205 protein-coding genes, 1 tRNA gene, 3 pseudogenes, 1 riboswitch and 4 other annotated features (2 of these 214 only partly in view) are annotated in these 230,686 nt (G+C 36.9%); of the genes and pseudogenes, 44 read left to right on the top strand and 165 right to left on the bottom strand.

Annotation, left to right across the window (positions count from 1 at the left end; genetic code table 11):
* From ltrA to ABE34_RS23680, 11 genes are all read right to left on the bottom strand, one after another.
* A protein-coding gene (ltrA, locus tag ABE34_RS23730) for a group II intron reverse transcriptase/maturase (protein ID WP_197139928.1) crosses the window boundary here: on the bottom strand, window positions 1-1,626 show its 5' portion. 147 nt of this gene lie to the left of the window's left edge; only the first 1,626 of its 1,773 coding nucleotides appear in the window; its start codon is at window positions 1,624-1,626; its stop codon lies beyond the left edge, outside the window.
* Window positions 1,627-2,621: 995 nt separating this feature from the next.
* Window positions 2,622-3,134 carry an adenine phosphoribosyltransferase gene (locus ABE34_RS23725; protein WP_197144856.1) on the bottom strand — a complete coding sequence of 171 codons (513 nt, stop codon included), beginning with the start codon at window positions 3,132-3,134 and terminating at the stop codon, window positions 2,622-2,624.
* Window positions 3,135-3,167: 33 nt separating this feature from the next.
* The gene (recJ, locus tag ABE34_RS23720; protein ID WP_197144855.1) at window positions 3,168-5,486 is read right to left on the bottom strand and encodes a single-stranded-DNA-specific exonuclease RecJ; all 2,319 of its coding nucleotides are present in this window, start codon (window positions 5,484-5,486) and stop codon (window positions 3,168-3,170) included.
* A 149-nt stretch (window positions 5,487-5,635) separates the two neighbouring features.
* Window positions 5,636-6,427, bottom strand: coding sequence for a tryptophan synthase subunit alpha (gene trpA, locus ABE34_RS23715; RefSeq protein ID WP_197144854.1), 792 nt, complete (start codon window positions 6,425-6,427; stop codon window positions 5,636-5,638).
* On the bottom strand, window positions 6,427-7,635 hold the full coding sequence (gene trpB, locus ABE34_RS23710) for a tryptophan synthase subunit beta (protein ID WP_197144853.1): 1,209 nt from the start codon (window positions 7,633-7,635) through the stop codon (window positions 6,427-6,429). The genes trpA and trpB overlap by 1 nt, the downstream gene beginning before the upstream one ends.
* Window positions 7,635-8,249 (bottom strand): phosphoribosylanthranilate isomerase, encoded by a 615-nt coding sequence (locus tag ABE34_RS23705; RefSeq protein WP_197144852.1) that lies wholly within the window; start codon window positions 8,247-8,249, stop codon window positions 7,635-7,637. Before ABE34_RS23705 ends, trpB begins: the two co-directional genes overlap by 1 nt.
* Window positions 8,246-9,037 (bottom strand): indole-3-glycerol phosphate synthase TrpC, encoded by a 792-nt coding sequence (gene trpC / locus ABE34_RS23700; RefSeq protein ID WP_197144851.1) that lies wholly within the window; start codon window positions 9,035-9,037, stop codon window positions 8,246-8,248. The genes ABE34_RS23705 and trpC overlap by 4 nt, the downstream gene beginning before the upstream one ends.
* Window positions 9,034-10,065: an anthranilate phosphoribosyltransferase gene (trpD, locus tag ABE34_RS23695; RefSeq protein ID WP_197144850.1), complete on the bottom strand. Its 1,032-nt coding sequence runs from the start codon at window positions 10,063-10,065 to the stop codon at window positions 9,034-9,036. The genes trpC and trpD overlap by 4 nt, the downstream gene beginning before the upstream one ends.
* Window positions 10,065-11,429 carry a chorismate-binding protein gene (locus ABE34_RS23690; RefSeq protein ID WP_197144849.1) on the bottom strand — a complete coding sequence of 455 codons (1,365 nt, stop codon included), beginning with the start codon at window positions 11,427-11,429 and terminating at the stop codon, window positions 10,065-10,067. Before ABE34_RS23690 ends, trpD begins: the two co-directional genes overlap by 1 nt.
* Window positions 11,430-12,103: 674 nt before the next feature.
* Window positions 12,104-12,369 (bottom strand) — a binding site (T-box leader).
* Between the two features lie 388 nt (window positions 12,370-12,757).
* On the bottom strand, window positions 12,758-15,025 hold the full coding sequence (secDF, locus tag ABE34_RS23685) for a protein translocase subunit SecDF (RefSeq protein ID WP_197144848.1): 2,268 nt from the start codon (window positions 15,023-15,025) through the stop codon (window positions 12,758-12,760).
* 350 nt (window positions 15,026-15,375) lie between these two features.
* Window positions 15,376-15,684: a post-transcriptional regulator gene (locus ABE34_RS23680; protein ID WP_079563591.1), complete on the bottom strand. Its 309-nt coding sequence runs from the start codon at window positions 15,682-15,684 to the stop codon at window positions 15,376-15,378.
* A gap of 93 nt (window positions 15,685-15,777) precedes the next feature.
* On the opposite strand from ABE34_RS23680, the gene ABE34_RS23675 reads away from it, so the two are divergent.
* Window positions 15,778-17,295 (top strand): putative polysaccharide biosynthesis protein, encoded by a 1,518-nt coding sequence (locus ABE34_RS23675; protein WP_197144847.1) that lies wholly within the window; start codon window positions 15,778-15,780, stop codon window positions 17,293-17,295.
* Here the strand turns inward: ABE34_RS23675 and ABE34_RS23670 are convergent.
* Window positions 17,292-17,927: a DUF421 domain-containing protein gene (locus tag ABE34_RS23670; protein ID WP_079563589.1), complete on the bottom strand. Its 636-nt coding sequence runs from the start codon at window positions 17,925-17,927 to the stop codon at window positions 17,292-17,294. The genes ABE34_RS23675 and ABE34_RS23670 overlap by 4 nt on opposite strands.
* Window positions 17,928-18,370: 443 nt before the next feature.
* On the opposite strand from ABE34_RS23670, the gene ABE34_RS23665 reads away from it, so the two are divergent.
* A complete protein-coding gene (locus ABE34_RS23665; protein WP_197144846.1) occupies window positions 18,371-19,216 on the top strand; it encodes a polysaccharide deacetylase family protein in 846 nt (281 codons plus the stop codon).
* Window positions 19,217-19,427: 211 nt separating this feature from the next.
* Here ABE34_RS23665 and yajC read toward each other — a convergent pair whose 3' ends face one another.
* From yajC to ABE34_RS23630, 7 genes are all read right to left on the bottom strand, one after another.
* Window positions 19,428-19,700, bottom strand: a complete 273-nt coding sequence (gene yajC, locus ABE34_RS23660) for a preprotein translocase subunit YajC (protein ID WP_197144876.1) — start codon at window positions 19,698-19,700, stop codon at window positions 19,428-19,430.
* A gap of 169 nt (window positions 19,701-19,869) precedes the next feature.
* Entirely contained in the window at window positions 19,870-21,015 is a 1,146-nt protein-coding gene (tgt, locus tag ABE34_RS23655) for a tRNA guanosine(34) transglycosylase Tgt (protein WP_079563586.1), read from the bottom strand.
* A 54-nt stretch (window positions 21,016-21,069) separates the two neighbouring features.
* Window positions 21,070-22,113 carry a tRNA preQ1(34) S-adenosylmethionine ribosyltransferase-isomerase QueA gene (queA, locus tag ABE34_RS23650; RefSeq protein ID WP_197144845.1) on the bottom strand — a complete coding sequence of 348 codons (1,044 nt, stop codon included), beginning with the start codon at window positions 22,111-22,113 and terminating at the stop codon, window positions 21,070-21,072.
* A 17-nt stretch (window positions 22,114-22,130) separates the two neighbouring features.
* Window positions 22,131-23,135 (bottom strand): Holliday junction branch migration DNA helicase RuvB, encoded by a 1,005-nt coding sequence (gene ruvB / locus ABE34_RS23645; RefSeq protein ID WP_197144844.1) that lies wholly within the window; start codon window positions 23,133-23,135, stop codon window positions 22,131-22,133.
* Window positions 23,136-23,153: 18 nt separating this feature from the next.
* The gene (gene ruvA / locus ABE34_RS23640; RefSeq protein WP_079563583.1) at window positions 23,154-23,774 is read right to left on the bottom strand and encodes a Holliday junction branch migration protein RuvA; all 621 of its coding nucleotides are present in this window, start codon (window positions 23,772-23,774) and stop codon (window positions 23,154-23,156) included.
* Between the two features lie 290 nt (window positions 23,775-24,064).
* Window positions 24,065-24,898, bottom strand: a complete 834-nt coding sequence (locus ABE34_RS23635) for a phosphotransferase (RefSeq protein ID WP_197144875.1) — start codon at window positions 24,896-24,898, stop codon at window positions 24,065-24,067.
* A gap of 34 nt (window positions 24,899-24,932) precedes the next feature.
* Window positions 24,933-25,958, bottom strand: a complete 1,026-nt coding sequence (locus tag ABE34_RS23630; RefSeq protein ID WP_197144843.1) for a LysM peptidoglycan-binding domain-containing protein — start codon at window positions 25,956-25,958, stop codon at window positions 24,933-24,935.
* A gap of 142 nt (window positions 25,959-26,100) precedes the next feature.
* On the opposite strand from ABE34_RS23630, the gene ABE34_RS23625 reads away from it, so the two are divergent.
* A complete protein-coding gene (locus tag ABE34_RS23625; RefSeq protein ID WP_197144842.1) occupies window positions 26,101-26,634 on the top strand; it encodes a transcription repressor NadR in 534 nt (177 codons plus the stop codon).
* A gap of 1,060 nt (window positions 26,635-27,694) precedes the next feature.
* Window positions 27,695-28,923: pseudogene (locus tag ABE34_RS23620) on the top strand (IS110 family transposase).
* Window positions 28,924-29,244: 321 nt separating this feature from the next.
* Here ABE34_RS23620 and ABE34_RS23615 read toward each other — a convergent pair.
* The 18 genes from ABE34_RS23615 to ABE34_RS23530 all read right to left on the bottom strand — a co-directional run bounded on the left by ABE34_RS23615 (window position 29,245) and on the right by ABE34_RS23530 (window position 42,523).
* The gene (locus ABE34_RS23615; RefSeq protein WP_197144841.1) at window positions 29,245-29,634 is read right to left on the bottom strand and encodes a thiol-disulfide oxidoreductase DCC family protein; all 390 of its coding nucleotides are present in this window, start codon (window positions 29,632-29,634) and stop codon (window positions 29,245-29,247) included.
* 30 nt (window positions 29,635-29,664) lie between these two features.
* Window positions 29,665-30,540 carry a prephenate dehydratase gene (gene pheA, locus ABE34_RS23610; RefSeq protein WP_197144840.1) on the bottom strand — a complete coding sequence of 292 codons (876 nt, stop codon included), beginning with the start codon at window positions 30,538-30,540 and terminating at the stop codon, window positions 29,665-29,667.
* A 368-nt stretch (window positions 30,541-30,908) separates the two neighbouring features.
* A complete protein-coding gene (locus tag ABE34_RS23605) occupies window positions 30,909-31,364 on the bottom strand; it encodes an ACT domain-containing protein (RefSeq protein ID WP_079563577.1) in 456 nt (151 codons plus the stop codon).
* Window positions 31,365-31,387: 23 nt separating this feature from the next.
* Window positions 31,388-32,677, bottom strand: a complete 1,290-nt coding sequence (gene obgE / locus ABE34_RS23600) for a GTPase ObgE (protein WP_197144839.1) — start codon at window positions 32,675-32,677, stop codon at window positions 31,388-31,390.
* Window positions 32,678-32,682: 5 nt separating this feature from the next.
* A complete protein-coding gene (locus ABE34_RS23595; RefSeq protein ID WP_197144838.1) occupies window positions 32,683-33,210 on the bottom strand; it encodes a Spo0B domain-containing protein in 528 nt (175 codons plus the stop codon).
* Window positions 33,211-33,347: 137 nt separating this feature from the next.
* Entirely contained in the window at window positions 33,348-33,647 is a 300-nt protein-coding gene (gene rpmA, locus ABE34_RS23590) for a 50S ribosomal protein L27 (protein WP_132356986.1), read from the bottom strand.
* Window positions 33,644-34,000 carry a ribosomal-processing cysteine protease Prp gene (locus ABE34_RS23585; protein WP_079563574.1) on the bottom strand — a complete coding sequence of 119 codons (357 nt, stop codon included), beginning with the start codon at window positions 33,998-34,000 and terminating at the stop codon, window positions 33,644-33,646. The genes rpmA and ABE34_RS23585 overlap by 4 nt, the downstream gene beginning before the upstream one ends.
* 16 nt (window positions 34,001-34,016) lie before the next feature.
* Complete coding sequence (gene rplU, locus ABE34_RS23580; RefSeq protein ID WP_036124117.1) at window positions 34,017-34,325, bottom strand: 50S ribosomal protein L21; 309 nt, start codon at window positions 34,323-34,325, stop codon at window positions 34,017-34,019.
* A gap of 14 nt (window positions 34,326-34,339) precedes the next feature.
* Window positions 34,340-34,415: a sequence feature (ribosomal protein L21 leader region), on the bottom strand.
* A gap of 45 nt (window positions 34,416-34,460) precedes the next feature.
* Complete coding sequence (locus tag ABE34_RS23575) at window positions 34,461-35,072, bottom strand: stage IV sporulation protein FB (RefSeq protein ID WP_197144837.1); 612 nt, start codon at window positions 35,070-35,072, stop codon at window positions 34,461-34,463.
* Window positions 35,062-35,616: a M23 family metallopeptidase gene (locus ABE34_RS23570; RefSeq protein WP_197144836.1), complete on the bottom strand. Its 555-nt coding sequence runs from the start codon at window positions 35,614-35,616 to the stop codon at window positions 35,062-35,064. The genes ABE34_RS23575 and ABE34_RS23570 overlap by 11 nt, the downstream gene beginning before the upstream one ends.
* 93 nt (window positions 35,617-35,709) lie before the next feature.
* Window positions 35,710-36,507 (bottom strand): septum site-determining protein MinD, encoded by a 798-nt coding sequence (minD, locus tag ABE34_RS23565; RefSeq protein ID WP_079563571.1) that lies wholly within the window; start codon window positions 36,505-36,507, stop codon window positions 35,710-35,712.
* Between the two features lies 1 nt (window position 36,508).
* On the bottom strand, window positions 36,509-37,177 hold the full coding sequence (gene minC, locus ABE34_RS23560; RefSeq protein WP_197144835.1) for a septum site-determining protein MinC: 669 nt from the start codon (window positions 37,175-37,177) through the stop codon (window positions 36,509-36,511).
* Between the two features lie 27 nt (window positions 37,178-37,204).
* Entirely contained in the window at window positions 37,205-37,729 is a 525-nt protein-coding gene (mreD, locus tag ABE34_RS23555; protein WP_197144834.1) for a rod shape-determining protein MreD, read from the bottom strand.
* Window positions 37,729-38,640: a rod shape-determining protein MreC gene (gene mreC, locus ABE34_RS23550; protein WP_197144833.1), complete on the bottom strand. Its 912-nt coding sequence runs from the start codon at window positions 38,638-38,640 to the stop codon at window positions 37,729-37,731. Before mreC ends, mreD begins: the two co-directional genes overlap by 1 nt.
* 13 nt (window positions 38,641-38,653) lie before the next feature.
* Window positions 38,654-39,673 carry a rod shape-determining protein gene (locus tag ABE34_RS23545; protein WP_197144832.1) on the bottom strand — a complete coding sequence of 340 codons (1,020 nt, stop codon included), beginning with the start codon at window positions 39,671-39,673 and terminating at the stop codon, window positions 38,654-38,656.
* An 806-nt stretch (window positions 39,674-40,479) separates the two neighbouring features.
* Window positions 40,480-41,151 carry a RadC family protein gene (gene radC / locus ABE34_RS23540; RefSeq protein ID WP_197144874.1) on the bottom strand — a complete coding sequence of 224 codons (672 nt, stop codon included), beginning with the start codon at window positions 41,149-41,151 and terminating at the stop codon, window positions 40,480-40,482.
* A gap of 34 nt (window positions 41,152-41,185) precedes the next feature.
* Window positions 41,186-41,779 (bottom strand): Maf family protein, encoded by a 594-nt coding sequence (locus ABE34_RS23535; protein ID WP_197144831.1) that lies wholly within the window; start codon window positions 41,777-41,779, stop codon window positions 41,186-41,188.
* A 99-nt stretch (window positions 41,780-41,878) separates the two neighbouring features.
* Complete coding sequence (locus tag ABE34_RS23530) at window positions 41,879-42,523, bottom strand: hypothetical protein (RefSeq protein ID WP_197144830.1); 645 nt, start codon at window positions 42,521-42,523, stop codon at window positions 41,879-41,881.
* Between the two features lie 338 nt (window positions 42,524-42,861).
* Here ABE34_RS23530 and ABE34_RS23525 point away from each other — a divergent pair, with 338 nt between their 5' ends.
* Complete coding sequence (locus ABE34_RS23525; RefSeq protein WP_346655607.1) at window positions 42,862-43,278, top strand: SRPBCC domain-containing protein; 417 nt, start codon at window positions 42,862-42,864, stop codon at window positions 43,276-43,278.
* Between the two features lie 63 nt (window positions 43,279-43,341).
* Here the strand turns inward: ABE34_RS23525 and ABE34_RS23520 are convergent, their stop codons facing one another.
* The 20 genes from ABE34_RS23520 to ABE34_RS23425 all read right to left on the bottom strand — a co-directional run bounded on the left by ABE34_RS23520 (window position 43,342) and on the right by ABE34_RS23425 (window position 73,415).
* Window positions 43,342-44,595, bottom strand: a complete 1,254-nt coding sequence (locus tag ABE34_RS23520; protein WP_197144829.1) for a bifunctional folylpolyglutamate synthase/dihydrofolate synthase — start codon at window positions 44,593-44,595, stop codon at window positions 43,342-43,344.
* Entirely contained in the window at window positions 44,592-45,884 is a 1,293-nt protein-coding gene (locus ABE34_RS23515) for a bifunctional folylpolyglutamate synthase/dihydrofolate synthase (RefSeq protein ID WP_241747252.1), read from the bottom strand. Before ABE34_RS23515 ends, ABE34_RS23520 begins: the two co-directional genes overlap by 4 nt.
* A 135-nt stretch (window positions 45,885-46,019) precedes the next feature.
* Window positions 46,020-48,665, bottom strand: a complete 2,646-nt coding sequence (locus ABE34_RS23510; protein WP_197144828.1) for a valine--tRNA ligase — start codon at window positions 48,663-48,665, stop codon at window positions 46,020-46,022.
* A 125-nt stretch (window positions 48,666-48,790) separates the two neighbouring features.
* Window positions 48,791-49,068: a binding site (T-box leader), on the bottom strand.
* Window positions 49,069-49,343: 275 nt separating this feature from the next.
* Window positions 49,344-50,114 (bottom strand): valyl-tRNA synthetase, encoded by a 771-nt coding sequence (locus ABE34_RS23505; protein ID WP_197144827.1) that lies wholly within the window; start codon window positions 50,112-50,114, stop codon window positions 49,344-49,346.
* 271 nt (window positions 50,115-50,385) lie between these two features.
* A complete protein-coding gene (locus ABE34_RS23500; protein WP_079563128.1) occupies window positions 50,386-50,832 on the bottom strand; it encodes a CoxG family protein in 447 nt (148 codons plus the stop codon).
* 411 nt (window positions 50,833-51,243) lie between these two features.
* Window positions 51,244-52,536: a glutamate-1-semialdehyde 2,1-aminomutase gene (gene hemL, locus ABE34_RS23495; RefSeq protein WP_197144826.1), complete on the bottom strand. Its 1,293-nt coding sequence runs from the start codon at window positions 52,534-52,536 to the stop codon at window positions 51,244-51,246.
* On the bottom strand, window positions 52,537-53,517 hold the full coding sequence (hemB, locus tag ABE34_RS23490) for a porphobilinogen synthase (RefSeq protein ID WP_197144825.1): 981 nt from the start codon (window positions 53,515-53,517) through the stop codon (window positions 52,537-52,539). It abuts the gene before it with no gap.
* Window positions 53,514-54,278, bottom strand: coding sequence for a uroporphyrinogen-III synthase (locus ABE34_RS23485; RefSeq protein ID WP_197144824.1), 765 nt, complete (start codon window positions 54,276-54,278; stop codon window positions 53,514-53,516). Before ABE34_RS23485 ends, hemB begins: the two co-directional genes overlap by 4 nt.
* A complete protein-coding gene (gene hemC, locus ABE34_RS23480; protein WP_197144823.1) occupies window positions 54,268-55,200 on the bottom strand; it encodes a hydroxymethylbilane synthase in 933 nt (310 codons plus the stop codon). Before hemC ends, ABE34_RS23485 begins: the two co-directional genes overlap by 11 nt.
* A gap of 18 nt (window positions 55,201-55,218) precedes the next feature.
* Window positions 55,219-56,046 (bottom strand): cytochrome C assembly family protein, encoded by an 828-nt coding sequence (locus ABE34_RS23475; RefSeq protein ID WP_197144822.1) that lies wholly within the window; start codon window positions 56,044-56,046, stop codon window positions 55,219-55,221.
* 598 nt (window positions 56,047-56,644) lie between these two features.
* Window positions 56,645-58,009 (bottom strand): glutamyl-tRNA reductase, encoded by a 1,365-nt coding sequence (gene hemA, locus ABE34_RS23470; protein WP_197144821.1) that lies wholly within the window; start codon window positions 58,007-58,009, stop codon window positions 56,645-56,647.
* Between the two features lie 902 nt (window positions 58,010-58,911).
* Window positions 58,912-61,815: an S-layer homology domain-containing protein gene (locus ABE34_RS23465; RefSeq protein ID WP_197144820.1), complete on the bottom strand. Its 2,904-nt coding sequence runs from the start codon at window positions 61,813-61,815 to the stop codon at window positions 58,912-58,914.
* Window positions 61,816-61,834: 19 nt separating this feature from the next.
* Window positions 61,835-63,286: an S-layer homology domain-containing protein gene (locus ABE34_RS23460; RefSeq protein WP_197144819.1), complete on the bottom strand. Its 1,452-nt coding sequence runs from the start codon at window positions 63,284-63,286 to the stop codon at window positions 61,835-61,837.
* Between the two features lie 275 nt (window positions 63,287-63,561).
* Window positions 63,562-65,229 (bottom strand): hypothetical protein, encoded by a 1,668-nt coding sequence (locus tag ABE34_RS23455; protein WP_346655605.1) that lies wholly within the window; start codon window positions 65,227-65,229, stop codon window positions 63,562-63,564.
* A 345-nt stretch (window positions 65,230-65,574) separates the two neighbouring features.
* Window positions 65,575-65,748: a YjfB family protein gene (locus ABE34_RS23450; protein WP_079563116.1), complete on the bottom strand. Its 174-nt coding sequence runs from the start codon at window positions 65,746-65,748 to the stop codon at window positions 65,575-65,577.
* Between the two features lie 118 nt (window positions 65,749-65,866).
* Entirely contained in the window at window positions 65,867-66,448 is a 582-nt protein-coding gene (yihA, locus tag ABE34_RS23445) for a ribosome biogenesis GTP-binding protein YihA/YsxC (RefSeq protein ID WP_079563115.1), read from the bottom strand.
* A gap of 4 nt (window positions 66,449-66,452) precedes the next feature.
* Window positions 66,453-68,777 carry an endopeptidase La gene (gene lon, locus ABE34_RS23440; protein WP_197144818.1) on the bottom strand — a complete coding sequence of 775 codons (2,325 nt, stop codon included), beginning with the start codon at window positions 68,775-68,777 and terminating at the stop codon, window positions 66,453-66,455.
* Window positions 68,778-69,006: 229 nt separating this feature from the next.
* Window positions 69,007-70,278 (bottom strand): ATP-dependent protease ATP-binding subunit ClpX, encoded by a 1,272-nt coding sequence (gene clpX, locus ABE34_RS23435; protein ID WP_079563113.1) that lies wholly within the window; start codon window positions 70,276-70,278, stop codon window positions 69,007-69,009.
* 746 nt (window positions 70,279-71,024) lie between these two features.
* Entirely contained in the window at window positions 71,025-72,314 is a 1,290-nt protein-coding gene (gene tig / locus ABE34_RS23430; protein ID WP_197144817.1) for a trigger factor, read from the bottom strand.
* A 111-nt stretch (window positions 72,315-72,425) separates the two neighbouring features.
* On the bottom strand, window positions 72,426-73,415 hold the full coding sequence (locus ABE34_RS23425) for a hypothetical protein (RefSeq protein ID WP_197144816.1): 990 nt from the start codon (window positions 73,413-73,415) through the stop codon (window positions 72,426-72,428).
* Between the two features lie 536 nt (window positions 73,416-73,951).
* Here ABE34_RS23425 and ABE34_RS23420 point away from each other — a divergent pair.
* The 7 genes from ABE34_RS23420 to ABE34_RS23390 all read left to right on the top strand — a co-directional run bounded on the left by ABE34_RS23420 (window position 73,952) and on the right by ABE34_RS23390 (window position 81,472).
* Window positions 73,952-74,419, top strand: coding sequence for a hypothetical protein (locus tag ABE34_RS23420; RefSeq protein ID WP_197144815.1), 468 nt, complete (start codon window positions 73,952-73,954; stop codon window positions 74,417-74,419).
* A 272-nt stretch (window positions 74,420-74,691) separates the two neighbouring features.
* Entirely contained in the window at window positions 74,692-75,534 is an 843-nt protein-coding gene (locus ABE34_RS23415; RefSeq protein WP_197144814.1) for a DUF2785 domain-containing protein, read from the top strand.
* A gap of 833 nt (window positions 75,535-76,367) precedes the next feature.
* The gene (qoxA, locus tag ABE34_RS23410) at window positions 76,368-77,327 is read left to right on the top strand and encodes a cytochrome aa3 quinol oxidase subunit II (RefSeq protein ID WP_197144813.1); all 960 of its coding nucleotides are present in this window, start codon (window positions 76,368-76,370) and stop codon (window positions 77,325-77,327) included.
* 32 nt (window positions 77,328-77,359) lie between these two features.
* Window positions 77,360-79,303, top strand: a complete 1,944-nt coding sequence (qoxB, locus tag ABE34_RS23405; protein ID WP_079563107.1) for a cytochrome aa3 quinol oxidase subunit I — start codon at window positions 77,360-77,362, stop codon at window positions 79,301-79,303.
* Window position 79,304: 1 nt separating this feature from the next.
* Window positions 79,305-79,904 (top strand): cytochrome aa3 quinol oxidase subunit III, encoded by a 600-nt coding sequence (gene qoxC, locus ABE34_RS23400; protein WP_197144812.1) that lies wholly within the window; start codon window positions 79,305-79,307, stop codon window positions 79,902-79,904.
* Window positions 79,904-80,188 carry a cytochrome aa3 quinol oxidase subunit IV gene (gene qoxD / locus ABE34_RS23395; protein WP_079563105.1) on the top strand — a complete coding sequence of 95 codons (285 nt, stop codon included), beginning with the start codon at window positions 79,904-79,906 and terminating at the stop codon, window positions 80,186-80,188. Before qoxC ends, qoxD begins: the two co-directional genes overlap by 1 nt.
* 423 nt (window positions 80,189-80,611) lie before the next feature.
* Window positions 80,612-81,472 carry a DUF6612 family protein gene (locus ABE34_RS23390; RefSeq protein ID WP_241747249.1) on the top strand — a complete coding sequence of 287 codons (861 nt, stop codon included), beginning with the start codon at window positions 80,612-80,614 and terminating at the stop codon, window positions 81,470-81,472.
* Between the two features lie 145 nt (window positions 81,473-81,617).
* On the opposite strand, the gene ABE34_RS23385 is transcribed toward ABE34_RS23390, so the two are convergent.
* From ABE34_RS23385 to ABE34_RS23365, 5 genes are all read right to left on the bottom strand, one after another.
* On the bottom strand, window positions 81,618-82,181 hold the full coding sequence (locus tag ABE34_RS23385) for a GNAT family N-acetyltransferase (protein WP_197144810.1): 564 nt from the start codon (window positions 82,179-82,181) through the stop codon (window positions 81,618-81,620).
* Between the two features lie 56 nt (window positions 82,182-82,237).
* A complete protein-coding gene (gene tsaA, locus ABE34_RS23380; protein ID WP_197144809.1) occupies window positions 82,238-82,699 on the bottom strand; it encodes a tRNA (N6-threonylcarbamoyladenosine(37)-N6)-methyltransferase TrmO in 462 nt (153 codons plus the stop codon).
* 216 nt (window positions 82,700-82,915) lie between these two features.
* Window positions 82,916-84,106: a Ger(x)C family spore germination protein gene (locus ABE34_RS23375; RefSeq protein WP_197144870.1), complete on the bottom strand. Its 1,191-nt coding sequence runs from the start codon at window positions 84,104-84,106 to the stop codon at window positions 82,916-82,918.
* An 11-nt stretch (window positions 84,107-84,117) separates the two neighbouring features.
* Window positions 84,118-85,215 carry a spore germination protein gene (locus ABE34_RS23370; RefSeq protein WP_197144808.1) on the bottom strand — a complete coding sequence of 366 codons (1,098 nt, stop codon included), beginning with the start codon at window positions 85,213-85,215 and terminating at the stop codon, window positions 84,118-84,120.
* A 25-nt stretch (window positions 85,216-85,240) separates the two neighbouring features.
* Window positions 85,241-86,800, bottom strand: a complete 1,560-nt coding sequence (locus tag ABE34_RS23365; RefSeq protein WP_241747256.1) for a spore germination protein — start codon at window positions 86,798-86,800, stop codon at window positions 85,241-85,243.
* A 448-nt stretch (window positions 86,801-87,248) separates the two neighbouring features.
* On the opposite strand from ABE34_RS23365, the gene ABE34_RS23360 reads away from it, so the two are divergent.
* Window positions 87,249-88,253 carry a nucleoid-associated protein gene (locus ABE34_RS23360; protein WP_197144806.1) on the top strand — a complete coding sequence of 335 codons (1,005 nt, stop codon included), beginning with the start codon at window positions 87,249-87,251 and terminating at the stop codon, window positions 88,251-88,253.
* Between the two features lie 262 nt (window positions 88,254-88,515).
* Here ABE34_RS23360 and ABE34_RS23355 read toward each other — a convergent pair whose 3' ends face one another.
* Window positions 88,516-90,549: a helix-turn-helix domain-containing protein gene (locus ABE34_RS23355; protein WP_197144805.1), complete on the bottom strand. Its 2,034-nt coding sequence runs from the start codon at window positions 90,547-90,549 to the stop codon at window positions 88,516-88,518.
* Between the two features lie 139 nt (window positions 90,550-90,688).
* Here ABE34_RS23355 and ABE34_RS23350 point away from each other — a divergent pair, with 139 nt between their 5' ends.
* From ABE34_RS23350 to ABE34_RS23340, 3 genes are all read left to right on the top strand, one after another.
* Complete coding sequence (locus ABE34_RS23350) at window positions 90,689-91,930, top strand: MFS transporter (RefSeq protein WP_346655604.1); 1,242 nt, start codon at window positions 90,689-90,691, stop codon at window positions 91,928-91,930.
* Between the two features lie 12 nt (window positions 91,931-91,942).
* A complete protein-coding gene (locus ABE34_RS23345; RefSeq protein WP_197144804.1) occupies window positions 91,943-93,391 on the top strand; it encodes a M20 family metallopeptidase in 1,449 nt (482 codons plus the stop codon).
* A 222-nt stretch (window positions 93,392-93,613) separates the two neighbouring features.
* Window positions 93,614-93,916 (top strand): hypothetical protein, encoded by a 303-nt coding sequence (locus ABE34_RS23340; protein WP_197144803.1) that lies wholly within the window; start codon window positions 93,614-93,616, stop codon window positions 93,914-93,916.
* A 51-nt stretch (window positions 93,917-93,967) separates the two neighbouring features.
* Here the strand turns inward: ABE34_RS23340 and ABE34_RS23335 are convergent, their stop codons facing one another.
* The 4 genes from ABE34_RS23335 to ABE34_RS23320 all read right to left on the bottom strand — a co-directional run bounded on the left by ABE34_RS23335 (window position 93,968) and on the right by ABE34_RS23320 (window position 96,285).
* Window positions 93,968-94,693, bottom strand: coding sequence for a metallophosphoesterase family protein (locus ABE34_RS23335; protein WP_197144802.1), 726 nt, complete (start codon window positions 94,691-94,693; stop codon window positions 93,968-93,970).
* A gap of 27 nt (window positions 94,694-94,720) precedes the next feature.
* Complete coding sequence (locus tag ABE34_RS23330) at window positions 94,721-95,224, bottom strand: DinB family protein (RefSeq protein ID WP_197144801.1); 504 nt, start codon at window positions 95,222-95,224, stop codon at window positions 94,721-94,723.
* 93 nt (window positions 95,225-95,317) lie between these two features.
* Window positions 95,318-95,860, bottom strand: a complete 543-nt coding sequence (locus ABE34_RS23325; RefSeq protein ID WP_197144800.1) for a TlpA family protein disulfide reductase — start codon at window positions 95,858-95,860, stop codon at window positions 95,318-95,320.
* A gap of 47 nt (window positions 95,861-95,907) precedes the next feature.
* Window positions 95,908-96,285 carry a hypothetical protein gene (locus ABE34_RS23320; RefSeq protein WP_197144799.1) on the bottom strand — a complete coding sequence of 126 codons (378 nt, stop codon included), beginning with the start codon at window positions 96,283-96,285 and terminating at the stop codon, window positions 95,908-95,910.
* Window positions 96,286-96,800: 515 nt separating this feature from the next.
* Here ABE34_RS23320 and ABE34_RS23315 point away from each other — a divergent pair.
* A complete protein-coding gene (locus tag ABE34_RS23315) occupies window positions 96,801-98,177 on the top strand; it encodes an MATE family efflux transporter (protein WP_197144798.1) in 1,377 nt (458 codons plus the stop codon).
* 63 nt (window positions 98,178-98,240) lie between these two features.
* Here the strand turns inward: ABE34_RS23315 and ABE34_RS23310 are convergent, their stop codons facing one another.
* Window positions 98,241-98,579, bottom strand: a complete 339-nt coding sequence (locus tag ABE34_RS23310) for a hypothetical protein (protein WP_197144797.1) — start codon at window positions 98,577-98,579, stop codon at window positions 98,241-98,243.
* 295 nt (window positions 98,580-98,874) lie between these two features.
* Window positions 98,875-99,075 (bottom strand): cold-shock protein, encoded by a 201-nt coding sequence (locus ABE34_RS23305; protein WP_053484870.1) that lies wholly within the window; start codon window positions 99,073-99,075, stop codon window positions 98,875-98,877.
* Between the two features lie 452 nt (window positions 99,076-99,527).
* Here ABE34_RS23305 and ABE34_RS23300 point away from each other — a divergent pair, with 452 nt between their 5' ends.
* The gene (locus tag ABE34_RS23300; RefSeq protein WP_197144796.1) at window positions 99,528-100,580 is read left to right on the top strand and encodes an ABC transporter ATP-binding protein; all 1,053 of its coding nucleotides are present in this window, start codon (window positions 99,528-99,530) and stop codon (window positions 100,578-100,580) included.
* Window positions 100,581-100,641: 61 nt separating this feature from the next.
* Here ABE34_RS23300 and ABE34_RS23295 read toward each other — a convergent pair whose 3' ends face one another.
* Entirely contained in the window at window positions 100,642-101,565 is a 924-nt protein-coding gene (locus ABE34_RS23295) for a helix-turn-helix transcriptional regulator (RefSeq protein WP_197144795.1), read from the bottom strand.
* A gap of 376 nt (window positions 101,566-101,941) precedes the next feature.
* Between ABE34_RS23295 and modA the strand changes: the two genes are divergently transcribed.
* Window positions 101,942-102,727, top strand: a complete 786-nt coding sequence (modA, locus tag ABE34_RS23290; protein ID WP_197144794.1) for a molybdate ABC transporter substrate-binding protein — start codon at window positions 101,942-101,944, stop codon at window positions 102,725-102,727.
* A gap of 3 nt (window positions 102,728-102,730) precedes the next feature.
* The gene (gene modB / locus ABE34_RS23285) at window positions 102,731-103,387 is read left to right on the top strand and encodes a molybdate ABC transporter permease subunit (RefSeq protein ID WP_197144793.1); all 657 of its coding nucleotides are present in this window, start codon (window positions 102,731-102,733) and stop codon (window positions 103,385-103,387) included.
* Window positions 103,388-103,497: 110 nt separating this feature from the next.
* Here the strand turns inward: modB and moaD are convergent, their stop codons facing one another.
* The 5 genes from moaD to ABE34_RS23260 are packed head-to-tail and all read right to left on the bottom strand — an operon-like array spanning window position 103,498 to window position 107,008.
* Entirely contained in the window at window positions 103,498-103,731 is a 234-nt protein-coding gene (moaD, locus tag ABE34_RS23280) for a molybdopterin converting factor subunit 1 (protein ID WP_197144792.1), read from the bottom strand.
* Window positions 103,724-104,203 carry a molybdenum cofactor biosynthesis protein MoaE gene (locus ABE34_RS23275; protein WP_197144791.1) on the bottom strand — a complete coding sequence of 160 codons (480 nt, stop codon included), beginning with the start codon at window positions 104,201-104,203 and terminating at the stop codon, window positions 103,724-103,726. The genes moaD and ABE34_RS23275 overlap by 8 nt, the downstream gene beginning before the upstream one ends.
* The gene (gene mobB, locus ABE34_RS23270) at window positions 104,200-104,724 is read right to left on the bottom strand and encodes a molybdopterin-guanine dinucleotide biosynthesis protein B (protein ID WP_197144790.1); all 525 of its coding nucleotides are present in this window, start codon (window positions 104,722-104,724) and stop codon (window positions 104,200-104,202) included. The genes ABE34_RS23275 and mobB overlap by 4 nt, the downstream gene beginning before the upstream one ends.
* On the bottom strand, window positions 104,685-105,977 hold the full coding sequence (locus ABE34_RS23265) for a molybdopterin molybdotransferase MoeA (protein WP_197144789.1): 1,293 nt from the start codon (window positions 105,975-105,977) through the stop codon (window positions 104,685-104,687). Before ABE34_RS23265 ends, mobB begins: the two co-directional genes overlap by 40 nt.
* 14 nt (window positions 105,978-105,991) lie before the next feature.
* Complete coding sequence (locus tag ABE34_RS23260; RefSeq protein ID WP_197144788.1) at window positions 105,992-107,008, bottom strand: thiazole biosynthesis adenylyltransferase ThiF; 1,017 nt, start codon at window positions 107,006-107,008, stop codon at window positions 105,992-105,994.
* Between the two features lie 119 nt (window positions 107,009-107,127).
* Here ABE34_RS23260 and ABE34_RS23255 point away from each other — a divergent pair, with 119 nt between their 5' ends.
* From ABE34_RS23255 to moaC, 3 genes are read left to right on the top strand one after another with little or no spacing between them, the layout of a single operon-like run.
* Window positions 107,128-107,622, top strand: coding sequence for a MogA/MoaB family molybdenum cofactor biosynthesis protein (locus ABE34_RS23255; protein ID WP_197144787.1), 495 nt, complete (start codon window positions 107,128-107,130; stop codon window positions 107,620-107,622).
* The gene (gene mobA / locus ABE34_RS23250) at window positions 107,619-108,209 is read left to right on the top strand and encodes a molybdenum cofactor guanylyltransferase (RefSeq protein WP_197144786.1); all 591 of its coding nucleotides are present in this window, start codon (window positions 107,619-107,621) and stop codon (window positions 108,207-108,209) included. Before ABE34_RS23255 ends, mobA begins: the two co-directional genes overlap by 4 nt.
* Window positions 108,202-108,684, top strand: a complete 483-nt coding sequence (gene moaC, locus ABE34_RS23245; protein WP_197144785.1) for a cyclic pyranopterin monophosphate synthase MoaC — start codon at window positions 108,202-108,204, stop codon at window positions 108,682-108,684. Before mobA ends, moaC begins: the two co-directional genes overlap by 8 nt.
* A gap of 322 nt (window positions 108,685-109,006) precedes the next feature.
* On the opposite strand, the gene moaA is transcribed toward moaC, so the two are convergent.
* The 3 genes from moaA to ABE34_RS23230 are packed head-to-tail and all read right to left on the bottom strand — an operon-like array spanning window position 109,007 to window position 111,213.
* Window positions 109,007-110,023, bottom strand: coding sequence for a GTP 3',8-cyclase MoaA (gene moaA / locus ABE34_RS23240; protein ID WP_197144868.1), 1,017 nt, complete (start codon window positions 110,021-110,023; stop codon window positions 109,007-109,009).
* 23 nt (window positions 110,024-110,046) lie between these two features.
* Window positions 110,047-110,853: a formate dehydrogenase accessory sulfurtransferase FdhD gene (gene fdhD, locus ABE34_RS23235; protein WP_197144784.1), complete on the bottom strand. Its 807-nt coding sequence runs from the start codon at window positions 110,851-110,853 to the stop codon at window positions 110,047-110,049.
* Between the two features lie 12 nt (window positions 110,854-110,865).
* Window positions 110,866-111,213: a DUF2294 domain-containing protein gene (locus ABE34_RS23230; RefSeq protein WP_079563076.1), complete on the bottom strand. Its 348-nt coding sequence runs from the start codon at window positions 111,211-111,213 to the stop codon at window positions 110,866-110,868.
* Between the two features lie 616 nt (window positions 111,214-111,829).
* On the opposite strand from ABE34_RS23230, the gene fdhF reads away from it, so the two are divergent.
* The 3 genes from fdhF to ABE34_RS23215 are packed head-to-tail and all read left to right on the top strand — an operon-like array spanning window position 111,830 to window position 116,303.
* Window positions 111,830-114,763, top strand: coding sequence for a formate dehydrogenase subunit alpha (gene fdhF / locus ABE34_RS23225; protein ID WP_197144783.1), 2,934 nt, complete (start codon window positions 111,830-111,832; stop codon window positions 114,761-114,763).
* 4 nt (window positions 114,764-114,767) lie between these two features.
* Window positions 114,768-115,244, top strand: a complete 477-nt coding sequence (locus tag ABE34_RS23220) for a DUF1641 domain-containing protein (RefSeq protein ID WP_197144782.1) — start codon at window positions 114,768-114,770, stop codon at window positions 115,242-115,244.
* A 12-nt stretch (window positions 115,245-115,256) separates the two neighbouring features.
* On the top strand, window positions 115,257-116,303 hold the full coding sequence (locus ABE34_RS23215; protein WP_197144781.1) for an Mrp/NBP35 family ATP-binding protein: 1,047 nt from the start codon (window positions 115,257-115,259) through the stop codon (window positions 116,301-116,303).
* Between the two features lie 179 nt (window positions 116,304-116,482).
* Here the strand turns inward: ABE34_RS23215 and ABE34_RS23210 are convergent, their stop codons facing one another.
* The 8 genes from ABE34_RS23210 to ABE34_RS23170 all read right to left on the bottom strand — a co-directional run bounded on the left by ABE34_RS23210 (window position 116,483) and on the right by ABE34_RS23170 (window position 122,018).
* Window positions 116,483-116,770, bottom strand: a complete 288-nt coding sequence (locus ABE34_RS23210; RefSeq protein ID WP_049667586.1) for a hypothetical protein — start codon at window positions 116,768-116,770, stop codon at window positions 116,483-116,485.
* Between the two features lie 162 nt (window positions 116,771-116,932).
* Window positions 116,933-118,291, bottom strand: coding sequence for a lytic polysaccharide monooxygenase (locus ABE34_RS23205; RefSeq protein WP_197144780.1), 1,359 nt, complete (start codon window positions 118,289-118,291; stop codon window positions 116,933-116,935).
* Between the two features lie 446 nt (window positions 118,292-118,737).
* Window positions 118,738-118,938, bottom strand: coding sequence for a hypothetical protein (locus ABE34_RS23200; protein WP_197144867.1), 201 nt, complete (start codon window positions 118,936-118,938; stop codon window positions 118,738-118,740).
* A 567-nt stretch (window positions 118,939-119,505) separates the two neighbouring features.
* A complete protein-coding gene (locus tag ABE34_RS25915) occupies window positions 119,506-119,628 on the bottom strand; it encodes a hypothetical protein (RefSeq protein ID WP_430982180.1) in 123 nt (40 codons plus the stop codon).
* Window positions 119,629-120,308: 680 nt separating this feature from the next.
* A complete protein-coding gene (locus ABE34_RS23185; RefSeq protein WP_197144779.1) occupies window positions 120,309-120,707 on the bottom strand; it encodes a hypothetical protein in 399 nt (132 codons plus the stop codon).
* A 12-nt stretch (window positions 120,708-120,719) separates the two neighbouring features.
* Window positions 120,720-121,256, bottom strand: a complete 537-nt coding sequence (locus ABE34_RS23180) for a hypothetical protein (protein ID WP_197144778.1) — start codon at window positions 121,254-121,256, stop codon at window positions 120,720-120,722.
* A gap of 70 nt (window positions 121,257-121,326) precedes the next feature.
* Window positions 121,327-121,572 (bottom strand): hypothetical protein, encoded by a 246-nt coding sequence (locus ABE34_RS23175; RefSeq protein ID WP_197144777.1) that lies wholly within the window; start codon window positions 121,570-121,572, stop codon window positions 121,327-121,329.
* Between the two features lie 182 nt (window positions 121,573-121,754).
* Complete coding sequence (locus ABE34_RS23170; protein ID WP_241747246.1) at window positions 121,755-122,018, bottom strand: hypothetical protein; 264 nt, start codon at window positions 122,016-122,018, stop codon at window positions 121,755-121,757.
* A 52-nt stretch (window positions 122,019-122,070) separates the two neighbouring features.
* Between ABE34_RS23170 and ABE34_RS23165 the strand changes: the two genes are divergently transcribed.
* Entirely contained in the window at window positions 122,071-122,271 is a 201-nt protein-coding gene (locus tag ABE34_RS23165; protein ID WP_242064690.1) for a tyrosine-type recombinase/integrase, read from the top strand.
* Between the two features lie 323 nt (window positions 122,272-122,594).
* Here the strand turns inward: ABE34_RS23165 and ABE34_RS23160 are convergent, their stop codons facing one another.
* The 3 genes from ABE34_RS23160 to ABE34_RS23150 are packed head-to-tail and all read right to left on the bottom strand — an operon-like array spanning window position 122,595 to window position 127,234.
* A complete protein-coding gene (locus tag ABE34_RS23160; RefSeq protein WP_197229952.1) occupies window positions 122,595-125,828 on the bottom strand; it encodes a tetratricopeptide repeat protein in 3,234 nt (1,077 codons plus the stop codon).
* The gene (locus tag ABE34_RS23155; RefSeq protein ID WP_197144775.1) at window positions 125,821-126,252 is read right to left on the bottom strand and encodes a hypothetical protein; all 432 of its coding nucleotides are present in this window, start codon (window positions 126,250-126,252) and stop codon (window positions 125,821-125,823) included. Before ABE34_RS23155 ends, ABE34_RS23160 begins: the two co-directional genes overlap by 8 nt.
* Complete coding sequence (locus tag ABE34_RS23150; protein WP_197144774.1) at window positions 126,245-127,234, bottom strand: hypothetical protein; 990 nt, start codon at window positions 127,232-127,234, stop codon at window positions 126,245-126,247. Before ABE34_RS23150 ends, ABE34_RS23155 begins: the two co-directional genes overlap by 8 nt.
* 557 nt (window positions 127,235-127,791) lie before the next feature.
* Between ABE34_RS23150 and ABE34_RS23145 the strand changes: the two genes are divergently transcribed.
* Both ABE34_RS23145 and ABE34_RS23140 read left to right on the top strand, forming a co-directional pair.
* Window positions 127,792-128,076: a hypothetical protein gene (locus ABE34_RS23145; RefSeq protein WP_197144773.1), complete on the top strand. Its 285-nt coding sequence runs from the start codon at window positions 127,792-127,794 to the stop codon at window positions 128,074-128,076.
* A 195-nt stretch (window positions 128,077-128,271) separates the two neighbouring features.
* A complete protein-coding gene (locus tag ABE34_RS23140) occupies window positions 128,272-128,445 on the top strand; it encodes a hypothetical protein (RefSeq protein ID WP_197144772.1) in 174 nt (57 codons plus the stop codon).
* A 403-nt stretch (window positions 128,446-128,848) separates the two neighbouring features.
* On the opposite strand, the gene ABE34_RS23135 is transcribed toward ABE34_RS23140, so the two are convergent.
* From ABE34_RS23135 to ABE34_RS23100, 8 genes are all read right to left on the bottom strand, one after another.
* On the bottom strand, window positions 128,849-130,474 hold the full coding sequence (locus ABE34_RS23135) for a recombinase family protein (RefSeq protein WP_197144771.1): 1,626 nt from the start codon (window positions 130,472-130,474) through the stop codon (window positions 128,849-128,851).
* Complete coding sequence (locus tag ABE34_RS23130; protein WP_197144770.1) at window positions 130,474-131,874, bottom strand: recombinase family protein; 1,401 nt, start codon at window positions 131,872-131,874, stop codon at window positions 130,474-130,476. The genes ABE34_RS23135 and ABE34_RS23130 overlap by 1 nt, the downstream gene beginning before the upstream one ends.
* 4 nt (window positions 131,875-131,878) lie before the next feature.
* Window positions 131,879-132,046 (bottom strand): hypothetical protein, encoded by a 168-nt coding sequence (locus ABE34_RS23125; protein ID WP_197144769.1) that lies wholly within the window; start codon window positions 132,044-132,046, stop codon window positions 131,879-131,881.
* A gap of 546 nt (window positions 132,047-132,592) precedes the next feature.
* Window positions 132,593-132,742 carry a hypothetical protein gene (locus tag ABE34_RS23120; RefSeq protein ID WP_197229951.1) on the bottom strand — a complete coding sequence of 50 codons (150 nt, stop codon included), beginning with the start codon at window positions 132,740-132,742 and terminating at the stop codon, window positions 132,593-132,595.
* A gap of 685 nt (window positions 132,743-133,427) precedes the next feature.
* Window positions 133,428-133,883 carry a hypothetical protein gene (locus ABE34_RS23115; protein ID WP_197144767.1) on the bottom strand — a complete coding sequence of 152 codons (456 nt, stop codon included), beginning with the start codon at window positions 133,881-133,883 and terminating at the stop codon, window positions 133,428-133,430.
* A gap of 526 nt (window positions 133,884-134,409) precedes the next feature.
* Window positions 134,410-136,206 carry an ATP-dependent helicase gene (locus ABE34_RS23110; RefSeq protein ID WP_197144766.1) on the bottom strand — a complete coding sequence of 599 codons (1,797 nt, stop codon included), beginning with the start codon at window positions 136,204-136,206 and terminating at the stop codon, window positions 134,410-134,412.
* 35 nt (window positions 136,207-136,241) lie between these two features.
* On the bottom strand, window positions 136,242-138,224 hold the full coding sequence (locus ABE34_RS23105) for an ATP-dependent nuclease (protein WP_346655603.1): 1,983 nt from the start codon (window positions 138,222-138,224) through the stop codon (window positions 136,242-136,244).
* Window positions 138,225-138,461: 237 nt separating this feature from the next.
* Window positions 138,462-139,121 carry an EcsC family protein gene (locus ABE34_RS23100; RefSeq protein WP_197144764.1) on the bottom strand — a complete coding sequence of 220 codons (660 nt, stop codon included), beginning with the start codon at window positions 139,119-139,121 and terminating at the stop codon, window positions 138,462-138,464.
* A gap of 581 nt (window positions 139,122-139,702) precedes the next feature.
* Between ABE34_RS23100 and ABE34_RS23095 the strand changes: the two genes are divergently transcribed.
* Together ABE34_RS23095 and ABE34_RS23090 are read left to right on the top strand one after the other, a co-directional pair.
* The gene (locus ABE34_RS23095; RefSeq protein WP_197144763.1) at window positions 139,703-140,035 is read left to right on the top strand and encodes a DUF771 domain-containing protein; all 333 of its coding nucleotides are present in this window, start codon (window positions 139,703-139,705) and stop codon (window positions 140,033-140,035) included.
* 169 nt (window positions 140,036-140,204) lie between these two features.
* Window positions 140,205-141,320, top strand: coding sequence for a tyrosine-type recombinase/integrase (locus ABE34_RS23090; RefSeq protein WP_197144762.1), 1,116 nt, complete (start codon window positions 140,205-140,207; stop codon window positions 141,318-141,320).
* A 747-nt stretch (window positions 141,321-142,067) separates the two neighbouring features.
* On the opposite strand, the gene ABE34_RS23085 is transcribed toward ABE34_RS23090, so the two are convergent.
* Window positions 142,068-142,141, bottom strand: a tRNA-Arg gene (locus ABE34_RS23085).
* A gap of 552 nt (window positions 142,142-142,693) precedes the next feature.
* Here ABE34_RS23085 and ABE34_RS23080 point away from each other — a divergent pair.
* Window positions 142,694-143,359 (top strand): hypothetical protein, encoded by a 666-nt coding sequence (locus ABE34_RS23080; RefSeq protein WP_197144761.1) that lies wholly within the window; start codon window positions 142,694-142,696, stop codon window positions 143,357-143,359.
* A 2-nt stretch (window positions 143,360-143,361) separates the two neighbouring features.
* Here ABE34_RS23080 and ABE34_RS23075 read toward each other — a convergent pair whose 3' ends face one another.
* The 13 genes from ABE34_RS23075 to ABE34_RS23015 all read right to left on the bottom strand — a co-directional run bounded on the left by ABE34_RS23075 (window position 143,362) and on the right by ABE34_RS23015 (window position 154,375).
* The gene (locus tag ABE34_RS23075) at window positions 143,362-144,063 is read right to left on the bottom strand and encodes a YqjF family protein (RefSeq protein ID WP_197144760.1); all 702 of its coding nucleotides are present in this window, start codon (window positions 144,061-144,063) and stop codon (window positions 143,362-143,364) included.
* Between the two features lie 61 nt (window positions 144,064-144,124).
* Window positions 144,125-144,304: a DUF2639 domain-containing protein gene (locus ABE34_RS23070; RefSeq protein ID WP_197144759.1), complete on the bottom strand. Its 180-nt coding sequence runs from the start codon at window positions 144,302-144,304 to the stop codon at window positions 144,125-144,127.
* Between the two features lie 693 nt (window positions 144,305-144,997).
* Window positions 144,998-146,458: a protein adenylyltransferase SelO gene (locus tag ABE34_RS23065; RefSeq protein WP_197144758.1), complete on the bottom strand. Its 1,461-nt coding sequence runs from the start codon at window positions 146,456-146,458 to the stop codon at window positions 144,998-145,000.
* 132 nt (window positions 146,459-146,590) lie between these two features.
* On the bottom strand, window positions 146,591-147,094 hold the full coding sequence (locus ABE34_RS23060) for a metallophosphoesterase (RefSeq protein WP_197144757.1): 504 nt from the start codon (window positions 147,092-147,094) through the stop codon (window positions 146,591-146,593).
* 12 nt (window positions 147,095-147,106) lie between these two features.
* Window positions 147,107-147,700, bottom strand: coding sequence for an XTP/dITP diphosphatase (locus tag ABE34_RS23055; protein ID WP_197144756.1), 594 nt, complete (start codon window positions 147,698-147,700; stop codon window positions 147,107-147,109).
* 1 nt (window position 147,701) lies between these two features.
* A complete protein-coding gene (rph, locus tag ABE34_RS23050) occupies window positions 147,702-148,451 on the bottom strand; it encodes a ribonuclease PH (RefSeq protein WP_197144755.1) in 750 nt (249 codons plus the stop codon).
* A gap of 131 nt (window positions 148,452-148,582) precedes the next feature.
* Entirely contained in the window at window positions 148,583-149,380 is a 798-nt protein-coding gene (racE, locus tag ABE34_RS23045; protein ID WP_197144754.1) for a glutamate racemase, read from the bottom strand.
* Between the two features lie 10 nt (window positions 149,381-149,390).
* Window positions 149,391-149,843 carry a MarR family winged helix-turn-helix transcriptional regulator gene (locus ABE34_RS23040; protein ID WP_053484913.1) on the bottom strand — a complete coding sequence of 151 codons (453 nt, stop codon included), beginning with the start codon at window positions 149,841-149,843 and terminating at the stop codon, window positions 149,391-149,393.
* A gap of 75 nt (window positions 149,844-149,918) precedes the next feature.
* Entirely contained in the window at window positions 149,919-150,140 is a 222-nt protein-coding gene (locus tag ABE34_RS23035) for a helix-turn-helix domain-containing protein (RefSeq protein WP_004226437.1), read from the bottom strand.
* A 168-nt stretch (window positions 150,141-150,308) separates the two neighbouring features.
* The gene (locus tag ABE34_RS23030; RefSeq protein ID WP_197144753.1) at window positions 150,309-150,767 is read right to left on the bottom strand and encodes an acyl-CoA thioesterase; all 459 of its coding nucleotides are present in this window, start codon (window positions 150,765-150,767) and stop codon (window positions 150,309-150,311) included.
* Window positions 150,768-151,153: 386 nt separating this feature from the next.
* Window positions 151,154-151,933 carry a succinate dehydrogenase iron-sulfur subunit gene (gene sdhB / locus ABE34_RS23025; RefSeq protein WP_132357129.1) on the bottom strand — a complete coding sequence of 260 codons (780 nt, stop codon included), beginning with the start codon at window positions 151,931-151,933 and terminating at the stop codon, window positions 151,154-151,156.
* 5 nt (window positions 151,934-151,938) lie between these two features.
* The gene (sdhA, locus tag ABE34_RS23020) at window positions 151,939-153,693 is read right to left on the bottom strand and encodes a succinate dehydrogenase flavoprotein subunit (protein ID WP_197144752.1); all 1,755 of its coding nucleotides are present in this window, start codon (window positions 153,691-153,693) and stop codon (window positions 151,939-151,941) included.
* Between the two features lie 67 nt (window positions 153,694-153,760).
* Window positions 153,761-154,375, bottom strand: coding sequence for a succinate dehydrogenase cytochrome b558 subunit (locus ABE34_RS23015; RefSeq protein ID WP_197144751.1), 615 nt, complete (start codon window positions 154,373-154,375; stop codon window positions 153,761-153,763).
* Between the two features lie 272 nt (window positions 154,376-154,647).
* On the opposite strand from ABE34_RS23015, the gene ABE34_RS23010 reads away from it, so the two are divergent.
* Window positions 154,648-155,082, top strand: a complete 435-nt coding sequence (locus ABE34_RS23010; RefSeq protein WP_197144750.1) for a YslB family protein — start codon at window positions 154,648-154,650, stop codon at window positions 155,080-155,082.
* A gap of 50 nt (window positions 155,083-155,132) precedes the next feature.
* Here ABE34_RS23010 and ABE34_RS23005 read toward each other — a convergent pair whose 3' ends face one another.
* From ABE34_RS23005 to zapA, 16 genes and pseudogenes are all read right to left on the bottom strand, one after another.
* Complete coding sequence (locus tag ABE34_RS23005) at window positions 155,133-156,392, bottom strand: methyl-accepting chemotaxis protein (RefSeq protein ID WP_197144749.1); 1,260 nt, start codon at window positions 156,390-156,392, stop codon at window positions 155,133-155,135.
* A 140-nt stretch (window positions 156,393-156,532) separates the two neighbouring features.
* A pseudogene (locus ABE34_RS23000) lies at window positions 156,533-157,743 on the bottom strand (aspartate kinase).
* 219 nt (window positions 157,744-157,962) lie between these two features.
* Window positions 157,963-158,141, bottom strand: a riboswitch (Lysine riboswitch).
* A 539-nt stretch (window positions 158,142-158,680) separates the two neighbouring features.
* Window positions 158,681-160,477: an excinuclease ABC subunit UvrC gene (gene uvrC / locus ABE34_RS22995; RefSeq protein WP_197144748.1), complete on the bottom strand. Its 1,797-nt coding sequence runs from the start codon at window positions 160,475-160,477 to the stop codon at window positions 158,681-158,683.
* A gap of 154 nt (window positions 160,478-160,631) precedes the next feature.
* A complete protein-coding gene (gene trxA, locus ABE34_RS22990; RefSeq protein ID WP_004226420.1) occupies window positions 160,632-160,943 on the bottom strand; it encodes a thioredoxin in 312 nt (103 codons plus the stop codon).
* 133 nt (window positions 160,944-161,076) lie between these two features.
* Complete coding sequence (locus tag ABE34_RS22985) at window positions 161,077-162,426, bottom strand: amino acid permease (RefSeq protein ID WP_197144747.1); 1,350 nt, start codon at window positions 162,424-162,426, stop codon at window positions 161,077-161,079.
* A 187-nt stretch (window positions 162,427-162,613) separates the two neighbouring features.
* Window positions 162,614-162,847, bottom strand: a binding site (T-box leader).
* Window positions 162,848-163,119: 272 nt separating this feature from the next.
* Complete coding sequence (locus tag ABE34_RS22980; protein ID WP_197144746.1) at window positions 163,120-164,097, bottom strand: electron transfer flavoprotein subunit alpha/FixB family protein; 978 nt, start codon at window positions 164,095-164,097, stop codon at window positions 163,120-163,122.
* Between the two features lie 51 nt (window positions 164,098-164,148).
* A complete protein-coding gene (locus ABE34_RS22975) occupies window positions 164,149-164,922 on the bottom strand; it encodes an electron transfer flavoprotein subunit beta/FixA family protein (protein ID WP_197144745.1) in 774 nt (257 codons plus the stop codon).
* A 117-nt stretch (window positions 164,923-165,039) separates the two neighbouring features.
* The gene (locus tag ABE34_RS22970; protein WP_197144744.1) at window positions 165,040-165,813 is read right to left on the bottom strand and encodes an enoyl-CoA hydratase; all 774 of its coding nucleotides are present in this window, start codon (window positions 165,811-165,813) and stop codon (window positions 165,040-165,042) included.
* A 331-nt stretch (window positions 165,814-166,144) separates the two neighbouring features.
* Window positions 166,145-166,726, bottom strand: coding sequence for a TetR/AcrR family transcriptional regulator C-terminal domain-containing protein (locus ABE34_RS22965; protein WP_197144865.1), 582 nt, complete (start codon window positions 166,724-166,726; stop codon window positions 166,145-166,147).
* A gap of 164 nt (window positions 166,727-166,890) precedes the next feature.
* Complete coding sequence (locus ABE34_RS22960; protein WP_197144743.1) at window positions 166,891-168,582, bottom strand: AMP-binding protein; 1,692 nt, start codon at window positions 168,580-168,582, stop codon at window positions 166,891-166,893.
* Window positions 168,583-169,060: 478 nt separating this feature from the next.
* On the bottom strand, window positions 169,061-170,035 hold the full coding sequence (locus tag ABE34_RS22955) for a nuclease-related domain-containing protein (protein ID WP_197144742.1): 975 nt from the start codon (window positions 170,033-170,035) through the stop codon (window positions 169,061-169,063).
* 931 nt (window positions 170,036-170,966) lie between these two features.
* Window positions 170,967-171,380, bottom strand: a complete 414-nt coding sequence (locus ABE34_RS22950) for a DUF350 domain-containing protein (RefSeq protein ID WP_197144741.1) — start codon at window positions 171,378-171,380, stop codon at window positions 170,967-170,969.
* Window positions 171,381-171,401: 21 nt separating this feature from the next.
* Window positions 171,402-173,768, bottom strand: a complete 2,367-nt coding sequence (locus ABE34_RS22945; protein ID WP_197144740.1) for an endonuclease MutS2 — start codon at window positions 173,766-173,768, stop codon at window positions 171,402-171,404.
* Window positions 173,769-173,786: 18 nt separating this feature from the next.
* Complete coding sequence (polX, locus tag ABE34_RS22940; RefSeq protein WP_197144739.1) at window positions 173,787-175,496, bottom strand: DNA polymerase/3'-5' exonuclease PolX; 1,710 nt, start codon at window positions 175,494-175,496, stop codon at window positions 173,787-173,789.
* Window positions 175,497-175,555: 59 nt separating this feature from the next.
* Entirely contained in the window at window positions 175,556-176,095 is a 540-nt protein-coding gene (locus ABE34_RS22935) for a CvpA family protein (RefSeq protein WP_079563176.1), read from the bottom strand.
* Window positions 176,096-176,100: 5 nt separating this feature from the next.
* Complete coding sequence (zapA, locus tag ABE34_RS22930; RefSeq protein WP_197144738.1) at window positions 176,101-176,361, bottom strand: cell division protein ZapA; 261 nt, start codon at window positions 176,359-176,361, stop codon at window positions 176,101-176,103.
* A 133-nt stretch (window positions 176,362-176,494) separates the two neighbouring features.
* On the opposite strand from zapA, the gene rnhC reads away from it, so the two are divergent.
* Window positions 176,495-177,421, top strand: a complete 927-nt coding sequence (gene rnhC, locus ABE34_RS22925) for a ribonuclease HIII (protein WP_197144737.1) — start codon at window positions 176,495-176,497, stop codon at window positions 177,419-177,421.
* A gap of 125 nt (window positions 177,422-177,546) precedes the next feature.
* Here the strand turns inward: rnhC and ABE34_RS22920 are convergent, their stop codons facing one another.
* The 5 genes from ABE34_RS22920 to ABE34_RS22900 all read right to left on the bottom strand — a co-directional run bounded on the left by ABE34_RS22920 (window position 177,547) and on the right by ABE34_RS22900 (window position 187,356).
* Complete coding sequence (locus ABE34_RS22920; protein ID WP_197144736.1) at window positions 177,547-179,514, bottom strand: methyl-accepting chemotaxis protein; 1,968 nt, start codon at window positions 179,512-179,514, stop codon at window positions 177,547-177,549.
* Window positions 179,515-179,752: 238 nt separating this feature from the next.
* Entirely contained in the window at window positions 179,753-181,687 is a 1,935-nt protein-coding gene (locus ABE34_RS22915; protein WP_197144735.1) for a methyl-accepting chemotaxis protein, read from the bottom strand.
* Window positions 181,688-181,961: 274 nt separating this feature from the next.
* Window positions 181,962-184,379: a phenylalanine--tRNA ligase subunit beta gene (gene pheT / locus ABE34_RS22910; RefSeq protein ID WP_197144734.1), complete on the bottom strand. Its 2,418-nt coding sequence runs from the start codon at window positions 184,377-184,379 to the stop codon at window positions 181,962-181,964.
* Window positions 184,380-184,391: 12 nt separating this feature from the next.
* Window positions 184,392-185,429, bottom strand: coding sequence for a phenylalanine--tRNA ligase subunit alpha (pheS, locus tag ABE34_RS22905; RefSeq protein ID WP_197144733.1), 1,038 nt, complete (start codon window positions 185,427-185,429; stop codon window positions 184,392-184,394).
* A 1,162-nt stretch (window positions 185,430-186,591) separates the two neighbouring features.
* Window positions 186,592-187,356 carry a TrmH family RNA methyltransferase gene (locus ABE34_RS22900; protein WP_197144732.1) on the bottom strand — a complete coding sequence of 255 codons (765 nt, stop codon included), beginning with the start codon at window positions 187,354-187,356 and terminating at the stop codon, window positions 186,592-186,594.
* A gap of 260 nt (window positions 187,357-187,616) precedes the next feature.
* On the opposite strand from ABE34_RS22900, the gene ABE34_RS22895 reads away from it, so the two are divergent.
* Window positions 187,617-188,012, top strand: a complete 396-nt coding sequence (locus ABE34_RS22895) for a (deoxy)nucleoside triphosphate pyrophosphohydrolase (RefSeq protein WP_197144731.1) — start codon at window positions 187,617-187,619, stop codon at window positions 188,010-188,012.
* A gap of 317 nt (window positions 188,013-188,329) precedes the next feature.
* Here ABE34_RS22895 and ABE34_RS22890 read toward each other — a convergent pair whose 3' ends face one another.
* Window positions 188,330-189,679, bottom strand: a complete 1,350-nt coding sequence (locus tag ABE34_RS22890) for an FAD-binding oxidoreductase (RefSeq protein WP_197144864.1) — start codon at window positions 189,677-189,679, stop codon at window positions 188,330-188,332.
* A gap of 168 nt (window positions 189,680-189,847) precedes the next feature.
* On the opposite strand from ABE34_RS22890, the pseudogene ABE34_RS22885 reads away from it, so the two are divergent.
* The 3 genes and pseudogenes from ABE34_RS22885 (at window position 189,848) to ABE34_RS22875 (ending at window position 191,850) form a co-directional block, all read left to right on the top strand.
* Window positions 189,848-191,258: pseudogene (locus tag ABE34_RS22885) on the top strand (LysM peptidoglycan-binding domain-containing protein).
* A gap of 225 nt (window positions 191,259-191,483) precedes the next feature.
* On the top strand, window positions 191,484-191,645 hold the full coding sequence (locus ABE34_RS22880; RefSeq protein WP_197144730.1) for a YfhD family protein: 162 nt from the start codon (window positions 191,484-191,486) through the stop codon (window positions 191,643-191,645).
* 13 nt (window positions 191,646-191,658) lie between these two features.
* Window positions 191,659-191,850, top strand: a complete 192-nt coding sequence (locus ABE34_RS22875; RefSeq protein ID WP_197144729.1) for an H-type small acid-soluble spore protein — start codon at window positions 191,659-191,661, stop codon at window positions 191,848-191,850.
* Between the two features lie 396 nt (window positions 191,851-192,246).
* On the opposite strand, the gene ABE34_RS22870 is transcribed toward ABE34_RS22875, so the two are convergent.
* A complete protein-coding gene (locus tag ABE34_RS22870) occupies window positions 192,247-194,409 on the bottom strand; it encodes a putative bifunctional diguanylate cyclase/phosphodiesterase (protein ID WP_241747245.1) in 2,163 nt (720 codons plus the stop codon).
* Window positions 194,410-194,605: 196 nt separating this feature from the next.
* Window positions 194,606-195,127 carry a sigma-70 family RNA polymerase sigma factor gene (locus ABE34_RS22865; protein WP_197144728.1) on the bottom strand — a complete coding sequence of 174 codons (522 nt, stop codon included), beginning with the start codon at window positions 195,125-195,127 and terminating at the stop codon, window positions 194,606-194,608.
* A 377-nt stretch (window positions 195,128-195,504) separates the two neighbouring features.
* On the opposite strand from ABE34_RS22865, the gene sspI reads away from it, so the two are divergent.
* Entirely contained in the window at window positions 195,505-195,714 is a 210-nt protein-coding gene (gene sspI / locus ABE34_RS22860) for a small acid-soluble spore protein SspI (protein WP_079563188.1), read from the top strand.
* Between the two features lie 78 nt (window positions 195,715-195,792).
* Window positions 195,793-197,172 (top strand): FAD-binding oxidoreductase, encoded by a 1,380-nt coding sequence (locus ABE34_RS22855; RefSeq protein WP_197144727.1) that lies wholly within the window; start codon window positions 195,793-195,795, stop codon window positions 197,170-197,172.
* A 57-nt stretch (window positions 197,173-197,229) separates the two neighbouring features.
* Here ABE34_RS22855 and ABE34_RS22850 read toward each other — a convergent pair whose 3' ends face one another.
* The 9 genes from ABE34_RS22850 to argF form a co-directional block, all read right to left on the bottom strand.
* The gene (locus ABE34_RS22850) at window positions 197,230-197,742 is read right to left on the bottom strand and encodes a GNAT family N-acetyltransferase (protein WP_197144726.1); all 513 of its coding nucleotides are present in this window, start codon (window positions 197,740-197,742) and stop codon (window positions 197,230-197,232) included.
* Window positions 197,743-198,017: 275 nt separating this feature from the next.
* Complete coding sequence (locus tag ABE34_RS22845) at window positions 198,018-198,725, bottom strand: amino acid ABC transporter permease (RefSeq protein ID WP_197144725.1); 708 nt, start codon at window positions 198,723-198,725, stop codon at window positions 198,018-198,020.
* A 5-nt stretch (window positions 198,726-198,730) separates the two neighbouring features.
* Complete coding sequence (locus ABE34_RS22840; protein WP_197144724.1) at window positions 198,731-199,441, bottom strand: amino acid ABC transporter permease; 711 nt, start codon at window positions 199,439-199,441, stop codon at window positions 198,731-198,733.
* 26 nt (window positions 199,442-199,467) lie between these two features.
* Complete coding sequence (locus ABE34_RS22835) at window positions 199,468-200,292, bottom strand: transporter substrate-binding domain-containing protein (protein ID WP_197144723.1); 825 nt, start codon at window positions 200,290-200,292, stop codon at window positions 199,468-199,470.
* Between the two features lie 15 nt (window positions 200,293-200,307).
* Window positions 200,308-200,580, bottom strand: a complete 273-nt coding sequence (locus tag ABE34_RS22830; protein WP_197144722.1) for a glutaredoxin family protein — start codon at window positions 200,578-200,580, stop codon at window positions 200,308-200,310.
* A 13-nt stretch (window positions 200,581-200,593) separates the two neighbouring features.
* The gene (locus ABE34_RS22825; protein ID WP_197144721.1) at window positions 200,594-201,601 is read right to left on the bottom strand and encodes an LLM class flavin-dependent oxidoreductase; all 1,008 of its coding nucleotides are present in this window, start codon (window positions 201,599-201,601) and stop codon (window positions 200,594-200,596) included.
* A 48-nt stretch (window positions 201,602-201,649) separates the two neighbouring features.
* Complete coding sequence (locus tag ABE34_RS22820; RefSeq protein WP_197144720.1) at window positions 201,650-202,978, bottom strand: LLM class flavin-dependent oxidoreductase; 1,329 nt, start codon at window positions 202,976-202,978, stop codon at window positions 201,650-201,652.
* 190 nt (window positions 202,979-203,168) lie between these two features.
* Window positions 203,169-204,068 carry a LysR family transcriptional regulator gene (locus tag ABE34_RS22815; protein WP_197144719.1) on the bottom strand — a complete coding sequence of 300 codons (900 nt, stop codon included), beginning with the start codon at window positions 204,066-204,068 and terminating at the stop codon, window positions 203,169-203,171.
* A 379-nt stretch (window positions 204,069-204,447) separates the two neighbouring features.
* Window positions 204,448-205,413 carry an ornithine carbamoyltransferase gene (argF, locus tag ABE34_RS22810; RefSeq protein ID WP_197144718.1) on the bottom strand — a complete coding sequence of 322 codons (966 nt, stop codon included), beginning with the start codon at window positions 205,411-205,413 and terminating at the stop codon, window positions 204,448-204,450.
* 470 nt (window positions 205,414-205,883) lie between these two features.
* Between argF and ABE34_RS22805 the strand changes: the two genes are divergently transcribed.
* Together ABE34_RS22805 and ABE34_RS22800 are read left to right on the top strand one after the other, a co-directional pair.
* Window positions 205,884-206,066: a hypothetical protein gene (locus ABE34_RS22805; protein WP_197144717.1), complete on the top strand. Its 183-nt coding sequence runs from the start codon at window positions 205,884-205,886 to the stop codon at window positions 206,064-206,066.
* 13 nt (window positions 206,067-206,079) lie between these two features.
* Window positions 206,080-207,078 carry a serine hydrolase gene (locus tag ABE34_RS22800; protein ID WP_197144716.1) on the top strand — a complete coding sequence of 333 codons (999 nt, stop codon included), beginning with the start codon at window positions 206,080-206,082 and terminating at the stop codon, window positions 207,076-207,078.
* A gap of 95 nt (window positions 207,079-207,173) precedes the next feature.
* On the opposite strand, the gene ABE34_RS22795 is transcribed toward ABE34_RS22800, so the two are convergent.
* Complete coding sequence (locus ABE34_RS22795; RefSeq protein ID WP_197144862.1) at window positions 207,174-207,788, bottom strand: cysteine peptidase family C39 domain-containing protein; 615 nt, start codon at window positions 207,786-207,788, stop codon at window positions 207,174-207,176.
* A gap of 291 nt (window positions 207,789-208,079) precedes the next feature.
* On the opposite strand from ABE34_RS22795, the gene ABE34_RS22790 reads away from it, so the two are divergent.
* Window positions 208,080-208,847 carry a MerR family transcriptional regulator gene (locus ABE34_RS22790; protein WP_197144715.1) on the top strand — a complete coding sequence of 256 codons (768 nt, stop codon included), beginning with the start codon at window positions 208,080-208,082 and terminating at the stop codon, window positions 208,845-208,847.
* Between the two features lie 221 nt (window positions 208,848-209,068).
* Here ABE34_RS22790 and ABE34_RS22785 read toward each other — a convergent pair whose 3' ends face one another.
* Together ABE34_RS22785 and ABE34_RS22780 are read right to left on the bottom strand one after the other, a co-directional pair.
* A complete protein-coding gene (locus ABE34_RS22785; protein WP_197144714.1) occupies window positions 209,069-210,157 on the bottom strand; it encodes a M42 family metallopeptidase in 1,089 nt (362 codons plus the stop codon).
* A 255-nt stretch (window positions 210,158-210,412) separates the two neighbouring features.
* Window positions 210,413-210,898: a dUTP diphosphatase gene (locus ABE34_RS22780; protein WP_197144713.1), complete on the bottom strand. Its 486-nt coding sequence runs from the start codon at window positions 210,896-210,898 to the stop codon at window positions 210,413-210,415.
* Window positions 210,899-211,001: 103 nt separating this feature from the next.
* On the opposite strand from ABE34_RS22780, the gene ABE34_RS22775 reads away from it, so the two are divergent.
* The gene (locus ABE34_RS22775) at window positions 211,002-211,397 is read left to right on the top strand and encodes a sigma-w pathway protein ysdB (RefSeq protein ID WP_197144712.1); all 396 of its coding nucleotides are present in this window, start codon (window positions 211,002-211,004) and stop codon (window positions 211,395-211,397) included.
* 38 nt (window positions 211,398-211,435) lie between these two features.
* Here the strand turns inward: ABE34_RS22775 and ABE34_RS22770 are convergent, their stop codons facing one another.
* The 18 genes from ABE34_RS22770 to pnpS form a co-directional block, all read right to left on the bottom strand.
* The gene (locus ABE34_RS22770) at window positions 211,436-211,696 is read right to left on the bottom strand and encodes a DUF1294 domain-containing protein (protein ID WP_197144711.1); all 261 of its coding nucleotides are present in this window, start codon (window positions 211,694-211,696) and stop codon (window positions 211,436-211,438) included.
* A gap of 103 nt (window positions 211,697-211,799) precedes the next feature.
* Complete coding sequence (rplT, locus tag ABE34_RS22765) at window positions 211,800-212,159, bottom strand: 50S ribosomal protein L20 (RefSeq protein WP_053592414.1); 360 nt, start codon at window positions 212,157-212,159, stop codon at window positions 211,800-211,802.
* Window positions 212,160-212,217: 58 nt separating this feature from the next.
* Window positions 212,218-212,418, bottom strand: a complete 201-nt coding sequence (gene rpmI, locus ABE34_RS22760) for a 50S ribosomal protein L35 (protein WP_004226312.1) — start codon at window positions 212,416-212,418, stop codon at window positions 212,218-212,220.
* A 31-nt stretch (window positions 212,419-212,449) separates the two neighbouring features.
* Window positions 212,450-212,953 carry a translation initiation factor IF-3 gene (infC, locus tag ABE34_RS22755; protein ID WP_024363824.1) on the bottom strand — a complete coding sequence of 168 codons (504 nt, stop codon included), beginning with the start codon at window positions 212,951-212,953 and terminating at the stop codon, window positions 212,450-212,452.
* Window positions 212,954-213,648: 695 nt separating this feature from the next.
* On the bottom strand, window positions 213,649-215,580 hold the full coding sequence (gene thrS / locus ABE34_RS22750) for a threonine--tRNA ligase (RefSeq protein ID WP_197144710.1): 1,932 nt from the start codon (window positions 215,578-215,580) through the stop codon (window positions 213,649-213,651).
* 519 nt (window positions 215,581-216,099) lie between these two features.
* Window positions 216,100-217,038, bottom strand: coding sequence for a primosomal protein DnaI (gene dnaI / locus ABE34_RS22745; protein WP_346655608.1), 939 nt, complete (start codon window positions 217,036-217,038; stop codon window positions 216,100-216,102).
* A 2-nt stretch (window positions 217,039-217,040) separates the two neighbouring features.
* Window positions 217,041-218,423 (bottom strand): replication initiation and membrane attachment family protein, encoded by a 1,383-nt coding sequence (locus tag ABE34_RS22740; RefSeq protein WP_241747244.1) that lies wholly within the window; start codon window positions 218,421-218,423, stop codon window positions 217,041-217,043.
* Window positions 218,424-218,438: 15 nt separating this feature from the next.
* Window positions 218,439-218,909 carry a transcriptional regulator NrdR gene (gene nrdR, locus ABE34_RS22735; RefSeq protein WP_049667519.1) on the bottom strand — a complete coding sequence of 157 codons (471 nt, stop codon included), beginning with the start codon at window positions 218,907-218,909 and terminating at the stop codon, window positions 218,439-218,441.
* A gap of 196 nt (window positions 218,910-219,105) precedes the next feature.
* Entirely contained in the window at window positions 219,106-220,128 is a 1,023-nt protein-coding gene (locus ABE34_RS22730; RefSeq protein WP_079561574.1) for a glyceraldehyde-3-phosphate dehydrogenase, read from the bottom strand.
* A gap of 830 nt (window positions 220,129-220,958) precedes the next feature.
* A complete protein-coding gene (coaE, locus tag ABE34_RS22725; protein ID WP_197144708.1) occupies window positions 220,959-221,552 on the bottom strand; it encodes a dephospho-CoA kinase in 594 nt (197 codons plus the stop codon).
* A 13-nt stretch (window positions 221,553-221,565) separates the two neighbouring features.
* A complete protein-coding gene (gene mutM, locus ABE34_RS22720) occupies window positions 221,566-222,438 on the bottom strand; it encodes a bifunctional DNA-formamidopyrimidine glycosylase/DNA-(apurinic or apyrimidinic site) lyase (RefSeq protein ID WP_197144707.1) in 873 nt (290 codons plus the stop codon).
* 12 nt (window positions 222,439-222,450) lie between these two features.
* The gene (polA, locus tag ABE34_RS22715) at window positions 222,451-225,078 is read right to left on the bottom strand and encodes a DNA polymerase I (protein WP_197144706.1); all 2,628 of its coding nucleotides are present in this window, start codon (window positions 225,076-225,078) and stop codon (window positions 222,451-222,453) included.
* A gap of 206 nt (window positions 225,079-225,284) precedes the next feature.
* Window positions 225,285-225,716 (bottom strand): DNA polymerase I, encoded by a 432-nt coding sequence (locus tag ABE34_RS22710; RefSeq protein ID WP_346655602.1) that lies wholly within the window; start codon window positions 225,714-225,716, stop codon window positions 225,285-225,287.
* An 861-nt stretch (window positions 225,717-226,577) separates the two neighbouring features.
* Complete coding sequence (hflC, locus tag ABE34_RS22705; RefSeq protein WP_197144704.1) at window positions 226,578-227,588, bottom strand: protease modulator HflC; 1,011 nt, start codon at window positions 227,586-227,588, stop codon at window positions 226,578-226,580.
* Window positions 227,588-228,592, bottom strand: a complete 1,005-nt coding sequence (gene hflK / locus ABE34_RS22700; RefSeq protein ID WP_197144703.1) for an FtsH protease activity modulator HflK — start codon at window positions 228,590-228,592, stop codon at window positions 227,588-227,590. The genes hflC and hflK overlap by 1 nt, the downstream gene beginning before the upstream one ends.
* A 180-nt stretch (window positions 228,593-228,772) precedes the next feature.
* Entirely contained in the window at window positions 228,773-229,486 is a 714-nt protein-coding gene (locus ABE34_RS22695; protein WP_197144702.1) for an LrgB family protein, read from the bottom strand.
* Window positions 229,483-229,851, bottom strand: a complete 369-nt coding sequence (locus ABE34_RS22690) for a CidA/LrgA family holin-like protein (protein WP_079561583.1) — start codon at window positions 229,849-229,851, stop codon at window positions 229,483-229,485. Before ABE34_RS22690 ends, ABE34_RS22695 begins: the two co-directional genes overlap by 4 nt.
* A 379-nt stretch (window positions 229,852-230,230) precedes the next feature.
* Window positions 230,231-230,686, bottom strand: the 3' portion of a protein-coding gene (gene pnpS / locus ABE34_RS22685) for a two-component system histidine kinase PnpS (RefSeq protein WP_197144701.1). It continues 1,080 nt past the right edge of the window; only the last 456 of its 1,536 coding nucleotides appear in the window; its start codon lies beyond the right edge, outside the window; it ends in the stop codon at window positions 230,231-230,233.

Raw genomic sequence — 230,686 nt, 5'->3', positions numbered from 1 at the left:
TAAATTTGAGTAGCTATCATCTTTTGAAATGTGAAAAGGATTAATATGATGACAATGCCAGTCGATAATACCTAATTCTTCACCTAAAATTGCACATTTGCCATACTGGGCAATAAACTTACTTATTCTGTTGTCGTTATATTCAATAGATCTGTTTGGAATGTAGTTTCTCATGACGTAAGAAAGCGTATTTTTATTGATAGCCTTTAGGCTATTGTGAATTTTTGCTCTGCCTTCGGCAGTATAGTTACATATCACTTGGGAGAAACCAAGTGTTTTTCTCCATCGTTGCGCATGGATGGGGACAAAGACCATATTTTGTATTTTAAATAGTTTGGACTTATATCCTTTGTATCGCTTCTGTAATGTCTTTGACATCTCATGAAAACTTGCCTCTGTTCGAATATTCTTTAGTTGATTGTATAACGTCTTGCGTAGATATAGATTTAACTCATTCAAGTTAATTGTAATTTGAGTTGCAGCTGAGTAATAGTTTTGGATACCCATTACAACGGTATTAAAATTCCAAACGGTCTGAATGCAGGGTTTTCTCTTGATTACTTTTATCGCTTCTTTAATCTTTTGAAAGGCATTTGCTTTAGCCTTTTTTGACATATCAGACTTTGCTACGAAACCAAATCTGGTCTTACCTTTTCTTATGGCTTTTATTGTAAATCCTAGAAACTCTGAAGAGTTTTTCTTTAAGTTCACGACCTTTGATTTTTCTTCACTCGTCTCCAAGTGTAATCTCTTTTTCAAGAATTCTTTTAATGCATAATTTATTTTAATTGCCTGTGACCTTGTTCGGCACATCACCTTAAAATCATCCGCATAACGGACAATAAAACACTCTTTCAAACTCGATTTCTTTAATTGCTGATACTTACTACCATTAGTCGAATACGTATAATTGCTTTCAAATGTTTCCCATTGGTCACTAACCCACCAATCCAATTCATTTAACACAATGTTAGATAATAAAGGTGAAAGAATACCACCTTGCGGTGTTCCTTTTGTAGGAATACCTTCTCCTACAATCTCTGCTTTTAATAACCTAGATATAATAGAAAGAAGGGATTTATCCCTAATGCCTATTGACCACATTTGTTTTAAAAGTTTGCTATGATTTACATTATCGAAGAAACCTTTAATATCTACGTCAACACAATAATGTAGTCCAGATTGGTTAATGAGAAATTCAAGTCTAGCTTTGGCATGATGAGTGTTGCGATTTGGTCTAAAACCATAACTATGTTTATGGAATTTAGCTTCACAGATTGGCTCTAAAATTTGCAGTACACATTGTTGAAAAATTCTATCCCATATCGTCGGTATCCCTAAAGGTCTAGTTTTATCTACTCCTTTTGGAATGAAAACCCGTCTAACTGGTTGTGGTTCATACCATTTGAACATACCTTGAACTTTAGCTATTACATCTACAACTGGTAAATGCAGAATATCATTAATTGTTAATTTATCGATTCCCGCAGTTTTGCTACCTGTATTTCTTTTGATGTTTCGGTAGGCAAGACGTATATTATCCTTAGAACTCATTAATTCTGTTAAGTTATAGAAATGATGACCACAAACACTTTGAGCGTAGAGTGTATCAAAACAATCTTGCATACTATAATACTCATTGTGTCTCAGTTTCTTCCGTTTCAATAAGTCGGTGACTCCTTTTGGAGTTAAACCTCTATTAGTCTCACAAGAACCTTATTAATCGATAAAGAACTGCCTTACTTGGTTGAATAAATCTTTATTAGTCTAGTGGCTATCCCTCCATGTGGATTAGACACTTCATTGGTACTGTGCCACCACTTTCACTGATATAAAGGCAAGTTATACAGTAACTAGTATCATTATTGCTTTCCTTGTCAACGTTTCTTAGGGGAGTAAGCCCTCCACGTTATCAGCTTAAAACGTTGAATTATATCTATTATAGAATGAACTTAGGTGCTTCCTCTAAGCCTGTTAGATACATACGCCTGTAACGTATCATGGATTTTCATATTAGTTAGTCTTACTCACCCACATCTAACCTCACAATTTGGTGATATACACATTTCTATGTATCGCAGTTCTAGACCCGTACATTCAGAAGTTCGTCAGCTTAACCATTTCTTTTCGGTTTATTTGCATTCTCACCATATTCATTCAACTCAAGCATCATGAATTACACCACTCCCTCGAGTAGGCTTTCGTCAGCGGACCTGGTACGGTAATTTCTCACGCCTTTTCACCGAGCTTATAACACAATCATTCTTACTAAATCCAGTGCTATTCGACTAAGAGAGAACCCTTCCGAGCGTTACCTCATCATTTGATTCTTCGATATAACCCTTCAGTTCCGAAAGGAACTGTCTAGCCTTTACCTGAGTAATGTGACCATTCTCAATTTAAACTAGAAACATTTCGCACAAGTAAACTGCTCCGTTAGTAGAATAGCAACAATCTTCTCGAAAACAGCCCTATAAATAAAAAAACGCCACAAAAATGTGACGCTTTTCATCGCTTTTCTGCAAAATGAGTAGTTGATTTCCGTTCTGGACAAGATATTTCCTGGGCATCCAGTCCCCATTACAATCTACCAATTCATTTAGCTAGTATCCAATTATTTATTAATATTGAATAAGTGTTTTAATGTCTAGGTCACCAAGTTTTGCACGACCGTTTAGATCTGTCAATTCAATAAGGAAGGCACAGCCAACAACTTGACCACCTAATTGTTCTACTAAACGCACTGTTGCTTCAACAGTACCACCAGTCGCAAGTAAGTCATCACAGATTAATACTTTTTGACCTGGTTTAATCGCATCTTTGTGCATCGTTAACGTATCTTTACCGTACTCAAGTCCGTAGTCAGCACTGATCACTTCACGTGGTAATTTTCCTGGCTTACGAACAGGCGCAAATCCAATTTCAAGTGCATAAGCAACTGGGCATCCGATAATGAAGCCACGAGCCTCAGGACCTACCACAATTTCAGCACCTAATTCTTTTGCGTAACTTACGATTTGATCTGTTGCATATTTGTATGCAGTACCGTTATCCATAATTGTCGTAATATCTTTGAAGCTGATACCTTCTTTCGGCCAGTTCTCAACCGTTGTTACGTATTGCTTTAAATCCATGTTATTGTTCCTCCTACGAAACTTTTTCGCATATTAATGTAATCGTTCATCAAACCATTGTTTTAGTTCTATATAAGGGGCATATACTAGCTTTTGCTCCATTTCAATCTGTTCTGAACGCTGTTTGTAAGACGGTGCCTCTGCAAGTGCCTGTTTTGGTGCATTCACGTTGACAGTCGTCAGTCCACTCTCCATTTTAACAAAATCAAGCTCAAAAAACACCTGTGTCATAAATTTTAATGCATCTAATGGCCAACCTGTATGCTTCGCTAATTCAGACAAATGCATATTCAGTGGAAAAGCAGGACGATTTTTTAAAAACTTATAATACCAGGAGAATTGCTCACGTGTAGGCAATCCACTGAAATACTGAGAATCAGGCATGTAAAAATGTGCATAAATACGGGAAGGTGCTGTTTTTCGTAAGACATCTTCTAACAGTTGAACATTTTGCGGCAAATCTAGTAGCACGATATAATTAGTTTGTTCTACATTTGAAAGTGTAGGTTCCACCGCTAGGATTGGCACACCAATTAACGACTGATAATAGGTCACCGTCTCTGGACGAAAGGCGATGAATGTTGCCTCCTCTTTTGGGACCGTATTTAACCAGCGTGATGTTTGTCGAATACCACGAATATCAAATAATTGCCATTCAGTCGTTTGGACATCCTCTATCATAAATTGTGCTTTTTTACGTCCTTGCCACTCGTTAATTTGTAAATCTCCAGTAAACGATACTTTTGTACCATATGTTAACTCGTCGTGTAAATGGCCTTTATTGAAACCGACGCCATCCAATTTTTCATAGCCATCCGTCAATTCCATTTTTATATGATTTTCTGCTGCTCCAATTTTCCGCATGGAGGATATTTCCACATCTTCGAGCACATAAACAGGTTTCGGAAAATCAGTACCATATGGACCGAGCGTTGAAATTTCTTCAATAGCATCTGCTGAAATCTCATCCATTTTTAGTGGTATATCAATATTGAGAACAGGTGTTAATTGCTCTTCCGATAAGCATGCTCTTGCTTGAGTATCTAAGCGTGCTCTTAATTCATCAACATGCTCAATGGGTAACGTCATCCCCGCTGCCATAGGATGCCCACCAAAATGAGGTAATATATCTCGATTTTTCGCTAGTTCATTAAATAAATGGAATCCTTCAATACTACGAGCTGAACCTTTAGCTGTTCCTTTTTCGTAGTCTAGTGACAGTACAATGGTTGGACGATAATATAGCTCTACAAGACGAGACGCGACAATCCCTACTACTCCAGCATTCCAGCCTTCTCCAGCGATCACTAAAACGAGTGAATCCCCGATTTTTTTATCTGATTCAATGAGAGCAATGGCCTCATCTGTAATACTCTTTACAATATCTTTACGCTCACTATTACATGTATTAAGCTGTTTCGCCAATGCTGTTGCTTTAGCATTATCATCAGCCATTAATAGCTCTACACCTGGTGCCGCTTCTCCAAGTCGACCAACTGCATTTAAACGCGGTCCAAAGTAAAAGCCGATTGTTTCTTCACTGATTTTAGCTTGCTCTGCACTTGCAACTTCACACATCGCTTGTACCCAAGGGCTGAGTGAACGACGCATTTCTTCTATTCCTCGCTTAACTAGGTAGCGGTTTTCATCAACTAATGGTACTAAATCCGCTACTGTTCCAACAGCTACATATTCGAATAAATGCGTTGGCAGTTCCCCATATAGAGCATGAGCTAACTTAAACGCTACACCCACACCTGCTAGCTCACCAAATGGATAATGTCCTTCTGGTATACGAGGATGTAAAATAATATCTGCAGGTGGTAATTCATCGCCTGGTTCATGGTGATCTGTAACGATAACATCCATACCTAGTTCCTTCGCGATACGAATTGGTTCCATCCCTGAAATACCATTATCAACTGTAATAATTAGTTGAACACCCTCTTCATGTGCTTCACGAAATAGTGCTTCGTGCGGTCCATAACCGTGAATAAAACGATTTGGTATTTTAAACGAAACATCAGCACCGAGATCAAGTAACACATTCAGCATAACTGTCGTGCTAGTGACTCCATCGGCATCGTAATCGCCATATACTAAGATTTTCTCTCCATTATCAAGTGCTTGCTCTATACGTGCTACTGCTTCTGCCATGCCGTGCATTAAAAACGGGTCATGGATACTTGCTTCTGTCATATTTAATAAGCTCTCTGCGTCAGCAGTTGTTTCGCAGCCTCGTGCTGCTAAAATTTTTGCTGCAATCGCAGAAAGTTGTAGGTCATTTTGTAATGTTTGGACAAGCTTCGCGTCTGGGCGCTCTACTTGCCATCTCTTTTTCGATAGAATCATCTCTTCACTTCCTCACGAAAGCTATTATACCGAAAATCTTGCCTATTCGCACTATCTGCTAGAATGATAGTTTTACCCTGTAAAGTTGTGGCAGCTCGCCGTCGTTTCTACTAATTCTAACAATCCCAAAAGAAAAAAGCCTACTCCGTTTAAAGAGTAGACTTCTGAAACACTTCTTTTGAAGCAGATACTAATGCCTCAACCTTCTCCAAATTACCTTCATGCAATGCTGTCACGATCGCACTACCGACGATTACACCATCACTAAGTGCCCCCATGCTTACCACCTGCTCAGGAGTTGAAATTCCAAAGCCAGCTAGCACTGGTATTTGGCTTACTTCACGTAAGCGTGCAAAATGATCATGTAAATCATCTGCAAAGCTTGCACGGGCCCCTGTAATTCCATTGACTGTCACGGCATAGACAAACCCTTGACTAGCACCCGCGATACGAGCAATTCGCTCTGGAGGACTTGTTAATGATACAAGCTGAACGATGTCGATACCATATGGATTTAATGTGTCACGTAAGACAGCACTTTCTTCAAGCGGTACATCAGGAACGATTAACCCTTTAACGCCCCCTGCCACACAAGCCTTAGCAAAAGCCTCTAACCCAAAAGCTAAAACAGGATTAAAATAAGTCATGACAACTAACGGAACTTGAATTTCTCCTCTAAATGAAGCTAATAATGTAAGCACTCTACGTAATGTTGCACCTTCGGCTAAAGCACGTTCACCTGCTTGCTCGATCGTCGGCCCATCCGCTACAGGATCCGTAAACGGTATACCAACTTCAATTGCCGTTACCCCCATTTCCTGTAGCTTCAGGATCGTTGGCTTCAAAGTTTCTAGACCCCCATCGCCCGCCATAATATAAGGTACGAATGCTTTATTACCTCCGATTTTCGTTTGTTCAATTGCCTGCTGTAGTGTTGTCATTACACTTCTCCTCCTAATGCTTTTCGGACAGTATGGACATCCTTATCTCCTCGGCCAGATAGGCACACAACAATGATGTCATCTGTAGACATTGTCTTCGCGAGTTTTGCTGTATAAGCAATAGCATGGGAGCTTTCTAGTGCAGGTAGGATACCTTCCGTTTTACTCAGTAATTGCAAGCCCTCAAGTGCTTCACTATCTGTAATCGAATCAAATTGAACACGCCCAATATCATGTAAATAACAATGTTCTGGACCTTTCCCTGGATAATCTAGACCAGCTGAAATAGAATGAGCTTCCTGCACAAAGCCATTTTCATCTTGTAATAAATACATGTATGCACCATGTAAAACGCCTAGCTGACCTCCGGCAATTGCTGCTGCATGCTTACCTGTCTCAATTCCACTGCCTGCTGCCTCTACCCCGTATAGCGCTACAGTCTCGTCGTCAACAAAAGGGTGGAACATACCAATTGCATTACTACCGCCGCCTATACAAGCGACGACTGCATCAGGTAAACGTCCTTCCTTATTTACAATCTGCTCTCTAGTTTCAACACCTATTATACGCTGGAAATCCCTTACTATTTTCGGGAATGGATGTGGTCCTAAAGCCGAGCCTAAAATATAATGAGTATCCTCAACATTTGTCACCCAGTAGCGCAGTGCTGCATTGACAGCATCCTTTAATGTTTTTGAACCTGTTTCTACAGATTCCACTTTTGTACCGAGTAACTCCATGCGAAACACATTCAACTGTTGGCGTTTGATATCCTCTGCCCCCATAAAGACAACACATTCAAGATTCAATAATGCGCATGCTGTGGCCGTTGCTACTCCATGCTGCCCCGCACCTGTTTCTGCGACTATTTTCTTTTTACCCATTCGTTTTGCAAGAAGCGCTTGACCAATGGCATTATTAATCTTATGAGCTCCCGTATGATTCAAATCTTCACGCTTTAAATAAACTTTCGCTCCCCCTAGCTCTTTTGTTAAATTTTCTGCGTAATACAACGGCGTCTCACGACCAACATATTGTTGTAAATAATAGGCTAATTCCTCAGTGTACGCTTGATCATTCATTGCCTCGTCATAGGCCGTCTCTAATTCCAACAAAGCTGTCATTAATGTTTCCGGAACAAATTGTCCACCAAATTTCCCGTAACGCCCTTCCTTTGTAGGTACACTATTTGCAATTGAATTTGCCATTATGCTCTCCCCTTCTTTACTGCCTGTATAAATGCGGTTATTTTAGCTATATCTTTTACACCGTCTGTCTCCACACCACTTGATACATCTACCATAAATGGAGACACAAATGATACTGCTTTTCCTATATTTTCAGCTCGCAAACCACCTGCTAGCATTAACTTTTCTCGCGGAATCCCTACTTTCTCTAGGAGGGTCCAATCAAACGCATGGCCACTACCTCCTTTAAAATCGGTTCCTGGCGCATCAAATAGGTAATAGTCCACATCATAATTAGCAGCAACCTGAACATCTTCAGCACCTCTGACGGACAAAGCTTTAATTGCCGGATAGCCTTGCCGACGAATAAAATCAGGAGATTCCTCCCCATGGTATTGCACATAATCTAGTGGTACACTTTCCATCACAGTTCGTAATTCCTCTGCGCTTGGATTAACAAAAACACCGATTTTTAAAACGCTCTCTGGCACATGTTTGGCTAATTGTTGTGCCTGTTCAATCGTCACTCGTCGTTTACTTGGTGCAAAGACAAAACCAATGGCGTCAGCCCCTGCCTCCACTGCTGCCCGTACATGCTGTTGTTCCTTTAGTCCACAAATTTTCACTTTCGTCATACAGATGCCCCCACCTTATTGACCTGTAAACTTTTTAGAGCAAAACCAGCATCACCACTGCGCATTAATGACTCGCCTACAAGAACGCCACTAGCCCCCATAGCCGCCACCGCTTTAGCGTCTTCTTGCGTCCATATCCCACTTTCACTTATTAAAACTTTCTCTTCACCGAACGGAAAAGCTTCAGCAATTTCTCGTGTTCGCTCTAAGCTCACTTCGAACGTACGTAAGTCTCGGTTATTGACGCCAATTAGTTTGGCACCAACTGCAATAGCCCGCTCAAGCTCTTCGAGATCATGCACCTCCACTAATACCTCTAAATTTAAACCTGTTGCAAAACTATAAAGATCTCGTAATGCTTGATCGGTTAACGCGGCCACAATTAATAAAATAATGGATGCACCCGATGCCTTCGCAAATCGAATTTGCACACGATCGATCATAAAATCCTTACAAAGAAGTGGCGTTTGGACAGCATTTGCAACTGCAGCTAAATCATCAAAGGAGCCTTTAAAAAACTGTTTATCTGTTAAAACGGAAATGGCTGCTGCCCCTGCGTCTGCATAAATTTTTGCTTGTGCCACTGGATCTGTCCCTTCTGCGATTAGCCCTTTCGAAGGGGAAGCACGCTTCATCTCAGAAATAACTTGTAATGTTTCAGCTTCTCGCAATTGCTCAAACAACGATGGACGCGGTTTTTCTGTAAAATTCGCTAACGGGTCGGGCTGTTCAAGTAATGCAACAACTTCAATCTTTTTTTGTTCGAGAATTTTATTTAAAATATTCATTGTTGGACCTCCACTTCTTTAATATGCTCACTATAAGTAATGACTGCCTCTAATTTTTGAAGGGCACGCCCGCTAAAAATACTATCTTTCGCTATTTCTACACCTTCTTTAACGGTTTCAGCAATTCCGTAGCTGAACAACCCAATACCAGCATTCAATAAAACGGTATCAAAATAAGCACTTTGTTCACCAGCTAATAATGAACGCATAATTGCCGCATTTTCATCTGCATTACCTCCACGAATAGCCTCTATTGGTGCATAGCTGAGACCCGCTTCCTCTGCAGTTAACGAAAATGGAATTAAGTCTCCTTTATCTATTAAAACAAAAGTATTTTGACCAGCTAATGACGCCTCATCTAAACCTAGTGGCCCAGAAACGACCATTGCACGTTCTCGCCCGAGCATTTGTAATACGGATGCATATTCCATGACAAAATTAGGACGATTAATACCTGTAAATTGCGTTGATAAAGGCACTGGATTCGTAAGAGGACCGACAAGATTAAAAATTGTTGGCTTGCCAAGTGCACGACGAACCTCGCCAATTCGCTTTAATTTCGGATGAACATTTGGAGCATATAAAAAGGCTATTCCTTCTTTCTCTAACAGATCGACAGTTTGTTCAATAGAAATATTCGTATGAATCCCGAGCGCCTCCAAAACATCAGAGCTTCCAGATGCCGAAGATATTTTGCGATTGCCGTGCTTCGCCATTTTGACACCGGCCCCCGCTAGTACAAAGGCGCAAGTTGTACTAATATTGAATGTATTAAGTCCATCGCCACCAGTACCACAATTATCCATATAGACCCCTTCGTTTGCTGGTACGTCTAATGCAAATGAGCGCATAGTTGTGGCTAATGCCGCTACTTCATGTGCAGTTTCACCTTTGACAGATAATGCCGTTAAAAAGCTTGCGATTTGATCCTTTGGTGTGTCATCTTGAAACATCCATTTTGCTGCCTGTAGCATTTCCTCATACATTAAATGCTCTCGGCGTTGTACTTTTTCACGAATACCTTCCATTAGTGTGAACCTCCTTCTTTTTCAAGTAGCTGTAAAAATTCCTGTTCATCTTCTTCTACTTGATTCAAAACTTCTTCAACATTTGTATATTTGGTCACCATTACAGTCGATTGCATATTCATCGTTTCATTTTCTATGACAATGGATTTCCCTGTTAAGGCAAAATCAAGATGACCGTTAAAACCAAGAAATCCAAGAGCACCTCTAAATATCCCCGTAGTTTGAATAGATTTATCTAAATAATCCTTTACCTGACCACCTGTTGTTGCAAAGGATGGTAATGTCGTAGCTAAAACATCAAGTGCATGAAGCATCGGTAATATTTGTCCCTCGACTCTCGATGTCATGTGTAATGCATGCTTGGAACACTCAATTCTCATCGCCTCAATAACTTGAATAGAATCTCGGAAGCACACAGACTGTAGCTCTTGTTGCACGGCAGAAACAAGTACAGCATGCGACTCCCTAATAGTTGTGTTTTCATGTAGCTTGCGTTCCTGCTCTACATCTTCACCTTTTATGGAACCTCTAGGAAATGCCCCCTCTGTTGGTGTGGCAATCACACGCTCACCTTTTACTCGAATTAGACTTTCAGGAGATGTCCCTAAGACAATATGGTCGTCAAATTCTACATAATACATATAGGGAGCGGGGTGTTTTTTACGCAATTGACGATATAAAGCGAAAGCATCTCCTTGTAAATTTGCTAAAACGCACTTTGATAACATAACCCTAGTAATATCTTCATCTAAAGAAGCTTTGATTGATGTAAGGGATGTTGCAAACTGTTCTTTCTTCGTCGATTCGAAAGGTTCAAAGCTACAAGACGTATCCTCATTCTCTCTACCTTTTAAAAGTTGCTCTGCCAACTCTTCTAAATTTGGTTCTTTTTTTTCCGCATCAATATTCGTATAAATCAAAGTAACCTCATCTGTTACATGATCAAACACAATAACTGTCTCATACACATGGAAATGCACATCTGGTAGCCCCGTTTTATCCTGTGCAGTCGAAAATCTTGTTGTTGTACCTTGGCCAACATAGCCAACAGCTCCTCCTGAAAATGGAAATTGTGTCGTATTGGATATACGTGGCATTAACCTTTTCAATAAAACAAACATGTCGCCCTTATGTGTATAGGTGTGTCCAGTCTTATATGAATATTCCTGAATCTCATCTCCAAAGCCTTTATATGTTTTTCTTGGATTAACACCGATAAAAGAAAAGCGTCCTGCTCCTTCATGCTGTGCTGAACTTTCCAGCAAAAATTTATGTTTCCCTTGAAGGCGTCTAAAAATTAAAATTGGTGTTAATGAATCAGCATTAATAGTTTTCATTTTTGTTCTTGAACTCGTTGATAGCATAATGACCAAGCTCCTTTTCTTAAAAATCCTCTACCATTGGACTTACAAATGTTTAGCAGCTGAATCGGTATTTGTTGAATAAAAAGGTTTATCATCATAGTGTAGGGTTGATTTCCGTTCCGGCTGGACGCTTTGTAGCTGCCGCTTCGCTTTCGCTACAGAAAACATTTGTTGTTGCTACCGCTTCGCTTTCGCGCAGAGCAGAACTTCCTGGGGGCGTCCGATGAGCCGCTTAGGCCAACACGATGTTGGTCACGAGGGCGTTATCACAGGACGTGATGCCCTTAGCCTTCGTTCCCCTATCTGCTCGCTCCAGGGTCTCGGGCCAACACTATATTGGTCACGAAGGCTTTATCACAGGATGTGATGATTTTAGCCTTCGTTCCTCTATTGCTAATCCCCAAGGAGTCACCCAGCCGTAACGAAGATCAACTTATATGCATGGCGTACGTTTTAACAAAATGTCACCCCTAATTTCCGATGATGGACAAAAATCATTTGTATGGTATTTTACCAAAGCATGGTGTTGATTTCTGTTCCGACTGGGTGCTTTCCTGTGGACGTTGGGTCAACAAAATGTTTTATGTGCGAAAGCGAAGCGCCAGTGGCAATTGTTTTCTATGCTAATAAAAAACAATAAAAAAAGTCCCCTGCAAAAAGGATTTTTCCTAATTGCAGAGGACGATCATGACCGCGTTGCCACCTCATATTAGAGCATATTTGCTCTCTCTTATGTGCTCACCTTAGTTCGCCAGTTAAATTGACGTATCTTTTATCTAAGTCGAAGCACCCCCTATAACGTGGGGAATCCGTTCGCTATTATATCTATATAATTTGCGACTCTCATAAGTCCATTCACATAAGCTGCAAATCAGTTCGCACCATCCACTGACTCTCTAAATTGCACACTTATGCTACTACTCTTATTCAACAATTTCTCAGCTATTCTTATCTAATCTAAACTCAGCTCATCTGTTCTAAGGCTGGCCTCGCTCCCGAGACCAACTACCTTGTTCCGAACAAAAAAGTTAGCCTTATTCTATGCTAAACTACGATAATTGTCAATCAATTCTGAGAAAAAGAAAAATGTTCAGAATAAATTTTTTGCAAGTGCGAAAGAAGTCACTCTGTAACAGAAATAGCAATTGTTACGAGTATTTCAGCGAGTAACTCACATATATAACTGAAGAAGAGCAAACTGCAACCTTACACTACAATTAAACTTAAAAACAAAAAGAATCTTCAGCTTTCTGAAAGCCAGAAGATTCTTTTTTCATCAAAAAACAGGGAAAGAAATATTCCTTCCCTGCTCCATTTTAATGCTTATGTTAAACAGTAGGTTCGTCAGTACCCCATTGTTTTTTCTCTTTTTTGTGTATTTGACCATCTGATTTTTTCATTTCACGAACTTTAAGTGAATACCAGATTTGTGCAGCAATACAAATTGAAGAATACATACCTGTGATTAAACCAACTAATAACGCGATTGAGAAGTTTTGAATCGATGGTGCACCTAAAATAAGAAGTGACACTGTCACGATAATAACCGTTAACACTGTGTTAACAGATCGACCCATCGTTTGACGTAGTGATTTATTAACGATATCCGCTAACACTTCACGGTCATTAATCGTATCATATCGATCTAAGTTTTCACGCATACGGTCAAACGTAACGATCGTATCATTAATAGAATAACCGACAATTGTCAGTACAGCCGCAATAAACGTAATATCAACTTCTAAGCGCATAAAACTAAATACAGCAACAATTAAGAATACGTCATGTAGTAACGAAACAATTGCCCCAATACCCATGCGCCACTCAAAACGAACCGCTACATAGATAATGATACCGATAGCCGCAAGAGATAATGCTTTAATCGCATTTTTCACAAGCTCTTTACCAACGGTCGGAGATACTGTACTTACGCCAGGTTCATGACCATATTTTTCGCCTGCTTCTTTTTTGAATTTTATAATTTCTGCTTGCGTTAGGTCATGTTTATAACGGATAACCGCTCCGTTGCTCTTTTCACCTGTCAAAACGATATCTTCTGATGAGAAGCCAATACTATCTAGATATTTGGAAACTTCTTCTTTATTCAACGTTTGCTCCGCTTCAATTTGCACACGTGTACCACTAGAGAAATCAATACCAAGGTTTAAGCGGAAAATACCAAGAACCACTAAACCTGCTACTAAAATAGCTAATGAGAATGTATAGAATTTCTTACGGTTGTGTACAAAGTCAAAACGATCAAATTTCGTTGATAAATCTAATGTTCCGATATTTTCATCCAGGCTATGCTGTTTAGATTTTGCAATACCAAACCATGCTGGATTGTTGAAGTAGCCACTATTTACAAGTATTCCTTGTAATACACGAGAGCCCCAAACAGCTGTTAGGAAGCTTAGTAAAATACTAATAATTAATGTTGTGGCAAACCCTTTAACAGAGCTTGTACCCCATTGGAATAATACAGCAGCTGCTAATAATGTAGTTAGCTGTGCATCGACAATGGCTGATAAAGACTCCTTCGAGCCGATTTGGAATGCTTGTTTAACCGAATAACCGACACGTAATTCTTCACGAATACGTTCTGCGGCAAGAATATTTGCATCTACCGCCATCCCTATACCGAGCACGATAGCTGCGATACCTGGAAGCGTTAATACCGCATTAATCCAACTGAATACAACAAGTACTAGGAAAGTGAAAATAGCAAGTGTAATGATGGAAATAAAGCCAGGTAAACGATAGTAGAATAGCATAAATAAGAAAATTATTACTACGCCCACAATACCGGCGAATATTGTACTTTTCAGTGCTTGGTCACCAAATTGTGCACCAACTGAAGTAGAATAAATTTCATTAAGCTTAACAGGAAGTGCCCCAGCATCTAAAATACCCGCTAGATTTTTCGTTTCTTCAACTGTGAAGTTCCCGCTAATCATAACATCTGTTGTATCTAATCTTTGGCTAACTGTTGCAGCAGATGCATAGCGAGGCTTCGCTTTTTGTGATTCAGTTTTATATGAATCAACACCTTCTTCAAAGTCTAACCATACAACGAGTAAATTTTGGCCTGCTGGTTTAGCAGCAATTTTACTTGTGATATCAGCAAATTTTTCTGCATCCTTTAACGTTAGCGAAACTATAGGTCGATTTTGCTGGTCAAAGGAACCTTTAGCGCCACCTGGCTTTAAGTCATTACCATCCAGCAATAAATTGTCATCGACATCACGGAATGTTAAATTTGCAGAAGTAGACAATAGTTCACGTGCTGATTCTTGGTCTTCGACACCCGCTAATTGCACACGAATGCGGTTTTTGTCTTCAACCTGAATGCTCGGCTCACTTACCCCGATAGCATTTACACGCTCACCAAGAGCTGTTGCTGTTGCCGATACAACTTCCGGTGTAATTTCCTGTCCTTTTTTTAATTCTTTAACCTCATAAAGAACCTCAAACCCGCCTTGTAAGTCAAGGCCTAGCTTAATGTCCTTTAAGACGCCGCCTACAGTCGTACCGATGGTTGCTGCAAAAATAACCATTAGTAGTACGAATGCAACTATACGACTTTTAAGTTTCATTTATAAATCCTCCTCGAATTGGTGTAAGGCAATTCCTTACACTACAAACAAGTATAATAGCAAGTCCTTTTGAAGCGTTTATTCCTCCTTTTCCTTTAGAATAATGTTGCCTGTGCTTCAAAAAAGATTGCTCTACTTATTTCAATCGTTCATAACGCGCAAATTTATCCCTGTATTTAAATAGGCGTTTTGCATCCAAATTTGGAAAAGGCCTATTGGAAGGGTTTCGGTAAAAATACTTATACAAATAAAAAAAAGCGCAACACACTCATTATGAAACACGTTGCGCTTGGTGTCAATTCAACACTTTTAGTATTCTTTTATTATTTGACAAATTTCACACATTCTTCTTAAGTTTTAACCGGGCCAAGCAGCATTTTTAACTCTTCCGTATTCAATTCTGTAAACCAATCATTACTTTGTAAGAATTCTACTTGATTAAAGGATACGATATCGGACGGTGATACTGCAAAAATAGTGGCGATAATTTCATGTATGCGTAATTGTTCAATATTTTTTCTGCGCCATTTTTTCTCTACACAATAGCGCCATAGTTCTTCTGCTGTAATCGCATTGTATTGATAATATTTAAACTCTTCCATCTTACTATCAATTGCAGGACGGATTTTTTCAAATAGTTGCTCATGCTGCATACTCATTTTGAATCATCTCCAATCAAAGTCGTATCGTAAGACAAGTTTGCATACAAATAGTGTAAATGAATTTTTGTGGCTTGAGAAGGGACGGATGGCATGAGTTCTTTTGTACGGGGAACACTATTTTTAATGTTCGTGATTTTTTTATCGAAACTCTTTGGCTTCTTTTATAGAATGCAATTTATGCGGATCGCTGGTGAAGAGGCAGTTGGCATTTATATGACCGTCTATCCGGCGTTCATTTTCTTCATCTCACTCATTCAACTTGGACTACCTATTGCTGTGGCAAAAATTGTAGCAGAGTTATTAGCAAAAAACAAACGCGAAAGCATCTATGGTGTTATGCGTACGGCTATTTTTTGGTCATTTATTGGAATGATCGTCTTTATGCCAATCGTTGCACTAACTATACCTTATATATCGACTACACTTTTACATAATGAACATACAACATTTACTCTTTGGATTGCACTCTTTGCTGTACCAGTGTCAGTTGCCTCAGGATTATTACGAGCTTATTTACAAGGTATTGCGAAAATCACACCAACAGCTTGGGCTCAAATGATTGAACAAATTATCCGTATTAGCTTTATCACTTTGACGCTGCCTTATGTGGCTGCCTATAATAATGCTGCCGTTACAGCAGCCGCTGCTATGGGTATTACGCTACTAGCAGAAGTCGTTGCTTTCTTGTATTTGTGGATGCATTATATAGTCTCAAAGAAAAAATTATTGACACGAAAAAACAAAATCGAGGCTTATCCTTCCTCCCCAATGTTACGAATTGCCCTTCCTTCTGCAGGAAGCAAGCTATTCGGATCTTTTACTTGGTTTTTAGAGCCTATCATTTTTTTAAAAGCGTTAACTATGGCTGGTTTAACAGCCTCCGCTGCAACAATTTTATATGGGGTTATTTCGGGTGTACTAGTCCCCCTATTATTATTCCCTGCTTTTGTGTCTGCAGCACTTTCAATTGTTCTTATACCAGCTGTTAGTGATGCGGTTGCACGTCAGCATATACCGCTCCTACAGGAACGTATCTCTGTGTCATTGCGACTGTCTTCCTTAGTGGGCTGTGTTGCCGCTACGTACTTTTTCGTTCATGGAGACGAATTAGCTGTGAAGCTCTTTCACTTACAAGAAAATCGTGGTTATGTGAAAATATTAGCTCCTATTTTTTATTTTTATTATATACAAAGTCCATTGCACTCTATATTACAAGCAATTGGTGAAGCACGCGCAGCAATGATGAACTCCATTTACGGTGGTCTTGGTAAGCTCTTTGTCATGTTCGTACTTGCTTCTCAACCAGGTATACAAGAAAAAGGTGCCGTTGTGGCTATTGGCTTTGGCGTTTTACTAACTTCATTTTTGCATATTGCAACAGTAAGGCAACGTAAAAATTTACGTGCTGGTTTTAGAATGTTTGTTGTTCCATATGGCTGTTTTATTGCTGTTTGTGTTTCCCAGTATTTTCTGATGCAAATAATGCCACTACCATTTATTTTAAGTAGCTGTGTAACTTTGTTTTTACTATTTACATTCTTACTAGTTTCCAATCAATTACGTATAACTGATTTGCGCTACCTTCGTAAATTGGCCAAGAAAGTTTAAGATTCTTTCAGTTGAATATGCAGCCGATCTTCCTCCCAAACACAAAAAAATACAGTGTTACTATCCGTAATATTATTTTTAGCAAGCTCTGCCATTAACCAATCAGCATCTTTGTGCAATACCTTTAAATGCCTCTCCTGAATATCACCATCGATAATCAATGGGTAAACAAATGCCTTTTCATCTTTTTGGTAGACGGACAAATTGCCAGATGGCTCTAAATAAGCATACGCAATATCTGTCACGGAAGCATTTCCGTTTTCGCGTAATTGTTGACACAAATCATCTAAGTTATAGCGTTGCTTGCGCATTTCACTTTCTAAAATAACACCGTCTTTTATAAGCAATACTGGATCACCATCAACTAGGTCACGGAATTTTTTATTTTTAAGTGACAAATATGCAGTTGCTATTTGAATGAAAAACAACACGATGATTGGTAAAATTACATTAAATAAAGGACTTTCGAAATCATCAAGTGCAAACGCAGCCACCTCAGCCATTAAAATGGATACAACTAAATCGATTACAGATAATTCGCCGACTTCACGTTTACCCATTAAACGAAAAATTATTAGGATAAACACATATAAAAAGCAGGTTCTAAAAACAATCATTAAATATTCTTCCATATCGTCACCCCCATACTATTCAAGGTGACCTTACTTATCTTTTTTTATACAGGATGATGATATATCTTACTTTGATTTCCCAACACTTATCGTCTCCTAAAATTTTTCTTTTTTCGCATGTTAACTTATAAGAAAATCGTATTTTCAATTAAGACAAAACCTAAAAAACGCATGATTAACATTAAAAAACAACAACTCATTAATTAGGAAATGACACCATTTAACTTTCGTTAATCAAAAGAATAAACCTTCGTTGTTTGTGTACAATAAAAGGAGTTATAATTCCTGCTTTTCAAGTGGAAAAAAACTAAATTTTCTCGGACTGATAACAGGACGTTTCACAATGCTCACCCAATAAGTTTAAATGGCCCTTCTTATACGTTCGTATTTAGTAAATGATCCACCCTTATCCGATTTAACAAACAAGAAAACAAGGTGAGAAAATGAAAAGGATAGTAATTTTTTTAGTTATTGTTGCTTATAGTATATCGCTCATTAAACCTTACCCTATTTATGGATATGAAAATGAGAGGATTCCTGTTCTAATGTACCACCATTTAGATAAACACATAAATAATAATACAGTCATTTCCCCAGAGAATTTTGAAAAACAAATTAAAACGCTTAAAGAAAATGGGTACAACTCAATTACAGCCCAAGAATTATATGATTACTTGAACGGTAAAACAGAATTACCTAATAATCCTGTGTTAATAACTTTTGACGATGGTTATTTAAGTAACTACGAAAAAGCGTATCCAATTTTAAAAAAATACAAAATGCATGCAGAAATCTTTGTTATCACTAGTCACATCCTAGAAAAAAACGGAAAGAATGCATATTCGAACGAAATTCCCAAAATGGATTGGGATCAATTAAATGAAATGAAGGATTATATAACCATTCAAAGCCATACTTGGAATTCACATTATAAATTACAGTCATTCAGTGGCGGAGTGAAAGGTGCCATATATGGTCGTAGTTACATTAATGGAAAACTAGAAAAACAAGAAGAATACGAAGAAAGGGTTAAAAAAGATTTTATTCTTTCTAGGAAAATTATTAAAGAAAAATTAGGATATGAACCAATTGCCCTTAGTTATCCCTACGGAACTAATTCTGAAGATGCAATGAAATTGGCGAAAGATACTGGATTTAAAATGGCCTTTGTTATTAAAAATAAAGGTGTCACTATGGGCGATAATGTATTTGCTTTAAGCAGAATAACGGTTAATGGCAATGACACTGGAGCAGAATTAATTAAGAAATTAAAAAATGGTGGCACTTAGCTAAAATAAAAAAAGAACATCGATTATGCCCCGGCGTTACGTCCTGAATCGGCTTTGCGCTTAGGTCTGGATGAGAGTTGATACAATGTTTCGGTAATGCTATAAGACGTGACGGAGACATCTGTATTTGTCGCTTTACTATCGCTACAAAAACTTTTACTGAAAGAAGTTAAAAAAAGACTTACAACTAATGTAAGTCTTTTTCTCATTATTATTTTAATTGGTCGCCATTTACAACTCGTCCAATTGCTTGACGGTCAAATTTAACGCGCACATTGTCTGCAATTTTTAATGTCACAGCTGTGTCCTCAATTGAGTCAATCTCGCCATGTAAGCCACCGATTGTAATAACTTTATCTCCACGTTGCAAACCACTCTGCATATTTTGTGTTTCCTGCTGTCTCTTTTTAGCAGGGCGGATTAAAATAAACCACATTGCAACGAACATGATTACAATCATGATTAAGCCAGAATATTGTTCCATCATTCTTGCCCCCTTTCCAATTCTACTTTAGTATAGACTATTCCACCATAAAAAAGCGATGGACAAGCCCAAAATTTTTCTATATTACTAATATTTTTTCTACGATAGGCATTTTTTTGCTAAAAACATTCTCAATTCACACAAATTTACATGCTCATTTTACTAAATATTAGAAGTTCTTTGCGTTTGGCCCATTAAAGCCGTATTTCTCGAAAAATTCTTCTCGGAAATCACCAAGACGGTCTTCTCGGATTGCCTCACGTACTTGTTCCATTAGTTTCAATAGGAAGTGTAAGTTATGGTAAGTTGTTAAACGAATACCAAACGTTTCTTCCGTACGAATTAGATGACGAATATAAGCGCGTGAATAGTTTTTACATGTATAGCAATCGCAGTTTGGATCAATTGGTCCGAAGTCACGTGCATATTTTGCATTTTTAACAACTAAACGGCCTTCAGATGTCATTAATGTGCCGTTACGGGCAATACGTGTTGGTAATACGCAGTCAAACATATCAATACCTCGAATAGCACCATCAATTAATGAGTCAGGTGAACCAACACCCATTAAATAACGTGGTTTATTTGCTGGCATTAATGGTGTTGTAAACTCTAATACTCGGTTCATAATGTCCTTAGGTTCACCAACTGAAAGCCCTCCAATTGCATAACCAGGGAAATCAAGCTCTACCAATGCTTCTGCAGAACGACGACGTAAATCCTCGAATTCTCCCCCTTGAATAATACCGAATAGACCTTGGTCTTCTGGACGTTTATGTGCCTCTTTACAACGTTTAGCCCAACGTGTAGTACGGTCTACTGATTGCAGCATATAGTCATATGTCGCAGGGAAAGGTGGACATTCATCAAAAGCCATCATAATATCCGAACCTAAATCATTTTGAATTTCCATCGCCTTTTCAGGACTTAAAAACAATTTGTCCCCATTTAAATGATTGCGGAAATGAACCCCTTCTTCTTCGATTTTACGGAATTGACTTAGTGAGAACACTTGGAAACCACCTGAATCTGTTAAAATCGGGCGATCCCAGTTCATAAATTTATGCAAGCCCCCTGCTTCCTTAACAATATCATTACCAGGTCGTAGCCATAAATGATACGTATTTGACAGAATAATGCCTGCATTCATTTCCTTTAATTCCTCAGGTGACATTGTTTTAACAGTTGCTTGTGTCCCAACAGGCATAAATGCTGGCGTTTCGAAAGAGCCATGCGGTGTATGCACGATACCAAGGCGTGCTCCAGTTTGTTTACAAGTATGAAGTAGCTCATAACGAATTGCTGGTTGTGTCATATTATAAAAATTCCTCTCTTATCTAAAGTAAAAACAGTACTCCGATTTTTTTCTTTATTCGCCTTTTGGACGAATAAACATAGCATCTCCAAAGCTAAAGAAACGATATTTTTCTTCTACAGCTTGGTGATATGCACTTAAAATTGTTTCTTTTGTTGCAAGCGTACTAACAAGCATTACAAGGGTAGACTTTGGTAAATGGAAGTTTGTAATTAAACCATCCACAACCGTAAATTCATATCCCGGATAAATGAAAATAGACGTCCAACCTTGTTCTGCTCGTACTTCGCCTCCATATTTTGAGCCGATCGTTTCTAAAGTACGTGTAGAGGTTGTACCAACTGCAATCACTTTACCACCATTTCTCTTAACTCGGTTAATGATAGATGCGGTTTCTTCCGTTACACTATAAAATTCAGAATGCATTTCGTGATTTTCAATTGAATCTACACTTACAGGACGGAAAGTTCCAAGTCCCACATGTAAAGTGATAAAAACAACTTCGACCCCTTTTGCTTTCACCTGCTCTAGTAATTCTTCAGTAAAATGCAGGCCTGCAGTTGGTGCTGCTGCTGACCCTCGCTCTTTTGCATAAACAGTTTGGTAGCGATCCTTGTCCTCTAACTTTTCGCGAATATATGGAGGTAGTGGCATCTCACCAAGTTGCTCTAAAATTTCATAAAAAATGCCGTTATATTTAAACTCAAATGTACGTCCACCATGATCAAGCTCTCCTGTACAAGTAGCTGTCAGTAAGCCATCTCCAAATGTTACAACTGTGCCAACTTTTACACGCTTAGCTGGTTTGACAAGTGTTTCCCATTCATCCGTACCCGCCATTTGCTTTAATAGCAGTACTTCTATATGGGCACCTGTTTCCTCTTTAACGCCCATTAAACGTGCTGGTAGGACTCTTGTATCATTTAACACAAGACAGTCTCCAGTTTGTAGCTCATCTAAAATATGAGCAAAATGGTGATGCTCTACATTTGTTGAGCCTGGTGTCACTACCATTAATCGACTAGCTGTACGGTCCAAAAGTGGGGTTTGTGCAATAAGCTCTTCTGGCAATTCAAAATCAAAATCTTCTACACGCATGAAAATACTTCCTTCTTCTAGGTTTGTTGGGGATATTCATATCCAAAATGTTCGTAGGCTAAATGTGTTGCCACACGTCCACGCGGCGTCCGTTGTATAAAGCCGATTTGCATCAAATATGGCTCGTACACATCCTCAATCGTAACGCGTTCTTCACCAATAGATGCTGCCAACGTATCCAAGCCTACTGGGCCACCTCGGAAGCGCTCAATCATATTGGTCACAAGTTTATGGTCAATATGGTCAAGCCCTCTAGGATCAACTTGTAATAGCTCAAGCGCTTGCTTAGCAAGTCCCTCCGTTATCATACCATCTCCAAGGACCTGTGCATAATCTCTTACTCGTTTTAGCAGACGGTTAGCAATACGAGGTGTACCACGTGAGCGCGTTGCCATTTCAAGTGCTGCTATTTGTTCAATATCAACATCAAATAAATGCGCACTACGTACAACAATTTCTGCAAGTGAAGTATTATCATAATACTCCAATCTTAATAATACGCCAAAGCGATCCCTTAAAGGTGCTGATAAAGCACCTGCTCTTGTTGTTGCACCCACAAGTGTAAATGGCGGTAAATCAAGTCGTACAGAGCGAGCTTCAGGGCCTTTACCAACGACAATATCTAGACAAAAATCCTCCATTGCAGGATAAAGCACCTCTTCAATTGCACGAGGCAGGCGATGTATTTCATCAATAAATAGCACATCTCCTGGCTCCAGTGAGCTTAAAATAGCTGCTAAATCGCCAGGACGTTCGATAGCAGGGCCACTAGTCATGCGCACATTGACATTCATTTCATTAGCAATGACAGCAGCTAATGTAGTTTTCCCAAGTCCGGGTGGTCCATATAACAGCACATGATCTAAACTTTCCTGACGAAGCTTTGCCGCTTCAATGAAAATTTGTAAATTCTCCTTTACCTTATGTTGACCAATATATTGTGCTAATCTTTGTGGGCGTAAAGATAATTCAAAATGTTCATCATAGCTACCTGCCTCACTAGCCATCATACGTTCAGACATGTACTTTCCCCCCTTTCACTATTTTAACTTTAATAGCAATTGTAAAGCTTGTTTCATAAATGCATCTGTTGTTTCAAGCTTGTCGTTATCTTCGAGCTGTGGACGTATTTTTTCTAGTTCTTTTTCAGAATAACCTAGCGCCATTAAGGCAAGAATAGCTTCTTCAAGCTCATGTTTATATGGATTCACACCAAATAACGGTAGCTCATCTTCTGTACTTGGTAGTTCAATAGTATCTAACAATCCGCCAAGTTTACCTTTTAAATCTAGAATCATTTGACGTGCTGTTTTCTTACCTACACCAGGAAACTTTACTAAAAACGATTCATCCTCTCGTTCAATGGCACTGATCACCTGTTGTGGATTCCCAGTAGCTAAAATAGCAAGCGCACCCTTTGGTCCAATCCCTGATACTAAAATAAGTTTACGAAACAGCTCTCGTTGGTCTAAATTTGGAAAGCCATATAACACTTGTGCGTCCTCACGTACATGTAAATGTACATATATTTGTTGTTCCAGTGCTGATGTCCTGAACGCAAATGGATTAGGTGTATTCAGCTGCCAGCCTATCCCTTGTTGTTCAAGGACGATATACTCAGGAGTTATACGCTTTATTTGTCCGTTTAAATAATCATACATTCTATAATCCCTCACAATCATTGTCTTCGATTATAGCATATTGCGAACGAATGCTCGACTATAACAAATGCGCTAAAGCGCTCGTTTACATCCGCCAAGCGCTGGTGAGCCCGAAGCAAAAGTAGATCCACTTTTGCCCGAGGGATCGAAGCAATCTCAAGGAGGTAGCGCTTTAGTCTAGACGAAAACTATGCTCTAGTTTTATACACAGTTAAGAATCTATAATTTCCTTACCATTTAGAAATAGCACAAGTAGTCGTTCACAGACAAAAATGACCGCCGAAAGACGGTCATTTCTTTATCATTTTATCAATATCGTACCACAGTTTTGGCCAATATGTGAGAGCTCGTTTTGTAAACGGCACTAAATAATCTAAAAATACCAGCTGCTGATCTAATGGTAAATCTACTGCAAAAAGCCATTCACGTAATAGCTCATTTGGATATTTTAAACGATGTAGCTTTTGTTTATCTAATCGTTTCATCTCTGGTAGCTCTGCAAATATTTTACCAAGGTCATAATTTACAGCTGGCAGTACACGATGCAACCATAAAATATATTCATCATCCGCTTCTCCAAGGTGAGCCAGATCAAAATCGATTAAACGTAATTCGCCATCTGAGCACCATAAAAAATTATGATGTACGACATCTCCATGTAAAAGCGTTATTTCTTTTTCAGATACATCTTCCTGCGCGATTAGCTGTAATGATTTCTCACTATAATGTAAAATTTGATCGATTTCTACTTTTGTTAAAAATGGACGAAACTCTTTCCGTTTGCTTTTAAAACGCATAAAACGCATTTGCCATTTTAAAAGCTGTGAATAGGTGTGCAAGCCTGGCACACGTTGCCAAGCAATTTTTTTATGTGTATCATGTAACATATTTAATAACTTCAGTGATTCCTTCCGATCTTTTTTACGAGCAAAATTAGCACCATGACTTCCCTCTTGCCAATCTTGCACGATTAAAAACTCATCATCACTTTTCATTAAAGGCAAAATCAACGAGGGTTCTAGATATCCAAGCTGTCGATGAATAGCCCTTACCTTTTCTGCTATTTCTATCTGCTTTGCCCGTTTTACAAAATAATTATTAGATTGATATTTATACTTCCAAATATTCGGCTTTACTTCTTCAATGATATACGCTTTTTCACCATCGATAAGGCGTCATCCCGCCTGGGAAAAAGTGCGGTGACATCCATGGTCCTACTGACGAATACGGCATTGGGCAATGTGATGGACATGGCGGTGGGCATGGTGGCGGACATGGTGGCGGACATGGTGGTTGACAGAAACATGGGTCCATGTGCCAATTTGGCATCATGGCTGGCTGAGCATGACAACCACAAGGCTGTTCCATTTCCGGCATAGCTTCAAATTCTGGTTTCATAGGGAAGAATGGAGATGTACTAGATTCTAAGAAATCCCCTACCCCAGCAACTTTTTCGCATCCCATTTTACATGATGGTTGCTCTGGCATTGTATACGCCTCAACTTGCGGCTCCATTGGCATTGGCATCGGCATTGGCCAATACATATGATGATGCACCGGCTGATGACAGCTTGCACAATGTGGTACTGCTGGCATTTGTGGCATGATAAAAATCGGTTGCGGCATTGGCATTGGTGCTGGCGTCGGTTGGGCTACAGGTTGTGGTGGTGGTTGAATTTGAATTGGTGATACAGTTTGCTCTACACTTGGCATGACAACTTGTTGATTCCAGCTAAGCTCAACTGGCACTTGAGGCATCGGCATTGGCATTGGGTAAGGAATTGGAATCATCTGTGGTTCTGGCATTGGTGGTGGTGGTGCAATAATTGGTGGTGGCATTGGTCGCTGTACTTCTTTTTCTTTAAAGTGCTTTGTAGGTGACTCCTTATGCATATGTTCCTTATGCCCCTCTTTATGTGATTCCCTATGTCCGTCTCTATGTCCCCCGTCTCTATGGCCCCCCTCTCTATGGCCATCTCTATGCATTCCACGATCTGTTTCTCGATGATGTTCTCTATGTGGTTCTTTGTTTATTTTTTCAGGTAGGATAATTTCCATGCCCGGTACTATATAGTCTGGGTTAGCGAGATGGGCATTAAGCCGCTTTAAATCTTCAAATGAAACTCCGTACTCTTTCGCAATCTTCCACAACGTGTCTCCCTTTTGGACAATATGAATACGCAATTTTTTCCTCCCTTCCTCTCTCCGTATCATATGTTCAATGTTCCATTTGGATACAAAAAATTCACCCATGTAAGAAAGGCTTCATGGTACACTAGGTTTTAAGGAAAACTGCTTCCTTTATTACAAGCAGAGGTGATCTCAAATGAAAAAAATGTTAGGCGAAGAACGCCGACTGCAACTTCTTGCACAACTTAAAAACAGCACAGCGCCTATCACAGGGACGGACCTAGCTAAATTCGCTAATGTTTCTAGACAGGTCATTGTCAATGATATGACATTATTAAAGGCTAGGAATGAGCCTATTATTGCTACTAGCCAAGGATATCTTTATATGCATCAGGAACAAATACAGCAGACCGTTGAACGGACGATTCCTTGCTTCCATACTGCAGAGAATGCAGAAGATGAACTAATAACAATAGTTGATTGCGGTGGGACAGTAAAAAATGTTATTGTTGAACATCCTATTTATGGAGAAATTACTGCATCCATTATGGTCTCTAACCGTCATGAGGTAATAAAATTTATTCAACGTGTCAACGAAACACAAGCAAGTTATTTATCCGAACTAACAGGTGGTACACATCTTCATGTTATTTCCGCACCTTCTGTTGAAATTTTAGATTTAATTGAGCTTACTTTACAAAAAAAGGGCTATTTAGTTGTCGATCAATAAGTCAACAAATTCTCCTTCCATAAGGTATAAAATCAAATAATTGATTTAAAGCTGCTAGCCTTCACAGAGACTAGCAGCTTTCTGTTTTGAATTTTATTACGCGATCTATAAGGGTTTTTTGAAGCTTATTTCATTTGTTCCATATTCATGTGGAGCACAATATTGCAGTTTCTAATAAAAAGAGGCTAGGACAAAAGGTTTTAAGCAACTAGAAAAGCCGAACTATTATTTAAAATGCTAACACAGCATTCTATAATAGTTCGGCTTTGGCTCTTTTAAACTATATGTTAATGAAATTAAGATATTAAATAAAGTATGACTCTTCTGCAAAACAAGGGGTTGATTTCCGTTCCAACTGAGCGCTTTGTTGTTGCTGCCGCTTCGCTTTCGCACAGAGCAAAACTTCCTGGGGGCGTCCGATGAGCCGCTTCACTCGCAAGGCTCGCTGCAGGGTCTCATCTGTTACGCTAATCCCCAAGGAGTCGCTCAGTCTCCACTCCAATCAACCATTTCACATAGCATGTATATTCTAGCATGTCATAAAACAACCTCTGCAATGTTTTTTATGAGAAACGTAGCGACAGCAAATGCTTTTATATACGAAACTGTTAAAAGCCTATTGATTATGTTAAGATACCATAGCATTCATTTTTGAAATATACTAAATTTATAAAACTTATATGCTATCGCTGAATAGAGTAGAAAGCTCCACGACGCCCACCAACAGAAAAGCGAGTAGCTTGGAACAGAAATCACCCTCATTAAAGTTTCACAACCGTCACAAAGATTTTCTAGACCATTTTGTTTTCCAACACTAAACATACTAACATTAGTAGTACAAACCAAGGCCATGGTTTGTGCTACTATTTTTTTATAGTAGAAGTGAAGAAAAGCCGACCAGCCTCTGGGATCATATAGAATCCGTATCATAAACTGGCTAACTTCGCACCCTTATATGAATCAGTTTAGTATGTTGGGTCCAAGAGATCGTGTATAAGAAAATGGAATCGATAAGGTCATGTGAAGACTTCTATAATTGGCTATAAAGGAGGACATTTATATGAAACATGTCATCGCATTTGATGTCAGTAAAGGGAAAAGTACCATCGTCATTTATAATGAATATAGACAATGTGAATTTGAGGGGGAATTACATCACACGCGCTTCGATTTTGATCAGCTTCATCAACGTATTGAGAAAATGACAGATCTTGATGGACAACCTCCTGAAATCGTATTTGAAGCTACAGGGGTCTATTCCAAACCTGTAGAAGAGTTTCTACGTGATCACGGCTACACATACTACCGTATGAACCCGCTTGAAGCAAACCTACAAATGGCTTCGATGCGGCGTCATAAAACCGACAGTAGTGATGCGCACGAATTAGCGAAAACGCACTTTAAAGTAGAACGTGAAACGACATACGTACAGGATACATATTATGAACAGATGCGTGCGATTACACGTTATTATGATGAGTTGATAAAGAAATCATTCTTTTACGTAGTCGGATGCATGCAATTTTACATGTATCATTTCCGGAATTAGAAAAGCTCATCACACCAAGTTCAGCGTTGTTTTTAAATTTCGTGCAGCTATATCCACATCCAGCGCTTTTATTGGCGCATTCAAAAACAATCATTAAAAACCGTTTAAAAAGTAATACTCGTAAGAAGCTATCATTAGAACGTGCGGAGAAAAAAGCAATTGTATTATTAGAAGCTGCAGAAAACTCGTATCCGTCCATTAAACCAACAGATATTCGTTGTATTCAAGTACGCGATTATGCACGACGTATTGCGGATTTAATGGAAACGAAAGACAAGCTTGTCAAGCAGATGGTGACAATGTCTGAGGATAAAAAGGAATATAAAGTGTTACTCTCTATTCCAGGCATTGGAGACACAACTGCTTGCCGATTGATTGGTGAGTTAGGCGATATTCGTCGTTTTCAAAATGCCAAACAAATAAATGCCTATGCGGGTATTGATATTATGCGCTATCAATCTGGCAATACACAATATCGTGATCGTATAAATAAGCGTGGGAATAAGAAGCTACGGAAGATTTTGTATTTTATGGTTTGTACAATGTTAATGGCAAAAGGAAAAGGAGAAGAAAATCACTTTGTGGACTACTATTACAAATTAAAAACGCAACCTCAGAAAAAGCATCATGAGGTCGCGATTGTGGCGTGTATGAATAAGTTCTTGAAAGTTGCATTTCACCTTATTACACACGGCATATTGTACGATTATGAGTCCGCACTACCAGCTCTAAAATCGTAACCAAGTTTATATTTACTATAACACACCGACCTTTCGAAAAAAAGAAAATCGTAAGGTCTTTTAGTCGTACGAAAATTTAGTTGTAGTTGGGAGGGGTACCCCTCCCAACTACAACTAAATCAAAAAACAAAAGAAATTAAAGAATTACACTTGACTGGAGGTAAGAAGAGTGGCTGGGACATAACTAATTTGTACTTTATGAAAAACGTAGCAATGAATATAAACAGAAAACCCGAATAATTACGAAACACAGGCTGAGCGTTTCGTGATATAGTTCGGGTTTTTCATTGGCTAAAATCCTTGTGTCCAGCCTCTTCAAAGTTAAAGAAATCTTTTTCGTTGTGAAGGTGTTGGCAATAAACAACTTACTTTTCGTCCAAAAAGACGATATCTATTTTTAGCAAATAGTCGGTACATTATATTTCGTATAAATGGTGGAATAAGAAGGAAAACATAGCAGACAGGCCAAAAACTATTTAATCTCCTACAAATTTTAAGTGCTGCAGTAGATTCAAAATAGACCTTCCCATGCTCAATTACTATGACACTATCTATATTTTCTGGTATTTCGTATTGAGCAAGTAATGCCTGCCCTGCATCACTCTGGATGGATGCAAATTGAAAATATGCTGCATGATCATATTTGATAATAAATTGCACACTGCTATCACAAAAATTGCATACTCCGTCAAATAAAATAATGCCACCCATACAATTTCCTCCTAGCGAAGACGACATTGATTACTCGTCTGATGTTCGATACGTAAAGTATGTCCCAAGTGACTTCACTTTGCAACCAAGTGCAGCTAGTTCTTCCATAGCCCCACGCATCATAGGCTCCTTTTCATCTGCTAAAACATCAATCATAAAGAAATAATCGCCTAAGCCCGTTTTTAATGGGCGTGATTCAATTTTACTTAAATTTAGCTGTCGCCATGCGAAAACTGATAATACTTGATGTAACGCCCCTGAACGATCTATTGGTAATGTAATCATGAAAGTTGTCTTCGCCTGTCCATCTGATAATTCTTGGGGTAATCGTTTATTTTGCTTAGATAATACGAAGAAGCGTGTATGGTTAAAATGGAAATCATGAATATTAGATTGAACGATTTCTAAGCCATATTTTTCTGCTGCCGCTGCATTTCCTACTGCGGCAATGCACTCGTTAGGATTTTCAGATACAAATTTTGCCGCTGCTGCCGTTGATGTCGTTTGATGTAACGGAGCATGGCTGAAACGATAAAATAAATATTTATGACATTGGGCTAGAGCATGTGGATGTGAATAAACTCCTATAATTGATTCCCAACTGTCCTTCTGCGCTTTATTGACCATTAAATGTTGCTGTATTTTCAACTGAAGCTCACCTGTAACATATAAGGTCGCCTCATGAAATAAATAATCAAGCGTTAACGATACTGATCCTTCTAAAGCATTTTCCAGTGGTACAACTGCTAAATCCACCTTTCCCTTCGCTACCGCCTCAATACATTCTGGGATTGTAGAACAAGGGACAAGCCACTCATTCGGAAAAGTTGCCTTTGTTGCTAAGTATGTAAATGATGCCTCAGGTCCTAAATATCCTATTCGTTTTTCCCATTGTTGCTCTGTCATTACATGTACCTCCTGTTCATGGTTTTATTTAATTGACTCACCACCAAAACGTATATACATGACATACGTTTTAACAAATGTCATCCGTAACTTTTGGCGACAAGCCTCTTTAATTTCACTAATGTAAAAATTCGGAATTTTCACTTCCTAAAAAACTCCTTTTATTCTACATCAAATATTAGCTAAGGCATAGTATGAAACTTTCAAACGCTCCGGAGCCTCTATGGTCTATCCATTACTCTTCTCTAGGAATTTTCTCTATCGATATAGAATAAGGAGCTGTCCCATGAAGTGATCATTACATCACATGGGACTGCTCCTTTTGAGCCTATTTACATTTTGTCAAAAATTCAAACACGCATCAGTCATTACAATGCACCCGAACTAATTACTTCCGCTGACTCTACAAAATCTAAACGTTTAAGTTGCTGTATTAAATCATCAAGTTCACATGTCATACTAGTGACATCTAGCGACAACGTAACATTAGCACGTCCTTGAATCGGTATCGTCTGATGGATAGTCAGTACATTGCAATGCGTAATTGTCACTGTTTCTAAAAGCTTTGCAAGTGTTCCTTTACGGTCCTGAAGCTGTACAAAGACTGTTAAAATGCGTTCCTGCACAATTGAGTGAAAAGGAAATACAGCATCACGATATTTGTAAAACGCACTACGCGATAAATCCACCTGCTTTACCGCATCCCAAATGGAAGTTACCGTACCACTTGAAAGTAAGTGTTTCGCCTCCAAAGTTTTTTGCATAGCATCCGTTAAAACATCTTCACGAACTAAATAATATCGCTGATTCGCAACATTCTTCATACGCTTCCCCCTAAAACCTATTCTTAGTCGACAAATTCAAATTCGAATTCCAATAAGCGTACAATATCTCCATTTTGTGCACCACGTTCACGTAATGCTTCATCGACGCCCATACCACGTAATTGGCGTGCAAAACGACGTACACCGTCCTCGCGGCTGAAGTCTGTCATTTTGAAGATACGCTCAATCGCATATCCACCAAGAATGAATGTACCATCAGGATCACGAGAGATTTCGATTGAATCTGCTTCAGATTGGTGTTTGTAAAGTACCGTTGCATCTGATTCTTCATCTAGTTCGTCGAATAATGGGAATTCAGGAGTCACTTCCAGTAAGTCAGCAATTTCAAATAATACTGGCTTTAAACCTTGGCGAGAAACCGCAGATACTGGGAATATTTTCACATCATCGCCCACTTTTTCACGGAAAATTTCTAAGTTTTCCTCTGCATCCGGCATGTCCATTTTATTTGCTACAATAATTTGCGGACGTTCTGTTAAACGAAGATTATATTGTTTTAGTTCATCATTGATTGTTAAGTAATCTTCATAAGGATCGCGCCCTTCCATACCCGACATATCAATTACATGTACGATAACACGTGTACGTTCAATATGACGGAGGAATTGGTGACCTAGACCAACACCTTCGTGCGCCCCTTCGATTAAACCTGGTAAATCGGCCATTGCAAAGCTACGATGATCATCCGTTTCAACCATTCCTAAGTTCGGTACGATTGTAGTGAAATGATAAGCACCTATTTTTGGCTTTGCCGCAGAAACAACAGATAATAATGTTGATTTACCTACACTTGGGAAGCCAACTAATCCTACATCTGCTAGTACTTTCAACTCTAATATAACATTTAATTCTTGTCCTGGCTCACCTTTTTCAGAAAGTTCTGGAGCAGGATTGGCTGGTGTTGCAAATCGGGAATTCCCGCGGCCACCGCGACCAGCTTTTGCAATAATCGCTTGTTGACCATGCTCTACTAAATCCGCAATAACAACGCCTGTTTCTTCGTTCATTACAACCGTGCCCGGTGGTACTTTAACGATTAAATCATCTGCACGTCTACCATGCATCCCTTTACTCATACCATGCTCACCACGGTCAGCCTTGAAGTTGCGTTTGTAACGGAAATCCATTAACGTTCGCAGACCTTCTTCAACTTGAAAGACAACATTCCCACCGTGACCACCATCGCCACCAGCAGGACCACCATTCGGTACAAATTTTTCACGACGGAAGGCTACCATTCCATCCCCACCGTCGCCACCTTTTACATAAATCTTGACGTGATCGACAAACATTTAATTCACTCCCTACTTGCACTCAATACATATATCCAAGACGTATTTGTCTCTTCCACTGTTTGAATGTCTAATTGTTTCAAACCTTTTTCGGTGAATGCATCAGCACTCCATTGCCCATTTAGCGTGAATGTCACGGCAAATGTATGATCGTCAACACGTACATCGAGCGCTAAACTCTGCTCTGTAAATGGATCTAATGTATCATAAACATGCATAACTGTTTTGTTTAAGTAATCTACAACTTCCGAATCAATCGTATTTGTGACAGGCATTTTTATATCACCACTAAGCTTCATTGGCAATGAAGGATAGCGCCAGCTTGCCGTTTGCAGCCATTCGATTGTTTGCGGTAATTGTATTCGATTAAGGATAGAAAGTACTTGTAACTGTTCTGAATAATTTTGAATAAGTTTTTTTGATTCATCAATTCTACCTAAATCTAGATTCATGCGAATAAGCTGCAGCTGATTCACATAATCATGATTTGCAAAACGTATTACTTCACTAATGGTTAGTGATTGATTGTTCATCCCATTCACTCCAATAAAGTTATCCTTACTAGTATAACAAGTTTTGCTGTATTTTTCCCTTAAATCTTCATTGAAATTTAGCCAAAAAAAGGACTGCAATAAATGCAGTCCTCCGCTTTATGTTATCTTATAAAAGATTAAGCTTCTTGTGATGCTGGGTATACAGATACTTGTTTGCGATCGCGACCTAAACGTTCGAATTTTACAACGCCGTCAACTTTAGCAAATAGTGTATCGTCACCACCACGACCTACGTTTGTACCTGGGTAAATTTTTGTACCGCGTTGACGGTAAAGAATTGAACCACCAGTTACGAATTGGCCATCAGCACGTTTAGCACCAAGTCGTTTAGACTCAGAGTCACGTCCGTTTTTAGTAGAACCTACACCTTTTTTAGATGCGAAAAATTGTAAGTCTAAAGTTAATAATAATTTCATTGTGTTCCACCTCCTACTTGGTTGTAGTTGATTTGGATATATTGTCCGTAATTTTGCACCATAGAATACACTTGGGCTGTCATTACTTGGACAATTAACTGTAGTTTTGCATCAATCTCAGGCTCTAAATCTGATGGTAAGTCTACCTTAAGATAGCCTCCACCTTCAGCAGCTTGTTCGACTTCTGGCTGTAATTGTAATAGTGCATAAATAGCATTCACCGTACCTATGGCAATGGTAGATGCTCCTGCACATACTAAATCCTTACCAGATTCATCGTATTCCGCATGTCCTGAAAATTCAAATGCTGACACATGTCTATTTTCATTGTGATGAATCGTAACTTGTATCATTCGCTACACCTCATAATTAAGCGTTGATAGCTTCAACAACTAATTTTGTGTAAGGTTGACGGTGACCTTGTTTACGACGGTAGTTCTTTTTAGCTTTCAATTTGAAAACAACGATTTTTTTCGCACGGCCTTCTTTCACAACTTTCGCTGTTACAGTAGCGCCTTCTACGAATGGAGCTCCAACTTTAACGTTTTCGCCACCTACGAATAAAACTTTATCGAAAGTTACAACCTCGTCAGCTTCTACACCTAATTTTTCAACATAGATTTCTTGACCAGCTTCTACTTTGATTTGTTTACCACCAGTTTCAATAATTGCGTACATTTTACTGCACCTCCTCATAGACTCAGACTCGCCTGTTTATAAAGGTGATCATACGATACTTAAACCTTTCCAGTGCGGTTGTAGTAGCACAGGTGCTACAAACAATAACATTAAAATATTACCACACGATTTCTATCAAGTCAATCTTTTCATTACATATTTCTCAAATGCTAAACGATATTTTCGATAATTCCATTCCTTTAACACTTGAAGCCATATAAATAAACATAAAATTGCTATAAAAATAGATTGTGGGAGGTAACATAAAGTTATCATGAATAGTATAAAGGCAATTATAAGAGAAAGCCAGTAGTAATATTCAAACGCACGAACACTTGGATTGAATAAAAATAAGCACGCTAAAAATATTCTGCCACCGTCCAACGGAATAATCGGTATAACATTGATTGCTAGTAGCACAAGTTGCACATTAATAAGCTTGGTCGCGAGCAGCTCTGGCATAAAAAAAGCGAGGCCAATCCCTAATATTGTAGCGATTGGTCCCCCTATGGCAATCCAAAGGAGTGACGTTGCTGGCACAGCCGCTGGATTTTCAAATTCTATTTCCCCTCCGTAAGGTGTAATAACGCATGATTTTACGTTAACGCCACAAAGCATCGCCGTTAACAAATGACCTGCTTCATGCCATAATAACGAAGATAAAATAATAGCGTAATAAGCAATTTGACCGGTAAAAATCATTAAAAATACGAGAGGGATACATAGAAGATGCAGTTTAATTTTCATTGGACTCCGCTGTTTCAAGCCACTGTACAATCTGCTCCAAATTATATTGTGCCTTGTCTTTCTCAATTGAGATATAGAGTTGCCCCGTCTCTTTCATGCCGATTAAATCGTTTGTCTGCACTGTAGTGTATGGAAGTTGTGCTAAACTATCTAGCATACCATAGGATACTGTTGTACCATCATCATAGCTGATCGTCATTGTTTTACCAGTATATTTTGTATGACCGGTAAAAACGACAAGACCATTCTTTCCAGCATAAACCGGTAAGCCCATGTCATATTGCAATAAAAAGCCTTCCTTAAAAACTTCCGCATTGGCAAATGTTAATAGTTCAGTTTGTCCAACATCACTCGATACTAAAATTGTTGCATCATCTTTATTTAGCCAGCTTTGTCCGAGCTCGCTTAAATAAGTCAAATCAGCTGATGTTGTAACAAGTTTTCGCACCGGTGTTTCCAATACGCCTTGATCCTCTAAACGAATTACTAGCATAGTTGCAGCCACAAGCAATATCGCGACCAACCATTTCCATTTTTTAAACAAGCCCTCATCCTTTTTTCACACTATATGAGCTTGCATGTCCATTCATGCACAAAGAAAAAACCTTCTCGTACAAATGCACGAAAAGGTTGATGATTATTTTGAAAATAAAGCTTTTAGTTTTGAAAATACACCTTTATGTTCATCTTCAATGGCCATAAGTGGTACAGACTCTCCAAGTATTCTTCGAGCAATATTACGGTAGCCAAGAGATGCTTTATTAGCAGGATCCATTACTACTGGTTCACCTTTATTGGACGATGAAATAACCCCTTCATTATCTACAATGATTCCTAATAAATCTATAGACAAATGTGTTGTAATTTCATTCACATCCAAAGTATCACCGCTTTTCATCATATGCTGGCGAATACGGTTAATAATTAGTTTAGGTGCAGTAATTTCTTCCTGTTCGAGTAAGCCAATAATTCGATCTGCATCACGCACAGCAGAAATCTCTGGCGTTGTTACTACAATTGCATGATCAGCACCAGCAACCGCATTGCGATAGCCTTGTTCAATGCCCGCTGGACAATCTATTAAAACATAATCATAATCTCTTTTTAATTCTTCTACTAAGCTCTTCATTTGCTCAGGTTTAACAGCATTTTTATCTGTCGTTTGAGCAGCAGGTAATAAAAATAGCTTTTCATCTACACGTTTATCTTTTATTAGCGCTTGATGAATCTTACAGCGCCCTTCAACAACATCTACTAAGTCATAAATAATTCGATTCTCAAGACCTAAAATCACGTCCAAATTACGTAAGCCAATATCTGTATCTACTAAACATACTTTTTTACCTTGTAGAGCCAATGCAGTCCCAAGGTTAGCCGTTGTCGTCGTTTTTCCGACACCGCCTTTACCTGAAGTTATGACGATCGCTTCTCCCACACTAGCTTCCTCCCTTAGACACATTTAACAATGGTCGAATATTTTTTAACGCGTGAATTTGATCGTACGTAATGCGCCCATCATAGCCAATAAATGCACAAGTCATCTCTTCTTGATTAATCGTTTTTACATGTTCGTCTGACATTGCCTGAACCTGATCAGCAATCATAATATGTGTGGCTTCAAAACAAGATGCTGCAATGATTGCTTCCTTATTACCATGAACACCAGCATGTGCAATTCCTTTAAGTTTCCCTAGGACATACACATTGCCAGCTGCTTCTACACGCCCGTTCGGATTGACATTCCCTACGATAATTATATCGCCTGGCGAACGTAGAACTTGACCCGATCTGACCACACCTAAATATGTATCTTGTTGACTTTCAATCCTTTTCTGGTTGCTCTCATGGACAGTCAGTACTTCACTTTGTACCTTTGAAACGATTAGTTGCTCTGTTTCCTGAACAATTTTAATAAGCTCTTTGATTTGTTCATCAGAACAGTATCGATAGCCCAAATATAATTGTACATCTACTTTACTATCGATACCGCTCTCTGAAACTTTATTTTTAAGCTCTTCTACTAAATCGACATACGCACATTGATCGTCTAAATGAAGAACAAATCCATCCTTTGTTCCCTTCATATTAACTAACTGTTTTTTCATGAATGCCTCACCCCACGTTGCTCTTTGTTAAGAAACTTCACGTGCTCTCTGTAAGACACGCGCATTAATCAGATACTTGAAGGCCCAACCAAGAATCATTAAAAATAGTGCATTAGCAATGATCGTTGGCAGTAGTCGTGAACGTAAGAAATCCGAAAATGGAATCGTTGTAAAGTCGATAAGATAGAAGAATTGATAAAGTATAAATTCTAAAATTGCTACTAACACAACTGAAATCGTCGTTGTCACAACTAAGTGCTGATGAATAACTTTCACAATTGACCCTGCTAAAAAACATACTAGCGGAAACAGTACTGAATATAATCCAATAATATCAATGTAAAACACATCATACAAGACACCAAAAAAAAGTCCATACATTACCGCTCGTTGACGGCTGTAATAGATGGATATAAATATTAAATATAAGATTAAAAATCTAGGGACCAAATAATAGATTTGCCCTTTCACTTCAATCGGTGAAAGCATAGCAAACTCTGGTTCTAGTAAAAATAGCAAAACTGCCACAGAGGGAATGAGAAATCGAACCATTATTCAACCTCCTCGTTACCCTGTTGTGGATGTGTTAAATCTCCGTTCGATGCATTACCATCAGATCCATCTATCATCGTCGAGGAACGTTTAGCAATAACAACATAATCTAAAATTGAAAAATCAGCAAATGGTTTTACATAAGCCATTTTCGTTAAGCCATAATCATCTGTACTTACTTCAGTTATTTCTCCGATTGGCACATTTTTTGGGAAAACACCGCCAAGTCCCGATGAAACTACTTGTTGACCTTTTTTAACTGTTAAACTTGAATCGATTCGCTTCATAATGAGTTTATTACGCTCTTTATCATAGCCCTCGATTAAACCGTATGCTTGTTTATCTCCTGGAACCATCGCAGAAACACGATAGTTTGGATTATTTGTATATAAAAGCTCTACCTCAGAGGTAAAAGGCGTCACTAAAGTAACTTTACCGATTAAACCTTTCGCTGTCATAACTGCCATATTTTTTTCTACACCGTGTGAAGATCCTTTATCTAAAATAATTTTTTCTTCCCACTGGTCAGGATTTCTAGCAATAACTGTGGCATGAATCGGATCATATGCTTTTAAACTTTCCGATTTGTCCATAAGCTCTTGAAACTTTTTGATATCAGATTTCAAGTCAGATGCCTCAGCTTGTACAGCAACAAATTCATCTAAGCGTGCTTTTAAACGTTTATTTTCTTCGTACGTGTTTAAGAGGGAATCAATACTATCAAAAACACCAGCAATATAATTCGCCGGCTTCGCAACAATAGATTGTGCGACGCCGACAGTGTCTTTAATAATTTGCTCTGGTAAAGTTGCATTCGTCCGTTCACGTAATGAGAAGCTAATCAATGCCACAAGAAAAACCATGCCCACGAGCAGCAAAATTAATTTCTTATTGAAAAAAAAGTGTGGCATTGCCAAAACCTCCTTACCCTTTAACTTGTTGTTGACGAATTAAGTCAATATGTTCTAGAGCTTTACCTGTACCAATAGCAACACAGTCTAGTGGATCTTCTGCGATAAATACTGGCATATTAGTTTCTTGGCTAATAACTTTGTCTAAGTTTGTTAATAGCGCACCGCCACCTGTTAGTACAATTCCGCGTTCCATTACGTCTGCAGATAATTCAGGAGGTGTTTGTTCAAGCGTTTTTCGAACTCCATCAATAATAGATGCTACCGCTTCACGTAATGATTCAGAAATTTCCTGTGATGAAATTTCGATTGTTTTCGGTAGACCTGTTAAAAGATCGCGTCCTCTAATTTCCATTTTTTCTTCTGGACCTTCAGCCAACGCTGTACCAATTTCCATTTTCACTGCTTCCGCAGTACGTTCACCAATTGTTAAGTTATATGTTTTACGAATATACGAAATGATGGATTGGTCCATTGCATCCCCGCCGACACGCACGGATTCACTTGTTACAATACCACCTAATGAAATAACCGCTACCTCTGTTGTACCACCACCGATATCAACGACCATTGACCCTGTTGGATCCCATACTGGTAAGTTTGAACCGATTGCTGCTGCAAATGGCTCTTCAATTGTAAATGCTTCTTTAGCACCTGCTTGGCGAGCAGCATCAATAACCGCACGTTGTTCAACCGATGTAATACCGTAAGGCACACAAATCATAACATTCGGCTTTTTCCAATTACCACCAGAATTTTTGCAAGCTTCTTTTAAATAGTATTCTATCATTGCTGTAGTAATATCAAAATCAGCAATAACGCCATCTTTCATAGGACGGATTGCTACGATTGAGCCAGGTGTACGACCAATCATATTTTTTGCATCGTTACCTACTGCAACGATATCTCCTGTTTTTGTATTTTTCGCTACGACTGAAGGTTCGCGTAAAACGATTCCCTTCCCTTTAATAAACACTAATGTATTCGCTGTGCCAAGGTCAATCCCGACATCTTTACTTCCTAATCCAAACAATTTGTGTACTCCCTTTCTATTTAAGCCATACTTTCGTTGACATCAACTTACACCCCGGCGCGTTTACACCCCGAGGCTTTATCTTCATTCACTCGGTGTTAGACACCTTCTAAAAAAACTACACATTCAATTATCTCACACCTGTTGGAATGAGAGTCTTTTTCTGAATAAAAATAAAATCATACCGTTCATTATAACGGAAAAACGCAAGAATTTATAGTGCCACATACCTCTTCTCGCGGAAAAGATACTATTTTAATTCCCTCCCAAACAAAAACAGTACGTATAGATTAGCATATAATTTTTATTCTTGTAAGACAACGTGTAATAGGCTACCAATTTTTGTGAATATTATAGACATTTCTATGAATACAATAACGTTTTCTATAAGAAAAGGTTCGTTTTCATAATTAGCTTTTCGCAAAAAAATACAAAAATATTTATTTATCAATCATGCCTTCGCATAATTGCGTCCGGAATCGGCTTTGCGCCGCTTAGGCCTGCTTGAGGGCCGATGCGATGTCTTTAGGCTAACATACTATATTGCACTCCTTTCCGATTCCATGACATCCGCCGGAGGCTTTGGACCAACAAAATGTTTTCTGTGTGAAAGCGTAGCGTCAGCAAAAGGTTTTGGACTTTGCGAAAGAAGCGGCAGCAACAACAGGATGTTGGTCACGAAGGCGTTATCACAGGACGTGATGCTTTTAACAAACAAAATCACCCACAACTTTTGGTGATGAACTTGATCTTTTAACAAACTCTAAATATTTCCACAAAAAAACTCTGCAAAATATATTGCAGAGTTAAAAATAACCTTTTTCTTTCAAACTAATAAACTGATGATCACCGATGATGAGATGATCGATTAAATCAATGCCTATAATGTAACCAGCTTCTAAAATTCTTCTCGTCACTTCAATATCCTCATCACTAGGTGTTGGAACGCCACTAGGGTGATTATGTGCACAAATTATAGAAGCCGCAGATCTCTTTACAGCTTCGCGAAATATCTCCCTTGGATGGACAATTGAAGCATTTAGACTGCCTATAAAGATTGTCTTTCTATGAATAATTTGATTTTTCACATTCAAAAAAAGAACGACAAAATGCTCCTGATTCAGTGAGGTCATATCAGGCATTAAATAGGTAGCGGCATCTTGTGGGGAACGAATCGTATATTTTTCATCGCTATGTTTCTGCGCGAGACGTCTCCCGAGTTCAATTGCTGCTAATAACTGAATGGCTTTAACCTCACCAATCCCTCTAATAGCAACCATTTCTTCTATTGTTGCATGTTTCAAATGATGTAAACGTTCAAAAACGCTTAGTACGCGATTTGCAAGTACAAGGACAGACTCGTCTTTAGTGCCTGTCCTTAGTAAAATAGCCAGTAGCTCCTGATTCGATAAACTCATAGCTCCTTGTCTACGTAGTCTTTCACGGGGGCGATCTTCTATATGAACGTCTCGTATCATCGTCCTTTGTAAAACATCATTCGTCAAAAAAGCCTCACTCCTTCGCAAATTGGATAATATTGCGTGCTACCAATTGCGTAAACAACGCTGCAAGTGGTAAACCGACAACATTGTTATAATCTCCTTCAATTCGTTTCACTAGGAGGGTTCCAGCAGTTTGAATGCCATAACCGCCTGCTTTATCAAATGGATCTCCCGAATCTACATATGCTTCGATGAGCTCCTGCGATAACTGATGAAAAACAACAATTGTCTCTTCTACAAATGTAGTTTCATGACCGTCCGGTTCAATAATGGCAACAGCTGTCATGACTGCATGACACTTCCCTGATAAGCGCAATAAGTGAGAAATTGCCTCCTCACGATTTTTTGGTTTATGGAGTAGCTCATCATCATAAACAACAATCGTATCCGCTCCAATAATCGTTGCATCTGGCGCTTTTTTTGCTACATCACGCGTTTTTAAGAGAGCTACACCTTTTACATAATCTTGCATTGTAGTTGCCTGAACGCTTGTCTCTTCTACTTCACTAGTTATTATGTCGAACGGAAGGGATAACATAGTAAGTAATTCCTTTCGTCGTGGTGAAGCAGAAGCAAGCACTATCTTGTGATTTGTTTTAAACATTGTCTGACCATTCCTCCTTATTAGTTATCATAACGGAGAATTTGGCATTTGAAAATTTTCTAAAAATCAAGATAATGCTTATTTCACTATTCTTTAAGCTTAAAATTTCACTTGAAGACAAGCATTTTTCGATTTGTAATGGGCCAAGACTTGTAATCGAATGATGCTGGTATCGCTTGATATAGACGAGGCTGCTGCTCCAATAGATTGCCAATCAGCAGGTAGCGTAGAATCTTTGGAATTATCTTTAAAATTTAATTTTGCTGCATTTTTGTCAGTTAGCACAGACGGAAGCTCTGCAAGCGTTGCCTCCTTACAACTGTCGCCACTCAAAGTGAATGCTTTTTTAAATGTTGCAGGATCTTTTAAGAAGACAAGTTGACTTTCATCTGTTACGACACTTGTCCAAACGTGAAATTTTCCATCGACCTCGACGATGGCACTTTCTTTTAATGAAGGGTGTTCAGATACAAATGCGCTTGCACTTTCATAATTTGAATAGACCCCTGCCTGACTAGCAAAAAGCATGGGTCCGTTCGTTGCTCCTCCCGCTGTCGTAATGGTTTCCCCTTTGGTATTACTATCACTTTTATTAGCTACCTCATTACTATCATCTTTTAAAGAAAATTGAGTGCTTGCTTGAAGAATACCTAAAAAAATGCCTACACCAAAAAGTCCTACTACTCCTCCAATAATCATCGCTCGAAATATTTGTTTTCTCATCACTTGACTGACAATTTTCATTCGACCATCACCTCTTTCTTTAACGTATCAAAGTAAATTTAGAAAAGACCAATTTGATATATAAGTATATGTATAAAAGGATGTGTAAATGCGAATTTACTACATTTTGAATTACTAGTTATTTTCGAGGTTTTACTGCAAAATTAAATATTTTTGTAACAAAAGATTTACTAAAAAAAGGTGGATTTTTTATACTACTCTTATGTACCTCTATCAAAGGCTTCTAACTGTTTAACAAAAAAATTTCATCCAAAAAATTTGAGGATGTACAAGGAAATAGAAAGTAGAACTAGAAATAATATTATTTACAGACGAATATTCGTAATGGAGGTAAGAAGGTGGATAATCCGAAAATTATTGGACAAACAAAAACAGTAGGATTTCAAGTAGGTGTTAGAAGGATGTTCCCGATTTCCCAAGAGGAAGCTTGGAACCTAGTTACTTCACAAGATGGCTTAAACGTATGGTTAGGAGAGAGTATGTCCATTATCCTTGAACCAGGACAGAACTATATTACGAAATTAGGGTCAGGAGAAATACGCGTAGTCAAACCTTTACAACAACTTCGCCTAACTTGGCAAAAGGTAGGATGGGAAAAGGCATCAACCGTACAAGTTCGTATTATTCCGGGGGCAAGTAATAAAACTACAATTAGCTTTCATCAAGAAAAACTTTCTGATCAGAATGTAAGAGAAGAAATGAAAAAATATTGGGAAAAAGTACTTACGGAACTCAAAAAGAGAATAACCAATTGAAAAAATCAGGTACTCATTTTTTAATGAGTACCTGATTTATACTGGAAATATACTAACTACATGTTAATTGTTTTTTAATCTACCACGTACTTCCATTAATAAATACAATGAACCCGATACAATCGTCCTCGATTTACTTGCTGTCTGTCGTTTTAAAAATTGCACATAATCTTCTAAAACTGCCTTATGAGAGGCGTTGGACAGCTCAAGCATGTTGTGAGCAGCCATCGCACGGGGATTATCAAAATCAACAAAGTAAAAACAATCACTTACTTGCTCAAATAGTTGCAAAATCTCTTTTACAGCCTTATCTGCAAGAACTCCAATCACAAAAGTAATCTGGTCATCTGGGAACTCCTGCTTAATCGTTTCTATTAATTTCTCAGCACTCGCTGGATTATGCGCACCGTCTAAAACAATATAAGGCATAATTTCTTCAAAACGTCCTAAAATGGTTGCATTTTTTACAGCTTTTTGAATAGCTTCTTCACTAACTTGTAACTCCAATGAGGTTGCTACTTCGAAGAAGGCTGTAATAGCAAGTGCCATATTATTCGCCTGATGTGCTCCCTTAATAGTGCGTGTAAGCTTTGTAATGCGGAGGCCATTGTCATTATGCACATAGCTCTCTCCATCTTTCTCTTGTTCCACATAAAACTGATGATTTAGCTCAAAAACGGAGGCATGTTTTTTGCTGGCTTCCTGATAAACTATATTTTTCGCTTCTAACGGTAAATCGCCGATAATAACTGGATGATACGACTTAATAATTCCGGCTTTATGATAGGCAATACTTTCAATCGTATCTCCTAAAAAATTCGTATGCTCTAATGCGATACTCGGTATGATAGAGGCAATTGGTGTGACCACATTCGTACTATCAAGTAAGCCACCCATACCAGCTTCAATAAGGGCGATATCTACATTACTAGCAACGAAATGTAAAAACGCTGCAACCGTTAAAAGTTCAAAATCTGTTAGTTTGCCACTAAGTCCGGCTATCTGCATTTGTTGGAATACAAGATCCATTTCAGCGTCAGAAATAGCTTGACCTTCTACTTGAATTTGATCATGCACGTCCAAAATACAAGGAGACATAAATTTACCAACACGTAAGCCATGTTCCTTAGCGATTGATTCTAGAAAAGTAAGTGTCGAGCCTTTACCGTTAGTCCCTGCTAAATGTACGACTTGCAATTTATTTTCTGGATTATCTACTCGTGCCAATGCTTCTTCAATCGCAGTTAAACCAGGTTTAATAACATCATCACTCTGAACATTCCATTTTTCCTTATAGCTATTCCATTTAGGGATCATCTTTGTTCCCCCTGTAGCCATTGTCGAACTTCAGCTATAAAATACAAGGAGCCTGTAATGACGATAACATCATCATCATTTCTTTGGTGTAACATCGTTTGAACCATTTCACACCAATTCGCATTATATATTTTATTCGTATTTGTAGATAATGCAACTAATTGATCAGCAGGCATAGCATTCGGAAGCTCAATTTGTGTAAATGCAATTGATGTAGCAATACTATCCATTAAAGCAATACTTTGTGCATGATCTTTATCCGATAATGCCGCATATATAAATCGATAGTTTTGCTGCGGATAAACCGTTTTAAGAGTTTGAATTAATGCCGCAGTTCCTTCAGGATTATGTGCCCCATCTAATATAATAGCGCCTGGTAATTGCTCAAAACGGCCTGCCCACTGAGCTTTTGCCAAAGCTTGACGGATTGATGCATCTGAAATATCAACGGCCCCATTTTCTCTTAACGTTAGGATCGCCGTAATCGCAACGCTTGCATTATTTATTTGATGCTGACCAGCCATTTTTAATGAGATAGACTCCATCTCCAAATTTGCTTTACGGTAATTAAAATGTTGCAAATCAGTTCCTTGTTCAATATTTTCAACCGTAAAATCCTCCCCTAAAACAAAGCATGGGGCATGACGCTCATTTGCTACCTCACGAATAACAGGAAGTGCCTCTTCACTTTTAACACCCACTACAACAGGTACATTTTCTTTAATAATTCCCGCTTTCTCAAACGCTACTTTAGCTACCGTATCCCCTAAAAACGCAGTATGTTCTAATGAAATCGTTGTAATAATTGAAATTAGAGGCGTAACGACATTCGTAGCATCTAAACGTCCACCAAGTCCCGTTTCAATCAGCGCAAAATCCACTTCTTCATCCGCAAAATATTGGAACATAATAAGTGTTACCACTTCAAAAAAGCTCGGAAATTCACCTTCATAATGTGTCTCAATAATCTCAGCAACTTTGTTCATATAGTGTAAAAATTGTGCATCATTAATTTGCATACCATTAATAGTCATACGTTCATTAACACGCTCTAGATGAGGTGAAGTAAAGGCGCCTACTTTGTAGCTAGTAAGTTGTAACATTTCTCTTAGCGCATTTACTGTTGACCCCTTTCCATTTGAGCCTGCTAAATGGATAACACGTAGCTTGTCCTGTGGGTTATTAAGAAAAGCTAACACCTCTCGCATCAATACGAGCGGAGCACGTTTATGATCAACTGCCTTTAACGTAAAAATAAAATCTGTACATTCTTTCATCGTTTTAAACAAAAGAAACACTCCCTCTTACTACATTATCTCTATTTTAGTATAAGTAGCGCCTAATACACATATTTTTCGTAAAAACTTACACTTGAATGAAAGAAAAAAAACAGCGGATGACGATTGCCATCCGCTGTCTCAGTCTTACATATTTTTTAGTTCTTCTAAACGTTTTAATACAACCGCATGTTTACTTTCGTAATCAGCTAATTTCTCACGCTCCGCATTAACTAATGCTTCCGGCGCTTTAGACACGAATTTTTCATTCGATAACTTACCATTCACAAGCTTCACTTCTTTTGCCCATTTTTCTAATTCTTTTTCAAGACGAGCAATTTCTTCTTCCAGATTAATAAGTCCAACAAGTGGTAGGAATAGTTCAGCACCAGTTATTACTGCTGTCATTGACTGACCAGGTGCTTCTAAGTTTTCTCCAATTGTTAGTGATTCTGGATTACAGAATTTTTCTAAATATGCTTTATTTGCTTCTAGTACTGTAACCGTAGTAGCATCCTTCGCTGAAATATATAGAGGCACTTTTTTGCTCATTGGTGTATTTACTTCCGCACGAATATTACGTACTGAACGTATAATATCCATTAGGAGCTTCATATTGTCTGCTTCCTCTGCAAAATGAAGATCCGCACGAACAGTTGGCCATGCTGCCACTGTAATTGATTCACCTTCATGAGGTAAGTGCTGCCAGATTTCTTCTGTAATGAATGGCATGAATGGATGTAATAGACGCATCGTTTGGTCTAAAACGTAAGCTAAAATAGAACGAGTCGTTTTCTTAGCTGCTTCGTCTTCACCATATAACGGTAATTTAGCCATTTCAATATACCAAGAACAGAAATCATCCCAAATGAAGTTATAAAGCTCACGGCCAACTTCACCAAATTCATAACGTTCTGCAAGAGATGTTACACGTTCAATTGTTTCATTTAAGCGAGTAAGAATCCATTTGTCGGCAACTGATTTTTCACCAGTTAAGTCGATTTCATCATATGTCATACCTTCCATATTCATTAAAGCAAAACGAGAGGCATTCCAAATTTTATTTGCAAAGTTCCATACTGACTCTACTTTTTCAGTTGTATAGCGTAAATCTTGACCAGGAGAAGATCCAGTAGCTAAGAAGTAACGTAATGAATCAGCACCATACTGATCAATAACGTCCATAGGGTCTACACCATTGCCAAGTGATTTACTCATCTTGCGTCCTTCTCCATCACGTACTAAACCGTGAATTAATACATCTTTGAATGGGCGCTGACCTGTAAATTCAAGACCTTGGAAGATCATGCGAGAAACCCAGAAGAAAATAATATCATAACCAGTTACAAGTGTGCTTGTTGGATAGTAACGTTTATATTCTTCGTTCGTCTCATCTGGCCAACCCATTGTAGAAAATGGCCATAGTGCAGACGAGAACCATGTATCTAATACGTCTGCATCTTGCGTCCAATTTTCTGCATCTGCTGGTGCTTCTATACCTACGTAAACTTCACCTGTTTCATTGTGATACCAAGCAGGGATTTGATGACCCCACCATAATTGACGAGAGATACACCAGTCACGAATGTTTTCCATCCAGCGAGAATATGTGTTTTCAAAACGAGATGGTACGAAGTTTACTTGCCCTTCTTCATCTTTTTGAAGAGTAAGTGAAGCATCAGCAAGTGGTTGCATTTTAACGAACCATTGTGCAGAAAGATATGGCTCTACAACAGCACCAGAACGCTCAGAGTGTCCTACTGAATGTGTATGCTCTTCAATACGGATAAGCACACCAGCTTCTTGTAAATCAGCTACGATTTGCTTACGGCATTCAAAACGATCCATACCGTTATACTTGCCAGCAAGCTCGTTCATAGTACCATCTTCATTCATAACAAGAATGCGTTCTAGGTTGTGGCGGTTACCAACCTCAAAGTCATTAGGATCGTGTGCTGGTGTCATTTTTACAACCCCAGTACCGAATTCCAAATCTACGTAGTCATCTGCTACGATTGGAATTTCACGACCTACGATTGGTAAAATAACTGTTTTACCGATTAAGTGTTGATAGCGCTCATCATTCGGGTGAACAGCTACCCCAGAGTCACCTAGCATTGTTTCAGGACGTGTAGTTGCTACTTCCACGTATCCTGAGCCATCAGCTAATGGGTATTTCATATGATAGAATGCACCTTGAACATCTTTATAGATAACTTCAATATCTGATAATGCTGTTTTTGCAGCAGGGTCCCAGTTAATAATGCGTTCGCCACGATAGATTAGGCCTTTTTCATATAATTGAACGAAAACAGTTTTAACTGCATCAGAAAGACCTTCATCAAGTGTGAAACGCTCGCGAGAGTAATCTAATCCAAGACCAAGCTTCGCCCATTGATCACGAATATGCCCAGCATATTCTTCTTTCCATTCCCATGTTTTTTCGAGGAATTTTTCACGACCTAAATCATAACGTGTAATATTTTCTTCTCGTAGTTTTGCTTCTACTTTTGCTTGTGTCGCAATACCTGCATGGTCCATTCCTGGTAACCAAAGTGCATCATAACCTTGCATGCGCTTCATACGAATTAAAATATCTTGTAATGTTGTATCCCAAGCATGGCCAAGGTGTAGTCTACCTGTTACATTCGGTGGTGGAATAACGATAGAATAAGGCTCCTTTTCACTTGTAGGCTGCGCCTCAAAAAATTTCCCTTGTAACCACCATTCATAACGACCTGCTTCAATGGACTGTGGATCATATTTTGTTGGCATTGAAATGTTTTCTGTCATTTTGACTCCTCCTGTTAACTTAATAATTTTTTTTAGTGTGAGATCGTACCAATCATTCTTTTTTAAGTCTCAGTAAAAAGACATTAACAAGAAGATTAATAAAAATAAAAAAAACTCCTAACGTCAAAAAGGACGAAGGAGTTTAAGTTCGCGGTACCACCTTTAATTCCAGCAGAGGCGAGTTAAGCTATCATACATTTCATCAGAAAAAAATGTACTACTTGCTTAAGCCTTTACTACTGGCTCTCAATTCGGTAACGGTGTTCAACCGGCTTTAACTACTGTTAGTTCACTAAAGCTGCTCGAGGGCTACATTCAACTAGGTACAAATAGAAACTTTTCAGCTACCGTTTCCTCTCTTAAAATGTACAAATAATTTACTCTTCCCTGTCATAGCATTTGCATTTATATTCAACTTTTTCACATTGTACCCCAAAATCGTGCAATTTTTCAAGTGATTTAGTCATTTTTTAGGAAGCACTACTAGAAAAGGAAGTGAAAATTCAAATGCGACGACGTAAGTATAACCCTTGGCTTTTACCACCATGGCTACGACAATTTCGTTTTTATTGCAAAACGATAATTGTTCCAATTTGTGCTTTTCAGTTTATACGTGTCATCATCATTCCAACATCTGGGGATTTCATCATTTTATTGCTCCTTTTACTTCTATGCTATTTACTTTTGAATGAAATCATTTGAAACACGAACCTTTAGCGGTGTATAGTCTTCGGTTAAATCCCAGATCATCGATGGCACTTCATGCCAGGAACTAGATTCACGGACTACAATATTACTTGAGGACTCCCTCAACATTGTTTTTGATGCAGGCTTTTCTTTTTTGTCTGAAGCTACTATTGCTTCAGACTTTTCTTTTTGAACTGCAAATGAAACAGTCTTTGATTTTTCCTCTTGTGCTGAAGCTGCTACAGTTACAGTTTTTTCTTCTTGATTCGAAGCTACTGCAGTTGTAGGTTGTTTTACTTGTGCCGTTTCTTTTACAAGGTCCCCCTTCTCAATTTGAGCTGAGGCATTGACAGACTGTTCTTCAAAAACGTGCGCTTTTTCTAACGCAAGCTCAGGCTCATTAAAAGCACTCGTTACCGTCCACTCAAGCTGACACATCTGATTCCTCAAAACAGGTCGAATATCCTTTACCATTAAATCTTCAATAGCTGCATCCTTTGGCAAATCTACGTTTAAAGGAACTGCATACTCAAAATAACCAGTATCTCCTTGAATATCTAGCGTATCGATTTGTACTAATTCATCATCACCCATGTAAGCTTGCATGTCTTGAAAATCAAAACGAACATGTGCTGTGATATGATAAATACCCGTCAAACGTAGAGAATCTTCTAACTGCGTAGTCTGCCACCGTGGCTTAATTTGTACAGCTGCTATTTCTGTTGGGCAGCCATAACCAGGAAAACAAAAAGTTTCACTCATATTCCAAGTTTTATGTTCGATAATAATCCCTCCTCTTGCATCATATGAAGCTCCGAAGGATAGTATGCTATAGGATGATGAATCAATTTCGTCTTGGTGTATATTATGTAGCTGTCTCTTTACTCTCGCGCAAAAAAACAATGCGTTCGGATTTTGTATAGTGCCCACGGGAAGCGGTACATCGGACGTCCCTAAGAAAAGCGCCTGCCGTAACAGAAAAAAGGCAAGCTAGAAATTCTCTAGCTTGCCTTTTACTGGTGTGCAATCGTTATTATACATTCACCAATTTAATTTTATTTGCTACACGGTCTGTTAACATTTGTGTTGCTTTTGGTACGATTGGCTTAAAGATTGGATTTAAAACAGGACCCGCTAATCCTCCTGCTGTTACTTCCAAGAAGCCTGTCATTTTTGTATTTTCTGCATCAATACTTTCTGCTAGGAAATAACCGTTTCCTGAAAAGTTATCAGAAATTCCTTTTAATTCGAATGTGACTTTAGAAGGCGCTGCCCATTCTAAAATAGTAATCTCTACTTGTACTGTTTTTTTCAGAACACCAACATTGCCTTTAAACGTCCATGTTGAATGTTTTTCATCAATCATTTCATGTGCATTATAACCCGGGACAAGTTTTGCCCATTTTTCCATATCACTGACGAAATCCCATACATTTTCAATTCCTACAGGTACTTCGACCATATGTGTGCCAGTTGCCATATCAATTCACTACTTTCTTTTACGAATAGCTCTATTATATACGATTTCGCCCACAATTTGGCTATGCTGAAAGTTATAATTTTAATAAAAATTTTTCAAGCGGTAACGAACATACATTGATTGTCATTTAACGGTTTATCTGCAATGGCTTATATTTTTGCGGTTCATCACCAAAAGTTGTGGATGACTTTTGGTAAAACGTCTACTATGTAAAAGTTGATTGGAGTGGAGACTGGGCGACTCCTTGGGGAATAGCGTCACAGATGAGACCCTGCAGCGAAGCGAAGCGGCTCATCGGACGCCCCCAGGAAAGCGCCCAGTCGGAACGGAAATCAACCACACGTTTTGGAGTAAACAACAAAAAATAACATGCTAGAAAATACTTCTAGCATGCTATTTTTTATCAGCCTATTATCTTGCTAATTGTGCAAATACTTTATGGAAAGCATCAACTGTTTTTGAGATATGCTCCTCCGTATGTGCAGTAGAAATAAATAAACCTTCAAATTGAGATGGTGGTAAGAAAATACCTTCTTCTGCCATTAAACGGAAGTATTCAGCAAACAATTGCAAATCTGACGTTTTTGCTGAATCAAAATCAATAACATCTTCATTCGTAAAGAAGAATCCTATCATTGAACCAGCACGATTTACAGTATGCGGAATATTGTATTTCGTTGCTGCTTCACGGAAACCAGCCTCTAATTGATCTCCTAGCTTTTTGAAGTATTCATAAGAGCTATGATCAAGGCGAGTTAATGTTTCATAGCCAGCTGTCATCGCTAATGGATTCCCTGACAATGTCCCAGCTTGATAGATTGGACCAGCAGGTGCTACCTGCTCCATAATGTCTTTTTTCCCTGCAAATGCTCCAACAGGAAGTCCACCACCTATAACTTTACCTAATGTTGTCATATCTGGTGTGACATCAAAATAACCTTGTGCACAGCCATAATCAACACGGAAGCCTGTCATAACTTCATCAAAAATTAACAATGTTCCATGTTCCTTTGTTAATTCACGTAAGCCTTGTAGGAAGCCTGGTTGTGGAGGGACAACGCCCATATTCCCTGCGACTGGCTCAACAATTACTGCGGCAAGCTCTGAACCAAACTTTTCGAAAACTAGTTTAGCCCCTTCTAAGTCATTGTACGCTACTGTTAAAGTATTGCGTGCAATATCTGCTGGAACACCAGGGCTATCAGGTAAGCCTAATGTAGCTACCCCAGAACCAGCCTTAATAAGCAAGGAATCTCCATGACCATGATAAGAGCCCTCAAATTTTAAAATTTTATCGCGCCCTGTAACACCACGAGCTACTCGTAAAGCTGACATCGTAGCCTCTGTCCCCGAAGAAACGAAGCGAATCATTTCCATTCCAGGTAGTCGATCTAATACTAATTTGGCTAATTGGTTTTCTGTGTAGCTTGGTGCTCCAAACGAGGAGCCTTTCGCTGCTGTTTCTGCAATTGCTTGTACAACTTCTGGATGCGTATGACCTAAAATTAGAGGTCCCCATGATAATACATAGTCAATATATTCATTGCCATCAACATCTTTAATAATAGCACCGTGACCAGATTCCATGAAGATTGGATCCATATTTACGGATTTGAATGCACGTACTGGGCTACTAACACCACCTGGCATTAGGTTAATTGCTTCAGCATATGCTTGTTTTGATTTTTCATAAGAACGCGTCATTTATTTCTCCTCCAACCAACGTGCAACATCTTTAGCATGATACGTAATGATTAAATCTGAACCTGCACGTTTCATGCTAAGTAACGTTTCAAGCACTACATTTTTCTCTTCAATCCAGCCATTAATAGCCGCTGCTTTAATCATTGCATATTCTCCGGAAACGTTGTATGCAACAATCGGTAATGTATAATTATTTTTCACATCACGAATAATGTCTAAATAACTTAAAGCTGGTTTAACGATTAAGAAATCTGCACCTTCTTCAATATCTGATTCCGCTTCACGGAATGCCTCCATACGATTCGATGGATCCATTTGGTATGATTTACGATCACCAAATTGAGGTGCACCATCAGCTGCATCTCGGAATGGACCATAATAGCTAGATGCATATTTTACGGCATATGACATAATCGGAACATTTTCAAAACCTGCTTCATCTAGACCCGCACGAATGGCTGCTACAAATCCATCCATCATATTAGATGGAGCGATAATATCCGCCCCTGCTTTCGCTTGTGATACTGCTGTACGTGCTAAAACATCTAATGAAGGATCGTTTAAAATTTGATCGCCTTCAATTAAGCCACAATGGCCATGATCTGTAAATTCACATAAGCATGTATCCGCTATGACTAAAAGTTCTGGGTAACGAGCTTTAATTAGTCGTGTTGCTTTTTGCACAATACCATGATCATGGAAAGCACCAGTTCCAACTGCATCTTTTTCTGCAGGTAAGCCAAATAAAATAACAGCAGGAATACCTAAAGCAACAACTTCATCAATCTCAGCTTCAAGTTTATCTAATGAAAATTGAAAAACTCCTGGCATAGAAGGGACTTCATTTTTAATATTTTCGCCTTCCATAACGAAAATCGGATATATTAAATCCTCTTTGTGTAAGTATGTTTCTTTTACCATTGATCGTATAGCAGCATTTGCACGCAAACGACGATGTCTTTGAAATTGTAATTTTGTCATTTTCTTTCTCCTACTTTCGTTATTTCCTCGATGACTGCTTGCATTGTATATACGCTCGGCATAATATCTACAATAGCACCGTGATTTACAATAGCTGCTTCTGTAATATGACCGATTACTGCTACATGTACTGCCTCCCAACCAATTACCGATGCTATATCCTTTGCGTATACATCAACAGCAGAAGGACTAGCAAAAATCACTGTGACATCGCTATTCGTACGGATACATTCAGTTATTAATTGTTTTTGATCATGTCGCTCAATCGTTTCATAAACTGTCCATTCCTTCAATGTAAAGGGCAGACCTTCCTTTAATGTATTTTTCGCTTTTTCTCCACGAATAAATAGACAAGTAGGATTGCTCCCTACTACCACATCAGGAAATTCTTGAACAAATACATCTGCACTAAATATAGAAGGCATAAAGCTCACATGGAATCCTAGCTTTTCTAAGGCTGTAGTAGTCTTAGTACCGATAGAAGCGATTTTGCCTTGAAAATATGCTGCATTTACATTAAAGCGTTGCATCTTGTTGGCAAAAGCTTCTACCGCATTTTGACTCGTAAAAATGAGCCATTCAAATTGACGTGCAAACTTTAATTGCACATCATCGTTTTTATCGATCAGCTCGCAAGTTTCAATCAAAGGGGCAATCACTGCTTGACCACCTAATGCTGTAATGTCATCTAGTATGGTTGTCGTCTTAGATGTACCTGTCAAAATAATAGTTTTACCTTCTAAAGGTAAATTATTTTGCATCTTGCTCTGCCTTTACTCGTTGAATTAATTCAAAAGCACCTTGCTTCGTTAAAATCTCAGCAAGCTCTTTCCCAACTGCTTCCGCATCAGAGCCAACAACTGTTTCCTTATAAACAACTGAAGCATCTGGTGCAGCAACAAGGCCAGTTAATGTAATTTCTTCCCCGTTAGACTTTGCATATCCTGCGATAGGCACTTGACAGCCGCCATCCATAGCCGCTAGGAAAGCACGTTCTGCATGCGCTTCTTGCCATGTAATGCTATCTGTTAACTTGCCTAATTCCGTTAATAGTTCTGTATCGTCTCCACGGCATTCAATACCTAAAGATCCTTGTGCTACTGCTGGTAGACAATCCTCAACAGATAAAAACTCAGTAACTACATCATCGCTCCAGCCAAGGCGTTTTAGACCAGCCGCTGCTAAAATGATGGCATCATATTCTTCAGTTTCAAGTTTAGCTAAGCGTGTATCTACATTTCCACGAATCCATTTAATTTCAATATCTGGACGGACAGTTAAAAGTTGAGCACTGCGACGAAGAGAACTTGTCCCAACAACAGCTCCTGCTGGAAGGTCGGCAAATTTCACATGTCCTTTTGAAATAAAAGCATCACGCGCATCTTCACGTGGTGGAATACAGCCAATGACTAATCCTTCAGGCAATACTGCAGGCATATCTTTCATAGAATGGACAGCAAAGTCAATTTCTTTGTCGTAAAGAGCTTGTTCAATTTCTTTGACGAAAAGCCCTTTACCACCTACTTTAGATAGTTGCACGTCTAAAATTTGGTCACCTTTCGTGACAATTTCTTTCACTTCAAATTCAAATGGTACACCAGCTGCTTTTAACTCATTGATAAACCAATTTGTTTGTGTTAAAGCTAGCTTACTTCTCCTAGAACCTACAATAATTTTTCTCAACAGTCTCCAACCTCTCTTCTAATACCATAAATGGAATCGTGATAAACTGCTTCCTAAAAAGAAGTTAACAACAACTAATAGATAAGCGTATATATGTACCCACGCATAAGTTGTCCCTGTCAGCTTACTTTTACGATTCACATACAATATAAAGCAATACAAAATTAATATAATAAAGGACCCAATAATCTTCGCATCAAAAATCGAAAGACTCTCTAGCGTTAGTAGTGCCCATTCAAACCCTAAAACTAAACTTACAGACAACACTGGAATACCAATGTAAAATGAAACATTCATCCAGTTGCTCGTCTGCTGTAGTGATGGCAACCTTGTCCATACATGTGACCATTTTTTCTTTTTCAGCAAACGATATAATACTAAATACAATATCGCAAAAACAAATGTTAAAGAAAACGCTGCGTACGATAAAATGGCAAATGATATATGAATAAAAAGTAATTCCGAAATTAAAGTATCACTCACTATTCCTGTCGGTCGTTTCGGCATAAAAGTAAAGATACTAGCGAATAAAAATCCTAGTATATTAATAATAAATACCGGTAAATCAACTCGTGCAATACAGTGCAAAATAATAGATAGTGTCACAAGCAGCCAGGAATAAAAGAGAATCCCTTCTGACAAGGATAAAATCGGAAAACGCTTCGTTTCCACAAAAGTTAATAAAATAATGGCACTTTGAATTACCCATACGAATGAAACAAGCCAAAAAGCAACTCGCCTTGCTCGTATTTGCTTATAAAAGTAATCAGTAAAGTAAAATACTAGACTGATCGCATACAAGACGATCATTACTTCATAGAGCCTTGTCATCGTCAAATCAGCCAATAGACATCCCTTCTTTATATTGTAAGTACTAAAGTAGTGTACTTTAGCCTAGAAAAAAAAACGTTTTCGTATCCTTAGTTTACCATACAGATACGAAAACGCCTCATTTAATATCAGTAGAAAATCTCGCTCGCGGGAAAAAGCTCGAAGGACAACTTTTCTAAAGTTGCACCGCGAACACATAGACATCTATCAATTATGCATTGGCATAATTGCGTCCGGAATCGGCTTTGTACTTAGGCCTGCACGAGGGCCGACACGATGTCGGTCATTTCGGTAATGCCACAGGACGTGGCGTTTTTACCGATGCAGGTCAGTTTGCCATTATCGCATAATGCGATGATCTTAGGCTAACATCCGCTAAGCACTCCTTTCCGATTCTGTGACATCCGCCGGAGGCTTTAGGCCAACACGAAGTTGGTCACTCAGGCGTTTTCACAGGATGTGAAGGTCTTAGCCTGAGTTCCTCTGTTTCAGCGGAGTTTGGACACCAGCTGAAAAGTAACTTTAACCTGCATTCATCTCACCATCTATAGAGGTGGGAGACTTCTGTAGCTGACGCTTTGCTCTCGCTACAAAAGAGATTTGCTGAAAGAAGTTAGAAAGAATACTTTGGTTCAGTGGAAGATTGTGACGACTGTATGCGTTCTTTGCGTTCAAGCTCTTGTTCTGTCATCGCAGTAACTTCAGATTCCACAGCATCCTCAATACCGAAAATTTGTTGGAATAAACGTAACTGTTCATTTGCTTTTGGTGAATTTGCCATTTCTTTAGCTTGTAAAATTGGTTCTTTTAACAATTGATTAATAATAGACTTTGTATGCTTGCTTAAAATTTTACGTTCTCGATCCGTTAAATCTGGCATTTTATTTTCGATACTAATCATTGTCTCTTCTTGAATATGATTTGCTTTTTTTCGTAAAGCCGAGATGACAGGGACAACGCCAAGAGTAGCAACCCAATCTTTAAATTGCACAATCTCTTTGCCAATCATCGATGAAATATCAGCAGCAGCGCGTTCACGTTCTGCTAAGTTTGCTTCGACGATGCCTTGTAAATCATCTATATCATATAAGAAAACATTCGGTAAATCTCCAACACGTGGATCAATATCACGCGGAACCGCAATATCTACCATAAATAATGGTTTACCTTTACGCAAACGTTCAACAAATTGCATCAATTCATAGTCAATCACATAATCTGTTGCACCTGTAGACGTAATTAAAATATCCGCTTCCAGTAGCGAACATTGTAGTTCTTTCATGGATTTTGCTTCACCGTCAAATTTAGCTGCTAGGCTTTCTGCTTTTTCGAACGTACGGTTAATTACGGTTACTTTTCCTACACCGCTACCGTAAAGGTTCTCAATAGCAAGTTCCCCCATTTTTCCTGCACCTAAAATAGCTACATGCTTACGTTGTAAAGATCCGAATATTTTTTTTGCTAATTCAACTGCTGCATAAGAGACAGATACCGCGTTCTCACCGATAGCCGTTTCATTATGTGCTCGCTTCGCAAATGTCACTGCTTGTTTAAATAGCTGATTGTATACCGTTCCTGTCGTTCCAATCTCTTGTCCATTTAAGAAGCTTTTTCTAACTTGTCCTAAAATTTGAGTTTCGCCAAGTACCATCGAATCAATACCAGCTGTCACTTTGAATAAATGCTCGATTGCCTCATCTTCTTCACGAATTGTTAAATACGAAGAAAATGTCTCCACAGGCAGGTCGAACCAATTTGCTAAAAATTGTTTAACAAAATGACGTCCAGTATGCAATTGGTCAACTACTGCATATATTTCTGTACGGTTACATGTCGAAACAATAACGTTTTCTAATATACTTTTTTCCTTTTGCAGCGCTTCCATTGCCTGTGGTAGTTCACTCTCTATGAATGATAACTTTTCACGAATCTCAACTGGCGCCGTTTTATAATTCAAGCCTACTACGATGGTATGCATGAATAACACCTCTCACGTTCTAATTAACAAATCTCATTATAGCACAGTTCGACAAGAGTTCATCAATAATTTGTGAACATGTCATGAAGAACTGAAATTCGTCATCTAGATTAGAATTATTATAAACTAAGTGTAACAAATTATACGTTCTGTTTCAAATTTAATGTTTTCCAGAAGATTCTCTTGAATGGCTCATTACCAAAGCGTGTGGTTGATTTCCGTTCCGACTGGGCGCTTTGTTGCTTCCGCTACGCTTTTGCACAGATAAAACATTTGTTGGCTTTCGCACAGAGCAAAGCTTCCTGGGGGCGTCCGATGAGCCGCTTCAATCAACTTATTCACATGATATATGTTTTATTAAAGGCATTCCTATCTCCCGGTGATGAACAACTAAAAGATGATTGATATTGAAGATTCCAAAAGGCAATTCCTAATTATTCATACGTACAAACTATTACTTACTTTCACGTTGGAATAAGGATAATCAATTATTTGTTTTTTAGGTAAATTTATCTTTCGAAATAAACAATAGAGTTAAAGCAAATCTTATAACTCTATTGTTCTTTTAATTATTATGAGGTAAGGAAAATGTCTATGTTGAATTATTATTTTTAACAAGGCTAAATTTACTTTCTTATACTATTGTTCCCTAATTCTAAATTAAGATAAACATTTCTGTACATTAGTCATCACCTCAAAGTTTCTTTAAGGTGTATAATTGCCAAATTTTAATTAAATAAAAGCTTCATTTTGAAGGTTAGGAAATTTTTTTTGGATATATGATGAAGATAAGTTGATTGAATTGGAGGCGGAACAGAAATCAACCCCACTTTATATTAATAAGTATATAAAATCAAAAAAGCTGAACTAATTGTTAGAATTAGTTCAGCTTAATTTTGAGTTTAATTTGTAATTGTCGTAGTTTTTGTAGCTATGATTTTACCGTCTTTATCATATGCTATAAATTCAATCTCATTATTAACTTTGAAGTCCTGCATTGTTTGCACTGTTTTTGTTAGCATGTAGACATTATCACTACGCTTTTTCAATTCGAACTGCGCATCTCCACTTAAAGAAGGGAATCGTACATTAACCTTTGCAACATTTGAGCAATTACCATCGATTCTTGCATTCATTGTAATATTGCCTTTGCGTAGAGTTACTGTCGCTTCTTCAAATATATCTTCTGGATTCACGCAACTTGAAGGCGAAGTTTTACATAAAATTGCATCAATAATTTTTTGGAAAACTTGATGTAATTGTAAGTTATCGATTGCGTGGTAGTAAATACCACCCGTTTCAGCAGCCAATTGCGTTAAAATTGCATCATTGACTTGTGATTTTTTACCCATACTTACAGTGTAAATCTTAACCCCTTTATTTTTTGCATCGTTCAACACTTTTGTCATCTTAGATTTACTTGTTTTACCATCTGACACGACAATAATAGCTTTTGACGTTTTTGAATCATTCGAGAATTTAGACAGTGCCATTTCAATACCTGCAAAAATATCTGTAGCACCTTTCTCTTTCGAAGCTTTATATAGATCTTTTTTCAATACATTGTCTGTCGTTCCCTCTCCAAGAACAGTAGCTTTTGTATTTGTTTCAATTACAATATTATTTTTTGCTTTAATTTGATTGATGACTTCCATCATTTTCTTACCACGGTAATTTGTTTGGTCAGAAGCTTTCATCGAAGCAGAGTAATCAACTACGTAAGCGACTTCTGTTGCTAAAGAACAAGAATTTTTACTAAAGTAAGGATTTGTAAAAATTTCCTTCGTAAATGTTTTATCCTTTAGATCCTTTAAGATTGTTGCATAACGAGGATCTATTTTATTTACTAGTGTTGCTTCAGCTTTCGATTTTCCATAAATAACGGAGTCAAAGTACGCAACGGCTGTCCCTGGGCTTCCTGTATTATTTAAGTAATCCGAAGTATTTGTAACAAATGAAGCTGTTTTCTCAACACCATCAAATTTAATTTTTACTGTTCCTTGATAGTCAGTAATAATTTCTCCACCTGGTCTTACTAAAGTAACCATTACTTTTGTGTAACGATCTTTACCAGATGGTCTTGATGCCGCTTCTTCGCTTTCCTTTAACGCCTCCACCCGTTTTTTATAGGCTTCTACTTGACCTAGTAATTTACCACCTTGGTATTTTAATAATACTGTTCGATCATAGTTACTCAAACTTGTGAAAATAGCATAAATTTTCATGACACTATCATAATGCTCGAGTGTTAGTTTTTTTTCATCTGGCATATAGCCCATAAGTTGAATAATAGCACCGACTGGGTTAATATTCTCAACCTGTGAGGCAATCGCATCATCAATTCCTTGAATTCGATAAATTGGACGCCCATCATCTGAAATCATATACATAATTTCAATCGTATCATTAATTGAATCCTTCAAACGTTTTTCAATAATCTCTTCGAATAACCAAACGGAAATATTATAGTTTTCAAATTGTAGAATGGCATTTTCATATCCTAATGCAGGGTATTTTTTATCATTGCCACCATATTGTAAATAAATATTTTCAACATTTCCTAGAGCATTCGTTACATTTGTTTGTTGTCCAATACTAAATAGCTTTTCTTCTCTATCAATCCAATGGACGTTCACAATATTTTCTTTAAAGAACTCTGGTAATTTTTCATACGGTACATATGGAGGTGTTACATTTCCATTTTCATCATCCGTATTTGCTGGATCATAAACTTGATAATCAATGCGCATTTCCGGCTGAGGTGAATAACGGACATGTGCATTCAGTTTTTCACCTACAAGACATTTCATACCAGGATCTGTGTTATTAATAAGCTCAAATGAAATTGTATCACGGACAGATTTTGTTAATTTTGGTGCAATTACAATCGCAGAGACAGTAGAGCCATCTGATTGTACATTTCGAACAGCTTCACCAGATGTGTCAACGATTTTGGCACCATATGATGAAGTTACACGGAATGTATAAGATTTATCATCAGGAATTGGATCGCCATTACAAGCTTTTAAAGATACAGTAATGAGCGTTGAATCTTGGTCATTTGCGATTAAATCTGGTTTTTCAACATCAATACTTTGTAGAGCATTATTAACATATTCCGGTCCAGTAAAATCGTTGTTATTATCCTTTGGCTCTTCAAATTCTGTATTGCTTGAGCCCATGAAGCCTGGAGGTAATGTAATTTTGTCGTTATCACGTCCTGCAGCCGTACGTTTTAATCCTAGTACAGCAAAGTTGCCGTTTTGTACACTGCGGTATAATAATTCAGCACTATCTCCTCTAGTTAGCTTTGTAGAAGGTTGAAAATCAGCAAACGTCTTTTTACCAGTATTGCCTGTTGAAATATCATTTGTGTATAAATATTGAACCGCCTGAGGCTCATCTAAATCTAAACCTCTAAATGCAGCATATATACGTGCAAATTGTCCACGTGTAACAGCTTTTGAACGATTGGCTGTTGTATAGGTACCATTAAACGGTAAATAAAAATCACTATAGAAGTTATAAGCTACACTGTCGTTATATGATAATGCATAGTTTCGATCTAGCTTCGCAAACAAGACAACAAGCTCTTGCTCAGTTAGCTGTTCGTTAGGTGAAAAATTATTAGCGCTATCCAATTTGAATAAATCATTATCGACTGCCCATGAAATAGCTTTGTATTTACTATTAGTAGTTGGTACATCCCTAATTGTCGTAGCTGCCTGAGTCACAGCTGGAGTTGCTGTCATCAGGACTAGCACGATACATAGCAGGGATAGAAATGCTTTTTTAGCATACGTCATTTATTGCTCAGTCCTTTCTTTAATTAAAGAACAATATGTCATCTCGATAGTTTTGTTTTAAGTCACTTTCCAAATAATTTAAAAAACGTTCTAATACAACTGATGCTTCTGCACGCGTTAATGGCTGATTTGGATTAAATCGACCTGTAGGGTCACCAGTCATTAAGCCTAACTCATTGACAATGTAAATACCGTCTCTTGCGTAAACCGGAATTTGAGCATCATCCTTAAACTTTGTTAAATAACCAGGATCTGGCGCCTTATTCTCAAGCCCTAAAGCACGCACATAAATCGTAGCAGCTTGTGCTCGAGTAATTGGATGATCAGGCTTGAAATACTCTGGTGATACACCTTTAATAATTCCTTTATTAACCGCAGACTCAATATAAGCATAATCTTTTACTGTACGTTTAATATCTTTAAAAATACTTGTAGTAGTTTTCGACTTTTTCGTTTTCGATTCCGCCATAACACGCAAGTCAACTGCCTTACCAATTGCAGTCGAGAAGTCAATACGCTTCATAGGGGTATTCGGTGAGAAGAAATTACTTGCATCAGTGTAAATACCTAAAGAGTACAATTTTTCAATAGCTTGCTTCGCATAATGATTTGATAAATCACGGAACTTAGGAATGATTAAACGTTCAATTGTCGGCATGTATTCTGTATCTAAATCAAGAGTACCTTTTTGTCCAGAGGCTAAATCATACGTATATTCAGAAATTACATCCTTTTCACTTATTACCGCGTATCCACCGTCAAAGCTCCCTAAGCTCCCTAGGTTTTCTTCATAGTTAAGTACACGTGATTTACTTGTAGATAAACGATTTTTCACATGGCTTGTCTTACCATCGCTATAATTATAAACAGCTTCGGTAATTTGTGTTTCTGTTGCTCCCCAGAAATTTTCATAGCCAGCATGACGACTATCAATAACAATTGTCACAGTATTTTGGACTGCATTTTTTCCAGTCCCAGTTTGATAGGAATACGTTTTTCTCGAAATCACATTACCTGAGAAATAATCAGAGGCTACACGATTGTCTGTTACAGTCCCTTGTGAAAATTGGTAATCAACTAATGTATAGGTAATTTTCCCAGCAACAATTTTCTCTGTATACTTTTTCACAACACCATTCGATGTTTTTTGGCCAATCGTAGCATAATCTACAACATCAGATTCATAGGCAATATTTCGTGTCAATGTAGCACCGTTACTTGCTGTTAGCTTTAAACTATATGTTTCAGTTAATTTTCCTTTAGATTCTTTTTGAGTAATTTTAATGTCTTTACTAGTGCCTTTAAATATAATAGGTGTTCCTGTAATGAAAACAGCTTCCTCATATGTATATTCATTTTTTACAGCACCCGTTGTTTCTAATGAAGACGCTGATACATTTTCTGGGATAGTTGCCCCAACAATCAATACAGCAAGAACTACTAACATTATTTCACATAAATGTTTTCGCATTCTTTTTCTGTTCCTCTCTTTCATTCCATGCATATCCGTATCTGGAGCTGTCAATTATTTAAGATTACAAAATAGTCAGGTGTGTTGATTTTTTTAACAAAAGTCATCCCCAACTTTTGGTGATGAACCTAATCAACACACCTATAAAATTCAAGGTTAAATTTGCTCGCCTTCTACTCCTAGCGCGAAAAGTCTTTCATCATAAGCAAGTGCTAAAAATTCGCTTAAGGCTGAATACCTTTGTCGTAGATAAACTCGCAGAAAACTCACAGATTTTAATCAACTAATATTAAATGAGCTTTGATAAAACGATCTGATAATACTACTAAACGATCAGAAGGTTTTAAATCAGCTGCTTGAATAACTTTACCAGCTTTAATAATTGTTGCTTGGTCAATATTCATATCAATCATTTCACCAGCTTCATACCAACGACCATTTTGCCATTGACTAACGCTCTTCACATTGATTACAGTTGGGAATTTCGATTTAACTGACTGCAGTTTACCTGTTAACATTATTGGTGCAACAGGCTTTGCTTTATTCAGAATATGAAGGGCCTGTACATGTCCATCCTTCACATAGAAGTATCCATATTGACCTTCATATAAATGAAGTTCAATATCAGGTACAACACTGTATGTTTTGTTACCATCATCTACTATTGCTTTTGTTGAATTACTAACAGATAGTACAGTACGATCTGTTTTCTTGAAGACATTTGACTCGATCTTCATTGCATCATCAATTTCGATTAAATAGCCATCTGCTTGTGATAAACGTCCATAATATAACTCATGCCCTGCTAAGTTTGGTGACATGAAACTATCACTTGTTACTTGCACAACTTGGGCATAATGATCACGTGCAGCACCATCCGAAATAACAAAGGCTGTACCATAAGCTAATAGACCAATAGGTTCGATTAAACGACCATTTCGAATTAAAATCGTTCCATCGTGGAAGTATATTGTACCTGCAGATTTAAGTTTAAATAATTGATATTTAGTATCTACAGAAAGCATAGGCTCGTAGTAAGTTCGCTCGTTGTTTTTCAATACAACAATCTTTTCAATCACTTCTTTGCCAAATTGTTTAACTGTTGCATAATATGCTTCACTGCCAATGTAATTTTTCAACTGATCTTTATTAATTTTTGTGTTTCCAACATATACTGGAACTTTCGATGAAAAATTCATCGTAGATAAAGCCTTTGTTGTATCAGAGCCAAACTGCCAATTTATAAAAGCATGTTGGTTTTTTACAGTTATTTTATTTGCATTGGCATTAACCGTTTGTATCTCACCTTTATATAGGTTTTCTACTAATGTACCTGTGTCACTAATTTCGATTTTCGTGACAATGGATGCATTTTGATTTTTAAGGCTAAGCTTAACACGATCCCCTACATATAATGCGCTAATATCGGCTGCAGAGGAGTTTTTTTGGTAACTTGTATCTTTATTTATATAGTATGTTGTTTCTTTTCCAAAATCCGACTTCAGCATAATGAATAGTCCATTTGGATCGATACTTGTCACTACCCCGGCAAGTGTTTTCGTATTGTGTGCAACTGTTGGAGATTCTGTTTCCTTTGTAGAATCAGAAGTACCTCGAAGCTCAACAACGCTTCGAAGGGAAATGTCCGCTTCTACTTTCATTCCCATCTTAAAGCCTTCGATTGTTGTCTCTGTCTTATTAATATACAGGCGGGCATTATTATTGATATTGTATGTAACTTGACGACCGCTATCATTTTGCAAAGTAATTTTACTAAGCTTTTTTTCTATTACTCCATTTGAATTTTCATATTCTGAAAATGTTACATCCACAAAAGTTCCAGTCACCATTTGGGTAGCATGTGCTGTTTGATTTGATGAAAACCCGAGGACCGCTAGTAACAAAATCGTTAGTATGTATGGAATTTTCTTCAACAATCCCACCTCCTAAAAAAAAGTTATTAATTATTATTAAATAGTATATCGTACTATTGGTAGTTTTTACTATATAAAAAGATACGTTTTAGTACTTTTAATTTACTTTATCAATTATGCCTCGGCATAATTGCGTCCGGAATCGGCCGGAGGCTTTAGGCCAACAGATGTTTTTTGCGCGAAAGCGTAGCGTCAGCAGCACGATGTTGGTCACTCAGTCGTAGCCACAGGACGTGGCGTTCTTAGACTGAGTTCCTCTATTTCAGCAGGTGTCCACACATGAGCTGAAAGAAGTTAAATCTACCGTTAGACACAAAGTAGAGGTAGCTTCCAATTTCAAGCTACCTTCCTTCATCAAACTTGAACGTCAATTGTATGTCCAGCTGTTGGATGTGGAGCATCTAACATTTCAACTAATTGTTCTGAATTTTGCTGTTGCATTTCCATAGCCTGTTTCGTTACAGCTAGAGATACATTTTGCATTAATGTTGCTTGATTCATTGCCATTGATAAAGCTGCGATATCCATTAAGTCCACCTCCTATTTAATTTATCGGTCAGTTATTTCATTCATCAAGCAATTCCATCCACTTTAATAAAAAAAACATCTACTGTCCTAAATAATAGACGCAATAGATGTTTTCTTATTACATTTTATTTTCAATAGTACGCCAAGCTTCTTCAAAACCAAGTCCTGTTTCTGAAGAAAAGACAATAATAGGATCATTTTTATCCATGTCTAGCGTTTCTTTCACGATTTTTTTGTGCTTATCCCATTTACCTTTTGGAATTTTATCTGCTTTTGTTGCAATGACAATACATGGAATATTGTAATGCTTCAAAAAATCATACATCATGCGATCATCAGCTGTAGGTGGATGACGTAAGTCAATAATTTGAACGACTGCCTTTAATTCCTGACGCCCAGTTAAGTAACGCTCAATCATTTTTCCCCATGCTTCACGCTCAGTCTTTGAAACCTTTGCATAACCATAACCCGGAACATCTACAAAAAACAATTGCTCTTCAATTTTGTAAAAATTAAGCGTTTGTGTTTTTCCGGGCTTAGAAGAAATACGTGCTAAAGCTTTACGACCGATCATTCGGTTAATAAATGAGGATTTCCCCACATTTGAACGACCGGCTAGTGCAAATTCTGGCAGTCCATCTTCTGGATATTGGTCTGGTCTTACAGCACTTATGACCATTTCGACGTTATGGACTTTCATTTTCTTAAATACCTCCGTCCAGTGCAATGGCTAATACTTCATCAGCCGATGACACTAGTTTAAATGTTAGTTGTTCGCGTACACTTTCAGGAATATCCTCAATATCTCGCTCATTATCTTTCGGACAAATAATTGTCGTTAAGCCTGCTCGATGCGCACTGAGTGTCTTTTCCTTTAAGCCCCCAATTGGGAGTACACGCCCACGTAAAGTAATTTCACCTGTCATGCCGACCTCGCGGCGTATTGGGCGGTGTAAAATTGCGGAAACAATTGCGGTTGCCATTGTAATACCTGCGGAAGGACCATCTTTCGGCACTGCTCCTTCAGGAACGTGAATATGAATATCATGTGTTTCAAAATATTCTGCATCCACTTTTAGCTCTTCCATTTTTGAGCGAACATACGATAAGGCGGTTTGAGCAGATTCCTTCATGACATCGCCTAGCTTCCCAGTTAGCTGCAATTTTCCTTTACCAGGTGTTAATGATACCTCAATTTGTAATGTATCACCACCCACAGTTGTATAAGCAAGTCCAGTAGCTACACCGATTTGATTTTCTTCCTCGGCTTGTCCATATCGGAAACGATGTTTACCGACTAATTCCTCTAACGATTTCGAGCTTACTGTTACTCGTTTTTTCTCACCAGAAACAATGATTTTAGCGATTTTACGACATAGGGTTGCGATTTGACGCTCTAGTCCGCGAACGCCCGCTTCACGAGTATAATAACGGATGATATCCACTACTGCTTCGTCTTTTATAATAACTTGTGTTTTTTTCAAGCCATGCTCTTTTAACTGTTTTGGTATTAAATGATTTTTCGTAATTTGCTCTTTTTCAATTTCAGTATAACCAGCAATTGAAATCACTTCCATACGATCTAGTAACGGTCCAGGAATTGTGCTTAAATCATTAGCAGTTGCTATAAATAATACATTTGATAAATCATAAGGTTCTTCGATGTAATGATCACTAAATGTATTATTTTGAGCCGGATCTAAAACTTCAAGCATTGCTGCTGCTGGATCTCCCCTGAAGTCATTAGACATTTTATCAATTTCATCTAAAAGGAACACTGGATTAATTGTCCCTGCCTTTTTCATCCCTTGGATAATACGCCCTGGCATTGCACCAACATACGTACGACGATGACCACGAATTTCTGATTCGTCTCGTACCCCACCTAATGAAATACGTATAAATTTACGATCCAAGCTTTCTGCAATCGATCGTGCTAATGACGTCTTACCTACACCTGGAGGGCCAGCTAAACACAAGATGGGTCCACGTAATGATGCTTTCAATTGACGTACAGCTAAATATTCTAATATACGTTCTTTTACTTTTTCTAATCCATCATGATCACGATTTAAAATATTCTCTGCATGTGCGATATTCATGCGATCTTCTGTCGCATTTGTCCATGGTAGTGCTAGAATCCAATCAATATAGTTTCGAATTACGCCACTCTCTGCACTAGCTGCCGGTAGCTTCTCATAGCGATCCAACTCTTTAAGCACTACTTCTTTCGTGGATTCAGGCATTCCTGTTGCGTCAATACGTTTACGTAATTCAGCGACTTCACCAGTTTTCCCTTCACGGTCCCCTAGCTCAGTTTGTATAGCTTTCATTTGTTCACGTAAATAATATTCTTTTTGAGTACGCTCCATCGATTGCTTAACTTTTGAATTAATTTTCTTCTCTAGATCAAGTACTTCTTGTTCATCATGTAAACGAATAATTAAATGGTCTAAACGCTTTTTTACACTGAGCATTTCTAATACTTCTTGTTTATCTGCAATTTTGAATGGCAAGTGTGAAGCAATGATGTCCGCTAAACGACCTGGCTCTTCAATGTCTGCCACAGTACTGATGGTTTCGGAAGTAATCTTATTGGAGGCTTTCGCGTATCTTTCAAAATACGTTAACAGCGTCCGCATTAAAGCCTGTGTTTCAATATCCTTATCGATTGTTTCTTCCTTATCATCGATGTCAACAACCGTATATTTTTCTAACGCCCGATAGTTAGACCATGTTGCACGCGCTACACCTTCCACTAAAACACGCAGTGTTCCATTTGGTAATTTAAGCATCTGTTTAACATATGCCATCGTACCAACTGTGTAGAGATCTTGTTCATCAGGCTGTTCATCATGCATTTCTTTTTGTGTTACTAATAATATCAGTTGGTCCTCTAACATTGCTTGTTCTAGCGCCGCTACAGAACGATTTCTACCCACATCAATATGTAACACCATCGACGGGTATACTAAAAGTCCACGTAAAGGCAATAATGGTACATTTGTTGTTTTTTGTATTGTCACCATGCGGGTATTCACCTCCGTCAAAATTTTCTTATTCACTCCCACGCTACTAGTATGTGTCTAAAAAGCTGATTCACACTAGTTAATCAATTGAGCCAAAAATTTCATTTAATTACAGTAGGCTTTATGTACGAATGAATAAAAAGCTGACTGTCGAATGTGCGAATATTGCACAATCGAAGTCAGCTAAATTACTCTTTATCTCATAACAATAGACAGCCACGTCTGTTCGTTATGCTGAAGTTTTTGTGTCGCTACCTTCATCGAGTTCAGTGCCATCTTCAAGAAGCAATTTCGGTTTTTCTTTATCCGTAATTGTTTTTGCCGTAATGATACATTTTTTCACGTCTTCACGTGAAGGTAGTTCGTACATTACATCAAGCATTGTTGACTCAATAATTGAACGAAGACCGCGTGCACCTGTTTTTCGCTCAATTGCTTCTTTTGCAATTTCAGAAAGGGCACCTTCATCAAACTCAAGCTCAACACCATCTAATTCAAGCATTTTTTGGTATTGCTTAGCTAGTGCATTTTTAGGCTCTGTTAAAATTTGTACAAGCGCAGCCTCGTTTAATTGCTCTAGGCTTGCAAGTACCGGTAATCGACCGATGAACTCTGGAATTAAGCCAAATTTCAATAAATCCTCTGGAATCAGCTTTGCCATAATTGAGCCTTCATCCACATCAATTTTGTTAGGATCTGAACCGAAGCCAATTACTTTTTCACCCTGACGACGTTTAATAATGGATTCTATTCCATCAAACGCTCCACCCACAATAAATAAGATGTTTGTAGTATCGATTTGTAAGAACTCCTGGTGAGGATGCTTACGGCCACCTTGTGGTGGGACACTCGCAACTGTACCTTCTAAGATTTTAAGAAGTGCTTGTTGTACACCTTCACCCGATACATCACGTGTAATAGATGGATTTTCAGATTTACGTGCAACTTTATCGATTTCATCAATATAGATGATCCCTTTTTCAGCACGCTCAATATCGTAATCTGCTGATTGTATTAATTTTAATAAGATATTCTCAACGTCCTCACCAACATAGCCTGCTTCAGTTAGTGAAGTAGCGTCTGCAATAGCAAAAGGAACGTTTAATATACGCGCCAATGTTTGGGCCAATAAAGTTTTACCGCTACCAGTTGGGCCGATTAACACAATGTTCGACTTCGCTAATTCTACATCATCAATTTTACTATTTGTATTAATGCGTTTGTAGTGATTGTAAACTGCTACTGCTAAAGCTTTTTTAGCACGTTCTTGACCTATTACATACTCATCTAAAATCGTTAAGATTTCTTTTGGTTTTGGAATATCTTGAAATTCAATTTCTTCTTCAACGCCCAGTTCCTCTACAACGATTTCTGAACAAAGTTCGATACATTCATCACAAATATAAACACCAGGACCCGCAACTAGTTTACGCACCTGTTCTTGTGGTTTCCCACAGAATGAGCATTTTAAATTGCCTTTTTCATCATTAAATTTGAACAATATGTTTCACCCCTATTCAAGCAACAATCTTACAAGATTATTGAATCATTATCAAATAAATTGTCTGCATCCATTTACACCACGGCGTTTATGGTTCAAGATTTTTGACACTCATTGTACAAAAAACATGAATATTGCCACAAAGTTTCCATTTTATTAACTTAATAAATTCCAGCTTTCCATCATAGCGTGTAGCTTATTATCCACTGCTTGGGATGAGCCTGAATTCTACCAATAATACCTTTTATTTCCACATAATTGTAAGTAACTGATTCTTCAGAAAGCTCTAGCGACCAAAGACCTTACGTTTAGCCAAGCTACCTGACCTTCTTCAGTTGGTATTGACTCGTGACTTCACGTTTATACTCGTAGTACAAGTTACAATTTTTTAAAAATCTATTACATTCGCCAGAGGCTTAACTTCATTCAGAAGAGGATGTATTTCGTTGTTCCTCATTTGAAGAATTGAGACATCAATCAATTAAACCCAATCTCTGCTGAATAAAGTCAAATTTTAGCATCGTGTGATAAGTCAAACAACACTATGTATTAGAGAAATGTAAAGGCTTTGCCTATCCCCTCTAAAAAGCACTTCCTTTTGAAGGATGCTTTTGCGGTGAAAGTAGTCGTAAAACTAAAAGCTAACGTGGAATCTAGCTACACCTAAACACACAATATGTGATAAAACAAGGCACGGTATAATGCCGTACCTTGTTTTTATTTTTCTATCCAGTTACAAAAAAATCCTATTCAGTAATTTTAGCGTTTTCTACTAAAATTTCAACTGTTTTTTGAATTTTAATGTCGTTTTCAAGAACTGCTGTGCCACCTAAAGCACCAGTAATTTGCTCTTTTGTCATGTTAAATTGAGCAGCCATTTTTTCTAATTCAGCTTCGATATCAGCTTCAGTAGCTTCAACTTTTTCAGCTTCTGCAATTGCTTCAAGAGTTAAAGATACACGTACACGGCTTTCTGCTTCTTCTTTCATTTGTCCGCGTAAATCTTCTTCTGATTGACCTGAGAATTGATAGTAAAGGTCTAAGTTCATACCTTGCGTTTGTAAACGTTGACCAAATTCTTGTAACATACGATCAGTTTCAGAGTTAATCATACCAGCAGGTACTTCAAAATCAGCATTTTCAGCTGCTTTTTCAACTAATTCGTCACGAAGTGCTGCATTTGATTCAGCTAGTTTTTGTTCAGCAGTTTGCTCTTTGATTTTAGCGCGTAAAGCTTCTACACCCTCAACTTCTGGGTCTAATTCTTTAGCGAATTCATCATTTAGTTCTGGAAGAACTTTTGTTTTAACTTCTTTTACTGTTACTTTGAAAGTAGCTTCTTTACCAGCTAATTCAGCAGCATGGTATTCTTCTGGGAAAGTAACAACTACGTCTTTAGATTCGCCAGTTTTCATACCTACAAGTTGTTCTTCGAAGCCAGGGATGAATGAACCTGAACCGATTTCTAGTGGGTAGTCTTCACCTTTGCCACCTTCAAACGCTTCTTCACCTACGAAACCTTCAAAGTCGATAACAGCTGTATCGCCTTCTACGATTGCTTCGTCTTCTTTAATTTCTAGCTCTGCTTTACGAGCTAATTGTTCTTGAATTTGTGCTTCTACTTCTTCATCAGTAACTTCTACTGGAAGTTTTGTAACTTCTAAACCTTTGTACTCACCAAGTTTTGGCTCTGGTTTCACTGTTACTTGAGCAGTAAATGTGAAATCTTTACCATGTGCGAAGTTTTCTGTACCAGAAATTTCTGGGTAATCTACTGGCATAATACCAGCTTCATCGATAGCTTTTGAATAAGATTCAGGAACGATGATTTCTAATGCATCTTGGTATAAAGATTCAATACCAAAACGTTGTTCAAACATTTTACGAGGCATTTTACCTTTACGGAAACCTGGTACGTTAATTTGTTTTACAACTTTTTTGAACGCTTGGTCCATTGCTGCTTCTACTTCTACAGCTGGTACTTCAATTGTAAGAGTACCGATATTACCTTCTTGTTTTTCCCATTTAGCTGACATGTATAAATACCTCCAAATAAATAATCAAGTTTAATGTTAGACAATTCATTCGTAACTACGATTTTGACAACCATTTTAGTATAACATAGATGCGTATAGTTTCAACTTATTTCATACTTCATGTAGTTCAGTCAATTTTTCTAACATTTGTAAAAAGTCAATAATTTCATAGTTCATTTCCTGTACTTTTCCGAGCATTGATTGTACAAAGTCAATATAACTATAGGCAATATCATCAGCTTCATACTGTTGCCATTCAAACGGATACGTCACAATGGCATGCTTCGCCATTAAATATTGTACCATTTCCAACGTCGATGGGTCTTGCTCTAATTTATTTTCGATTATTTTTTTTATTTCCTTATACTGAGGCAACTGATTTGGTAAAACTAAATTGATAGGGTTAATAATCTTTGTTCCATTAAATTTTGAGACAGTTATCTCAATTGACACTTCTTGTTCCACTAATAGAATTAATGCTAAACTCTGAACAAATGGATGGATTGTAGGACATTCAATAATATCTTTCAATGCTGTCTTTAATTGCCTTACATTCGTCTCCATTAGACGATGCAGTCGAATAGATTGTTCATTTGCCGTTAAGGCACTAAATTCCGAAAGTTCATATTCTTGCTCTTCTAACAATCGTTTTGCATCTTCTTTTTTTTGGAGATTCCTTGCAACATCTTGATTCAAGCTTCTTAAGCGTTCAAATTTCTCAAGCTTATCTTCCGGAAGTACATTTTCTTCTATTAATGTCGAAATTAACGACTCTACTTGATGGTAGTCCTTTAATTGCATACATACAGTAACATACAGCTCCATTACTTCCACATATAAAGTCGTACCCATAGCAAACAATTGCTCACAAACATTTTTAACTTTATCGTATGCTTTTAATTCATATAAAGCATACGCGTAAGCACTTAATGCCATTTCGTCTCCATCTTCATATAAAAATGCTTTTTCAAAGCTGGCCACTGCCTCTTCATATTGATATTTTTCCGCATACATATGTCCTTCACGTATTAATGTCTGAACAGCACCAGGAAAAACAACAATATTGTCATGTTTTATAACATGTCGTTTTCGCTTTGTCATTTTTCTCACCTCTTTACGACTATTTTACTTATTAGTTTCTATATGAATCACACAATATCATGGAGTTGATTTACGAATTTGACCGAGGGCTTTACGAAGAGTTGCGATGAGCTACTGGGGTTAGTCACAATAGCATTATTACTGAACTTTGTGCGTTCCTCTATTAATCCCCACCAGGGTCTCATCTGTAATGCTCCCCTCATTTACTCTAATTCAATCTCATTAGATAGTATAAGTTTTAACATATATCATTTTTAACATTCGACGATGACAATATAAATTTACTCCCTGCTTATTTAAAAAAATCATAGCTTTAGCATTACATATTTTGTAATAAATTGTATTATAATTAATAATATCTTTCATTTAATACTATTTACAGGCATTCAGCTTTCTGCTAACTACAGATAAAAAAATGCGATGCTGTCGCTTGGCTTTCGCACAGAAAACATCTGCAGAATACACAAAGCTGATTCCTGACGCAATTATGCCGTAGCATAATTGATGGCAAAAGTTCTTCACAAGGAGTGGAATACATGCAATTAATAGATACAGTTAGTGAATTTGGTAGTAGCATCTCTCCTATGTTTGAGGCACTATCAATTAAAGTTGTTTCGTTTTCTACAGCGGACAATCCTTATCAAAAGGATTACCCGATCGAATTTGAAATACTCACACGGACAAAGATTGATTTATACACACAAGAAGCAAATACACATATTATAAGTATCCAAGGTTACATTCCTGGCTCCATTTCAATCGGACACCAACATGAGTCACTTTTTATTATTCCCCAAAGTGTACACATTGAATGCAACTATAAACTTTTAAGTATCGACCAAAAAGATATGCAACGAATCTTACAGCATGACGAACCAAATCTTCATTATAGCGAATGGCTAATCGAAACTATTAAAAATGCAAATATTCTTGTTGAATTAAAAACAAATCAAAATACTTATACTGAATGGCCGCTCGGTATAAAGTCAGCCCTTATATCATAACTAGGATGAGACATACTTAAATAGGTATGTCTTTTATTTTGTGCTCCTTGAATAAGTCTTTCCCTTTTTGATGCTTGTCTATAATAACAACTTTTTGTTGATTCTGGAATTCCCATTGCGAATATACTTCTATATCACTAGAAAACTTTACAAATCAACAAATTCATCGTTGAAGCGTTATAATAAAAAGGCCTAGCTCCATATAAGCATTTTTACTATTTTCGAAAAGAATGCTCTTATAGAGAATTAACTTAACCTCGGGGGAATTACATATGGATATTAAAAATACATTACAATTATTCTCAACCATGACATCTTCAGAACGACAAGAATTTATGTTACAAAAGGGCGATTGGTTGTTACAAGAAATGTTAATGCACATTGGTTCACCAGATGCCGAATTACGAGACAAATTAATTTATCGAACTTTTATTGATCTACTTAGCGACAATTTACTGAGCAATGTACAGCTACAATATTTATTTGATACTGTAATAGGCGACGATTATTTATTTTTAAACATAGGTGAAGAAATGACAGATAGTGTCTTCACTCGCTCGTTTTCCGCTTTACTTGTAGCAAGTATTCTTGCAAAAGATGCTGAACTACTAATTTTAAATGATGAACGATTACAAATTTTCTTTAAAAAGATTGGTCGCTATTTATTATTGGAAAAAGATACAAGAGGACATGTTCAAGATAAAGGTTGGGCGCATAGCATTGCACATGGTGCAGATTTAGCGTCTATGACAATTAAACATCCCAAATTTGATTTACAACATGCGCCTTTAATCTTACATGCCTTAAAACTTGTTACTTGGAAAGATACTGTTTTTGTTAACGATGAGGAGGAACGCTTAGCTAATATTATTGAAGCGTTACTAGCTCGTGACTACTCTGAGGAAGCATTAATAGAATTTGCCGAACAGGTATTTGATAAATTTGAAATGCATTTAGTAACTCAAGGTTATAACGAAGCCTTTTTCAGTGGACGTACATGTACATTAAATTTAATGAAAACATTGTATTTTGCTTTAAAGATGCATAACCTAGCCCCAAAACTTCAAAATACTATTTACGGACAAGTCGCAAAATGGCTAAAACTAGGCGCATAAAATGTCTAGCGTAAGTAGACGAACTTAAGCGAATTCCACTTTCTTTCTGCTTCAAACATTTAATTTCGTTCCCATACCAAATTTAGCAAACTAAGGATCCCCTTAGTTTGCTTTTTTTACTTTTCAAGTAAAATATCAGTAATACAATTAATGGAAGTTAGTAATTATATTAACATAATTTATATTCGTTTCCGAAATACTTCTTTCCAATCATCCCTTACATTGAAAGTTTATCCTGATATATCCACATTACTACTTTTTGTTTACTCATATTTTTTTAAAACGCAACAATAAAGCATTCAACCACCTAATTTAACAGCGACTTTATTACAAAATGAAGTCTAAAATGTGAAATGACATTTTCACAAAAAAAACTATTTACTTAGTTAAGAATAAGAAACTCAGTGTTTTCAACGTTTATACAGTGTTTATTATATTAAACACAAAAATACTAATATTGAAATAACGATTTTTGTTCAAAAAATGTTCATATTTATCCCCAGTTTACTATTAAAAATATAAAAAAATAATTTTTTTTCTTTCAAACGGGGCGTATAATCCTATATGCGAACGACGATATTTGTGTCGATCGATTATGACACATTGTTTGAAAATCGATTACACAGATTAATGACTTTGCGAACGCTTGCAATAGACCAATCAAATACTAAATTCAATGTTTCATAGTGAACCATGTCATTGTAAGTATTTCTGATTATTTGATTGGTACAACAATTAAAAGAGGTGACCGTATTACCCACTATTTATAAATTCGAATCTATATATAAACATATGAAATTTATGAATAGCCGTTTTATAGAAAGGAGTCAAACATGAAGAAAAAGTTAAGCTTAATGTTTGTTGCATTTAGTGCGCTAGCAATTCTTGCTGGCTGTGAACCCCTAACAATTTTTGATCCAAAAGGGCCAAATGCCAAAACATTATCAGACACAATTATTTTATCCATTATTACAATGGCCTTTATATTACTAGTCGTGTATGTGCTTTTAGCATTTATGCTAACTAAATATCGTGCTTCAAAATCATCTGCCGATTATGAGCCTCCTCACGAAGAGGGTAGTCATCTGCTTGAAATAATATGGACAGTTATCCCTATTATCATAGTGGCATTCTTGGCAGTTGTGACTGTAAGAACAACAAGTACAGTCGAGACAACACCAGAAGGTTATGACAATAAAGAGCCACTTGTTATTTACGCATCATCTTCTAACTGGAAATGGCATTTTAGCTATCCAGAGCAAGGTGTTGAAACTGTAAACTATGTAAATATTCCAACCGACCGTCCAATCGAGTTCAAACTTTACTCTTTCGGACCAATCACAAGTTTCTGGATTCCTCAATTAGCTGGTCAAAAATACGCGATGAGTGACATGTTAACAACTATTCACCTTGCTGCAGATGAGGCTGGTTCATACATGGGCCGAAACTCTAACTTTAACGGTCGCGGTTTTGCTGAAATGGAATTTGAAGCGGAAGCTATGTCACAAGAAAAATTCGACGAATGGGTTTCTGCTGTGAAAACAAAAGAAAAACCATTAACAGAAGAAAAATTTGATGAACTATTAAAAGCAGAACACGTTGGTCGTTCAAGCTATTCATCTACACACTTAGAATTTAGACCTGCTCCAATGGAACACAGTGAACACATGAAAATGGGCGGCATGGATCATAGTGATATGGACATGTCCGAAAAAGAAATGGATCACTCTAAAATGGATCATGGGAATCATTCTGATTCAGACAAAAATTCTGAAGAAACACATTCACATTAATTATATTTTCACACCTGAAAGGAGCGCATCCAATGAGTATGGAAGAAGTATTCCATCCTATGCAAGAACCGATGATTTTAGCGGCAGCTATTAGTATCGTAGTTGGAGCAGTGGTTATCGTAGCTGGCCTTACATATTTTAAAAAATGGGGCTATTTCTACAAAAACTGGCTATCAACTGTTGACCATAAAAAAATCGGTATTATGTATATCGCTACAGCACTTTTGATGCTAATGCGCGGCGGTATCGATGCACTATTAATGCGTGCACAAACGGCAGTTCCTGATAATGGACTTCTTGATGCACAACACTATAATGAGATTTTCACAACACACGGTTTATTAATGATTTTATTCATGGCTATGCCATTCGTAATTGGTTTAATGAACATTGTTATCCCACTGCAAATCGGTGCACGTGACGTTGCCTTCCCACGTCTGAATGCAGTCAGCTTCTGGTTATTCGCAGCTGGTTGTGGTTTATTAAACCTATCATTTATCATTGGTGGTTCACCTGATGCTGGTTGGACAGCATACTTCCCATTAGCTGGGACAGAATTCAGTCCAACTGTTGGGAACAACTACTATTCTTTAGCTTTACAATTATCAGGGATTGGTACGTTAATGACTGGTGTTAACTTCATCGCAACAATCATTAAAATGCGTGCACCTGGTATGACATTAATGAAAATGCCAATGTTCACTTGGTCAATTTTAATTACAAACATTATTATCGTATTTGCATTCCCAGTATTAACTGTAGCACTTGCATTAATGATGCTTGACCGTCAATTCGGTACACAATTCTTTGCAATGCAAAATGGTGGTATGGATATGCTTTGGGCCAACCTATTCTGGGTTTGGGGACATCCTGAGGTTTATATCGTTATCTTACCTGCTTTCGGTATCTTCTCTGAGATCATTGCGACATTTGCACGTAAAAACTTATACGGCTATAAATCAATGGTTATGAGTATGGTCGTTATTTCGTTACTATCATTCTTAGTATGGGCCCACCACTTCTATACAATGGGTCACGGTGTAATGGTAAACAGCGTATTCTCTATTACAACAATGGCAATCGCTGTTCCGACAGGGGTTAAAATATTTAACTGGTTGCTCACAATGAGACACGGTAAAATTCAATTTACAACTCCTATGCTTTATGCTCTTGGCTTTATTCCTATCTTCACAATTGGTGGGGTTACAGGGGTAATGCTTGCAATGGCAAGTGCTGACTATCAATATCATAATACGATGTTCTTAGTTGCCCACTTCCACTATGTATTAATTCCAGGTACAGTATTCGGTGTACTTGCAGGTTACCACTACTGGTGGCCAAAAATGTTCGGTTTCCGTTTAAATGAAAAACTAGGTAAAGCAGCTTTCTGGTTTATCGCAGTATGCTTTAACGTAACATTCTTCCCTCTATTCATTTTAGGTTTAGATGGTTACGCTCGTCGTATGTACACTTACTCTGAGTCAACTGGCTACGGTCCATTGAACATGCTATCGTTCATCGGTGGTATTGGTCTTGCTGTCGGCTTTGCGTTAATCGTATATAACATTTACTACAGCTGGAAACATATGCCGCGTAATGAAAAAGCAGATGTTTGGGATGGTCGTACGTTAGAATGGGCTACTCATTCTCCAGTTCCAGAATATAACTTTGCAGTAGTTCCAACGGTTACACGTTTAGATGAATACTGGTTCGCGAAAAAAGAAGGTCGCGATATTACAGCCGGTAAAATTGAAAAAATTCACATGCCTAACAACACTGGCACACCATTCTGGATGAGCGGATTCTTCTTCCTTGCAGCATTCTTCGCTGTATTCAATCTATGGGTACCAGCAATCATTAGTATGATTGGTGTATTTGGCTTTATGATTCATCGTTCATTCGAAAAGGATCATGGTCGATACATTTCAGTTGAAGAAGTTATGGCAACTGAAAAAAGCTTGAGAGGTGATAAATAATATGAAAATCGATTCTTCACTTCCATTAGAATATAGTACAGAAGAAAATCGCCTGAAAATTTTCGGTTTCTGGATTTTCCTTGGTGCCGAAATCGTATTATTCGCCACACTATTCACAGTGTATTTCACACTTCAAACACGTACAGGTAGTGGCCCAAATGGCGCTGAGATTTTCGAATTAACACCAGTATTATGGGAAACATTCTTATTATTAACAAGTAGTTTCACAATTGGTCTTGGTGTTCATGCAATGCGTATTGGCAATAAAAAAGCGATGATGGCATTTTTCATCATCACACTTCTATTAGGTCTTGGCTTCTTAGGCATTGAGATTGATGAATTTGTCACATATGTTGAAGAAGGTGCGACTATTCAAACTAGCGCATTCTTATCAGCATTAATGACTTTACTTGGTACGCACGGTCTCCACGTAACATTTGGTTTCTTCTGGGGCGTTGCAATTTTAATGCAAGTAGCTAGCCGTGGTTTAAACCCACAAACGGCTAACAAAGCGTTCATCTTCTCACTGTACTGGCACTTCTTAGACGTTGTTTGGATTTTCATCTTCAGCTTCGTCTACTTGAAAGGACTGATTAGCTGATGAAGGATTTATTCCCAAAACAACACGTGATGGGCTTCGGCTTCTCACTATTACTAACACTTGTAGCTTTAGCTGTTATTAAATTCGATATGTCTTATAACATGGCATTTGGTGTTTTACTAGTAACTGCTCTTGCACAAGCAACTGTACAATTAGTATTATTCATGCACATCGGTGAATCTGAAGACAAGAAAACGTTATATACAACGATTTTATATTCAGTATTCGTAGGTGTTGTCACAATCATTGGTACATTATTCGCAATGATCTGGGGCTATAATTGATAAACAGAGCCGAGAAAATGGTATCATTTTCTCGGCTCTTTCTTTTTGTCTTACTAATTTCTCAAATACCAATCCTTCTTATATCTCCCCCACTTACTTATTTACAAACATAGTTGGCACTGGTCTGTTAAAAGCTTGTATAGCCATCTCAAATTTTGAAGAACTCCAATTTACAAAAAGAGCTTTCTGACTCAGCATGCTCACCTATAAGAAACTACTAGCTACAATAGTCCCTTGCTATAACACAAAACCATTAGAAACCTCTATTCAATAACTAGTCCACTAATGATCGCTTATTGACCCCTAGTACCATTCCTATTTTAAATTAGTAACTAAATAAATAAATATGGCGTAAATCTACTTTTTATTTCATATATAAAAAGAGATTGCTATATCTTTTACCAAGAATAGGAGATGAAAGTAATGAACAAATTTTTTAAAGTTTTAAGTGTTGGAGCACTAGCACTAACACTGGCAGCTTGTAACAGTAGCGCTACCCCTAAGAAAGACACAACTAATACTAGTAAACTCACTTTAGAGCAAGTGTATGAAAAAGCGGTAGAGCGTCAATCAGACATTAAAAGTACAACTGCAAAAATGGAGTTGACTCAAGATTCCAAAGTTGAAGCAGGCGAACAATCTATGGAGTTTTCCATCAAATCAAATATGGATATGGATGTAGTTACCGACCCAATTGCTATGCACGTATCAGGTTCAATGACAATGCCAGATATGGCTAGTGCAGATCAAAAAAGTACAGAAATGCCAATTGATATGTACATGAAGAAAGATCAAGGCTTTTTCATGAAGGATGAAGCAACTAATAGCTGGTTAAAATTATCAAACGAGCAATTTGACGAAGTTATGGAACAAACGGCATCATCTGCAGATGCTAAGGCACAATTAGAACAGCTTAAAAACTTTATTAAGGATTTCAAATTCGAGCAAACAGATAATGCATATATCTTAACTTTAGACGCTAAGGGCGATAAATTTAAAGAACTGATCGATTCTGAAATTAGCAAATCAATGAAAGATATGGGTCTTGAAGAAAATCCACTTGATAACTTAACAGTCGATAAAATACACTACATTCTAGAAATCGATAAAAAGACTTTCGATACAACTAAAATGGATATGAATTTCGATTTGAAAATGAAGGTTGAAGATCAAGAACTAGCAATGAAAACAAAATCAGTTGTGACATTCACTGAGTTCAATCACCTAAAAACAATCGATATTCCACAAGAAATTATCGATAACGCACAATCTATCGCTCAATAATAAACAGAAAAAGGAATCTGCATACTTTAATGTACGCAGATTCCTTTTACTTTAGGTACTACTTCAATTAGAACAGCACATTTAGCTTATCAGACGAGTCTCTCCGCAATAAACTAATCACTTCACTAAAAGTAATTGGCTTCATTTAAAGCTTATCAACATCGGCAGGATTATTTATAGCATAATGTAGTAATCCTTCAAAGTCCTTCAATTCCGGATTAAGATTACTATACGTATATTCATAGTTCATTCCCAGTTTAGCTACAATTCGTAAAGAGGCCACGTTTTCAGGATGAACGACTGCAATAACCTTAAGTAAACCTATCTTATTTAACGCATAATTCAGTAAAGCTTGTGCAGCCTCATACGCAATTCCTTGCCCTCTATAAGCTTTCGAAATACCATAATAGATTTCGACCTCAGTTTCTTTTACATCATCAGGACCAAGGCCACAATAGCCAATTAACGTTTGCCTTTCCCTATCTACTATGGCTAGATTCAATTTATGTATTTTGGAAAGCGTATTTTTTTTGTTGCATTGAATAGACCACTCTATTATCCGCTGAACATCACCTCGACTAGGTACATCCTCTGGAATAAATTGATAAAAATCAGGCTCAGAAACTACTGCATACAATTCATCCAAATCAGTTAAAGCATATGGACGAATAATTAGCCTCTCGGTTTCAATATGTAGATTTAAAAACATCTTGTTTACTCCTTCAATTGAAATTAAAAAATCTCCATTCCTTTTGCGTACATATACTAGTCCCAATAATTCTTCATTAATTCAGTTGCCCAACTTGGCTGCTTTAACTCACCTTTTGGTAAAAACTCTTTCATGACAGGTTTAATATCAATAATTGGTGTTCCATCAATAGCATCGAGGCCGCTAACGATTAATGTTCTATCTTTTAATTCCAGTAATTCTACAACCGTTACACCTATTTTATTAGGTCTATTTTTGCCTCTCTGAGCGAAAATACCGACTTCCGGATAATCCGTATTATTTCTTGGGTGTCTCGCTTCATATTGAATATTCTCATCTACAACTTTATCAAAATAAAAAATTATTTCTAAATGGGAAAAATCATTAATCCCTTTTAAAGACGATGCATGTATCTCTTTTGTCAATTCAACAGTAGAAATGACGTTACCCCAATTGTCATCTTTAATCATTTTTCGACTATTGCTCACTACAGCTATTGGTTTAATACTGTATACCATACAAAATGACCTCATCTATCGTTGTTTTCACTTGTACATCTTCCGTTTAATTCCAGTATACTCATTCTATTACCAATGTCAATTTTAGGTAATTGTGTACAGTTTTTTTAGGGATTAAGTGGTAGTATACCGAACTTAATCCCTTTTATATTTCCTAGCATTGTATAAAACTTCACTACCGTGTACATTTATTATCCCTCATAAAAAGAATCATTTTTATTCCCCTGACGTCCCGTAATCTTTAATCGTTATTTTGACCTCGCACTGAATCGGTACTTCGCTAAATGTTTGATCCCAATCTTTTCTTAGCTTTTTCCATGTTTTTGGATACTCTATTCTCAATCTTGTTCCAAACCCTGATACGTCCGTTTGATATTCTTTTTGTATCTTCTCTAAAACATTTTTCACAAGACGCTCTACCTCTTTTTCAGTAGCTCTTTCTGCTTTTTTCAAAAACTTATTATCAAATGTTTTCTCAGAAAGCACCCAATGCTCAGCAATTCGCCCTTCAGATTCGATTTTTACATTAAATGAGATATTGTCTCCATCAACATGGGGTGTAATTTTACTTTTCATTGACAATATCTCGTATATTATCGGCTGATCTGTCCCTTCATAAAAACTTGTTACTAAACCACCTTTGCCCTTTCCAGTTATCCACGTAATCCCCTCTAATTCTTTTCCCGTAAGAAAACCTCGCAGTTTTTTTGTGTTACCTTTTATCACAGCTGCTCCGGCAAATTTTACTTCTCCATTTTCTGAAGTTACACTTTGCAACAAAAAACTTGCTCTAGAATTTAATTTTCCTTGTAACTTTGCAAATGTCATCGGTGGTAGTATCTTTGTCGTTCTTTTATGTCCTTTCATCATCTCAACAAGTTGAAACGCAGGAATTGTAGTTGGTTCGTTCGATTCAAGAATATTACTTGCATGATTTTTAGCAATGAGAAGAAGCGCACTTGGTCTCATTTCCAGTTCCCTAAGAAAAAAATCCATTGTTTGTGTTAGATTGAATGTACTGGCAAAATCCTCTCCTAGGACAATGACCTTTGAATGTTCTGCAAAGGCTCGTTTGTCGTTTTTTAACATCATATTGCGCAAAGTAGGAAGAATAGCATCTCCGGTTTCTGAAACGTTTTTGTAAGCTTTCGGTTGTTTTTTACCTTCTTTCGCACCGGAACCAGTTGTCTCCGAGGTAACGAATTGATTGGTAATTGTAATTAGCTCTTTATTAGAGTTCCTACCTTCTTGTTCCTCCAATGCCTCACTAGAACTACTATCTGTTTCTAAATCTAACGAGGTACCTACAATAAGACCTAAGTCTTCAATTTCTTTACTGCTCCAACAACCTGTAAGAAGTAGAAGTATAAGAAATAACAGCAAACCTAAACGAAATCGTACCTTCATATTGTTTAGTTTCATGTTTTTCCACCCTTCAACCTCGAAATAAAAAGTAAGATTACTGGAAAACCACCAAATAAGAATAATGCAGCATTCCCAATCATATCACCGAACTTAAAGAGGTCATTGATATTTTTAGGCGTCATAGAAATAATGTAAATAATCGGTAACAAACCAAATATAAAGGGCTGTATGTTCTTTTTAAAGAGTTGAGCTAACCCTAAAGCAGCGGCAAAATAGGTAATAGTAAAGGTGGCGAATATTTGCATGATCCAAATCACGAGCAAAAAAGACTCAAATCGTTCAAAGATTAACCCCGGAATTTCAAAACTTCGCATAAGTTCTAATGTAGGCCATGTTCTCGTGACAACTCCATCGATTGATAAAGCTCCTATTACCATTACAACTGTTATGACATAAAAGATTAAGGGAATCGTTAAGCCAATAAGGGCGACTTTTACTGCTTTCGCTTTCTCTGACTGCTTCATTAATGCGACAAGCAGCAGCATAATTTCAGGGCCTAAAAATGCAAGGGTTGCTGTCTTTACTCCTTTTAATACTGGCATGACTCCCAATCCTAATACGGGGCGTAGATTATCTAATTCAAATATGCCGAAGCTCATAAAAGCTACCAATAAAAAGAGGACAAACGTAATAGGAAAGATGATTTCAAATAGTCGAGCAATCGAATTGATTCCGCTACTAATCAAATAGAGCCCTATCCACATAAAGGGCAAAATGATAGCCCAAGTTGGCGTACCTTCGAGCAGAAAGAGTGAGGTTACTTCAGCCATTATCCTGACTTCAAATGCTGAAATTGTAAAAAAATAGACTATAATAAGTAAACTTAAGAACCAACCTGCCCATTTCCCTACAATATCTTGGCTATATTGATAGAAGGTTTTTTCAGGATATTTTTGGCTTAATTTCACGATAATCACGGCTGCGATTATCGCAATAATCCCTCCTAAAAAAACACTAATCCATACATCTGGTGATTTGACCTTTTCAACAGAAGTTCTTGGCAAGGTAAGTATTCCTGTAGCCAAAATATAATTAGCGAGGACAACAACTGCTTGTGAAGCCGTAATTTTGTCTTGTGAATTAATCATCATGCCAGTTTATTTCCTTTCCTAGTGACTAATCTTGACGGCTAGAATCTTTTGTATGCAACATCTTCGGACGACGTTTCATCATCATAAGTGGCATACGAACCATAAAGTCTTTCCAATCACTTGCTCTATAAGGAACCGTCGGACTAACAAAAGGGATGCCAAAACTCTTCAACTTCACCAAATGGCTGCAAAGAAGTAAGAAAAACAGGATAACCCCATATAAACCAAATGAAGCAGCAAAAAACATTGCTACAAAACGAAGCATGCGCAATGAAATCCCCGCATTATATTGCGGAATAGCAAAGGAAGAGATAGCTGTTAACGCAACAACAATTACCATAATGGGGCTAACAATCCCTGCTTGTACAGCAGCTTCCCCAATAACAAGCCCTCCGACTATTCCCATTGTAGGACCAATAGGCTTAGGCAAACGAAGCCCAGCTTCTCGTAAAATTTCAATTGCTACTTCCATAATTAGTGCTTCAATTATTGCAGGAAACGGAACACCTTCCCTCGTTCCCATCATTGACAATGCTAGCTTAGTTGGAATTAAACCCTGATGAAACGAGACAAATGATATATAGATAGATGGTGCAAAAAGCGTAATAGCTGCCGCTAAATAACGTAATAGTCGAATGAGTGTGCTTGGCAACCATCGTTCATAATAGTCTTCTGGTGATTGCAATAACATACTAAATGTCACTGGCACGATTAACGCAAAAGGTGTTCCATCTAATAAAATTGCAACCCTTCCTTCCATTAAGGCAGCAAAAACACGGTCTGGGCGCTCCGTATTCTGAACTTGTGTAAAAGGGCTGAGATAATTGTCTTCGATTAGTTGCTCTACATAGCCCGATTCCGCAACATCATCTATATTCATTGTTTGAATTCTTTTCTCGACCTCTTTGACCAAGTTCGGATCTGCAATCTCTTTCATATAGGCGATAACCAATTCTTTTTTTGTACGTTTACCTACTTGGAAATTGATAATGGATAAATCACTATTTTCACCATGCTGTCTCAATATAGCCGTATTATCACTTAACGTTTCTGTAAAGCCTAACCTCGGACCTCGAACCAATGCTTCTGATACCGGTTCTTCAATATTGCGCGATTTTCCTTTGACTGTCCCGAGCATTAATACATTTGGCATTCCATCAATTATCAAGGCGGTCGACCCTGCTAATATTTTGCCTACAGATTGCTTTACATCATGCTCTTCTGTGAGGTTACTCACGGAAAGAACTTCATTTTTAATAAACGTCTGTAAAAAGTCCCCTTTTTCATATAAAGACTTCAGCTCATCTTTTTGTGAAAAATCACCCATAAGAGATGTCAAAATATGTTTATCAATCAGCTCTTTATCTGACAGCCCATCAAGAAAAATAATCGCCGCACGAATGTCTGTGTTCCCTATGTGAAACTCCCTAAAATGCACATCCCAGTTATGACCAATCTCTTTCTTCACAAGTTCAACATCTAAGTGGAAATCGCCCGTATAATAATCAAATGACTCCTGGGAAGCTATCTCTGTTTGGTGTTTGAGCTCATCTTTTGGTTTCGTTTGACCTTTTATTTTCTCCATGTCATCGTCATTCATCTCTTGTTTAGATACTATTCCATTAAATAATTTGAAAATAATATAAGGAATGAAAAATACAATAAAACCTTGCATAAATACTTTCCATTCTGGAATGTAGGCTAAGATCTTTTCCCACATATTCATCACCCTTTTAAGCTGATAATAAAGCGAATTACAGCTTCACGATTTATATAGTTCCATCATTATCTAAGCAACAGCATTTTAAACTTATTTCATTCAACATTCTTTGCAATATATGAATAAGTTTGTAATTATGTTGAGAATCCTTTTTGATTACAAAACAAAAAATCTTTTGCAACATTGTTGTGCAAAAGATTTCAGTTACATGGTGATCACTATTAATTTTTAACTACTAATAAAATACATTAAAATATTGTCCTATATATGATATGGTATATTATCTACAATGCTATTTTAGAAGGTGGAAAACATGCTAGAAGTAAGTGAAAGTAAGTTAGCACAATATATTATACATTTTATTGACGATACACTCGTGTTAGGTGAAGAATCATTAACACAACCAGAGGTCATGCTAGAGGCAGCTTTTACACAGCTAGCGTTTAGCAAAATTGATTTGGAGCAGCAATTTGAATTTTTTCATGAGACAAATATTGGGTTAAATGAGGTTTACACATATGTGAGAGCAATTTTTGAGCAGGAGAATAGTTTCCTTGAACAATCAATAAACATTGCTAAACACTTACATAGTGTATCTCAGCACCCTAACATTAAAAGTGGCGAATTGTTTATTGGATTATTTGACAATTGTTTTCTGTCTACAGAAGCTAAAAAAATAATCGCCATCGTTAAAATTGATGAAAAAGAAATGTTTTTAGATGTAAAAAACGACCAAAACAAAATGGTTATCAACGGTATTGATGGCATCAATGTAAAGAAAGTCAACAATATGGCCATTATCGTAGATATGGGGCCAGAACAGGCACCTGCTGTCTTTATGAAAACGAAAAGGAAAGAAGATATTATCTATTGGCAAGAACGTTTTTTAAAGATTAAAGCTGCAGATGAACATTATTATAAAACGAATTTAGCCTTAACAGAATGCAAAAAATATATCTTAAAAGAAGAAAGCTTTACAAATACTGAAAAGCTAGGTCTTTTAAATAAAACGCTTGATTATTTTAGAAATGAAGATGAATTTCAAGTAAATAATTATATTGAAACGGTGTTTGAAAATGCGGAGCCAACACAAAAAGACATTATCGTCAATTCGGTAAAACCTTATGAAACTGTTATTTCTGAAAGCGCACTTGAAAAGGCTGAAAAAAAATATAAACGTAAAATTAAACTCGACTCCAATATTGAAATCCAGGTAAACGTACAGGATATCGAGCAAGTAGAGGAACTAATTGAAGTAGGCTACGATGAATCGACAAATCGAAAGTTTTATAAGATTTATTTCCAGGAAGAACTATAAATAAGTTCTAAGAGACTTTCCTAGTTTAGGGGAAGTCTCTTTTTTAGCTCATCACAATAATGTGTGGTTGATTTCCGTTCCGACTGGGTTCTTTGTTGCTGCCGCTACGCTTACGCACAGATACAACCTTTGCTGCCGCTTTGCTTTCGCAACAGAAACCATTTGATGTTGGTTACGAAGGCGTTATCACAAGACGTGATGCCTTTAGCCTTCGTTCCTCTATCTCGCTGATCCCCAAGGAGTCACCCAGTCATAACGTAGATCAATAATAAACCATTCCTCTTAAATATCTAGCAAGCTGCAACTTTAGAACATCTTCGGGATTATTAAAGGACATGTTAAGTATTTCTTCTATTTTCTTTAGCCGTTGGTACAATGTATTAACATGAATATGTAGTTGTTTGGCGGTCTCGCCCGCTGAAGCATTTTGTTCTAAATATACTAACAAGGTTTCTTCTAGTTGATTTTTAGCATTTTCTAAAGGTTGAAATATTTCATTCACAAAACTGAGTAGTTCATCTTGTGTTTGATGAATAAACAGTCGATTCACACCGATTTCTTGATAGTGCATTATCCCCCAACGTTGTCGCGTTATTAAAAATGATAAAGCTTTATCCGCTTCATTGTAACTTTTCAAAATATTTTCAAGTCCTTGGTACATTGAACCGATGCCGATTTTCAGTAAAGTATTGTTTGTTTTCTGCCAATTGGTTTGCATTTGCTGTACAAGATTCAGTATCTCATTTCCTTGTCGCTTAAATTGGCACAACACCGTTATTTTGTTACCAAAGCCAAAAACGATGGGAGCATGTTGTTGAAAATACTTTTTAATCTCTCCAATCAAAAAATGTACTTGCATGTCCATTACTTGAATATCAGAGCTCGTTGATAATTGGATTACTATCACAGCATTATAGGAATTTAAATAGATGCCTAGTTCTTCTGCTTTCTTCGTAAGTAATACATGATCTTTACACATTAAAAAGTCATGGAAAAGATCATGGATTTTCTTATAAAAAGAATCCACAATGGTTTGTTTCCTTATCATTTCCAACGCAATAATTGAGCTTGCTTGTTCAATTATTAATTTGTCTAAGGGCAAAAGTTCACATTCATTAGTCCCAATTAGCAGTACACCCAGTATTTGACCAACTCCAATGATAGGTTGTACATAACCATCAACCATTTCTCCATCAATGTCAAAAGTGTAAAACGCAGGTGAATTCTCAGTTCTAATTATACGCATTATATCGGTATAAGAGATCCACTGCCTAGGGCTTGCAAAACTTGAATCATCCGTTAAATCGACAATAACAAGTCGATGTTTTATCATTCTCCGTATTTCATTTGCAATTACTTGCATGCCTGTGTTTTGAAGAGAGAGCTTCATTAAGGTTTGGTGTATTTGGTCGCGTTGAAGTAGCAATTCATTTTGTAGCTTTAAATTTTCAAATAGCTTTGAATTCATCAATGCTATGGATACTTGGTCGGAAAAGCTTTCTAAAAGTTGTTTATCTTCTATTGTTAATAGTGGGATTTTTCCATTTTGATAAATGATTAGCACACATAATATTTGTTCCTCTACAGAAATCGGCACAGAGATGACTGATTGCAAATTTTCAAACTTATAAGCATCTAATAGGTGGCGTAGATTTTTCTCTGACACTGATGAAGATGCCTTTAGGACGTCCATATAAGAAGTCAGAATCATAGATTGATTTTCTTTGAACGTTTTCCCTATAATCCCTTCCCCCACTTTCATTCTCATATTTTTAATTTCCTCACCAGGTCCCCCTGCCCACGCTTTTGGTATAAGTGCATCTTCTTCTTTTTCGTACATCCAAAGAACACCGAAATCTGCCGACGGAATAACCGACAGAGCGTTTTCTAGAATTTTTGTCAGTAACGTATTTATATCATTTAAAATAGAAATCTCCCGAATACTTTCCATCATTTTTTTTCTAATAAATTGCTCTTTTTTCAACATCGACTCCGAATAATATGCACGCAGCAATGTGTTTAAAGCGTGTTCTTCTGCTAATGAAAGGGAACAATTCGCTTTTAATCGAATAACAAATACGCATTTTTCCTGAAGGTAATAATATTTGTCTGTATAATCAGAAGTTCGCCACTCCTCTTCTACTTTTGTATAGACAGAAAGAGGTGGCAAATGTGCTTCAATCCCTTCAGAAACAACAAGAGTAAAATGATCATCATAGATGTTCTGCCATAGTTGGAAATGTGTAAGGTTACATGTTTCTATGAAAAACTGTTTTAATCTTTCCGTGTTTGTCATTGCGTTTCTCCTCTTTTTAATGTGTAAGTATCTATATTTATTAACCATATTATATAGAAACACACATTGTCTGAAAAGTCTAAATTTTTTATACTTTGCACTATAAACAATCTTAGATAGCACAGAGGAGGGGAAAATAGTGAAGGCAACAAGATCGCAAAATATGAAGTATGTCGTTATTGCCATGCTGTTTTTAGGTTGGTCACTAGGGAACTTCGATCGTTTTATCATAAACTTTGCTATTCTTGATATTTCAAAAGAGCTAAATCTCACTGATTCATTAACAGGAATAGTGTTAAGTAGTTTTTTTGCTGGATATGCTTTAATGCAAATTCCAGGAGGTTGGCTTGCGGATCGCTTCGGCTATAGAAAAGTACTTATCATTACCATTTTAGTATGGTCGATTTTCACAGTACTAACTGGAGTCGCATGGTCATTTATTTCTTTAATTACCATCCGATTTCTTTTCGGGATTGGTGAAGGGAGTTATTTTCCTGCTGCATCAAAAGGAATTGCCAATTGGTTTCCTAAGAACGAACGCAGTAAAGCTATGTCGATTATGTTAATATCAGGCTCAATAATGGGGGTTGTTGCCCCTATCGCAGGGACATTTCTGATGAAGCTAATGGGCTGGCGAGCTATTTTTTACATCGTAGGTGCCCTTGGTGGGCTCGTTGCACTGTGTTTCGTATTTTTCGTGAAAGAGCGGAAATTTTCAAATTCGGTACAACATGAACAAATTCCTCAAACAAAAACACCATTAAAAGATGTGTTGAGGACACCGATGATCTGGCAATTGTTTATCTCTTATTTTAGTATTTACGCTGTAAACTGGGGACTAATGTCTTGGATGCCTATGTATTTATCGAAAGTTAAAGGTTTAGAATTAACGGCGGTCGGAATCTATTCTGCGATTCCTGCTTTTGTGGGCATATTCGCTATGCTATGTAGTGGCTTTATTTTAGATAAAATGTCACAAGGAAAAGATAAGATTGTTGCTGGTATATTTGCACTCGTAGCAGGAGGCTTTCTTTTATTAATGGCAACCGCATCAAATATGATAATATTCACCATTTGTCAAAGCGTTGTAACAGTCATGCTGTCATTTAATATTATTTTAATTACAACCGTTCCTCTGAAAACTCTTCCAGAATCAATTATTGGAACAGCGAATGGCTTTATTAATACAGGCGCACAGTTTGCAGGCGTATTAACACCTATGTTAATTGGATTTTTAGTTGAGGCTTTCGGAGGGTCCTATAATGCAGCATTTACGATGCTTATTTGTTTTACTATTGTGTGTGCTGTGTCTTTATTTCTGATAAAACCGAACAAACAAACTGTTGCCATCCATTCACCTACAAATAAATTAATAGATTGAGGAGATGAATAAATGAACTTAACGGATAAAATTGCACATCTAATTGATGAAAAGAGTGCTCTATACAAACAAGTGAGTGATAAAATTTGGGAGTTTGCAGAGATAAGATTTGAAGAAATGAACTCCGCAAATTTATTATGTGAGACCTTAACGAATGAAGGATTCCACGTTGAGCGAGGGGTTGCAAACTTAGAGACTGGGTTCATCGGAACATTTGGTAGCGGGAAACCAGTGATTGCAATGCTTGGAGAGTTTGATGCGTTAGCTGGTTTAAGTCAACATGCTGGTAGTAGTGAGTATGAGCCGATCACACCAAGTGGTAATGGACATGGCTGTGGACATAACTTACTAGGTGTCGGCGCATTGGCAGGCGCGATTGCTGTGAAAGATTACTTACAAGAAAATAACCTATCTGGAACGGTGAAATATTTCGGATGTCCTGCAGAAGAAAGTGGCTATGGAAAAACATTCCTAGCAAGAGATGGTTATTTTAAGGATGTAGATATTGCACTCTCTTGGCATCCCGGAACTGTAAATATAGTCTTACATGCACGAGCAAATGCTGTTATTAACGCTACCTTTAAATTTAAAGGTCGTAGTTCCCACGCTGCGGCTTCACCACATCTCGGAAGAAGTGCACTAGATGCTGTAGAATTAATGAATGTTGGCGTTAACTATTTAAGAGAACACATCGTGGATGAAGCAAGAATTCATTATGCTATCACGAACACAGGTGGTATTGCACCAAATGTTGTACAAGCAGAAGCAGAAGTAACTTATCTTATTCGAGCGCCAAAGCCAAATCAAGTAAAAGATTTGTATAACCGCGTGCTTAATTGTGCAAAAGGTGCAGCAATGATGACGGAAACTACAGTAGAAGAGCAAATTATCGGCTCTTGTCATAACTTAATTCCAAATAAAACATTAGAGGAAGTCATGTATCAGCATATGCAAGATTTAAGCAAGGTTAAACTGACCGAGGAAGACATTCATTTTGCGCAGACAATATACGATACACTTTCAGAAGAAGAAAAACATGTAGCAGCTTTACAAGTAGGTAAAGAGGTTGCGCAGCAATTGGTTAAAAAACCAATCATAGATTTCATTGTACCGCTTCCAGAGGTGCCATTTTTCATGGGGGGCTCAACAGATGTTGCAGATGTCAGCTGGAATGTACCAACCGCACAATGTTCGACAGCTACGTGGGCATTCGGTACACCATTCCACACATGGCAGGTTGTCGCACAAGGAAAGTCAGCATATGCACATCAAGCGACACTTCTTGCAGGTAAAGCGATTGCTTGCACAGCAATTTCTGCATTAGAAAATCCGACGTTAATCGAAAAAGCAAAAGCAGAGTTGAAACAACGTCTCGACGGGGAAACATATGAAGCATTGATTCCAAAGGACTTAGTACCTCCTAAACTTACAGAAGCAATTCCTGTAAAAGTGTACATATAAGAAGTATTTTGTAAGACTTTCTATACGAGAAAGTCTTACTTTTTCGTTTAAGCATAGAAAAAATAGTGCGCGTAGGAAATGATAATGATTACTTTACTTATGACTTTAAGTAGCTCAATAGCTATTTTGACCGCCTTATATCCACGATATTGCATATACATCATTTTGTTAATATGTTGCAATTTTATTGAATAATTAAATCAACATGGAGGATTCTTCAATATGTCCTATATAAACGATTTACAAAATTATATAGATAGTGCTTCAATCGGAATTATGCTTGAACTTTTTTTGGTGACGACGGGTATTTCAACTATTATTTATTTAGTAACTAAAAACCAATATATTTCATACTTATCGTCTGCACCAATATATTATTTTCTTTCATTTAACCATTACCACAGTTCGCACTTCATTCTGCTTGTCGTAGCAATGACAGTTCAAGCCTCTGTTATTTTATTTATCCAAAAGAAAAACCTACTAAAGGTAATTGCCACGAAAGATAATGCTCAAGACATTACTTAAGATGGTTTAAAAAGGACTTGTTTTGATTTGCCACAAGTCCTTTTACTCACCTTATACTCTTCCACATTTTAATGCTCTGGCCCAATCAGATCTATTTTGAGCTTCACTTTGCTTAATAACGTCCATAGTATCATAAGGGATGATTACCTGCTCAATAATCCATTCACCATTCCGTTTTTCTACAACTGTATAATTCGCAAATGGTGTGCCTGATTCAATCTTATAATAGAACGGTTCAACTTCTTCATAAGCAGGCAAACCGACACTGCCTGGATTTATAATGATTTTGTTATTAGGTAAATAAACAATCGTCGGTAAGTGGGAGTGACCACAAAAAATAATATGTTGAGGTATTTCTTTTACTAAATTCATTATTTCTTCGGTTTGCTTTAATGTAACACTATTTGGCGTAATTTCATTCAACATATACAGCTCATCATTTTCAGGTGAAGCATGACAGAAGTAAAAGTCGTCTGTCTGAATTGAAAATGGAAGGCTAGTTAACCAGCATTTATGTTCTTCAGTAAGATTGTCTAGTACATATTGAACGGTTGGATTTTCCGATGAAGATTGCAATAATATCCGATCACAATTCCCACTTATACTTTTCATATCTATACGCTTTATCATTTCAAATGTCTCTAGCGGGAATAACGGTCCATAAAGAGTGTCACCTAAATTATAAACGCTATCGATATTTCTATATTTTATATCTTCTAACACTGCTTTTAATGCATCTTTATTTCCGTGAACATCTGATAGTACAGCTATTTTCACAATATCCTCACCTTCATTTATTTCATTTTACATTTCCGGAGCATCCATACCGAAATTTGCCCATTCCTCTTTAGCCGGACCATAAATACCGGGGACAGTTAACCCCGCCTGTCGCATAAGAACCGTCATTTGTCCACGATGGTGATTCTGATGTTGAATCAAGAACATTAAAAGTATACCAATTTGCATGTCTTGACCGAAAAATTGGATGTGCTCGTGAAGGGTTTGATCAGTCCAATTTGTTTTTACCGCTTGCACAAACGCATTATTAGCTTGAGAATAGCTATTTGCAATAAATTGTGCTGAAGTAGGAACAGGATAATCTTTAGTTGGAGCATCAAATGTTAAACTTGTATTCGAAGTAATAATGCGAATTGCAGTGACTGTATGCCAAGCAATACGTCCTAAAGTCCAATTTTCAGACGTTATTTCCTGCTTAAGTGATTCATCAGTTAGATTATTCAATAACTTCTGTGTACAATCAGCTTCAAACTCCCAAGACTTAAAAAAACCATTTAATGTCTGATACATAATAATCCCCCTCTTTCTTGCGTTAATAATCTCCTTAAAAATGACGCCAACATAGAAATGCTCCCTCGTAAAGGAACTGATTATTTTTACAGATTAGTAGAGTTTGTCAATATAATCATTTAATTGTTTTTGATTCATCGATCCCTTTATCTTATCCTTTAATATACCTTTAGAATCAAAAATAAAAGTTGTTGGATATGCCACTACTCCAAATGATTTTTGAAGTTTACCGTCTAAATCAAGAAATATAGGGAAATTCAAATTGTATGACTCTTGAAATTCCATAGCATTTTCACTATTATCGATAGAAGTTGCATTAATCGCTAACAGCTCAACATTTTCAGATTTATTGTTATAAAAATCCCTAAATTCAGAAGCCTCTTCTTGGCAAGGTCCACACCAAGATGCCCAAAAGTTAACGATTAAGACCTTTCCCTTGTATTCTTTAAACGTTGTTGTCGATTCATCTAATCGTGTTAACTTTGCATCAAAAGCAAGCTGTTTTGTTCCATCTTCATTTTCTACTAATGGGTTAACTGTTGTTTCTTTTAGGAATACATCTTTCAAAACAATTCCAACAAGTAATACGATTAACAAAGCTGAGAAATATAAACCTAAACGCTTTTTAAATTGCATAAATGATCACCTAAATTACCCTTAATATTATTTTTCTTCAAGCATACCTAGATTGAAATTTGATAAGATACGATTAACTTTTCTTTGGCTTTTTGACCAGCTAATCCTGTTTTAAATAATTCAGTAGATTTTTGATGATCTACTATTTTTGTAAATTGTTTTAATAAGTTTTCTAATAAAACATCCGGCATCTCGCCTGCGCTTTGACCTGTGTCTTGTCCCTTTGGTAATTTGATTTCTTTAATCATTACTCTTTCACCATTTAAATTTGTGACATAATGACGAATATAACCATCTTCTTTTTTAATTTCATATTTCGCTTTACTCTGTTTATTTTTATCTAAAAATAAATTTGGAGATAGTCCATTTAGTTCATCTTTTTTTATTGTATTTATGTAATTATTATTTGTAGATGGGATCATCATTCTATTGACCTCCTTCATTAATTTTTTAGAGGATACCCCTTTTATTCGAGCATTTATATTACTTACTTTTCCATTATATAAATATTTTACCACATTAATCAAATCCTTAAATTCACTCTACTCTATAACCGCAACGAGACCTTTAAAGACCTTTGACACCTCATTATGTCATAGGATGAAAAAATTCCCACGCTATTATTGACTTCATTTTTTTCTGGTGGTACATTTACTAAACTAAATTTAAATATTTTCTAAGGGGTTGAAATTGATGAAAATAACTATACATTAAAGGCAAGCATAAGGAAGCTTATCGCTACGAACATTTTTATGATGAAAACCTTGTTATTGGCTTGTAGGGGATGCAATGACAGCGGAAGTCATGTACAGAAAACGAACGGATATTAAGACCTCTAATCTAGTTTTAAGTGCGGATGGTGGACTAATTGACCAACGCCTGCGCACGCTATCACATATTTAAAAGGAAATGGGTTATTAATACCCAAGAGGACATAAAAATGGACCAACAAATTTTACATGATGATAAAAAGCTACAAAAAGCTTTTTTTAATTTTCTAATACCTGTAATGCTAGCAAATGTGCTGCAATCTTTAGGGCAAGTCTTTGGCATGTTTATAGTTGGGCGTAATTTAGGAGTTGATGCGCTAGCGGCGATTTCAGCATTTTTCCCATTCTTCTTCTTTTTAATGGCATTTGCTATTGGGATTGGCTCTGGTAGCTCGATTTTAGTAGGGCAAACATATGGGGCAGGCAATCATGAGAAGATGAAAGAAGTTGTTGGGGTAACACTAGCCTTCACGACGATTATATCAATTGTCGTCGCAATTTTTGGTGGCTTTTTCATTGAATGGATTTTACGTTTTATGCAAACACCTGCAAACATTTTAGATATGAGTATTAGCTATGCTCAAATTTTATTTTTCACCCTACCGATTATGTTTTGGTATATGGTGTACACTACCTTTATGCGTGGTGTAGGTGACTCTAAAACACCTTTTCTATTTTTAGTTATAAGCGTTATTTTAAATATTGCATTCCTACCACCATTAGTTTTTGGCTGGCTTGGTCTGCCTGAATTTGGCTTAAACGGCGCTGCTTATGCCTCTGTTTTATCCAATCTAGTAACGATGTTATTATTATTTGCCTACTTGCATAGAACAAAGCATATTTTGCGCTTAGATAAATCGATATTACAGCATTTTAAATTAAAGAAGGATATTTTAGCTTCATTATTAAAGTTAGCCATTCCAGCAAGCATTAGTATGGTTGCGATCTCTGTAGCAGAAATTGCTGTAATAGGTTTCGTTAATGTTTACGGCTCCGATGCTACTGCCGCATACGGTGTTGTCAATCAAGTCGCTAGCTATGCACAAGTGCCAGCGATGAGTATCGCGATTACGACATCTGTATTTGTGGCGCAAGCTTTAGGGGCAAACTCTACGGATATGATAAAAAAAATTCGCCATTTAAGTGTGCTTGTAAACTATATTTTAGGCGGCGCGATTATTTTAATTATGTATTTATTTGCAGAGCCTATTTTATCTTTCTTTATTGATAAACATGATACGGTACTAATCGCAAAGAATTATTTATATATCGCATTTTGGAGCTATTTAATTTTTGGCCATACACAAACGGTTTCGGCTACAATGCGAGCTACAGGTGTTGTTTTATGGCCTACAATTTTCCTAGTTATCGCGATTTGGGTAGTCGAGGTGCCATTAGCGTTTGTTTTATCGCACTACACTACATTCGAGTTAAATGGTGTTTGGTTAGCTTACCCTGCTGCCTTCTGTGTGCATTTTGTATTACAATACGCATACTTCAAGCTAGGCTGGCAAAAACGAACATTAAAAGCAATGCTAAGCGATTAATCATTAAAATTGCTGTAGACAAAGCCACACATTACTTTGTCTACAGCAATTTTTATAAGTATTTCAAGCTTCCACAGGAGGAATGATTCCCCAAACTAATAAGAGAAAGAGTACTAAACCAATTAAAAAGAATATAACTGACGTAATAAATATCGAACCTAATTGATAAGTGAATTTTTCCCTTTTCTGAATTGTGCCTGTTTGCCCACTAACTTGAGATGCAAATAACCTAGTCATAGCACCACCACTACTTGAAAAGTAAAAACTGCTCCCAGCAAAAGCTATACCAGTGAAAAACATTATCTCAATAAACCTTACGGAGAAAAATGAAGCAATAAAATACGTAATTAAAACTTCTACAATAAATGTCACTATCATAATAATTAAATTTTTACTACGCATATAAACTCTCCTTCCTAAATTTTATACACCCTATTACTTTGTATACGATCAAACAGGAATTGAGTTCCATTTTTAGTTAAATTTTATTGCTATTTTTTCGCATTTAATTTGTAATTTTTTTTACTGGGAAAGAAATTAATTTAATGTTATATGATGTTCTTGAAATGAGTTGAATTTTGAGATGGTATTAAAACAGGGAGTACCAACCGACTTTTTCATTCCATCCCTTCCTTTATGCATAATAAAAAGGCATCCTATTGAAAGGATGCCTTTTTTTATGGTTACATCATTAAAATTAAAGTTTTACGATGTTTGTAGCTTGAGGTCCACGTTGACCTTCTTCTACTGAAAACTCAACTTTTTGACCTTCTTCAAGAGTTTTGAAGCCGTCACCTTGGATAGCTGAGAAGTGAGCGAATACGTCATTTCCACCTTCTACTTCGATGAAACCGAAACCTTTTTCTGAGTTAAACCATTTTACTGTACCTTGTGTCATTTGAATGACCTCCATTAATTGTATTAATTAAAATCATATTACCAAAAGAAAATCCACATATTACAAAAAGCATCAAATAAAACACGATTACTCTTTGTAATATGTGAATTTATTGTTCTCTTGAAAACGATTTTATTATTTATACTATATAAAAAAAAATCATATTTGTCTAGTGCAAAAGCTAAATTTTTTTAAAATCTTTTCACAAAATAACTAAAATCAGTTCAACTAACGAGGTACAGTAACAATTTTAGATCAAAAAACCTCGTTAATTGAACATTGAAATAGCCACTCAATACCTTTGAAGATGTTCAGCGCAAGCGTTGAATCACTTAGATTAATGAATGCTGAATCCTCTTTGTCCTGCGTTAATATCTCTATCATAATGTGTGTTACAAGAATATGTTACAATGTCTTTTGTTTTAGTTATCATTTGAAATGAGGTTTAACAAATGAGTTATATTAAGCTAACGCATGTCGAAAAAGCATATAATGCCCAACCACCTGTATTAAAAGATATTAATATAACGATTGAAAAAGGTGAATTCTTTGTATTAGTAGGTCCGTCTGGTTCAGGTAAAAGTACCCTTCTGCGCCTTATTGCTGGCTTAGATAAAATGACGAGTGGCACCATACAAATAAATGGGGACACATTAGATATGGCTTCCCCTCAAGAACGAAATTTATCAATGGTTTTCCAAAATTACGCACTGTACCCACATCTAACAGTGGAACAAAATATTTTATTTGGTTTAAAAAGAAAGGGTGTTCATAAACAAGAGCAGCAGAAACGTTTGCAAGAAAGTGTTGAATTGCTAAAGCTGACAGATTATTTACATCGAAAACCAAAAGCTTTATCCGGAGGTCAACGTCAGCGTGTTGCTCTTGCACGTGCTATCGTAAGCCAATCTCCGCTGTGCCTGATGGATGAGCCTTTATCCAATTTAGATGCACAATTACGAACACAAATGCGGACAGAAATCAAACAACTACAAAAAAAATTGGGCTTAACAACTATTTATGTAACCCACGATCAAACAGAAGCGATGACCATGGGGGATCGAATAATGGTTTTACATAATGGATGTATTCAGCAAATTGGAACACCTCTAGAATTGTATAATCAACCAAAGAATTTATTTGTCGCAAGCTTTATAGGCTCTCCAGCTATAAACATGGCAAGTGCAGTTCTAGAAGATTCTACGCTCATTATTGAAAATCAATTTAAAATGAAACTTCCAACCGATGTTTATGCACGTTTACCTCAACATACACCATTATCAGTCTGCGTTCGACCAGAGCATCTCCAAAAAGGAGACGTTTTGCATCTTCCTATAGTAAATATTGAACAGCTAGGACATGAAACGCATATCATTGTCCGAATGGCAGATCAAACATGGACGATTAAATGGAGTGGCCAACATAACTTTAGAATCGGAGAAACACTTTCTCTTCAGCCTCAACACCTACTATTTTTTGATGCTGAAACAGAAATATTATTATAATTTCCCCGATTCATGTAAAAAAACTTGCCTTTTCGGCAAGTTTTTTTCACACCATGTATTATTAAAGTGTTTCATATATAACTTGTCCCATTTGACTGACGTCATAATCTCCTAATGCGACTACTTCCGCTTGGAAATCTGGTGAATTTAAAATCTCTTTTATCGTTTCAATCAGCAGTTGGTTTTCTGGAGTTTTTAATAGAACAATATCATAACGTTCTCTAACAAGTGGTATAAAGTCAACATCTATGAGTTTTGATATTTTTTCAATTCCTATTCCAATGTCTGCATGCCCATTTGCGACAGCAGAAGATACATCTATATGGCTCATTTCTTCTTCGTTATATCCTTTAATTGAGGATGGAGATATGTGATGAATGCGTAATTGCTCATCCAGGAAAGTACGAGCTCCTGAACCTTTTTCACGATTCATCAATTTTAGTGATTTAGTCTTAAAATCATCCATTGATTGAATTTGCAATGGATTTCCTTTTTTTACATAGAAACCTGCTCGGCGTGAAACCAGATTGATAAGAATATAAGAGTGACTTACAAAAATCTTTTTCAAATAAGGTGTATTATAATCCCCTGTATCACCATCGTACAAATGTAAACTCGCAATATCACTTTCCCTATTATACAGCGCCATGACACCATTAAAGCTACCTTCATGTGAGCGCAATACTTTATTGGATTGTTTTTTCTCTATATATTTTCCTAATAAGTCTAAGGCTAAATCTTGACCGCTAATAATAATTTTTTTATTGTTTGTCAAAAGGGTAGTCGAGGCGGTAGATGCAGTAGGGGGTGCTCCTGTCTTGCTCTTTTGGATATATAATTGTAGATCGGTTCTATCCACACGCATTTGTCGGCCTACACGAAAAATAGGTAAATCTCCCTTTTTCACTAAATCATAGATCGTTAATTTTGAAACCTTTAATAATTGAGCAACCTCTTCAATCGTATAGGAATGTTCTTGTGACATGTAAAAAATCTTCCCTTCTGCTTCTATTGATTACAATAGTAACGTAATTATAATATATTTTTAACATCACCAAAACGTGTGGTTGATTTCCGTTCCGGCTGGGCGCTTTGTTGTTCACGAAGGCGTTATCACAGGACGTGATGCTTTTAGCCTTCGTTCCTCTAACGCTAATCCCCAAGGAGTTGCCTGACCGGAACGAAGTTCAACTTATTTACATAGTAGACGTTTTAACAAAAGTCATCCACAACTTTTGGTGATAAACCATACTTTTTAACATCTTGAAAATTTCTACCTACTTGGTATTTCTTTTTTAGACACAACTAATTATAATTAGCTATGTCTTGTTATAACGAGTTATAAAAGGAGTATAATCAAAGTGAAAAAGTATTTTAATTTAATAGCTTCATTGCTACTTCTGGTCGGCATTTTAGTAGGTTGTGGTAGTCAAGGGAGCAACAATAAAACAAAAGAGCCTGTTGAATTAACGATTTCTGCGGCAGCTAGTTTACAAGAATCATTAGAAGAGCTTCAAAAAGCCTATGAAAATGAACACGATACTATTAAAATCACATTTAACTTTGGTGGCTCTGGTGCTTTACAACAACAAATTTTAGAGGATGCTCCTGTTGATCTTTTCTTTTCAGCAGCAAAAGATAAGTTTGATGAGCTTGTTCAAGAAGATTTAATCGATAAAAAACAAGGAACAGATCTTTTAGCGAACGAATTAGTATTAATCGTTCCTAAGAAAAATGAAAAACAGATTCAATCATTTGAAGACTTAACGAAAGCTGATAAGATTGCCATTGGTACACCTGAAACGGTTCCTGCTGGCAAGTACGGTATAAAAACATTGAAAAACATGAACCTTTTAGAACATGTAGAATCAAAAGCAGTGTATACAAAAGACGTACGACAAGTTCTTACATATACAGAAACTGAAAATGTCGATGCAGGTCTAGTTTATAAAACAGATGCTCTCGTATCAGAAAAAGTCGATGTCGTTGCTACAGCCAAAGAAGATACACATACACCTATTATTTATCCTGTAGGTGTTATCAAAGATAGTAAGCATGCAAAAGAAGCGAAAGATTTTTATCACTATTTACAAAGTGATGAAGCGATGAAAGTATTTAAAAAATATGGGTTTCAAGGGGCTCATTAATAGATGAGTACTGATTTCTGGTCACCTCTAAAACTTTCTATCGAAATAGCTCTTGTGTCGGGAATAATTGTCATAGTAGCAGGTACTCTATTTGGTAAATGGATGGCAAAACGCAATTTCAAAGGAAAATTATTTCTAGAAACTGTGTTACTTTTACCATTAGTATTGCCTCCTACTGTAGTAGGTTTTCTTCTAATTATTATTTTTGGCAAAAACAGCGTCCTAGGTAACTTGATTACATGGCTTTTTAACCAACCTGTTATGTTCACATGGTGGGCAGCTGTCATAGCCTCTACGGTTGTTGCATTCCCTTTAATGTATCAATCTGCAAAAACCGGCTTTGAATCTGTTGACGAGGACATTGAGAACGCTGCACGTGTTGATGGTGCTAATGAATGGCAAATCTTTTTCTTTATTTCTATCCCTCTTGCATTAAAGTCAATTGTCTCAGGTGGAATTTTAAGTTTCACACGAGCTTTAGGTGAATTCGGTGCAACTTTAATGTTTGCTGGAAACCTCCCTGGCAAAACGCAAACGACGCCACTTGCTATTTACATGGCAATTGGTTCGGGTAACATGTCACTCGCTTGGTCATGGGTGATTTGTATGATAGGTATTTCCTTCCTTATGCTTCTGTGCGTTCATCTCATAAAGGCATAAAGTAAAACTTTAACCAATAGAGTATCTTCTCCTACTGACGAGCTTTTTCTGGATCAATATAAAAAAGATGTAGTCGGTTCACTAAACTGGACCAACTACATCTTTTCTTTTTACCCTCCACTAATTGGTGGAATAAAGGCGATTGTATCCCCTTTTTTTACAACCGTTGCATCTGTTGCGAATTCCTCATTTACCGCTGTCATAACATGTTGTAAAGAAACTTGTGGATATTGTATTTCCATCCATTCTTTAATTTGTCCAATTGTTCTATCTGACAGGTCTACACATAATTTTGATTCGCCTATACTTTCTTGTAAGTGAGCAAATAATAATATGTTAATCACAAGATTCCTCCTCACTGATGGATGGATTCCCTTTTGGATAAGGAACATTTTCTAATTGATCCCCAATCCATTCGGTCCCATCTTCCCAATACTCTTTTTTCCAAATAGGCACAATTTGTTTAATACGATCAATAGCATATTCATTTGCTTCATAAGCTATTTTACGATGTGGTGATGAAACCGCAATGACTACGGCAATATCCGAAATTTCTAAATGGCCCACACGATGTGTAATGGCTATTTTCGCTTCTGTCCATCGCTCTTGTATTTCTTTAGATATTTGTTCAAACATTTTAATAGCCATAGCTGGATAAGCTTGATATTCCAAATGTAGTGTTTTCTTTCCTTTTGTCATTTCACGTACTGTTCCGATGAAAACAGTGATTGCACCAGCATTTCGATCTATTACTTTTTGTCTAACTTCTTCAACATCAATTGGTTTATCAATAATTTCAAACAACGATGTAGTCATGATTTTCTCCTCATTTCCTGCATAAGAACTTCCATATATTTTGCTTCTTCTTGAATTGAATAAGCTGGATAATCTAACGGTTTATTTAGTGGATATGTAGGCCAATAAAGAACACAGATGATATTGCTCACTTTTTGTAGCAAAGATTCATCTTCCGCCTGGCGCAAAAGAACAACCTTCGGATAGTCTTCATTTTTATAGCCTTCAATTAAAATCATATCCATATTAAATGTTTCATAAATAGCTAGTATATCAGCAAGCTGCCAGTTACTTTGGTGAATACTCATGCGCAAAGTACCTTCTCCTTCAACTGCTGCGACACTTGCACCAGCCTTCTCATGACGAACACTATCTTTTGAACTTTCGATCATCGGGATACCACCATGTCCATGGTGCTTGATTGTTCCTACACGAAAACCTTCTGTGGCGGCTTGTGTAATGAGCTGTTCCATTAACGTCGTCTTGCCACTATTTTGATAGCCTACGATTTGTAAGATTTTTCGATGTTGTCCCATGGCCACTCACTTCCCTGCAAATCTTCTAACATTAAGACAACTACTTGCATTCCTTTTTCGTATCCACGTGATCCACCTGGTAATACAATAAAAGCATTAGCTTCCGCTAAAGAAGAAACAGCACTAGATTTATCAAAACCAGAAGGAACTGCAACTAATTGACCGTTTTCGTACGAAGCATTAGCACGTACAAAACGAGTAAACGGATTCGGTTTTTTAAAGTCCTCACCTAAAACAGCCTGCTCTCTACGTAGATGTGGTTGTTTATTACCGAATGCTGTTCGAATAATAGGTCGTGTAAATAGTTCAAACCCAACATAGCAAGCTGATGGATTACCTGAAAGCCCAAATAATAATTGACCATTTCGAGCCGCAACAGTGGTTACACTACCTGGTCGCATCGCCACTTTATTAAACAGTACTTGTGCGTCAATGGCTTCATAAATGGCAGGTAAGTAATCGTAATCACCTACTGATACTCCGCCTGTTGTAATCAATATATCTACTTCCTGAAGCGCTTTCTCTACAGCTTGAATACATAAATTTAAGTCATCGCTAAATTTACCAAAATATTTGACGGTTGCCCCAGCACGTTCAATTTGAGCCATTATCATATAGGCATTACTATTACGAATTTTTCCTGGCTGTAAAGCATCACTTGGTTCTAGTAATTCACTTCCGGTTGCAATAACGCCTACAATTGGTTTTCGAAAAACAGGTACTTGATCATAGCCAAAAGTAGCAAGTAATGCGACAACGCCTGGGTTGATGTATTGTCCTTTTTCAATAAGAATTGCGCCTTTTTGAACGTCCTCACCCTTATAGGAAATATTTGTTCCTGCTTTATAAGAGCGTTTAATTGACATATAACGTTGATCGTCTTCTTCAAAGCTTTGCGTTAATTCTAGCATAACGACTACATCACATCCGTGTGGGATAGGAGCTCCTGTCATAATGCGCACGGCTTCTCGATCACCTACTTCTCCCTCAAATACATAACCCGCGCCAATTTCCCCCACTACTTTAAAGGCTAATGGATTTTCGGAACAGGCTTCTTGACTATCGACTGAGCGAATAGCATAACCATCATAAGGTGAGCGATCAAATGCTGGTACATCTTGGTCTGCAGCAATATTTTCTGCTAAAAAACGTCCATGTGCTTGTTGTAGTGAAACGTCCTCTACTTTTCCTTGGAATGCAAACTGCATGACCCGTTGAACAGCTTCCGCAACAGCAATTGGTTTTCTTTTTTCTAACATTTTAGAACACTCCTTTATCCGAATAAACGATAATAAATGGTTTTAGCTTTTTGTATATCTTTTACACCGTGAATAACAACTCGTCCATCTTGGAAAATCACTAGTCGATAATCTTCTGTTTGGCAAGATAATAAATAGGGATTTTGTTGAATATCACCATAAGGACGAAGTTGGTTAGCGAGCTGATCCAAATTATAGTGAATCGGTTGAGGTGGACGTATTTGAATAGCATCCCGACCACATAATACATTTAATTTTGTTTGATTTTCATATGACAAATACGGATAAGTCGGATTTTTTCCACAAGATGGGCAATCAGATTTGCGAATTTTTTCAACGTTTATTTCATAGTGTTGATTTTGCCAAACATCAAAAGTTAAATAACTTTTACGTAATGCCTCTTCATTGCCAACTAAAAACTTTAATACTTCAGCTACTTGATACGCTGCTACGATTTGAACAGTTGGGCTTATAATTCCTACTGTATCGCATGTCATCCCTGTATTAGGTATCGCTGCTAACAAACAATGTAAACAAGGTGTTTTACCTGGCACAATCGTATAAGTAGCGCCATAACTACCAATACAAGAACCATAAACCCAAGGAATTTGATATTTTTGTGCAAGATCGTTCATCAGAAAGCGAATATCAAAGTTATCCGTTGCATCCACCATCATATCTACATCTTCAAGCAGTGGAATTAATTGCTCTGTATACGCATCAACTATATATTCGTTGATTTCTACCTCAGAGTTAATGCTTTGTAGTCTTTTTTTTGCAGCGATTACTTTAGGGACTTTTTCTTGCGCATCTTGTTCAGTATATAGTTGTTGTCTTTGTAGATTACTCCACTCTACATAATCACGATCAATAATCGTCAATTTTCCGATGCCTGCCCTTACTAGAGCCTCTGCACTAGCACTACCTAAAGCACCAACTCCTATCATTAGGACATGCTTTTGTTTTAGTAATAGCTGTCCTTGTTCTCCGATTGGACTGAATAATTGTTGTCTAGAATATCTATTATGCATAAACGTTTTTGCCTTTCTTTCTATGAATTTTAGTTTGACCTTTTCATTTATAGCTTTATAATAAAAGCAATGTTTTTCAGCAAAAACAATATCAACTCTTTAAAAGGAGGTCTTATATCTTGCATCCTACACATAGTCAACTTCCTATACAAGCTGCCATTTTAACAGTAAGTGACACACGCACGAAGGCGGATGATCATGGTGGTCAGCGTATTCAATCATTGCTTCAAGAAGCTTCATTTGAATTAGTAGACTATCAAATATCAAAAGATGAACCACTTAAAATCTCAAACCATGTTCAAAAATGGTGCGCTGATTCTACCATTAATACCATTATCGTAACAGGAGGAACAGGGTTTACACCTAGAGACCAAACTTATGACACGATTCTCCCTCTTTTTGAAAAAGAAATGATGGGATTTGGTGAGTTATTTCGAATACTAAGCTATGAAGAAATCGGCCCAAAAGCTATGTTTAGTCGTGCAACAGCAGGTAGTCGCAATAAAACGGCTATCTATGTACTACCAGGTTCCACGAATGCCGTGACACTTGCTATGACAAAACTAATTCTTCCTACTGTGCAACATTTTGTCGGTGAGTTGAATCGCATATGAAAATAGCTGGTGTTGTCTTAGCTGGTGGTCAATCTTCTCGGTATGGTCAACCGAAAATGTTTGAATTATTTGCTGGCCTGCCTTTATACAAGCAAGGTCTCATAGCCTTACAAAAAAATCAACTACATCCTTTAATTATTGCTACAAATGCTAGCTTGCAATCAAAGTTTGTAGAAGAGGATGTCCAATGGAGCATTGAAAAACAACCTCATCAAGGACCTCTATTTGCCTTGCATCATATCATGACAAACTTCCCAGAAGTAGAGTGGTTTTTCATAATAGCAAGTGATATGCCTTTTATTCATGCAGAATTTGTCCAAACTATGCTAACATTTATCGATGATCGTTATGAGGCAATTGTTCCTAAACAAGCTTCAAGATTACAACCTCTTGCTGCTTTATATCGACGCAGTGCTTTAACAAAAGCACACCAATTAGTCCAACAAAACAAGCGAAGTATGAAAGTCTTGTTAGAGCAACTTCAAGTGTGTTATGTTCCCTTTGAAGACGACAGCTCAACATTTATCAATATCAATTCACAACAAGATTGGCTACAAACATTTGAAAGGAAATCTAATAATGAGTAATTTTACACACTGGAACGAAGAAGGTCGTCCTAAAATGGTCGACATTTCAGAAAAAACAAGCACAAACCGTACAGCGATCGCTCGCAGTACAATCACGTTATCTGATGAGGTCTATGAAGCCATCCAACAAGGAGACATTAAAAAAGGCGACCCAACGCAAGTGGCACAAATTGCTGGGATTATAGGTGCTAAAAAAACGGCTGATATTATCCCAATGTGCCATCCGATTATGTTACAAGGAACCGACCTTCAATTTGACTATACAAAAGCAGAGGTTGGTTACGAACTACACATTCAAGCTACAGTGAAATGTAGTGGTAAAACAGGTGTCGAAATGGAAGCACTAACTGCTGTATCCATTGCTGCACTGACTTTTTATGATATGTGTAAAGCAGTCGACAAGTCTATGGTCATTAAAGAAACTTACCTTGTTCAAAAAACAGGCGGAAAAAGTGGCGACTTTGTGCATAAATAAACATCAAATCAATTTCGCCTTGGCGTAATTGCGTCCGGATTTTGAATTGTGCTAGCACAATTCATTCCTTTGACAATCCGTGACATCCGCCGGAGGCTTTATCTTCATTCAGCAGGTGTCTTTTGTACCGAAAGCGTAGCGACAGGTACTTGTATACCCACTGAAAAGAAACCTCATACGCATCCACATCACACTTCTAGGGTAGTAGTTTTCTGCTGAATGAAGATAAAAATCCGGCATTATTGTGCCGTTTTTTTCTGCTCTTTAACTATAAGTCACTAATACTAACAAGCTAGTACCCACTAATACCACTCTATTTCGCCTAACCACCGATATGTGACATTTCAATTTTTGAGCTTTTCCGTTTTTCCATTGTCTGTTCATTTCGTTCATCGGAATAGCGATCCTTTCTATTTTCCCAAACGTTCGAAATGCATTGGATAATAGTTTCATCATCTTCTCCAGACCTTAACAATTCTCGTAAACTCGTTCCCTCTGTTGCAAATAAACACGTATATAATGTTCCTTCTGCCGAAATACGGGCACGCGAACAAGTTGAGCAGAAAGAATCTGTTACAGATGATATCACGCCAATTTCACCCTTGGCATCTTCATATTGATAACGAGTAGCTACTTCCCCTTTATAATTAGGGTCGACAGGATGCAGTGGTGAAAATTGATGGACTTGGTTAACGATTTCTTTCTTCGACAGAACGTCATCTAGCCGCCAACCATTTGAATTACCGACATCCATATATTCAATAAAGCGAAGAATATGCTGTTTCTCTTTAAAATATTCTGCCATCGCAACGATATCTTGGTCATTTTTTCCTTTTTGAACGACCATATTGATCTTAACTTGTAAACCTGCTTCTGCCGCTTTTTCGATACCTTCTAATACCGCTTTTACTTTTCCTCGATGGCCGTTCATCTCGAAAAAACGTTCCTCATTTAGAGAATCTAAGCTAATAGCTACTCGCGATAAACCTGCTCTCGCCAATTCATTTGCATATTTTTTCAACAATGTGCCATTGGTCGTTAAAGCAATATCCTCTACTCCATCTATGCGATGTATACGTTCAATTAATTTCGGCAGATCACGACGTAGTAAAGGCTCACCACCAGTAATGCGTACTTTTTTCACACCTAATGAAACGAAAATCTTTACTAATCGTTCGATTTCTTCAAAACTCAATATTTTATCGGACGGTAAAAAAGCATAATCAGGACCGAATACTTCTGCAGGCATGCAATATTGACAACGAAAATTACAACGGTCTGTTACTGATATCCTTAAATCTCTTAATGGTCTTTGTAGTTGGTCTCGTAGATTAGTAATTTTAATCTCTTCCTTTCATTTTGTTAAAGTTGCTCATTTGGAGGTAAATGAATACGTTCCTTATGTGTATAAATATTAAGTGTATTTTGGCGAATAAAGCCTACCGTCGTAATACCAAGTTGCTCTGCCAATTGCAATGCCAATTCCGTAGGAGCAGATTTGGACAAAACAATTTCACAGCCAATTTTCGATACTTTAAGTAAAATTTCTGATGAAATCCTTCCGCTAAATACGATAATTTTGTCCTGAATGCTAATGTTGTTTTTTAGGCAATAACCATAAATTTTATCTAAGGCATTATGGCGCCCAATATCCATTCGGCTTAATAAAACGCCATTCGTATCACATAGTGCTGCATTATGAACGCCACCAGTTTGTTTGAATATTTCAGCTAAATCTTGCATATCGCGCATTAAACGAAAACAATCATCTGTTGTAATACGTACATGAATACCTTCCATTTTTTTAGCTACTAATGCATCATTAGCAAAAACAAAACCTTGGCGACTCATGCCACAACAAGAAGTAATGTAACGTTTATTTTGAATTTGTTGAAAGTAAGGATTCACACGCTTTGTTTTAACATGTACAAATCCTTCTTTTTCTTGATGCCAAATATCTTCAATATCTTCGTACCCACGAATAATTCGTTCAGAAGCCAAATAGCCAATAACCATATCTTCTACATACTCTGGTGTGCAAACCATCGTCACAAATTCTTGCTCATTAATCTTCACAGTGACAGCATATTCTGTGACAACCGTATCTTCTATTTCTTTGATTTGATTGCCTTCAACACGTATTATTTCTCTTGCTACTGCTCGTTCCATATGGCATCCCCTTTATTCACTAATATTATTTTCAAAAACGAATACAGAAATAGCAAAATCTTCTTCAATTTTGATATCTGAAAATAAATGGAGTAACTTAGTGCCCATCAATTCTTCCATGCCTTCTGGAGGTGATTTAGTATACAAATCTTGAATCATCCTAGTACGTGCAGCATGAACCATCTTTAACCCTTCAGGTGTACTCGCAATAAATTTTTCTGTCGGTGTGATATTACCATATAAAGTTGAGACTGCCATGTTCTCGATGAAAACAGTATGAATACGCTCTGGTCCTTTTCCAAATATATCTTTGCGTAATTTTCGAATAATGTCGTTGAATTCATGCACTTTTTTTGACATTTTAACGATTCTCCCAACGTAATTAATCTTTTTTTCCTATGTTCACGGGGGTCACCCTTATAGTTTGTTAATAATATAGCAACTTAAATAAAAATTAAAGAGAAAATATTCACTGATAATTATTCTCAATCAATAATTTTTACTATAATTATTGTCCATTTTGGCAGAAAAGGCTATAATAAGTGATATTATAAATGGAATGAAAGTATTTTGATTCTTATGTCATGGTTTTATTCAAATAGGTTTGAACTATTGGCATGGTGGTTTTAATATTTATATTCTATTAGTTATATTGAATAAAAAATAAAAGTAGATTGAATTTTTAGCAAGGCCTGTTAAGAATTTTATCCACCATGAATAAATAGCATGTTTTAAACATGTCTTTTCATGGTGGATTTTTTTATTTTTCAGCAATATCAACAGTGACAACACGTAATACATGTATCTTCATCTATTTTAGTGTAGAAATGATAAATTGGGAATTGACATGATAACAAGACCATTTTTTAAATGAACAAGACATTCAACATAAAAAACTCGTAGTCCTATTCCCGGTTTATCCCCAGTATTAACCTGTTGCCAAAAAAGTCTCAAAGAACAAAAGGAGGAAATCACCTTGACTAAAATTAACATTAATGGCCAATCGTATGATGTAGCAGAGGGAGCTACAATACTTGATACCATTAATCAAAATGGCATCGCCCATCCACAAATTTGTCATGTACCATCTGTTGACCCTATCGAAACTTGTGATACATGTATCGTTGAAGTAAACGGACAGTTAGTTCGCTCTTGTTCAACAAAAGCTATAGACGGCATGGATATCCAACTTACTTCTGATAAAGCGAAAGCTGCACAAACAGAAGCGATGGATCGTCTACTAGAAAACCATCTGCTGTATTGTACAGTTTGTGATAATAACAACGGTAATTGTACATTACATAACACAGCAGAATTAATGGAAATTGAACATCAAAAATATCCTTATCAACCAAAAGTTGAACCTCACGAAGTAGACATGTCGCACCCATTTTATCGATACGATCCAAACCAATGTATCGCATGTGGACAATGTGTAGAGGTTTGTCAAAACTTACAGGTTAACGAAACTTTATCTCTTGACTGGGAAGCCGAAAGACCAAAAGTCGTTTGGGATGAAGGCGTTGCCATTAACGATTCTTCATGTGTAGGCTGCGGACAATGTGTTACCGTTTGCCCATGTAACGCACTAATGGAAAAATCAATGCTTGGTGAAGCTGGTTTTATGACTGGACTTAAACAAGAAACATTAGATCCGATGATTAGTTTAATTAAGGAAGTCGAGCCAGGCTATAGCGGTATCTTTGCTGTTTCTGAAGTCGAGGCTGCGATGCGTAGTAAACGTACGAAGAAAACAAAAACAGTTTGTACTTTCTGTGGAGTAGGTTGTTCGTTCGAAGTGTGGACAAAAGACCGCAAAATTTTAAAAGTGCAACCATCTGAAGGTCCTGTAAATGCTATTTCTACTTGTGTAAAAGGAAAATTCGGTTGGGATTTCATCAACTCTGAAGAACGAATTACAAAACCATTAATTCGTAAAAATGATGCATTTGTTGAATCTTCATGGGATGAAGCTCTTGACTTAATTGCTACTAAACTAGGTGGCATTCAAAAAGAACACGGTTCTGGTTCTGTCGGCTTTATTTCTTCTTCAAAAATTACAAACGAAGAAAACTACTTAATTCAAAAAATGGCACGTCAATTATTCGAAACAAACGACGTTGATAACTGCTCACGCTATTGTCAATCTCCAGCTACAGATGGCCTACTACGCACAGTTGGTATAGGTGGCGACGCTGGAACGATCAAAGATATCGCAAAAGCTGGCCTTGTTATTATTGTTGGGGCAAACCCTGCAGAAGGTCACCCTGTTTTAGCTACTCGTGTAAAACGTGCCCATAAGCTACACGGTCAAAAATTAATTGTTGCCGACGTTCGTAAACATGAAATGGCTGAGCGTTCTGATATTTTCATGCGCCCAAAACAAGGAACAGACCAAGTATGGTTAATGGCTGTTACAAAATATATGATCGATCAAGGTTGGCACGATGAAGCCTTCATTAAAGAGAACGTGCACTTCTTTGATGATTTTAAAGATGTACTTGAAACATACACACTAGAATATGCAGAAAAAGAAACGGGCATTTCAAAAGAAACGTTGATAAATGTTGCTGAAATGATTCGTGATGCTGACGGTACATGTGTACTTTGGGGTATGGGTGTTACACAAAATACAGGTGGCTCATATACATCAGCTGCAATCTCTAACCTACTTCTAGCTACTGGTAACTATCGTCGTCCAGGTGCAGGTGCCTACCCTCTTCGTGGTCACAACAATGTTCAAGGTGCTTGTGATATGGGTACACTACCAAATCTATTACCAGGGAATCAAAAAGTAATAGACGACGAAGCACGTAAGAAATTTGAAGAAGCATATGGTGTGAAAATCAAACCTGAACCAGGTCGTACGAATATGGCAATGTTAGATGCGATCATGGAAGGTAAAATGAAAGCAATGTATTTAGTTGGGGAAGATATGGCACTTGTAGATTGCGATGCTAACCATGTAGATAAAGTACTTTCACACTTAGACTTCTTTGTTGTACAAGATTGCTTCCTTTCACGTACAGCACAATATGCGGATGTTATTTTACCAGCAGCACCTTCTCTTGAAAAAGAAGGTACTTTCACGAATACAGAGCGTCGTGTACAACGACTATATCAAGTATTACCAACACTTGGTGAATCAAAAGCCGATTGGGAAATCCTTCAATTAGTAGCTCGTCGACTAGGTGCTGACTGGAATTACAGTCACCCAAGTGAAATCTTTGCTGAAATGGCTAGTCTTGCTCCATTCTTCTCGCAAGCGAACTATGATGTATTAGAAAATTGGGGTAGCTTCTGTTGGGGTAGCCATGATGGTAAAGACACACCTTTACTATATGAAGATGGTTTTAACTTCCCTGACAAAAAAGCTCGTTTTGCATTAAATGATTGGATCAGACCGGTTGAATATGAAGCACAATATGATTGCCATATTAACAACGGTCGTATGCTTGAACACTTCCATGAAGGTAATATGACAAATAAATCAAAAGGTATTCAATCGAAAGTACCTGAAATTTTTGTTGAAGTATCACCTGAACTTGCAAAAGAACGTGGCATTGAAGATGGAGCTCTTCTTCGTTTAGTGTCTCCTCAAGGCGCATTAAAATTAAATGCCCTAGTAACAGATCGTGTACAAGGAAATGAACTTTTCTTACCTATGAACTCTGTTAGCAAAGATTCAGCGATTAATTTCTTAACGGGCCCGGCTGGAGACATCAATACATCGACACCGGCGTACAAACAAACAAAAGTACGCGTTGAAGTATTGAAGCAAAAAGGAAAATCTCCACTTCCTAGAACAAACCCGCGTTATAAAAAACGTCATCCACAAAATGGTGTTGAGGTAGAACGCAAATGGAATCGTCCTGGCTACGTTCACTTAACAACTAACGAAAGGGAGTGATTTCATGGCAGCACCAATTACGACAATTCAAAAAGCGCAAAAAACAGAAGAACAACTAAAGGAAGAAAAGTTAGAGAATTTAAAGCAACTTCTTTCTGAGAATGAAGAAATGGTTAACCAGGTCTTTACAATCATGGCAGAACTAAATGATATCGGAGCACTAGAAGCAGCTACGAAACTACTAGAAGCAAAAGAAGAGGTTACCCATATTGCTCTTGGACAATTAACTCGTAAGCCTGTGACAAACATCATCAACAACTTAATGGGTGTTGCGGGAGCATTAACCGAACTGAACCCAGAAACAACAACAAAGCTAATTGAAGGCTTAAATACTGGCTTAGATGAAGCAAACAAAGCTGTTGAATCTGATGAAAAAGTTAGTGCCTTTAAGCTATTCAAAATGCTAAACGATCCTGATGTTAATCGTGCTGTAAATTTTGGCGCTCACTTCTTAAAAGGGCTTGGCAAAGGCCTAAAATAGGAGGATGGTTATATGCTAACAAACGAGCACATTTTAAAAACTTTGCAGAAAGTTGATGACCCGGAGCTTCATAAAAGCATCGTTGACTTGAATATGGTACGTAATATTCAAGTTAACGGTACGGATATCTCACTTGATATTATCTTGACTATTCAAGGTTGTCCTTTAAAAGCAAAAATTCAACAAGATGTTGAAGAAGCGTTGACAGCGATCGGCGCATCAAAAATCTCAATTAAATTCGGTTCAATGACTGATGAAGAGCGTCGTAATTTAACAGCTTCTTTAAAATCAGAAAAAGTAACGGATAAAGGTATGCCTAAAATGCTTCTACCCGATTCTGGTGTCAAATTTATTGCAGTTACTAGTGGTAAAGGGGGCGTCGGTAAGTCTACTGTGACGATTAACTTAGCAGTTGCCCTTGCCCGTCTTGGTAAACGTGTAGGTATTTTAGATGCCGACATATATGGATTTAGTATTCCAGCTATGATGAAGATTCATCAAAAACCAACAATGCTTGACCAAACAGCTATCCCAGTAATAAGTCATGGCGTAAAAATCATGTCGATGGGTTTTTTCACAAACGAAAACCAACCTGTCATGTGGCGTGGCCCAATGCTCAACAAATGGATTCGCAATTTCCTTGTCAATACACATTGGGATGAATTAGACTATCTCCTCATAGATTTACCACCTGGTACAGGAGATGTAGCCATTGACATGGCGGCAATGATTCCACAAGCACAAGAAATTATTGTCACAACACCGCACCTTGCAGCTTCCCATGTTGCTTCTCGTGCAGGTTTGATGGCTCAACATACGAAACACACAATTCTTGGTGTTGTTGAAAACATGGCTTACTTTGAAAATTCGAATGGCGAAAAGAACTATTTATTCGGTCAAGGTGGCGCCGAAAAATTGGCAGATGAGCTTCAAACAAGTATCATTGCTCAAGTTCCATTTGCTCAACCTGAGGAAAATACAGGCTCTTCTGTTTACGACGAAGACTCCATTATCGGTGAAGTATTTACCCACCTTGCAGAAGATCTAATGTATCAATAAAGTGGAATTTTCATCATTCCCCACTGATGATTAGCCTTAACCAATCAGGCTTTTACAGGCAGTTAATCTTCCGCCTAAGAGCATGATAAAACACAAAAATCCTTGTCTCGCTTTTAACACGAGACAAGGATTTTTTAATGGAGCCATGTTCAAAATTAAAATACTCCCTACTATTTGGTTCAATAGCCAGCCTTCTTTAAAACTTGCATAAAATAAAAACGGTACGTATTTTTAACGAAGGAATCTAAAGGCAACCCAACATTCAATTGATACTTAGTAAAAATAAAATAAAAACGTTTATCCCATTTTAACCGTAATAATTCCCCAGCATCTTCACCGTATTTCTCCGTAAACTCCTCAATTAAAGGTTCAATCATATAGTAGCAATAGTCTTTTAAGTTTGCGAGAGCCTCTATATCTTTCTCCTTTTGAAAACGTGTAATCCAATCTACTAATTGTTCGTTCATTTTAAAATCCATCTTCCTATCATGAGTTTCTTCCTATTATATTATACCTCTTTTTATAAGTTTTCTCCTCTCTCGTTTCTTAGACATTTGGCTTGATAAAGGCATTAACTAAATTTGAAAAAAGCCTTGCATAAGCAAGACTTTTTATTAGGACTTTACTTTTTATTTAACTTCTTTCCATAAAGACAATGCGAAAATCCAATTCGGATCTCCATATCCTTGATAGCTTTGAACCGCTTCATATACTTTACCTTCGTGCTCTACTTTATCACCTTTTGTGTACGCCTTAGTTGGGCTCCATTGCTCATAAGACGCCCCTTGCTCTTTTGTAGTTACAGTGAAAATAGAACTTTTAATAGATTCATTTCCAGCTGCATCAACGGCTGTGACCGCATACTTATAAGCTGTATTTGATTGAAGATTCTTGTCCATAAAGGATGTAGTTTTCGATGTTCCAACTACAGTCATTTGTCCTTCTGATGTCCCTCTATAGATAACATAATGGTCAACTGCTACATTATCCTCTGATGCGCTCCACATTAAGTCTACACTTGATGATGTTACGCCCATCGTGTGCAGTGCAGTTGGTTGCGTTGGTGCTTCTGTATCTGGAACTGCAATCATTGTCTCTACAGCTATAGACTCACTTTCTTTAGAAACATTTCCAGCTGCATCCACTGCCTTTACTGTATATGTATATTTTGTATTCGCTTTTAAATTTTTATCTGTGAATGTTGTTCCCGGTACCGTTCCAATTTCTTTACCATCACGGAATACTTGATATTCTTTTACACCTACATTGTCTGTAGAAGAATTCCATTTTAGCTCAGCACTATTAGAAGTCACTTTCGTTGCTTGTAATCCATTTGGTTGAGATGGAGCTTCTTTATCTACATCCACATTATTCACCAAATTAACATCAATTACATTATAGAAAGCATTTGCAGTATTAGCTACATCCCAAACAGCTAAAATAACATGGTAGCCACTACGATCCGTTGGTACGTTAATTGTATGCGTTAAATTATTAATTGCATCAGTACCATTATGATCAACAGTTCCAATTGGCTCAAGATCAGCACGAGTCAATGGCTTATTAGGATCCCATCCCTTTTTCGTAATATAATAGTGCCATTTGCTTGTTAAATGTGTTGCAGTGTACTTCCACGTAAAGGTATTTGCTCCCCCTGTAATCGTGTTTTTAAACCAGCGACTTGCAGTTTGCTGATCAAGGATGCCATCAAACTGACCTCCTGCAGATGCAATTTTACCATCAACTGGTCCACCTTGTGGAAATCCTTTTTTTGCCTCTAAGCTCTGTGGCTCATACATAACCCTTCCACAACTCAAGTTAAGCGCGCCATAACTTTGGCTACATAAAGCAGCACGGCTAGCTGGTTTTTCAACAAACCCATGAGCAGATGCATTTGGTGCCATTGCAATCCCCATGATTCCCGCTGCTAATAATGCAGCACTTATCCCTTTTTTACTCTTACTTAATTTTGTGAATTTAATGTTCATATAACTAGTCTCCTTATTTTGAAATTGTGTTTCTATTGGTATGATAGCTACTAATGTACTAATAAGCAAACTTTGAATAAATATGATAAAAGGTGTATTGGGTGAGTGTGTTTTTTCTTAAAACTCATAGAGAAATAGTACTAAATATAATAAATACATTATTATATTGTTATATTTCATTTAGAAGTGCTACGGATTTTAACAAAATGTTCATAAAGTGTTCAAGTTAAATTTGTCATTTTTACAATTTCGACAAATAAATAAAGACTAAAAAACAGCTCTTGCTTCCTAGCATGAGCTATTTTCACAAGAAGTACTTTCAATTCCAAACTGACTCTTTCGCTTCTTTACTATCTATCTAAAATATATATAAACTATTAGTAATGAGATTAGCAATACTTATTCTTATTCTCTACCTATTCGAACGAGGGAAACTACACCTTATTCTAATTTGCGAGCCCTTTATTATATTCAATCCACTTTTCCATTTCTCTCTCCACAGCTCGATTTTGCCATTCAAACCAAATACCAGAACATTCACTACAATGACTGTCTACTCCACTTTTATTATTCGTATCTTTACGTGTAAATACAGTTTTTTTACGACAGCTGTAGCAGTAAACTTCTCTCTCTTTATCAAATTCCATACCTATCAACTCCAACATTTTTTACACCAATTCTTTCCGTATTTTATATAAATTATTCTAATTTTATAAAAGAATCGTTGCGGAGAAAGAGAAAGGCATTAAAAAATAGTGAACTTACTAAATAGCAACAAAATACATTTTTCTCTAAAAAAAAGCGCCTCAAACCCTTTGAATATGGTAAAAAATATGGCAGCTAAGAAAATGAAACAGGCTTCTCTTTTATAAAAGGGGAGTCCACTGAAAACAAGAATATTACCACTGTAATCACAGCAGAGGAACAAAAAATGTCTGTTAAAGAAGGATTTGTGTTTATGATTATTCTTCATATATGCAAGTCCTTTTGTTATGCTTCCTCAATAGCTCCTGTAGCTCCACACATGGCTCTGTAACTTCTTTTATACAACCTGTGCAAACGATTTTCTCTACTTCAACTATCAACGCTTACAGGCTCGATCCTCCCCTATAATAGAAGCGGTAAGCTCTTTAGTTGTCAGTGTGAGATCCCCATAAAAAACCCTCCATTTCAACTGCATTGGAAGATAGTTGTCTGTCTATATAAATTAATCATCAATTAAATTTATATTTTGTATTAAATTGTGTCTCATTCTCGACTATCATGTGACACTTAGGACATAGCGTTGTCACGTTATCAGCATCAAGCTTCAAGTCTGGTCTTACAATGATAGGTATGATGTGATGGTGCTATGCTGTCTTACCGAACACAAACTTATTACATCGTGTGCATCTTCCTTTATCTCGCTGATAACATTCAGACTTTAAATCCCTCCATGCCTCAGTACTATAGAACGGCTTATTGCTGGCACCTACATTTCTCTTCTTTCGTCTATGCTTATCACAATACCTACCCTTGTCTATTAACTGTCGGCATCCTTGCTCACTACAATATTTCACTCTGCATCAGCTGCTAACTGTCCCTCGATATACTCTCGAATTGTATCAGACTTCTTTAGATTACCTGGTACTTCGATATTGTTTTCTTCTGCAAACTCCCTCAAACGATGGCTGTTCACCTGCAGGTACAAATATTATTCTCTTATCTTTATTGCACCAATACTCTGTGCCGTTAGCTGTCGTGCGATATGGTACTTTCATTTAATCATCACTCCACAATTCAAAATGATTTGCTCATTAGCTTTTATAGTCTGTTTAGCTTTCGACTTTATATCTTCAAGACTGCATCAAACTCCGCCCTATCGGTTACTAGTACATGCCAGCACTCTTCGGTATCTAATGTTCCTAAGATACTTACTTGCTCGTAAACCAGTCCTTTATCATTTAATTGGCTGTTTGATACAGTCTTCAAGGCATAATAAAAAGCCACAACTCATAATGAGTGTGACTCCGTGTAATTATTTATTCTCTTTTACAAATCTAAGTTCATTTAAATATTCGTAATATTTTTTAATATTATTCACTATAGCAATATAACAAACTGTCATTATAATTACATATGTGATAATCAATACAAATGTTGGTACAGTAGAATTTGTCACAGTATATGTAGATTTTGGTCCAAAGTTCACGAAATTCGTCACTAATACAAGTAATAAAGTAAATACAATACTTAAAGTTGATAAAAGTAAACCTTTATTAGATGTTACTCTTTGAATTTCATATTCTGTTGTACTAATCATTTTATCTAATTCTTCTGCACTTAATTTTTCTAAGGACTTCACATCTTTATATTGTTCCATAATTTTATTAGGCTTAAATAAATTTTTACCATACTTACGACTGATACTTGTCATATCACACACCTCCTATGTACTATTATCATAGGATAAATGGAATGTTGTGCCAATAATACAAATCTGACATAAATAATAAGAGACTACCAATTTAGAATGTATATATCTTGCTTGATTGTACAGTTTGTAAATTCTGTTTATGTCAAATAACGAAGAGAAATAAACTAAACAAATTCCTATATATATAAATAGACCAATTTTGAGAACCAAAATTTCTTTTTGACTGCCATTATATCGCTTGAATGTACCCATTACAAAATAACGCATATCTACAATAGTTCGCATATCCTCGTCAAGGTCACGGTATAGGTCTTCTACCGTCTTTATAATGCGTTTTAAATTTTGATAGTAGTCGTCATTTGCTAGAAGCATAGCTTTCTTGGCTGTCGTGTCAGAAACCGTATTACTACGACCTCCGACCATTTCGCCACCTTCGTTATGTGGGTGCAACAACTCCCATTCACGATATTTTAATTTCTTTCTATTTCGCTCCAGCTCAATCCAATATCTTTCGATTGTCTGTATATCACTACGCGATAACGTAGGCATGTGCAGCACCTACCTTGTTTGTTTTTATCTTAAAAGTGAGCTGTAGTCATTCCTTGCTACACTTTTAGTTTTATAATCTTATCCATTCAACTTTAAATGCATCTTGATCACCATCTTCATCGATAAAACAATATTCAACGTAGCCAACTCGATCTATAACTTTGCCTTCTTTATCATAAAGTACATAAACATAAGTTATGATAATGTCGCATTCAAGACTATTTTTCTCGATGGTTTCTTCTTTATAACCTGCTTCAAATAAATACTTTTCAGCACCTGAAAGTGATAAACCTTGTAAAATAAATAAACTAACCATTATATCCCTCAAATCCCTTTAATTGAATTACCTAGGATATATTTTAAATTATTTAAGATTATTAGCTAGTTTAGAAATCTTTAATTACCTGTTTTTGGGTATAAAAAAGAGAGCCTCAAAAACAGGCCCTCTATTCAATTTTTATTCAGTCTCGTTAGACTGTTGATTGACTTCATCCATGCTCATTTGACCGTCTGGAGTTTTATCTTTCTCTGGTGGCGTAGTTTCCTATTACGACAGCAAACATGCTTTATATGTTCCAGAAGGATCAACTGCAATTTACCTAAGTGAAGCACTCGAATTTCCTGATACAAATAAGCAAATGTTTTGAGGCTGTTTATAGCCTCCTGAGCCGTTTCGAGGACTTGCCCCTCTATTTGCGGATATAATACATTTTCTTTAATCCACACTTGCTTTTTACCAATACGATTTTCCAAGTCTCTCATTGTCCAATAGACACCATGGAGAGAATGAGTTTGTAATTCTTCGTATTCAATATTGGAAGTAGAACATATTTCAATACATGGTTTACGCCATACTCATGCCAGCGTTTTGATATATAAAGGCGCTAATATTCATTCTGTTTCAAAACGTTTAGGACATTCTGATATTCAAACAACACTTGATCATTATTCGCATGTATTAAAAGAGATAGAGGCACGAGATGAAGAAATAGCAATCAATGTTTATTCATCTTAATTTTTTTGTTTACTGTGTTTACATTTTGTTTACCTAAAATAGATTTTATATGTTATTCAATGCGTTTTTCAATATTTACCAAAGAATGAAAAAACGCTCGAAACCTAGTATTTATAAGGCTTTAAGCGTTTTCCTTTTCGGTTGAAACTCAACCTTTATTTTGTTATAGACGTCCCAGGAGGAAGTTTTATATCCTTCTAAAACGTTGGTATCAGTGGATTTAGAATTCATTTGTGTAGAAAATGTGTAGAATCAATCCAGAACTTATTAACAGCACTTGAACAGATGGTATAATTGTTAACTTTTAAATATCACAATACTTTTTATAATTCTTTATAATTTTTTTGCAAGTTTCTTGCAGTCGGCACTTTTATAAAATCTAATATCTCGTCTTCTTCCTTAACTTTAAATATATTTAAAATTCTATGTGTTAATGTTCTTCTATACTTTCCATACTCGATCTTATCTCTGTTAGAATTTGTAAAATAGGCCTCTATCGAACTAAATAAATCCATTAATAACCAGACTATTACTTTGTTGTCCCTATTTACAATCAAATCATTCTCTATTTCATAATTATTTCTGTAGATTATAGGTAAAAATTTATCATTCCCAGTAACTTCCGCAAAAATTATTGGAAACGGACTTTCCTCTATGTTTCTATATAAGCTTTTATCTAAAGGCTCAATCACTTCAGATGTTATGATATAAATTGTCAAACTCTCAATTAAGGAATCCTTAATTACATCTTCAAATAAATCTCTGTTTATTTGGGTAATCATAACCGTAAATAAAGCTATTTTTAAACTCTCTATTGAGCTATAATCACCGTGAATTTGAATCATTTTTTTATCTAAAAACTTATATGTGAAAATAAATTCACTTATACTATGTTCCCTATAATATAAATTATTTAATACTATAGATAATTTAGAAATCAATAAATTCATATCTTCTAAATTTAACAAATTGGATGACTGATTGATTAATAAGGCTACTTGATTTAAATAATTATTTCTAGATTCTAGAAAACAATCTATTATCTTGAGATACAACTTTTTATCACAATTTTTCCGACAATATTCTATAATCCAAAGAATAGAATTACTAGTTATCTCATTTAGACTATTTGTCGAATAAATAGCCAAAGAATATACGATTTCATCAAGATGCTCTTTAGAAATATTTTCTTCTAAGAGATGTAAAAAATACACACTATTATCTAAATTCAAGTCAATTAAACCTTCTGGTATTATCTTAATAATTTCAGAGTGAATTTTTTTGGGATCTATCCCATTAAATTTCCAAAGCTCTACTAATTCAACTAACGTATTTAGTACCTCGTTCTTAAACTTAATTTCTTTATAATGCTTTATTGCATTTTCATATGAAACAATTGCGTTAACAGTTTCACCTTTTGCTTTATAACATAATGCCTCTTCTATATAAACTTCGCCCAAACGATAACTATCCCTAGCATCCACACTAGCTTTTTTTGCGATTTCTATATATTCAAATGCCAATTCGTATTCGCCTTGAATTCTAAATATATGTGAAATCAATTCTGCAGCTCTAGCTTCCTCTTTAGACATTTTCAAAGCGATTGCTAATTCTAAACCTTCTCTATAAACTGCTATTGCTTTATCGTAATCCCTCATATCAGAATAAACATTACCTAAGTTCACTAAATTCATTAGTAGTTTTGGTTTTTGTTTCAATTTATTCCATATCTTAATACATTCTAACCCATTAGACTCAGCTTCTTTTAAATTCTTTAGTAATCTATTACAAATGGTTAATGTATTTAATGCTGAGCCTAACACAACTAAATCATTATCTTCTTTTGAAATTTCTAATAAAGTATTGGCATATTCAACAGCTTCACTTAAACGATCTAACTTCATTAGACAAATAGAGATATTCACTAAACTTAACTTTATACCCCTTTTGTCCCCAATTTTTCGAAATAAATCTAAAGCTTTTAATACATATTTTAACGCCTCTTCGAAATCATATAAGTCTATATATAACTTTGATACATTAAATAATAGAGCGGCTTCGACAGGCTTATTTTCAATAGAAGATTTTAATATTTCGTTGTGTATTTGTTTCGATTTATCTATTTCTCCGTCTTCTGCAAGGTCTAGTGCCAACCATACTTTACAGAGTAGAAGCCATTCTTCATTCTCTAATTTAGTAAACAGTTCGATGGCCTTTTCTAAGCTAGATTTTCCAAATTCAAATTCTCCAATTAGTCTATAACAATTACTTAGATGGTAATAATTATAAGCCTCTTCAAATGAACCGGAATCTTTTAGATATGAAATTGCTTTTAAAATTACTTCAATTGCGAAATCCCATTGTCCTGTTTCTATATATAGAGGATACACATAGATTAATACATCTTTAATTAAATCATCATTTGTATTCAATAATAGTTGTACAGCTTTATTAAAGTGTTTCTTCTCAAATAAAATTACACCTGCTTCATTTTTAAACCAGTCTAAGACTCCATCGGAAACTAGAGTATTCCTTACAAATTCTAAAAAATAAGGATGATCAATTTCCACTTCTGAACCATTTATTTCAATAAATTTATTCAAAGACTTTAATACTTTATTAAAGTTATATGGATTTATTTGTTCCTCACTAATTTTGTTAACTATATCTAATAAATCCATTCTATTTATTGATTCATAAGATAGACTCAAAACATTTAATGTAATTTTAGAAATCTCATCTAAAGATTCGTATAATGCTCTCAAGTATGATTCCAATCCTGTAGGAATAGGGAATACTGGTAAATCAATAAAATAACTAATATACAAAGGGTTTCCTTTTGATAAATTTATAATTTCTACGAGGTTGGTAATACTACTTTCGAAATTATTAATTTCTAATAAAAGTTTAACTTCACTGTCATTAAATCTAGGTACTTGATATTCTTTAATGGGTTCGTTAAATAAAAGTTCATTTTTAGATCTTGCAATAAAAATGAACTTATTCTCAAATACTTCGATATTTAATAATGTTTGTACTAGCTTTTGATCTTTTTCAACATCATCAATTAAAAAAATAAATTTGGTTGTTTGTAATAAATATTCAAACTCGACCACCAGAAAATCCAAATCTTCTGAAAATATTAATTCTAAACCTGCCTTTTTTCTAGTCATATTTATTAAATATAATAATGATTTTATAGACGAAAATTTCTTCAATGACAGGTATATAGTATTATCTCTATCCGTTAAAGATATTAATAAAGACGTTTTCCCAATACCAGGTTCTCCGTATATTTTTAGTTTATCTGTTGAATTCAATAACTCTCGTATTGCATTTTTTATATGTGGTCTACTTATTTGCTTTTGTTGAGATAACTTACTTTTTGTTATTTCGTAGTAATTTATTAATCCGTCTTCATTAAATTGTTTTAGTTCTACAATTAAATCTCCTGATTCACTACTAATATAATTTTTAACAATGAGATTTCCATTTACATTATATAAATCCCTTTCAGCTCTTTGATTAACTTCAAATGTCTTTCGACTCTCATTCATTTCTATCACCATAATTATTTATTATAGGATTTCCTTGAATATTAAGTATATCGCGTCCTGCCTCTTGCTTTTCTATTATGAAACCATTATTCGCAGTTCCTATTGACTTTAGTAAATCTTCATTTTCTTTTATCCAATCTTTAAAAACCCCTATGAAATTTTCTGGGATACTCCTATTTGTTACATTTTCATAAGCGTCTTCAATGTCTCTAAATGGTTTATTTTTATTAATGATTTGTTTACTGTTAATTTCATCAAAAAAACCACTTATCTCTGTATCATTTTCAAATTGATCTTTTAAATTATTTGTAATTCTTGATTTTAATTTTTTTAACCCGTCATATGTGATATTAGCAACTATACCACTTGCTACTCCACTAATAGCCCAATTAGCAAAAGCTGTTAAAATAGTAACCTCAACCATTACTACGCCTCCCTAACTCCATCTGATTTTTATCCGATATTAATTGTAACCTTAATTTTTCAATTGGAACTTGTTCAAAATCTATAAAATGACTTTCAAATACCTCTGGATTTTCATAAAGATATTCTAAAATATTCAATTGAATATTTTCGTCGTCTTCGATTTCTTGAATTAAATTCCCATTTAATATTCTTTCATAAAGATTAATATTACATAATGCTTGAATTATTTGTTCAATACTATATTCACTTTCAAAGAAAAGATATCTCTCATACAAGTTGTCGCAATTAAGAATTTTTTCATAAGTTAAAGGAAAAAAGTACTTTATTTTATCCATTCTTATTTTCTCTATAATATCTTTGCTAACATTATGGATACGCTTGATAGAATCTTCATAACCTTCTTTACCTAATTTTTTAAAATGCATATAATTAGGAGATTTTTCTGGTATGTTCTGCTCGTTATAAATATTCACTTCATATTTCTTCAAATATCGTTTTCCTGCTAAAAAATCAAACTCCTTATCTACCGCAAAAATTAATAAAGGTTCATCTTTAATCTGCTTTTTAAAGCCTTTATATTCATTACTAAAATAATCAATTTTTTTATAATATATCGGAATCATAGTAAGCGGATTAACCCACTTTAACAAGTGTTTATTATATGTTCTCTCCATTAACTTTTTTTCATTAGGGAAAAGACATAAGGTATAGCCAGAACTATTTTCAATAATCTCTATGGAAACTGCATCTCCATCTCCATCTGAATAATCCATCCAACGTAATAAATTATTAAATGCTTTCTCGCCATTTGTTTTATCATCAAATATTAAAGCTATGCCTACCCCATTATCTATATTTTGTGTAAAGTAAGGATCCAGGTATCCTATACCTAAAAATTCTGCTCTATTAAAATCATTTAAAAAATCAAAATCTCCTACTACTCCTATATGAGGATTAAGACCATATTCAATACTTATCATTAATCTCACTCCTTTAATACCATTTTAACATTACACAAAAAAGAAAATAAGTATAATATATATAATAATTCCGGTAATATAAGCAGTTTCAAAATAAGTACTTCGGTAATAAGCTTATCTAGGAATCCCTAGATAAGCTTATTACCGTAGTTAATCACTGGGAAACCCTTGATATCAAGGGTTTCCCAGTGATTTCATTTTGTTTAAATCAGAAGATGGTAAATTATTTCGGCAATGCAAGCAGTAATGAAGCTATTATTTCGGTATTGTAAGCAGTTAAAAAAGGAGAAGAAAAAAAACTATTGTACATTTATAACGGGTTTACTTCAGAAGCGCAAACAAGTAAATATCAAGCCGAAACGCACAGTATTTCACATATGAAATCACTTGTGCGTTAATAAAAACACCAAGAACCATCTAAACATAAAAAGCGGTTCCGCAAGATTTATGTTGATTTAAAACGGTAGACTAAAAATTGTTCCCAAACGACGGTTAGGGAACTTTATTATTCCATTTTATGTCTATATTGAAAATTGAAAGTTCAATGGGGGCATATAATGTGGATAATATTAGGTCTTATCGCAATAGCAGCAACTTTTATAAATCTTTTTATGTATGCAACAGGTAAAGATTATAAGCTTGCGATGGCAATGGGGTTATCATTTACAGCACTAACAATTTGTGCAGATTACAGTTATCTAAATAGGTGGGTAAAGGTGGAAGATTGGGCAGCTTTATCAGATGTAGTACCTGGTATGGCTAGGGCGTTTTGGTTTTTGACAATTGTTTCGATTTTACTAAATATAGCACCTGTACTTTTAGAATTGAAAAATAAAAAATAATTTCTTATTGCGGTTCATATGGCTTTATAATGTGAGGAAAAAAAGCGTCCCCAAACGTTGCTTTGGGAAGGTTATACTTCAACTAACGGGTGCAGTTGTTGAATAAGCGCTGTGCTTTAATCGGATTAGATTGAAAAAAAGTGTATGTTAAAATTCAAAAAAAAATAAATTTATATGTAGGGAGATGACTACTTTATGAAAAAGAGAATTTCTATAGTATTAACAACGATAGCTATCATTACTTTTGGTGTTTTTACTTATTATGGGTCTTTGACCGAGGCTAATAAGGAAACCGACAGTATTGTAATAGATAAAGATGGAGAAGTAGTAGAACCACTTAATGGTAACAACGATAATATAGGTCATTAATACACATTAATATCGGTAGACATTTTTCTTGACGTTCTATTTGTACCAATACTCTCTTAAGCAATCGGGCGCTTTAGTGCAACAAGGACTTATAAGCTATACAAAACAATCATAATAAACGTTCCCAAATGAAAGTTTGGAAACACACCAAAAAGTCACGAACGCTGTTAAATCAACGTTTCGTGATTTTTTTTATGGAAAGGGTTTATGCAGCTTTTTATGCAAGAAGCGCAAACTCTTAATACATCACTATTTCCACGATAATGGCTTACTGTGTTATTGTGCATAAAATCGTGTTTTTTTCTTAATGTTGAATCCGCATATTCCTGTGACTTTCGTGTTTTAGCGGAAAATATTATATAGATTTCTTTATTTGCATCTCACAAGTAAACCCGTTATACATTTATACAACAGTTTTTCTTGTTTCTAAAATTGATTTCATTTCTGTTTCAATTTCAACGTAAGGACTAAGGCGATATTCTATTTCGAAATCATTCCGCTTAAAGTTATAAGAGACTGCTTTAATAGATAGAAGTAAAATTGAGCGCTTCTCTACATTACTATAAGAATGAATATCTTGTTTAAATCGATCTATTAATTCGAGAGTTATCCTGTCCTTAGAAAGATGCTCAATTTTTTCTTCGGTATTTACATAAAGTGTTTTATCCCTCTCCATAGATTTTAGTTGTAGCTGAATAATTTCTAGGATTTCATTGTAATTTTCATCGTTAGGCTTTAAAGTACTTATGGTAAAACGTAATTTTTCAATGCCTGCTTTCAAATCTGAAACTTTTTTTCTACAGACTTTTTTCCAATCAATCATCTCATTTTTTAATCTTTGAGGATATAACTTTATTTCTCTACCCCATCTATCCGCAAAATCCTGTATAACAATTTGATTTAATACATCTTTTTTAAGTTTACATTTACACATTGGACAAAAATAAATTGATCCATCAGTTTTTGACTTTGCAGATGTTTGATTTTTTGTTTCGAGTTTCACTTCGCATTCTTTGCAAAAAACAAGGTTCTTTAAAATAAACGGACTATCCATTCGATTCCTTTTTGACTTTAAGTTTCTAAAGAATTGTGTAGTTTCCCATAGCCCCATTTCAATTAAAGCCGGATGATAATTAGTGAGCAAACGAAATTCTCCTAAAGATTTTTTCTTACTATTAGAGAAACTCATCCTTGAATCCCAAGCTAAATTCCCAATATACCACAGATTATTCAGAATATACCTGACCGAAGAGTCTGACCAATTACCATACCCTGCCGGAGAAGGTATTTGTGATAATTCAAGTAATTCTGCAATTTTCTCATCACTATGGCCAAAGCTATACAAGTAAAATATAAGTTTAACTATCCCAGCGTTTTCATCTGGTAATAGGTCATCTACTTCATCATTTACTTTTGAGTAGCCATAAGGATTACTAGCTGGAGGTCTCCTTTTATTTTTTTCAAAAATATTTTCTTGGGCATTACGAACCCTAGATGCTTTTTTTACAGATTCATCGTGATCCAATGCTAATTTTATTTGAATTAAAGGGTCATTTTCGTTCCACTCTCCATCGTGTTGAGTTGAAAATAGTTTTAGTTGAGTCTTTTTTTCCCTTAAAGGTACTATAATATTTTTATAGAAATCCGTAATATCCCTTGTTACTCGAGATTCATCATAAAAAATAACGGAGTTTGCATTTGAATTACTTAAAATGAATTCCTTCAATTCACTCATTTTTTTACGTTTATTTACAGGGTAATGATATGCAGACTTAGCGGCTTCAACAAATATTACGACACCTTGAAATCCCAAAGATTGTGCTTTTATTATGATTGCTCTTTCCTGAATTGAATGAGAATGACCTGAATTTTGTTTTTCATCAGACCAACGAATGTAACCCGCAGCAAGCTTCACATTGTCCGTGTATAAATTCCACGGTAGACTGGTCTGTGTTGATTCAGGTCTTTCTTCTTCGGTAATTACATAGACGTCATTTTCAAAATAGGTAAACTTATGTCCGATACTCATTACATTTCATCTCCTTTAATATAATTACCAAAATTAGTGTGATAAAAAATGGAATCAGAACTCACTTCAACTTTTGAGAATAGAAGTTGAATTAAGTATTCTTGCTGATACTTGTGCAATTCACTAATAAATTGCTCATTCACGGTCTTTACGAAGAAGTTAATGCCTTTTCTAGCTTCATCAATTTGTTTTAGAGCTGTATTAAGCTCCTTTATTTTCTCCACGATAGTCTTCGATTGCTCAATCAATAAGTTTATTTTTCTTTTTTTACTCGTGGCCAGTAAATCTGTTATCTCTTTATGAATAGACTTTAATTGATTCTCTTTAAAAGATAACTGTTTATTATACTGTTTTTCTTGGGCTAATAAGCAAATAAAAACATCTTTTTTAATTTCCTTAACATTAACTTTATTTAATACATACGTGAAGTGCTCTAAAATTAATTGGTTAAATCGAGGAGCTTCTATATATAATCTAGAATGATTTTTTACACATACATAATATCCGTGCCCCCTCACGTTATTAGAACGAAAAGTCATTACAGTTTTACAACTACTACAAATTGGTTGCAATAACCCCTTTTCATTTGATTTTGTAATAGAAACTTGTATCTCTTGTTCAAATTTCAATAAACATTCTTGTACCTTCAAGTAGTCATCTAACAATATAATTGGTTCAACGTGAGGTAACCGAACGTACTTATCTTGAACTTTTATATACCCCGCATAAAAAGGATTTTTTAAGCAGGCCAATAATTTTAGATTATTTGTTGATACTTTTTTATATCTCATCAATTGTTCAATAAGTTCTTCAGCTGAATTAATATTCTCCACTGAATAGAATAAAGACTTGATATCTCTTTCCATTTCTGGTTTTGGTGTATACTTCTTTGTATTTCTTTTGCCTATAACATTAAATCCCAATATAGAATTAGGAAATTGCAACGCTGCTAAACTCGTTCTATCTGCAATATTTCTACCTTCTGACTGAGCAAAAATCCCATATAGAGATTCTACAGATAAGGTTTTTGAGAAGGGGGGCTGGCTTGAATCAGTGAAAATCACATTAACATTATACTTATAGAAAACTTTCACCAAATCAATATATTCATAAAAATTACGAGCTAGACGGTCACGATTTTGAACAAGGACCGTCTTAATTTTTCCTTTTTGAATTTCTGAAATTATTTTATTCAACTCAGGACGTTTCTCGGATGCCATCTTATTCGCAGAAATATTATCATCAAGAAAATAATGTACATTATCAGTATTTATTTTATTTTGGGCTAAATATACTTCTGCTAAACTTTCTTGTTGACGAATATTTTGTCCAGAGGTTGATACCCTACAATATACTCCTATAGAATCGTTACTCAATATCTTTAAATCTGCATATCCCATTACATTATTCCTCCATATCATCATTGTTTCGGACTAGAAAGACCCCCTTCATTTGTGGAGAAAGGTCCAACTGATCCAACGTAATTTTCTCAATCAATCTTTTAAGAAAATGGATAGATTCCTCTTGTGCATCTTCATTGAATGAAACTTTAATTACTGGTCTATGAGTCATTGTTAACATCCTTTCGTCAAATATATTACTAGTAGCATTGACGAAAAGAGGGACACTTATTCAGTTTCTTTACTATTAATTTCTAAATCTAGTTACAGTATTCTCACAAGAAACATAGCAACACGCAATCTCCACAAATTCTTCCCCTTTACGTATGAAATTTTAATCAAATGCATTATCTACTTTAGATTTCAACAAAAGCAAGGGGACAGGATATAAAAAAGTGGCTGGGACATAACTAATTTATCCATTGTGAAAGCCGGATAATTTTTAAATTAATAAAGAAATATAAGCAGAAAACCCGAACTATTACAAAACACTAAATTAGACTAAATTAGAGTTTTGTAAAAAAGTTCGGTTTTTTTATTGACTAAAATCCTTTTGTCCAGCCTCTTTTCATTATGGCTTTGAAAACAAATCAAGTACTTTGAACAAATAGAATATTGTTATTACCAATCTATTCTTCACCAATTTTGGTAGAAAGTAATTTAAAATTTGGCCTTGTTTCTTTTATTAATCTTACAAAGTCTACGAAAGAAGAAAAACTTATACCGTTTCTTTACTATTAGTTTCTAACTCTAGTTCTAGCTGATAACTCGATAAACAATTTGAATTTTCATCAAGTGATGTTACGAAAACTTTTGACTCAATTGCTGGCACCTCAAGTTCTTTTAGTAAATGCAACAAGTCGATCATATACTTCTTTCCCTTCACTTATATAATTTTTTTCAAATCGTTCAATGACCACTCGAGATATACCTACTCTCTCGCAATTTTCGTACACAAATTGAAGCCAATCTAGTTTTTGGTGTTTAGGACGCATATTTGTCTCCTTCTATGAATTATATTTTCGAAGGGATTATCTTCTTTTTTATTTTGGTTTTCAAGGGGGGAAGTTCTATTTTTTCGAAACTGCTGAAAAAAATAATAAAATGCTAATTGCATCCCTTTTTACAGCTCACTGGAGATTGAATTTAAAGCAATAAAAATGCTTCAGACCTTTTATTCTAAGGGCTGAAGCATTTATCGTATGGATTAAATTTCACTTAAGAATAACCAGTCGCTCCCGTTGGATAAAATCAAAACCTCTTTGTTCATCAAATATTTTAAGAATTTTGTTTGAAATTTGTATAAAGCAATTATTTCATTTTTTATAGGTTTTAGTCGACCGATTTCAATCTAGATAACAAATCTTCTGTTATTAAATTGAAAAAAGAGGCGTATTTTATAACGGGTTCTGTTTTGATGTACAAAAAGCAAAATCGCAGGTTAAAAAGACAATTAATTAGCATATTAAAAGGTACTGCAATTGCAGTACCTTTTTTGTACAACTTGGTTTGATATTTCGTGAATCAAAATTTAACTAAGGCACCCCGTTAGTTCAACAAGGTTTTAGTATTTTTTCAAGTACAATAGGACCCGTTTTCTTTGTCGTTGTATTGACTGTGCGAACTTTGATACGAGTAGGTCGCATTATAGGAGAAACTTCATCCAGATTCCCAACCCAAGTAGTTTCTCCGTATTTAGTTAAAGAGGACAACGAGAAAATCCAACTTATTTCCTTTTGAATATATGCTAATACTTCATAACCATCATAATCCCCAAAACTAGATGGTTTCGGTAAATGAAGTGCGTGAACACTAAGACTCGTCCGCTCATCATTAAACTTTCTTTCAATATTATAAATCAGTGCTACTCCTCTGGCATTTTTAGGTGCGTTTTTTGTTGGTTCAAGTATTGCTGAACAAGGCTGCAACTCTTCAATTTTATTTTCAGAGTGTGTTTGTGAAGGAAGAGTTACTAAAACGAAGATAAGGCTAAAAAGCACTTTTTTCATTTCTAATTCTCCTTAAATTTGTTTAGTATCATTATCCCCCAAAACTCCATATTTATTGTATTTCAATCGTTCCTTGTTGTACTATCCTGCTCCGTTAGTTGAATATAGTTCCTTACCATTTAAACTATCACGTTAACTAATTCGAGCGAAAAAAGATTATGTATTCGCATCGTTATAGAACTTTCTATAATGAAGCTTTATTAATGCGATTTGATATACCAATTCGTATGAAAATTGTTAAAAAACCGCTTTATATCAATAAAAAAGGGGACATCCAAATCATTTCGATTTGATACCCCTTTTATAGTGTTTTTTTAAGTTTTGTACTTGAAAACAGAACCCGTTACGTATTTTATGCCTTTTTAATTGTAGTTAGCGGGCAACACCTGTGCCACCATTATACTTGCCCTCCGTTTTACAGCCCGCTATGGCTACTACAAAAATTGCTAAAAGTAATACTAAAGGTAATGCATTAAAAATCATTTATCGGTATATAAAAACCTGAAATACTCATCAAAAATGAATTTCAGACATTTAGATAATCAGCTGTAATAATATTTAAGTCTTTGACATTTTCTAATCTATCCCAGAATCTTGATTGTTTCTGATCTTTTAAAAACGGACCGTATTTTCCATTTAGTAAATACTTATCAGACATTAATAGATAACAAATTCTTTTTGCCCGACTTAGACATACAAAAAATAATCGTTCTTCCTCTCGCATTTTTTCGGGATAATCAAAATTTTTATAGAATGGGAACATACCATCCTCCATACCAATAACGATAATTACTTCAAACTCTAATCCTTTTGAACTGTGGCGAGTTGTTAAATAAACCTCATTTTTTTGTTTGTTCAAATCTGCAAAATCTTCTATGCTATATGATTTAAACTTACCGTTTTGAACTTCCTTCATCATTTCAATATATGAATCCCACTCATTTGGAAATAATATATTGTTTTTAAATACACTCTCAAAATCCAGACTTACGTTTAAAAATTCTATCCAAATTTCTAATTCGGTGATATTCTTAGATTCTTTCAAAATCCTATATAATTTATTTCTGTATAAAAGGATTTCTATGTCAGAACATTTCTTTGAATTTTCTTTGTTGAACCTAATCCATTGAGTGACTAATACCTCAAAATTAATATTATTTATATCTTTACACCAAGACGCACAATCCTCTAACCAGATGATCAAATCAGTTCTTTTAAGGTTGCGAACTGCAACAAAGCAAGGAATTTGTTTCTGCATAAACATTTTATTCAATTCCTCAATTTGGAATTTACTTTTTGTCAAAATGGCAATTTGATTGTATGGTATTCCTTTAGAAATACAATCTTGAATAACAGTATTTGTAATATATTCATATTGACTTTCTATACCTATATTACATCTTATTAAATGTAATTCTGGAGGATATTCAAATTCTTTTGCTGCCATATAAGTTGCTGGTGGATACCCTAAAATGCTTACAGAAGCATCCAAAATTTGTTGGTGACTTCTATAATTGTTTTTTAAATGTATTACTTCAAAAACAGGAAAATGTTCTAATTCTAAAAAATATTTAGGTGTTGCTCCGCTAAAACCGTAAATAGATTGATCAGGATCTCCAACTGCAATAATTTTTATTTTCGTACTTGTTACTAAAGTTAGAACCATTTCGTGTAGAGGTCTACCTAAATCTTGATACTCGTCAATTAAAATCCAAGGAAATTTAGCTTCTAAACATTTTCTAACATAGGGTTCATTTTGAATCATAGTAGTAGCGGTTTTTATTATTGTTATAAAATCTATTAGGTTATCTTGTTTTAATTGTTCTTCATATTTTAATGCCACTTTTAAAGCAATATTACAACTCTCTACCTCAATTTTACTGTTACCGGCTATCATTAAAGTTCGTTCTGCATCCATTTGTTCAATAGTTAAATCGGTTTTTAGATACCCCAAACTCTCCATAATGTCTTTAAATAGTAGATTCTTTTTTTTGTCTGATACTATTTTAAACTTGCTAGGAAAATCGTAATCATACAAATGTGCAAATGGAATAATTATTTGAGAAAGACAAAAAGAATGAATTGTATTAATAAATGCATTAGGAACTTTTTTATTCAATAGTTGTTCCACGCGATGTAGTATCTCTTTGCTAGATTCTCTGCTATAAGCTATACACGCAACTTTTCTAGGATTTCTTACTTTTTCTTTTAGTAATTTAACCAATTTCATAGTTAGAACCATTGTTTTCCCACTACCTGGCCCAGCTTTAATAACTAAAGAATTATTACTTACATATGCTGCATATTGATCAGTATCAGCCATTAATTCGCATAATTTTTTTTCGAAGTATTCCAGGATTATTCCTCCTTAGTTACTTGTAAAATTATATTATCAATTGCTTTAGTGATATATTCTGGCACTGTTAAATCACCAACATAAGAAGATAATCTTTGTGCAAATCGACCTTTCCCTACTTTGTTTTCACTATTTTCTATTTTACGTAAGCAGGCATAAAAATCTCTTGTATTTAATTCATTTTCAAAATTTTGCTTCTGTCTATCTTGTCCTACTGTGAGTTCGGAGAAGGTATTTTTAATTGCTTCTTTACCTTGTAAATCACTAGATTTTGCCATCAAATCAACTTCTAAAGTATAGATACTGAAATAAAATCCTTCCTCGTTATAATCTTTGAGACTATAACTTATAAAATCATTAGTAAAAATACCTAATTCATTTAATGTTTTATATGCAAGCTCCCATCCTAAAAAACCCCATTTCGAATGAGATTTTTGATATGAAGTATGATATACCCTTTCATCGGATTCTTCTTTAATATAAAAATAATCCCCATCAGTCAGTATTACATAAGGAATTTTTAATCCTCTTAATAGACTAATATACGGTTTAAAATTAGTAGAATTAATATTACAGCAAATAATCCCAAAGTAATCCAAATTTTTCCCTAACTTCTCAGCAAATGCTGGTACTAGAAATTCTTCAGCTATTCCTTCAACTAACACTACTCCTTTTCCGAAGAAAATTTCTCCACGCTTTACGTCTATATATCTTTGTAAATCCATTAACTCTTTATCATTTAATTTCAACTCAGCTGTTGAGTTTACTTCTGTTGATTTCCCTTGAATTCTTAAATGGACCATAGATTCTATTGGAGATACTGAAGTAATATCAGAAGAATGCGTAGTTAAAATTATTGAGGTAGGTTTCTTCATAACATCCTTAAAAATACATCTTTGTAATATTGGATGCAAATGTGCTTCTGGTTCCTCTATAGCCAAAATTGTATGTCCATCTATTGACGGAAAGTATTCACTAAAAAAAGTATATAGCTCGTTAGAATCTTGAATATCTTGCTTAAGTTTAAAATAGTCTTGTTGAACTTCTAAGTAATTTTTTTCTAATAAATTTTGAGGTGCTTCTTTTAAAAGTTGGATATAATCCTCTTTTTTTAGTAGTTTCGGTATTGTACGGTCTTCAATTGATAAAAGAATTAGCGCTATGTAGAGAATGTTTGTTACCCCTAAGCTAGTTTCGCTAGTGGGGCGTTGTTTATCGTCACCTACCATTAATCGAAGTGTATTTAATATTTTATTGGGGTTGATATCAATTGTTTCTAAATTTGTAGCAGAGTAGGGATTATTACTGCCAACAATGCTTGAAAGACTTTGATTAACTCGTTCTTTTAAATCAATAATCTCCTCCAAATTTAAAATAGCATCACTTTCAGATTTCATTTTTGATGCAATTTGTTCTAATTCACTTTTTTCAATTTCATATTGTTTAATCAGTTTGTTTAATGGAGATTTTCTAATATTTTTTAAGTCACTATTAGCATCACGCAGTCCGTTAATAACTTTTATATTCAGCATCTTTCTGTGATTATGGTTAAATGAATTTTCTTCGTCTACCCCTTGGTAAATATGATATCCATATCTATCGCCATCAATTGGTTTAAAGACATATGTAAATCTTATGGTAGGTGGACTGTCACTAACTGTTGCTGAAGCGAAAGTAGAAAGTAGGGATGTATTTAATTCGTATCCTTGTATTTCAATTGAAATTTCAATTGAAATTTGATTTTCCATTGGATTTTCAATCGAATCATTAAAATCACTTTCTTCTAAGAAACGATCTTCTTCAGAAAGAGTTGGATCTAAAATTAATTGAATAGCTTTTAAAAAATTTGTTTTACCAATGTTATTTTCACCTATTATGACTTGTTTATGATTTAAATTTACTTCTACATCTAAGAAATTTCTAAAATTTTTAATTTTAACTTTAGAAATGTATGGGGATTTAAGTAGATTTGAAATTTTTCTCACTCCCAATTATATTAATTACGAAAATTATAATTATTATTTCTAGATTGATTATTTCTTGATAAATATAGACCTAAATTAAAATAGTAAATAATCAACTTTCCCAAAAATTAAAACTATTTATCAAGGATAAGGGGGATATTTTATTCTATAGTTTTAAAAATCACATATTAGGAGGAATAAGAAATTTCGAAAGAAATTTATATTCAAATACATAATTTTTTCTTAATATGTATTCGATTATACCTCTAATATCACTTTATTTGAGTTATCATACCCACCTGGTTTAAAAGTTTTTTTGGCCGCAGAAGCAATTACTTTAGTTGATGCAGCATCTACACTGCCTCCAATAACACCCCCTAATAACGGGACCATTTTACCAAGATTAATAATACCTTTTTCACCAAATTTCGTCACTAATCTAAAACCTACTCTTTGATTAATTTTTGTCAAAACAGTACCAGGGATTCGCTTTATTTGAGCTTGGCCAACCTTTAAACCTATTTGTATACCCGCTTGTTTGGTTAATTCTGTTACACTTTGACCTGTTAAACAAGCATAAACAAATGTTTGTACTTGATCATCCTTTAAATCATACCCTCTTATATGAGCTATTGAAGCAATCATTCTCATTTGTACATAAATTACGGATGCTATATTAGCTGGTATAGCAACAGGTAAAACGACTATGCCTCCTAGACCACTCAAAAATCCTGATGTAGCACATTTTGTAGTTTGCCACTTAACTAAACTATCAATGGCTTTATTAGGACTACTATTTTTAGATAAATAACTTTCAGCTAATTCATAAGCTGTATCTGTTCCTGGAATACCTTCTACAGCCTTCTCATAAGTCCATTCTAATAATTTACCGACATTCGATTCTGTTAATGAGCTCATTTTATACCACCTTTTATAGTTTCAAAATCACCTAATTGGTATTATTTTGATTTTAATTATACTATATTAACCACAATATCCCAAAACAAATTAAACCTTAAAGAGTGAAGTTTAGATTCAGATTTAGTAAAATTATCACTTACTTATTTTTCATTTGTTCTTACTATCAAGGTTAATTTCTTCATTCGATCGAAACAATTATAAACTCCATCTCTAATAAAATTCCCCATTTTCAATAACAAAAATCCCTTCCTTCCTCTTCAATTAGCCTGCACCATTATCAAAAGAGGCAATTACTCTATCGCTTTGCATAATTCATTTGATTAGTACAATGATTCTTCTGTACTTGATAAAAATTCATTTGTTATATCTTTCACGTCATAGACCACCGTATTTTTTGCACAAATAATAACTATTAAATATCAAATTCTCTCGTATAAACATCTTTCTTATATAACAATACATATTCATAGTCTCTCCCATTGTTTTTTATATACCTAATAGAATTTAATGTACTCATAATCATTCAGTAACTATTTAGTAATTGAACGGTTTAAATATTTTAGTAGAGGACGATTCAAATGCAACAGAAATTAAACTTAAACGTTACCGTTCAAATTCCTGAAGGTTATGTCATTGTAGACAAATTCGAGTTAGAGGAATTACAGAATAACCAATTAGACGGTGTTTACTGGTCAATGCAAGATTTACAGGATCGCATAAATAGAAAACAAGATTGGATTAAAGAGAATATCCTCTATATCCCTAAATTCAAACAAGAATTGGATGCAACTTTAGGGGGGTTCGTCTTTTATCCTTTTAAAAAAGGGCAACCCTGGAGTTTTCACGCGAAGAAAATGATGAAGTTTTTAGATGAAAACTTTAGTGACATCCATCATCCCAAACAAAAATGAGGAATTTTATAGAGGCACAAAAAATTTGCTTTTCCATTTTTAAAAAAAACGAGATCATTTATTTTGAGAATGATTGGCTAGTTTTAGCCTATAGAAATAGTGGGAATGCTTTAGCTATAACTAAAGATTTTAAAAAGACACTTGATGCATAGAAACGGAGGAATAATTTTTGGCGAGTATTTCAAAGCGGGGTAACACCTGGCAATATTCTGTAAGTTATATGGAAGACGGTAAATATAAACCGATTCGAAAAGGAGGCTTTCGCACAAAAAAAGAGGCTTCTGTAGCAGCTGCACAAATTGAAGCAAAAATAGCTCAAGGAAACTCTGGTATCAAAAAGGATATAGCCTTCGCGCAATATTTCTTAGAATGGTACCAAACTTATAAGAGGGATGTTGGTCGTATTACATTAAATTCGTATCGAGCTGCGTACAATAAAATTCTTCACCACTTTAAAGAAAAGCCTCTTCAAAAAATCACAAAGCGAGATTATCAAACCTTCCTAAATGGCTTAGGAGAAGGATATACAAAGGATACTAATCGCAAGCTGAATGGTTACATTCGTACCTGTTTAAAGGAAGCAATTGATGAAGAATTAATAAAAAAAGATTTTACCCGAAATGTGACTGTCACAGGTTCCGCAGGGAAAAAGAACTCTGAAAAGTTTATTGATTATACAAGTAGCCAATTGCTAGTACAGCATTTACACAAAAATTTTAACGAAGGAATTGAAATTATTATGCTAATTTTAGCTCTATCTTCTGGGCTAAGATATGCAGAATTGGTTGCGTTATGCATCGACGATTTAGACTTTGAAAACAATCTGATTAATGTACACCGTCAATGGCAATATAAAGAAGGTGGTGGTTTTGGTCCCTTAAAGACTGAAAGTTCTGAGCGAACTATTCGTATTGATAATATAACAATGAATGCATTAAAAAAGCATTTAATCACCATAAAAAACGACCCAGCGAATGTGCATAACTTAATTTTCTTTGACTCAACTTCAGATATTTCTGTTGTCACAAATGACAGCCTAAATGATACCCTTCGCTCAATTCTAAAATGCTTAAATATTAAACCGCTCATTACTTGTCACGGATTAAGGCATACTCACTCGAGTATCCTACTATATAAAGGTATTTCGATTTTATATGTATCAGAACGACTAGGCCACGCTAGCATCGATATTACAACATCTACGTATGCACACGTCTTAAAAGAGTTGCGAGAGCGCGATTCAAAACAGGCGAGCGATATTTTTGAACAACTTCTTGTGGTTTAGAAACATCGTTTTCTATAAAGACGCAAACCGCTTTAATCCTATTAAAGGATTTAAGCGGTTTTTTTTCGTGATTTCTATACAATCAACAAGTGGCCTCCACATATTTTCGAGAAAGCCTCTAAATGGAAGCTTTAGTTGAGGATTCGGTTAACTAAATACCTATGCCTAGACTAGAAAAGTGAATATTGGGTTAATTTACGAGCCTTTGGTTATATTCAATCCATTTTTCCATTTCCCGCTCCACTACTCGATTTTGCCACTCAAACCAAATGCCTGAACATTCACTACAATAACTGTCCACTCCACTATTTTTAAGCAGATCTCTACTGTAAATATAGTCTTTTTAAGGTAGCTGTAGCAATAAATTTTTATATCTTCATAAAACACTTATAACTATCTACACCTTCATTTTACACATATTCATTTCCAATCTTCATTTAATTCATTCCAAATTATAAAGTATTTCACGAAGAATGTTGAATGGCATTCAAAAATAAGTGGTTTAATGAGAACTTCGGCTAATTGTATGCGAATAGTTACACTTAACCTTACAGAGGCTTAGTGCAACAGTAGACAAGTAGCGTCTTCGTGCTACTCTTTCTTGTGTAGAAAATGTGTAGAAACTTTTCATTTTCTATCCTTTTCTAACCTATTCTCAAAAAAAGGAAAAACGCCTCAAACCCTTGTTATTAAAGGGTTTGAAGCGCTTTTCATTTTGTTCAAACTTATTCTATCTGAACCTGGATACGTCCCAGGAGGGATTCGAACCCCCGACCGACGGCTTAGAAGGCCGTTGCTCTATCCTGCTGAGCTACTGAGACATGATGTTATTTTATGTAGTCCATATCAAGGACAATATTTATTATATGTCCTTTTTACGATAAAGTCAACATTAATTTTACTATGAAGGCAAGGTTTGCCTCATTATTAATATTATATGATTTCCTGTACCTCATTATGCCATCTCTCTACGCTACTTTTGTTAAATAATACAAAGCAAAAAACTGGTGGTAGCTAACATGTTTAAAGATTTAGTAGTTGTCGTAACTGGCGGTGCACAAGGGAGTGGACAGCTAATACGAAAGAACAGGATTTCTTACTGATCATTTCGGTACTATTCATATTTTAATTAATAAGGCGGGTAAATTTCAACATAAATCTTTTTATGAACGTAACAGTGGATGAATGGAATGATTTGATTCAAACAAATAATTTTTTACAGCATTAATCTAATAGTTGATGGTGGGATGACAAAGAAAATGATGTACGTAAAATAGCCATATTCACTTCTTTCATAACAATGTTTTTTCATATATGGAAATACCTCTGAGTATTCTACAGTAGAAGGAAAAACTAGAGGGAGTGGAAATACATTGTCCCCATATTCAAGTGGATATTACGTTAGCCCTTTAAGTGCGTTATATAAAGCTGCTTCCACACAATATACTGCACCGGTTCGCCATTTTTTATTGCCTCAGAACGATCCTCGTCGCTATATAAGTAGGGCTGAAGCAGATTTTATGGCTATGAATCGTTTATTATGGATGGAGCATGTCAATTGGACGAGAATGACGATTATTAGTATAGTGTTTGGCTTACCTGATTTACCCTTTGTGCAGAAGCGACTGTTACAAAATGCGACGGACTTAGGCAATTGTCTACGTCCATTTTACGGCGACCAAATTGCTGATCGTTATGCTGAGCTGATTAAAGAACATCTTCTTATTGCTGCGCAGCTAGTAACTACAGCTGCCAAAGGAGATACAGCAACAGCGGATGCAAAGGAAAAAGAATGGTATCGTAATGCTGACGATATTGCCATATTTTTAAGTGAAATTAATCCATACTTGAGTATGGAGGAAGTGCAAAAAATGTTCTATACACATTTAGCTTTAACCAAAAAAGAAGCCGTGACGATGATTCAGAAAAACTATCAAGAAGATATTGAAGTTTTTGATGAAATTGAAGCAGAGGCACTTGCTATGTCGGATATGATTGCAAGCGCCATTGTAAAGCAATTTTATTACCTCTTTTATTAACGTCAATAAATCGGTGATTTCTTTTCCAAAGTTGGCGAGAAAATTTTAGCCTGTTTACTCTTTGAATAATGAGCAATCGGTTGAATGCCTTGTATTGATTCCTTCACAAATGGCGCTATTGTATTGCTTTTAATATTAATGTGAACTTGTTGTAGCTGCCATGGCAGATGCTCTATATCTATGCGAAATAAAGAATTTTTCCATTTTGACCAAGAATGATAACGTTCTACTAACCATTTATCAAAGTTAGAACTACTTATTTCACTGGCAATCGGCTGGTATGAAATTTTTAACCTTTCTGCCAGTGCACCATAATATAAACTTGTAAACGAAAAATTGTTCTCTTTTTGTTTGATAGATATTTTAGAATGGCGATATGTTAAACCGCCCTTTTTAGCTATTTGGACAATAAAGCGATTCGTAATATCGGAATTTAAAAAATAGACTCCCTTCATGCCGTTATATGTAACATATGTCCGGACATTTAGCTGCAAATAGGAATCCACTCCTGATAATGGTGGTAGAAATCTTAGTCGTTGTCCATGAACTTTAAAAAGGACAGCACTAAGCCAAGCGTTATTTTCATAGAGATCCAGTTTTAACTCTTGCGGAATGCACTGCTCTAAATCCTTAGGTGATACCGGCCAATGTAAGAACAACACATCTTGCCAAATTTGCGTCAAAACCCATGATTTATTCCACATAAAATAACTCCTTTCTGTAGTTAAATTATTTCCTACGAAGGAGTTATTCAAACAAACATGATTATTTTTGTTCTAAATCTAACGTTTCCGTTTCTTTTTCAACATATCGGTAATATAAATTGCGCAGTTCGGATTCTTTATAATTGCCTAAATGACTTTTAAATTGTGGATGCACCAAAATACCATGATCTCGAAGTTGCTTTACAAACCAACCTTTTGAATACTTATGCACTGTACACATTCCCCTTCACTAATACTCTTACATAGCGTATGCTCAGGAATTTATGTAGTGACATTTTTTCAAAATAAAAAAACGAAGAAATTATCCTTCGTTTCATGTGTTGAAGAACTATTACGTAGATGAAATTAAAGTATCATTTAAGTTTGACTCTTCGGCAAAACGAGGGGTTGATTTCCGTTCCGGCTGGGCGCTTTCCTGGGGGCGTCCGATGAGCCGCTTCACTCGCTTTGCTCGCTCCAGGGTCTCATCTGTGACGCTAATCCCCAAGGAGTCGCCCAGCCTCCACTCCAATCAACCATTTCACAAGCTTGTACCTTCTGGCATGTCACTCAAAATTTATAGTGATAAAACGAAACTTCAACAATGGTTTTTATATACGAAAGCGAAGTGTCAGCAAAGGGGTTTGCCTGTGCAAAAGTGCAGAAATAACAGGTGTACAATTGTGTCACTATTATAAGTCTTTTCTTTTCGATTATGATAAGTAGCAATAGTGTTCACTTTTGAAATTTTAAAGACTTATAAAAGCTCTACACTATCGCTGATTGGGGAGGAAGGCTACTCGACTCCCGTGGGAAAGCGAGTAACCTGGAACGGAAATCACCCTTATCTAAAGCGCCTCTACATTCACAAAGACTTTCTTAGCAATGTATTTTTCTACACTATGGAAAAAAGGAAATCTCCCTCATTCTCTATTTATGTGCCACAAAACGTTCGATAAGGTTGGTTAGATGGTGTTGGTAATGTCGCATATTCCTGCTGCTCTTTAGTATGTGCAAAAGGTTGGGCAAGAGCTTCTAGTAATCGCTCCATTACACTATAGTCTTCCTGTTCAACAGCAGCCTCTAATGCTTCTTCTACACGGTGATTTCGTGGAATTACCGCTGGATTATGCTCACGCATTAATTGCTGAGACATGTCCTTTGTTTCCTGCTGTCTTTCTAGTCTTGCTAGCCAATTTTTATGCCATTCTTTAAATTCTTCTGTACTAAAGAACGCTGATTCAGTGAATTTTTCAAAGGTTAATGCTATAAATGTATTCGTATAGTCTGCTTCATGTTGTTGCATTAACTTTAGAAGCTCTTCAATAAGTGCCACGTCCTGATCTTCTTCATTAAATATTCCTAGCTTTGCTCTCATACCTGTTACCCAGTTTGCATAATACAGTTGAGGATATTGCTTTAGAGCCTCTTGAGCTATGTGTATAGCCTCTTCCTCATTTTCATGGATTAACGGTATTAATGATTCGGCAAATCGTGTTAAATCCCATCCTCCGATATTAGGTTGGTTACCATAAGCATAACGTCCTTGTCGGTCAATAGAGCTAAATACTGTCGCTGGATCATAAGTGTCCATGAAAGCGCAAGGACCATAATCAATCGTCTCCCCACTAATGGTCATATTATCTGTGTTCATGACCCCATGAATAAAACCAACTAGCTGCCATTTTGCAATAAGAGATGCTTGTTTCTTTATAACTTCCTCTAGTAGGCTTAAATAACGGTTTTGAGTTTTATCGACATTGGGATAATGCCTCTCCAAAGCATAATCCGCCAATGCTCTTAGCTCATCCTCCGCTCCAAAGTTCGCTGCATATTGGAAAGTTCCAACACGCAAATGACTGCTTGCAATTCGCGTTAAAACCGCGCCTGGAAGCTCTGTTTCACGAAGGACCGTTTCGCCTGTAGTCACGACAGCTAAACTTCGAGAGGTTGGGATACCTAGTGCATACATAGCTTCACTCATAATATATTCACGTAGCATTGGACCAAGTGTAGCCCTGCCATCTCCGCCACGTGAATAAGGCGTTCTTCCTGAGCCTTTTAGTGCGATATCAAAGCGTTCATGAGCTGGCGTTAGCTGTTCACCTAATAACAGCGCTCTTCCGTCTCCTAGCATGTTAAAGTGACCAAATTGATGACCTGCATAAGCTTGTGCAATAGGCATGCCACCAGTCGGATTGTTGTTACCTGCAAAAACCGCTACTGCTTCCTCGCTTTTCAGAGCATTGCTGTTTAATCCAAGTGACTTTGCAACTGATTCATTTAACATGATTAACCTTGGTGAACGAACTGGATTTAAATTGATTGATGAATAAAAAATGCTTGGTAGGCGAGTATAGCTATTATCAAAATTCCATCCCATTGTATTTTCCATGTTTTCTCCTTTGTTACGTTTATATTTATTTTTTCTACTTCATCATAAACAATTCATAGCCATTTTTACCATTTACGTTGGAATAAAACAAAAAACGCTTAGAGTTTCTATAACTTAAGCGTTTTTGTTTCATCATTTTCGCATAAACTTGTGGGTGGAAATACAGATATTATCATCCGTAAAGAACTTTACTTCAAAATAAGTATCTTCAACCTCTACAAGGGCAAAGCTTTTTTCTTTACGACCTCGTGGTTTTAATAAGCTCCCCGGATTTAAAAATAATACATCATCAATCATTTCCGCCCCAAGAACATGTGAGTGACCAAAGCACGCAATTTGCGCGTTTACTTCTTTTGCACGATAGGATAAAGACAAGATAGAAGTTTTAACATTGAATAAATGGCCATGTGTGACAAAGATTGTAGCATCCTCTAAATCGAATACTTCTTCATCAGGGAAAGCTTTATCAATGTCACAATTGCCTCGTACTTTCTTCATGCCCTCTAATGCTTTATGAGAGAAAGGAAGCTCACTATCTCCACAATGAATGACTGCATTGACATTTGGGTAAAAGCCACGAACTTTCTCAATTACATTACTATCGCCATGTGTATCACTCATGACAAGTATTTGCATGGATATCACCTCTTATTTTATAAGATTAGGTAATTGTTCCTTTAACTTACGAATCGCATTCCCGCGGTGGGAAATTGCTCCTTTTTCATCGGCTGTAAGCTCTGCCATCATACGGTTTAAGCTTGGGACAAAGAAGACTGGATCATAACCAAATCCGTTTGTGCCACGCTTTTCGTGAGCAATAATACCTTCACAAGTACCAAAAACTGTTGTCGTTGCAAAATCAGGCCCTGCAATTGCAATGCAACAGCAGAAGCGTGCTGTACGCTTTTCATCCTCGACATTTTTTAAGTTTTCTAGTAGTTTAACCATGTTGGCTTCATCATCATGATCGCCAGCATAACGTGCAGAATACACACCTGGTTCACCATTTAAGGCATCGACAGCTAAGCCGCTATCATCAGCAATAACAATTGTTCCAAGCTCTTTTGCTAATGCTTCTGCTTTTAAGATTGCATTTTCCTCAAAAGTAGTGCCTGTTTCTTCTATTTCCATATCCGGGGCAACATCAAACATCGTTACAACTTCATAGCCAAGTGGTCCAAATAACGCTTCGAAATCTTTTGCTTTTCCTTTATTTTTTGTCGCAATTACTACTTGTTTCATGTTATTCATTTCCTCCCACTTTGTTAGCTAATTCACCTAATGTCTCTTTTTGAAGTGCAATCAATTGTTGAATACCCTTTTCACCTAACGCTAGTAGTTCATTTAACTCTTCACGAGAAAAGGTTGCTTCTTCACCTGTCCCTTGTAGCTCAACATATCGTCCTGCTCCTGTCATGACGATATTCATATCTACTGCAGCAGCGACATCTTCAACGTAGTTTAGGTCTAAAATGGCCCCGTGATCCTCTACGATACCAACACTTGTTGCAGCTAAATAATCTGTCACTGGGAATTTTTTAAATGGTTTTTCTTCAGCAAACTTTGCAATTGCCTGTGTCATCGCTACAAATGCTCCTGTTATTGAAGCTGTACGTGTCCCTCCGTCTGCTTGAATCACGTCGCAGTCAATCCATACAGTACGTTCACCAAGTGCTTCTAAGTCCACGATTGCACGTAATGCACGACCGATTAATCGTTGGATTTCCATTGTGCGGCCATTGACTTTACCACGAGATGATTCGCGTGCTGTACGCTGTGCTGTTGCACGAGGTAGCATTGAGTATTCTGCAGTGATCCATCCTTTACCTTGTCCACGTAAAAAACCAGGAACCTTATCTTCAATCGTTGCTGTACAAATTACTTTCGTATTACCTACTTGAATTAAAACTGAGCCTTCTGGGTGCAATAAATACTCACTATCTATTTTCACCGGACGCAGTGCATCTACATTTCTTCCATCAAATCTTGTCATATTTTTCGTTCCTCCTAAATACTTTCGCGCACTCATCTTAACATAATTTTGATCTTCAAAAAAGTGCTCATTCCTTATGTACTATGCTAAAAACGTCAAAAATCAGCCTAGCTCATAGCTAAGCTGATTTTTTATTTTAATGTCATACGTTTTATTTGAAGAGTACCTTGCTCAAGCCAATTTTCAGCAATTGAACGGAAAATTGGCACAGAACCCGTTGCATAAAATTTATGAGCAGGCACAGCGTCTGGGTCAGCCAAAGTGCCATTATAAGCAAGCATTTCTTGAACATCCTTTGCTGTTTCCTCTGCGGAAGATAACACAAAAACTTCTTCTCCCACAACAGCTTCAATTTGTTTTTGCAAAATTGGATAATGCGTACATCCTAATATGACCGTATCAAATTGTTCATTTTTCAGTGGCTTTAAGCCTTCCGCAATTAAATTATTTGCAAATTCACCTTTATATTCGCCACTTTCTACAAGTGGTACGAATGTTGGACAAGCAAGTGGAATTATATGAGTTGACGTATTCAGTGATAATAAGGCTTCCTCATACGCACCACTTTTAATTGTTCCTTCAGTTGCAAGCACAACGACTTCATGTCGCTTCGTTTTCTTTACAGCTGCACGTGCGCCAGCATTAATAACGCCTAGTACCGGAAAAGGCATATTTCTTTGTAAACTTTCGAGTGCTACTGCAGTCGCTGTATTACAAGCAATGACGAGCATTTTGATATTCATTTTTTCTAGTGCTTTTGCCATTTGCCAAGTAAAATTCCGCACTTCTTGTCGAGTTCTTGGACCATACGGACATCTTGCTGTATCACCAATATAATAGACTGTTTCATTTGGTAATCGCTTCATTATTTCTTTTGCTACGGTTAAACCGCCTACTCCTGAGTCAATAACGCCTATCGGGGCATTCATACTTTCCGCCTCAATCCTGTTTCATGTGTACATGTAGTTTTTCTAAATAGCTTGATAATTGCGCGACTTCTTGTTCGTTAAAACCAACAAGCTTCTCTTGCAAATATTGCTGTCTTTTTTCAATAACCTCTTGAATAATACGTTCGCCCTTTTCGAGAAGATGAACAACAACGACACGACGATCATTTTCGTCACGCACTCGCTTAACTAATTCATTTTTCTCCATACGGTCCACTAAATCTGTTGTTGTACTAAAAGCTAAGTATAATCGATTTGACAGGTCGCCAATTGTTATATCGCCAAGCTCTTCTAACCACTGTAATGCAACAAATTGTGGCGGCGTAATCGCATATTGTGAAACAATCTCTCTTCCTTTTTGCTTCACAATCGCCGCTATATAGCGTAATTCCTTTTCAACCGTTGCAACGGTTTCAGGTGAGTGTTTTGTTACTTCATCCGACATATAACTATTTCACTCCTAAAAATACGTTGAATAGTTCTATTTTGTCGTTTTTTTTCTGAAATAGCAAGTGTCCTTTTAGTCTAATTTAAATTCTTCTAAGCGTAACAGCTCAATTAACGCTTGAGATCGATTTGTTACACCTAACTTTTGAATTGTATTGGAAATGTGATTTCGCACTGTTTTTTCACTAATACCAAGTTGCTCTGCAATATCCCTCGTTGTTTTTTCAGCTAATAAAAGCGCAAATATTTCACGTTCTCGGTTTGTTAAAAGAGAACGATGATGAGAGCCATTCATTTTCAGTTACACCCTCCTCCCCCGCACGTATTGTAACTTATGTTAAGGAATGAGGAGCGGTGACGGCTATTTTCATTAATATCTCGTGTTTCCTAAAAAAAATCGGAAATTGCTTCCATAAAAGAATAAATTCAATAGGGAAATGCAATTTCAACCGTTGAGAGACCATTATATGATCACCAAGCTTGCTAGCTGAATTTTTGTCTCTTCAGATAAAGGTACACTCTTCCCAGTTCGAGGGTTCATTTGCACTACCGTCCCCCGACCTGTAAAGCAAACCTCATCATGCTGATTTTTCGCTAAATAATGAATATCCATTGATGAGTTCCCTACTGTCGCTATTTTCGTATAAATTTTGAGCACATCATCAAAGAAAACTTGCTTCACGTAATCACACTGTAAGTCAGCTACAATCGGAATCCCTTCTATATTTTCATCCATTGCTGATGGCATGAGAACACCTAAATGGCGGAAATAATCGATTCGTGCCTGTTCAAAATATGTAAAGCTAACTGTATTATTCATATGACCGTACATATCCGTTTCTGAAAAACGTACACGGATCTCAATATAAAATGCAAAATCCTTAGTCCATTCCTGAAAATCTCCAAAATAATTTGCTTTCATCTTAGCCATCCCCCTAATTTTCATGCGCCTTTTCCCAAACAGTAGATAGAATTAGCAATTGATAAATGAATATGCATTCATTATAAAGCAAAAAACTATTTTATCATAGAAAATTTACATTTTAGCTCGATATATTTAAAAATCCCTTATTTTATGCATTAAAGTCTTTCTATGTTGTACTTATATCATCATATTTACTTTTTCTTAAAAATGCCTCTATTGAGAACTTCCTATCATGCGAAACATTAGTCAACAGGATTTCTATCAGTCTATATAAATCGGGCATTTACAAGTAGTTAATCTATAAATTTATTTGATATTTTCCATAGAAAAAAACTCCCTCACACATTATGTGTAAGGGAGTTTGGAAGTAAAAGCTTGTACTATTAGTCAACGTAGTGGTCAGAACCGAAGAAGTTACGGAACATTTGCACTGTAGTTGCACGGTTTAATGATGCGATAGATGTTGTTAAAGGAATACCTTTTGGACATGCAGCTACACAGTTTTGTGAGTTACCGCAGTTTGCAAGGCCTCCATCACCCATGATCGCATTTAAACGCTCGTCTTTAATCATTGCACCAGTTGGGTGAGTATTGAAAAGACGTACTTGTGATAATGGTGCTGGTCCGATGAATGAAGCTTTTTCAGACACGTTTGGACATGCTTCCATACATACACCACAAGTCATACATTTAGATAATTCATAAGCCCATTGACGTTTACCTTCTGGCATACGTGGACCTTCACCTAAATCATAAGTACCATCGATTGGAACCCATGCTTTAACTTTTTTAAGTGCATTGAACATACGTTCACGGTCAACTTGTAAGTCACGAATAACTGGGAAAGTTTTCATAGGCTCAAGTTTAATTGGCTCAGTCAATTGGTCAACAAGCGTTGAACAAGATTGACGTGGGCGTCCATTGATAACCATTGAACATGCACCACAAACTTCTTCAAGACAGTTCATATCCCATGCAACTGGTGTTGTTTTTTCACCATTTGACATAACTGGATTCTTTTGAATTTCCATTAATACAGAAATAACGTTCATACCATGACGGTAAGGAATTTCGAATTTCTGCCAGTAGCCATTGCCACCTTGTGTATCTTGACGTAAAATTTCAACTTTGACCATTCTTCCAGTATTAGCTGCGATATTCATAATTCTTAGTCTCCTTTCGCAGAGTAATCACGTTTACGTGGTGGAATTAATGAAACGTCGACTTCTTGGTATGTGATAATTGGATCACCAGTAGTTGGGTCAAATTTCGCCATTGTAGTTTTTAAGAACTTCTCATCATCACGGTTCGGGAAATCTGGTTTATAGTGTGCACCACGAGATTCGTCACGTAATAATGCACCTTTTGTCATTACTTTCGCTAAGTAAATCATATTTTTCAACTGACGTGTAAAGTGAGCACCTTGGTTACTCCATTTTTGTGTATCGTTGATGTTAATGTTTTCCCAACGTTTTTGGAATTCATCAAGTTTGTTTAATGTATCTTTAAGTTGGTCGTTATAACGTACTACTGTCATAGTAGCTGTCATCATTTCACCAAGCTCTTTATGAAGTAAGTAAGCGTTTTCTGTACCATCCATTTTCATGATAGCATCCCACTTAGCTTGTTCTTCTTTAACACGAGCATCGAAAATCTCTTGTGGAAGATCTTCAGCATGCTTTTTAAGATGTTTAACATAATCTACCGCGTTTGGACCAGCAACCATACCACCATAGATAGCAGATAATAATGAGTTCGCACCAAGACGGTTTGCACCATGTTGAGAGTAATCACATTCACCCGCTGCAAATAAACCAGGAATTTCAGTCATTTGGTTGTAGTCAACCCATAATCCACCCATTGAATAGTGAACTGCTGGGAAAATTTTCATTGGTAATTTACGTGGATCATCCCCTACGAATTTTTCGTAGATTTCAATAATACCACCAAGTTTTACATCTAACTCATGTGGATCTTTATGAGAAAGATCTAGGTATACCATGTTTTCACCGTTGATACCAAGTTTTTGGTTTACACAAACGTCGAAAATTTCACGTGTTGCAATATCACGTGGTACTAAGTTACCATATGCAGGATATTTCTCTTCTAAGAAGTACCAAGGCTTACCGTCTTTATAAGTCCAAATACGGCCACCTTCACCACGAGCTGATTCTGACATTAGACGGTTTTTGTCATCTCCAGGAATAGCTGTTGGGTGAATTTGAATGAACTCACCATTCGCGTAAGAAGCACCTTGTTGATAAACGATAGAAGCAGCAGAACCTGTATTAATTACAGAGTTTGTTGTTTTACCGAAGATAATACCAGGGCCACCAGTCGCCATAATAACAGCGTCTGCACGGAATGATTTAATTTCTTCTGTACGCATATCTTGCGCTACGATACCACGACAAACGCCGTCAGGATCGACGATTGCACCAAGGAATTCCCAGTGCTCATATTTGTTAACTAAACCAGCTACTTCGTGAGAACGAACTTGCTCGTCTAGTGCGTATAGTAATTGTTGACCAGTCGTCGCACCAGAGAATGCTGTACGGTGGTGTAATGTACCACCAAAACGACGGAAATCAAGAAGACCTTCTGGTGTACGGTTGAACATAACACCCATACGGTCCATTAAATGAATAATACCAGGGGCTGCATCACACATACCCTTAACTGGTGGTTGGTTCGCTAAGAAGTCCCCACCGTAAACTGTATCATCAAAGTGGATCCAAGGAGAATCCCCTTCACCTTTTGTATTTACCGCACCATTAATTCCGCCCTGCGCACATACGGAGTGTGAGCGTTTTACAGGAACTAATGAGAATAAATCAACTTCAGTACCAACTTCAGCTGCTTTAATCGTTGCCATCAGACCAGCTAGACCGCCGCCGACAACAATTATTTTGCTTTTCGCCATGATTATTTCTCACTCCTCTTAAAAAATTGCAATGATTGTCATGTGCTCTATAGTAGCTTCTATTACATTAAACGAAAGCTAAAATAGCAGCTACACCAACTACACTTAGAATTACGAAAATAATGTTTGTTACATAAGTAGCAACCTTTTGAGACTGAGGAGATTGTGTAATACCCCAGCTTACTAGGAATGCCCATAAACCGTTAGATAAGTGGAAAGTTGCTGATATAATACCAACAATGTAGAATCCAAGCATGAATGGATTCGATACGATATCTGCTATCATATTGTATTCAACTTCTGAACCTAACGCTTTTTGGATACGTGTTTGGAAAATATGCCATGCAATGAAAATCACTAAGAATACACCAGTGAAACGTTGTAATGAGAACATCCAGTTACGGTATGTGCTGAAACGCCCTGTGTTTGGTGAAGCTGTGAATGCAATGAATACACCATAGAATGCGTGGAACAATAATGGGATATAAATAACTACCCATTCAATTACTAACAGAAGATTGTGTGGAATTAAATCCATCTTACCTATTGCATTATTGTAAGCTTGTTCACCACCAACAGCAGTGAAGTTCATTGACAAGTGGAACATCAGAAACAGACCTACTGGAATGACACCAAGTAGAGAATGTAAACGACGCCATAAAAACTCTCGATCTTTCGACAAGACTGTTACCCCCCTTAGTACTTAAAATATCACAACAAAAGAAGTCATCATTTTGTAACTGATACTTCATTGACTGTGTATTTCATCATGGTACAATATTATGACATGTTTATTGTACTCTCAAGAGCTACGAGCGTCAAGGCAACTAAGAGTTTTTCATATTCCTTATTAAAGAAACAATCTAGTACATGATGCATCGTTTTTTCTCGAAAAATCTATCTTTACTTTATCAGTGTCAAATTATAAGAAAATTCTAAGAAAGAAGGATTTAAATGTTAAACACTTCATCACCTACAATCTCAGCATTTGGCTATGAGATAATTCGCGATTATATTTTATCTTCCATTCTTGGTAAACATGAAGGTGATGTTCTTTACTGGGCAGGAAAAGACCTAGCACGGAAGTTCCCATGTAAAAGTCAAGATGAACTTATCGCATTTTTCGCAGATGCCTGCTGGGGTAATTTAGAGCTTGTCAAGGAATCGAAGGATGGACGTACATTCCAGTTGACAAATGATCCAGAACTGTTACAAATCGGTCTACGTAGCTTTAGACTAGAAGCAGGATTTATAGCTGAACAAATCCAGCAAACAAAAGGTTATTTAACCGAATGCTATGATGAAAAACGTGAAAAGCAACAGAACGTTACATTTACAGTTAAATGGGACGTCAAGGAACGAATCATGAACACCGTTCCTTCAGAATAAAACGAAAAGGATTGTCACTCCAAATTTATGGATGACAATCCTTTTAATATTTATAGTTGGGCATGTCTTTCTTTTAAAAGTACATCTATTAACGAAATAAACGCTTCTAAAATATTTAGTGAGTATTGAATCATTTCCTCTAAGTTTTTGATTGACAGTTCATTCACTAATTTTTGTGCAGCTATATGTACCAATTCATGAGGTTGTTCTATATGAAGATATTCCGGTAAATTCCGATATTCCTCAAAATGGCCATAATACCATTCCCCAAACTTACATTGATGATGGGTTTTTATAATTTCTTTATGGCCAGCCTTTTGTATAGCATTTCTTAAAAAGCTCGCATGGTCCATTAACCTTGCTGCCAATTGGCTAACTACCGTTTGCTCTTTAGGCTTACGGATTGTAGGGGCAATAGCTTTTAACATTTCAGACACTTGATTTTGTATTATATCCGAGAAGTCACTAGTATGCGATAATTCCGTCGTTGTTTCTGCTAAACGTCCTACAGCTATTACATTTTCTTCTGATGCGACTGTTATTTGATCAATGCCATGTGCCGCTTCTTCAATATTTTTACTTGTTACAGTCAAATTAGTAATATTGTTCTTCATGATACTTAAAAAGTCCGTTAAATAATGTTCGACTTCTTTAATATTTGTTATTGTATTATGTAATTTCTTATCAATGACTGATCGAATCTTCGTCATTTCTTGCAATGAACCTTTCGAGCTGTTGGCTAACTTCCCTACCTCCATCGCAACAACATTAAATCCTTTTCCATGCTCACCAGCACGTGCAGCTTCTATAGAGGCATTTAAGGATAGTAGTTGTGTTTGATCAGCAATCCCAGTTACACCTTTACCGATATCATCCATTTTAGTTATTTCATTATACAACTGCTCTGTTGAATGAGCTCCTTTAGACAACAACTCCTGAACCAGTTCACCTTTTGTAATGGACGATTCCATTTCCTCTACAAGGAGTAATGAATGCTGTTTAATTTCTTGAATGTTTGCATTAACATTTTGCTCAACTGCAAGTATCTCTTCTGTATTTGACGACATTTCTTCACTCATTGCTGAAATATCCCCTACACTTGTTGAGACATTTTGAACCTTTAAAGCCGTTTGAAAATTAATTAACTCCATATGCGCTAGTACAAAGTCTAAAATTGCATTTTTAACATCAATACTGTCGTGCTCAAGTTCTAATTCCAGAATTCGCTTTTTTAATATTTGTATTTCTAAATCGTTGTGTTGCTCAACGCTTTCATCCACTGGCTTTTGAAATAAACCGAATAACACCATATTAACTCCCACCCTCCACTTGGAAAAACATGTCACATTTATTATATAACAATAAAATTGGATAAAGTATGAAATTAGTGTAAACAAAAAAAGGATGTGCCATTTAATGACACATCCTATTCATATTATATGTAAAGCGCTTAATCTAAATTAAATTCGTCATGTAATGCATTTGCTGCGCGAACCATCTCGTCCTGAGGAACAACGACAGACACTTTTATTTCAGAAGTACTTACCATTTTTACAGGGATGCCTTCACGACGTAAACGATCAAACATACGGGCAGCCACTCCCGGGTTAGATGCCATTCCTGAGCCAATAATAGAGACTTTCGCTAAACCGATTTCAAAATCAGCAAAACTAAACCCTAGTGATACTTTACTATCTTCTAGGACACGTAATGCATCAGCGAACTCCTCTTTTAAAATTGTAAATGATACAGTCGGCTTTAAACCATCAATTATTGCTTGTACGATTATATCAACGTTTATGCGATTTTCTGCAAGTATTGTGAAAATATCTGCTAACGAAGCATTAGAATAAGCATCATACCCTACCGTTAAGCGAATAACGTCTGACTCATAGGCAACACCTCGTACAATTAAATTTTTCTCCATTTCAACTTCCTCCTTCAATAAAGTACCTTCTATATCTTTTTCGCTTGACCGAATGGTAACTGGGATTTGAAACTTCTTTGCTATTTCTACAGCCCGTGGGTGTAAAATTTGTGATCCTAAGTTTGATAGCTCTAGCATTTCATCATAGGAAATTTCTTTTAACTTTTGTGCCCTAGCAATCTGACTTGGATCAGCTGTATAGACTCCATCCACATTCGTATAAATATCTACGTGCTCTGCCTCTAATGCTGCAGCAATTGCTAAAGCCGTCGTCTCCGCACCACCTTTACCAAGCGTCGTAATATTTCGCGAAGTATCGATCCCCTGTTCCCCTGCAACGACAACGATTTTCCCCTGAGTAAAATGCTCTTCTATTCGAATAGCTTCTATCTCATCAATTCGTGCATTGCCATACACCGCATCGGTTTGAATACCTGCCTGCCAACCTGTTAATGACACTGCATCATAACCTTCTTCCTGCAAAGCAATTGCCACTAATGCACTTGATAGTTGTGAGCTTGTTGACAATAGTGCGTCTAGTTCACGTTTAGACACATTGTCTGATAGATTACAAGCCATCTTTGCTAATTCTTTGGACGTCCCTCTCATTGCTGTAGTGACAACGACAATATCAAAACCACTATCCTTTTCTGCAATCCCTTTTTTGCAACATCTTGAATGTGTTCAGTTGATGCTAATGCAGCACCACCAAATTTCATCACAATTCTCTCCATCCTTTTCATTCTCCTTCGTATTTAATCATTTCGCTGATTATAAAGTAGCTATAATTTTGCAGCTTTTCATAAAAAAAACATCGTAAAAGCAAATAACACCCTTCAACTTTTAGGTAAGAGTAACAGCCTTGAATAAATGTTGTTTCGAGAAATCTAAAAAGGCAGCTCTCACATAACGTGAAAGCTGCCTATAACATGTACAATAAAAGTAACTTGCGCATGTGTGATAGCTCTCCGAAACGTTTAGAATCGACAGTCTTACATCTTTTAAATGTAAAACCAGCACAGCATCGGAAACAACGATGCTCCACTTCGGCAAGTTCCCCTTTCATACATTTTCACTGGACTTGTTCATCCTCGTATGTACTACTCTTGAACCTTGCACCTCTATCATCACTAAATAGTGATTGTATTTAATTGAATCTTAGCGAAGAAATTTCCATTTTAATAAGTAGAAACTACTTAAAAACTAAGATGCTGTATATGACATTGCTATATTGAATAGCTATGTTATATACAAACCTTAGCATACGTCTAATCCTTTGACAATGGCTCTTGTTTAAAATCAATTTCGCCTTGGCGTAATTGTAACTGTCGCTTTGCTTTCGCTACAGATAAACATTGGGTCTGGATTTTGAATTGTGCCCATGCCTGCAGATGTTTTTTGTGCGAAAGCGCAGTGCTAACGTAGCGACAGCAACATGCTTTTGTCTGTGCGAAAGCGTAGCGACAGCAACATGTTTTTGTCTGTGCGAAAGCGAAGCGACAGCAACAACAAGAGGGCCGACACGATGTCGGTCATTTCGGTAATGCCACAAGACGTGGCGTTCTTAGACTGAGTTCCTCTATTTTAGCAAATCTCTTTTGTACCGAAAGCGTAGCGGCAGATGCAGGTGTTTGGACTACCGAAAAGGAATTCCATTTACATTCATTTCACTTACCCTTCAGAGGTAGTGTTTTCTGCTGAATGAAAATAAGTATAGATATTGCTAGCTAGACTGGCTGGCAACCCTGCTTCCTGTAATGCTTGCACACTTGCCTCACGAATTTTTTTGACAGAGCCAAAATGCTTAAGTAATTGCTGTTTTCGCTTTGGACCAACTCCCTCTATTTGGTCGAGGACAGATTGTATAGCATGCTTCTCGTGCTGCTGTCGTAAGAAAGTAATAGCAAAGCGGTGTACTTCGTCTTGAATTCGTTGCAGTAAATAGAAGCCATCGCTTGTGCGCTTTAATGCAATTACTTCAGGTGGATCACCAAATAGAAGCTGAGACGTATTATGCTTGTCATCTTTTGCTAATCCGGCAATTGGAATAACAAGGCCGAGCTCATCCTCTAATACTTCCCGCGCGACTTCCATTTGCCCCTTCCCGCCATCAATTAGTACTAAATCTGGTAAAGGTAGACCTTCCTTTAATACTCGTGTATAGCGACGACGGATCACTTCCTGCATTGCCCCGTAATCATCGTGCTTGGCAGCTGTACGTGTTTTGTATTTTCGATAATCCTTCTTTGCAGGTTTACCATCGATAAATACAACCATTGCAGATACAGCATCTGTTCCATGCATATGACTATTATCGAAAGCTTCGATCCGTAAGGGCACAGAAATGCCCATAGCTTCACCGAGCGCCTCACATGCTCCTATTGTACGTTCTTCCTGTCGTTCAATAAGCTGGAACTTCGCTGCTACAGCAATTTCAGCATTTTTAATCGCTAAATCAACAAGCTCTTTTTTTTGCCCACGTTTTGGTGTTAGTACCTTCACTTCTAATAATTCCGTTAAAATATCCGCATCAATAGATTGTGGGATAAAAATCTCTTTAGGCTTAATATGCTCTAGCTTTTCATAAAATCGCCCAACGAACGTTAAAAACTCCTCTTCTGCATCTTGATAAATCGGAAATATCGAGACATCTCGCTCAATGAGCTTTCCTTGACGGACAAAGAAAACTTGCACACACATCCAGCCTTTCTCGACTGCATAGCCAAATACATCGCGGTTAGTTGTATCACTTGATACGATTTTTTGCTTTTGCATGACTGTATCAATATGTGCAATTTGATCGCGAAATTCCTTCGCACGCTCAAACTCTAAATTTTCTGCGGCCGCTAGCATCTTTACCTCTAGCTCTTTTTTAACTTCTTCAACCCCACCATTTAAAAATTTTGTCATATCTTCAATCATATCGTTGTAAGTGTCAACATTAATCTCTTTCACACAAGGAGCTAGACATTGCCCCATGTGATAATACAAACAAACCTTTGAAGGAAGTTGTACACATTTTCGAAGAGGATATAAACGATCTAGCAGCTTTTTCGTCTCACTTGCTGCATACGCATTTGGATATGGACCAAAATATTTTGCCTTATCCTTTTTCACTTTTCGTGTTGTAATAAGTCGTGGATGTTTTTCATTTGTAATTTTTAAATACGGATATGTTTTATCATCCGTCAACATAACATTGTATTTCGGGTCATGTAGTTTTATAAGATTAAGCTCTAAAATTAATGCTTCAATATTGGAGGATGTCACAATATACTCAAAATCTTCTATTTCACTTACAAGTCTCTGAGTTTTTCCTTCATGCGTACCAGTAAAATACGAGCGTACTCGATTTTTCAGCACTTTTGCTTTCCCGACATAAATAATAGTACCTTGTCGATCTTTCATCAAATAGCAGCCAGGCTGATCTGGTAAAATTTCAAGCTTTCGTTTAATTAAATCATTCATCGCCTACCTGCCCTCCTTTTTGTTAAAACTAGCGTTCGTTCCTTTTTATAGAGCTTTGCACACAACATTGCCCTATCCATAGCTCTCTCTTTATTATATAACGAAAAAAAGCCAAGCACATCTATTGATGGCTCGACTCTTTTTTTCTAATAGATTAAGCGTGTTTTGCGATAAATGCTTCTAACGCTTCTTTTGGTTGGAAACCAACAGTTTTGTCTACTAATTCACCGTCTTTGAAAAGTAGTAAAGATGGGATAGACATAATTTGGTATTGCGCTGCAGTACCTTGGTTGTTATCTACATCTACTTTTACAATTTTAGCCGCACTACCTGCAGCATCCATTTCTTCAAGAACTGGTCCAATCATTTTACAAGGTCCGCACCAAGCAGCCCAAAAGTCTACTAGTACTAACCCTTCTTTAATATCATCTTGGAAAGTTGCATCTGTTGCATGTACAATTGCCATTTGAAATCCTCCTTAAACTTACTATGTTTGTAGTATAGCATGGATAAATTCTCTTGAGCGAACAATCTGCCTAGTATGCATAATTTATGAAAATTCAGGTCGATTTAGGCATTAAGTTCATTTTTAGTGTTTCCTAATTTTCTTGAAAACGACCTTTAAAGACATAGGTTAACGTAATAAAAAGATAAATAGCTAAAGTAATACCTGTTACGATAATAGACGTTGTAAAAATAATACCAATTAGGATTGCGCTTAACGCAATAATAGCTATCCAAGTTGTGTAAGGGAACCATTTTACTGCATAGGTACTTGTTTTTTCTGACTGTTTTTTACGCGATTTCAGATGTGCAATCGCAATAATTAGCCAAATAAATAGCACAGTATATCCAAGTGAACCCATTAGGAAATCAAAAGTTCTGCTTCCCGCAAATAAAGAAAATATTACAGCTATATATAAAGCGAAGGTACACATTAATATGGCATATACCGGAACTTTTCGTTTTGATAAATATGCAAAGATTTTAGGAACACGCCCGTCTACAGCTTGTGTATACAGAACTCGCGATGAACCATAAAGCCCTGAGTTCATTGACGAAATAATTGCGAGTATAACAACAGCATTCATAATATGGTCAGCACCAGGAATCCCAACCATTTTAAAGACCATCACAAACGGACTTTCCGGCACCCCATTTACTTCATTCCAAGGAATCAAGCTAACGATAATAAAGAAAGGAACTAAATAAAAAGTTACAATACGTACTAATGTACTACGAACAGCTTTTGGCACTACTTTTTCAGGATTCTTCGTTTCAGCTAATGTAATACCAATAATTTCAGTACCACCATAAGAGTAAATAACTACAAGCATTGCAGAAATCAATCCCATTGATCCGTTCGGGAAGAAACCACCATGTTCCGTTAAATTAGAAAAACCAACAGCTGTATGATTACCAAAAGTAACAAGCAATAAAATTAATCCCGCTATAATGAACACCACAATAACGGTAATTTTAATTAACGCCAGCCAATATTCAGTTTCAGCAAAGACTTTCACTGATAACAAGTTTACGGCTGTAACTAACACTGAAACAGATAATGCAAGTATCCAAATCGGGTAATCTGGCAACCAATATTGAATAAAAATGGCCGCAACTATAGATTCTGCAGCAATATTCAACACCCACATTTTCCAATAAATCCAATCTAGGAAATAAGCTGGATACTTTCCTAAAACGGCTTGCACTAGATCTCTAAATGTTCTGGCTTCGCTATTACGGACTGCCATTTCTGCTAAACCTTGCATAACAAACAGCAGGATTATCCCACCAATTAAGTACGCAATAAGTACTGATGGCCCTGCCATATCAATAGCTGCACTACTTCCTTTAAATAACCCTGCACCAATGGCACCACCTAAAGCCATCATCGTAATATGCCGTGAGGTCATCGTTCTTTTTAATTTCTGATTGCCATTTTCCATTTCCTTACCTCCTAAAATCAACAAATGCGCTAAAGCGCTCGTTTACATCCGACAAGCGTTGGAGAGCCCGAAGCAAAAGTAAACGTTCCTCCACTTTTGCCCAAGGGGTCGAAGCGACCTCGAGGATGTAGCGCTTTAGCCTAGACGAAAAAAAGGCATATCGTCTGTTCCTTCATTAACAAATGAAAGAAGAGACGATATGCCATAAGCAAACCGCGGTACCACTCTAATTGGTTCTTTTAGAACCCTACTTAAAAACCTAGTAACGAAGGTTAACCGTTCAACAAATGGAATATTATGAAAATTCCATTTGTTTTACCGCTCATAGGCAAGTTCAAAGTCTTATTGGACTGCGTTGCACCAACCCGCAGCTCTCTTCACCAAATAATGGGCTTTTACTACTCCTAATCTTTGCGTTTCTTTTTTGAAGAAATAAAAATCAATTATGCCTCGGCATAATTGCGTCTGGAATCAGCTTTGTGCTTGCACAAAGAACTCCTTCCTGATTCCGTGACATCCGCCGGAGGCTTTAACTTATTTCAGTAGTGTTTGATCCGCTGAAATAAGTTAATTTAATATTCATCACTATACGTTCAAAAATTAATTATGTCAACATTTTATTTTGCAATAACTTTAAAAAGTCAAAAAATTCAACAAAAAAAGCAGGGAAGATACATCCTCCCTGCACATTTATTATGCGTTCACTTTTAACGCTTTAAATTCTTCGATTAGAAGAGGCACTACTTCAAATAAATCGCCTACGATACCGTAGTCCGCAACTTTGAAAATATTTGCCTCTGGATCCTTATTAATCGCAACAATTACTTTTGAATTTGACATTCCCGCTAAGTGCTGAATTGCTCCAGAAATACCCGCTGCAATGTAAAGATCCGGTGTTACTACCTTACCTGTTTGACCAATTTGAAGTGAGTAGTCACAATATTCAGCATCACATGCACCACGTGAAGCTCCAACTGCACCTCCAAGTAAATCTGCTAGCTCTTTTAATGGTTCAAAGCCATCCTCTGACTTTACGCCACGACCACCTGCTACAACTACTTTTGCCTCTGAAAGATCGACACCCTCTGAAGATTTACGTACAACCTCTTTAATAATTGTTCGAAGGTTTGTAATATCTACAGTAAGAGAAGTGATGTCACCAGATTTTCCTGCTACTTTTTCTAACGGCGCAATATTATTTGGACGAACTGAAGCTAAAACTAAGCCGTCTTTTACTTTCACTTTTTCAAAAGCTTTACCAGAGTAAATTGGACGGATGAATACAACATCATCACCAGCACCTTCCATAGACGTTACATCAGATACAAGACCTGCTTGTAATTTACTTGCAATTTTTGGTGATAAATCTTTACCGTTTGCAGTATGACCAAACACGATACCTGTTGGCTTTTCTTCCTCAATTACAGCTAATAAAGCTTGGCCATAGCCATCAGACGTATATTGTTTTAAATGTGGATGCTCTACCGTTACAACACGGTCAGCACCATATTCAAATAATGGACCCGTTAAACCTGCTACAGCATCTCCTAAAAGAACACCAACAACCTCACCGCCATCAGCGATTTGCTTTGCAGCCGCAATTGCTTCGAAAGAAACATTACGTAAGCTTCCTTCACGAACTTCACCTAATACTAATACTTTTTTTGACATAGTATATTCCCTCCGTTACCCTTTAAGATTCGATTTGTGTCATCAGATGACTTAAACTACTTTTGCCTCTGTATGAAGTAGGTTTACTAGCTCTTTTACTTGAGCAGAAAGTTCGCCCTCAAGAATACGACCTGCAGCCTTTTGAGCTGGTAAGAAAATATCAACTGTTTCTACCTTAACTTCTACATCATCTTCATCGATATCTAAATCATCTAACTCAAGTTCTGCAAGCGGTTTCTTCTTCGCTTTCATGATCCCTGGTAAAGATGGGTAACGTGGCTCGTTTAAACCTTGCTGAGCTGTTACTAAAAGTGGTAAAGATGTCTCGATTACTTCTGAGTCACCTTCAATATCACGTACAATTTTCGCAGATGTTCCATCAATTTCAAGCTTTGTAATTGTTGTAACATAGTTAATGCCTAGTAAATCTGCAACACGAGGTCCTACTTGACCAGAGCCTCCGTCAATTGCAACGTTTCCTGATAAAATTAAATCAGCGTCTTTATCTTTTAAATATTCAGCTAAAATATATGCTGCTGCATTTTGATCCAATTCATCTAGATCGTCTTCTGTATTAATCAGAACCGCTTCATCAGCCCCCATTGCAAGTGCTGTGCGTAATTGCTTCTCTGCATCTTCGCCACCAATTGAAACAACTGTTACTTTACCGCCTGCAGCATCTCGTACTTGAATAGCTTCTTCAATGGCATATTCATCGTAAGGATTGATGATGAATTCTGCGCCATCCTCTTGGATTTTACCACCCGACACAACGATTTTTTCTTCTGTATCAAACGTACGTTTAATTAATGCAAAAATGTTCATATATCCATACCCCCTGAAACGATTTTTATTTCTAAGTAAACTTATAAATATTATATATTTTCAGTGTCGATAACGTCGATAACACTCTTTCAAGTCGCTATCGACACTGATGGAATATTATTTACCAGTAAACACAGGCTCGCGTTTTGCAATAAATGCTTGAATTCCCTCTTTTGCATCTTCTGAAACGAATACTGTACCAAAGGATTTTGCTTCCGCCTCAATCCCTTCATAGAATGAAGCATGCTTTGCATATTGCAATGTTTGAATAGCAGCTTTTAAAGCTACCGGACTCTTCTTCGCAATTTTCTTTGCTACCTTTAACGTTTCTTCTAGTAATGCTTCATCTGTAAATGCACGATTTGCTAAACCCCATTGTACAGCTTCTGTACCAGAAATCGGCTCACTTGTGAACATCATTTCTGCAGCTTTTGCAACTCCTACATATCGTGGTAGACGTTGTGTACCCCCAAAACCTGGAATAAGACCTAATTGTAATTCAGGTAGTCCTAATTTCGCAGATTCTGTCACAAAGCGCAGATGACAACTCATCGCTAATTCTAAGCCCCCGCCTAGTGCAGCACCATGAATTGCAGCAATAATAGGTTTAGAGAACGTTTCAACTCGCTCAAAAACTTGTTGACCATTGCTCGCTAGCTTTGAAAATTCATCACCAGAAACAACCTCTGTAAACTCTTTAATGTCTGCACCTGCTGAAAAGAAACGACCTTCGCCATGAAGTACAAGGACACGTACAGTGTCATCATTTTCTACTTCATCTAGCACAGCATTTACTTCGGAGATGATTCCACGAGATAATGCATTTGCTGGTGGGCGTGCAATTGTAATAATCGCTACTCCATCCTCTGCTTTCCAACTTAGAAATTCCATTTCTCCACATCCTTATCAATTTTGCCTTGGCATAATTGCGTCTGGAATCGGCTTTGTGCTTAGGCCTGCGTGATGCAGGTCAGTTAGCCGTTATCGCATGGATGCGATGATCTTAGGCTAACATCCTATGTAGAACTCCTTTCCGATTCCATGACATCCGCCGGAGGCTTTGGGCCAACATGACGTTGGTCACTCAGTCGATGCCACAGGACGTGGCGTTCTTAGACTGAGTTCCGCTATTTCAGCGGGCGTTTGGACACCAGCTGACAAATAGCTTAAATTCGCATTCATCTCTCCACCTATTGAGGTGGGAGACTTCTGCTGAAAGAAGTTAAGCTTTAATACCGTTCAAGATTAATGCCTGAACTTTCGGAACCTGTTCTATCAAATCATATCGATATTCATTCATAACCCACGACGTAATAGTTTCGTCAATGGTTCCAAACACCATTTGACGCGCCAAGCGCACATCCATCGTTTGATTGAACTCACCTGACAGCATACCTTCGATTAAAATTTGATCCAGTAATTTTAAATACTCTCTTAACACCGAATTAATCTTTAGTCGTAAATCTTTATTCGATTGTCGTAGTTCCAATTGTGTGACGGTTGCTAGGTATCGATCTGTCGCTAGAACATTAAAATGATTTGCGATCATTCGTGAAAGTTTGTCCTTAGACGTACTTCCATTTTCTATTATATCTTGTAATGACTCTACAAAAACAGCCATTTTTTCATTAAAGACAGAAATTAATATATCTTCTTTATTTTTAAAATATAAATAGATTGTTCCATCGGCCACCCCTGCCTGTTTAGCAATCTTCGATACTTGTGCTTGGTGATACCCATTTTCTGCAATAACGACGACAGCTGCATCAATAATTTGCTTATATTTTGGCTTATCACGTTTCACCTTTATATCACCACCTAAAAAAACTTGCACACGTCCCATTCATGCTAATGTATTGCGAAGGATGTGACGTGGTAACCTAAAAAAATATGAAAATATGAATGGTCATTCATTCATATTTTCATATTATAATTTACAACTTTGCTTGTCAATACTTTACCACGTATTTATTTTGCTTCTTTATTCACCAATTTTGTTTTTTCCTCGTCTACTAACGAGCGACGCAAAATTTTCCCAACAGCCGTTTTCGGTAGCTCATCTCTAAACTCATAATAGCGCGGAACTTTGAAAGCGGCTAAGTTTTGACGGCAATATTTATTTAATTCTTCTTCCGTAATCGAATATCCTTCTTTTATAACAATATAAGCTTTTACTGTTTCTCCACGATACGGGTCTGGTATGCCCGCAACTACACATTCTTGGATTTCCTCTCGTTCATATAATACTTCCTCTACCTCACGAGGGTAAATATTAAAACCACCTGCGATAATGATATCTTTTTTACGGTCAACTACATAGAAATACCCTTCTTCGTCCATATAGCCTAAATCGCCTGTTAAAAACCAGCCATCTACGAACGACGCTGCTGTATCTTCAGGACGATTCCAATAACCTTTCATAACCTGTGGACCCTTTACAGCTATTTCTCCTACCTCACCGACTGGAAGCACCTCTGTATCCCCTGTACGTAAAATTACTGAATCCGTATTTGGCCAAGGTAAACCAATTGAGCCCATGACACGCTTACCCCAAATAGGTGTAGCATGTGTGACAGGAGAAGTTTCTGTTAAACCATATCCTTCTACAAGCTTCCCCCCTGTAGCCGCTTCAAATTTCTCCTGCACTTCTACTGGCAATGAAGCAGAACCACTTAAGCATGCTTTTATAGATGATAAGTCATACTTTGCAATATCCGGGTGATTTAATAGACCAATATATAAGGTCGGTGCACCTGGGAAAAGAGTCGGTTTTTGCTTATCTATCGTTTTCAACGCCGTCTCTGCATCAAACTTTGGTAATAAAACCATTCTATTTTGCGTGAAAACGGATAATAACATAACAGTAGTCATACCATAGACATGGAAGAATGGTAGGATGCCCATAATGGTTTCCTCTCCATGTATACATTTATACATCCATGCATCACACATCGTTGCATTAGCAATTAAGTTTTTGTGGGTTAGCATCACACCCTTAGGAAAGCCAGTCGTTCCTCCTGTATATTGAAGCAGTGCAATGTCCTCTTCAAAATCAAATGGAATATCAATCATTTTGATGGGAGCGGAGCGCATAATTTCTGTGAATAAATGATTTTGACCACTATGTTCAACCTTGACACTAAAACCGTACTGCTTTTTTTGAATATATGGATATACCAAATTTTTAGGAAATGGCAAATAATCTTTAATAGCTGTGACAATTACATTTTCAAGCGCAGTTTCTTTGATAATTTTCATAACACGCGGATACAAAATATCCATCAATAAAATTACTTTCGCACCTGAATCAGCCATTTGATATTGAAGTTCACGCTCAGTATAAAGTGGATTTGTTTGTACGACAATCGCTCCAGCATACATTGCCCCGTAGTAAGCGATTACACTTTGTGGTGAGTTTGGTAGCATAATCGCTACTCGATCTCCCTTTTCCACCCCAAGGGCTTGTAAATAGTTTGCGAACCTAAGCGCTGACTCATATAACTCAGTATACGTCAAATCCTTTCCCATAAAATGAATCGCAACTTTGGATGGATTCTTTTTATAGGCGCGTGTCAAAAACTCTTGCACAGGAATTTCCTCAAACGTTAAAGACGATGGTACTTCTTCAGGATAATTTGATAGCCATGGTTTTGTTGTCATACGTCCTCTCCCCTTTGCCCCAAACTTTGTAAACTCTTATTTTAATTATAATGAAAAAGAAATACTCTTTCAAACATAAAATAGAAAATAAATGCATTTACGATTAATTATTATGCATTTAACAACATTTATATAACTGTGTTTCTTAGGGTTTTGGATCGATAGGCCATGTGAATACTCATTCATTCTTTCTTTTTTTATGCATTAGAATGAGTTAGTATTTCTATATTCCAAAAATATTTTTTAATGATAACTTTTTAGATAGATGAAGGAATATTAATAGGTTTTAGTAGTATTTTGTGATGAGGTTGATGATGGAACTTTTGATTTTTTCGAGGTAGCGTAGTTTTTTATTCTACTGGAGCGAATACACTTAACCTGAGCAGTTCCCTCTTTACCTGATCAGTTTTGAGTGCTACCCGAGCAGTTTCTCTCTCTACCTAATCAGTTTTGACACTACCCAACAGCTTTCGAAACTTCAGGAGCTAATTTCACCTGCATCATTGCCTATCTTCAAATAATAAACGGTTTGATTATTGTGCCCCTCCTTTTTATTGGAATATTCTTGTACTATTCTTTTCGCAAGATGTCGATTTGATAATTCTAAAAAATAACGAGCAGTTTGTGTATTAATTTTCTCATCGATTAATACACAGTAGTCTTGCAATGCTTGATCAGCCGCGGTTTTATCATATATCTTACACTTCGGGCAAAACCAACTTTGTTTTTGCCGGATTAATTTGAATTGATAACAATGTCTGCAAAATATACCTTTTTTAATAGCTTTGGGATCAATATTATAATGGATACATAGTGGGGTAGTCTGAAAAACTCGATGATGCTTAAGTAAAAGGTTGGCTATTTTTGATGTTGGAATCTTATTTTTTGACTTACTATTATTTATATGTTGTCTAAGAAAATATGTTAATTCACGCCTCATTAAAACTGGATACTTACCTTTTTCGTAGTAAACTTCGGCATTATTAAAGGGGAAAACTATGATACCGAATATTTCTGCTTGCAAATTTAGCTGTTTGAAAAATTCACTTAAGCCAAAAATGTATTCATCGAGTTGAATTTCTGGGTGATTGAAAATATGTTTATCTCCATTCTCTAAAACACGGACCATTTGCCTTGGGCTACGCTTCAATTCTATATTACCTCGTATATTTTTGCTTTCAATTATAACAACAGCATACGGAGTAATAACTACGACATCAAGTTGAATAGGAACAGGTTCAAATAAAGTAATATTATGTAAAATATAGATTTCAACGCTCCGAGATAGCTTTTGTAATTCTCTTATAATGCTTTGCTCTCCAAAATCACCTGCTTCTAACTGCTGTAAATCTTGAGAAATTTTTATATGAAGCGGATGACTCGAATCCAATCGATGAACCAACGCACGTAATCCAGTTATCATTGCTGCTTGCTCAAATGGTTTTAATAACATGAAATACTCCCTTCTTTTTGCCTTGAATATAGCAAGTATTTCTACCTTTGCATATAGCTTTTTTTAAAATAAAAATTTAAGCGATTAAATGTAAGCGATATTTTATATTTAAGAAAATTTGTGGATACCTAGATTTTTACTGCCTGAGCGTTACACTTCTGAGTGATTCCATACTTTACTGACTCGATACAACCTGAGTGGTTTTCTATACTACCCGATCATTTTTCTCGCTACCTGATCAGTTTTCGGAGTTACCCGATCACTTTTCTCGATACCTGATCAGTTTTAAGAGTTACCCGATCACTTTTCTCGCTACCTGATCAGTTTTCGGAGTTACCCGATCACTTTTCTCGATACCTGATCAGTTTTCGGAGTTACCCGATCACTTTTTCCCGCTACCTGATCAGTTTTCGGAAATACCCGATCACTTTTCTCGCTACCTGATCAGTTTTCGGAGCTACCCGATCACTTTTCTCGCTACCTGTTCAGTTTTAAGAGTTACCCGATCACTTTTCTCGCTACCTGATCAGTTTTAAGAGTTACCCGATCACTTTTCTCTCTACCTGATCAGTTTTAAGAGTTACCCGATCACTTTTCTCTCTACCTGATCAGTTTTAAGAGTTACCCGATCACTTTTCTCGATACCTGATCAGTTTTAAGAGTTACCCGATCACTTTTCTCGCTACCTGATCAGTTTTCGGAGTTACCCGATCACTTTCACTATCTACCTGTTCAGTTTTCAGAGATACCCGATCAATTTCCCCCGCCCCCGCTACCCGAGCAGCTCTTCTCTTTCCCCATTAAAAAACGCATCCTCATAAAAGGATGCGTTTTTTGTTTAAACGGTCATCATATAATAGACACCAACTGCCAAAAATGCGATGCAGACAACGATTAGTACTTTTGCTAATTTTTCCATGTCATTACACTCCTATGCAATACTTGCCCCAATAACAAACGATAGACCGACTGAAATGGTAAAGGAAATGAAGCCGACTGAGCGATTGTCATTTGCGATTTCTTGATCGACATTAAAACGCGGTGTCATAAATTCAAATAAGAAATATGCCACAATTAGTAATGTAAAACCGAAAAGGCCCCAGCCAATCATTTCACTTAAAGTACTATGGCGCGCAATGGAAAAGCGAAAGATATTACAGATCCCTAGTATTTTACCACCTGTTGCGAGTGCCACAGCAATATTACCTTTTTTAATTTCTTCCCAATTTTTATATTTCGTAACGACTTCGAACAATGCCATCGAGACGACTAAACACAATACGACAACACTAAAATATCCTGCCGTTTCGATAATTGGATATCGCCAAAAGCTAGAATTCAGCATTTTCTCCGTCCCCTTTACAGCTTATTTCAATTCTACAACTGTGACGCCTAAGCCCCCCTCGCCGGCTTCACCAAAACGGAAGGATTTTACACGCTTATGCTTTTTCAAATAGCTTTGAATTCCTTGACGTAGTGCACCTGTACCTACACCATGAATAATTGATACACGACCATAGTTAGCAAGCAAGGCATCATCAATATATTTTTCTGTACGTAAAATGGCATCTTCATATCGTTCGCCGCGTAAATCTAATTCTAATTTTACATGGTTGCTACGATTTTTCACACCAGCCATACGTTGCACAGGTTCTTTTTCTGGTTTAATGTACTCTAGATCACTATCGGCGATTTTCATTTTCAAAATACCCATTTGGACAACCCATTCGGAATTCGATACTCTTTCGAGCAATGTTCCCCGTTGTCCATAGCTTAACACCTTTACCTCGTCCCCGACAACTAAGTTTTGTGCACGGGCCTTTACTTGTGCTGCTTTTTTCAACACTTTGTTGTTTTCAAGCGGTGTAGCTACTTCCAATCGTTTACGAGCTTCGATGAGTTCATGCTCCTTAACAACTTGGTCTGCATTTTTGCGCATTTCTCGAAGCTCCGCAATAATTGATTCTGCTTCCCTTTTTGCTTCATCAACAATTTTCCGCGCTTTTTCTTTTGCTTTTTTATCGAGTGCCTCTTTGCGGTCTTCGTAAGCTTGTAGTTTTCCTTGTAGCTCTTTGCGTAAGGCTTCAGATTCTATCATTAATTCATGAGAGCGTTCTGCATCATCTTCTGATTGGCGACGAGTTTCTTCAAGTGAAGCAATCATGGACTCCACCTCATGACGATCTGTACCTGTAAAGCTTTTCGCACGGTCAATAATCGACTCAGGTAAGCCTAGACGACTTGAAATTTCAAATGCATTGGAGCGACCTGGTACTCCGATTAGTAGACGATATGTTGGGCTCAATGTCTCGATATCGAATTCCACACTCGCATTAGCAACTCCTGGACGATTATAGCCGTATGCTTTTAGCTCAGGATAGTGCGTCGTTGCCATCACGCGGGCACCACGACCATGTACTTCATCTAAGATGGAGATGGCTAGTGCTGCCCCCTCCTGAGGATCTGTACCGGCACCTAATTCATCAAATAGTACGAGTGATTCGTCATCAAACTTTTGTAAGATATCTACAATGTTGACCATATGAGAAGAGAATGTTGACAGTGATTGCTCAATTGACTGTTCATCTCCAATATCCGCGAAAAGCTGTTTGAAAACAGCAAGTTCAGAACCATCAAGTGCAGGCACTGGTAATCCAGCCTGTGCCATTAATGTACACAATCCAACTGTTTTTAAAGTGACGGTTTTACCACCCGTGTTTGGTCCTGTAATGACAATTGCCGTTATATCTTTCCCGAATTCAATATCGTTAGCAACGGCCGTTTCAATCGGTAATAGCGGATGACGTGCACGCACAAGTCGAATGTAGCCATCGTTATTCATTTTAGGCATTGTACATTTGTTCGCTTGACCGTACTTGCCTTTAGCTAAAATGACGTCAATCTCGCCTAGTACTTTTACTAAGTTAAATAGATCTGGAGCTACTTCCTCTACCATCGCACTTAATGCAAGTAAGATGCGTTCAACTTCAGCTTGCTCTTTCATTTTTAATCGGTGAATTTCATTATTCGCTTGAACAACTGAATCTGGCTCGATAAATAATGTTTGACCAGAAGATGATTGATCATGCACAATTCCACCATAATGATGACGGTATTCTTGCTTAACAGGGATAACGAAGCGATCATTTCGAATCGTTACAATTGTATCTGAGAGCATTTTTGAAGCATTGCTCCCGCGTGTAAGGCTTTCCAGCTTAGATCGTACTTTAGCTTCCTCAGCGCGCAAAGATTGGCGAATGGATCGCAACGTTTGGCTTGCAGAGTCTAGCACTGAGCCGTTTTCATCAATACAGTTATTAATTTCATGCTGCAAGCCCGTCAAAACAGGCATTGCTTCCTTTTTGGCGATGAAATGAGGAATATCAATCGCTTCTTCTGATTCTATATCTTCAATAAAATTACGAAGAATTCTACTAGCTCGAATCGTACTTGATACTTCCATTAATTCCATCGCTGAAAGCATGCCCCCGATTTGTGCACGCCTTGCAGCTGGTCGTACATCAAAAATCCCACCCATTGGTACATTGCCTTTAACACGTAAAATGGATAGTCCTTCATCCATTTCTTCTAATAATTGTACAACCTTTTCATAGTCTGTCTGTGGTACAAGTTCATCAACGGCAGATTTACCGATTGAAGAAGTACAGTATGTAGCCACTTGCTGACGTACTTTATCATATTCTAGTGTTTTCAATGCGCGTTCTGCAATCACTGAGAACACCTCCTCAACCTATTTATTTCGTCGAATAAACGCTTCAAATTGTTCTCGCGTCCATGTATTCACAATCATATCCTTTTTCAACCATGCTCTGTTTGCGTAGCGTACTCCGATATCCATAAAGCGTAAATGAGCAATATCGTGGGCATCCGTATTGATTGCTACGGGCACGCCAGCTGTTAAAGCCATTTCTAAATGCTCAACACATAAATCAAGACGATATGGATTCGCATTTAACTCTAAAATTTTACCATATTCCTTCGCCCAAGCAATTAATTGCTCCATATCAGGATTATAGCCAGTACGATCCTCAATAATGCGGCCAGTTGGATGTGCAATCATATGAACATACGGATTTTGCATCGCCGTCAGTAAGCGCGCCATAATTTTGTCCTGCGATTGAGTAAAGCTAGAGTGAATAGAGGCAATGACGAAGTCTAACTCTCTCAGCACATCATCTTCAAAATCGAGTGAACCATCTGGCAAAATGTCCATTTCTGTCCCCGCATATAAATGGAAATCAGGATGTGCTTCATTAAATGCCTCAATTTCAGCACGTTGCTTTGTTAAACGTTCTGGCGTTAAACCATTTGCTACTTTTAAAAATTGTGAATGGTCAGTAATAACGCTATATTGATAGTCACGTGCTATTAATGCTTCGCCCATTTCAGCTACAGAGTATGCACCATCAGACCACGTCGTATGCATATGTAAATCTGCTTTAATATCTTCTAATTTCACAAGATGTTGAATGTCATCCGTTTTATCAAATTCCGTTGTTCCTGTGCGCAAGCTAGGTGGGATAAATGGTAAATCAAAATGCGCAAAAAATTCCGCTTCATCCTTAAACGTTAAAACAGCGCCATCCGCTTGTTCCACACCGTATTCACTAATCTTTTCACCACGGGCTTTTGCAATCTGACGCATGCGCACATTGTGATCTTTCGAGCCTGTGAAATGATGTAAGGCCGTTGCATATTCAGCGTCTCTCACTAATCGAAAATCTACACTTACAGGCTCTTCTAAATCTAAAATAACTGAAATCTTTGTATCACCAGCAGCTACTACTTCTTGTACAGAAAGCTCATTCAGTAGCTTTTCACGTACAGCCTCAACTGCTTCCGTTACAACAATAAAGTCAATATCTTTACTTGTCTCTGCTGCACAGCGGAAGCTTCCAGCAACAGAAAAACGCTCAACTTCTTCCATACTACCTAGAAGCGCTTCAATTTGTAAAACAACAGGCTCAAGCTGCCAAATCGGTAAACGTTCTGATCGATTTGATAAATTTGCAAGTTCTTTTAAAATTTTTTCTTCAGTTTTTGCCGCAAAGCCTGCTAGCTCACGAACTTTACAAGCTTCACAAGCGGCCTTTAAACTTTCGGCAGAATCAATCCCTAACTCTTGATGAAGCTTAGCTATTTTTTTACCACCTAAGCCTGGAAGTTTTAATAATGGCAGCAATCCTTTTGGTACAATGTCTTCTAATTCTTTTAATAAGCCCGATTCACCATTTGTTATTAAATCCTCAATAACAGCAGCTGTACCTTTACCTATACCTTTAAGCTTTGTTACATCCTCCATCTCACTCAATGAGCGCTCGTCTCCCTCAAGTGCAGCAGCAGCTTTCCGAAAGGCCGACACTTTGAATGGATTTTCCCCTTGTAATTCCATATACAACGCAATCTTTTCTAATGTGCGAATAATTGTTTTTTTGTTCATTGGGAATTCCTCCTATCGTAAAAACACTTCCCTCAAAACCGAGAGAAGTGCACAGTTTGCTATTGCATATAAATATACCACCAGTTTTGGAACATGCTCGTAATAATTGGGGTATGCTCCAAAATGAGACCACTTAACAACGACTTCGACATTAAGCTTTGGATAGAATCAACTGGCAATAAAGCAAGAATGTAAAGCAAGATAAACATAATTAAATAGTTTTCAATCATGCCTAACAATGCTCCAAGCCAACGATTCACTGTACCTAATACAGGTAAATACGCTATAAAATCAAAAATCGATGCTACAATTTGCATTGTAATTTTCACCGCAAAGAATATGACAGCAAATGCAATGACACGGTAAAAAGTTCGGTCTATATCCAGGCTATCAATGACTACTCCAAGACTACCTGAATCCGTTACCCCTGGATACGGGACCCAAAACACCATTTTTTGTGCTAATGGTTTATAATAGATATACGCAACAATTAGGGCAACTATAAAGCTAACGATATGCATCATCTGTACAATGAAACCACGCTTTGCTCCAACGATGAGCCCGGCTAATAGTACCGCTAATATGATTAGATCTAACATTCACTTCAACCCTTTAATTTTTTCACTTCTTCTTCTAATTGCTCCATTCGTTCTTTTAATAGTAAATAATCGTGAACGGTATTTACTGCTGTAAGAACGGCAAGTTTTGTGCTATCAAGAGAGGGATTATGTAAATTCATTTCGCGCATACGGTCATCAACAATAGAAGCGACAAGTCGCATATGTCCAATGGATTCAGAGCCGACCATTTTATATGTATGACCGTATATTTCCACAGAAATTTTATTCTTTTCTTGATTTTCCATAGTCGCACCCCCCTTTTTAATTTTTGTGCTCACGATTTTTCCGATTGTGAGCAACTTACACAAAAAAGCTATTTATTATCATACCATGAAAGGTATAAAATTGTGAACAACGAGGACAGAAAGGAACGAGGAAATGTCAAATATTGTACTTTCAATATCAACAAATATACAAAAAGAGGTGATGTCCTACTACGCAAATCATTTTGTAGAACGTAAAGCACCGGGAGTAATCTTTGCTGCAAAGCTCCCTGATACAGCCATTACGATGTACAAATCAGGAAAATTAATGTTCCAAGGGGGAGGCGCTGAACGAGAAGCTGCACGCTGGGGAGACGTAGAAGTAACAAACACACAGAAAACATCTTCGATTGGAGCAAAGGGTGACGCCCTGCCTGAAGGTTTTGCTACGATGTCGGTGCTAGGCTCAGATGAAACAGGTACTGGCGATTACTTTGGTCCAATTACAGTTGCAGCCGTATATGTCCCTTCATCAAAAATTGCGCTTATTAACGAACTTGGTGTCAAAGACTCCAAAATGCTAACAGATGATTACATGCGTAAAATAGCGCCTGATTTACGTGCAGCTTGCGTGCATAGTGTGCTTGTACTACGCAATGAAAAATACAACGAATTACAGTCACGAGGCTACTCACAAGGTAAAATGAAAGCTATGATGCACAATAAGGCACTTAAAAATACACTGTCAAAAATGGCTCCCGAAAAACCAGAACAGATCTTGATAGATCAGTTTGCGGAACGTGGCGTGTATTACAATTATTTAAAAAATGAACGAGAGATCGTACGAGATGATGTGCTATTTTCTACGAAGGCCGAGCAATTACATGTTTCAGTAGCAACTGCATCGATATTAGCTCGTGCGGCGTTTTTAAAAGAAATGGACCGACTGAGTGAGATTGCCGGGATAGAGTTGTTGAAGGGGGCTTCAGCAAAAGTAGATGCCTTAGTAGCTCGCATTTGGCGAAAACAAGGTGAGGAATTTTTACGTTGCATTACGAAATGGCATTTTGCGAATACTGAGAAAGCCAAAAGAATGAAATAAATTGGACTTATAAACAAAAAATTTCGCTATACTCCCGCAGATTACAAGTTTTATACAACTTGCTTTCTACTGAAGTTAGCGAAATTTTTTATATAAAAAACGGATCAAAAAGTTTTCGTTTCAACTTAATATTTGAATTGTTGAATCGTTTGTTGAAGATTTTCAGACATTTTAGCAAGTGTAGCAGCAGATACTGCGATTTCTTCCATAGAAGCAAGTTGCTCCTCAGTTGCAGCGGAAATATTTTGGGCACTTGCTGTAGTTTCATTCGTTTGTTCAAGCACACTTTCAATCCCGATCGTCACTTGATTGGCGTGTTGAGAGATAACTTTGGATGCTTCTGAAATTTGTCCTATTTCAGAAGTTACACTTTGTACATTCGTACGAATCTCTTCAAATGACTTTCCTGCCATATTTGTTATATCAATCCCCTTGACGACCTCAGCTGAACCAGCAGCCATTGATTCAACTGCTAGATTTGTATCTTCTTGAATTTGTGAAATAATATCCTTAATTTGCAGCGTGGATTGTGCAGATTGTTCAGCTAGCTTTCGTACCTCTTCAGCTACGACCGCAAAGCCTTTTCCTTGTTCACCCGCACGTGCAGCTTCAATTGCTGCGTTTAAAGCTAATAGGTTCGTTTGATCAGCAATTTGGGTTATAGCCTCAACAATGTGCTCAATCTCGTGAGAACGCTTGTCTAATGTTTGCACTGTATTTTCTAGTGCTTGTACAGTATTTTGAATCATGGTCATTTGTTGAACAGCTGTTTTAATAGTTTCATCACCGATCATAACAGCGTCCATAGCTTTATTAGACATATCACTTACTGCACCTGCTTTTGCAGAAATATGCTGAATAGATGATGACATTTCCAGCACAGCACTATTACCTTCACTAACAGTCTCTGCCTGCATATCAATCGTCTCAGCAAGTGTTTGAATGGAATCAACAATTTGTGATGTTGCTCGTTTATTCTCTGCAGTACTTGCAGTCAGCTCCTCTGAAGAATTGGCCAATAAATTTGATTCCTCACCAATATTACCAACTACTTCACGTAACGAAGAAATCATTTTATTAAAAATAGTAGCCAGTTTCCCAATTTCATCATTTCTTCTTATGTCGATAAAATTACGTAGATCGCCTTCACCTACTTGTTCAGCAACCGTAGATAGTTCTTTTAGTGGACGAATGATTGAGGCAATGATCATACCACCAATGATCCCACAAATAATTAAAGCAGTAACAATGACTGCTATTGTCGATTTTAAAATTGGCGCTGTGACAGCTGTTACATCCGCTACATCCATAACACCGATAATTTTCCACCCTGTTAGTTTATTAGTAGTGAAAAATACTTGATGCTCCTCGTCATTTTCCTGAATTGTAAAGCTACCTTCTTCTTTTCCTTGCATCTTTTCTATGTACGAATCTTTCAGCTTAGTTCCTACTTCAACATTCGGATCTGCTATCGTAAGATTATTGGCATTCACTAATGAGGCATAGCCACTTTTCCCAATCTCTACAGCATTTATGAGCTCCGCAATTTCGCCAAGTTTCAAATCTATGGAAACAACCCCGGATTTGTCACGCAATCCTGCCGCTACAGTTAAAGTTAAATCGCCTGAAATATTTGATTTATATGGGTCCATCACGACGCCTTTACCTGGCGACTCTATAGCCTTTAAATACCATGGCCGCAAAAATGGATTATAATCAGAAGGCATTTCATGATATGGATTTCGTAAAAAACCATGGCCTTCTAGAGTTAAAGCGACTACTGAAACACTATTATGTAAAGCATTGTATTTATCTAATTCCTTTAATGCAGCTGCATCTTGCCAATCCTTATTAAAATAGGCAGCCAAATATTCTGCATCACTTATGATTGGGGAAATTTCTTTTGTTACTAAAGTATTTATTAAATTGACATTCTCGCGAGATTTATCACTTAATTCGTTATAATATAAATTATCTGATTTCAAGTATGAGAATGTACCAATTGCAATACTTGGAATTAAGAGCGCCGTTGTAATCGCCCAGATTAACCGAGCACGCACAGATAAGTTTTTTCGTTTTCGATACTCTTTCAAAATCACTATCTCCTCTTCCTATTTTTTCTATCCAATTTATACTATACACATAATAAATAACCAAGATTTATTTTTTGTTATTTCAAAATATTATCAAAAACGCGAAATGTCAAAAAAGTACACAGTGGATGCTTACTCATAAAATATTAATACGTTCCCCTGACGGTCTTCCAACTAAAAAAGCTGCCTCATTACGAGACAGCTCACAAAAAAATTATTATCGGATTATTATTTAGCCTTAATATTTAAACTGTTTAATTGTTTGTTGTAGATTTTCAGACATTTTAGCAAGGGCATCGGCCGATGCGGCGATTTCTTCCATAGAAGCAAGCTGTTCCTCTGTTGCGGCAGATATATTTTGTGCATTTGCTGTATTTTCATTTGTTTGCTGAAGCACACTTTCAATTCCGATTGCCACTTGATTGGAGTGTTCAGAAATAACTTTTGCTGTCTCCGAAATTTCTCCTATTTCATAGGTTACGCTTTGTACATTATCATTTATTTCTTTGAATGACTTTCCTGCCATATTTGTTACTTCAATTCCCTTTACGACTTCAGCTGAGCCAGCAGTCATTGATTCAACTGCTAATTTTGTATCGGTTTGAATATAACCAATGATATCTTTTATTTGCATTGTTGATTGTGCGGATTGCTCTGCAAGCTTTCGTACCTCATCAGCAACAACTGCAAAACCTTTTCCATGCTCACCAGCACGAGCAGCTTCAATTGCAGCATTTAAAGCTAAAAGATTTGTTTGATCAGCAATTTGCGTAATTGCCTCTACAATACGCCCAATTTCATTTGAACGATCGCTTAATGTTTGTACCGTACTTTCCAGTTCCTGAACCGTACTTTGAATCATTTCCATTTGGCCAATTGCTGTTTGAATAGTTTTGTCTCCTATCATAACAGCTTCCATTGCTTTATTCGACATCTCATTAACCGTATCGGCCTTTACTGCAATTTGGTGAATCGATGAAGACATTTCAAGTACAGCGTTAGTGCTATCATTAATTGTTTCTGCTTGCACATCAACCGTTTCAGCAAATGTTTGAATGGAATTAACAATTTGTGATGTAGCTCGTTTATTTTCTGATGTACTTGCTGTAAGTTCCTCCGATGATGCAGCTAACTGATTTGATTCCTCACCAATGTTACCAACTACACCACGCAAAGATAGAATCATTTTATTGAATATATCCGCCAATTTACCTATCTCATCTTCTCTTTTAATTGCAATTAAATTGCGTAAATCACCGTCGCCTACCTGCTCAGCTACTGTTGACAACTTTTGTAATGGCTGAATGATTGATCTTATAATGAAGGCACCAATGATTCCAAATATGATAAGAGCAATAACAATGACTGTCATAGTGTTTGTTAAAATTGGTTTTGTGACAGTTGCTACATCTGCTAAATCCATAGTACCAACAATTTTCCAACCAGTTAGTTTATTGGTAGTAAAAAACACTTGATACTCTTTTCCATCTTCCTTAATGGTAAAACTACCCTCTTCTTTTCCTTGCATCTTTTCTATATATGACTTTTTGAGCTCCGATCCTACCTCTAACTGTGGATCAGCAATAATAAGATTATTGGCATTTACTAATGTAGCATAGCCATTATCACCAATTTCCACTGATTTCACTAGCTCGGAAATTCCGTCTAAATTTAGACCAATAGAAATAACTCCTGAACGATCCTGTAAACCAGCTGATACTGCTAATATTAATTCACCTGTAATCGTTGATTTATATGGATCAATCATAACGTTTTTGCCAGGTGATTCAATAGCCGTTAAGTACCATGGTCGCGTAAATGGATCATAATCAGTTGAAGATTCAGCGTGCGGTTCACGCATAAATTTGTGCCCCTCAATTGCCAAATTGACAACAGAGACGTTGCTATGTAAAGCATTATATTTTTCTAATTCCTTTAAAGCATCTGCATCTTGCACATTCTTATTAAAAGAAGCAGCTAAATATTCCACATCACTTTGAATAGGTGATATCTCCTTTGAGATTAGTGTATTTAATAAATCTACATTTTCACGTGAGCTTTCACTTAATTCCATATGATATTGATCAGAAGACTTCAAATACGAAAACGAACCAATAGCAATGCTGGGGATTAAAAGTGTTAAAGCAAACGCCCATATTAATCGGGCTCTCACGGAAAGGCCTCTTCTTTTTCGATGATTTTTCATAATAACTACCACTCCATAGTAAAATTTTCTATCCAAAACTTACTATACATATAATATGGATCAAAAATTTATTTTTTGTTTTTTCTAAATATTGAAGAAAAACTTAGATGTGAGAATTAGCTTAAAGTATCTTCTCTTCTTTTTTCTCATACTCCTGCGAAAACAACCTTATAACAGTCTAATATGTTAACAAAACAAAAAGCTGCCTCATTACGAGACAGCTCACAAAAAAATTATTCATTTAGCGTACTTCTGTGCCTTCAATTGTTGCAATAGCTTTTAACACTTTATTATGTGCTGCAACAACCTCTTCATCTGTTAATGTACGTTCTGGATCGAAGTATGTTAGGGAGAATGCCACTGATTTTTTACCAGCTTCCATTTTTTCACCTTCATATACGTCGAATACACGAACGTCTTTCAATAATTTCACGCCTGCAGAACGAATCGCAGTAACAACCTCACCAGCAGTTGTTGCACGGTTCATGATAAGCGCAATATCACGAGACATCGCTGGGAAACGAGGCACTGGTGTATAGGCAAGAGGCGCTTCTTTTGCATTAGCATTTAATAATGTTACGAGATTCATCTCCATTACATATGTGTCTTTTACACCCCATGCTTTTTGTTCTGCTGGATGTAATCCACCGATAATGCCGACTTGTTCACCATCAAAAAGAATGCTAGCAGTACGTCCTGGGTGTAATCCATCTACTTCAGCTTTCACAAATGAAATACGGCCTTCTAAACCAAGCTTATCGATAACACCTTCTACAATGCCTTTTAAGACGAAGAAATCTACTGCTTTTTTCTCACCCTGCCAAGCATGGTCAAGCCATTTTCCTGTTACTACTGCCGCCACATGCTCCTCCTCATATGGTAGCCCTTCTTCTGTTTGACCAAGGAATACTGAACCAATTTCATACAATGCCACATTGTCAGCCTTACGAGCAACATTATAAGCAGCAGCTTCAATTAAATGCGGGATAAGACTTTGGCGTAGAGTTGAACGGTCCTCGCTCATCGGCATTAGTAAACGTGTTACTGGCTCAGCTTTCAATGCAAAGCGTTGTGACAATGCCTCTGAAGTTAATGAGTAAGTAACAGCTTGGAAAAGACCTGCGCCTTCCATATAATTACGAACTACACGACGATTTGCTTGATATGGTGTTAGACGGCCTACTTGGTTTGCTCCCTCTGGTAAAGTCAGCGGAATTTCATCATAGCCGTATAGACGAGCAATTTCCTCTACTATATCTTCTTCAATTTTAATATCTTGACGACGTGTTGGTGCATCAACTATGAGTAAACCATTTGCTGCTTCTACACCAAATTTAAGTCGCTCTAAAATAGATAGCATATCTTCTAATGAAATTTTCATACCTAGACGTTCATTAATGAAATCTGGCGAAACGACAACACGTGCTGGTGTTTTATCTAGTTCGTCAACGATACACGTTCCTTCTAACACTTCACCACCAGCTAGTTCAGCTAGTAATGCAGCAGCGCGCTCTGCAGCAGGTAACACACGGTTAGGGTCTACACCCTTCTCAAAGCGAGCAGAAGCATCTGAACGAAGTCCAAGATGACGCGATGTTTGACGTACAGATAAGCCGTCGAAGTAAGCAGATTCGATTACAACTGTTGTTGTAGAATCATTTACTTCAGAGTTTGCACCGCCCATTACACCTGCAATAGCTACCGGCTCTTTGCCATTTGTAATGACTAAATCTGTAGCTTTTAATGTGCGTTCTTGCTCATCTAAAGTAGTAATTTTTTCGCCCTCTGTTGCTTTACGCACTACGATTTCACCTGTTGCTAGGCTATCGTAGTCAAAGGCATGAAGCGGTTGACCGTATTCCATTAAAATGTAGTTCGTTACATCGACAACGTTATTATGCGGGCGTACACCTGCTGCCATTAAGCGATTTTGTAGCCACATAGGTGATTCTGCGATTTTTACGTTTTTCACAACTTTTGCTACATACATTGGGTTTGCTTGTAAATCTTCCACTCGAAGCTTTAACATGTCTTCAGCTTTTTCAGAAGATGTGCTGTAGGCGATTTCTGGATACTTCACTTCTTCAGATAGAATTGCGCCAACCTCGTACGCTACACCTAGCATTGACAATGCATCTGAGCGGTTTGGTGTTAGGCCAAGCTCTAATACTGTGTCACGTAGACCTAAAATAGCAAGGGCATCTGAACCAACCTCAGCATCCTCCGGAAGCACATAAATCCCTTCAGAATATGCTTTAGGTACAAGTTTACCTTCGATTCCTACCTCTTGTAATGAACAAATCATACCGTTTGATTCATGTCCACGAAGTTTTGCTTTTTTTATTTTAATGCCGCCTGGTAAATGTGCACCTGGACGAGCGACAATTACTTTTTGACCAGCATCAACGTTTGGAGCACCACAAATAATTTGTTGTGGCTCAGCTTCACCAACATCCACTTGGCAAATATTTAATTTATCAGCTTCTGGATGTTTCTCTTTTGATACGACATAGCCGACAACAATTTTATCCATTCCGTTAGCACGGTCAATTACTGCATCTACTTCAATTCCAGAGCGCGTAATTTTTTCAGCTAACTGTTCAGACGTTAAATCCTGTGCACTTACATAATCTTTTAACCATTCTAATGATACTAACATTTTTTATCCTCCTTACGCCTCTGTTCGCTCAAATTGTGATAAGAAACGTGTGTCACTTGTATAGAAATGACGAATATCGTCGACACCATATTTCAACATTGCGATACGTTCAGCACCAATACCGAAAGCAAAGCCTGATACTTTCTTCGGATCATAGCCAGCCATTTCAAGTACATTTGGATGCACCATACCAGCTCCTAAAATTTCAATCCAGCCTGTACCTTTACATACGTTACAGCCAGAACCACCACATTTGAAGCAAGAAATATCCATTTCAACAGAAGGCTCTGTGAACGGGAAGAAGCTTGGGCGAAGTCGAATTTCGCGGTCTGCACCGAACATTTTCTTCGCTAATGTATCTAGCGTACCTTTAAGGTCACTCATGCGAATATTTTCACCAATCACTAATCCTTCAATTTGCATGAATTGGTGAGAGTGTGTAGCATCATCGTTGTCACGACGGAATACTTTCCCTGGGCAAATAATGCGAATCGATTCACCTTTTTTCTCTTCCATTGTGCGAGCTTGCACAGGAGATGTATGCGTACGTAATAATATTTCCTCGGAAATATAAAACGAATCTTGCATATCACGAGCAGGGTGTCCCTTCGGTAAATTCAGCGCCTCGAAGTTATAATAATCCTTCTCCACTTCCGGACCTTCTGCAATTTCATAGCCCATACCGATAAATAAATCTTCAATTTCTTCAATAACTCGTGTTAAAGGATGACGATTCCCAACTTTAATTTCACGACCAGGTAAAGTGACATCAATCGACTCACTCGCTAATTTTTCAGCAATTGCCGCTTCCTCTAGTACCGTAACCTTTTCCTCCAATACAGCAGTTACATTTTCACGAACTGTATTGACTAAGGCACCCATTTTCGGGCGCTCCTCAGCTGATAATTTCCCCATCCCCTTTAATAAATCAGTGATAGGTCCTTTTTTCCCTAGATATGCTACTCGCACATCATTTAATTCCTTTAAATTTGCTGCCGCTTCAATTTTAGCAAGTGCTTCTTGCTCTAATTGCTTTAATTGCTCTTCCATGTAATAAACCCTCCTTGATTAAATCAATTTCGCCTTGGCGTAATCGCGTCCGGATTTTAAATTGTGCCCAGGCCTGCAAGAATGCCGACACGATGTCGGTCATTTCGGTAATGCCATAGGACGTGGCGTTTTTACCGATGCAGGTCAGTCAGCCGTTTTCGCAGGATGCGAATATTTTAGGCTAACATCCTTAAATTCATTCCTTTGAAAATCCGTGACATCCGCCGGAGGCTTTATCTTCATTCAGTAGTTTTTTTAACACCAACTGAAAAGGAACCACATCCATATTTATCTCACCACCTTCAAAGGTGGGAGCCTTCTGTACCTGTCGCTACGCTTTCGGTACATAAAACATTTGTAGCTGACGTTTCACTTTCGCTCAAAAAGATTTGCTGAAAGAAGATAAATGCCGATACTTCAATGGCACAAAAAAACTCGCCCCTAAAAAAGGGACGAGGACATATTCGCGGTACCACCCTAGTTATTGCAAGGCAAACTCCTCACAATCACTTCATTGACATAACGACTTGATTAAAGCCGGCAAACCTTTACAGCATTTCGCTGGTCCCGGTAGCTGCTCGCGAGATGAATTCAAAACTGCATTGGTACGGCGCTGGCTCTCAATCTCCGGCCTACGCTCCCTGTTGTCCATTCACAATCTTTACTACTTCCCGGTCAAAGCATTTAGTATTCATATTTACATTTTACATGTGATTATACAATACTATACCAATTCAAATCAAGAGCTATGTACCTATTATCAGTGATATTGATAGCTCTATCTGCAATTTTAAGCTCATCACCAAGTTGTGGATGACATTTGTTAAAATATATGCCATGCCTTAGTTGATTGGAGTGGAGACTGGGCGACTCCTTGGGGATCAGCGATATAGAGGAACGAAGGCTAAAATCATCACATCCTGTGATAACGCCTTCGTGACCAACATCGTGCCGCTGCCGCTACGTTGCACTCACGCTTTCGCGCAAAAGACATCTGTTGGCCCGAGACCCTGGAGCGAGCAACGCGAGTGAAGCGGCTCTTCGGACGCCCCCAGGAAAGCGCCCAGTCGGAACGGAAATCAACCATTCGTCATGGTAATGAGCAGCAATTTTAACGATTTTACCATATTCTTTATATTACAGTTATGATTTCTTTGATTAACTACTTAACAAATCCATATAAAACGATTCCTGTTGCTACTGCTACGTTTAAAGACTCCGCTTGTCCCAAAATTGGAATAATCATATTTTGATCTGTCATTGAAAGTAGTTGTGGTTGAATGCCACTACCTTCATTCCCCATCATGATAGCGAATGCACCAGTATGTTCAATATCACTATAGACAACTGCATCCTCATCTAAAGCAGTACCAAATACCGGTACATCATTTTCTTGTAGCTGCTCAATCCATTTCTCTAAATCACCACGAAGGACAGGAATATGGAAATGTGATCCTTGTGCAGAGCGAAGCGTTTTAGGGTTATATAGATCAGCACAGCCCTTACCGAGAATTACTGCATCCAAACCAGCGGCATCCGCAGTACGAATCATCGTCCCAATATTCCCTGGATCTTGGACGGCATCAATTAGTAGCACCTTGCGCCATGAAGCCATTACATCATCTTTTAACAAAGGCTGTTTACAAACTGCAAATACACCTTGAGATGTCTCCGTTTCAGCAAACTCTTTGACAACAGCCGCTGTTACTTCTATTGTCGCTACATTATCGATCGGCCAAAGCATTGGTAAATCAACACCTTCACGTACAATTAGCTGCAGCACTTGCTCCTTATTTTTTAATGCTTCCTCCACCAAATGAAATCCCTCAACTATGAATTCTCCAGATCTTTCACGCTCTTTCCGTGTCGTCGCTAGTTTCTTCCAATATTTCACTAACGCATTTTGCGTAGATTCAATTTTTTTCATCGTTCCTCGTACCGCCTTTTTCCTATATAATGTTCATTATTATACAGTAGAAAACGACAATTACATAGTCATGCAAAAAACAGTTTAATTATCACTCCTCGATTTACCAATCATTGGAAAGTTAGCGTCCAGCCGGAACTAAAATCAACCCAAACGCTATGGAAATGAGCAATATTATTCCCTACTAGATAATGGGGGAATCCACTGAAATATGTTATAATTTTCATTATTTTAAGAATGCACAACGGGGATGAAAATAAATGAAAAAAAATGTACATGTAGTAGGTGCCATTATTGAAAATGAAAAGCATGAAATTTTTTGTGCGTTAAGAAATCCTAATATGATACTAGCAAATTATTGGGAATTTCCTGGTGGTAAAATCGAAGAGGGCGAATCACCTGAGCAAGCTTTAACTCGTGAAATATTAGAGGAATTTAATTGCTCTATACAAGTTGGTGAAAAGGTTGAGGATACCATTTATGAATACGAAAAATTTATAGTACGCTTAGAAACATTTAAAGCATCGATTTTACATGGAGAGCCGGTTCTACTTGAACATTCTGCCATTAGATGGGTTCCTCGACATGAACTTCTAAATCTTAATTTTGCTCCTGCTGATATTCCAGCGATAAATAAAATACTTGCAGAAAAGTAAGTAGTGATAAAGTGAATTTATTCAGTGGGATTTTCTTCATCTCCCACTGAGTGGTCGGCTTCATCAATCGAGCTTAAAGCAGGTAAAAGAGCAGCTATGCTTGTTTAATCTCTGCATACTGCTCTTTTTTGTTTTGACTTTCATATCAATTATGCCTCGGCATAATTGTGTCCGGAATCGGCCTTGTGCTTAGGCCTTCGTGATGGCCGATACGATTTCGGTAATGCCGCAGGACGTGGCGTTTTTACCGCTCCTTTCCGATTCCGCGACATCCGGAGGCATTAACTTCTTTCAGCAGATGTATTTGCTGAAAGAAGTTAATGCCATTTTCTATTTGGTGAAATACTTTGAGGAAAATTAAATACATTAAACGGATCGTATTTTCCCTTTACTTCTCTAAGCATTCTAAGATTACGACCATAATAGGCAGTTGGCCAATCTTTTATAAAACGATCTGGGAAATTCACATAATCACCAGTAGTGAACGGTGATAGAGCCCGCCTTAAATTCTCTACCCAATGAATATTTTTTTCTTCCTCTTTAGGCTTTTTCCACGATGTAATATACTCCTGAACAATTAAAGCATTTCTATAATAATAAGCTGTTCGACTTGATGCAATTTGACTTACTGCCCCTCTAAGCGATTGCTGCCAAATGGACGCATTTCTATTGGGTGCGTTAGATAAAAATTCTTTCATTTGTACAATGGCAGCATGAGGGAAGGGCCTTTCAATAAAAGATCCCGACCTTTTACGAAGAGCTGGTTTATTGCCGCTCGGTAAGTCAAAAAATTCTACAGCTTTAATATACGGTACTTCCTTTATCCATATGCTCGTTGGTGAACCTGTTTTTCTTATAGGTCGGAGTAGTTTCTTTAGCTCAGATGCTGTACCTATAAACTCACCTTGAGCTACAATTTCTCCAACTTCCTTAGATTTAAGCTCAATCTGTGAGGTCAAGCGTTCATCTGTATATGGTGCCCATTTTTGCCATGTGTCAAAGGCTCTTTCGAAATCTTCCCATCCCCATGTAATGGAGAAAATCGATACGTTAGAAATAGGATGCAGTTTAAATGTAAGCGCTGTAACGATGCCAAAATTCCCACCGCCCCCGCCACAACTCGCCCAAAATAAATCACTATTTCTCTGCTTGTCAGCTTGGATTACTTCAGCCCCTTCATGGCCACTTGCAACAACCATTTCGACTTCTAGTAGATTGTCGCATGTTAGCCCAAATGGACGAGATAGCATGCCAATCCCTCCACCAAGCGCCAAACCAACAACCCCTACACTACCTTCAGTTCCTGCCGGGATTGTAAAACCGTTTTCCCATAATACTCGATACACTTTTCCTAAATTAGCACCTGCTTCAATTCTCGCTGTCATATCTTTCTGATTAATTGTTATTTCATTCATTTCACTAACATCTATAACAAGGCCTTCATTTAATAATGAATAATTTTCATAGTTATGTCTCCCACTTCTGATTCGAAATGGTTCGTTATTTTCTCTCGCCCATCTTAATGCATGGATAACGTCTTTCGTCTTTTGACAAAATACAATGATACTCGGAAATTTAGGATCATTTAAATTATTATTTGTTCTTGCTTGCTCATAGTCCGGATCTTTGGGGGTAACTATTCTTCCTGTGAGCTTTACTTTCTTCAACATACAGCTCCTCTCTCAAATGATGCATTGCATATGTTTTATCCTATGCAGATCACTTGGAAAGAATATGAAGTTTGCAATTTTTATCACGTAAAAATGAAAGATAAATGCTCATTCCCTTTATTCATACATATGATGCTATATTGAAACCACTAAGGAGGTGTCCTAATGATTATTCATGTGGTGAGCGCTGGTGAAACGCTTTGGCAAATTGCAAACAGCTATTCTGTACCGCTCAATTCCATTATCCAATTAAACGGTTTATCTAATCCAAATCAATTAGTAATCGGACAATCACTCGTTATCCCTTCTCCTTACACAACCCATATTGTAAAAAGGGGTGATACCTTATGGTCTATCTCCCAACAATATCGGGTGACTATGCAATCGATTATCACAGAAAACCATTTAACGAATCCAGATGTTTTAACACCTGGCACTACACTAATTATTCCACCCACTACACATATTGTGCTACCAGGGGAGACTTTATCGCAAATTGCCACGCAATATGGAACGACTGTGCAAGCAATTGTTTTAGAAAATGAAATTTCAAATCCAAACATGATTTTCGCTGGTACGCATTTAATTATTCCGAGAGCAAAGCCTTCTATTGAAGTAAATGCTTATACGTATGAAGAGCCTAAAGAAGCTGTGCAGTCAATAAACGCGGTTGGTCATCTACTAACTTATTTTAGCCCCTTTGCTTATATGGTGAAGGAGGATGGAACACTACAGCCTATAAAGGATAAAGAAATGATTGATGCTGCCATTGCCAAAAACGTCACTCCTATGCTGACACTTACGAATTTCTCTTCTACAGAAGCCGGTTCCAACTTATCACATGTTATTTTATCTAGTGCAGAATTAAGGAAAAAAGTTATCGACAACACTTTACAAGTGATGCAGGAAAAGGGCTATAAAGTTCTAAACGTCGATTTTGAAAACGTTCTTCCAGCAGATCGGGAAAACTATAACACTTTCCTGCAATTAGCTGTTGATACTCTTCATCCAAAAGGATTCCTAGTATCAACGGCACTTGCGCCAAAAACGAGCGCAGGCAGGCACTTTATATGAGGCACATGATTATGAAGCACACGGAAGAATTGCAGACTTTGTTATTTTGATGACATATGAGTGGGGATATCGACTTGGTCCACCACAAGCAATTTCACCTATTAACGAAATGAGAAAAGTTGTGGAATATGCATTATCAGTTATACCTGCTGACAAAATTTTTTTAGGCTTTCAAATTTACGCTCGTGATTGGCTTCTTCCGCATGTTAAAGATCAAGAGGCAGAAACATTTAGCTCTCAAGAAGCACTTAACAGAGCAAGAAAATATGGCGCAACCATTCAATACGATAGGACCGCACAGTCACCATATTTCCGTTATGTCGATGAACAAGGTAGAAATCATGAGGTATGGTTTGAAGATGCTAGAAGTGCACAAGCTAAGTTTGATATGACGAAGCAATATAAACTTCGAGGTATTAGTTATTGGGCATTAGGTTTTCCTTTCCCTCAAAACTGGGCGCTATTAAATAATGATTTTTCCATTAAAAAAGTTTCATTATAAAACGTGAGGGTAATTTCGCTAGACTATACGCTGTCTAGAATGTCCAATGAGCCCTTTTACGAAGGCATTATTATGGCTTAGTTTGCGCATTTAAGGCTTTATTATGAACCCAAAAAGTTCTATACATTTCTACAATAAATTCTTACCTTTCCCTAGTTTTTCCCATGATAAAAAATCAAATCAAAGCCATATTAAGAAATATCAAAACGAAAGGAGAAACTAAACATGGGAAGAGACAATAAGCAAGGTCAAAGCGCTAACAAGGGGTCATTACCTCAAACACCAAAAAACCAAAAAATAGCACCAAACAAAGTTAGTGAAGAATTTTCTCAAGAGTTTATGAACCTGATTAATACGGTTACTAAAGAAGGTAAAACAAAAAAATAAGGGGGGGCTTCAAGTGGATTTTGAACGTGCACAAGAAATTGTCGCCTCACCAAAAGAATATGAAGTAAGCTATAATGGCGTATCAGTCTGGATTGACAAGCTTCACGATGATGGTAAAACAGCAACTGTTCATTTACGCCGTTCTTTAGAGGAACGATCCGAAGTGGACATAGGAGAATTAAAGGAAGAGTACCTCGCACATTAAATAAAAAACTGCTTACTTTCAATGATGAAGTTGAAGTAAGCAGTTTTTATGTTGTGAAAAACTTTTATATCGATGAACTAAGGCAAGTGTCCTATCTAATAAAGTATTGCAATTCGGTAAAATGAGTGTTTAATTTCCGTTCCGACAATCTTTTCGTCACTCTGGTTCTTCTTTCCGTCGCTCTGGCTTTTCTTTCCGTCGCCCTGGCTCTTCTTTCCGTCGCTCTGGCTTTTCTTTCCGTCGCTTCGACTCTTCCTTCCGTCGCCCTGGCTCTTCTTTCCGTCGCTTCGACCTTTCTTTCCGTCACCCCGACTTCTTTCCGTCGCTTCGGCTCTTCTTTCCGTCGATTATCGCCCTTCCATCCGTCGCTCTATTCCGCATCTGATAAGCCTAACTTTATATTACGAAATCCTCTTCATATTTAAACTCTTTTAAAACATCTCTTGCTCGGCTTTGTAACTCCTTGAAGCTTTTGGAAATCTCTTCAGCGGAAATCGGCTTACTAAATAAATAGCCCTGAATATAATCGCAGCCACCGGCTATGAGGAAAGCAAGTTGCTCCACTTCTTCAATTCCTTCGGCAACAACCTTTAATCTTAAATGCTTTGCCATGGATAAAATCATAGAAACGAGCGCTTCATCATTTGGATTATGTTGAATATTTCGTACGAACGCCCGGTCAATTTTTAAACAATCAATCGGAAAATCTTTTAAATATGAAAGCGACGAATATCCTGTCCCAAAGTCATCTACAGCGATTTGGATACCAATTTCCTTTAATTCATGGAGTAGCTGCGTTATTTGATCGATGTTCATCGTCATACTTTCCGTAATTTCTAATTGTAAGTATTTTGGTTCTAATTTTGTACATTGTAAAATTTCTTGTACCATCTGCACTAAGTCTTGCTGGAATAATTGTCCGATAGATAAATTTACGGCAACCTTCATCGGTGGCAAACTTTGCTCCCTCCATATTTTTGCTTGAACGCACGCCGTCTCTAAAACCCATTTCCCTAAAGGAATAATAAGGCCAGATTCTTCTGCAATTGGGATAAACAACTCAGGTGAAACAAATCCACGGGTTGGATGACGCCAACGTACTAGCGCTTCAACAGAGTCAATTTTACCCGTTTTTAAATTTACTTGTGGCTGAAAATCTAAGTAAAATTCTTCATTAGCTAAAGCTTTATGGAGCTCTTGTTCAAGCAATAGACGATCAGCAAGCCCATTTGACATATATGGCTTATAAAAAAGAACTCTTTGAGGTATTTGGCTAGCTTCCCTCATCGCTAACTGAGCATGCATTAAAAGCTCTTCACCTGAGCAATTTTCTTCATGCGGGGCAATTCCAATATTAAGATTCCCGGTGAGTGTGAATAGTTGTACTTGCAATGGTCTTTTCATAGCGCTCTTCAAATTCAAGCAAAATTGTACTAACTCCTCTCTCGTCTTCACATGATTAATATAAATAATAAACTGCCCCTCAAGAAGCTTTGCTGCAAAATAATGAGGTGGTAATATAGCTTGAATTCTCTCTGCTACGAGCTTCATCATTGTATTAGAGTAATTAATACCTATAGAAGAGCGGATAGCGGCAAGGCGATCAATCTCAATCGCAATTATTGCTTTTTGACGACTATTGTCATGTAAATCCTCTTTTAAGGTTTTCAATAATAAATGTTCATTAGGAAGTTTTGTAATATCATCGTGAAAAGCTTGAAAATGAAGCTCCTGCTGCGAATGCTCAAGATCTCGCTTTATTTTTAAAAGTTGCTGAAATGGTTTTTCAACAGTTGTATAGTAAATGGCTTTTAGGAAAAAGAAGAATGCAAAAAATTGATAAATTAATGCCGAAAAGCCCCAAATTGATTTCAAATCTTTGATGAACGCAAAGAAAATATCACTAATAATTAAATACATTGCTGCGCTAATAAGCCACATAACTCGTTTAGGCAACTCTTCTTTATACTTACTTAAAATCACTATCGTTACACCTTGTAAGACAGCAGCGAATAAATGAACAATAGCGTTTGCTTCCAGTAACAATTGTTCTTCAAGTAAAAAATATTTCGAAGAAAGATACACTAGAAAAAGACTCAGTAGTACAAACAATAAGGAACTGCTATATGTATAATTACGATCTTTCATCGTTAAGCGTTTTTTTCGCTTTAAAATAATAAAGAGAAAACCGATTGATAAACATAAACGCATGATTAAATCCAACCATATTTCCCAATATAGTGTTTCAGCCATTGGATATTGAGCCAATGCCAAGGTCACTAATTCAAACAAAGCGATGATAAAAAACAAATTACCTATGTATAATGTTTGATTTAATAATAAATGTGAAAAAACGAGCCACGATTGAATAGCGATTGCCATTGTAAATACAATAATTAGTACTTGTATAATTAAGTTCAAACAAATATAACTTTCTTCATTAAAAGAACCAAATACCTGATTACTTAAACCTAACAATGGCAACACTAGCAATAGTGGCAATACTATATACCAAATCTCTTTCTTTTTTGTCTCAAATTGATTCAACCTATTCTCCAACAGAAACCCTCCATACCAATATATATCAAATTAGATAGGTAATATGTTCTATCCAAAGGAAATTTAAAATTAAAAATTGTATTTTTCTTTGACTTCTTACAAATCATAGCATTTTTATTGGAAGTTGTATGCAATTTTAAAAAGTATGCCAATATTCATTTTTTACTGATATTAGCATACCTTTATTGCTATAGCACTATTCTTCTTTAGAATTTAACAACTCGCGAAGCTTAATCATTATTCTTGTGCGTCTTTTTTTAACTACCTCGACAGATACACCTAGTTCTTTAGCAATTTCCAAGTAACTATAACCTTCTACATAAAAAAGTAGTACTATTTTTCTTTCCTCTAATTTCAAATGAGACATAAACCATTCTATAAGAGCTGGATTTTCGTCACTTATTTCATGATCACGGATATAATTTATCGTTTCATGATCCATAGGTGTATTCATATTTTCAAAACTCTTTTCCTTTGAAAGCTCTTTTAAAATTTCTCCTTTAACGGTTGTATAAATATAAGCAGAAAACAGTCCTTTTGTTTGATCTGCTTTACGCCAAGCATTCCACACGGCTATGGATGCTATATGACGATAATACTCAAAGTCCTTATAAATTTGGCACTTTAACAAAATTGACGTGATCATCGGCTGGACTAATTCTAATACTTCATCAAATGGTAGTTCAGGTGATAACTTTTTATTATGCTGAGTCGTCATCCTATTGTCCTGTCGACTGTGCACAGTCCATTATTCCTAGGTGCCTCTATCTTAGTTATTATGCTACAAGGTGTCGAACGGCCCTTTTATCAATATAATCAGCAAATTTTTATAAGGCACTTTTTAATATTTATACCTAATAATCGTGTGATATTTCAAAAATCATATGTTTTAACTTCTTTCAGCAAATGTCTTTTGAACCTATTGCTACGCTTTCGATTAAAAGACATTGTAGCTGCCGTTACAGAAAATAATTGCTGAAAGAAGTTAAACCCTCCGGCCCATTCTGGACACAATTATGCCGAGGCATAAATGATTGTAATTCTATACATATTTCTTAAAAGGTTGGACAAATTACTACTAAGGAGGCGAAATAGATGAATTTTCAAATAAGAGATGCGATTACGACAAACGTACATGGACAATCAGCGGCAGAATTTAAAGATATTGTCGAGGATGCAATTAGCCGTGGTGAAGAGCATTTACTTCCAGGGCTTGGTGTGTTTTTCGAAAAATGGTGGCAGCAATCTAGTCCTGCTGAGCAGGATGCATTTACCCAAAAATTAGAAAAGGCCTTTGCTCACTAATTTTTTATAGACAGTTCATTCCATTTCCAATAAATGCATGATAAAGTTTAATTTATCAGAAAATTAGGAGGGATTGGAATGACTGTTGCTGTAGAATTAATAGTAAATCAACTAAAAAAAGTTTTATCTGAAGAACAGGTGTCAACAAACGAAACGGTGCGACAGCTACATGGAATGGACGAATCTCATCATATAATGAGCTTACCAGATGTCGTCGCCTTTCCTCGTTCCACGGCCGATGTCAGTGCCATCTTGAAAATTGCGCATGCGGAACGTGTACCAGTCGTACCTTTTGGTGTTGGCTCAAGCTTGGAAGGAAATGCAATTCCCATTGCACATGGCATTTCTATCGATTTCTCTGAAATGAATACTATTTTAGAAATTCGACCAGATGACCTGCTAGTAAAAGTACAACCGGGTGTAACACGTGCCCAATTGAATAAAGAATTAAAAAAACATGGACTTCAATTCACAGTTGACCCGGGTGCTGATGCTACACTAGGTGGAATGGCAGCAACGAATGCCAGTGGAACAACCGCAGTACGCTACGGTGTTATGCGTGATCAAGTACGAGATTTAGAAGTTGTACTCGCAGATGGTTCAGTCATTCATACAGGTAGCTTAGCTGCAAAGTCTTCTTCTGGTTATCACTTGAATGGCCTTTTCATTGGCTCTGAGGGTACGTTAGGTTGCTTTACAGAGTTAACTTTACAAGTCTATGGTATACCCGAGTTTGTAGCGGCGGGACGTGCAGTTTTTACGACAGTTGGCGATGCTGTCAGTGCAGTAACCGCATTGCTGCAAGCGGGCATTTCAATTGGTCGTGTTGAACTGGTCGATGAAGCCTCTATCAAACAAGCAAATATTTATAATGAAACATCCTATGATGAAAAACCAACACTATTTTTAGAATTTCACGGAAATGAAGTAGGTATGCATGCTGATATAGAATTTACTAGAGAGATTTTTGAGGATTTTGACTGTCTTTCTGTTGAATTTGAACAAGACAATGCAGCTCGTCGTAAGCTCTGGGAGGCGCGCCATTCATTGGCCTATGCATATATCCATGCCTATCCGGGGAAAAAGCTTATGTCGACAGATGTTTGTGTGCCGATATCTATGCTAACTGAGTCCGTTTTATATGCTCGTGAACAGCTTGAGGATATTGGTCTTGCAGGCGGAATTGTGGGTCACGTTGGAGACGGTAACTTCCATGCATTGTTAATGTTAGATCCAAACGATGCTGAGGAGCAAGCAAAAGCCAATCTCTTCAATGAACATATTGTCCAATTTGCTTTACTACGTGGTGGCACTTGTACTGGTGAACATGGGGTTGGTATTGGAAAAATGAAATATCAATCTACAGAGCACGGAACATCTCTATTAGTGATGAAAAGCATCAAGGCAGCACTTGATCCGCATAACATAATGAATCCAGGAAAAATTTTCACCATGTAAACATTTTACGTTCAAACATAGAAAACCCGTTGACGTCTATTATCAACGGGTTCATTTTTATAAATCATAGCGAAAACTTTTTACAAGCTTATCTCCCTTATAAAACTCTTTAGATTCATCTCTTACGAAGCCCAAGGATAAATAAAGATTAATAGCAGCCTGCATAATATCACCTGAGTGCAAATATAATGCTTGATCCTGACGATTGCGTGCAAAGTCGAAGCTTTCATGCAATAATTTTTTAGCAACGCCTAGCCCTCTTCCTTTAGGATGGACGCCCAGTAAGCGCACAATAGTAGACTTTATGTCAAGCTCCGGCAAACCATACGCTTTTTCGGAATCTGTAAATAATTGGAGTCCACCTAAAATCTCATTGCCACGCTTTGCTACTAAAATAGTTTCTGCATTTGGATTACCAACAGATGCACGAATATCACTTAAGTATGATGCCCAATTCTCAGGGTTTTCATATTCTTTTTCATACTGTGCATAACTCTCTACTAAAACCTCTAAATACCGAGCATAGTCTTCCTCTTTCAAATGCTCAATCACTATTTCAGCTACTGCCATTGTTCAATCCCCTTTTCTATTTAGTCAACAATATATCGCTTGAACTTCCCCCACTTATCAATTCTGATTGAAGTGGGAGATTCTTGGGAACAGAGCATACTTGTTGGTGTATTTCTTTACCAACAGCGGTTTCTCTTATTTACCAAGCTATCTCCGTAGATTCCTACCGTTCTATGATTTTTAAACCAAGGCTTGAGATCCTCTTTTCAATGAATGTTTGGATACCTGTACCTGTCGCTACCCTTTCGGTACAAAAGACATTCGCCGAAAAGAAGTTAAATACCGCCCTTACTATAGGCAGTTACTCTTTTTTCAATACGATATGCAAGCCATTCAACAATAACTGAAACACCCCAATAAATTAGCCCGACAGCGATAAATGCCTCCAAAAACTTTAAATTAATAGAAGCAACGATATTTGCAACCCCAGTTAACTCTTTAACCGAAAGGAAAAAAGCGAGTGACGTGGCATGTAAGAAACCAATAAAAACATTTGTGAAATTAGGGATGGATTTACTAAATGCTTGGGGTAATATATAGCGTCGCATCGCCTGTGAAAATGTTAAACCGACTGCATATGCTGCCTCTAGCTGTCCCTTTGGTACACTTAAAATACCGGACCTTATTATTTCAGAAGCATAAGCTCCTGCACTTAGCGTCAAAGCCAAAATAACAAAAAATATAATAGGAATAGAGCTTGATTGAATCTCAAGTTTTAAAGCCTTGGCTAAAACATCAACAACAATTGGTATGCCAAAATAAACAAGCATAATATGCATAATGATCGGTGTGCCTCTAAAAAAAGATACGTAAAAATTCAACAATGGTGCGAGAAATTTGGTTTGTTGTATCCGAATAAATGCAATAATAATGCCGATTAAAGTGCCCAATAAGACAGGTGTAACTGCCATGAACAACGTTAACGGCAATACTTTACTAATTTCTTTTAACGCTTCAAAAATAAAAGCAATATCTATAGTCATAGCCATTACCCCCTAGCTGATGCAGTTTCCTTTGGCATATATCGATTAAGATACCGTTCATTGCGCTTCAATACATTTTCTAACAAAATTACAATGACATAATAAACGATGGACAGCGCCAAATATATTTCTAGCGCTCTTGTCGTGGAAGCAATCAGCGTTTCTCCACGTCCCACCATATCCATAACACCAATTGAAAATGCTAAAGACGTATCCTTTAATGAACTGATCATCGTATTTGCCATATTGGGAAAGGCCACACGAATCGCCTGAGGGAGAATGATGCGAATAAAGGCCTGTATTCCACTTAATCCAACTGAATAAGCTGCTTCCATTTGTCCACGATCAACTGTTAAAATAGCCGCTCTAAAAATCTCAGCAAACGATGCAGCATTGCTCAACGTATAAGTAATAATGACAAAATACATAGCATCCATTCTTGTTACATCAATATGCACAAGTTTCAATAATGCTGGTATACCGTAAAAGACTAAAAACAATTGCACTAATATCGGCGTACCTCGAATAAACGAAATATAAATCGTTATGATTTGCTTCAAAACTAGTATATGTAGCAGCTTTGGTATAGCGATCACTATACCGAGCAGCATGCCAAAAATAGTGGCGTACACTAAGATTTCAAGTGTTACTGGTAAATACTGAAGCAATATTGGTAGTACTTTTGCAATTAGTGTGAAGTCAAAATCATTAGCCATACTTCCTTCTCCCTCTCCCATTTCATTTAGAAGTCTACCGTATAATCGTCACCAAGCCATTTCTTACTTAGCTTACTAATGACGCCTTCTGCCTTTAATTCTCGAATTGCATCATCAAGTCGCTCCTGTAAGACAGCCTCGTCTTTATTTAATAAAAAGTAAACTTTTGAATTTAATAAAGCATCTCCTACAACCTTCTCCTGCGCCTCATTGCTTTCGTTATAGTACTTTACTGCAAATGGTGTTGTAATGATTGCATCGATTCGACCTGTCGCAAGTTGATTGTGTATATCAATTGAGCCGGACGAATAGATAATATTAGCGCCTAAATTATGTTCCTTATTGTATTTCTCTATATAGACAGCCGAGTTACTAGTTGGTGAAACACTAATGTTTTTCCCCTTCAAATCATCAATGGATTGAATAGACTTGTTTTTTGCATTGACTGTTACTTGTAAGGGGAATACATTATAAGGCTCTTTATTAAAAAGGAATTTCTCCTCTCGTTCACTATTGACCTCCATTTGATGGGCAATAAAGTCAATTTTCCTTGTCTCTAAACTTAATAATAAATTTGAAAATTCCATTGTTTTAAATTCGAATTCATATTCTGGTAGCTTCTCATCAATGGCACGAACAAGCTCTACATCATATCCTGTTAAATTCCCCTTGTCATCAATAAAACAGATATTTGGAAATTGGGTTCCTGTACCAACAATGATTTTTTGAACGTCCTTGCCACCTTGTGCTACATCATTTTCACTAGTATCCCCTTCGGACTTTTCCCTATTTGTACAAGCTGTTAAAAGTAAAGTTAGCAATAATAGTAAATAAAACGATAATTTTTTCATAAACTCCCTCTCTTCTTATGCATGCGATGGTAGATCAACAGTAAGTACTGCTTTTAAATGCTCCAACCCAATTTCTGTTACTGCTTTAAAGACGCCATTTGCTCCAATTTCGACAACCGGAACATAACGGACACCATATTTTATTTCAAGAATGTCACGGAATGCATCATGATGCGTTACATCCACTGTTTTGTATGAAATGCCTTGTTGTTTTAAGTATGTTTTCACTTCATCACAATAACTACAGCCTTGCTTAGACCAAACAATTACATCTATATTTTTTGCCATGTTCATTTCCTCCTTAGCTTACCGCTTCTTTTTGCTGCAAATTTACTGGACTTAAAAGTTCAAATGATCGTTCCCGTTCAAATTCCTTCAACACAGGCGTATGCAAAATAAACTCATCAATTTGATAGCGCATATGATAGTCATCTAATACCGTTTTAATGTCTTCTGGAGTACCGTATACAATATCTGCATCATATTGCTTCACCGTAAATGTCTCTCCAGATTCCTGACCAAATTTCTCTGCAAGTTCTACCGATTGTAATGTTAGGCTTCTACCACTCGCTAAATGCACCTTCGTAATTTTTTGATCACCAATTAACTCTTTCGCCTCTTCTTTTGTAGGGGCTGCAAAGGCTGCGATCGAAACGGCGAAATGACCGCTTGGATAATGCTTGCGATAGGCTGTAACTGCTTGTGCCAACACATCATTGTCACTATTAATAAATCGAGCAAAGACGAACGCAATGCCTAGTGTGCCTGCAAGAGCGGCACTTTGCGGACTTGCCCCAAGTAAAAATAATGCTGGCTTTACCTTTGGAATCGGCGTTGCCTGTACGCCATATAACTCGTGTTCAGATGGTACAGTTTGATCAATTAATTGCTGTAAAAATGTTAATCTTCCCTCAAAATCTTCGCCTTGATTGAGCGTGCCAAATTGCAATGCCTTCGTAGAGAGGGGTAAACCGCCCGGTGCCTTCCCTATGCCTAAATCAACTCGCCCGGGCTCCAACGATGCGAGAACGTGAAAATTTTCTGCTACTTTGTATGGGCTGTAGTGCTGAAGCATCACTCCACCCGACCCGATATTGATAGACTTTGTTTTAGCAAGTAGATAAGATACTAATATCTCTGGAGATGACCCCGCTAATGTATCTGTATTATGGTGCTCTGACACCCAAAAACGTGAGTAACCCAATTTCTCTGCTTTTTGTGCTAGATCCACTGTTTTTTGTAAGGTCTGCTCGTTTGTAGCCTCCCCTATAATAGGACTTTGATCTAATATACCTAATGAATAGCTCATACACTTTCCTCCTTTAAATACACTTATTCATATATATTTACTAGGTTTTTAGACAGATTGTTTGACATAACGGCTTTCTTTAAATGGTAAACCTAAGTTGCCACGTAATGTGTCTGCCTCATATTCTTGACGGTATAGCCCTCTTGCTTGTAAAATTGGCACGACCTTATCTACAAAATCATCCAGTGCTCCAGGTACAGTAACGCCTATAATAAAGCCATCAGCCGCCTCTTGCTCAAACCAATCCTGCACGAGGTCAGCCACATGCTCTGCTGTACCAAAGAATGCTGTTTTCGGGGTTGCTTCTCGTAACGCAACTTGTCGCAATGTTAGCCCTTCTTGTTTGGCATATTTTTTTATATAATCAGTCGTACTTCTAAAGCTATTTGCTCCTATATTACCAAGCTCTGGGAACGGTGCATCTACATCATATTGTGAAAAATCATGATGATCGAAATATCGACCAAGATAAGCAAGTGCACGCTCTATCGAAACAAGCTCTACGATTTCCTGATACTTTACTTCTGCTTCCTCAAGCGTATCGCCAATAATCGGAGAAATTCCCGGGAAAATTTTAACTTCATCTGGATTGCGTCCAAATGCTGCAACCTCAGTCTTTACCCTTTTATAAAATTTCTGTGACTCTTCTAATGACGTACCATGTGTAAAAATTGCGTCTGCATCCTTTGCGGCTAACCGAATACCTGCATCTGAAGAACCCGCTTGGAAAATAACTGGCTGCCCTTGCTTAGAGCGTGCAATATTTAGCGGACCTTGCACTGAAAAATAGTTGCCCTGATGATTTAATGTGTGAAGCTTAGTTGAATCAAAAAATACATCATTTTCTACATCTGCAATGAAAGCATCATCTTCCCATGAATCCCACAAGCCTCTTACTACTTCTAAATATTCCTCAGCAATTTGATAACGTTCTGAGTGACTAGGATGCTGCTCAATTGTTTTATTGTAGTTCAAGGCAGTGCTTTCTAATGGTGTCGTAACAACATTCCACCCTGCACGACCTCCACTAATATGATCCAAAGAGGCAAATTGACGTGCCACTGTAAATGGTTCGCTATAGGAAGTTGACACAGTACCTACTAATCCGATGTTTTTAGTTGCTATTGCTAGTGCCGAAAGAATTGTTATTGGCTCGAAACGATTTAAAAAATGAGGAATTGATTTTTCATTGATAAACAAACCATCTGCAATAAAAGCTACATCAAATTTCCCCTGCTCTGCCTTTTGTGCCTGCTGAATATAAAACGGCAAGCTTACACTTTGATTGCTAGCCACCTTAGGATGACGCCAACTTGAAATATTACCACCTACACCATGAATAATAGCCCCGAATCGAATGTTGTCCTGTCTCACCATATTTATTTACTCCTCCTCAAATTTTATTTTTACTAAACTTAGTGGTTAAGTATGTTTTATATTTAAAAAAATATTTTATTTATAGGTACTCATCAATAAAATAGGATTGAGGAAGATAATACAGCTCATTTATACAGTTTGCAATAGGCTACATAATAGAAAAAAATTTACTGACTTATAAAAAATTTTATCAATTCAGATTTTCTTGAATGCTTTCAAACTGCACAGCTGTTTCTACTATTGTTTTCCAAAAGGCTGGTGCGAGCGTCTGTTTATTTTTATACGTTAAAAAAATGTGTTGATTCATATCAAGTAAATGCTTAACATCAACCTCAACAAATTCACCACTTTCAAGCTCCTTTTTTACACAGAGATGTGGTAAGAAGCTTATATACTCCTTTGTACGGATAAATTCTTTCGCTACTTCTAAATGATCCGTTCGCACTTCAATATTTGCTGATACGCCCTCTACCTCAAATATTTTATGCACATAATTCCAATCAAAAGCCCCGCATTCAAAAAACACCATTTTCTGTCGTGCCAGTTCCTTTGCATTCATTACATTTTTTTGTATAAATGGGTGCTCCCGATGCATCACAAGTTTAACCGCATTACTTAGCAGTAGTTCATTGTGAATTCCTTCCGTATGAACATATTGAATAAGACCCATATTAATTTGATGACTTTGCAGTTTCTCTAAAATCATCGCTGTTGAACCTGTGATAATCTGAAAATTCAAATGTGGAAAGTCTTTCTTCCATTTCGGCAAAGCGTAAGCTAAAAAATATTGTGCTGTGACTCCATTTGTGCCAATGCACACTTCATTAGACTCCTGCGTTTCCTCTAATTGTTTTTTCCCTCGTTGAAAGGTTTCCACAATCTGTGTTGCAAACGGAACAAAGTCCTTCCCTTTATCCGATAATATTACACTTCGCCCATCGCGATGGAATAACTCGACGTTCAACTCTCGCTCCAATGATTTAATACGAGCCGTCACAGTCGGTTGGGATAAAAACAATGCATTAGCGGCCTTATGAATACTTTTATAATGCACGACATATAAAAATGCCTCGATATGATCAATGTTCAACCGGAGCCCTCCTCAAATTACTTATTTATCCTATTATATAGACAATTGTTTTAATTCTCTATAAAAGATTGGAAAACTAGGGTTTATATTTTCATAAGGTAACTGTTAATTCGAAGAACACCGTGAAAGGGGGCGCAACAAGAAAAAAGCAACCTAGCGTCTCCCAGGTTACTTTATTATGTAGCGATGTGGTCATCCATCTTGATCACATACATCGCGTGTGGCCTACATCCCTCTGGCTACAACCACCGTTATGTTATTCACATTGACACCCCCTGTTGCCAATGTGAACTCTGTCTATATAGTACTTTTCTCAAACCGAGAAGTATAGCTGCTTTAAAGCAAGTTGTGCTTACTCAGGCGCAGAGCCATTAAATTTCTATGCTAGAATTGACGCAAGTACCGCTTTTTGCGCATGAAGTCTGTTTTCTGCTTGCTCAAAAATATAGGAATTCGGACCATCAATAACAGATGACGCTACTTCTTCTTCACGATGGGCTGGTAAACAGTGCAAGAACATATAATTCGGCTTTGCGTATGCGACAAGCTCATCATTAATTTGGTATCCTGCAAAGTCTTGTAGACGTTTTGCAGTTTCCTCTTCTTGCCCCATTGACGTCCATACATCAGCGTATACTACGTCCGCGTTTAAAACTGCTTCTACAGGATCATTTGTAATTGTAATTTTGCTACCATTTGCTGCTGCGATAGCCTGTGCCTTCGCGATCACTTCTGCGTCACATTCATAGCCAACCGGTGTTGCCACTGCCACATTCATTCCTACATGCGCAGAAGCGACTACTAATGAGTGCGCCACGTTGTTGCCATCTCCAACATACGCAATCTTAAGTCCTTTTAGTTCACCTTTATGTTCAAAGATTGTTTCTAAATCCGCTAAAGCTTGGCATGGGTGATAAATATCTGTTAAACCATTTATTACCGGTATAGATGCATGCTCTGCAAGCTCTGCAACCATTGCATGAGAGTTCGCTCGAATCATAATGCCATCTAAATAGCCTGATAGCACATGTGCTGTATCATAAACAGATTCACCGCGACCAATTTGTAAATCACGCGCATGCATAAACATACCTTTTCCACCCAATTGGTTCATACCTACTTCAAATGAAATACGAGTACGTGTTGAATGTTTTTCAAAAATCATGCCGAGTGTTTTACCTTCTAATAGCTTCGGACATTTTCCTTCTTTAGTAATCATTTTCAGCTGTGTCGATAACTCAACTAACTGCTGAACCTCTTCACTTGTGTAGTCTAACAAGGTTAATAAGTCCTTATCTTTTAAGCTAGTTACTAACTTTAGCTGTACTTCCTCAAGTAATTTCATAGCCTTCACTCCTTGTTTCGTTACTGTTGGGATTAGTATAACAATGCATAATTATAAAATCAACTGAATTTTTATGTTTATTTTCAAAAGTTAGAATTTTATCTTCTGATGTGTCAAAAATGCGAACGTTCGAATATTTATGCATATTCAAGGAAATTGCATTATTGTTAATACATATTTATAATTTATATATATTAATTGTTTAGGTGGTAAAACGTATGGATAAGGAATTGGTACATCTTATTAAGGAGATTAATCAAAAACCAATTTAAGGTTAACCAAAGAATTTTCTTCTTTGTTGGATAAAACATTAACTACAAAACGCAGTATTTTTAAATCTTCTTCAGACGAAAGGCCCCCTTCAAACTTATGCATTAGCAAAGTTTAAGGGGACATCCGCGATTGCTGTTAGCCATTTAGTAAATAGGCTGGAGCAAGAAAGTTTTATTAAAAAAAAGGATCGTAGAGAAGTGTTTATAGAGCTAGATGAACGGGGGCATCTTTATTTTCAAAAGCAGGAGGAAATTGAGCTTACTATTATTTATAAATATTATTCAAAGCTCAATCGAGAGGATTTGTTACAATTAAAGGACATACTTTCGAAATTACATTCTATTATTTCAGAAGAGCAGGAAAAAAATAAGCGTTCATAATGGAGGTATTCTTGTGGATTTACATAATTTTAAAAAGGACATTTTTAAAATTGCTTATCCTTATATAAAAACTCGGCCAAATGTTGCTTTATCCATTGGTATCATTTCTCAAGGTCAGGAAGCTACTTTTACATTCGGTGGCTCGAATTTTATGTTGGAAGAAAAGCCTTACATATATGAAGTTGGCTCGATTTCTAAAGTTTTTACTACTTCCATATTAGGGGAAATGATTCAGGAAGGAAAAGTCCATGCCGAAGATTCTATAGGCAAATACTTTTCCGCAATTCCCGATACTCACCCTGTTACGCTCAAACGTTTAGCCAATCATACTTCTGGGCTACCGGGAATAGGTGTGCTGAAAAATATTTACAATGTTTTTGATGCTCAAACACCTCGTGATCCTTTTTGTCAATATTCACTAGATGAGACTATACATTATTTTAAAACGCATATAGACGAGCCTAAAGTTAAATTTCGATATTCTAATGTAGGGATGGGGCTTTTAGGACATATTTTAGCTAATACACTTCATACGGATTATGAAACTGCTATCAAACAAAGATTAACAGATCCTTTAAATATGCCAAATACGTTTATCACTATCCCTACCGATCAAGCAGAGGCAGTATTACAAGGATACACGATCCTCGGACATAAAAAGCCACCTCTCCAAATGAATGAATTTATGGCAGCAGGGGCAGTCCGTTCAACTGTTAATGATCTTTTAAAGTTTACGAAAGTACATTTAAGTGATGAAAATTCAGGTTATACATTAACACATCAAGAGACTGAAACCTTTTCAGAAAATATAGGTATTGGTCTAGGATGGCAACTCGATCACAATATTATTTGGCATAATGGTTCGACTAAAGCTTTTTCAAGTTATTTAGGGTTTGATAAAACACAACAAACAGGCGTCGTAGTTTTATCAAATTATCGATCTCCTATATTGGCGGCAAACCCTAGTCAAATAGGTAAAGATATATTGCAGCTTTTACAGATCAATAGATGATTATATGAATTTATCGCCTAACTTTTTAAATTTATCGACATAAAAAAACAGCCCTCAAACATTTGAGTTTGAGGGTTGCTAAAGTAAAAATATCATTAGCTCTGTGTGGCGTCTACAGTTATGTAAGTATTGCTATAAAGAACCATATTAATATTTTTTACATTCCACAATTTCCTAAATTCATTTATAGGAACTTTTCGATTATAGTTATTGTTACCATCATCACAATTCGCCAGTTCCCTTAGTGATTCTGAAAGGTAGACATACTCCTTGTCATACCCTACGACAGGAACAAAATGTAAATTATTACGATCCTTATGTACTTTGATAAAAACAATTACGGGAGTTCCTTTACTAATTTCGTACTTTAATGTATTTATATTTCCTTTATAATAGCTTGTTTTAAACCCCATTTTTCTTATCACCGTACGGATTCCCTTTGGATATACATTGCCTGACCTCGTTTTACTAGGGAAATTAGTATATAACTCATCACCATCGGCCTCCATTCCAAAATGACGCAACACATATGCTGTTGAAAATGCTGCACATTCCCTATTGTTTTGTATATCTATCCTATTATTGCGTTTAATTAGATAGTTAGCCGGATAATCTCTTTTTCGTAAAACAGGTATGGGTAATGTCATTAAATATGTATTAATGATCGATGATATAATAATCCATAAAATAGCTGTTCTAACTATAAACATACTACTCCCCCATTGCTTTGTGCCCATATCGCAACATTATTCTAAATCCTTCTTTCACTAACCTACCCAGTCGGTCGAATAACTGAATAATCAGTTATTATATCTAGTGTAACATAGTCACAAATATTAGTGTGTGGGAATTAGACCTCCCCATATCGTCTCGGTGTCTGTATAGACAATCTCATTTATTGCCCATTTACCATTTATCCACCTCAAACTTTAAATTCCCCTCTTGAACCTCTAGTTACTTGATGTATTATGATTAGCTTATACCAATTGATAGGAGGAATTTTGATGAATAATAAAAAGTTTTCTATTGGAGAATTTTCAGAAAGGACAGGAATACCAATTCCTACTTTGCATTACTATGATGAAATTGGTATATTACAACCTGAAAAAAATCCTTCTTCAGGGCATCGCATTTACAATCAACAAGATATTATTACCTTACAAAAAATTATTAGTCTAAAATTCCTAGGATATAGCCTAGATAAAGTTACTACTTTGTTAAATGAATCAAGTTTTAATATGGATTTAAATGAAAGCCTGTCCCTCCATTTATATGCTTTAGAAAAAGAAAAGGAACAAATTGAGCAAACGATGCGAGCAATTAAAAGAGTAATTAAATTAGTCGAGGAGGAAAGAGAAGTAGATGGTACTGTATTATTAAGCCTTATATATAGTATGAGTACAGAACAAAAACAAAATGAATGGATGGAAAAACAAAATTTAAAGGTTATTGTGGAAGAGTTATCAAAGAAATCAGAAGAAGATCAAATTGCATTGGATAAAACATTTATTCATTTAACTAAAGAAGTAAAAAGATTATATGATTATCCAGTAGAAGACTTGAAAGTACAAGAGATGGTTAAGAAATATATAGAAGCTACTTTTTCATACCTTGGTGAAAATTTGATACAAAAGCTTGCCGATATAGATATAGAAGAGGTGGATATTCAAAAATTCGAAAATATGTCATCTTCCCCCTTCACGGAAGATGAACAAAAGTGGTTTAATCAAGCAATGCAATATTATATGCAACACACAGAATTAGATTAGAAATGGACTTAGTTAAATAATTTGAGAGTAAAGTTGAAGTTGAAGAAACATATTTTATTGAGCTCCGGTGAAGTACTGATTTTTGCGCTTCACGGATGACTAAAAGCGGACTTGCGTGTATGATTGAATTTCAAGTATGCAAGTCCTTTATTTCAAAAAAGCCTCCTAACATTTTTGTTAGAAGGCAAAATTATAGTATAACTATTTAGTTCTTTCCACGCTTAGTCAAAAATAATTTTATTCACTGCATCACGGTCTAATTTTTTAATAACTTCCACCATTAATTTTACAGCATTATCATAATCATCACGATGTAAAATGCCTGCGTGTGAATGGATGTAACGTGTAGCAATACCGATTGATAGCGCAGGTATTCCATTTGCAGTTACATGGATAGAGCCTGCATCTGTACCGCCACCAGCCATTGCCTCGAATTGATATGGAATATTGTGCTCATCAGCCACATCTAATACGAATTCACGTAAGCCACGGTGTGAGACCATCGATGCATCGTAAACGATAATTTGTGGACCAGCACCCATTTTACTAGTTGATTCTTTTGCAGTTACTCCTGGAGTGTCTCCTGCTACACCTACATCGACAGCAAAGCCGATATCTGGTTGGATTTTATGTGTAGCTGTTTTCGCACCACGAAGCCCTACTTCCTCTTGAACATTCCCTACAGAATAAAGGATGTTTGGATGCTTTTCATTTTGCAAACCTTTCATAACATCAATGGCAATTGCACAGCCAATGCGGTTATCCCATGCTTTTGCTAATAAGTATTTTTCGTTTTTCATCACATTAAATTCGAAATATGGTGTTACCATATCGCCAGGACGTACGCCCCATTCAAGAACTTCTTCTTTTGAAGCTGCGCCAACATCGATAAACATATCTTTAATGTCTACCACTTTGTTACGCACATCTGCTGGTAAAATATGAGGTGGCTTAGAACCAATTACCCCAATAATTTCATCGCCTTTACGTGTTGTAATTGTTACACGCTGTGCAAGCATAACTTGGCTCCACCAGCCACCTACAGTTTGAAATTTGATGAACCCTTTGTCATCGATTTGAGTAACCATGAAGCCTACTTCATCTAAATGACCAGCAACCATAATTTTCGGGCCATTTTCATCGCCAACTTTTTTAGCAATGACGCTACCTAAATTATCCTGTTCAACTAAGTCTGCATATGGTCCAATGTATTTTTTCATGACCTCGCGCGGTGCACGTTCATTACCTGCAATACCATTCGCATCTGTTAAATCTTTAAACATTTGTAATGTTGAATCTAGCTGTGTCATCCTTTTACCTCCCGACTCTTATATCTCCTCTATTATACTTCGTTTACCGAAATATTCCTAGTTAAATCGTCTGAAAATTGTTGGATTTCTCACTATCAATTATGTCTTTGCATAATTGCGTCTGGAATCGGCTTTGGGCTTAGGTCTGCGTGAGGGCCGACAAGATGTCGGTCATTTCGGTAATGCCACAGGACGTGGAGTTCTTAGACTGAGTTCCGCTCTTTCAGCGGGCTTTTGGACAACCGCTGAAAGAAGTTAATACCCAGAACGCTGACGATTATAATTTTCTTCATTTTTCTCTATATATGCCGCAACTACGTCCTCAAACGTAAAGCCTAGATTAAACGCAAGTAATCCATAGCATTGCCAGATCACTAAATATCTATCCTCAGTTGGTTGACTAATAAAACTTAAAATATGGTTTTGTGTCATTAAAAATGTTTCTGTTAAATCTCTCTTCTCTTCAATCACTGGCCATTTTTCTATCGCTGTATAACCTTTTAATAGGCCCAGTGATAATATAAAATGAATCGAATCCACATATTCTTCTAGAATCACATCACGTTCTGAAGCTCCCTTTGTGCTCCAAAACTTAAAGCAACGGGTCTCGTTTGCAAGTTCGGCTAGCTCAACCATTAAAGCTAAACCTTTTTCTTTAAATACATCACGTTCAATATTTTGTGTTTTTTCGATGAAATCATCAAGCTCTTTTTGCATTTTAAACAATTTTTGTAAATTCATTTTTTTCTCCTAAATTTCTTAAAAATATTCATATAAAGTGAAACTAATTGTCCCTTACAATCGTATAGGAAGGAATAACCTTTCTTCAAGGGGGAAATTAAAAATGTTGCCGTTACTTATTCGTCTTGCTGTTATTACGCTTATTATCTATGTATTTTATAAAGCGATTCGTTATATAACCGATCCTAAGCGAAAACTTGATGAGGCCTATGAAAAAGGCCACTATTATTTTTATGATGACGTCAAAAATGTCCGAAAAAATTTCTTCATCTCTTATAAGGGTGCTCTTTTCGAAGGTGAAAAATACCTCGGCACGACTGAAGATGCCTTTGAAGTTGTGACGATTTTCGTTGGCGCCCGTGACGCCGCTACACTGCAAGGTTTTACGAAAAAAGACTTTGTATACCTACAGCAAGAAATTCTATTGAACTATCCGAGCGCAAAAATAAATTGGAAGCAGCCCATTGAAAAGCTTATGCACAACACATCCTCAGAATGAGGATGTGTTTTTATTTATCGGAACATTTTACGGTTTTATCACCATAATTGTACTAAGATAAAAATTTGAATAGCTGCTAGCAGTGGGAAGCCAAATGCAAAGCTGTTATGTCGTGTTTTATGACGGAATAAATACATTCCTAGCACGCCACCTGTTGCACCTCCAGCAATTGCTAATGTAAATAGCGAACGCTCTGCGATACGCCATTCATGTTTTTTTGCTTTGGATTTATCCATGCCCATCATAACGAGCAGGACGATAGAAACAATCGCCATATAAGCCAATAATGCTTGTCCCATTGAATACTCCTTTTTTATTTTCTATTTACTACTACTCTAACACAAAAAAAGACTGACGGATAAATCCATCAGTCTTTCAATAAATTTTTGACTTTGTCAAAAATTACTTAGCTACTGCTTTTTTTGCAGTGTCTGCTAATTGAGTGAATGCTGCTGCATCAGTTACAGCTAGGTCAGCTAACATTTTACGGTTAACTTCGATACCAGCAACTTTTAATCCGTGCATTAAACGGCTGTATGAAAGACCGTTCATGCGAGCAGCTGCGTTGATACGAGTGATCCATAATTTACGGAAATCACGTTTTTTCTGACGACGGTCACGGTATGCATATTGACCTGACTTCATTACTGCTTGGTTAGCAACTTTATATAATGTATGTTTAGAACCGTAGTAACCTTTAGCTAATTTCAATACTTTTTTACGACGTTTGCGCGTCACTGTTCCGCCTTTTACGCGTGGCATATGAATTACCTCCTGCTTTTCATTAAAAAATGAATATTAGTTATTTTGTGTTGTCAAATTATTTCATGTAAACAAGTAATGATTTGATGCGTTTGAAGTCACCAGATGAAACGATGTTTGCTTTACGTAGGTGACGTTTTTGTTTTGTAGATTTGTTTGCGAATAAGTGGCTTCCATAAGCACGGTCATATTTTAATTTACCTGAACCCGTTTTTTTGAAACGCTTCGCAGCTCCACGGTGAGTTTTCATTTTTGGCATGTCGAATTCCTCCTAAACTGTTCGTCTAATATTATTTCTCGTTCTTTGGTTGAAGAACTAAGAACATGCTTCGGCCTTCCATCTTCGGTTTTTGTTCAACCGTCGATACTTCAGCACAAGCTTCAGCAAAACGATCTAACACACGTTGACCAATGTCTTTATGTGTAATCGCACGACCTTTGAAACGTAAGCTACATTTAACTTTATCACCTTTTTCAAGGAATTTAATCGCATTACGTAACTTCGTTTGGAAATCATGCTCATCGATTGTTGGGCTCAGACGAACCTCTTTCATTACGATGACCTTTTGATTTTTACGAATTTCACGGTCTTTCTTTTGCTGTTCAAACTTAAATTTACCATAGTCCATGATACGAGCGACTGGCGGCTTGGCTTGAGGGGCCACAAGGACAAGATCCAAGTTTACACGAGTGGCGATTTCTAGCGCTTCGTTACGTGTCTTTACACCAAGCTGGTCACCATTGTGATCGATTAATCGAAGTTCACGTGCGCGAATGCCTTCGTTTACATACATGTCTTTGCTAATAGTAATCCACCTCCAAGTAGTTGTCGCGAATACATGGTTTGGGCAAAGCCTTGCCCGGTTGAACGGTACATCATCTTGTCATCATGTCCATAAAAAAAGGACGGACACTTTGAAGATGTCCGCCCGCTATATGTGCATGCGCAAGTCTACGCAAAACAATTCAACGTGTCATACCTGTTCACAGCCCAAGAGCGTTGTATCAGGTGAGAAGCGGGCAGCCTCTACTTCAACCACAAACTTTGTATTCATTAACCTTAACTATATTAACATGTACTTTTATAAGCTGTCAAATGTTTTTTAGCTTATTTATTAATAAAGTAGCCTAAAACTTTTAATCTAAACCATTATAGTGGCTTCATGATAACGTGTGGTTGATTTCCGTTCCGGCTGGGCGCTTTGTTGCTGACGCTTCGCTTTCGCACAGTTAAAACATTTGCCGCTGACGCTTCGTTAACACTCCGCTTTCGCGCAGAGCAGAGCTTCCTGGGGGCGTCCGATGAGCCGCTTCGCTGCGCTGCAGGGTCTCATCTGTGACGCTAATCCCCAAGGAGTCGCCCAGTCGTAACGAAGATCAACTTATATAAATAGGATACGTTTTAATAAATGTCATCCCAAACTTTTGGAATGTTGCTCAACGAATTCTAATCCTTCTTCTGATTGAATTCGCCTGCAAAGCATTAAAATTATTTTGTAATTTCTGCTTTAATGTTAGCTAAGAAGTCCTGGAAGCTAATTGTTTCTGAATCTTTCGATCCGTAACGACGTACGTTTACGCCACCAGCCTCTACTTCTTTGTCTCCGATCACAAGCATATACGGGATTTTTTTCATTTGCGCTTCACGGATTTTGTAACCTAGTTTCTCTTCACGGTCATCCATTTCAACACGTAAGCCTGCTGCAGTTAATTGCTCTTCAATTTGTTTAGCATAATCAAAGTGCGCTTCGTTTGAAACTGGAATGACTTCAACTTGTACTGGTGCTAACCATGTTGGGAATGCACCTTTGTACTCTTCGATTAAGAAGGCAACGAAACGTTCCATTGTTGATACTACACCACGGTGAATAACAACTGGACGATGTGGCTTACCATCTTCTCCTACATAAGTTAAGTCAAAGCGTTCTGGTAATAAGAAGTCAAGCTGAACTGTTGATAAAGTTTCTTCTTTACCAATTGCAGTTTTTACTTGTACGTCTAGTTTAGGACCGTAGAATGCCGCTTCACCTTCAGCTTCAAAGTAATCTAAGCCAAGCTCATCCATTGCCTCTTTTAACATGCTTTGTGCTTTTTCCCACATTGCATCGTCGTCGAAGTATTTTTCAGTATCCGCTGGGTCACGGTAAGATAAACGGAATGAGTAATCATTTAAATCGAAGTCTTTGTAAACTGCTAAAATTAATTGTACCACTTTTTGGAATTCCACTTTAATTTGGTCTGGACGAACGAAAATATGTGCATCATTTAAAGTCATCCCACGTACACGTTGTAAACCTGAAACAGCACCTGACATTTCGTAACGGTGCATTGTACCAAGCTCAGCAATACGTAATGGTAGGTTACGATAAGAATGCTTGCTGTTTTTGTACACCATCATATGGTGAGGGCAGTTCATCGGACGCATAATTAATGTTTCATTGTCCATTTCCATTGGTGGGAAAATAGAGTCTTGGTAATGATCCCAGTGACCAGAAGTTTGGTACAGCTCTTTAGAACCAAGTACTGGTGTATAAACATGCTTATAACCAAGAGATAATTCTTTATCTACAATATAGCGCTCAATAACACGACGGATTGTCGCACCGTTTGGTAGCCATAGCGGTAAACCTTGACCAACTTTTTGAGAAGTTGTAAATAACTCTAATTCTTTACCGATTTTACGGTGATCACGTTCTTTTGCTTCTTCAAGCATTTGTAGGTGATGTTTTAATTCTTCTTTTTTAAAGAAAGCTGTACCATAAATGCGTTGTAGCATTTTGTTATCTGAGTTACCTCTCCAGTAAGCACCAGCTAATGAAAGAAGTTTAAACTCACGAAGTTTGCCAGTTGATGGTGCGTGGATACCACGGCAAAGGTCGAAAAATTCACCTTGATGGTAAATAGAAACTTGCTCATCTGCTGGAATCGCTTCAAGTAATTCTAATTTATATTCATCGCCGATTTTTTCATAGATCGCTTGTGCTTCATCACGGCTAACATTTTTGCGCTCTATCTCTAGGTTTTCAGCGATAATTTTTTTCATTTCTTTTTCGATTGTTGGTAAGTCTTCAGCAGTAATTGGAGTTGGTGAATCGATATCGTAGTAGAAGCCACCCTCAATAACTGGACCGATACCAAGTTTAACATCTGGGAATAAACGTTTAATCGCTTGTGCTGTTAAGTGCGCAGTAGAGTGACGTAATATTTCCAGTGCTTCCTCATCATCCTGAGTAATAATTGAGATTGTTGCATCCTCTTCAATTGGTGTTTTTAAATCGACTAAAACACCATTTACTTTACCCGCATATGCTTTTTTACGAAGTCCTGGGCTAATTGATAATGCTACGTCATCAGTAGATGTGCCTTTTGCAAATTCCTTTACAGCGCCATCTGGGAAAGTTAATTTAATCATATCTGACATTTTTCTGCACTCCTTATAGTTTTGTTGTGATGCATGATTGAAGTCAAAGAATCTCCGGAATTGATCCTCATTCAATAGGTGTTTGGACACTCACTGAAAAGGAACTACATCCGCATTCATTCACCACTATTTTCCACTGAACGAAAATAAAAAAAGCTCCGTCCCTACGAAAGGGACGAAGCGTATGCTCGTGGTTCCACCCTTCTTCCTTCCGACTTTTTCTAGTCAGACGAAGCTCAAGGCTAGCTAACGGGCTAGGGACCGGCGAAAGATTATCCCTTTCGCTGCTCAGCAGGTAGTAAATAATGTGCTCAAACTAGGAAGCTTACAGCCACTGACTTCCCTCTCTAAAAGCCTTACACAAAATTCATGTCCTCATCAATGCATTTGATCAATTATGCCCCGGCATAATCCGAAGGCTTTAACTTTTTCAGTAAGTGTTTTGGACACCGGTTGAAAGAAGTTAATTATTATATGTGACAGTATACGCTCGATTGTCATAAAATGCAACTGCCAATCTTACAGTCGTCTATTTTGCCCACCCATTTTAATCGGCTCTGTCAAGGCTTTAATACGTTCCATAACACGTCCAGCCTTCACGACTTCTATGTCACCTTTTTGTGACTGTGCTAAATGATGCTCCAACTCATCGTAATTAAAATTAGATGTAATAAATGTTGGCAATTGCTCTGCCATGCGGTAATGGAAAATAGTCCCCAAAATTTCATCTCGCGTCCAAGCAGTCATTGTTTCGGCTCCTAAATCATCAAGCATTAGCACTGGTGCCTTTTTCACATAGTCTATTTTTTCATTCAATGTGTTATCGCCAATTGCATTTTTCATTTCTCGTAAAAATTCAGGCACGAAAACTACAACTGACTTTACTTTAGCCTTCGCAAGTTCATTAGCTAATGCGCCTAACACAAAAGATTTCCCCACTCCAAATTGACCATATAAATAAAAGCCTTTAGCAGGCAAATCCCCTGTATCTAGTACATTTTGAACAAAATCAGTCGCACGGTTTGCAATGTCAACACGTGTATGATCATCAATAAATAAATCACTGATAGTAGCTTGTAGCACATCCTTTGGCATATGCATACTTGCTATCATATTAGCAACATCACGGCGCTCATCTTCACGTATCTTTTGCTCGCATCGTACATAATCAATTTCAACAGTACTCCTTACTACACGTAAAGTAGGTAAAAAACCTTTTAAGTAATTTGTACAATTTTCTGTATTGTCACAGCCACAGCAGACTGTAGATTGACTAATAAATTCATGGAGCTTCGGTAAATTACGTTCAACCGCATCATAGCTTAACTCATCCATATGCTCAGCTAAAAAATCTTGCACACGAGGGTTTTCTAATATTTCTTTACGCATCGCTTCATATCTTTCTTGAAATGATGGTACCTTAATTGCTCTTTTTAATGGTCCATTAATCGGTTCGATTGTCATTCACCTACCTTATTTTGAATATTACCTAATTTCTCTAGTATCTTTTGTCTTTCCTTTTCAAAATCAGTAGTTCCAGTATTTGTTGTATCTTTTAATACTTCCTCTGATTTTTCATTACGCTTATAAAACCAATCTGGTACTTTTTCCTCTCGGCGATTTTTTGTGTAAGAGTTCTTTTTTGCCGAAGACTGGGGTTTATTTTTCCACGTAGTGTACTTATCATGTTCTTTACGTGCTAGCTCCATTGCTTCTTTTGCTGTTTGAATATTTTTACGTACCCAATGATCCGCAATCGTTTCCACATACTTCTTAGGCAGCTTCATATCAGTTGTTAGCATTACATATTCCAGAAGAGCATTAACAACCCCTACCGGCATTCCATGCTGGACAATTAAACTCTCTGCAAGCTGTACGGAGGTCTGTAGCGGTTCTTTGCCATTATTGATATCTCGCAATACTTGCACTGGGGGAGTCGTTTCTAAATATTGCTGTAGCTCCTGGTCCTTTGTTTTTTGGCCCGGTTCATCTACGGATGACGGCTCACTCACTCTAGCAAGCTTTGGTGGTTCTTTTGATACCGTTAGCTTATAAAAATCCGCAGCGGCCTTACGTAAACGTTCCAGTGAAATACCTAGATCATCATCTAATGCCAGAATTACTACCTTTTGCATATCGAGTGCTGTTAAGCGATATAAAAACGCTAATTTCGCTATTGTTTCACGCACCTCAAATGTTAGTAGACTTGCCGGGACTAGTTGCTCCGATAAGCCCGCTTGCAGCAGTTCAAAGTCAAACTGGTCAAAATAAAACGGATATATCTTTTGCTGTGTATCCTTACGACTAGTATCTGCTTGTAAATCCTCTGGAATCCTTGTACTTACAGGCTTAAAAACGTCTATGAATGCACGCGATACATCTTTAAATTCTGCATCTCTTGTAGATGGAATAAAACGCTGACGTAACTTCCGATAAGCTTGCTCCCCAATTTTACTAAATAAAAACATCGACAGCAGTGGGTCTTTCATAAAACTATCCGCATCAAGTGGACGTATCAGCTCATATAAAAAGCTTCGCTCGCCATCATCCTCTTTTTTCCATGTGCGTAACAGGCCAATTGCTTCAAGCGCAATACGTGCCTCAAATACTTTGCCAATAGGAATCCCTAGCACATTCATTAAATAATAATGCGTCATTTGCTGCTTTGGCATTTGCTCAGCCTCTGCCCATAATGTTAAATAAAGGCTGATTGGTTCCGCTCCAATTAAAGGCTGATAAAAAAGCGTTACTAATTGACGTTCCTGCGTAGAAAGTGCATGAGGTAGACGAATGTCAAAAGAATCAGCAGGCTGTAATTCCTTATACAAATGGATCAACGTCATTCCCCTCTCTATTTCCTATAATTTCTGCTCTGTTTGACGTTGGATAATTTCTTTAATTTCTTCAATAAAGACATTGATATCCTTAAATTGACGATAAACCGATGCAAAGCGCACATACGCAACCTCATCGATTTTCGCTAAGCGATCCATTACCATTTCTCCTACATCCTCAGATCGGACTTCAGAATTCCCAATACGGCGAAGATCTTTTTCAATAGACATTACTAGTCCTTCAAGTACTTCAAGAGAAACAGGGCGTTTTTCGCAAGCGCGAATAAGTCCACGAAGTACCTTTTCACGGCTAAATTCTTCTCGTGAACCCTCTTTTTTCACTACAACTAACGGTGTCTCTTCAATTTTTTCAAACGTTGTAAAGCGGAAGCCACATGACTCGCATTCACGACGTCTACGAATTTCTTTATTATCATCAACTGGCCTCGAATCCACAACACGCGTTCCGTTAAATTGGCAAGATGGACATCTCATATAATTACTCTCCTGATTTCACAACAATTTAGTATTTCTATTATAACAAATTTCCTATGTATAAGAAAAGCGCATTGACGATAGTGTGCTCATGATAAGCCTTGAAAGCCAAAAGTACAAGCATAGATTTTACAATCTAATACAAAAAGCACATTGAAATCACTCGGATTTCAATGTGCTCAACATATTTGCTCGATTATGCATTAACCGTTTCTAATGCTTTTGCCACTTTTTTCACAAGATCTACAACGCGTGCTGAATAACCCCATTCATTGTCGTACCAAGCAAGCACTTTCACTTTGCGGTCACCCAAAACCATTGTAGAAAGTCCATCTACTGTTGAAGAGTAAGTTGTTGTATTGTAATCAGAAGATACTAGAGGCTCAACTGAGAAGTTTAAAATACCTTTCATCGGACCTTCAGTAGCTGCCTTAACGAATGCAGCGTTGATAGAATCTACAGTTACATCAGTATTTAAATCAACTACTAGGTCAACTAATGATACGTTTGGTGTTGGAACACGAAGTGCCATACCATGAATTTTGCCTTCTAATTCCGGTAACACTAATTTCAATGCTTTTGCAGCACCTGTAGATGTTGGAATGATAGACTGTGCGCAACCACGTGCACGACGTAAATCTTTATGTGGATTGTCTAAATTCTTTTGGTCATTTGTATAAGCGTGAACTGTTGTCATTAAACCGTTTTCGATACCAAATGTGTCATTTAATACTTTAGCAACTGGTGCTAAGCAGTTTGTTGTACAAGAAGCATTTGAAATAACATCATGTTTTGTGATATCAAGTTTCTCATCATTTACACCTAAAACAATTGTTACGTCCTCGTTTTTACCAGGTGCAGTTAAGATAACTTTCTTTGCGCCTGCTTCTAAGTGCATTGCTGCTTTTTCACGATCATTAAATTTACCAGTTGCTTCAATAACGATATCCACACCCATTGTTGCCCATGGTAATTTTAATGGATCGCGTTCGCTAATAATTTGAACACGTTTACCATTTACGATTAAAGCATCGCCTGCAGGCTCCACTGAACCCTCGAACGTACCGTGATTTGTGTCATACTTAATCAAATGTGCTAACGTTTCAGCTGGATAGCTGGCGTTAATTGCAACGATATTTAAACTTTCTTGTACGATCGCTTGGCGGAAAACCATACGTCCGATACGTCCGAAACCATTAATAGCAACTGATACTGTCATTTATAAAATCCTCCTGTGAGTCATACTCAAATTAATTATATACTTTATGGTGATTAGTATAACACAATCTCAAAAAAGATGAACATTATATATTCATAATATTAAAGTTCTTATTTTCTGAAAAATAAAATCGCCTAAATTAGTCCTTATTATGGTATAAAATCACAAAAAAATGCATAGCAAAGTGTTCTTGCTACGCATTCGTGTTGTAAACTATTATGTCATTGAAATTAATGTGTCATATTAAATAAAGTAGGGCTCTTCGGCAAAGCTAGGGGTTGATTTCCGTTCCGGCTGGGCGCTTTCCTGGGGGGCGTCCGTTGAGCCGCTTCACTCGCGTTGCTCGCTCCAGGGTCTCGGGCCAACAGATGTCTTTTGCGCGAAAGCGTGAGTGAAACGTAGCGGCAGCAGCACGATGTTGGTCACGAAGGCGTTATCACAGGACGTGATGGTTTTAGCCTTCGTTCCTCTATTGCTAATCCCCTAGGAGTCGCCCAGCCGTAACGAAGATCAACCACTTCACATAGCGTGTATCTTCTGGCATGTTACTCTAATTTGCAGTGATAAAAACGAAATTTCAAGCAATAATGTTTACCTATGCGAAAGAGAAGCGTCAACAACAACATATGTTTTAAGAGTACAAATTACAGATGTACAATCGTGTCTCTGTCATAAGTCAAATCGTAGCAATTCAAGTAGCCTTGAAGGAAATACCATCATTTAAAGTGCAACAAAACGAAGATTTCTTCGACCAATTTGTTTATCAAAAGTATAAATGCGCAGCAAGATTTTCTTGCTACGCATCTAAAGATTACAAATTCTTAGTTAAACTATAATACATCCCAATAAGTCAGGATTTTTTTCAGTTGTTGCTCTGTTTGTTCTAGATTTTCATTGTTGTAAATAACCGCATGGGCACCTTTTTCTTTGACTGACATTGGTAACTGAGAATGCATTCGAGCTAATGCATCCTCCTTTGATAAGTTGTTACGCTCCATTAAACGACGAAGCTGCACCTCTTCACTAACCGATACCACGATAATGCGCTCAACAAAATGCTGTAATTTATTTTCAAATAAAAGTGGAATATCCATCACAACATGCTTTTCTCCGCCCTCTATATACGCATCGCGCTGGCGTAACATTTCCTTGCGAATAGCAGGATGCATAATATCATTTAACATTTTACGCTTAACAGGCTCGTGAAAAATAATATCGCCGAGCTTAGCACGATTTAAACTCCCGTCTTCTAGCAATATATTTTGCCCAAAATTTTCAACAATTAGCTTTAAAGTCTCCGTTCCTGGTTCAACAACATCACGCGCTACAATATCTGCATCGACAATTGGTAAACCAAGTGCTGTCATCATTTTTACTACTGTACTTTTTCCGCTCGCTATACTTCCTGTTAATCCGATAATCATAGTTAAATCCCCTTTAATGTTGACAATTTGGGCAAAAGACTGATGTGCGCCCACCTATCGTCATTTGGCTCGTTGCAGTTCCACACGTTGGACACATCTTCTTCCCATACATTTGCAGTCGATTCTGCATACTTCCAGCCTCACCATTTATATTACGATAATCTGAAATTGTTGAACCTCCTGCTTCAATGCTTTGGCGTAAAATAGCGACAATCGCCTCGAACAATTCACGTTTACGCTTTTCACTAATGCGGTTCATTGTACGGGCCGGATGAATTTTTTGCGCAAATAATGCTTCTGTTGCGTAAATATTACCACAGCCCGAAATGACTTGCCCATCCATAATTACATCTTTAACGGCCTTTTTTCCATACTTCGGCAACTTTGATTTCGCAATAAAATAATCACATGCTATTTCATCGAATGGCTCTGGTGCCATTTTTGTTAATGGTGCATGATCCTCAATCTTTGTTAAAAAACGTAGTTCACCAAAGCGGCGTATATCTGAATAAATTAAATAGCCCCCATCCGCCATTTGAAACGTAGCATGAATATGCTTTTTAAATTTCACCTCTTGGATTTCCTCAGGCGAATTTACCACAAACCAAGCACCTGTCATCCCCAAATGACTAACAAGCACATAAGGGACATCTTCCTTCAGTAAATGAAAGAAGATATATTTTGCTCGTCGTTCAATTGTTGTAATCGTCATTTGAGACAACGATATTTCAAATGCATCAGGCTCAGCTTGCTTCACGATACATTGCTTTCCTTCCCCAAAGGAAAAACGAATAATTTCAGATAGTTGAACTTGTTGAATTGTCCGCCCTTCAATTTTAGGTTTTAATGCCTGGACGACACCTTCAACCTCTGGTAATTCAGGCATTTTAACCCCTCCTTATTTTGCTTCGTACCAAGTTGCACCGTAGTTAAAATCTACTTTTAATGGTACTGAAAGCTCGATTGCGTTCTCCATAACTTCTGGTACTATTTTTTCAAGCAATGCAATCTCCTCTTTAGGTGCTTCAAATATTAATTCATCATGCACTTGTAAAAGGATTTTTGCCTGCATATTTTCTTTTTTCAAACGAGCATCCATATCAATCATTGCTTTTTTAATAATATCAGCTGCACTACCCTGAATTGGTGTATTCATTGCAGTACGCTCTGCAAAGCTTCGTAGATTGAAATTCGAGCTCGTAATGTCAGGTAAATATCGACGTCTATTTAAAATCGTTGTCACATAACCATTAAACTTCGCATCTCGGACGATATCATCCATGTATTGTTTTACACCTGGGAAACTTGCAAAATACTTCTCGATAAATGTAGCAGCTTCCTTACGAGTAATATCCAAGTTTTGCGATAAGCCATAATCACTAATCCCATAGACAATACCAAAGTTCACCGCTTTTGCAGCACGACGCATATTACTATCGACCTCATCTTCTGAGACATGGAATACATCCATCGCAGTACGTGTATGAACATCCATACCTTCACGGAAAGCTTCGACTAAATTTTTATCCTTCGACATATGGGCCAATACACGCAATTCGATTTGAGAATAATCGGCAGAAAATAGTATCCAATCTTCTTTCGATGGCACAAACGCCTGACGAATTTTTCGTCCTTCTTCTAAGCGAATCGGGATGTTTTGTAAATTCGGATCCGTTGAGCTTAAACGTCCTGTAGCTGTTAATGCTTGCTGGAATCGCGTATGCACCTTTCCATCCTCTTTATGGATTTCTTTTAGTAAGCCTTCGATATAAGTTGACTGTAATTTCCCTAGCTGGCGATATAAAAGAATATGCTCAATAATCGCATGCTCTGGTTTTAATTTTTCCAATACATCCGCTGCAGTGGAATAACCTGTTTTCGTTTTTTTAATAACAGGAAGACCAAGTTTATCAAAGAGGATAACACCTAATTGCTTTGGTGAATTAATATTGAAGGTTTCTCCTGCTTCAGCATAAATTGCTTGTTCAATAACAATTAGCTTATCATTTAATTCCTGGCCCATTTTCTCTAATGTGGCACGATTGACCGTGATTCCTTCACTTTCCATTTCCCCTAAAATAGAAGCAAGCGGAAGTTCTAAGTTTTTATAGAGTTCGAACTGTTCATTTTCCTTTAACAATGCCTCAAGCTTTGGCTGTAAAGACCACACAGCAAAGGCTTTGCGGCTAGCATGCTCAGCAAGTGCATCTATAGCTGGTATAGCTCGTTTCGCCCCTTTACCATAAACGGCCTCATTTGCCTGCACATTACGATAACCTAGTTCTTTTGCAAGAGTTGCCACATCATCACCACTTAGCGCAGGGTTATTAATATAAGAAGCAAGCAATAAGTCAAATTCCACACCAGCTAAACGTATTCCCACACGTTTTAACGCAGCTTGAGATGCTTTTGAATCAGACATGTACTTAATTTTAGTAGCATCTTCTAACCAGAGACGAAGAACATCTGATTTAGCCGCAACATCAAATGATACGTACATTGTTTTCTCTCCATCTGTTAATGCAATACCTAGTTGCTGGCAAGTATGATAATGCTCGTCCTCTAACTCCAAGTGCACTGCCATTACATCTTTTAAGTGCTCTTGCGTTACTTCTTCCACAATTTCATAGTCAAAAGGTGCCTGTTCCTCTTCTGGGACAGTAAAATCACTTTTTTCTAGAAGTGATTTAAAACCAAGCTCTTGCCACACACTAATTAATTCTTCCTCATTCGGACCCTTGTAAGTAAGATCAGAAAGCGTTATATCAATCGGCGCTTTTGTAAAAATAGTAGCTAGCTTTTTACTCATTAGTGCCTGTTCTTCATTGGCAACTAATTTTTCTTTCATTTTAGAAGCCTTCACCGTATCCATTGCCGCATAAAGCGACTCTACTGAACCATGCTCTTTAAGTAATTTAACTGCCGTTTTTTCACCGACACCTGGTACACCAGGGATGTTATCTGAAGAATCCCCCATTAAACCTTTCATATCAATAATTTGCCCGGGAGTTAAGCCGTATTTTTCTGCAATAAAGGCTGGTGTATTTTTTTCAATTTCAGTAATACCTTTTTTCGTAATGTATACTGTTACTTGCTCAGTCGCGAGCTGTGTTAAGTCACGATCTCCTGATACAACGATGACATCCATATCCTGAGTTGAAGCTTCAGTGGCAAGTGTCCCTATAATATCGTCCGCTTCGTACAATTCAAGCTCATATCGCTTAATACCATATGCATCGATAAGCTTGCGTATATAAGGGAACTGCTCAGATAACTCTGGTGGAGTCTTTTGTCGACCACCCTTATATTCCGTAAATGTTTCATGACGGAAGGTTGTCTTACCCGCATCAAAGGCAACCAAAATTTTCGTTGGCTGCTCTTCCTCCAATATTCTTTGTAGCATCGTTGTAAAGCCGTACACTGCATTTGTATGAATTCCACTATCATTCGTTAATAATGGCAACGCAAAAAAAGCGCGATATGCTAAACTATTGCCGTCCAATAATAGCAATTTATCCTTAGTCATGATTTTATCCTCCTGCGTTTTCGTCTTCTTAATTGTAAAACGAAAACGTATGTTTGAAAATGCCTCTTCCTTTTTACTTTATCGAGAAAACAGGTATTTTACCAATCATAACGTTGAAAATCACCAAAATTTCTACAGCAATAGATTAACGTATGTTTGACGAAACAAAAAAAGCCAATCACTTATTGTAATTGACTTCTCTGTCGTTATTTACTAACTTTATTTGTTTTTTCTTTACGATAGAAAATTTCTTCATATATGACAGTCAAAATAAAGGCATTCATAAAGGCAAACACTAAAAACATTGGCATACCACCAAGCTGTGGATGTGTAAGCTCTGTATCGAACACCATTACAGTGCTGATTTGTGCTAAAAAGAAAATGAAACCAATCCCTACTTGCCAAATAGGACGCTTAACTTTTCGCTTTTCATACCAAAATATTTTTTTAAATATTTTTCGTACATCCTCAGCAATGACCAAACTTAATAAAAACAAAATAACAAAAAATACTGGTATATGATAAACACTTTTTGTGATCCATGCAAAATCTGATAGACGGAAGAAAAGTGTAAATAACGATGCAATACTACAGGCTATTCCTAAATTTTGGAGCCACTTACTAATTTGCAACTTCACAACTATTACCTCCATTTTTTATTTTTCAACATTATCATTCTATCAGATTATAGTTATATACGAAACATAAAATTATAAATTTATATCATTTTAATAGCACATTATCAAAATTTGAAGTATTTTTATAAAACAAATGATTCTAAATACCCAAACTAGACTATAAAGACCTATAAACCATAACGTGTGGTTGATTTCCGTTCCGATTGGGCGCTTTCCTGAGAGGCGTCGGGCTAACAGGATGTTGGTCACGAAGGCGTTATCACAGGACGTGATGTTCTTAGCCTCCGTTCCCCTTCCGCTTCACTCGCGGTGCTCGCTCCAGGGTCTCGATGTCTTTTGCGCGAAAGCGTGAGTGCAACGTAGCGGCAGCATAGGGTTTTGGTTTTGTTTGTGCGAAAGCGCAGCGACAGCAAAAGGGTTTTATCTGCGCGAAAGCGAAGCGGCAGCGGCAACAGCAGGATGTTGGTCACAAAGGCGTTATCACAGGATGTGATGGTTTTAGCCTGCGTTCCTCTAGTGCTGATTCCCAAGGAGTCGCCCAATCTCCACTCCAATCAACTTATGTTAATATTGTCATTCATTTAAGTTCTTCCAATACCATACAAAATACCTTGTTAGAGCGTAAAAAAGTCGTCTCAAAAAGTTTGAGACGACTTCATATACTTATCCTTGAAAGAATAAGTATTATTTTATCTCGTAACGGGCAGTAATTTATCTATACCAAAAGCGATGCGTAAGGTACAGATGTTTTTTGTAGCGAAAGCAAAGAAGTAAAGCGGGAGATTAACTGCCCGTAAAAGCCCGGATTGGTGAAGACTAATAATCAGAGGGGGGAAGAGAACCCCCCCTCTGATTAAAGTTTCACTTTATATAGCCGGATAATAGTTTTGCATATGGTGAAGTAGATGGCAAAATAATGACCGTATCTTCACCTATTGTTTTCTTATATGATTCTAATGTCCGGTACAATGAATAGAATTCAGGGTCTTGAGAGAATGATTTATTGTAAATCTTCGCAGCTTCTGCTTCACCTTCCGCTTGAATCAATGCTCCATCTTTTTTCGCTGTTGCTAGCATTTCTTGAACCTGTTGATCTGTTTGAGCTTCAACACGGCGTTTCTCAGCGTCACCTTCAGATAAATATTTTTGTGCGATTGATTCACGATCCGAAATCATATTCGTAAACACGGATTGCTCATTCTCAGTAGGCAAATCGATACGACGAATGCGAACATCAACTACTTCTATTCCATATTTATCGTTTGAAAGTAACTCATTGACACGTGCAGTTACCTGATCATTGATACTCCCACGTGAAGAACCTTCATCATTAATAATCGCTTTATATTCTATTCGACCAAGCTCTGAACGAATAACTGAATAAATAAACTCTTCCATACGTGATTCAACTTTTTCTATTGTTCCTGCATTTGAAATTAATTGCTTTGGATCAGTTATATGCCAAACTGCATAATTATCAATAATAATTCGTTTTTTATCCTTTGTATTAATTTCTTCTTCAGAAACTTCATATGTCATTTGGTTTTTTGGTAGCCTCGTTACGCTTTGAATAAACGGAACCTTCATTTTCAAGCCGGGCTCACTCTGAAATTTCACTACTTCTCCAAACTGTCTAACAACTGCGTATTCGGATTCTTTAACTATATAAGTATTAGCAAATAATATAATAGCAATAGCAAAAACGGCTGTTAATGTTACAGCAAGAGAAATATATTTTTTCGGATTCATCGGGCCTTTTTTCGACATTTTGACCACATTATCCACAGGATCCCCTTCTTTTGGAGCAGTATTTTTGGATTTACCCGATAAAAAATTCAGGAATTTTTCAAGATCCTTATTTTTTTGATCCATTAGTTACCGCCCCCTTCTTTTTTCTCTTTTGATGTTTCTTGTGTCGCAGGTGTTTCTTGTGTTGCAGGTGTCTCCTGTTTTGCAGGTTGCAATGCTTGAAGAGGTAAGTATTTCATTGTATTACCATCATCATTCATAATATAAATTTGTGCTTTAGGTAATACATTTTCAAGTGTTTCCAAAATTAAACGTTCGCGTGTAATCTGTTGGTTGCCCTTATATTGCTCATACATTTTATTAAAGACAGCTACATCCCCTTGAGCCTGCTCAATACGTGCTGTTTTTTCACCTTGAGCTTTCGAGATGATTGCATCCTTCTCACCTTCAGCCTCACTAAGTCGCTGATTATTATATTTTTTCGCCTGATTAATTTTTGTATTTTTCATTTCGCGTGCGTCTGTAACAGCTGTAAAGGCTGCTCGCACATCTGCATTCGGTAATTCAACATCCTGTAGTTTTACCCCTAAAACACTTATACCTATATCGTATTTTTCAAGAAGAGAAACGAGTAAATCTCGTGATTTTGCTTCTATGTCCGCTTTTCCTTCAGTTAACGCTGCGTCGATTTTGGAACTTCCGATAATGGATCGAATTGCACTCGACGTAGCGCTATGTAATATTTTTTCTGGATCTTGTGAGCTGAATAAATACTTCTTCGGTTCTGTAATTTTCCATTGAACGACAAGGTCTGTTAATACAATATGTTCATCCCCTGTAATCATTTTCGTTTCGGCATCATAAGTTTCCAATTCCCCATCTTCATTTTGCTTATAGCCAAACTTTAAACTAAATGTTTCTTTCGATAAAACCTGAACCGATTGTACAGGCCAAGGTAATTTAAAATGTAAACCTGGTTCTGTAACTGTATTATCGGCACGACCGAATGTAATGACAACTGCTTGTTCTGATTCATCTACCGTGTACCACGATGTAAATACCGCAATAATTGCAACAATGCCAAAAATGCCAAGTCCCACCATCATTAGTGACCTTTTCACACTCATGTCTAATCCTCCCTTAAGCTTAGTACTATTGTATACGGGACACTTACTTAAAAGTTTCAAAATATTTTAATAAACTACTTTTTTATTTTAGGCAGTTTTACATAAGGAACAAAGTGAAGCTCATCCATTTTTTTGCACGGTCCTCTATCTTTAATCCACACAAAAATATCCCGTTACCATTTAAGGTAACAGGATATTGACAACTAGATGTTCAAACGCTGGGAAAAAGGTTGTCGATAAAACAATGCTAATTAATGCAGCTACAATCATCGCAAGACTTGCAAAAGTACCTTCCAACTCACCAAGTTCAAATGCTTTAGAAGTACCTGTGCCATGTGCTCCCATTCCTAACATTAGACCTCTAGAGGATGGTCGATGGAAACGACATACTTTAATCACTAACGGTGCTATTAGACTCCCTAAAATACCAGTTACCATAACGAAAACAGCGGTAAGTGTAGGAGAGCCACCAATCATGTTGGAAATGTCCATTGCTATTGGTGTCGTAACTGAACGTGGAACTAAGCTATGCACAAGTTCATTATTTAAACCAATTACTACAGCAATGATAAATGAAGAAGTAATGGCAACGGCTGAGCCTACTGCAATACTTAGAAAAATTTCAAAAGCATGTTTCTTTAATAGATTAAAATTTTTATAAATTGGTACCGCAAATGCAACTGTTGCTGGTCCAAGTAAATTTGATAAAATACCGGCTCCTGCAGTATAGGATTTGTAAGATGTACCCGTTAGTAACAAAATGACAATGACCACTAACGGTGTGATTAGTATAGGTGATAACCATTCCTTTTGATACTTTTTATAAAACATTTTACAAACATAAAAAACTGCGATAGTACCTAGTAAACTTACTATAGCGGTTAAAAAGCTCATGCAGTATCACCTTTCTTTCGTTGCCCTAGCAATTGTGCTGTGAAACCTGTTGCAAACATAACAACGATGGCACTCAATACAATTACAAGCACAGCTTTCACACCTTGCACACCGAATAATGCGGTATAATCGATTACTCCGATAGCAGATGGAATGAAAAATAGTAATAGTTCACTAAGTAATAAACCTGCACCTAACTCAATCCATTCAAGCTTAATAATATGAAACTGCAATAGTAAAAATAATAAGACTAGTCCAATTATGCTCCCTGGAATCGGCAAGTGAAGTAGGCGTGCAATACTATTCCCAACAAATAAAATTACATAAAGATAGCCGATTTGCACGATACTTTTGACGATTTTCATGGTCATCCTTCTTTCATTTTTTATCTTGCTATAACGGTCATTCCTATAGATTACTTCTAGATAAAGTGTGCTAATTAGCTGACCGTACAAGCCCGATTGGTTCAACTAAAAGTTACTTCTTATTAGTTGAACATTATGCTACTATACTTTACACCTATTTTTGTTACGTGTAAAACAGAAAAAGAATCTATTACCAAAAAGTTTGGCAATAGATTCTTACTATTGTGGCGATAATTAAGCAACAAATAAAAAATCTAATTTATATATAAATAAAGATTTTTTTGCTATTTTATAGTCTTAACAATTTTATAAGGGGGTTTCTACTAACAAGTATAAGACCCCATTGTGAATCTAAAATTGTGCTATTGTAAAGAATTCGTTAATTTTTCGGAATCATAACAATCATTTTTGTCCCTACACCAACTTCACTTTCTACCTGAATGCGACCATGGTGCGCCTCTACTAAGTGTTTCACAATAGCAAGTCCTAAACCCGTTCCCCCAGAATTCCTGCTTCGCGCACGATCCACACGGTAAAAACGTTCAAAGACACGAGCAATTTCATGCTTTTCAATTCCTATACCTTGGTCTTCTATTTCAAGAATGCCATACGTTTCATTTTCCTTTAAACGAATCGTAACGGTTGTATTTTCCGGAGAGTACGTAATGGCATTGGTAATTAAATTAGTGACAATTTGAATAATGCGATTGGCATCACCCATAACTTGAACATCACGCTCTATATCAACATAAAAGCTCATGTTTTTCTCATCCAGACGAGGACCTGTCAGCTCTGCCCCACGTATAAGTACATCTTGCAAGCCCATCGGCATAAT

It is taken from the genome of Lysinibacillus sphaericus (assembly GCF_015844675.1).
GTDB lineage: Bacteria > Bacillota > Bacilli > Bacillales_A > Planococcaceae > Lysinibacillus > Lysinibacillus sphaericus_E.
This window is presented reverse-complemented; position numbering and strand designations above follow the sequence as displayed.

Bases quoted from the DNA above. Each gene is read 5' to 3' on its own strand.
- ABE34_RS23725 (WP_197144856.1), bottom strand. From the start codon at position 3,134: ATGGATTTAAAGCAATACGTAACAACGGTTGAGAACTGGCCGAAAGAA.
- recJ (WP_197144855.1), bottom strand. From the start codon at position 5,486: ATGATTCTATCGAAAAAGAGATGGCAAGTAGAGCGCCCAGACGCGAAG.
- trpA (WP_197144854.1), bottom strand. From the start codon at position 6,427: ATGACAACACTACAGCAGGCAATTGAACAAACGAAAATCGGAGGTAAT.
- trpB (WP_197144853.1), bottom strand. From the start codon at position 7,635: ATGGCAAATTCAATTGCAAATAGTGTACCTACAAAGGAAGGGCGTTAC.
- ABE34_RS23705 (WP_197144852.1), bottom strand. From the start codon at position 8,249: ATGACGAAAGTGAAAATTTGTGGACTAAAGGAACAACAGCATGTACGG.
- trpC (WP_197144851.1), bottom strand. From the start codon at position 9,037: ATGAATATTTTAAATAAAATTCTCGAACAAAAAAAGATTGAAGTTGTT.
- trpD (WP_197144850.1), bottom strand. From the start codon at position 10,065: ATGGAAGGTATTCGTGAAAAAGTACAACGCCGAGAGCATTTAATGTAT.
- ABE34_RS23690 (WP_197144849.1), bottom strand. From the start codon at position 11,429: ATGCTATCAACGAGTTCAAGAACAAAAATGAAAACTATTAATGCTGAT.
- secDF (WP_197144848.1), bottom strand. From the start codon at position 15,025: ATGAAACTTAAAAGTCGTATAGTTGCATTCGTACTACTAATGGTTATT.
- ABE34_RS23680 (WP_079563591.1), bottom strand. From the start codon at position 15,684: ATGAGTATGCAGCATGAGCAACTATTTGAAAAAATCCGTCCTGCAATT.
- ABE34_RS23675 (WP_197144847.1), top strand. From the start codon at position 15,778: ATGAGTTCTTTTGTACGGGGAACACTATTTTTAATGTTCGTGATTTTT.
- ABE34_RS23670 (WP_079563589.1), bottom strand. From the start codon at position 17,927: ATGGAAGAATATTTAATGATTGTTTTTAGAACCTGCTTTTTATATGTG.
- ABE34_RS23665 (WP_197144846.1), top strand. From the start codon at position 18,371: ATGAAAAGGATAGTAATTTTTTTAGTTATTGTTGCTTATAGTATATCG.
- yajC (WP_197144876.1), bottom strand. From the start codon at position 19,700: ATGGAACAATATTCTGGCTTAATCATGATTGTAATCATGTTCGTTGCA.
- tgt (WP_079563586.1), bottom strand. From the start codon at position 21,015: ATGACACAACCAGCAATTCGTTATGAGCTACTTCATACTTGTAAACAA.
- queA (WP_197144845.1), bottom strand. From the start codon at position 22,113: ATGCGTGTAGAAGATTTTGATTTTGAATTGCCAGAAGAGCTTATTGCA.
- ruvB (WP_197144844.1), bottom strand. From the start codon at position 23,135: ATGTCTGAACGTATGATGGCTAGTGAGGCAGGTAGCTATGATGAACAT.
- ruvA (WP_079563583.1), bottom strand. From the start codon at position 23,774: ATGTATGATTATTTAAACGGACAAATAAAGCGTATAACTCCTGAGTAT.
- ABE34_RS23625 (WP_197144842.1), top strand. From the start codon at position 26,101: ATGAAAAAAATGTTAGGCGAAGAACGCCGACTGCAACTTCTTGCACAA.
- ABE34_RS23615 (WP_197144841.1), bottom strand. From the start codon at position 29,634: ATGGGTGGCATTATTTTATTTGACGGAGTATGCAATTTTTGTGATAGC.
- pheA (WP_197144840.1), bottom strand. From the start codon at position 30,540: ATGACAGAGCAACAATGGGAAAAACGAATAGGATATTTAGGACCTGAG.
- ABE34_RS23605 (WP_079563577.1), bottom strand. From the start codon at position 31,364: ATGAAGAATGTTGCGAATCAGCGATATTATTTAGTTCGTGAAGATGTT.
- obgE (WP_197144839.1), bottom strand. From the start codon at position 32,677: ATGTTTGTCGATCACGTCAAGATTTATGTAAAAGGTGGCGACGGTGGG.
- ABE34_RS23595 (WP_197144838.1), bottom strand. From the start codon at position 33,210: ATGAACAATCAATCACTAACCATTAGTGAAGTAATACGTTTTGCAAAT.
- rpmA (WP_132356986.1), bottom strand. From the start codon at position 33,647: ATGAAATTATTATTAACTTTAGACTTACAATTTTTCGCATCTAAAAAA.
- ABE34_RS23585 (WP_079563574.1), bottom strand. From the start codon at position 34,000: ATGATACAAGTTACGATTCATCACAATGAAAATAGACATGTGTCAGCA.
- rplU (WP_036124117.1), bottom strand. From the start codon at position 34,325: ATGTACGCAATTATTGAAACTGGTGGTAAACAAATCAAAGTAGAAGCT.
- ABE34_RS23575 (WP_197144837.1), bottom strand. From the start codon at position 35,072: ATGAAAATTAAACTGCATCTTCTATGTATCCCTCTCGTATTTTTAATG.
- minC (WP_197144835.1), bottom strand. From the start codon at position 37,177: ATGAAAAAACAGTTAGTTAATATGAAGGGAACAAAGGATGGATTTGTT.
- mreD (WP_197144834.1), bottom strand. From the start codon at position 37,729: ATGGTTCGATTTCTCATTCCCTCTGTGGCAGTTTTGCTATTTTTACTA.
- mreC (WP_197144833.1), bottom strand. From the start codon at position 38,640: ATGCCACACTTTTTTTTCAATAAGAAATTAATTTTGCTGCTCGTGGGC.
- radC (WP_197144874.1), bottom strand. From the start codon at position 41,151: ATGATACGAGACGTTCATATAGAAGATCGCCCCCGTGAAAGACTACGT.
- ABE34_RS23535 (WP_197144831.1), bottom strand. From the start codon at position 41,779: ATGTTTAAAACAAATCACAAGATAGTGCTTGCTTCTGCTTCACCACGA.
- ABE34_RS23530 (WP_197144830.1), bottom strand. From the start codon at position 42,523: ATGAAAATTGTCAGTCAAGTGATGAGAAAACAAATATTTCGAGCGATG.
- ABE34_RS23520 (WP_197144829.1), bottom strand. From the start codon at position 44,595: ATGATCCCTAAATGGAATAGCTATAAGGAAAAATGGAATGTTCAGAGT.
- ABE34_RS23510 (WP_197144828.1), bottom strand. From the start codon at position 48,665: ATGACAGAAAACATTTCAATGCCAACAAAATATGATCCACAGTCCATT.
- ABE34_RS23505 (WP_197144827.1), bottom strand. From the start codon at position 50,114: ATGAGTGAAACTTTTTGTTTTCCTGGTTATGGCTGCCCAACAGAAATA.
- ABE34_RS23500 (WP_079563128.1), bottom strand. From the start codon at position 50,832: ATGGCAACTGGCACACATATGGTCGAAGTACCTGTAGGAATTGAAAAT.
- hemL (WP_197144826.1), bottom strand. From the start codon at position 52,536: ATGACGCGTTCTTATGAAAAATCAAAACAAGCATATGCTGAAGCAATT.
- hemB (WP_197144825.1), bottom strand. From the start codon at position 53,517: ATGACAAAATTACAATTTCAAAGACATCGTCGTTTGCGTGCAAATGCT.
- ABE34_RS23485 (WP_197144824.1), bottom strand. From the start codon at position 54,278: ATGCAAAATAATTTACCTTTAGAAGGTAAAACTATTATTTTGACAGGT.
- hemA (WP_197144821.1), bottom strand. From the start codon at position 58,009: ATGCATACCATCGTAGTAGGCTTGAATTATAAAACGGCGCCAGTTGAG.
- ABE34_RS23465 (WP_197144820.1), bottom strand. From the start codon at position 61,815: ATGACGTATGCTAAAAAAGCATTTCTATCCCTGCTATGTATCGTGCTA.
- ABE34_RS23460 (WP_197144819.1), bottom strand. From the start codon at position 63,286: ATGCGAAAACATTTATGTGAAATAATGTTAGTAGTTCTTGCTGTATTG.
- ABE34_RS23450 (WP_079563116.1), bottom strand. From the start codon at position 65,748: ATGGATATCGCAGCTTTATCAATGGCAATGAATCAAGCAACATTAATG.
- yihA (WP_079563115.1), bottom strand. From the start codon at position 66,448: ATGAAAGTCCATAACGTCGAAATGGTCATAAGTGCTGTAAGACCAGAC.
- lon (WP_197144818.1), bottom strand. From the start codon at position 68,777: ATGGTGACAATACAAAAAACAACAAATGTACCATTATTGCCTTTACGT.
- tig (WP_197144817.1), bottom strand. From the start codon at position 72,314: ATGTCAGCTAAATGGGAAAAACAAGAAGGTAATATCGGTACTCTTACA.
- ABE34_RS23425 (WP_197144816.1), bottom strand. From the start codon at position 73,415: ATGACAAAGCGAAAACGACATGTTATAAAACATGACAATATTGTTGTT.
- ABE34_RS23420 (WP_197144815.1), top strand. From the start codon at position 73,952: ATGCAATTAATAGATACAGTTAGTGAATTTGGTAGTAGCATCTCTCCT.
- ABE34_RS23415 (WP_197144814.1), top strand. From the start codon at position 74,692: ATGGATATTAAAAATACATTACAATTATTCTCAACCATGACATCTTCA.
- qoxA (WP_197144813.1), top strand. From the start codon at position 76,368: ATGAAGAAAAAGTTAAGCTTAATGTTTGTTGCATTTAGTGCGCTAGCA.
- qoxB (WP_079563107.1), top strand. From the start codon at position 77,360: ATGAGTATGGAAGAAGTATTCCATCCTATGCAAGAACCGATGATTTTA.
- qoxC (WP_197144812.1), top strand. From the start codon at position 79,305: ATGAAAATCGATTCTTCACTTCCATTAGAATATAGTACAGAAGAAAAT.
- qoxD (WP_079563105.1), top strand. From the start codon at position 79,904: ATGAAGGATTTATTCCCAAAACAACACGTGATGGGCTTCGGCTTCTCA.
- ABE34_RS23390 (WP_241747249.1), top strand. From the start codon at position 80,612: ATGAACAAATTTTTTAAAGTTTTAAGTGTTGGAGCACTAGCACTAACA.
- ABE34_RS23385 (WP_197144810.1), bottom strand. From the start codon at position 82,181: ATGTTTTTAAATCTACATATTGAAACCGAGAGGCTAATTATTCGTCCA.
- tsaA (WP_197144809.1), bottom strand. From the start codon at position 82,699: ATGGTATACAGTATTAAACCAATAGCTGTAGTGAGCAATAGTCGAAAA.
- ABE34_RS23375 (WP_197144870.1), bottom strand. From the start codon at position 84,106: ATGAAGGTACGATTTCGTTTAGGTTTGCTGTTATTTCTTATACTTCTA.
- ABE34_RS23370 (WP_197144808.1), bottom strand. From the start codon at position 85,215: ATGATGATTAATTCACAAGACAAAATTACGGCTTCACAAGCAGTTGTT.
- ABE34_RS23365 (WP_241747256.1), bottom strand. From the start codon at position 86,800: ATGGAGAAAATAAAAGGTCAAACGAAACCAAAAGATGAGCTCAAACAC.
- ABE34_RS23360 (WP_197144806.1), top strand. From the start codon at position 87,249: ATGCTAGAAGTAAGTGAAAGTAAGTTAGCACAATATATTATACATTTT.
- ABE34_RS23355 (WP_197144805.1), bottom strand. From the start codon at position 90,549: ATGACAAACACGGAAAGATTAAAACAGTTTTTCATAGAAACATGTAAC.
- ABE34_RS23345 (WP_197144804.1), top strand. From the start codon at position 91,943: ATGAACTTAACGGATAAAATTGCACATCTAATTGATGAAAAGAGTGCT.
- ABE34_RS23340 (WP_197144803.1), top strand. From the start codon at position 93,614: ATGTCCTATATAAACGATTTACAAAATTATATAGATAGTGCTTCAATC.
- ABE34_RS23330 (WP_197144801.1), bottom strand. From the start codon at position 95,224: ATGTATCAGACATTAAATGGTTTTTTTAAGTCTTGGGAGTTTGAAGCT.
- ABE34_RS23325 (WP_197144800.1), bottom strand. From the start codon at position 95,860: ATGCAATTTAAAAAGCGTTTAGGTTTATATTTCTCAGCTTTGTTAATC.
- ABE34_RS23320 (WP_197144799.1), bottom strand. From the start codon at position 96,285: ATGATGATCCCATCTACAAATAATAATTACATAAATACAATAAAAAAA.
- ABE34_RS23315 (WP_197144798.1), top strand. From the start codon at position 96,801: ATGGACCAACAAATTTTACATGATGATAAAAAGCTACAAAAAGCTTTT.
- ABE34_RS23310 (WP_197144797.1), bottom strand. From the start codon at position 98,579: ATGCGTAGTAAAAATTTAATTATTATGATAGTGACATTTATTGTAGAA.
- ABE34_RS23305 (WP_053484870.1), bottom strand. From the start codon at position 99,075: ATGACACAAGGTACAGTAAAATGGTTTAACTCAGAAAAAGGTTTCGGT.
- ABE34_RS23300 (WP_197144796.1), top strand. From the start codon at position 99,528: ATGAGTTATATTAAGCTAACGCATGTCGAAAAAGCATATAATGCCCAA.
- ABE34_RS23295 (WP_197144795.1), bottom strand. From the start codon at position 101,565: ATGTCACAAGAACATTCCTATACGATTGAAGAGGTTGCTCAATTATTA.
- modB (WP_197144793.1), top strand. From the start codon at position 102,731: ATGAGTACTGATTTCTGGTCACCTCTAAAACTTTCTATCGAAATAGCT.
- ABE34_RS23275 (WP_197144791.1), bottom strand. From the start codon at position 104,203: ATGACTACATCGTTGTTTGAAATTATTGATAAACCAATTGATGTTGAA.
- ABE34_RS23265 (WP_197144789.1), bottom strand. From the start codon at position 105,977: ATGTTAGAAAAAAGAAAACCAATTGCTGTTGCGGAAGCTGTTCAACGG.
- ABE34_RS23260 (WP_197144788.1), bottom strand. From the start codon at position 107,008: ATGCATAATAGATATTCTAGACAACAATTATTCAGTCCAATCGGAGAA.
- mobA (WP_197144786.1), top strand. From the start codon at position 107,619: ATGAAAATAGCTGGTGTTGTCTTAGCTGGTGGTCAATCTTCTCGGTAT.
- moaC (WP_197144785.1), top strand. From the start codon at position 108,202: ATGAGTAATTTTACACACTGGAACGAAGAAGGTCGTCCTAAAATGGTC.
- fdhD (WP_197144784.1), bottom strand. From the start codon at position 110,853: ATGGAACGAGCAGTAGCAAGAGAAATAATACGTGTTGAAGGCAATCAA.
- ABE34_RS23230 (WP_079563076.1), bottom strand. From the start codon at position 111,213: ATGTCAAAAAAAGTGCATGAATTCAACGACATTATTCGAAAATTACGC.
- ABE34_RS23220 (WP_197144782.1), top strand. From the start codon at position 114,768: ATGGCAGCACCAATTACGACAATTCAAAAAGCGCAAAAAACAGAAGAA.
- ABE34_RS23215 (WP_197144781.1), top strand. From the start codon at position 115,257: ATGCTAACAAACGAGCACATTTTAAAAACTTTGCAGAAAGTTGATGAC.
- ABE34_RS23210 (WP_049667586.1), bottom strand. From the start codon at position 116,770: ATGAACGAACAATTAGTAGATTGGATTACACGTTTTCAAAAGGAGAAA.
- ABE34_RS23205 (WP_197144780.1), bottom strand. From the start codon at position 118,291: ATGAACATTAAATTCACAAAATTAAGTAAGAGTAAAAAAGGGATAAGT.
- ABE34_RS23200 (WP_197144867.1), bottom strand. From the start codon at position 118,938: ATGGAATTTGATAAAGAGAGAGAAGTTTACTGCTACAGCTGTCGTAAA.
- ABE34_RS23185 (WP_197144779.1), bottom strand. From the start codon at position 120,707: ATGACAAGTATCAGTCGTAAGTATGGTAAAAATTTATTTAAGCCTAAT.
- ABE34_RS23180 (WP_197144778.1), bottom strand. From the start codon at position 121,256: ATGCCTACGTTATCGCGTAGTGATATACAGACAATCGAAAGATATTGG.
- ABE34_RS23175 (WP_197144777.1), bottom strand. From the start codon at position 121,572: ATGGTTAGTTTATTTATTTTACAAGGTTTATCACTTTCAGGTGCTGAA.
- ABE34_RS23170 (WP_241747246.1), bottom strand. From the start codon at position 122,018: ATGAGAGACTTGGAAAATCGTATTGGTAAAAAGCAAGTGTGGATTAAA.
- ABE34_RS23160 (WP_197229952.1), bottom strand. From the start codon at position 125,828: ATGAATGAGAGTCGAAAGACATTTGAAGTTAATCAAAGAGCTGAAAGG.
- ABE34_RS23155 (WP_197144775.1), bottom strand. From the start codon at position 126,252: ATGGTTGAGGTTACTATTTTAACAGCTTTTGCTAATTGGGCTATTAGT.
- ABE34_RS23150 (WP_197144774.1), bottom strand. From the start codon at position 127,234: ATGATAAGTATTGAATATGGTCTTAATCCTCATATAGGAGTAGTAGGA.
- ABE34_RS23145 (WP_197144773.1), top strand. From the start codon at position 127,792: ATGTGGATAATATTAGGTCTTATCGCAATAGCAGCAACTTTTATAAAT.
- ABE34_RS23140 (WP_197144772.1), top strand. From the start codon at position 128,272: ATGAAAAAGAGAATTTCTATAGTATTAACAACGATAGCTATCATTACT.
- ABE34_RS23135 (WP_197144771.1), bottom strand. From the start codon at position 130,474: ATGAGTATCGGACATAAGTTTACCTATTTTGAAAATGACGTCTATGTA.
- ABE34_RS23130 (WP_197144770.1), bottom strand. From the start codon at position 131,874: ATGGGATATGCAGATTTAAAGATATTGAGTAACGATTCTATAGGAGTA.
- ABE34_RS23125 (WP_197144769.1), bottom strand. From the start codon at position 132,046: ATGACTCATAGACCAGTAATTAAAGTTTCATTCAATGAAGATGCACAA.
- ABE34_RS23120 (WP_197229951.1), bottom strand. From the start codon at position 132,742: ATGATCGACTTGTTGCATTTACTAAAAGAACTTGAGGTGCCAGCAATT.
- ABE34_RS23115 (WP_197144767.1), bottom strand. From the start codon at position 133,883: ATGAAAAAAGTGCTTTTTAGCCTTATCTTCGTTTTAGTAACTCTTCCT.
- ABE34_RS23110 (WP_197144766.1), bottom strand. From the start codon at position 136,206: ATGGCTGATACTGATCAATATGCAGCATATGTAAGTAATAATTCTTTA.
- ABE34_RS23100 (WP_197144764.1), bottom strand. From the start codon at position 139,121: ATGAGCTCATTAACAGAATCGAATGTCGGTAAATTATTAGAATGGACT.
- ABE34_RS23095 (WP_197144763.1), top strand. From the start codon at position 139,703: ATGCAACAGAAATTAAACTTAAACGTTACCGTTCAAATTCCTGAAGGT.
- ABE34_RS23075 (WP_197144760.1), bottom strand. From the start codon at position 144,063: ATGTGGAATAAATCATGGGTTTTGACGCAAATTTGGCAAGATGTGTTG.
- ABE34_RS23070 (WP_197144759.1), bottom strand. From the start codon at position 144,304: ATGTGTACAGTGCATAAGTATTCAAAAGGTTGGTTTGTAAAGCAACTT.
- ABE34_RS23065 (WP_197144758.1), bottom strand. From the start codon at position 146,458: ATGGAAAATACAATGGGATGGAATTTTGATAATAGCTATACTCGCCTA.
- ABE34_RS23060 (WP_197144757.1), bottom strand. From the start codon at position 147,094: ATGCAAATACTTGTCATGAGTGATACACATGGCGATAGTAATGTAATT.
- ABE34_RS23055 (WP_197144756.1), bottom strand. From the start codon at position 147,700: ATGAAACAAGTAGTAATTGCGACAAAAAATAAAGGAAAAGCAAAAGAT.
- rph (WP_197144755.1), bottom strand. From the start codon at position 148,451: ATGACAAGATTTGATGGAAGAAATGTAGATGCACTGCGTCCGGTGAAA.
- racE (WP_197144754.1), bottom strand. From the start codon at position 149,380: ATGAATGCCCCGATAGGCGTTATTGACTCAGGAGTAGGCGGTTTAACC.
- ABE34_RS23040 (WP_053484913.1), bottom strand. From the start codon at position 149,843: ATGTCGGATGAAGTAACAAAACACTCACCTGAAACCGTTGCAACGGTT.
- ABE34_RS23035 (WP_004226437.1), bottom strand. From the start codon at position 150,140: ATGAATGGCTCTCATCATCGTTCTCTTTTAACAAACCGAGAACGTGAA.
- ABE34_RS23030 (WP_197144753.1), bottom strand. From the start codon at position 150,767: ATGAAAGCAAATTATTTTGGAGATTTTCAGGAATGGACTAAGGATTTT.
- sdhB (WP_132357129.1), bottom strand. From the start codon at position 151,933: ATGAATATCGCAGCTAATACTGGAAGAATGGTCAAAGTTGAAATTTTA.
- sdhA (WP_197144752.1), bottom strand. From the start codon at position 153,693: ATGGCGAAAAGCAAAATAATTGTTGTCGGCGGCGGTCTAGCTGGTCTG.
- ABE34_RS23010 (WP_197144750.1), top strand. From the start codon at position 154,648: ATGTTAAACACTTCATCACCTACAATCTCAGCATTTGGCTATGAGATA.
- ABE34_RS23005 (WP_197144749.1), bottom strand. From the start codon at position 156,392: ATGGTGTTATTCGGTTTATTTCAAAAGCCAGTGGATGAAAGCGTTGAG.
- uvrC (WP_197144748.1), bottom strand. From the start codon at position 160,477: ATGAATGATTTAATTAAACGAAAGCTTGAAATTTTACCAGATCAGCCT.
- trxA (WP_004226420.1), bottom strand. From the start codon at position 160,943: ATGGCAATTGTACATGCAACAGATGCAACTTTCCAAGATGATATTAAA.
- ABE34_RS22985 (WP_197144747.1), bottom strand. From the start codon at position 162,426: ATGGAAAATGGCAATCAGAAATTAAAAAGAACGATGACCTCACGGCAT.
- ABE34_RS22980 (WP_197144746.1), bottom strand. From the start codon at position 164,097: ATGTCAAAAAAAGTATTAGTATTAGGTGAAGTTCGTGAAGGAAGCTTA.
- ABE34_RS22975 (WP_197144745.1), bottom strand. From the start codon at position 164,922: ATGAACATTTTTGCATTAATTAAACGTACGTTTGATACAGAAGAAAAA.
- ABE34_RS22970 (WP_197144744.1), bottom strand. From the start codon at position 165,813: ATGGAATTTCTAAGTTGGAAAGCAGAGGATGGAGTAGCGATTATTACA.
- ABE34_RS22960 (WP_197144743.1), bottom strand. From the start codon at position 168,582: ATGACAACAAAACCATGGCTATCAAATTATCCTGAAGAAGTACCATCG.
- ABE34_RS22955 (WP_197144742.1), bottom strand. From the start codon at position 170,035: ATGTTATTAAAACCATTTGAGCAAGCAGCAATGATAACTGGATTACGT.
- ABE34_RS22950 (WP_197144741.1), bottom strand. From the start codon at position 171,380: ATGCTGAATTCTAGCTTTTGGCGATATCCAATTATCGAAACGGCAGGA.
- polX (WP_197144739.1), bottom strand. From the start codon at position 175,496: ATGAACAAAAAAACAATTATTCGCACATTAGAAAAGATTGCGTTGTAT.
- ABE34_RS22935 (WP_079563176.1), bottom strand. From the start codon at position 176,095: ATGTTAGATCTAATCATATTAGCGGTACTATTAGCCGGGCTCATCGTT.
- zapA (WP_197144738.1), bottom strand. From the start codon at position 176,361: ATGGAAAATCAAGAAAAGAATAAAATTTCTGTGGAAATATACGGTCAT.
- rnhC (WP_197144737.1), top strand. From the start codon at position 176,495: ATGTCAAATATTGTACTTTCAATATCAACAAATATACAAAAAGAGGTG.
- pheT (WP_197144734.1), bottom strand. From the start codon at position 184,379: ATGTTAGTATCATTAGAATGGTTAAAAGATTATGTAAGTGCACAGGAT.
- pheS (WP_197144733.1), bottom strand. From the start codon at position 185,429: ATGGAAGAGCAATTAAAGCAATTAGAGCAAGAAGCACTTGCTAAAATT.
- ABE34_RS22900 (WP_197144732.1), bottom strand. From the start codon at position 187,356: ATGAAAAAAATTGAATCTACGCAAAATGCGTTAGTGAAATATTGGAAG.
- ABE34_RS22895 (WP_197144731.1), top strand. From the start codon at position 187,617: ATGAAAAAAAATGTACATGTAGTAGGTGCCATTATTGAAAATGAAAAG.
- ABE34_RS22880 (WP_197144730.1), top strand. From the start codon at position 191,484: ATGGGAAGAGACAATAAGCAAGGTCAAAGCGCTAACAAGGGGTCATTA.
- ABE34_RS22865 (WP_197144728.1), bottom strand. From the start codon at position 195,127: ATGACGACTCAGCATAATAAAAAGTTATCACCTGAACTACCATTTGAT.
- sspI (WP_079563188.1), top strand. From the start codon at position 195,505: ATGAATTTTCAAATAAGAGATGCGATTACGACAAACGTACATGGACAA.
- ABE34_RS22855 (WP_197144727.1), top strand. From the start codon at position 195,793: ATGACTGTTGCTGTAGAATTAATAGTAAATCAACTAAAAAAAGTTTTA.
- ABE34_RS22850 (WP_197144726.1), bottom strand. From the start codon at position 197,742: ATGGCAGTAGCTGAAATAGTGATTGAGCATTTGAAAGAGGAAGACTAT.
- ABE34_RS22845 (WP_197144725.1), bottom strand. From the start codon at position 198,725: ATGACTATAGATATTGCTTTTATTTTTGAAGCGTTAAAAGAAATTAGT.
- ABE34_RS22840 (WP_197144724.1), bottom strand. From the start codon at position 199,441: ATGGCTAATGATTTTGACTTCACACTAATTGCAAAAGTACTACCAATA.
- ABE34_RS22835 (WP_197144723.1), bottom strand. From the start codon at position 200,292: ATGAAAAAATTATCGTTTTATTTACTATTATTGCTAACTTTACTTTTA.
- ABE34_RS22830 (WP_197144722.1), bottom strand. From the start codon at position 200,580: ATGGCAAAAAATATAGATGTAATTGTTTGGTCTAAGCAAGGCTGTAGT.
- ABE34_RS22825 (WP_197144721.1), bottom strand. From the start codon at position 201,601: ATGAGCTATTCATTAGGTATATTAGATCAAAGTCCTATTATAGGGGAG.
- ABE34_RS22820 (WP_197144720.1), bottom strand. From the start codon at position 202,978: ATGGTGAGACAGGACAACATTCGATTCGGGGCTATTATTCATGGTGTA.
- argF (WP_197144718.1), bottom strand. From the start codon at position 205,413: ATGAAATTACTTGAGGAAGTACAGCTAAAGTTAGTAACTAGCTTAAAA.
- ABE34_RS22795 (WP_197144862.1), bottom strand. From the start codon at position 207,788: ATGTTTATAGTTAGAACAGCTATTTTATGGATTATTATATCATCGATC.
- ABE34_RS22785 (WP_197144714.1), bottom strand. From the start codon at position 210,157: ATGACACAGCTAGATTCAACATTACAAATGTTTAAAGATTTAACAGAT.
- ABE34_RS22780 (WP_197144713.1), bottom strand. From the start codon at position 210,898: ATGAATTTACAAAAATTGTTTAAAATGCAAAAAGAGCTTGATGATTTC.
- ABE34_RS22775 (WP_197144712.1), top strand. From the start codon at position 211,002: ATGTTGCCGTTACTTATTCGTCTTGCTGTTATTACGCTTATTATCTAT.
- ABE34_RS22770 (WP_197144711.1), bottom strand. From the start codon at position 211,696: ATGGGACAAGCATTATTGGCTTATATGGCGATTGTTTCTATCGTCCTG.
- rplT (WP_053592414.1), bottom strand. From the start codon at position 212,159: ATGCCACGCGTAAAAGGCGGAACAGTGACGCGCAAACGTCGTAAAAAA.
- rpmI (WP_004226312.1), bottom strand. From the start codon at position 212,418: ATGCCAAAAATGAAAACTCACCGTGGAGCTGCGAAGCGTTTCAAAAAA.
- infC (WP_024363824.1), bottom strand. From the start codon at position 212,953: ATGTATGTAAACGAAGGCATTCGCGCACGTGAACTTCGATTAATCGAT.
- thrS (WP_197144710.1), bottom strand. From the start codon at position 215,580: ATGTCAGATATGATTAAATTAACTTTCCCAGATGGCGCTGTAAAGGAA.
- ABE34_RS22740 (WP_241747244.1), bottom strand. From the start codon at position 218,423: ATGACGTTGATCCATTTGTATAAGGAATTACAGCCTGCTGATTCTTTT.
- nrdR (WP_049667519.1), bottom strand. From the start codon at position 218,909: ATGAGATGTCCATCTTGCCAATTTAACGGAACGCGTGTTGTGGATTCG.
- ABE34_RS22730 (WP_079561574.1), bottom strand. From the start codon at position 220,128: ATGACAGTATCAGTTGCTATTAATGGTTTCGGACGTATCGGACGTATG.
- coaE (WP_197144708.1), bottom strand. From the start codon at position 221,552: ATGATTATCGGATTAACAGGAAGTATAGCGAGCGGAAAAAGTACAGTA.
- mutM (WP_197144707.1), bottom strand. From the start codon at position 222,438: ATGCCTGAATTACCAGAGGTTGAAGGTGTCGTCCAGGCATTAAAACCT.
- polA (WP_197144706.1), bottom strand. From the start codon at position 225,078: ATGACTAAGGATAAATTGCTATTATTGGACGGCAATAGTTTAGCATAT.
- hflC (WP_197144704.1), bottom strand. From the start codon at position 227,588: ATGGATCAAAAAAATAAGGATCTTGAAAAATTCCTGAATTTTTTATCG.
- hflK (WP_197144703.1), bottom strand. From the start codon at position 228,592: ATGAGTGTGAAAAGGTCACTAATGATGGTGGGACTTGGCATTTTTGGC.
- ABE34_RS22695 (WP_197144702.1), bottom strand. From the start codon at position 229,486: ATGAGCTTTTTAACCGCTATAGTAAGTTTACTAGGTACTATCGCAGTT.
- ABE34_RS22690 (WP_079561583.1), bottom strand. From the start codon at position 229,851: ATGAAAATCGTCAAAAGTATCGTGCAAATCGGCTATCTTTATGTAATT.